This is a genomic window from Ferrimonas gelatinilytica (genome assembly GCF_039544205.1).
GTDB lineage: Bacteria > Pseudomonadota > Gammaproteobacteria > Enterobacterales > Shewanellaceae > Ferrimonas > Ferrimonas gelatinilytica.
The window spans coordinates 115,101-345,786 of sequence record NZ_BAABLF010000006.1 but is presented as its reverse complement, the minus strand read 5'-3'; the positions used below and the strand labels follow the sequence as shown (position 1 = coordinate 345,786).

Annotated in this window: 213 protein-coding genes and 8 tRNA genes (2 of these 221 only partly in view); 79 read left to right on the top strand and 142 right to left on the bottom strand. The window is 58.4% G+C overall.

The annotated features are described in order from the left end of the window. Positions 1-62: the beginning of a uracil phosphoribosyltransferase gene (upp, locus tag ABD997_RS06565; RefSeq protein WP_345316209.1), read on the bottom strand. The gene continues 565 nt to the left of window position 1, outside the view; only the first 62 of its 627 coding nucleotides appear in the window; it begins with the start codon at positions 60-62; its stop codon lies off the left edge, out of view. A 293-nt stretch (positions 63-355) separates the two neighbouring features. Here upp and purM point away from each other — a divergent pair, with 293 nt between their 5' ends. Both purM and purN read left to right on the top strand, forming a co-directional pair. Next, entirely contained in the window at positions 356-1,393 is a 1,038-nt protein-coding gene (gene purM / locus ABD997_RS06560) for a phosphoribosylformylglycinamidine cyclo-ligase (protein ID WP_345316208.1), read from the top strand. A gap of 33 nt (positions 1,394-1,426) precedes the next feature. Further along, entirely contained in the window at positions 1,427-2,071 is a 645-nt protein-coding gene (gene purN / locus ABD997_RS06555; protein WP_345316207.1) for a phosphoribosylglycinamide formyltransferase, read from the top strand. 68 nt (positions 2,072-2,139) lie between these two features. Here the strand turns inward: purN and ABD997_RS06550 are convergent, their stop codons facing one another. Beyond that, on the bottom strand, positions 2,140-3,324 hold the full coding sequence (locus ABD997_RS06550; RefSeq protein WP_345316206.1) for a BamA/TamA family outer membrane protein: 1,185 nt from the start codon (positions 3,322-3,324) through the stop codon (positions 2,140-2,142). Between the two features lie 280 nt (positions 3,325-3,604). Between ABD997_RS06550 and ABD997_RS06545 the strand changes: the two genes are divergently transcribed. Beyond that, the gene (locus ABD997_RS06545; RefSeq protein ID WP_345316205.1) at positions 3,605-4,351 is read left to right on the top strand and encodes an HAD-IIA family hydrolase; all 747 of its coding nucleotides are present in this window, start codon (positions 3,605-3,607) and stop codon (positions 4,349-4,351) included. 4 nt (positions 4,352-4,355) lie between these two features. Here ABD997_RS06545 and ABD997_RS06540 read toward each other — a convergent pair whose 3' ends face one another. From ABD997_RS06540 to smc, 5 genes are all read right to left on the bottom strand, one after another. Next, complete coding sequence (locus ABD997_RS06540) at positions 4,356-5,018, bottom strand: SIMPL domain-containing protein (protein WP_345316204.1); 663 nt, start codon at positions 5,016-5,018, stop codon at positions 4,356-4,358. A gap of 95 nt (positions 5,019-5,113) precedes the next feature. Further along, positions 5,114-5,935 (bottom strand): SDR family oxidoreductase, encoded by an 822-nt coding sequence (locus ABD997_RS06535; RefSeq protein ID WP_345316203.1) that lies wholly within the window; start codon positions 5,933-5,935, stop codon positions 5,114-5,116. 165 nt (positions 5,936-6,100) lie between these two features. Further along, positions 6,101-8,137, bottom strand: a complete 2,037-nt coding sequence (gene ligA / locus ABD997_RS06530) for an NAD-dependent DNA ligase LigA (protein ID WP_345316202.1) — start codon at positions 8,135-8,137, stop codon at positions 6,101-6,103. 71 nt (positions 8,138-8,208) lie between these two features. Continuing rightward, a complete protein-coding gene (zipA, locus tag ABD997_RS06525) occupies positions 8,209-9,249 on the bottom strand; it encodes a cell division protein ZipA (RefSeq protein WP_345316201.1) in 1,041 nt (346 codons plus the stop codon). Between the two features lie 19 nt (positions 9,250-9,268). Beyond that, positions 9,269-12,742: a chromosome segregation protein SMC gene (smc, locus tag ABD997_RS06520; RefSeq protein ID WP_345316200.1), complete on the bottom strand. Its 3,474-nt coding sequence runs from the start codon at positions 12,740-12,742 to the stop codon at positions 9,269-9,271. A gap of 151 nt (positions 12,743-12,893) precedes the next feature. On the opposite strand from smc, the gene cysZ reads away from it, so the two are divergent. Further along, positions 12,894-13,655, top strand: coding sequence for a sulfate transporter CysZ (cysZ, locus tag ABD997_RS06515; protein WP_345316199.1), 762 nt, complete (start codon positions 12,894-12,896; stop codon positions 13,653-13,655). A gap of 149 nt (positions 13,656-13,804) precedes the next feature. Here cysZ and ABD997_RS06510 read toward each other — a convergent pair. Beyond that, positions 13,805-13,892, bottom strand: a tRNA-Ser gene (locus ABD997_RS06510). A gap of 444 nt (positions 13,893-14,336) precedes the next feature. Between ABD997_RS06510 and cysK the strand changes: the two genes are divergently transcribed. The 9 genes from cysK (at position 14,337) to ABD997_RS06465 (ending at position 24,836) form a co-directional block, all read left to right on the top strand. Beyond that, entirely contained in the window at positions 14,337-15,311 is a 975-nt protein-coding gene (gene cysK / locus ABD997_RS06505; protein ID WP_345316198.1) for a cysteine synthase A, read from the top strand. A 187-nt stretch (positions 15,312-15,498) separates the two neighbouring features. Continuing rightward, the gene (locus ABD997_RS06500; protein WP_345316197.1) at positions 15,499-15,756 is read left to right on the top strand and encodes an HPr family phosphocarrier protein; all 258 of its coding nucleotides are present in this window, start codon (positions 15,499-15,501) and stop codon (positions 15,754-15,756) included. 17 nt (positions 15,757-15,773) lie between these two features. Further along, complete coding sequence (locus ABD997_RS06495) at positions 15,774-17,480, top strand: phosphoenolpyruvate--protein phosphotransferase (protein WP_345316196.1); 1,707 nt, start codon at positions 15,774-15,776, stop codon at positions 17,478-17,480. 18 nt (positions 17,481-17,498) lie between these two features. Then, entirely contained in the window at positions 17,499-18,008 is a 510-nt protein-coding gene (gene crr, locus ABD997_RS06490) for a PTS glucose transporter subunit IIA (protein WP_345316195.1), read from the top strand. Between the two features lie 139 nt (positions 18,009-18,147). Continuing rightward, positions 18,148-18,501 carry an ArsC family reductase gene (locus tag ABD997_RS06485; RefSeq protein WP_345316194.1) on the top strand — a complete coding sequence of 118 codons (354 nt, stop codon included), beginning with the start codon at positions 18,148-18,150 and terminating at the stop codon, positions 18,499-18,501. Beyond that, the gene (gene dapE / locus ABD997_RS06480) at positions 18,491-19,651 is read left to right on the top strand and encodes a succinyl-diaminopimelate desuccinylase (protein WP_345316193.1); all 1,161 of its coding nucleotides are present in this window, start codon (positions 18,491-18,493) and stop codon (positions 19,649-19,651) included. The genes ABD997_RS06485 and dapE overlap by 11 nt, the downstream gene beginning before the upstream one ends. Continuing rightward, positions 19,645-20,313: a M15 family metallopeptidase gene (locus ABD997_RS06475; RefSeq protein ID WP_345316192.1), complete on the top strand. Its 669-nt coding sequence runs from the start codon at positions 19,645-19,647 to the stop codon at positions 20,311-20,313. Before dapE ends, ABD997_RS06475 begins: the two co-directional genes overlap by 7 nt. Before the next feature lie 77 nt (positions 20,314-20,390). After that, positions 20,391-21,050, top strand: a complete 660-nt coding sequence (locus tag ABD997_RS06470) for a helix-turn-helix transcriptional regulator (RefSeq protein ID WP_345316191.1) — start codon at positions 20,391-20,393, stop codon at positions 21,048-21,050. A 468-nt stretch (positions 21,051-21,518) separates the two neighbouring features. After that, on the top strand, positions 21,519-24,836 hold the full coding sequence (locus ABD997_RS06465; protein WP_345316190.1) for a prealbumin-like fold domain-containing protein: 3,318 nt from the start codon (positions 21,519-21,521) through the stop codon (positions 24,834-24,836). A 97-nt stretch (positions 24,837-24,933) separates the two neighbouring features. Here ABD997_RS06465 and ABD997_RS06460 read toward each other — a convergent pair whose 3' ends face one another. After that, on the bottom strand, positions 24,934-25,473 hold the full coding sequence (locus tag ABD997_RS06460; protein WP_345316189.1) for an isochorismatase family protein: 540 nt from the start codon (positions 25,471-25,473) through the stop codon (positions 24,934-24,936). 916 nt (positions 25,474-26,389) lie between these two features. Between ABD997_RS06460 and ABD997_RS06455 the strand changes: the two genes are divergently transcribed. From ABD997_RS06455 to ABD997_RS06410, 10 genes are all read left to right on the top strand, one after another. Next, complete coding sequence (locus ABD997_RS06455) at positions 26,390-26,797, top strand: DUF350 domain-containing protein (RefSeq protein ID WP_345316188.1); 408 nt, start codon at positions 26,390-26,392, stop codon at positions 26,795-26,797. An 8-nt stretch (positions 26,798-26,805) separates the two neighbouring features. Continuing rightward, positions 26,806-27,480, top strand: a complete 675-nt coding sequence (locus ABD997_RS06450) for a DUF1190 domain-containing protein (protein ID WP_345316187.1) — start codon at positions 26,806-26,808, stop codon at positions 27,478-27,480. Then, entirely contained in the window at positions 27,481-28,662 is a 1,182-nt protein-coding gene (locus tag ABD997_RS06445) for a glutathionylspermidine synthase family protein (protein ID WP_345316186.1), read from the top strand. It begins immediately after the preceding gene. A 610-nt stretch (positions 28,663-29,272) separates the two neighbouring features. Further along, positions 29,273-29,782 carry a diaminobutyrate acetyltransferase gene (gene ectA, locus ABD997_RS06440; RefSeq protein ID WP_345316185.1) on the top strand — a complete coding sequence of 170 codons (510 nt, stop codon included), beginning with the start codon at positions 29,273-29,275 and terminating at the stop codon, positions 29,780-29,782. Beyond that, positions 29,779-31,044 (top strand): diaminobutyrate--2-oxoglutarate transaminase, encoded by a 1,266-nt coding sequence (gene ectB, locus ABD997_RS06435; RefSeq protein ID WP_345316184.1) that lies wholly within the window; start codon positions 29,779-29,781, stop codon positions 31,042-31,044. The genes ectA and ectB overlap by 4 nt, the downstream gene beginning before the upstream one ends. 27 nt (positions 31,045-31,071) lie before the next feature. Continuing rightward, on the top strand, positions 31,072-31,470 hold the full coding sequence (locus ABD997_RS06430; RefSeq protein ID WP_345316183.1) for an ectoine synthase: 399 nt from the start codon (positions 31,072-31,074) through the stop codon (positions 31,468-31,470). Between the two features lie 105 nt (positions 31,471-31,575). Beyond that, a complete protein-coding gene (locus tag ABD997_RS06425; RefSeq protein ID WP_345316182.1) occupies positions 31,576-33,009 on the top strand; it encodes an aspartate kinase in 1,434 nt (477 codons plus the stop codon). Further along, positions 32,984-33,940: a TPR end-of-group domain-containing protein gene (locus ABD997_RS06420; RefSeq protein ID WP_345316181.1), complete on the top strand. Its 957-nt coding sequence runs from the start codon at positions 32,984-32,986 to the stop codon at positions 33,938-33,940. The genes ABD997_RS06425 and ABD997_RS06420 overlap by 26 nt, the downstream gene beginning before the upstream one ends. Further along, positions 33,937-35,355, top strand: coding sequence for a sodium/proline symporter (locus ABD997_RS06415; RefSeq protein ID WP_345316180.1), 1,419 nt, complete (start codon positions 33,937-33,939; stop codon positions 35,353-35,355). Before ABD997_RS06420 ends, ABD997_RS06415 begins: the two co-directional genes overlap by 4 nt. Positions 35,356-35,472: 117 nt before the next feature. Continuing rightward, positions 35,473-35,955, top strand: a complete 483-nt coding sequence (locus tag ABD997_RS06410) for a MarR family winged helix-turn-helix transcriptional regulator (RefSeq protein WP_345316179.1) — start codon at positions 35,473-35,475, stop codon at positions 35,953-35,955. A gap of 51 nt (positions 35,956-36,006) precedes the next feature. Here ABD997_RS06410 and ABD997_RS06405 read toward each other — a convergent pair whose 3' ends face one another. Then, positions 36,007-37,005 (bottom strand): endonuclease/exonuclease/phosphatase family protein, encoded by a 999-nt coding sequence (locus ABD997_RS06405; RefSeq protein WP_345316178.1) that lies wholly within the window; start codon positions 37,003-37,005, stop codon positions 36,007-36,009. A 136-nt stretch (positions 37,006-37,141) separates the two neighbouring features. Continuing rightward, positions 37,142-37,585: a DUF2057 family protein gene (locus ABD997_RS06400; protein ID WP_345316177.1), complete on the bottom strand. Its 444-nt coding sequence runs from the start codon at positions 37,583-37,585 to the stop codon at positions 37,142-37,144. Positions 37,586-37,846: 261 nt separating this feature from the next. Between ABD997_RS06400 and ABD997_RS06395 the strand changes: the two genes are divergently transcribed. Beyond that, positions 37,847-42,688, top strand: coding sequence for a Kelch repeat-containing protein (locus tag ABD997_RS06395; RefSeq protein ID WP_345316176.1), 4,842 nt, complete (start codon positions 37,847-37,849; stop codon positions 42,686-42,688). Positions 42,689-42,946: 258 nt separating this feature from the next. Here ABD997_RS06395 and ABD997_RS06390 read toward each other — a convergent pair whose 3' ends face one another. Continuing rightward, positions 42,947-44,731, bottom strand: a complete 1,785-nt coding sequence (locus ABD997_RS06390) for an ABC transporter transmembrane domain-containing protein (RefSeq protein WP_345316175.1) — start codon at positions 44,729-44,731, stop codon at positions 42,947-42,949. A 149-nt stretch (positions 44,732-44,880) separates the two neighbouring features. On the opposite strand from ABD997_RS06390, the gene ABD997_RS06385 reads away from it, so the two are divergent. Then, a complete protein-coding gene (locus ABD997_RS06385; RefSeq protein ID WP_345316174.1) occupies positions 44,881-46,020 on the top strand; it encodes an endonuclease/exonuclease/phosphatase family protein in 1,140 nt (379 codons plus the stop codon). A gap of 8 nt (positions 46,021-46,028) precedes the next feature. Here the strand turns inward: ABD997_RS06385 and phaR are convergent, their stop codons facing one another. Further along, positions 46,029-46,439, bottom strand: a complete 411-nt coding sequence (gene phaR, locus ABD997_RS06380; RefSeq protein ID WP_345316173.1) for a polyhydroxyalkanoate synthesis repressor PhaR — start codon at positions 46,437-46,439, stop codon at positions 46,029-46,031. A gap of 269 nt (positions 46,440-46,708) precedes the next feature. Here phaR and ABD997_RS06375 point away from each other — a divergent pair, with 269 nt between their 5' ends. Beyond that, complete coding sequence (locus ABD997_RS06375) at positions 46,709-47,086, top strand: phasin family protein (protein ID WP_345316172.1); 378 nt, start codon at positions 46,709-46,711, stop codon at positions 47,084-47,086. Between the two features lie 114 nt (positions 47,087-47,200). Here the strand turns inward: ABD997_RS06375 and ABD997_RS06370 are convergent, their stop codons facing one another. After that, positions 47,201-47,497 (bottom strand): YebG family protein, encoded by a 297-nt coding sequence (locus tag ABD997_RS06370; RefSeq protein ID WP_345316171.1) that lies wholly within the window; start codon positions 47,495-47,497, stop codon positions 47,201-47,203. Positions 47,498-47,697: 200 nt separating this feature from the next. Between ABD997_RS06370 and ABD997_RS06365 the strand changes: the two genes are divergently transcribed. The 3 genes from ABD997_RS06365 to ABD997_RS06355 all read left to right on the top strand — a co-directional run bounded on the left by ABD997_RS06365 (position 47,698) and on the right by ABD997_RS06355 (position 50,118). Further along, entirely contained in the window at positions 47,698-48,372 is a 675-nt protein-coding gene (locus tag ABD997_RS06365; protein ID WP_345316170.1) for a response regulator, read from the top strand. Between the two features lie 53 nt (positions 48,373-48,425). Beyond that, positions 48,426-49,748 carry an ATP-binding protein gene (locus ABD997_RS06360; protein ID WP_345316169.1) on the top strand — a complete coding sequence of 441 codons (1,323 nt, stop codon included), beginning with the start codon at positions 48,426-48,428 and terminating at the stop codon, positions 49,746-49,748. Positions 49,749-49,824: 76 nt separating this feature from the next. Continuing rightward, positions 49,825-50,118 (top strand): GIY-YIG nuclease family protein, encoded by a 294-nt coding sequence (locus ABD997_RS06355; RefSeq protein WP_345316168.1) that lies wholly within the window; start codon positions 49,825-49,827, stop codon positions 50,116-50,118. Between the two features lie 121 nt (positions 50,119-50,239). On the opposite strand, the gene lpxM (ABD997_RS06350) is transcribed toward ABD997_RS06355, so the two are convergent. Beyond that, positions 50,240-51,169, bottom strand: a complete 930-nt coding sequence (gene lpxM, locus ABD997_RS06350) for a lauroyl-Kdo(2)-lipid IV(A) myristoyltransferase (RefSeq protein WP_345316167.1) — start codon at positions 51,167-51,169, stop codon at positions 50,240-50,242. Between the two features lie 162 nt (positions 51,170-51,331). Beyond that, positions 51,332-52,285, bottom strand: a complete 954-nt coding sequence (lpxM, locus tag ABD997_RS06345) for a lauroyl-Kdo(2)-lipid IV(A) myristoyltransferase (RefSeq protein WP_345316166.1) — start codon at positions 52,283-52,285, stop codon at positions 51,332-51,334. 268 nt (positions 52,286-52,553) lie between these two features. Here lpxM (ABD997_RS06345) and ABD997_RS06340 point away from each other — a divergent pair, with 268 nt between their 5' ends. Further along, complete coding sequence (locus tag ABD997_RS06340) at positions 52,554-53,027, top strand: nucleotide triphosphate diphosphatase NUDT15 (RefSeq protein WP_345316165.1); 474 nt, start codon at positions 52,554-52,556, stop codon at positions 53,025-53,027. A gap of 25 nt (positions 53,028-53,052) precedes the next feature. Here the strand turns inward: ABD997_RS06340 and ABD997_RS06335 are convergent, their stop codons facing one another. After that, positions 53,053-53,535 (bottom strand): GNAT family N-acetyltransferase, encoded by a 483-nt coding sequence (locus ABD997_RS06335; protein ID WP_345316164.1) that lies wholly within the window; start codon positions 53,533-53,535, stop codon positions 53,053-53,055. A gap of 234 nt (positions 53,536-53,769) precedes the next feature. On the opposite strand from ABD997_RS06335, the gene ABD997_RS06330 reads away from it, so the two are divergent. Next, positions 53,770-54,024 carry a hypothetical protein gene (locus tag ABD997_RS06330; RefSeq protein ID WP_345316163.1) on the top strand — a complete coding sequence of 85 codons (255 nt, stop codon included), beginning with the start codon at positions 53,770-53,772 and terminating at the stop codon, positions 54,022-54,024. Between the two features lie 322 nt (positions 54,025-54,346). Further along, the gene (locus ABD997_RS06325; protein ID WP_345316162.1) at positions 54,347-54,832 is read left to right on the top strand and encodes a VOC family protein; all 486 of its coding nucleotides are present in this window, start codon (positions 54,347-54,349) and stop codon (positions 54,830-54,832) included. A gap of 159 nt (positions 54,833-54,991) precedes the next feature. Here ABD997_RS06325 and ABD997_RS06320 read toward each other — a convergent pair whose 3' ends face one another. The 7 genes from ABD997_RS06320 to ABD997_RS14995 form a co-directional block, all read right to left on the bottom strand. Then, positions 54,992-55,132 (bottom strand): hypothetical protein, encoded by a 141-nt coding sequence (locus ABD997_RS06320; protein ID WP_345316161.1) that lies wholly within the window; start codon positions 55,130-55,132, stop codon positions 54,992-54,994. Positions 55,133-55,143: 11 nt separating this feature from the next. Next, positions 55,144-55,635, bottom strand: coding sequence for a glycine-rich domain-containing protein (locus ABD997_RS06315; protein WP_345316160.1), 492 nt, complete (start codon positions 55,633-55,635; stop codon positions 55,144-55,146). A gap of 38 nt (positions 55,636-55,673) precedes the next feature. After that, complete coding sequence (locus ABD997_RS15000) at positions 55,674-55,937, bottom strand: ParE family toxin-like protein (protein ID WP_425557054.1); 264 nt, start codon at positions 55,935-55,937, stop codon at positions 55,674-55,676. Positions 55,938-56,001: 64 nt separating this feature from the next. Next, positions 56,002-56,679 (bottom strand): hypothetical protein, encoded by a 678-nt coding sequence (locus ABD997_RS06310; RefSeq protein WP_345316159.1) that lies wholly within the window; start codon positions 56,677-56,679, stop codon positions 56,002-56,004. Then, a complete protein-coding gene (locus ABD997_RS06305) occupies positions 56,669-57,007 on the bottom strand; it encodes a hypothetical protein (protein WP_345316158.1) in 339 nt (112 codons plus the stop codon). Before ABD997_RS06305 ends, ABD997_RS06310 begins: the two co-directional genes overlap by 11 nt. Before the next feature lie 15 nt (positions 57,008-57,022). Next, positions 57,023-57,661 (bottom strand): hypothetical protein, encoded by a 639-nt coding sequence (locus ABD997_RS06300; protein WP_345316157.1) that lies wholly within the window; start codon positions 57,659-57,661, stop codon positions 57,023-57,025. Between the two features lie 28 nt (positions 57,662-57,689). Next, the gene (locus ABD997_RS14995; protein WP_425557057.1) at positions 57,690-57,812 is read right to left on the bottom strand and encodes a hypothetical protein; all 123 of its coding nucleotides are present in this window, start codon (positions 57,810-57,812) and stop codon (positions 57,690-57,692) included. A gap of 1,257 nt (positions 57,813-59,069) precedes the next feature. On the opposite strand from ABD997_RS14995, the gene ABD997_RS06295 reads away from it, so the two are divergent. Beyond that, positions 59,070-59,492: a hypothetical protein gene (locus ABD997_RS06295; RefSeq protein WP_345316156.1), complete on the top strand. Its 423-nt coding sequence runs from the start codon at positions 59,070-59,072 to the stop codon at positions 59,490-59,492. Next, on the top strand, positions 59,489-59,653 hold the full coding sequence (locus ABD997_RS06290) for a hypothetical protein (RefSeq protein ID WP_345316155.1): 165 nt from the start codon (positions 59,489-59,491) through the stop codon (positions 59,651-59,653). The genes ABD997_RS06295 and ABD997_RS06290 overlap by 4 nt, the downstream gene beginning before the upstream one ends. 124 nt (positions 59,654-59,777) lie before the next feature. Here ABD997_RS06290 and ABD997_RS06285 read toward each other — a convergent pair whose 3' ends face one another. The 6 genes from ABD997_RS06285 to ABD997_RS06260 form a co-directional block, all read right to left on the bottom strand. After that, positions 59,778-60,287 carry a hypothetical protein gene (locus ABD997_RS06285; RefSeq protein WP_345316154.1) on the bottom strand — a complete coding sequence of 170 codons (510 nt, stop codon included), beginning with the start codon at positions 60,285-60,287 and terminating at the stop codon, positions 59,778-59,780. A 187-nt stretch (positions 60,288-60,474) separates the two neighbouring features. Then, complete coding sequence (locus ABD997_RS06280; protein ID WP_345316153.1) at positions 60,475-60,831, bottom strand: hypothetical protein; 357 nt, start codon at positions 60,829-60,831, stop codon at positions 60,475-60,477. After that, entirely contained in the window at positions 60,828-61,607 is a 780-nt protein-coding gene (locus ABD997_RS06275; RefSeq protein ID WP_345316152.1) for a hypothetical protein, read from the bottom strand. Before ABD997_RS06275 ends, ABD997_RS06280 begins: the two co-directional genes overlap by 4 nt. After that, positions 61,591-62,841, bottom strand: coding sequence for a kinetochore Spc7 family protein (locus tag ABD997_RS06270; protein ID WP_345316151.1), 1,251 nt, complete (start codon positions 62,839-62,841; stop codon positions 61,591-61,593). Before ABD997_RS06270 ends, ABD997_RS06275 begins: the two co-directional genes overlap by 17 nt. Continuing rightward, a complete protein-coding gene (locus tag ABD997_RS06265) occupies positions 62,841-63,626 on the bottom strand; it encodes a hypothetical protein (RefSeq protein WP_345316150.1) in 786 nt (261 codons plus the stop codon). Before ABD997_RS06265 ends, ABD997_RS06270 begins: the two co-directional genes overlap by 1 nt. After that, the gene (locus tag ABD997_RS06260; protein WP_345316149.1) at positions 63,623-64,996 is read right to left on the bottom strand and encodes a hypothetical protein; all 1,374 of its coding nucleotides are present in this window, start codon (positions 64,994-64,996) and stop codon (positions 63,623-63,625) included. Before ABD997_RS06260 ends, ABD997_RS06265 begins: the two co-directional genes overlap by 4 nt. Before the next feature lie 775 nt (positions 64,997-65,771). On the opposite strand from ABD997_RS06260, the gene ABD997_RS14990 reads away from it, so the two are divergent. Beyond that, complete coding sequence (locus tag ABD997_RS14990; protein WP_425557053.1) at positions 65,772-66,530, top strand: HNH endonuclease family protein; 759 nt, start codon at positions 65,772-65,774, stop codon at positions 66,528-66,530. 500 nt (positions 66,531-67,030) lie between these two features. On the opposite strand, the gene ABD997_RS06255 is transcribed toward ABD997_RS14990, so the two are convergent. Then, positions 67,031-67,435: a hypothetical protein gene (locus ABD997_RS06255; RefSeq protein ID WP_345316148.1), complete on the bottom strand. Its 405-nt coding sequence runs from the start codon at positions 67,433-67,435 to the stop codon at positions 67,031-67,033. A gap of 396 nt (positions 67,436-67,831) precedes the next feature. Next, a complete protein-coding gene (locus ABD997_RS06250) occupies positions 67,832-68,605 on the bottom strand; it encodes a J domain-containing protein (protein ID WP_345316147.1) in 774 nt (257 codons plus the stop codon). Between the two features lie 302 nt (positions 68,606-68,907). Between ABD997_RS06250 and ABD997_RS06245 the strand changes: the two genes are divergently transcribed. Beyond that, on the top strand, positions 68,908-69,156 hold the full coding sequence (locus tag ABD997_RS06245; RefSeq protein WP_345316146.1) for a hypothetical protein: 249 nt from the start codon (positions 68,908-68,910) through the stop codon (positions 69,154-69,156). A gap of 500 nt (positions 69,157-69,656) precedes the next feature. Here ABD997_RS06245 and ABD997_RS14985 read toward each other — a convergent pair whose 3' ends face one another. The 18 genes from ABD997_RS14985 to dnaQ all read right to left on the bottom strand — a co-directional run bounded on the left by ABD997_RS14985 (position 69,657) and on the right by dnaQ (position 83,638). Then, a complete protein-coding gene (locus ABD997_RS14985; RefSeq protein ID WP_425557056.1) occupies positions 69,657-70,586 on the bottom strand; it encodes an HNH endonuclease in 930 nt (309 codons plus the stop codon). 178 nt (positions 70,587-70,764) lie between these two features. Continuing rightward, positions 70,765-71,907, bottom strand: coding sequence for a PDZ domain-containing protein (locus tag ABD997_RS06240; protein ID WP_345316145.1), 1,143 nt, complete (start codon positions 71,905-71,907; stop codon positions 70,765-70,767). Positions 71,908-72,954: 1,047 nt separating this feature from the next. After that, entirely contained in the window at positions 72,955-74,235 is a 1,281-nt protein-coding gene (locus ABD997_RS06235; RefSeq protein WP_345316144.1) for a VapE domain-containing protein, read from the bottom strand. Position 74,236: 1 nt separating this feature from the next. Further along, positions 74,237-75,202 (bottom strand): primase-helicase zinc-binding domain-containing protein, encoded by a 966-nt coding sequence (locus tag ABD997_RS06230; RefSeq protein WP_345316143.1) that lies wholly within the window; start codon positions 75,200-75,202, stop codon positions 74,237-74,239. A gap of 13 nt (positions 75,203-75,215) precedes the next feature. Continuing rightward, positions 75,216-75,428, bottom strand: a complete 213-nt coding sequence (locus ABD997_RS14980; protein WP_425557052.1) for a helix-turn-helix domain-containing protein — start codon at positions 75,426-75,428, stop codon at positions 75,216-75,218. 77 nt (positions 75,429-75,505) lie between these two features. After that, positions 75,506-76,267 (bottom strand): hypothetical protein, encoded by a 762-nt coding sequence (locus tag ABD997_RS06225; RefSeq protein WP_345316142.1) that lies wholly within the window; start codon positions 76,265-76,267, stop codon positions 75,506-75,508. Further along, positions 76,264-77,382 (bottom strand): tyrosine-type recombinase/integrase, encoded by a 1,119-nt coding sequence (locus ABD997_RS06220; protein WP_345316141.1) that lies wholly within the window; start codon positions 77,380-77,382, stop codon positions 76,264-76,266. Before ABD997_RS06220 ends, ABD997_RS06225 begins: the two co-directional genes overlap by 4 nt. Next, complete coding sequence (locus ABD997_RS06215) at positions 77,383-77,655, bottom strand: hypothetical protein (protein ID WP_345316140.1); 273 nt, start codon at positions 77,653-77,655, stop codon at positions 77,383-77,385. Positions 77,656-77,888: 233 nt separating this feature from the next. After that, a tRNA-Leu gene (locus ABD997_RS06210) sits at positions 77,889-77,974 on the bottom strand. A gap of 35 nt (positions 77,975-78,009) precedes the next feature. Beyond that, positions 78,010-78,083: transfer RNA gene (locus tag ABD997_RS06205), tRNA-Cys, on the bottom strand. Positions 78,084-78,125: 42 nt separating this feature from the next. Then, positions 78,126-78,201: transfer RNA gene (locus ABD997_RS06200), tRNA-Gly, on the bottom strand. A 157-nt stretch (positions 78,202-78,358) separates the two neighbouring features. Continuing rightward, positions 78,359-78,910, bottom strand: a complete 552-nt coding sequence (pgsA, locus tag ABD997_RS06195; protein WP_345316139.1) for a CDP-diacylglycerol--glycerol-3-phosphate 3-phosphatidyltransferase — start codon at positions 78,908-78,910, stop codon at positions 78,359-78,361. A 47-nt stretch (positions 78,911-78,957) separates the two neighbouring features. Then, on the bottom strand, positions 78,958-80,793 hold the full coding sequence (uvrC, locus tag ABD997_RS06190) for an excinuclease ABC subunit UvrC (RefSeq protein WP_345316138.1): 1,836 nt from the start codon (positions 80,791-80,793) through the stop codon (positions 78,958-78,960). Between the two features lie 14 nt (positions 80,794-80,807). Next, complete coding sequence (uvrY, locus tag ABD997_RS06185; protein WP_345316137.1) at positions 80,808-81,449, bottom strand: UvrY/SirA/GacA family response regulator transcription factor; 642 nt, start codon at positions 81,447-81,449, stop codon at positions 80,808-80,810. A 273-nt stretch (positions 81,450-81,722) separates the two neighbouring features. Next, a tRNA-Asp gene (locus ABD997_RS06180) sits at positions 81,723-81,799 on the bottom strand. 77 nt (positions 81,800-81,876) lie between these two features. After that, positions 81,877-81,953: transfer RNA gene (locus ABD997_RS06175), tRNA-Asp, on the bottom strand. A 221-nt stretch (positions 81,954-82,174) separates the two neighbouring features. Beyond that, positions 82,175-82,849, bottom strand: coding sequence for a helix-turn-helix domain-containing protein (locus ABD997_RS06170; RefSeq protein WP_345316136.1), 675 nt, complete (start codon positions 82,847-82,849; stop codon positions 82,175-82,177). A gap of 57 nt (positions 82,850-82,906) precedes the next feature. Continuing rightward, entirely contained in the window at positions 82,907-83,638 is a 732-nt protein-coding gene (gene dnaQ, locus ABD997_RS06165; protein ID WP_345316135.1) for a DNA polymerase III subunit epsilon, read from the bottom strand. Positions 83,639-83,711: 73 nt separating this feature from the next. Here dnaQ and rnhA point away from each other — a divergent pair, with 73 nt between their 5' ends. Continuing rightward, positions 83,712-84,212, top strand: coding sequence for a ribonuclease HI (gene rnhA, locus ABD997_RS06160; RefSeq protein ID WP_345316134.1), 501 nt, complete (start codon positions 83,712-83,714; stop codon positions 84,210-84,212). On the opposite strand, the gene ABD997_RS06155 is transcribed toward rnhA, so the two are convergent. Continuing rightward, positions 84,179-84,931 carry a class I SAM-dependent methyltransferase gene (locus ABD997_RS06155; RefSeq protein ID WP_345316133.1) on the bottom strand — a complete coding sequence of 251 codons (753 nt, stop codon included), beginning with the start codon at positions 84,929-84,931 and terminating at the stop codon, positions 84,179-84,181. The two genes, rnhA and ABD997_RS06155, sit on opposite strands and share 34 nt — an antisense overlap. Positions 84,932-85,043: 112 nt before the next feature. Between ABD997_RS06155 and gloB the strand changes: the two genes are divergently transcribed. Together gloB and ABD997_RS06145 are read left to right on the top strand one after the other, a co-directional pair. Continuing rightward, positions 85,044-85,823: a hydroxyacylglutathione hydrolase gene (gene gloB, locus ABD997_RS06150; protein WP_345316132.1), complete on the top strand. Its 780-nt coding sequence runs from the start codon at positions 85,044-85,046 to the stop codon at positions 85,821-85,823. 78 nt (positions 85,824-85,901) lie between these two features. Next, positions 85,902-87,479 (top strand): lytic transglycosylase, encoded by a 1,578-nt coding sequence (locus ABD997_RS06145; protein WP_345316131.1) that lies wholly within the window; start codon positions 85,902-85,904, stop codon positions 87,477-87,479. 120 nt (positions 87,480-87,599) lie between these two features. Here ABD997_RS06145 and ABD997_RS06140 read toward each other — a convergent pair whose 3' ends face one another. Beyond that, complete coding sequence (locus ABD997_RS06140; protein ID WP_345316130.1) at positions 87,600-88,802, bottom strand: ABC transporter permease; 1,203 nt, start codon at positions 88,800-88,802, stop codon at positions 87,600-87,602. Beyond that, positions 88,780-89,604, bottom strand: a complete 825-nt coding sequence (locus ABD997_RS06135) for an ABC transporter ATP-binding protein (RefSeq protein WP_345316129.1) — start codon at positions 89,602-89,604, stop codon at positions 88,780-88,782. The genes ABD997_RS06140 and ABD997_RS06135 overlap by 23 nt, the downstream gene beginning before the upstream one ends. Positions 89,605-89,690: 86 nt before the next feature. Here ABD997_RS06135 and ABD997_RS06130 point away from each other — a divergent pair, with 86 nt between their 5' ends. Continuing rightward, entirely contained in the window at positions 89,691-90,395 is a 705-nt protein-coding gene (locus ABD997_RS06130; RefSeq protein ID WP_345316128.1) for a YIP1 family protein, read from the top strand. 36 nt (positions 90,396-90,431) lie between these two features. On the opposite strand, the gene ABD997_RS06125 is transcribed toward ABD997_RS06130, so the two are convergent. The 3 genes from ABD997_RS06125 to ABD997_RS06115 are packed head-to-tail and all read right to left on the bottom strand — an operon-like array spanning position 90,432 to position 93,279. Then, on the bottom strand, positions 90,432-90,974 hold the full coding sequence (locus tag ABD997_RS06125) for a BsuPI-related putative proteinase inhibitor (protein ID WP_345316127.1): 543 nt from the start codon (positions 90,972-90,974) through the stop codon (positions 90,432-90,434). Continuing rightward, the gene (locus ABD997_RS06120; RefSeq protein WP_345316126.1) at positions 90,974-92,773 is read right to left on the bottom strand and encodes an AsmA family protein; all 1,800 of its coding nucleotides are present in this window, start codon (positions 92,771-92,773) and stop codon (positions 90,974-90,976) included. The genes ABD997_RS06125 and ABD997_RS06120 overlap by 1 nt, the downstream gene beginning before the upstream one ends. Continuing rightward, entirely contained in the window at positions 92,770-93,279 is a 510-nt protein-coding gene (locus ABD997_RS06115; protein ID WP_345316125.1) for a putative 4-hydroxy-4-methyl-2-oxoglutarate aldolase, read from the bottom strand. The genes ABD997_RS06120 and ABD997_RS06115 overlap by 4 nt, the downstream gene beginning before the upstream one ends. A gap of 109 nt (positions 93,280-93,388) precedes the next feature. On the opposite strand from ABD997_RS06115, the gene ABD997_RS06110 reads away from it, so the two are divergent. From ABD997_RS06110 to ABD997_RS06085, 6 genes are all read left to right on the top strand, one after another. Continuing rightward, positions 93,389-94,333, top strand: coding sequence for a YbgA family protein (locus ABD997_RS06110; RefSeq protein WP_345316124.1), 945 nt, complete (start codon positions 93,389-93,391; stop codon positions 94,331-94,333). A gap of 8 nt (positions 94,334-94,341) precedes the next feature. Beyond that, on the top strand, positions 94,342-95,676 hold the full coding sequence (locus ABD997_RS06105) for a cryptochrome/photolyase family protein (protein WP_345316123.1): 1,335 nt from the start codon (positions 94,342-94,344) through the stop codon (positions 95,674-95,676). Continuing rightward, the gene (locus ABD997_RS06100) at positions 95,666-96,109 is read left to right on the top strand and encodes a nuclear transport factor 2 family protein (RefSeq protein WP_345316122.1); all 444 of its coding nucleotides are present in this window, start codon (positions 95,666-95,668) and stop codon (positions 96,107-96,109) included. Before ABD997_RS06105 ends, ABD997_RS06100 begins: the two co-directional genes overlap by 11 nt. Beyond that, entirely contained in the window at positions 96,106-96,615 is a 510-nt protein-coding gene (locus ABD997_RS06095) for a DUF2878 domain-containing protein (RefSeq protein ID WP_345316121.1), read from the top strand. Before ABD997_RS06100 ends, ABD997_RS06095 begins: the two co-directional genes overlap by 4 nt. Then, the gene (locus tag ABD997_RS06090; protein ID WP_345316120.1) at positions 96,612-96,827 is read left to right on the top strand and encodes a TIGR02450 family Trp-rich protein; all 216 of its coding nucleotides are present in this window, start codon (positions 96,612-96,614) and stop codon (positions 96,825-96,827) included. The genes ABD997_RS06095 and ABD997_RS06090 overlap by 4 nt, the downstream gene beginning before the upstream one ends. Positions 96,828-96,941: 114 nt before the next feature. Further along, on the top strand, positions 96,942-97,277 hold the full coding sequence (locus tag ABD997_RS06085) for a hypothetical protein (protein ID WP_345316119.1): 336 nt from the start codon (positions 96,942-96,944) through the stop codon (positions 97,275-97,277). Positions 97,278-97,456: 179 nt separating this feature from the next. Here ABD997_RS06085 and ABD997_RS06080 read toward each other — a convergent pair. The 22 genes from ABD997_RS06080 to astE form a co-directional block, all read right to left on the bottom strand. Further along, a tRNA-Ser gene (locus ABD997_RS06080) sits at positions 97,457-97,544 on the bottom strand. Positions 97,545-97,621: 77 nt separating this feature from the next. Beyond that, positions 97,622-97,709, bottom strand: a tRNA-Ser gene (locus ABD997_RS06075). Between the two features lie 278 nt (positions 97,710-97,987). Next, a complete protein-coding gene (gene nadA / locus ABD997_RS06070; RefSeq protein ID WP_345316118.1) occupies positions 97,988-99,052 on the bottom strand; it encodes a quinolinate synthase NadA in 1,065 nt (354 codons plus the stop codon). 101 nt (positions 99,053-99,153) lie between these two features. Continuing rightward, positions 99,154-100,194: a tetratricopeptide repeat protein gene (locus ABD997_RS06065; RefSeq protein ID WP_345316117.1), complete on the bottom strand. Its 1,041-nt coding sequence runs from the start codon at positions 100,192-100,194 to the stop codon at positions 99,154-99,156. A 13-nt stretch (positions 100,195-100,207) separates the two neighbouring features. Continuing rightward, positions 100,208-101,173 (bottom strand): type II secretion system F family protein, encoded by a 966-nt coding sequence (locus ABD997_RS06060; RefSeq protein WP_345316116.1) that lies wholly within the window; start codon positions 101,171-101,173, stop codon positions 100,208-100,210. 2 nt (positions 101,174-101,175) lie between these two features. Next, on the bottom strand, positions 101,176-102,150 hold the full coding sequence (locus ABD997_RS06055) for a type II secretion system F family protein (protein WP_345316115.1): 975 nt from the start codon (positions 102,148-102,150) through the stop codon (positions 101,176-101,178). Positions 102,151-102,160: 10 nt separating this feature from the next. Then, the gene (locus ABD997_RS06050) at positions 102,161-103,489 is read right to left on the bottom strand and encodes a TadA family conjugal transfer-associated ATPase (RefSeq protein ID WP_345316114.1); all 1,329 of its coding nucleotides are present in this window, start codon (positions 103,487-103,489) and stop codon (positions 102,161-102,163) included. Between the two features lie 18 nt (positions 103,490-103,507). After that, a complete protein-coding gene (locus ABD997_RS06045) occupies positions 103,508-104,761 on the bottom strand; it encodes a CpaE/TadZ family protein (RefSeq protein WP_345316113.1) in 1,254 nt (417 codons plus the stop codon). Between the two features lie 15 nt (positions 104,762-104,776). After that, positions 104,777-105,268: a TadE family protein gene (locus ABD997_RS06040; RefSeq protein ID WP_345316112.1), complete on the bottom strand. Its 492-nt coding sequence runs from the start codon at positions 105,266-105,268 to the stop codon at positions 104,777-104,779. Continuing rightward, on the bottom strand, positions 105,265-105,723 hold the full coding sequence (locus ABD997_RS06035) for a TadE/TadG family type IV pilus assembly protein (protein ID WP_345316111.1): 459 nt from the start codon (positions 105,721-105,723) through the stop codon (positions 105,265-105,267). The genes ABD997_RS06040 and ABD997_RS06035 overlap by 4 nt, the downstream gene beginning before the upstream one ends. A 14-nt stretch (positions 105,724-105,737) precedes the next feature. After that, on the bottom strand, positions 105,738-107,045 hold the full coding sequence (locus ABD997_RS06030; protein WP_345316110.1) for a pilus assembly protein TadG-related protein: 1,308 nt from the start codon (positions 107,043-107,045) through the stop codon (positions 105,738-105,740). A 70-nt stretch (positions 107,046-107,115) separates the two neighbouring features. Further along, complete coding sequence (locus ABD997_RS06025; RefSeq protein ID WP_345316109.1) at positions 107,116-107,400, bottom strand: hypothetical protein; 285 nt, start codon at positions 107,398-107,400, stop codon at positions 107,116-107,118. Between the two features lie 11 nt (positions 107,401-107,411). Next, complete coding sequence (locus ABD997_RS06020) at positions 107,412-108,881, bottom strand: type II and III secretion system protein family protein (RefSeq protein WP_345316108.1); 1,470 nt, start codon at positions 108,879-108,881, stop codon at positions 107,412-107,414. After that, complete coding sequence (gene cpaB, locus ABD997_RS06015) at positions 108,878-109,753, bottom strand: Flp pilus assembly protein CpaB (protein ID WP_345316107.1); 876 nt, start codon at positions 109,751-109,753, stop codon at positions 108,878-108,880. Before cpaB ends, ABD997_RS06020 begins: the two co-directional genes overlap by 4 nt. A 64-nt stretch (positions 109,754-109,817) precedes the next feature. Then, on the bottom strand, positions 109,818-111,140 hold the full coding sequence (locus ABD997_RS06010) for an AAA family ATPase (protein ID WP_345316106.1): 1,323 nt from the start codon (positions 111,138-111,140) through the stop codon (positions 109,818-109,820). 12 nt (positions 111,141-111,152) lie between these two features. After that, entirely contained in the window at positions 111,153-111,686 is a 534-nt protein-coding gene (locus tag ABD997_RS06005; RefSeq protein ID WP_345316105.1) for an A24 family peptidase, read from the bottom strand. Positions 111,687-111,794: 108 nt separating this feature from the next. Continuing rightward, entirely contained in the window at positions 111,795-111,986 is a 192-nt protein-coding gene (locus tag ABD997_RS06000; RefSeq protein ID WP_345316104.1) for a Flp family type IVb pilin, read from the bottom strand. A gap of 572 nt (positions 111,987-112,558) precedes the next feature. Further along, positions 112,559-113,971 (bottom strand): L,D-transpeptidase family protein, encoded by a 1,413-nt coding sequence (locus ABD997_RS05995; protein WP_345316103.1) that lies wholly within the window; start codon positions 113,969-113,971, stop codon positions 112,559-112,561. A gap of 215 nt (positions 113,972-114,186) precedes the next feature. After that, a complete protein-coding gene (locus ABD997_RS05990) occupies positions 114,187-115,743 on the bottom strand; it encodes a dihydrolipoyllysine-residue acetyltransferase (protein WP_345316102.1) in 1,557 nt (518 codons plus the stop codon). Between the two features lie 9 nt (positions 115,744-115,752). Further along, a complete protein-coding gene (locus tag ABD997_RS05985) occupies positions 115,753-116,730 on the bottom strand; it encodes an alpha-ketoacid dehydrogenase subunit beta (protein WP_345316243.1) in 978 nt (325 codons plus the stop codon). Continuing rightward, complete coding sequence (locus tag ABD997_RS05980) at positions 116,730-117,914, bottom strand: thiamine pyrophosphate-dependent dehydrogenase E1 component subunit alpha (RefSeq protein ID WP_345316101.1); 1,185 nt, start codon at positions 117,912-117,914, stop codon at positions 116,730-116,732. Before ABD997_RS05980 ends, ABD997_RS05985 begins: the two co-directional genes overlap by 1 nt. A gap of 168 nt (positions 117,915-118,082) precedes the next feature. Further along, the gene (gene astE / locus ABD997_RS05975; protein ID WP_345316242.1) at positions 118,083-119,084 is read right to left on the bottom strand and encodes a succinylglutamate desuccinylase; all 1,002 of its coding nucleotides are present in this window, start codon (positions 119,082-119,084) and stop codon (positions 118,083-118,085) included. A gap of 291 nt (positions 119,085-119,375) precedes the next feature. Between astE and msrA the strand changes: the two genes are divergently transcribed. Then, entirely contained in the window at positions 119,376-119,858 is a 483-nt protein-coding gene (msrA, locus tag ABD997_RS05970) for a peptide-methionine (S)-S-oxide reductase MsrA (protein WP_345316100.1), read from the top strand. A 179-nt stretch (positions 119,859-120,037) separates the two neighbouring features. Here the strand turns inward: msrA and ylqF are convergent, their stop codons facing one another. Further along, positions 120,038-120,973 carry a ribosome biogenesis GTPase YlqF gene (gene ylqF / locus ABD997_RS05965; RefSeq protein WP_345316099.1) on the bottom strand — a complete coding sequence of 312 codons (936 nt, stop codon included), beginning with the start codon at positions 120,971-120,973 and terminating at the stop codon, positions 120,038-120,040. Positions 120,974-121,147: 174 nt separating this feature from the next. Between ylqF and sbcB the strand changes: the two genes are divergently transcribed. Together sbcB and cdd are read left to right on the top strand one after the other, a co-directional pair. Continuing rightward, positions 121,148-122,557 carry an exodeoxyribonuclease I gene (sbcB, locus tag ABD997_RS05960; RefSeq protein WP_345316098.1) on the top strand — a complete coding sequence of 470 codons (1,410 nt, stop codon included), beginning with the start codon at positions 121,148-121,150 and terminating at the stop codon, positions 122,555-122,557. A gap of 99 nt (positions 122,558-122,656) precedes the next feature. Then, positions 122,657-123,538, top strand: a complete 882-nt coding sequence (gene cdd, locus ABD997_RS05955) for a cytidine deaminase (protein WP_345316097.1) — start codon at positions 122,657-122,659, stop codon at positions 123,536-123,538. Positions 123,539-123,589: 51 nt separating this feature from the next. On the opposite strand, the gene ABD997_RS05950 is transcribed toward cdd, so the two are convergent. The 9 genes from ABD997_RS05950 to yceD all read right to left on the bottom strand — a co-directional run bounded on the left by ABD997_RS05950 (position 123,590) and on the right by yceD (position 130,735). Next, positions 123,590-124,456 (bottom strand): NAD(P)-dependent oxidoreductase, encoded by an 867-nt coding sequence (locus ABD997_RS05950; protein ID WP_345316096.1) that lies wholly within the window; start codon positions 124,454-124,456, stop codon positions 123,590-123,592. A 148-nt stretch (positions 124,457-124,604) separates the two neighbouring features. Continuing rightward, positions 124,605-125,843, bottom strand: coding sequence for a beta-ketoacyl-ACP synthase II (gene fabF, locus ABD997_RS05945; RefSeq protein ID WP_345316095.1), 1,239 nt, complete (start codon positions 125,841-125,843; stop codon positions 124,605-124,607). Between the two features lie 61 nt (positions 125,844-125,904). Further along, positions 125,905-126,138 (bottom strand): acyl carrier protein, encoded by a 234-nt coding sequence (gene acpP / locus ABD997_RS05940; RefSeq protein ID WP_067657665.1) that lies wholly within the window; start codon positions 126,136-126,138, stop codon positions 125,905-125,907. Between the two features lie 160 nt (positions 126,139-126,298). Next, on the bottom strand, positions 126,299-127,045 hold the full coding sequence (gene fabG, locus ABD997_RS05935; protein ID WP_345316094.1) for a 3-oxoacyl-ACP reductase FabG: 747 nt from the start codon (positions 127,043-127,045) through the stop codon (positions 126,299-126,301). A 19-nt stretch (positions 127,046-127,064) separates the two neighbouring features. Continuing rightward, positions 127,065-127,985, bottom strand: a complete 921-nt coding sequence (gene fabD / locus ABD997_RS05930; RefSeq protein WP_345316093.1) for an ACP S-malonyltransferase — start codon at positions 127,983-127,985, stop codon at positions 127,065-127,067. A 25-nt stretch (positions 127,986-128,010) separates the two neighbouring features. Further along, positions 128,011-128,973: a beta-ketoacyl-ACP synthase III gene (locus tag ABD997_RS05925; RefSeq protein ID WP_345316092.1), complete on the bottom strand. Its 963-nt coding sequence runs from the start codon at positions 128,971-128,973 to the stop codon at positions 128,011-128,013. Positions 128,974-128,980: 7 nt separating this feature from the next. Continuing rightward, on the bottom strand, positions 128,981-130,006 hold the full coding sequence (plsX, locus tag ABD997_RS05920) for a phosphate acyltransferase PlsX (protein WP_345316091.1): 1,026 nt from the start codon (positions 130,004-130,006) through the stop codon (positions 128,981-128,983). 10 nt (positions 130,007-130,016) lie between these two features. Next, entirely contained in the window at positions 130,017-130,187 is a 171-nt protein-coding gene (gene rpmF, locus ABD997_RS05915; protein WP_345316090.1) for a 50S ribosomal protein L32, read from the bottom strand. A 17-nt stretch (positions 130,188-130,204) separates the two neighbouring features. Then, a complete protein-coding gene (gene yceD, locus ABD997_RS05910; RefSeq protein WP_345316089.1) occupies positions 130,205-130,735 on the bottom strand; it encodes a 23S rRNA accumulation protein YceD in 531 nt (176 codons plus the stop codon). A gap of 202 nt (positions 130,736-130,937) precedes the next feature. On the opposite strand from yceD, the gene ABD997_RS05905 reads away from it, so the two are divergent. Together ABD997_RS05905 and ABD997_RS05900 are read left to right on the top strand one after the other, a co-directional pair. Next, a complete protein-coding gene (locus tag ABD997_RS05905) occupies positions 130,938-131,531 on the top strand; it encodes a Maf family protein (protein WP_345316088.1) in 594 nt (197 codons plus the stop codon). Between the two features lie 211 nt (positions 131,532-131,742). Then, positions 131,743-132,084, top strand: coding sequence for an Mpo1-like protein (locus tag ABD997_RS05900; RefSeq protein ID WP_345316087.1), 342 nt, complete (start codon positions 131,743-131,745; stop codon positions 132,082-132,084). Between the two features lie 7 nt (positions 132,085-132,091). Here ABD997_RS05900 and ABD997_RS05895 read toward each other — a convergent pair whose 3' ends face one another. Further along, positions 132,092-132,742: an HAD family hydrolase gene (locus ABD997_RS05895; protein WP_345316086.1), complete on the bottom strand. Its 651-nt coding sequence runs from the start codon at positions 132,740-132,742 to the stop codon at positions 132,092-132,094. A 5-nt stretch (positions 132,743-132,747) separates the two neighbouring features. Next, positions 132,748-133,713, bottom strand: a complete 966-nt coding sequence (rluC, locus tag ABD997_RS05890) for a 23S rRNA pseudouridine(955/2504/2580) synthase RluC (protein WP_345316085.1) — start codon at positions 133,711-133,713, stop codon at positions 132,748-132,750. Between the two features lie 562 nt (positions 133,714-134,275). Here rluC and rne point away from each other — a divergent pair. Then, on the top strand, positions 134,276-137,584 hold the full coding sequence (gene rne / locus ABD997_RS05885) for a ribonuclease E (RefSeq protein WP_425557051.1): 3,309 nt from the start codon (positions 134,276-134,278) through the stop codon (positions 137,582-137,584). Between the two features lie 134 nt (positions 137,585-137,718). Here rne and ABD997_RS05880 read toward each other — a convergent pair whose 3' ends face one another. Beyond that, positions 137,719-138,210, bottom strand: coding sequence for a low molecular weight protein-tyrosine-phosphatase (locus tag ABD997_RS05880; RefSeq protein ID WP_345316083.1), 492 nt, complete (start codon positions 138,208-138,210; stop codon positions 137,719-137,721). Positions 138,211-138,518: 308 nt separating this feature from the next. On the opposite strand from ABD997_RS05880, the gene ABD997_RS05875 reads away from it, so the two are divergent. Next, a complete protein-coding gene (locus tag ABD997_RS05875) occupies positions 138,519-138,842 on the top strand; it encodes a hypothetical protein (RefSeq protein ID WP_345316082.1) in 324 nt (107 codons plus the stop codon). 298 nt (positions 138,843-139,140) lie between these two features. Here the strand turns inward: ABD997_RS05875 and ABD997_RS05870 are convergent, their stop codons facing one another. Further along, on the bottom strand, positions 139,141-140,043 hold the full coding sequence (locus ABD997_RS05870; RefSeq protein WP_345316081.1) for a bifunctional methionine sulfoxide reductase B/A protein: 903 nt from the start codon (positions 140,041-140,043) through the stop codon (positions 139,141-139,143). A gap of 70 nt (positions 140,044-140,113) precedes the next feature. Next, entirely contained in the window at positions 140,114-140,323 is a 210-nt protein-coding gene (locus tag ABD997_RS05865) for a hypothetical protein (RefSeq protein WP_345316080.1), read from the bottom strand. Positions 140,324-140,530: 207 nt separating this feature from the next. Here ABD997_RS05865 and queD point away from each other — a divergent pair, with 207 nt between their 5' ends. Then, positions 140,531-140,893: a 6-carboxytetrahydropterin synthase QueD gene (queD, locus tag ABD997_RS05860; protein WP_345316079.1), complete on the top strand. Its 363-nt coding sequence runs from the start codon at positions 140,531-140,533 to the stop codon at positions 140,891-140,893. Between the two features lie 74 nt (positions 140,894-140,967). On the opposite strand, the gene queE is transcribed toward queD, so the two are convergent. The 5 genes from queE to ABD997_RS05835 all read right to left on the bottom strand — a co-directional run bounded on the left by queE (position 140,968) and on the right by ABD997_RS05835 (position 144,801). Then, positions 140,968-141,639: a 7-carboxy-7-deazaguanine synthase QueE gene (queE, locus tag ABD997_RS05855; RefSeq protein ID WP_345316078.1), complete on the bottom strand. Its 672-nt coding sequence runs from the start codon at positions 141,637-141,639 to the stop codon at positions 140,968-140,970. A gap of 106 nt (positions 141,640-141,745) precedes the next feature. Continuing rightward, positions 141,746-142,042: a cytochrome c3 family protein gene (locus ABD997_RS05850; protein ID WP_345316077.1), complete on the bottom strand. Its 297-nt coding sequence runs from the start codon at positions 142,040-142,042 to the stop codon at positions 141,746-141,748. 202 nt (positions 142,043-142,244) lie between these two features. Beyond that, complete coding sequence (locus tag ABD997_RS05845) at positions 142,245-142,559, bottom strand: cytochrome c3 family protein (RefSeq protein ID WP_345316076.1); 315 nt, start codon at positions 142,557-142,559, stop codon at positions 142,245-142,247. Positions 142,560-142,829: 270 nt separating this feature from the next. After that, the gene (htpX, locus tag ABD997_RS05840) at positions 142,830-143,708 is read right to left on the bottom strand and encodes a protease HtpX (protein ID WP_345316075.1); all 879 of its coding nucleotides are present in this window, start codon (positions 143,706-143,708) and stop codon (positions 142,830-142,832) included. A gap of 205 nt (positions 143,709-143,913) precedes the next feature. Next, positions 143,914-144,801 carry an aspartoacylase gene (locus ABD997_RS05835; RefSeq protein WP_345316074.1) on the bottom strand — a complete coding sequence of 296 codons (888 nt, stop codon included), beginning with the start codon at positions 144,799-144,801 and terminating at the stop codon, positions 143,914-143,916. Between the two features lie 336 nt (positions 144,802-145,137). Between ABD997_RS05835 and ABD997_RS05830 the strand changes: the two genes are divergently transcribed. Then, complete coding sequence (locus tag ABD997_RS05830; RefSeq protein ID WP_345316073.1) at positions 145,138-146,310, top strand: GNAT family N-acetyltransferase; 1,173 nt, start codon at positions 145,138-145,140, stop codon at positions 146,308-146,310. A 9-nt stretch (positions 146,311-146,319) separates the two neighbouring features. Here the strand turns inward: ABD997_RS05830 and ABD997_RS05825 are convergent, their stop codons facing one another. Both ABD997_RS05825 and ABD997_RS05820 read right to left on the bottom strand, forming a co-directional pair. Then, positions 146,320-146,958, bottom strand: coding sequence for a DUF938 domain-containing protein (locus ABD997_RS05825; RefSeq protein ID WP_345316072.1), 639 nt, complete (start codon positions 146,956-146,958; stop codon positions 146,320-146,322). Beyond that, entirely contained in the window at positions 146,942-147,859 is a 918-nt protein-coding gene (locus ABD997_RS05820) for a polyprenyl-phosphate transporter (RefSeq protein ID WP_345316071.1), read from the bottom strand. The genes ABD997_RS05825 and ABD997_RS05820 overlap by 17 nt, the downstream gene beginning before the upstream one ends. A 393-nt stretch (positions 147,860-148,252) precedes the next feature. Here ABD997_RS05820 and ABD997_RS05815 point away from each other — a divergent pair, with 393 nt between their 5' ends. After that, the gene (locus ABD997_RS05815; RefSeq protein WP_345316070.1) at positions 148,253-148,639 is read left to right on the top strand and encodes an MAPEG family protein; all 387 of its coding nucleotides are present in this window, start codon (positions 148,253-148,255) and stop codon (positions 148,637-148,639) included. Positions 148,640-148,653: 14 nt separating this feature from the next. Here ABD997_RS05815 and recD read toward each other — a convergent pair whose 3' ends face one another. Genes recD through recC form a run of 3 tightly spaced genes read right to left on the bottom strand, consistent with a single transcriptional unit; the run spans position 148,654 to position 157,842 of the window. Then, positions 148,654-150,681 (bottom strand): exodeoxyribonuclease V subunit alpha, encoded by a 2,028-nt coding sequence (gene recD / locus ABD997_RS05810; RefSeq protein WP_345316069.1) that lies wholly within the window; start codon positions 150,679-150,681, stop codon positions 148,654-148,656. Beyond that, positions 150,678-154,358, bottom strand: coding sequence for an exodeoxyribonuclease V subunit beta (gene recB, locus ABD997_RS05805; protein ID WP_345316068.1), 3,681 nt, complete (start codon positions 154,356-154,358; stop codon positions 150,678-150,680). The genes recD and recB overlap by 4 nt, the downstream gene beginning before the upstream one ends. A gap of 1 nt (position 154,359) precedes the next feature. Continuing rightward, positions 154,360-157,842 carry an exodeoxyribonuclease V subunit gamma gene (gene recC, locus ABD997_RS05800; RefSeq protein ID WP_345316067.1) on the bottom strand — a complete coding sequence of 1,161 codons (3,483 nt, stop codon included), beginning with the start codon at positions 157,840-157,842 and terminating at the stop codon, positions 154,360-154,362. 213 nt (positions 157,843-158,055) lie between these two features. Between recC and ABD997_RS05795 the strand changes: the two genes are divergently transcribed. Beyond that, a complete protein-coding gene (locus ABD997_RS05795) occupies positions 158,056-158,295 on the top strand; it encodes a DUF2897 family protein (RefSeq protein WP_345316066.1) in 240 nt (79 codons plus the stop codon). 100 nt (positions 158,296-158,395) lie between these two features. On the opposite strand, the gene ABD997_RS05790 is transcribed toward ABD997_RS05795, so the two are convergent. The 9 genes from ABD997_RS05790 to dapA form a co-directional block, all read right to left on the bottom strand. After that, positions 158,396-158,719 carry a Bor/Iss family lipoprotein gene (locus tag ABD997_RS05790; protein ID WP_345316065.1) on the bottom strand — a complete coding sequence of 108 codons (324 nt, stop codon included), beginning with the start codon at positions 158,717-158,719 and terminating at the stop codon, positions 158,396-158,398. After that, complete coding sequence (locus tag ABD997_RS05785) at positions 158,716-159,036, bottom strand: Bor family protein (protein WP_345316064.1); 321 nt, start codon at positions 159,034-159,036, stop codon at positions 158,716-158,718. The genes ABD997_RS05790 and ABD997_RS05785 overlap by 4 nt, the downstream gene beginning before the upstream one ends. 124 nt (positions 159,037-159,160) lie before the next feature. Further along, positions 159,161-162,292, bottom strand: a complete 3,132-nt coding sequence (locus ABD997_RS05780) for an efflux RND transporter permease subunit (RefSeq protein ID WP_345316063.1) — start codon at positions 162,290-162,292, stop codon at positions 159,161-159,163. Further along, a complete protein-coding gene (locus ABD997_RS05775) occupies positions 162,292-163,368 on the bottom strand; it encodes an efflux RND transporter periplasmic adaptor subunit (protein WP_345316062.1) in 1,077 nt (358 codons plus the stop codon). The genes ABD997_RS05780 and ABD997_RS05775 overlap by 1 nt, the downstream gene beginning before the upstream one ends. Before the next feature lie 200 nt (positions 163,369-163,568). Continuing rightward, complete coding sequence (locus ABD997_RS05770; RefSeq protein ID WP_345316061.1) at positions 163,569-164,405, bottom strand: leucine-rich repeat domain-containing protein; 837 nt, start codon at positions 164,403-164,405, stop codon at positions 163,569-163,571. 717 nt (positions 164,406-165,122) lie between these two features. Continuing rightward, on the bottom strand, positions 165,123-168,224 hold the full coding sequence (locus ABD997_RS05765) for an efflux RND transporter permease subunit (RefSeq protein WP_345316060.1): 3,102 nt from the start codon (positions 168,222-168,224) through the stop codon (positions 165,123-165,125). Beyond that, entirely contained in the window at positions 168,224-169,312 is a 1,089-nt protein-coding gene (locus ABD997_RS05760) for an efflux RND transporter periplasmic adaptor subunit (RefSeq protein WP_345316059.1), read from the bottom strand. Before ABD997_RS05760 ends, ABD997_RS05765 begins: the two co-directional genes overlap by 1 nt. 231 nt (positions 169,313-169,543) lie before the next feature. Continuing rightward, positions 169,544-170,626: an NlpB/DapX family lipoprotein gene (bamC, locus tag ABD997_RS05755; protein WP_345316058.1), complete on the bottom strand. Its 1,083-nt coding sequence runs from the start codon at positions 170,624-170,626 to the stop codon at positions 169,544-169,546. A 9-nt stretch (positions 170,627-170,635) separates the two neighbouring features. Next, positions 170,636-171,514, bottom strand: a complete 879-nt coding sequence (gene dapA, locus ABD997_RS05750) for a 4-hydroxy-tetrahydrodipicolinate synthase (RefSeq protein WP_345316057.1) — start codon at positions 171,512-171,514, stop codon at positions 170,636-170,638. Between the two features lie 168 nt (positions 171,515-171,682). Between dapA and ABD997_RS05745 the strand changes: the two genes are divergently transcribed. The 14 genes from ABD997_RS05745 to ABD997_RS05680 all read left to right on the top strand — a co-directional run bounded on the left by ABD997_RS05745 (position 171,683) and on the right by ABD997_RS05680 (position 188,576). Then, positions 171,683-172,213, top strand: coding sequence for a glycine cleavage system transcriptional repressor (locus tag ABD997_RS05745; RefSeq protein WP_345316056.1), 531 nt, complete (start codon positions 171,683-171,685; stop codon positions 172,211-172,213). Positions 172,214-172,227: 14 nt separating this feature from the next. Further along, on the top strand, positions 172,228-172,686 hold the full coding sequence (bcp, locus tag ABD997_RS05740; RefSeq protein ID WP_345316055.1) for a thioredoxin-dependent thiol peroxidase: 459 nt from the start codon (positions 172,228-172,230) through the stop codon (positions 172,684-172,686). Between the two features lie 108 nt (positions 172,687-172,794). Beyond that, on the top strand, positions 172,795-173,472 hold the full coding sequence (locus ABD997_RS05735; RefSeq protein ID WP_345316054.1) for a ZrgA family zinc uptake protein: 678 nt from the start codon (positions 172,795-172,797) through the stop codon (positions 173,470-173,472). A 10-nt stretch (positions 173,473-173,482) separates the two neighbouring features. Beyond that, positions 173,483-174,172: an ABC transporter ATP-binding protein gene (locus tag ABD997_RS05730; RefSeq protein WP_345316053.1), complete on the top strand. Its 690-nt coding sequence runs from the start codon at positions 173,483-173,485 to the stop codon at positions 174,170-174,172. After that, positions 174,166-175,416, top strand: a complete 1,251-nt coding sequence (locus ABD997_RS05725) for an ABC transporter permease (RefSeq protein WP_345316052.1) — start codon at positions 174,166-174,168, stop codon at positions 175,414-175,416. The genes ABD997_RS05730 and ABD997_RS05725 overlap by 7 nt, the downstream gene beginning before the upstream one ends. Positions 175,417-175,426: 10 nt before the next feature. Further along, positions 175,427-175,924 (top strand): DUF3299 domain-containing protein, encoded by a 498-nt coding sequence (locus ABD997_RS05720; protein ID WP_345316051.1) that lies wholly within the window; start codon positions 175,427-175,429, stop codon positions 175,922-175,924. A 567-nt stretch (positions 175,925-176,491) separates the two neighbouring features. Next, entirely contained in the window at positions 176,492-178,789 is a 2,298-nt protein-coding gene (locus ABD997_RS05715; RefSeq protein ID WP_345316050.1) for an Orn/Lys/Arg family decarboxylase, read from the top strand. A 44-nt stretch (positions 178,790-178,833) separates the two neighbouring features. Beyond that, complete coding sequence (locus ABD997_RS05710) at positions 178,834-180,297, top strand: alginate export family protein (RefSeq protein ID WP_345316049.1); 1,464 nt, start codon at positions 178,834-178,836, stop codon at positions 180,295-180,297. 27 nt (positions 180,298-180,324) lie between these two features. Continuing rightward, on the top strand, positions 180,325-182,634 hold the full coding sequence (adiA, locus tag ABD997_RS05705) for an arginine decarboxylase (RefSeq protein ID WP_345316048.1): 2,310 nt from the start codon (positions 180,325-180,327) through the stop codon (positions 182,632-182,634). A gap of 31 nt (positions 182,635-182,665) precedes the next feature. Beyond that, entirely contained in the window at positions 182,666-184,009 is a 1,344-nt protein-coding gene (potE, locus tag ABD997_RS05700) for a putrescine-ornithine antiporter (protein ID WP_345316047.1), read from the top strand. A 12-nt stretch (positions 184,010-184,021) separates the two neighbouring features. After that, positions 184,022-184,954 carry an amino acid ABC transporter substrate-binding protein gene (locus ABD997_RS05695; RefSeq protein ID WP_345316046.1) on the top strand — a complete coding sequence of 311 codons (933 nt, stop codon included), beginning with the start codon at positions 184,022-184,024 and terminating at the stop codon, positions 184,952-184,954. A 47-nt stretch (positions 184,955-185,001) separates the two neighbouring features. Next, positions 185,002-186,360, top strand: a complete 1,359-nt coding sequence (locus ABD997_RS05690; protein ID WP_345316045.1) for an amino acid permease — start codon at positions 185,002-185,004, stop codon at positions 186,358-186,360. A 91-nt stretch (positions 186,361-186,451) separates the two neighbouring features. Then, the gene (locus ABD997_RS05685) at positions 186,452-187,543 is read left to right on the top strand and encodes an HlyD family secretion protein (protein WP_345316044.1); all 1,092 of its coding nucleotides are present in this window, start codon (positions 186,452-186,454) and stop codon (positions 187,541-187,543) included. Continuing rightward, positions 187,533-188,576, top strand: coding sequence for a DUF2955 domain-containing protein (locus ABD997_RS05680; RefSeq protein WP_345316043.1), 1,044 nt, complete (start codon positions 187,533-187,535; stop codon positions 188,574-188,576). The genes ABD997_RS05685 and ABD997_RS05680 overlap by 11 nt, the downstream gene beginning before the upstream one ends. Before the next feature lie 103 nt (positions 188,577-188,679). Here the strand turns inward: ABD997_RS05680 and ABD997_RS05675 are convergent, their stop codons facing one another. Beyond that, positions 188,680-189,981: an inosine/guanosine kinase gene (locus tag ABD997_RS05675; protein WP_345316042.1), complete on the bottom strand. Its 1,302-nt coding sequence runs from the start codon at positions 189,979-189,981 to the stop codon at positions 188,680-188,682. Positions 189,982-190,220: 239 nt separating this feature from the next. Here ABD997_RS05675 and pxpB point away from each other — a divergent pair, with 239 nt between their 5' ends. The 3 genes from pxpB to pxpA are packed head-to-tail and all read left to right on the top strand — an operon-like array spanning position 190,221 to position 192,609. Further along, entirely contained in the window at positions 190,221-190,925 is a 705-nt protein-coding gene (gene pxpB / locus ABD997_RS05670) for a 5-oxoprolinase subunit PxpB (RefSeq protein WP_345316041.1), read from the top strand. Continuing rightward, entirely contained in the window at positions 190,913-191,854 is a 942-nt protein-coding gene (locus ABD997_RS05665; protein ID WP_345316040.1) for a 5-oxoprolinase subunit C family protein, read from the top strand. Before pxpB ends, ABD997_RS05665 begins: the two co-directional genes overlap by 13 nt. Then, the gene (gene pxpA / locus ABD997_RS05660; protein WP_345316039.1) at positions 191,851-192,609 is read left to right on the top strand and encodes a 5-oxoprolinase subunit PxpA; all 759 of its coding nucleotides are present in this window, start codon (positions 191,851-191,853) and stop codon (positions 192,607-192,609) included. Before ABD997_RS05665 ends, pxpA begins: the two co-directional genes overlap by 4 nt. Here pxpA and hemH read toward each other — a convergent pair. From hemH to ABD997_RS05600, 12 genes are all read right to left on the bottom strand, one after another. After that, on the bottom strand, positions 192,606-193,619 hold the full coding sequence (gene hemH, locus ABD997_RS05655) for a ferrochelatase (protein ID WP_345316038.1): 1,014 nt from the start codon (positions 193,617-193,619) through the stop codon (positions 192,606-192,608). The genes pxpA and hemH overlap by 4 nt on opposite strands. Before the next feature lie 714 nt (positions 193,620-194,333). Continuing rightward, on the bottom strand, positions 194,334-194,978 hold the full coding sequence (gene adk / locus ABD997_RS05650) for an adenylate kinase (protein ID WP_345316037.1): 645 nt from the start codon (positions 194,976-194,978) through the stop codon (positions 194,334-194,336). A gap of 157 nt (positions 194,979-195,135) precedes the next feature. Then, complete coding sequence (locus tag ABD997_RS05645) at positions 195,136-196,011, bottom strand: co-chaperone YbbN (RefSeq protein ID WP_345316036.1); 876 nt, start codon at positions 196,009-196,011, stop codon at positions 195,136-195,138. A gap of 55 nt (positions 196,012-196,066) precedes the next feature. Next, positions 196,067-197,977, bottom strand: coding sequence for a molecular chaperone HtpG (gene htpG / locus ABD997_RS05640; RefSeq protein ID WP_345316035.1), 1,911 nt, complete (start codon positions 197,975-197,977; stop codon positions 196,067-196,069). A gap of 128 nt (positions 197,978-198,105) precedes the next feature. Then, positions 198,106-198,945 (bottom strand): hypothetical protein, encoded by an 840-nt coding sequence (locus ABD997_RS05635; RefSeq protein ID WP_345316034.1) that lies wholly within the window; start codon positions 198,943-198,945, stop codon positions 198,106-198,108. 260 nt (positions 198,946-199,205) lie between these two features. Further along, positions 199,206-199,805 (bottom strand): recombination mediator RecR, encoded by a 600-nt coding sequence (gene recR, locus ABD997_RS05630; protein WP_345316033.1) that lies wholly within the window; start codon positions 199,803-199,805, stop codon positions 199,206-199,208. Further along, on the bottom strand, positions 199,805-200,134 hold the full coding sequence (locus tag ABD997_RS05625; protein WP_345316032.1) for a YbaB/EbfC family nucleoid-associated protein: 330 nt from the start codon (positions 200,132-200,134) through the stop codon (positions 199,805-199,807). Before ABD997_RS05625 ends, recR begins: the two co-directional genes overlap by 1 nt. Before the next feature lie 77 nt (positions 200,135-200,211). Beyond that, positions 200,212-202,740 (bottom strand): DNA polymerase III subunit gamma/tau, encoded by a 2,529-nt coding sequence (dnaX, locus tag ABD997_RS05620; RefSeq protein ID WP_345316031.1) that lies wholly within the window; start codon positions 202,738-202,740, stop codon positions 200,212-200,214. A gap of 115 nt (positions 202,741-202,855) precedes the next feature. Then, on the bottom strand, positions 202,856-203,401 hold the full coding sequence (gene apt, locus ABD997_RS05615; protein ID WP_345316030.1) for an adenine phosphoribosyltransferase: 546 nt from the start codon (positions 203,399-203,401) through the stop codon (positions 202,856-202,858). A 374-nt stretch (positions 203,402-203,775) separates the two neighbouring features. Next, complete coding sequence (locus ABD997_RS05610) at positions 203,776-204,537, bottom strand: HvfC family RiPP maturation protein (RefSeq protein ID WP_345316029.1); 762 nt, start codon at positions 204,535-204,537, stop codon at positions 203,776-203,778. After that, a complete protein-coding gene (locus tag ABD997_RS05605; protein ID WP_345316028.1) occupies positions 204,534-205,382 on the bottom strand; it encodes an HvfB family MNIO-type RiPP peptide maturase in 849 nt (282 codons plus the stop codon). Before ABD997_RS05605 ends, ABD997_RS05610 begins: the two co-directional genes overlap by 4 nt. A gap of 84 nt (positions 205,383-205,466) precedes the next feature. After that, positions 205,467-205,868 (bottom strand): HvfA family oxazolone/thioamide-modified RiPP metallophore, encoded by a 402-nt coding sequence (locus tag ABD997_RS05600; RefSeq protein ID WP_345316027.1) that lies wholly within the window; start codon positions 205,866-205,868, stop codon positions 205,467-205,469. 213 nt (positions 205,869-206,081) lie between these two features. Between ABD997_RS05600 and dusC the strand changes: the two genes are divergently transcribed. Then, positions 206,082-207,026, top strand: a complete 945-nt coding sequence (gene dusC, locus ABD997_RS05595; RefSeq protein ID WP_345316026.1) for a tRNA dihydrouridine(16) synthase DusC — start codon at positions 206,082-206,084, stop codon at positions 207,024-207,026. Between the two features lie 72 nt (positions 207,027-207,098). Here the strand turns inward: dusC and ABD997_RS05590 are convergent, their stop codons facing one another. The 8 genes from ABD997_RS05590 to ABD997_RS05555 form a co-directional block, all read right to left on the bottom strand. Further along, positions 207,099-208,349 (bottom strand): tetratricopeptide repeat protein, encoded by a 1,251-nt coding sequence (locus tag ABD997_RS05590; RefSeq protein ID WP_345316025.1) that lies wholly within the window; start codon positions 208,347-208,349, stop codon positions 207,099-207,101. A gap of 14 nt (positions 208,350-208,363) precedes the next feature. After that, positions 208,364-208,996, bottom strand: a complete 633-nt coding sequence (locus tag ABD997_RS05585; RefSeq protein WP_345316024.1) for an energy transducer TonB — start codon at positions 208,994-208,996, stop codon at positions 208,364-208,366. Next, positions 208,993-209,397 carry an ExbD/TolR family protein gene (locus ABD997_RS05580; protein WP_345316023.1) on the bottom strand — a complete coding sequence of 135 codons (405 nt, stop codon included), beginning with the start codon at positions 209,395-209,397 and terminating at the stop codon, positions 208,993-208,995. The genes ABD997_RS05585 and ABD997_RS05580 overlap by 4 nt, the downstream gene beginning before the upstream one ends. A gap of 10 nt (positions 209,398-209,407) precedes the next feature. Then, entirely contained in the window at positions 209,408-209,932 is a 525-nt protein-coding gene (locus ABD997_RS05575) for a MotA/TolQ/ExbB proton channel family protein (RefSeq protein ID WP_345316241.1), read from the bottom strand. 2 nt (positions 209,933-209,934) lie between these two features. Further along, on the bottom strand, positions 209,935-211,281 hold the full coding sequence (locus ABD997_RS05570) for a MotA/TolQ/ExbB proton channel family protein (RefSeq protein ID WP_345316022.1): 1,347 nt from the start codon (positions 211,279-211,281) through the stop codon (positions 209,935-209,937). Next, entirely contained in the window at positions 211,278-212,051 is a 774-nt protein-coding gene (locus ABD997_RS05565; protein ID WP_345316021.1) for a DUF3450 domain-containing protein, read from the bottom strand. Before ABD997_RS05565 ends, ABD997_RS05570 begins: the two co-directional genes overlap by 4 nt. Before the next feature lie 330 nt (positions 212,052-212,381). Beyond that, positions 212,382-213,077 (bottom strand): hypothetical protein, encoded by a 696-nt coding sequence (locus ABD997_RS05560; protein WP_345316020.1) that lies wholly within the window; start codon positions 213,075-213,077, stop codon positions 212,382-212,384. 138 nt (positions 213,078-213,215) lie between these two features. Then, on the bottom strand, positions 213,216-213,707 hold the full coding sequence (locus ABD997_RS05555) for a hypothetical protein (RefSeq protein WP_345316019.1): 492 nt from the start codon (positions 213,705-213,707) through the stop codon (positions 213,216-213,218). A 163-nt stretch (positions 213,708-213,870) separates the two neighbouring features. On the opposite strand from ABD997_RS05555, the gene ABD997_RS05550 reads away from it, so the two are divergent. Next, positions 213,871-214,380 carry a glycine cleavage system transcriptional repressor gene (locus ABD997_RS05550; RefSeq protein WP_345316018.1) on the top strand — a complete coding sequence of 170 codons (510 nt, stop codon included), beginning with the start codon at positions 213,871-213,873 and terminating at the stop codon, positions 214,378-214,380. Between the two features lie 72 nt (positions 214,381-214,452). On the opposite strand, the gene ABD997_RS05545 is transcribed toward ABD997_RS05550, so the two are convergent. From ABD997_RS05545 to sdhC, 9 genes are all read right to left on the bottom strand, one after another. Beyond that, positions 214,453-215,946 (bottom strand): DUF3360 family protein, encoded by a 1,494-nt coding sequence (locus ABD997_RS05545; protein WP_345316017.1) that lies wholly within the window; start codon positions 215,944-215,946, stop codon positions 214,453-214,455. A 359-nt stretch (positions 215,947-216,305) separates the two neighbouring features. Beyond that, positions 216,306-217,178 carry a succinate--CoA ligase subunit alpha gene (gene sucD / locus ABD997_RS05540; RefSeq protein WP_345316016.1) on the bottom strand — a complete coding sequence of 291 codons (873 nt, stop codon included), beginning with the start codon at positions 217,176-217,178 and terminating at the stop codon, positions 216,306-216,308. Further along, positions 217,178-218,344: an ADP-forming succinate--CoA ligase subunit beta gene (gene sucC, locus ABD997_RS05535; RefSeq protein ID WP_345316015.1), complete on the bottom strand. Its 1,167-nt coding sequence runs from the start codon at positions 218,342-218,344 to the stop codon at positions 217,178-217,180. Before sucC ends, sucD begins: the two co-directional genes overlap by 1 nt. 90 nt (positions 218,345-218,434) lie before the next feature. After that, complete coding sequence (gene odhB, locus ABD997_RS05530) at positions 218,435-219,625, bottom strand: 2-oxoglutarate dehydrogenase complex dihydrolipoyllysine-residue succinyltransferase (RefSeq protein WP_345316014.1); 1,191 nt, start codon at positions 219,623-219,625, stop codon at positions 218,435-218,437. Between the two features lie 23 nt (positions 219,626-219,648). Next, the gene (sucA, locus tag ABD997_RS05525) at positions 219,649-222,456 is read right to left on the bottom strand and encodes a 2-oxoglutarate dehydrogenase E1 component (RefSeq protein ID WP_345316013.1); all 2,808 of its coding nucleotides are present in this window, start codon (positions 222,454-222,456) and stop codon (positions 219,649-219,651) included. A 127-nt stretch (positions 222,457-222,583) separates the two neighbouring features. Beyond that, positions 222,584-223,291 (bottom strand): succinate dehydrogenase iron-sulfur subunit, encoded by a 708-nt coding sequence (locus ABD997_RS05520; protein WP_345316012.1) that lies wholly within the window; start codon positions 223,289-223,291, stop codon positions 222,584-222,586. A gap of 14 nt (positions 223,292-223,305) precedes the next feature. Beyond that, positions 223,306-225,066: a succinate dehydrogenase flavoprotein subunit gene (gene sdhA / locus ABD997_RS05515; protein WP_345316011.1), complete on the bottom strand. Its 1,761-nt coding sequence runs from the start codon at positions 225,064-225,066 to the stop codon at positions 223,306-223,308. Further along, complete coding sequence (sdhD, locus tag ABD997_RS05510; protein ID WP_345316010.1) at positions 225,067-225,414, bottom strand: succinate dehydrogenase, hydrophobic membrane anchor protein; 348 nt, start codon at positions 225,412-225,414, stop codon at positions 225,067-225,069. Then, on the bottom strand, positions 225,408-225,806 hold the full coding sequence (gene sdhC / locus ABD997_RS05505) for a succinate dehydrogenase, cytochrome b556 subunit (RefSeq protein WP_345316240.1): 399 nt from the start codon (positions 225,804-225,806) through the stop codon (positions 225,408-225,410). The genes sdhD and sdhC overlap by 7 nt, the downstream gene beginning before the upstream one ends. Positions 225,807-226,218: 412 nt before the next feature. Between sdhC and gltA the strand changes: the two genes are divergently transcribed. From gltA to ABD997_RS05490, 3 genes are all read left to right on the top strand, one after another. Beyond that, positions 226,219-227,505 carry a citrate synthase gene (gene gltA / locus ABD997_RS05500; RefSeq protein ID WP_345316009.1) on the top strand — a complete coding sequence of 429 codons (1,287 nt, stop codon included), beginning with the start codon at positions 226,219-226,221 and terminating at the stop codon, positions 227,503-227,505. Positions 227,506-227,792: 287 nt separating this feature from the next. Then, on the top strand, positions 227,793-228,848 hold the full coding sequence (locus ABD997_RS05495; protein ID WP_345316008.1) for an efflux RND transporter periplasmic adaptor subunit: 1,056 nt from the start codon (positions 227,793-227,795) through the stop codon (positions 228,846-228,848). Positions 228,849-228,857: 9 nt separating this feature from the next. Then, a protein-coding gene (locus ABD997_RS05490; RefSeq protein WP_345316007.1) for an efflux RND transporter permease subunit crosses the window boundary here: on the top strand, positions 228,858-230,686 show its 5' portion. The gene runs 1,402 nt beyond the window's last position; only the first 1,829 of its 3,231 coding nucleotides appear in the window; the start codon lies at positions 228,858-228,860; its stop codon lies beyond the right edge, outside the window.

Genomic DNA, 230,686 nt, shown 5'->3' with positions numbered 1-230,686 from the left:
GCTTCCCGCATCAGGCCCAGTTTGTGTTGGATCAAGGGGTGCTTGACTTCAGTGACTTTCATCGCCATCTCCAGCTGTGATTCATTTTTTTAGACAAATTGGCCGGAGTTTAGCTTGGCTTTGGGGCCACGGAAACTATTCCCTTCGCACGCCACTGGAAACTGTGACCCACACCCCAGTGAAATTGGATTTTTTCTCTATCCGGCAAAAGCTTGGGGCCACCCCCATTGCCTGATAGAATACCGCGCAAAAATTGACACCGCATTTGGGACCGGCGGCCCCTACGGCAACCGGACCAGGATACGAAGCGGGATCGCCCCCCTACACCCTGATAAAAATCATAAACGAGGCCTCTGTGACTACTCCCAGCCAACTGAGCTACAAAGATGCCGGCGTCGATATCGATGCAGGCAACGCCCTGGTAGATAACATTAAATCCGCCGTTAAACGGACCCGGCGCCCGGAAGTGATGGGGGGGTTAGGGGGATTTGGGGCACTCTGTCGCCTGCCCAGCAACTACAAGAAGCCGCTGCTGGTCAGCGGTACCGATGGTGTGGGCACCAAGCTGCGACTGGCGATCGACCACCAGCGCCATGACTCCGTTGGCATCGACCTGGTCGCCATGTGTGTGAACGACCTCATCGTCCAGGGTGCAGAGCCCCTCTTCTTCCTCGACTACTACGCCACCGGGAAGCTGGACGTTGAGGTGGCCACCCGGGTGGTCTCCGGCATTGCCGACGGCTGCAGCCTGGCCGGCTGTGCCCTGATCGGAGGCGAAACCGCCGAGATGCCCGGCATGTATGAAGGCGCCGATTACGATATGGCGGGCTTCTGTGTCGGCGTGGTGGAAGAGGATGAGGTGATCGACGGCAGCCAGGTTGCCGCCGGCGACGCCATCATTGCCCTGGGTTCCTCCGGCCCGCACTCCAACGGTTACTCACTGATCCGCAAAGTCCTTGAGCGGGTTGAGAACCCCGACGCGGTTCAGTTGGGGGAGACGCCGCTGCTGGATGCTCTCATGGCACCGACCCGGATCTACGTCAAACCTGTGCTCAACCTGCTGGCCCAAACGCCGGTACACGCCATCTCCCACATTACCGGCGGTGGCTTCTGGGAAAACATCCCCCGGGTGTTACCGGAACAGCTCAAGGCGGTGATCGACGGCCAAAGCTGGGAGTGGCCGGCGGTATTTAACTGGTTGCAGGAAACCGGCAATATCGCCGAGCATGAGATGTACCGTACCTTCAACTGTGGTGTAGGCTTGGTCATCGCCCTGCCCAAAGAGCACGCCGAAGCCGCGATCGCCCTGCTTAATGACCAAGGCGAGAATGCCTGGCTTATCGGCACCATCGCCGAGCGCAGCGGTGACGAACCTCAGGTCGAGATCCAGTAATCCCAAGGGGCAACCCTGATGTTAGGAACCAGCATGAAACAGAACCGCATCGCCGTCCTGATCTCCGGAAACGGCAGCAACCTGCAAGCCCTGATTGACGCCAGTCAAAGTGGGGAGATCCCCGGTGAGATCGTGGCGGTAATCAGCGACAAAGCCGATGCCTATGGGCTGCAAAGGGCCAAAGACGCCGGCATCGCCACCCAGGTTATCGCCGCCGAACCGGGGGAGTCCCGGGCCCAGTACGATCAGCGTCTTGGGGCGGAGCTTATTCGCCTCAACCTTGATCTGGTGGTGCTCGCCGGTTTCATGCGGATCCTCTCCGGGCCACTGGTAGAACGCTTCGCCGGTCGGATGTTCAATATCCACCCCTCCCTGCTGCCTAAGTACACCGGGCTCAATACGCATCAGCGCGCCCTGGATGCCGGGGATAGCGAACACGGCTGCTCGGTGCACTTTGTCACCGCCGAACTCGATGGAGGCCCGGTGATCCTCCAGGCCAAGGTGCCAATCTTTCCCGGCGACGAGGCAGACGACCTGGCTCAGCGCGTTCATCAGCAGGAACATCGGATCTACCCGCTGGTGGTGAAATGGTTCTGTGATGGGCGCCTTTCGATGGTGGACGGCGAAGCAAGGATGGATGGCCAGGCCCTACCCGGTGCCGGCTACGCCTCCGAGTAAGGGACCCGAAGAGCGGATAGAAAAAAGCGCGGCATTCGCCGCGCTTTTTTTTGGTCTCGAGTCCAGCCTCAGAATCCGGTACCGACGGTGATGTAGAAGGCACTGTCCTCGTCGCTGAAACCGAAGTCCATACCCATATGAAGGCCATAGCGACGGGCAACCTGGTAACGGAAACCCGCCCCGTAGGCCCACTCGCCCTCGCCATAGAGATCGTCAAATTCGGACTCGGCACTGCCGACGCCCACAAAGCCGGACAGGGTCCAACGGGGGGCAACCTGCCACATGATCTGAGTCTGGATCGCACTGACGTAGTCCCCCTGGTATCGGAACGAGGGGATCCCCCTCAGATCGATGTAAGGGCGCACCAGGGGCGGTAAGCCCACTTCATCACTATTGAGGGACTGGTATGCGCCCTTTAATGCCCAAGTCCATTTCTCGGTCACCGGGAAGTAAGCCTGGCCAATCAGGTCCAAAGTGTCGTAGTCGTAATCGCTTCCAAAGAAATCCCTGTAAAACATGTACTTGAAATCCAGGGAGTAGCCTTTCGTCGGGAAGAAGAAACTGTTCCTGCTGTCGTACTCCGCCATGACACCCAGGGCAGAAGTACCGGTGCTCTCTCCGAGCAGTAGCTTCAAAACGCGATCCGCCAGCGGATTATCGGAACTGACTTCGAAGTGAGCATAGGTCTGGGCAAACCCGAGAAACCAGTTGGTGTCCGGCAAGCGAAACTGGACATCCTGCACAATAAAATAGCCCTGGGAATCGGTTTGAATCGCGAACCCCGCCCCCGGCAATAACCCACCCAGATCGTTGTAGATATCGATCACCGCATTGGCGTAGCCGCCAAACCCCTGGTAACGGATCCCGTCTTCGCGCCAGGTGCGCCTGTGCCCCCCCAGCGCAAACCAGGTACCGTTCTCCGTACCGCCGCCACCGACCGCCGTCACCGCCGGTGGGATCAACTGGGCGCCTCCATCGGTTGACTGCCGAGCCATCGTTTTACGACGCGCTTTCTCCTCCGCCGATTCATGCAGGAACACCCCGATCAGGCCACCCCCGTAACCCACCGCAGGCTCGGTGATGATCACCGGCACCGGCAGGAAGCCGTAAGCGTTCTCTGCCAGGTACTCGCCCATATCAAATTGACCATCCAGTGGATCGATAAAGGAGACCGCCTGAACCTGTGACACCATCAACACGCCCCCTGCGGCACTCAAACAACGCCGCATCCACTTGCCATCTGCTCTGCTCATTTTTCCCCTCAATCGGACCCCGTTGGTCTCCTGCAGCCTGTTTCATCCTTGCCACCGTCTCGCTGACGCGGGCGAGAGGTGGATCCCTTTTTCCCGCCGACAACAAAGAGATAGCTTCCTTAACTGTAGACAAACCCGCTAAGCTGGCAGGATATTGAACTTGATTGGGGTCTCCCGCTCGGGGGGGACGAGTGGGCACCGGAGTGACAGGCGGACGTCACCGATGCGAAAGGTAGCTGTAAATCATTGTAAAGTTGGCAATTTTATCACTGGTGGTTTTATGAAGAGTGTGATCTGCGACATCGATGGCGTGCTTTTGCACGACAACAAACTGATCCCGGGCTCAGACCGGTTTATCGAGCGCCTGCTGGACCAGGGGACGCCACTGGTCTGCCTCACCAACTACCCGGCGCAAACCGCCAAAGATCTGGCCAACCGCCTCAACGCCGCCGGGATCCCCCTGTCTGAGGAGCACTTCTATACCGCCGCCATGGCCACCGCGGATTTTCTCTGTCATCAGGAGGGTAAGAAGGCCTACGTGATCGGCGAAGGTGCGCTGACCCATGAGTTGTACAAGAAGGGGTTTACCATCACCGACATCAACCCCGATTTCGTCATCGTGGGCGAGACCCGCAGCTTTAACTGGGACATGATCCACCGGGGGGCGCGCTTCGTGGCGGAGGGCGCACGCTTTATCGCCACCAACCCCGATACACACGGCCCCAACCACTCCCCGGCCTGCGGTGCGCTCTGTGCCCCTATCGAACGGATCACCGGCAAGAAACCTTTTTACATCGGCAAGCCCAGTGCCTGGATCATCCGCAGTGCCCTCAATCATCTCGGAAGCCACGCCAAGGACACCCTGATCATCGGCGATAACCTCAACACCGACATCCTGGCGGGATTTCAAGCCGGGCTAGAGACGGTGATGGTGCTCTCCGGAGTCAGTCGAATGGAGGACCTGGATCTCCACCCCTTCCGCCCCAACCACATCTACCCCTGCGCCGCCGAGATCGATGTGGTTTAAGTGCTCACTGCAGGGCCACCTTCACGGTGATCAGGGCCCGCTCGACCAGCGGGCCTGCCACGTAGCCGCCAGGATCGGACGCCATCTCCATCCGTAACCCTCGCCCAGGCATCGGTGAACCCTGCTCCAGAATCTCCAGCACCGGTCCGAGTGACTGCCCTTCCGGGGTCAGCGCCTGTGCCCGGGCCAGGGCGTCTTTCAGTGCCATCTGGTACAGGACTAAACGACGCTCCGCACCGCCACTGGCCAGGTACTCCGGCGCCAGGATCTCGGTGGCACCGTTTTCAGCCAGCAGCCCCAGCCAGCCCCCCACCTGCTCCGCCTCCACTTCCAGGCTTAGCGTCCGCGTCGCCTCGTAGCCGAGGAAAGTTCGTTCCCCCCGGTCGAAGCGGTATTTAGGCCCGAGCGCGAGGTGCCCCGCCTGCAGCGCGTCGAACGGCGCCTCCCGGCTTCGGACCAGCGTCACTAGCCGCGCCATCACGCTATCTGCCTGCGCCTTAGCCTCCTGCGGTGCGTCGTGCAACGTTTGCACTCGTACAGTGAGCCGCGCCCGATCTGGCATCACCTGCTGCTCTGCCTGCCCCTGAACCTGAATGAAGCCCGTGTCCGCCAGCGTCGGCAACGACAGCAGTACCAGTAACCCGCACCACGCCCCTAGAGTTCTCATCCTCTCCCCTATGGCCCAAAGGCCAGCACACTAACGACCAACGGGCCAAGTCCCCGCCGCAATAAAACGCCGCGGCGACACAGCCCCTTTTTTGGTTAATTCCCCAGCGGCGGCATCGTCAGGGGATCCGGGTAGCGGAAATGAAACCCCATGCTTTGCACCAGCTTATCGCTGCAGATCCTCTTTCCCGGCAGGGGCGCATCACTGAATTCCGGCTCACAAAGGCCAAGCCCAAGGGCTGCACGGGGGTAGAAGTCACCCCGGGTGGGGTGCAAAGGCGCCGACAGGTTGAACGTCTCGCCCCAGGGACCGCGGCTGATCAGGCACTGTATCGCCCCGATCACATCGTCCCGATGGACCAGGTTTACCGGCGCCTCGGCACCCGTCAGTCCCTTGCGCCCGGCAAGGAAACGTCCCGGGTGTCGCTCCCCGCCCACCAGGCCCGATGGACGCAGCACGATCACCTTCGCAAAGCGATCCCGCACCACCTGCTCAGCCAGGCGCATCATCCGGGCCCGGGGGGAGTCGCTTAAGGGGGCCAACTCATCACATTCCGGAAAGGTGGGCCCATCCTGGTAAACCGACGTGGAGCTGACAAACAGCGCCTGTCGGATCCCATGCTCGACGGCCAGCTCCGCCAGCAACGCCATCCGCTCGCCGTAGCTGTTATCCTGCTCCTCCCGACCGGGCGGAACGTTGATTATCAGGGTATCTGCCGCAAACAGGGTGTCCGGCGCGTCACACTGGATCTGCTCACCGATCACCAGCAAAGAGCCGGGGATCCCGGCCTCTGCCAACGCCTGCAGCGTCTCCTCGCGCCGGCCCGACCCGGTGACACCCCAGCCCTGGCTCTGGAGGTGCAGCGCCAGGGGCATTCCCAGCCAGCCACACCCCACGATACTTACTCGTTGACTCATACTTTCTCCTTGTCACACCGTGCCCTGTTCCTGGATAAAGCCCAAGTTGGCCATCTCCCCGCCGCAAGCTTAGTCCACCTGGGTTGCCCAAGCGCCCTGGCCTGGGCCAGTCGCACTCAGTCCTGGGCAGGCCACGCCCCCGATGAGGAGGGGGACGCCGAAGGATCAGGCCTTGCTCAGCTGAGCAAGGCGGGCCTGGAGCCCCGCTTCGTCCATCACCTCGACGCCCAGTTCGGTCGCCTTGGTCAACTTGGAACCGGCCTTCTCCCCCGCCACCAGTACGTCGGTGTTTTTCGACACACTGCTGGACACCTTGGCACCCAACGCCTCCAGTGCCGCCTTGGCGTCGGCTCGGGACATCTGGCTCAGGGTGCCGGTCAATACCCAGGTCTGACCTTTCAGCGGCTGTTCCGATTCCGGCACCGCTTCTATCTCGGGCCAGTGAATGTTGGCACCCTCGGGGTCAATCAGCGTATCCAGCACCTCGATGTTATGGGGCTGACGGAAGAAGTAGAAGATGTGCTTCGCCACCACCTCGCCCACCTCCGACACCTCACGCAAGGCATCCAGATCCGCGCTGCGCAGCGCGTCCAGTGTGCAAAAGTGGCGCGCCAGGTTGGCCGCGGTGGCCTCCCCCACTTCACGGATCCCGAGGGCATAGAGGAACTTTGGCAGGGTCGTCGTACGGGCAGACTCCAGCGCCTTAACCAGCTTCTGCGCCGACTTGACGCCCATGCGGGGCAACATGGTCAGGGTCGAAGCGGAGAGTTTGAACAGGTCCGCCGGGGTATGCACCAGCTCACGATCGACCAGCTGCTCCACCAACTTGTCACCGAGGCCATCCACGTCCAGCGCCTTGCGCGACGCAAAGTGTTTGATCGCCTCCTTGCGCTGGGCCTCGCAGAAGAGACCGCCTGAGCAGCGGGCCACCGCCTCCCCCTCGAAACGCTCCACCTTAGAGCCGCAGATGGGGCAGGCTTCCGGCAGGAGGATCGCCTGAGCGTCCTCGGGCCGGCGATCTTCCACCACCGCCACCACCTGGGGGATCACGTCCCCGGCCCGGCGGACAATCACGGTATCGCCAATTTTCACGCCAAGTCGAGCGATCTCATCGCCGTTGTGCAGGGTCGCATTGGACACCGTTACCCCGCCCACAAACACCGGCTCCAAGCGAGCCACCGGCGTTACCGCGCCGGTGCGCCCCACCTGGAAATCCACCCCTTTGAGCAGTGTCAGCTCCTCCTGGGCCGGAAACTTGCAGGCGATGGCCCAGCGCGGTGCCCGTGCCACGAAACCAAGGCGGGCCTGGTGCTCAAGCCGGTCGACCTTGAGCACCACGCCATCGATCTCGTAGGGCAGTTCCGGTCGCTGCTCACCGATCTTGCGAAAGTAGGCCAGCGCCTGTTCCTCGCCTTCGACCTGCTCCACCAGGGGGGAAACCGGTAAGCCCCACTCCTTGAGCTGCTGCAGCTGATCGTAATGACTCTTTGCCAACGGGGTGCGGGGGGCGTCAACACTGCCCACGCCGTAGGCGAAAAAGCTCAAGGGGCGACGGGCGGTGATGCGGCTGTCCAGTTGCCGCAAACTGCCGGCGGCGGCATTGCGCGGGTTAACGAAGGTTTTCTCCCCCGCTGCCTGGGCCTTCTGGTTCATCTCGGCAAAGCCGGCGCTGGGCATAAAGGCCTCCCCCCGCACCTCCATCACTTCGGGATAATCCTCGCCGTTAAGACGCAACGGCACCGCCTTGATGGTCTTCACGTTGGTGGTGATATCCTCGCCGGTGGTGCCATCACCGCGAGTGGCGGCCCGCTCCAGCACCCCGTCACGGTAGAGCAGGCTGACGGCGATCCCATCCAACTTGGGCTCGGCGCAGTACTGGATCTGGCTCTCCTGAAGCCGCTCGGAGGCGCGCTGGTGAAAGGCACTGAACTCCGCCTCGTTCATGGCGTTGTCCAATGACAGCATCGGCTGCAGATGGGTCACAGGTTCAAAGTGTCCCAGCGGGGCGCCACCGACGCGCTGGGTTGGAGAGTCGCTACGGCGAAGCTGCGGGTGGGCCTGCTCCAGCGCCTGCAACTCCCGCATCAAACGGTCGTATTCGGCATCGGGAATGCTGGGGTTATCGAGTACATAATACTGATAGTTATGCTGGTTCAGCCTTTGGGAAAGTTCTTCGATACGTTGTTGGGCAGTGTCGCTCATGAGAATATCCATCGGGTTGGATCTTAAAAAGGCCGCCGCCGGCGACCTTCTTCATCAATTGGGTTGGGGCCTTACGCCGGGCTTAATTCTGCCCGCCTGATCCGTTCAAGGTAGCGGGCTTCCGCCCCGTCACTCCAAGGCTGACGCTGGTCATCCAGCAACTCGGCGTCATGCAGTGCCGCCAGGCCACGGGCACTGCCCAGCATCATGGAGAAGTTGATGCGGGCATCGGTATGGCTGGGCAGTGTCATAAAGAGCGCCACCCCTTCTGTGGTGAACTGCTCCATATTATCCGGGTCGAAAGTGCCAGGCTGCATCATGTTGGCCAATGAGAACAGGACAGGACCGGTACCGGCGCTGTGCTGATGACGATGAAAGATCGCCATCTCGCCGAACTTGTAGCCCATGGTCGTCAGGTTCGGCAGCAGCTCCTCGCCCAGGATCGGGCCCTTGCGCCCCACCACATGCAGCACCAGGACATCCACAGGCTCCTGGGGCAGCGTCGCCTCCTCCGGCTCTGCCGGGGCGACAGCCTGGGGTTTTTCTTCCTCAACCGACCGGAGCTGTTCGGCCACCGCTTCACCGGCGTCCTTGGGGATCCCGGCGTTCGGTGCCACCGCCGCCTTCTCAGGCGATGCCGTCGAGTCGAGGCGGATCTCCTCTTCCTCCTCCGGCAACGACAGCTGGAACGGGTCATCGCCCATCTCAGGCTCGCGCCGGGCGGGACGCGGACGACTCGGGCGCGGTTTGCTCACCTCGGGAAACTCTTCCTCACCGAGCAAGCTCTGCTGCAAAGGCACTGCGGGTTCTGAGGGGGTCGATGGTGCGGACTTCGGCGTGGCGAGTGGGGTCTGGGGCTGTGGGGCGGACTCGGTGGTCGTCGCCTTCATTGGGGAGGCGGGTTTATCTTTGGCCGTCACCCGCACCGGGCCCACCCCCTCATCGCCTCCAGACAAAGGCTCCACTCGGCTGACCGGCGCCTTCTTGCGGGCCGCCTTGGTGCGCCGGTTCCGGGCGGGACTGCTGTTTCTCAGCGACCAGAAGCCGTGCACGCAGAGCCCGACGATGGCCAAGAGACCAACAACGATAAAGACGATGCGCATGTCATCCATAGTGGTGTTACCCCAAAACTTATCCGGCCGTAGCCATGGCGGCGGCCTGTTCTATATCAACGGCAACGATACGGGACACGCCCGGCTCGTGCATGGTCACACCGGTGAGGCGATCCGCCATCTCCATGCTGACCTTGTTGTGGCTGATGTATATAAATTGCACCGTGGCCGACATCTCCTTAACCAATCGGCAGAAGCGCCCGACATTGGCATCGTCCAACGGTGCATCCACCTCATCCAGCATACAGAAAGGCGCTGGATTAAGGCGAAAAATCGCGAATACCAATGATAAAGCGGTCAGCGCCTTTTCACCACCGGAGAGAAGGTGGATGGTGCTGTTTTTCTTGCCTGGCGGCCGCGCCATGATGGTGACGCCCGCCTCCAGCAAGTCATCATCGGTCAGGGCCAGGTAAGCGCTCCCGCCCCCAAAGACCTTGGGAAAGAGGTGACCCAGATCCGCATTGACCCGCTCAAAGGTCTCCTTGAAACGGGCGCGGGTCTCCCGGTCGATCTTACGAATGGCGCTCTCCAGCATCTCCAGGGCTTCGGTCAGATCCCGGTCCTGGTCATCCAGGTACTGCTTTCGGGCCAGTTGCTGATCATACTCTTCGATGGCCGCCATGTTGATCGCGCCCAAGCGGCGGATCCTATCCCGTACCTTCTCCAGCTGAGTGTTGCACTGGCTCAGCACCATCTCAGGGGTGAGCGTAGTCAGGGCCTGCTGCAGGTCAATCTGCACTTCATGGAGCAGATCTCGCTGCCCCTGTGCCTGTGCCCTCAACCCCTCCCGGGTCAATTGATGCTGGTTGAGCTTCTCGGCGACCTCATTGACCGCAGCCTGTGCCCTCCGCTGCCGTTCATTGAGTGCCAGCAGGGCCTGCTCCAGCGACGCCAGAGCTTCCTGTTGTTCGTTCAGTACCGCCTCAATTTCGCCGCGCTGCACCAGCGCCTGCTCCAACGCTTCCTCGTACTCCTCCCGCGGATAAGCAAGTGCCTCCAGCTTCTGCTGGGACTGCTCCAGCCGTTGTTGCCATCCCTGCGCCGCCTCACGAGCCTGCACCTGTCGCTGAGCCAGCCCCTGCAACCGGGTCTCCACCTGCTGCTGACGAAGCTGCCCCTGCTGCAACTGACGGTTAACCTCGCTCAGCTGCGCTTGCTGCTGCTTAAGGTTTTCACGCTGTTGCTCGCGTTGCTGCTCGATATCCGCCAAAACCTGTTGAGCCTGCTCCAGCAGCTGCAATTGGGCTTCGCGCTGCTCATCCAGCTCCCACTCCTTCTCTGCCAGGAGCTCCAATCGCTCCGCTAACCCGGCTTGCTGCTCATCGGTAAACGCCCGCTGCTCACGCTGCCGCGTCAACTCCCGATCCCACTGTGCCAGCGTCACCTGGTGATCCCGAAGCTCCTCCTTGATTCGCTGCAGCTCGCTACGCTGCTGCTCAATCTGCCGCTTGTCGTTAGCGCAACCCAGGTCCGTATCCTGCAACCGCTTTTCGACGGTGGTCAGGCTGGCCACCACTTGCGACAGTTGCGCCTCTGTCTCCTGTTGCTGCGCCAACAGCGCAGTGAGTGGCGGCGACTCCGTGCTGCCCGGTGCGATCTCAAAGCCCCGCCCCAGCCAGCGTCCATCCGACAGGACCATCGACTCGTGGGGATCACACTGGGCCAGGCGCTGTTGTGCCAGCTCAAGGCTGTCGGCGCAGTAGACATGACCAAGCCAGGGTTCAAGGTTAAAGGGGCTGTCGACGCACTCAAGCAACCTGGGCCACGCCCGATGGGTATTATCCTGAGGGAAAGCAGCTTCTGCCGGCACCGGGGCAAGCCGGGACAGCCCCGCAGGCAGGGGGAGTTCATCGGCGCCGATCACCGCCTGCACCTGCGCACCCAGCACCTGCTCCAGGGCAGCTTCCCAACCGGGCATCACCTGGATCTGCTGCCAGGCCCGGGGCAGGCGATCGAAGGGGGCCGGCAACTCAGGTTGCCGCGCCTGGATCAGGGTCTCAAGGGAGTGCAACCGCCCCGCCAGTTTGGCCTGCTGCTCCTGGCCCGCTGCGCGCTCTGCCTGCGTCGCCTCCCGCTCCCGCTCCCGGCCGTTAGCCGCTTCGGTGGTCTGGTCAAGGGTGTGCTGTTGAAATGCCAGCGCCTGCTCACTCTCTGTGATAGCCGTGACCAGGACCTGCCGGCGTGCGCTCGCCTCGGACTCGTTGAGCCACTGTGAAGACTGTGCCTGCAACTGCGCCTGTTGCTGTTGGATCTGTTGGCGCTCACGCGTGATCGCGGCACGCTCCACCTGGTTAACCTGGAGCGTTCGCTCCGCCTGCTCTTTGTTCGCTCGCTGCTGCTCCCGGCTCTGCTCCAACCGCTCGGACTGGGCCATCTGCCGCTCCAGCGCCTCCTCCAGGAGCTGCGCCTGCTGCACCATCTGCTCGGTCTGCGGTGCCTGCTCAATCAACTCCGCCTCCAGCGCCTGCTGCTCCTCAATCAGAATGGTCAACTGGGCTTCGCTTTGACCCTGGTCCGACTGGAGCTGCCGGATCCCCTCCTCCAGTTGCTGAGCCTGCTGACGGGTATGCAAAATCTGCTGTTCCAGACGGGTCACCGTGGCACTGCCCTGCATCCATTGCTGTCGCTGCTGTTCCAGTTCGGCGGTGAGGTCGCTCTTCTGCTGTTGCAGCCGCACCAACTCAGCTTCATCACCGCTCACCGCATCCTGGCGCTGATCCTTTTCACGCTCCAACTCGGCAATCCGACCGTCGAGTCCACTGATCTGTTCGGTCAGTTCCCGCCACTTCAGCGCCAGCACCTGCCCCTGAAGGGTTTGCTCCTCCGCTTTGAGGGTACGAAAACGACGCGCGGCTTCCGCCTGACGATGGAGACGCTCAATCTGGGCCGCCAACTCTGTGCGCACATCCTGCAGCCTCTCCAGGTTCTCCCGGGTGTGACGGATCCGGTTCTCCGTCTCGCGACGCCGCTCCTTGTAACGGGAGATCCCCGCCGCCTCCTCGATAAATACCCTCAGCTCCTGAGGCTTGGACTCGATCAGCCGGGAAACCGTCCCCTGCTCAATGATGGCGTAACTGCGCGGCCCCAGGCCGGTCCCAGCAAAGAGATCGGTAATGTCACGGCGGCGGCATTTGCTGCCATTGAGAAAGTAACTGGACTGGGCGTCGCTGTTGACCTGACGTTTCACCGAGATCTCGGCGTAGCTGCCATATTGCCCCTGGAGGCGTCCCTCGCTGTTGTCAAACACCAGCTCGACGCTGGCCACCGACGAGGCTTTACGACCGGTGGACCCATTGAAGATCACGTCCGTCATCGCGTCGCCACGAAGGTTTTTGGCGCTGCTCTCCCCCAGTACCCAGCGCACCGCATCAATCACGTTGGATTTGCCGCAGCCGTTGGGCCCGACAATGGCGGTCATGGCATCGGGAAAGGGCACCTTGGTGGGGTCGACAAAAGATTTGAAGCCAGCCAGCTTAATAAGTTTCAGCCGCATGAGGGGCCTGGGCATCTCAGTTGAGAATGGGAATTCCGCCACTTTACCAAAGCCTTCAATGTTTTGTAACAGCCTGAAATCCGAGTCATGTTGACCCGGTGGCGAGGATCACAACACAATGAGAGTTCCCTCATCCTTATGGTTGGAGATCATGCGAGAACCGGTTTTTCCTCAAGGCGCCAGCGGCGCGCAGTATTTCATCAAGGGCTTTGAACTGATCCGTCAACCGGGGCTGCGCCGATTCGTTGCGCTTCCCCTGGGGATCAACCTGCTGCTGTTTTCGTTTGCCTTTTACTGGCTGTTTCAGCGTATGGGCGTCTGGATCGAGCAAGTGGTGGCCTGGCTGCCGGAGTTTCTGGGATGGCTGGATGTGGTGCTCTGGCCCCTGGCGGTGGTGACCGTGCTGATCAGCGCGTCCTTCCTTTTCAGCGCCATCATGAACTTCATCGCCGCCCCCTTTAACGGCCTGCTGGCGGAGCAGGTGGAGAAAAAATTAACGGGCCAGGCGCTGGATACCGGCGGCGTAATCGACCTGATCAAGGACACACCGAGGCTGATTGGACGGGAGTGGACCAAATTGATGTACTACCTGCCCCGGGCGCTGCTGTTTGGCCTGATCCTGCTGTTCGTGCCGGGGATCGGCGCCGTGATCTGGTTCTGCTTTACCGCCTGGATGCTCTCGGTGCAGTACCTGGATTACCCGTTTGATAACCACAAGGTGCCCTTCAGCCGAATGCGCGATGCCCTATCGATGCAGCGCTGGCGCAGCTTCAGTTTCGGCGCCAGTGCCGCCGTGATGGCGATGATCCCACTGCTCAACCTGGTCCTGATGCCCGTTGCGATCTGCGGGGCCACCGCACTCTGGGTGGACCAGTACCGGGAGGTACATGGGCGCTTTGACGATCTGCCGTAACGCTCAGGAGCTCCACCCGTCGCCGGCGTGTTGACCCCCGCCGGTTGACGTGGCCGAACCCGGAAGCAGTCAGCGGGCAAATACCCCACAAGAGAATGCCCGGGCGCAGAAACGACAAAACCCACCTCGAGGGTGGGTTTTGTACTGTATGGCGGTCAGGGAGAGATTCGAACTCTCGATACGTTGCCGTATACACACTTTCCAGGCGTGCTCCTTCAGCCACTCGGACACCTGACCAATTTTTTGCTGAGACACTCTGCCGTGTCAGCGGGCGTAACTTTACGTCCTGCCCCCCAAGGGGTCAAGCGCCGATCCGCCTCTTTTCGTGCGTTTGGGCACAACTTCACCAATTCCCTTCTTTTGCGCCCCCTCTGCCGCCCCTTTTTTAACCCGCAGAGACTGTCGCCGAGTCCAAGAAGAGAGCGCTCGCCTGCCATTATCGGGGTAAAGGGGTCATCCGCTGAAAAAAAAGCGGTGCGCTGCTTAAAATGGATTCGATCAACTTTCTCATATCTATCAATCGCCTGGTCCCAACCACCGGCCACACTTGCAACGTTATTCCAAATACACGGCCGCTAATTACGATTGGGCATAAGGAATGCTGAAACGTCACTTCCCCCATCGAGCACAGCGGATAAGCTAACATCAGTTAGCCCGTCTACAGCGAAGGAAACAGCAGCTATGGCAAAGATTTACGATGACAACTCTCTCTCTATCGGTAACACCCCCCTGGTTCGACTGAACCGGGTCACCGAGGGCACCAATGTGCTGGCCAAGATCGAGGCACGCAACCCCTCCTTCAGCGTGAAATGCCGGCTGGGCGCCAACATGATCTGGGACGCAGAGAAACGCGGAACTCTGGGCGAAGGTAAAGAGATCATCGAGCCGACCTCCGGCAACACCGGCATCGCCCTGGCGTTTGTTGCCGCCTCCCGGGGCTACCCCATCACCCTGACCATGCCCAACACCATGAGCCTGGAACGTCGTAAACTGCTCAAGGCCCTGGGCGCAAACCTGGTGCTGACCGAGGGTGCAAAGGGGATGAAAGGCGCCGTGGCTAAAGCGGAAGAGATCCGCGCCAGTAATCCGGACCGCTACGTCCTGTTGCAGCAGTTCGAGAACCCGGCCAACGTAGAGATCCATGAAAAAACCACCGGGCCGGAGATCTGGAACGACACCGACGGTGCCATCGATGTCTTCGTCGCCGGCGTGGGCACCGGTGGTACCCTCACCGGCACCAGCCGCTACCTGAAACTGACCAAAGGGAAAGCGATCCACACCGTTGCCGTGGAACCTGAGGACTCGCCGGTAATCAGCCAGGCCCTTCGGGGTGAGGAGCTCACTCCTGGCCCCCACAAGATCCAGGGGATCGGTGCCGGCTTTATCCCCGGCAACCTGGACCTGGAGATGGTGGATGAGGCGATCACCGTGGGTAACGACGAGTCGATCGCCATGGCACGTCGACTCATGGATGAAGAGGGGATCCTCGCCGGGATAAGCTCCGGAGCCGCCGTGGTCGCGGTCAATAAATTGCTGGCCGCCAAGCCGGAGCTCAAAGACAAGACCATCGTCGTAGTGCTGCCCTCCGCCGCGGAGCGTTACCTCTCCTCGGCCCTGTTCGCCGGCGTCTTTACCGACGCGGAAAACGTGCAGTAACCCCCTGCTGCACCCTTGCCTTGAGAAAGCGGCCCATGGCCGCTTTCTCTTTATCTGTGTGAACACTCCCCTTTACACCGCTTCCTCACGAACACGAGCGAGTCATTTTCGGCTTGGAATTGACCAGCCGTGGGGGTAACAGTATCCTTTGCGCCCAAAGCCACCACCCAACCCACCGTCCGAATCCATGCAGCAACGCGACGTTACTATCAGGGCACCCCACGGGCTTCACACCCGTCCAGCCGCGCTTTTGGTTAAAGCGGCCCAGCAGTATCCCTGCGACATCACCATCCATAGCGACGGCCGTCGTGCCAGTGCCAAAAGCCTGTTTCGCCTCCAGACCCTGAACCTGCGCCAGGGCACCACCATCCGGTTGTGCGCCGAGGGGCCACAAAGCGATGAGGCGGTCGAGACGCTCGCCACCCTCCTGGCCGAACTGACCTAACTCCAAGGATCCCCGGCATGTCCAAAGTCTTCAGCGCCATTCCCATCAGTCCCGGCATGGCGCTGGGGCAGTTACACCCCTGCGACAGCCAAAGCCCCCCTCCTGCCAAGGCCGCCGAGCTGGATCTGGACACCCTCCTGCAGCAGGAGTTGTCGGCACTGGACACCCTGCTACTGCGTCAGGACCTGACCCCCAGTGAACGTCAGTTGCTTGAGGCGGATCGGCTGCTGCTGGATGATGGGGAGCTGCGCCTTGAGATCCATCATCGGCTCGATGCCGGCGACGCCCTCCATAGCGCCATCGGCCAGGTCTTAGGGGAACACGCCGACCTGCTGGCCACCCTGGACGATCCCCAGATGCTCAAACGCAGCCGCGACGTGCGCAGCCTTGGCCAACGGATGGCTCGGCGCAGTCGCGGAGAGAGCCTTTCCCTGCCGCAAGACCTCGCCGAGAACACCATCCTGGCGGTGCCGGAACTGACTGCGGCGGAGTTTATTCAACTGCCCAAGCAGCACCTGTCTGGGCTGATACTGGCCCAGGGCACCAGCACAGATCACCTGGCCATCTTGCTTCGCAGCGCAGGCCTTCCGGGGATTGTCCTGGAGGATGCCTGCCAGCGTCTCTGTGCGGGCCCGGTCCTGCTCGATGGCGATGCGGGCCAGTTAACGGTGGCGACCCAGGCGTCGGATCAGGCCCTGTTTGCCGATGCCATGACACGATGGCGGCAACAGCAGCGACACTTTGACGAACGGCTGCCCCAACCGGCGGTCACCGGCGACGGTGAACGCGTCTGGCTCTTTGGTAACATCGGCAGCGACGAGGAGGCCGCCCTAATCCCCAAGACGGGCCTGGACGGGGTCGGCCTGCTGCGTACCGAGTTTCTCTACATGGCCGAAGGGGGTTGGCCCAGTGCCGAGCGGCAATACCTGCTCTACCGGGCCATCGCCCGGCAATTGGAGGGGCGGCCACTGGTGATCCGAAGCTTTGACTTCGGCGCCGACAAAAATTTACCGGGACTGGCACTCCAGGAGCCCAACCCCGCCCTTGGGGTGCGGGCGATCCGCCTCGGCCTGCAGCAGCCGGAACACCTTAAGACACAGTTCGAAGCAGTTGTCCGCCTTGCCATGGAGTACCCGGTCAAGCTGTTGCTGCCGATGGTCAGCCTGGTCGAAGAGCTCCATGCCTTGCGCCGGGTACTGGATGAGGTCAAACAGCGGCTACGCATGACACCGGACCTTCCCCTGGGCATGATGGTGGAAACCCCGGCCGCTGCCTGCTGCCTGGAACTGTTCGCCCCCTACCTGGACTTTGCCAGTATCGGCAGCAACGACCTGACCCAGTACTGCCTCGCCGCCGACCGGCTCAACCCCAGGGTAAGCCCCCACTACCCGGCCCTGAGCCCCCCCCTGTTGCGGATCCTCCGTTACTGCTGTGGCACCAGCTTACGCCATGGACTGCCCCTCTCCCTGTGCGGTGATCTCGGTGCAGACAGCCGGGCCATCTGGCTACTCCTGGCGATGGGCCTCAGGCAGTTAAGCATCCCGGCGGGCCAATCCGGCCCAGTCAAGCACCTCATCCACCAGTACCGGCATCAACAGGGCCGGAAACTGCTTGAAAAGGCGCTGGAATGTGACACCTGCGAACAGCTCAATACGCTGTTAAATGATTGTCTCGCTGCGGGATTATCAGCTACCATTGGATCAAATTTCGCGCCACCATCTTAAAAATACAAAGGCATGTAAATGGGTTTTCTCAGTAGATTGCGTAGGATAGTGGCCAACCGGGAAACCCCGGTGGATGGGGTGGATATCCTCGCACCGGTTTCCGGGCGGATCGTCGCCATCGAAGACGTTCCCGACGTGGTCTTCTCCGAGAAGATCGTCGGTGACGGCATCGCCATCGATCCCCAGGGCAGCCAGGTGTTGGCGCCCATCGACGGCACCATAGGCCGTCTCTTTGATGCCAACCACGCCTTCTCACTGGAGTCCCCCCTGGGACTGGAACTCTTCGTCCACTTCGGCATCGATACCGTGGAACTGGGTGGTGCGGGCTTTCGCCGTCTGGCCCAGGAGGGTCAACAGGTCAAAGCCGGCGACCCCATCCTGGAGTTCGATCTCGACTATCTCAAAGAGCACGCCAAGAGCCTGCTCACCCCGGTGGTGATCGCCAACATGGAAGATGTCGCTTCGATGGAGAAGGATGAGGGCGAGGTGATCGCCGGCCAAACGCGGATCCTTCGGGTCGAGCTCTAACTCCTGATTCAGGGCTCAAAAGCCAGCACGCAGGAGCCCCTTTTCTTCCCTCCCCCAGCTATCCAAAGTACGGCCTTGCAGCCAACGCAGCGCCAATGCAACAATGCCCGACACATTCCGAAAACAGGGACAGCGTCGAATGATCCTCTATGGCATCAAGAGTTGCGACACGGTAAAAAAAGCACGTAAGTATCTGGAACAACAGCAGTGGAAGCATGACTTTCACGACTTCCGTAGCGACGGACTGGAAGCGGATCTGGTGGCGTCCTGGCTGGCCAAGGTGGGACACAAGGTGCTGCTTAACACCCGCTCCACCACCTGGCGTACCCTGGATGACAGCGACAAGGCCGATATGGATAACGAGAAGGCTAAAGCCCTCATACTGGCCCATCCGACACTGATAAAGCGCCCGGTGCTCGCCGCCGGCAACCATATCCTGGTGGGCTTCAAGGCCGCCGACTACGATCGCTGGATCACCCAGTATGGCCAGTGAATCCCAAACATCGGCTGTTGCCGATAGCGAACTGCTCGAACTGGCCTGTGACCTGATCCAACGCCGCTCCGTGACTCCCGAGGATGCAGGCTGCCAGACCCTGATGGCGGACTACCTGGCCCCTCTGGGCTTTGAAATTGAATCCATGGTGTTTCATGACACCACCAACCTCTGGGCACGCCGGGGCCAGCAGGGGCCGCTGTTCTGTTTCGCCGGGCACACCGATGTGGTGCCTACCGGCGATGAGGGGCTCTGGAAAACGCCCCCCTTCGAGCCCACCATCATCGACGGCATGCTCCATGGGCGCGGCGCCGCCGATATGAAAGGCTCCCTCGCCGCCGCCCTGGTGGCCACCCGCCGCTTTCTTGAAGACCACCCGGAGCACGCCGGCAGCATCGCCTTCTTGATCACCTCTGACGAGGAGGGCCCTTTCATCAACGGCACCGTCAAGGTGATCGAGACTCTGGAGGCGCGCCAGGAGAAGATTGACTGGTGCATCGTCGGTGAACCCTCCAGCACCAAGTTGCTTGGCGATGTGGTGAAGAACGGCCGCCGGGGTAGCCTTACCGGTAACCTCACCGTCAAGGGGGTGCAGGGCCACGTCGCCTACCCCCACCTGGCGGACAACCCGGTTCACCGCGCGGCGCCCGCCCTGGCGGAACTGGCGCAGACGGTTTGGGATCAGGGTAACGACTACTTCCCCCCCACCAGTTTTCAGATCGCCAATATCTCCGCCGGCACCGGGGCCTCCAACGTGATCCCCGGCACCCTGGAGGTACAGTTCAACTTCCGCTTCTGCACCGAAAGCCATGCCAATACCCTGAAGGTGAGGGTGATGGAGGTGTTGGATCGCCACGGATTGGAGTATGACCTGGACTGGATCCTCAACGGTGAGCCCTTCCTGACCGGCGAGGGGGAGCTGCTCACCGCCACCTGTGAGGCGATCGCCGAGATCACCGGGCGGCAGACGGATCCCCAAACCAGTGGCGGCACCTCCGACGGGCGTTTCATCGCCCCCACCGGAGCCCAGGTGGTCGAACTTGGCCCCTGTAACGCCACCATCCACAAGGTGAACGAGTGCGTTCGCATCGCGGACCTGGAACAGCTGGCGCTCTGTTACCAGCGCATCATGGAGAAGCTGTTGTGTTAAAAGGGGATGCGCTGCTTGGCTTAAGTGATGACCACCTGGTCAGCTGTCAGGGACAGAGGTTGGAGCGACGCACCGCCCGGGCGTTCGAAGCGCTGTGCGAGGGAGCCGGACAAGCCGGCTTCCAGTTAGAGATAGCCTCAGGATGGCGCTCCTTCGAGCGCCAGTTGGCGATTTTCAACGGCAAAGCCCGGGGCGCCCGGCCCCTGATGGATGCCCACCAGCGCCCCTGCGATGTCACCCTGATGAGCGATGCGGATATTCTCGACGCCATCCTCGCCTGGTCTGCCCTGCCCGGCACCTCCCGCCATCATTGGGGCACGGACCTCGATATCTTTGATGCCAGCGCCCTGAGCCGGGATGACCTCCGTCTGGAGCCCTGGGAGTATGACTCAGGCGGCCCCTGCCATGAGCTCAGCGAATGGTTGGAGCAGAATATGGCGGACTACGGCTTCTACCGGCCCTACCGGGCGGACCTCGGTGGCGTCAAACCGGAACCCTGGCACCTCAGCTACGCCCCCATCGCCGTGCCGAGCCTATCACAGCTCGATGCGGAGGCCTTGGCAGCCCAGTTGTCCGAGGTGGAGATCGCCCTCAAACCCACCATCTTGGCCCAACTGCCGGGCCTGCTTGAGCGCTACTGCTATCGCATCTCTGCGCCCTAGTCCCGCTTCACTCCAGGTCAAACCGGGGCCACGCTGTCTTCTATAATTTGGCACAACGCCGGTTACAGGACAGCGGTATGATCTTTGTTACAGGTTGGGCCGTCGAAACGGCCAAGCGTTCGATGCCCCTTTTCTTCGCCCTCAAGGAACACCCCCTGTTCCAACTAAAACCTCCAATGGGGTGCCAGCACCTCTCCCATGGCGACCCGCTTCTTAGCCAAGAGTTCGATCTTCTGATCATCCAGGACGACGCCCTTCCCCAGCAGCAGCTCGAGTGCCTCGTCCTGCTACTCCCCGCTAAGACCCGCCTGATGTTGCTTGGCCACCAGCCCAGAATGACTGTGCTCAACCGGCTTATCGGGCACAACTTTTATGGCTGGCTCGGGGGCTATGAGCGCCAGCGGGATCTGAACCGGCTGGCAGCGTCCCTGGCCAACGGGGAGCTCTGGCTACCCCGCAGCCTCGCCAGTGAGATGCTGAAACTGGCCCTGAACCCAGAGTCAAAACCCCCTGAAACGGGCAAAGCGCCGAGCCTTTGGGAGTGCCTGACAGAGCGGGAGCGGGAGATCAGCGAGAATGTGGTGAAAGGATTCAGTAACAAGGAGATCGCCAAACAGCTGACCATCAGCGAGCGCACCGTCCATACCCACCTGGCCTCGGTGTTTCACAAACTCGGGATCCACCGGCGCACCCAACTGAGTCGTCTGCTGCAAATACAGCGCCCGGATCTTGGTTGACCCCAGTTTTACAACGGTGTTCATAGCAGCGCGCCCTGCAATGGCACTCACAGCACCGTCTTGAAACGCACGTCACAGCCAGAACCACTGGGATTTATCACATATAAAACAATGCGTTAGACAAATGTAAGTAATTTTGCCTAGTCCCTCTTACTCAGAGATATCTCTCCCGTCCCGACATACAGTTTCCGTAGCGAATGCGTCCCCGATTCTCATCCTCAGACACGACCTTTTTCCGGTCGCGGCTAAACGCGTTTGCTGTCATCAAATTCATGACCCGCATCGATCCCGTTGCAGGACTTCTTACTGGTTTTGTCAGGAGTAGAAACGATGAAAAGCAGTCCAGTCAAAACGCCGCTGGTAGGTGGGAGCTCTTGCTCCACAGCCTGCCAGCCCACCATTACGACCTCCCGATGTCATCCTCTTCGCGCTCTGGTGCTTGGCACCTCACTGACTTTGGGCGCGTTGATGAGCTTCGGTGTCCACGCCGTCGATCCCATTGCGGGGTATGACCCTGTAGCAGACGCCCCGAGCAACGCCTACAGCTTCGATTTCGAGGGTTGTAACCTCGACAAGAGCACCGAAACGACCTACGACCCAGGCAATGGTGTCTTCTACTGTGACAACGACTACCTAACCGATCCCGGTTGGCCGGATACCGGGGACTCCTACACCGACGGGAACCTCGGCAAGCAGTGGGAAGAACTCGATGAGGTACCTCACCGAATCGGGACAGACTCCTCCGGCGCCGCCAGTGCAGAAACCTACAAAATTGTGATAGGTGGCGACAACAAGATCGTCATGGATCCCACCAACCTTGAGATCGGCTACGACCGGATTACCGTGTTAGGCCTGGTCGAAGAGCTTTCCGACGCAAGTTGTGTTGTGACTGAGGAAGGTCCCAACCAGATCGGCGATTTTGGTATCGGTGGTGCCTACAACCAGGTGGTTCAGGTTGTGGAGATCACCCAAGACCCCGATACGGTATGCGTGATCGACACCACCTTCCGCCTGGCGATCGGATCCAGCCTCATCAGCGGTTCCAGCAACCGGGCCTTCGTGGTCGCGGGTACGGGAGATCAGAGTATCCCCATCCCCTCGGACGTTCAGCCGCAGGTGCTCAGCAAAACCATGAGTGCCGTGGAGGACAGCACCATCAAGTGGTCATTGAGTAAATCCGCCGATCCGGTCAGTTTTGGCTTTGGCAATACCTGTGACCTCGAAGACAGTGAACTGAGCAAGGACGTGAGCGTCGAAATTAAGCTCACCAAGGGCGAAACCCAGGCCGACTCCCTCACCGCCACAACCGTCATCTCCGCCACCAACCCCTCCAGTCGCACCGTGTATTACACCTGCGAAGACAAGGTCTATGGCGATGAACCCAACGATGCACAGGGAGAGATCCTGGTCGCTACCGTGTCCGGTTACGAGTTCGAAGTTGCCGCCGGCAGCATGGTGAGCCCGGAAATCGAACATGAATTGGCCGCCGGTACCCGGGATATTCGTAATGAGCTCAGCTGCATTATTGAAGTCGATGATATCTTGGGCGGAGGTGCCATCGTTGCGGGCACTCTTGCCGCCGAGTACAGCCTGCCCAACGGCGACATCGCCCCCGGTGACACAGTAAATCAGCAAGTGGTCGTGACGGACGTCGAGAAGATCAGTGCCGGTGCGGACTACTATGACTTCTACACCGATGACCCCACCGGTGCCAGCGGCAGTTTCCTGGACTACACCCCAACCAACAGCACCAATGGTCCGGTCACCTGGCAGTCCGTTGCCTTGAGCGACAGTGCCACCATCACCTTCACCAAGACCGTCAGCGTGGAGAAAGGTCGGGATGTGGATGGAACCCTGGAGGACACCGCCAGTATCAAATTGGCGGAGAATGTCACCGTAGATGCCTCGGCGAAAACGGACTTCACCACGGATCCCAAGATCGATCTTAAGATCACCAAAACATTGACCATCTCCATCAGTTCCGACACCGACTGGGTGTTTACCGTCAAGGACAGTAGCGGGCAGCAGGTTGCCAGCAAAACCATCACCATCCCTGGAGGCAGCACGTACGGCGAAGCCCTGATCGAGAACCTACCTCCCGGCGACTACACCGTCACCGAGCAGGCCGCTAACGGCTGGAATGCGCAAGGAGCCAACCCGAAAATGGTGTCGCTCGTTGCCAACGGCCCGGAGAGTTGCAGCAAGACCGTGGCCTTCACCAACCAACCCGCGGCTAACTTCTTTGCCGATATCCAAGGGCGCAAAGTCACTTTGCCGGTACTGGACCCCAGTGCACTCTCCTGGGACTTCCTGCTTGACTATTCGCTACCGGGTGGAGGTGCAAGTACCGCCGAGGATGATACGCTCTCCGTTGGCAGTAACGATAACTTCGCGTCATTCGACCTCAGTGGCGGAGTGTTCGCTGCCGGTGCCGATGAGGGGCAGTACAAGATCACCGAAACAGAAAAAGCCGGCTGGGTTCAACAGAAAGCGCTGGAAACCCTGGTGGTTTCGGGCTGTTTTGATACCAGCCTGAACAAGACAACACAGGGCGAAGATGCGTGCATATTCAGCGTCGCCTATCTGGCGCAGCTCGGGTGTACCTTCCAATGCACCATCACCAACATCCAAAACGGCAAGATCGTGGTTAAGAAACTGACAGAGCCGACCACCTCAACGCAGGAATTCGCCTTTGGCGGTGCGTTGGTGGGTAACCTTGGCCATAACGAGACCCTGGAGCTGGAAGTGCCCCCCGGTCAGTACACCGTCACAGAAACGGAGGTCGCCGGTTGGGATCTGACCGACATCAGTTGCCAGGAGGCCGTCGTAGGGAGTGCCGGTGCCAGCAGTGGCAACCTAGGAACCGCCACCGCGACCTTCAATGTGGACCCGGGTGAAACCGTCACCTGTACCTTCACCAACGTGGAGCGTGCCATGGTTGACGTCACCAAGACAGAGCGCAACGGCGCCCCGTCGATGGATTTCCACTTCGAGATCCGCAAGGGGGCCAGCACCAGCAGTGACGGCACTGTCATCGCCAAAGCGACCACCACGACAACGGTCTACACCGAGGTGGACTTCGCGTGTTTCGCCGGCGAGCCGGATTGCGAGGATGTAGGAGGGGTGGCCAAGTTGTTGCCTGGTGACTACCAGTTCTGTGAAACCGGCGTGCTGCCGGGCTGGACGACCAGCATCATGAACTACTTCGTGCCTAACTCTCAGAGCCCTGAGGCGGATAACAGTACCTACTGTGTCAACTTCACCCTGTCGGCCGGCGAGAGTCGATCCTTCACGGTGGATAATACCCCGCCCCCAGAAGGTGACGCCCGCACCATCGGCTTCTGGAAGAACTGGACCGGCTGTGACGGCAAAGGCAACCAGGATCCTGTACTGGATGAGACCCTGGCAGCGGCCGGTGGCACTATCTTCCTGGGGATCGATGACCAAGACCAATATGGCTATGCGGTCACCGACTGTGAAAGCGCGGTTTTGGTACTGGATAAACGGGATACCAGTGGTCATAAACAAGCCAGCGATCCCTGCTTCAATGCGGGCTCACAGCTCCTGGCGTCCGAACTGAACGCCGTTGCCGGCGCCGGCTGTGGGGAACTAACCACACTCCAGAACGCGACACACCAGGCGCTGGAGGACGCCAAGTTCAAAGGCGACGCCTGCTTTGGCAAAGGCAAAGACAAGGATGGTGGTGCGTTGGGTGCCCTGCTCAACACCCTTGCCGGTCAACTGGATGACTACAACAACAACATTCCAGGTGCCGTCTGTAACTAAGACAAAACCGGGATAACCCAAAGGCGGCTCATATGAGCCGCCTTTTATTATCTCGATATTTTTTCACTTTTTTATTTTGCTCGCAGCGAGAAACCGCTCACTTCACCAGCGACAGGATGCTCTTAAAGGCCGGGTCATCGCAGCGTTCGGTCAGCTCAAACAGCGCCATCTCCACCGAGGTGAGATGGGCCCCGAGGCGCTGCATCCGCTCCAGGCCGAGCCGGCGATTCAGCGGGGTGCGGGCATCCACTCCGTCAACCACCACATCCACCTCGAACCCCGCCTGAAGCAGTTGGGCCGCAGACTGGTAGACACAGACATGGCTTTCAATACCACACAGCAGCAGTTGGTGGCGGCCGCTGACGGCCAGATCGGACATCAGCTCAGGGTCACCGCCGACGCCGAAACTCATCTTTTCATAGCGTTTAACCCCATCCAGCAGCCGCTGCAGCTCTGAGTGAGTGGGCCCCAACCCCTGGGGATACTGCTCTATCCAGAAGATGGGCAGCGACAGCGCCTGTGCGCCCTGGATCAGGGTCGCCAGGTTTTGGATCAGACGGTCCGGCTCGGTCATGGTGCGGGCCAGTTTGCCCTGAACATCGACCAGCATCAGCGCTGCCGTTTCTCTTGATAACATGCCACTCTCCTGTTCCGGACCGACACCAAATTTAGGCCATTCCCCTTATCGCGGCAAAATCGTTGTGATGATTGAAGGCAAGCCAGAGTCGCGGTTAAGTAATTCAAATCCCTGCTTCTCTCCAATTCATCCTATCTCACCCTATCTCGTCCCCAGCGGCATCCGCCGAGCAGCTCGGCGGTTGACGCCGAATCCGCCCACCGAGATGCCCATCACCGGGTGGTTGTGCCGTTCACTCAATCGATTTTTATCCCAGGCGCACGCCAGCCAGGGGCATCCGATTTCTCCCCTTGCCGAAACAACATTCGCATGCGTATGATAAAACTTGGTTTTGTCAGCAAAGGAGCGCCCAATGGCCAATCGTAAGAGCAGCAATAAACGCACCCGACAGATGATCAAAGATCTGGATCGTCAAGCCCGCAAGACCACGCCCGAAGAGGCAGAAAAGAGCAAGGCGGCGTAACTTCGCTCGGTTTACAAAGAACTCCGGGGGCCGAAAGGCCCCTTTTTCCTTCCCCTTGCCGCGACTTCCCTCTCTGCTTTTGTTTCTGAGCGCCTTTTTCTCGGCCCCTACCCTTTTGCCTCGCGCAGATCAAAACCGAACTCACTCTTTGGCAACAGCAAAACCCTGCCGTGCCGTATCCGGTACAACCGGTTATTAGTTCTGCCCGGTCATGGCGTTTTTCGGCCCCGGTCGCGAACCAACGCGATGGCCTTAACGGCCGGGGTCTGCCATCATCCTACGCCGCCACTGTCAGGCGGGCCTGCCAACGAAAGAGCAGGCCAAGGTGCTGGCAACCGTGCTCCTTAACGATAGAAAGCGTGCAAAAACAGGCAGGTTAATAGAGCGAACCTTGTTATTTACCCTTTGATCAGCGATAACTTGCGGTAGTTTTCTCAATCAGAAGCGCACATCATGACCGCGACACTGCAGGGCCTGCTGCCCTTTCTTACCTACTTCGGTACCGGCCTGGCTGCCATGGTATTGTTCAAGTTCCTCTACGCCCTGCTGACCCCGTACGACGAGTGGACCCTGGTGACGCAACAGAAAAACACCGCCGCGGCCATCAGTATCGGCGGTGCCCTGCTCGGCTTCACCCTGGCCCTGGCAGCGGCCGCCAGCAACTCGGTGGCCTACAACGATTTCCTGATCTGGGCGGGTATCGCCATGGCGGCACAGCTGTTGACCTTTACCCTGGTCCGCTTCGTGGTGCTGCCCAGCATCGTCGAGAAGATAAAAAACAATGAGATCGCCGGTGCCGTGGTACTGGCCAGCATCAATATCAGCGTTGGCCTGTTCAACGCCGCCTGCATGACCTACTAGGAGAGTGCATGAAACGCAGTAGTAACGTTCGGCGCGCCCGATTCCGAAAATCCCTGCCCACCGCCTCTGCCGTAGCCCTGTCCGTTACGGTGGCCCTGAGTGGCTGTTCACCGGCCCCGAGACAGGAGGAGGCGCAGATCTATCGAAACGCCGCAGAGTGCAAACAGGTCTATCCGGACCAGCCTCAACTGTGCGACCAGGTATTTGGCTCCGCCCAGATGGACCACCTGGCCACCGCGCCCCGCTTCGATGGCCAGGCCCAGTGTGAAGCGGACTTCGGGGTGGGCAATTGTGAGCCGGCTCCGGAGAACCCCGTCAGCCAGGCCCCGATGGATCCCCAAACCGGCGGAACCACCCAGGCCTCAACCGGTGGCGGCTGGTTCATGCCGATGATGATGGGGTACATGATGGGTAACCTGATGGGAGGCCGTGCCCCGCGCCAGGCCCCCGTCTACAGCTCCTCCGCCCCCAACTCCCCCATCAAGGACAAGATCGTCACCGGAAAGGGCGATGTCGTGGGTAATCGCGGTGATCGTACGGTTCGGGCGGCGCCCTCCGCGTTCCAGAAACCCTCTGCCCCCACCCGGGTCACCCGGACCGGGGGGTTTGGCACCATGGCCGCCCAGAAAGCCCAGGCCAGCCGAACCGGCAGCCGCACCACCAGCCGCAGTTTCGGGGGTTAGATGCAGCGTCACCTGATCACCCCCCGGGACCACTGGCAGGCCCAAGCCCAGGAGTACGGGTTTGATTTTCATACGATGTATGGAGAACCCTATTGGGACGAAAGCCGCTACTACGCGTTCACCCTTAAGCAGATTGAGAACGACATCGAAGCCCCCACCGAAGAGTTGCACCAGATGTGCCTGGAGGTGGTGGATGAGGTGGTCAACAACGAGAACCTGCTGCGCCGCTTCGCCATTCCCGAAGCCCATTGGGACCTGATCGCCTCCTCCTGGCGACTGAGGGAGCCGAGCCTCTACGGACGGATGGATCTGGCATACTCGGGGACGGGCCCAGCCAAGTTCCTGGAGTACAACGCGGACACGCCCACCTCGCTCTACGAGTCCGCCTTTTTCCAATGGCTGTGGCTGGAGGATCGCCTCAAGGATGGCACCCTGGCCCCCGGCAGCGACCAGTTCAACGGGATCCAGGAAGCGCTGATCGCCCGCTTCGCCGAGCTCAAAACCCAGTGGCCGCCGGTTCCCCTTCACTTCGCCAGCTGCGAAGAGAGCATCGAGGATCGCGGCACCGTCCAGTACCTGGAGGATTGTGCCGCCGAAGCAGGGTTCGACACCCGCTACACCGCCATCGAGCAGATCGGCCTGGGCCAGCAGGATCAGTTCGTGAGCCCGGATGGCGAGGATATCCGCGCCTGTTTCAAACTCTATCCCTGGGAGTTCATGTTGCGGGAGGAGTTTGCCCAGCATCTGGCCAAGGCCAATGTGCGCTGGCTCGAGCCCGCCTGGAAGTCGGTCCTCTCCAACAAGGCGATCCTGCCGGTGCTCTGGTATCGGCATCGCGGCCACCCCAACCTGCTGCCCGCCTACTTCCCCGATCACCTGGACCAGTGCGATGAGCAGCGGCTGGTGAAAAAGCCCCTCTACTCTCGTGAGGGCGCCAACATCGAGATCCTCGACCAGGGCAAAGTGATTGAACGCTCCGGAGGGGAGTATGGCGAAGAGGGCGCCATCTACCAGGGCTTTACCGATCTGCCCCGCTTTGATGATGGTCAGGGTCAGGTCGATCACGCCCTGCTGGGCAGCTGGGTCGTTGGAGAGAGAGCGGCTGGCCTCTCGGTGCGGGAGGATCAAAGCCGCATCACCCAGGATCTCTCCCGTTTCATCCCTCACTGTATCCTGCCCTGAGGGGCGACCCGCCGCGTTTAGTTACCCGGCGTACAAGAGCGCATCACCAGGCGGCCCTATCGGGGCCGCCTTTTTTCAACGGCCTCCATACTCGCGGTTGCACGGGTACGTTGATTCGTGATTCCTGTCCACTAAGTCTCGTCCACTAAGTCCTGCCGTTCTGGCAACAGCAAAGAGCCACATCCGGCTCCGGCACCCAAACCCTTGGCGTCCTCTTCCAACCCCGGTTTCGGGGCCCCTCGGAACCGGCCCCTGCACTGCAGTTATACCCAGCCACCCACTGAGTTACACAACGAATGATTCGTACCGGTATCATTTTTAAGGGATCGCATCACCCAATGCCGTCTTGATTACGCTTTCGAACGAAACGTTCCCCGCTCTCCCGAGGAAAACTCAAGAAGATCTCCTCGACCAAACCGCAACTTCAACGTACTGGAAAGTCGCAAGATTCCCATTGCACCAGGCCTTTCCGGCCAATTGTAAACTTTTCCGTCCAACGTCCTGGTGACACCCATCACCACGATCATTAACATTATGGTTGCATTCGAATGATACGAACCCTAACATTTTGAGCCATTCGATAACGAATGGAACTTCGTCAAGGAAAGAGATGTCTGGTCTAAACACCACCTTCACCACCCCTGATGCAACGGACGCCGTCGAGTTGCATGCCCTGGTCAAGAACTCGCCCCCGCTGGATCCCAACTCGCTTTACTGCAACCTGCTGCAGTGCAGTCACTTTGCCGACACCGCCATTGCCGCCCGCCAGGACGGCCGCCTGATCGGGTTTATCTCCGGTTACCGGATCCCCGAACGCCCCAACACCCTGTTTGTGTGGCAGGTGGTGGTCGCTGCCGAGGCGCGCGGACAGGGGTTGGCGCATCGAATGTTGTGCCAGCTTCTGGCGAAGCCCGCCTGTCGTGACGTTTCCTTCCTGGAAACCACGATCACGCCGGATAACGACGCCTCCTGGGCACTGTTCAAGCGACTCCAGCGCACTCTGGAGTGCGACGGTAAGGAATCGGTGCAGTTCGACCAGCAACGCCATTTCCAAGATCAGCATCAGACCGAGATGCAGTTCCGTATCGGCCCATTTACTCAACAAAAGGTGATTTCATGACTCCGTTTGATCAGCTTGAATCCGACGTTCAAAGCTACGCCCGCTCATTCCCCGTAATGTTTGGTCGCGCCCAGGGTGCCTGCCTGTTTGATCAGGAGGGCAAGCGCTATCTCGACTTCCTGGCGGGCGCCGGAACACTTAACTACGGCCACAACAACCCGGTGCTCAAAGAGGCGCTGCTGGAGTACATCAACAATGATGGCGTAGCCCACGGTCTGGACATGCACACCGAGGCAAAGGCGCAGTTCCTGGACACCTTTCAGTCGCTGATCCTGGCGCCCCGGGAGATGAACTATAAGCTGCAGTTTACTGGTCCCACCGGTGCCAACGCCGTTGAAGCCGCGATGAAGCTGGCCCGCAAGGTCACCGGTCGCAGCAACATCGTTGCCTTCACCAACGGCTTCCACGGCTGCACCCTGGGTGCCGTTGCCGCCACGGGCAACCAGCACCACCGCGGCGGTGCCGGCGTGGGCCTGGGTAACATCACCCGCCTCCCCTACGAGGGCTATGCCGAGGGTGTCGACAGCCTGGCGCTGTTTGAGACGATGCTGGACGATGGCAGCTCCGGCCTGGACCACCCTGCGGCGGTTCTGCTGGAGGTGATCCAGGGTGAGGGTGGCCTGAACTGCGCCACCAAAACCTGGCTGCAGCGCCTGCAGAAGATCTGTCGTCGCCACGACATCCTGTTGATCGCCGATGACATTCAAGCTGGCTGTGGCCGCAGCGGTCACTTCTTCAGTTTCGAAAATACCGGCTTTGAGCCCGACATCATCACCCTCTCCAAGTCCCTGTCCGGATTCGGCCTGCCCTTTGCCCTGGTGCTGATGAAACCGGAACTGGACTGCTGGAAACCCGGTGAGCACAACGGCACCTTCCGGGGCAACAACCACGCCTTTGTTACCGCGACGGCCGCCCTCAACCACTACTGGCAGGATGGTGCCTTCCAGTTCGAGATCCAGAAAAAGGCCAAGTGGCTGGCCCAACGTCTGGACAGCATCAATGCCAGCGCCGGCGGGATCTTTACCCGTAAGGGCCGCGGCATGATGCAGGGACTGGCCAGCCGCTCCGGTGATCTGGCAAGCAAGATCTGCGCCGAGGCGTTCCAGCGCGGCCTCATCATCGAGACCTCCGGCGCCGACGGCGAGGTGATCAAGTGCCTGTGCAGCCTCACCATCACCCAGGCGGAGCTGGAGGAGGGACTCAACATCCTCAGCCAGAGCGTGAATGCCGTGCTGGAACAAGAAAATCGCAAAGTATCCTGAATTTCATTTGAGCAAAGGATTGACACTATGATCGTTCGTAACCTGCAAGACGCCAATAAGAGCCAACGTCGCATCGTCAGCGACAACTGGGAGAGCACCCGCCTGCTGCTGAAAAACGACAACATGGGCTTCTCTTTCCACATCACCACCATCTACGCCGGTACCGAGACTCCGATCCACTATCAGAACCATCTGGAGTCGGTCTACTGCATCAGCGGCGAAGGAGAGGTGGAAACCTGTGACGATGGCAAGGTGTACCCCATTAAGCCGGGCACCATCTACATCCTCGATAAGCACGACAAGCACCTGCTCCGGGCCAAGAGCGACATCCAGTTCGCCTGCGTTTTCAACCCCGCCCTCAACGGCAAAGAAACGCACGACGCCGATGGCGTCTACCCGCTGGAGGCGGAAGAGGTCACCGCCTAAAAGAGGCGAAATAGGTCAGCCTCCCTCTCAGGAGGCTGACCCTTAATCCAAAGACCCCCGCCCGTTCGCCATCCCAGGTCCAATCTAAGGAGAGAAGAGATCCGCATGAGTCATACCGTAGAAAAAATCGGTGGCACCTCCATGAGTGACTACCAGGCCGTGCTCAATAACATCATCCGCCCCAACCAACCGGACGCGTCCCTCTATGGCCGTATCTTCGTTGTCTCTGCCTACGGCGGGGTGACCAATGCCCTGCTGGAGCACAAAAAAACCGGTGAGCCCGGTGTTTTTGCCCACTTCGCTTCCGATGATAACCACTGGTCCTGGGTGGGAGCACTGGCCAAGGCCGGAGATGCCATGCAGGCGATCAACGACCGGCTCTTTACCGATCCCTCCCTGCAAGCACAGGCCGACCAGTTCATCACCGAACGGATAGAGGGGGCACGCAGCTGTATGACGGATCTGCTGCGCCTGACCTCCTACGGCCATTTCAACCTCTCCGGGCAGCTGCAAACTGTTCGCGAGTTGCTCGCCTCCCTGGGGGAAGCGCACAGCGCCTTCAACCTGGCACTGCTGCTGCAGGCGGAGGGGGTCAACGCCCGCTTTATCGACCTCACCGGCTGGCGCGATGCGGATCTGCAACCCCTGGATGACAAAATCACCCAGGCGTTTGCCGAAATCGATCCCGGCAAGGAGCTGCCGATCGTCACCGGCTACGCCCAATGCCAGGAGGGGTTGATGAACACCTTTGACCGGGGCTATTCGGAGATGACCTTCAGCCGCATCGCCAGCCTGACCGGGGCACGTGAGGCGATCATCCACAAGGAGTACCACCTCAGCAGCGCCGATCCCAACATCGTGGGTGTCGATGAGGCGGTGCCCATCGGCCGCACCAACTACGATGTGGCGGATCAACTGGCCAATCTGGGGATGGAGGCGATCCACCCGCGAGCTGCCAAGGGGCTGCGCAAACAGGGGATCCCGATCCGGGTCAAGAACACCTTCGAACCGGACCACAGCGGCACGCTGATCGATACCGATTACGTCTCCCAGGAGCCCTGTGTGGAGATCATCGCTGGGCGTCAGAACGTGGTGGCGATCGAGCTTTTTGACCAGGACATGGCGGGCGAGCGCTCCATCGAGCCGCAGATCCAGGCCATTCTGGAGCAGTTCAAGGTTCGGGTTCTGGGCAAAGACCTCAATGCCAACAGCATCACCCACTATGTGGATGCCGGGCTGAAGAAGGTTCGCCGCGTGGTGGAGGGACTGCAACAGCACTTCCCCGGTGCGGAGTTCAGCACCCGCAAGGTGTGCATCGTTTCTGCCATCGGCAGCGACATGACCATCCCCGGTGTCCTCTCCCGTTCGGTATCCGCCCTGGCCGAACACGACATCGGCGTCGTGGCGCTGCAGCAGACCATGCGCCAGGTGGAGATCCGCTTCGTCATCGACGACAAAGAGTACGCCGAAGCGGTCAAGGCGCTGCACCGCTGCCTGATCGAGCCCCACAACCATGAGTACGCGATCTGTGCTGCCTAAAATTTTGTTACTGACCCTACTGCTCCTCACCACCTCTGCCGGGGCTTTGGCCAACGAGCCCCCGGCAGAGGCTCCGTCAGAGGCTCCTGAAGACGCGATACAAGCCGAGGCGCAGCATCGCCTAGAGCAGCGTGTCGAGACGCTGGAGGCTCCGCTCTACACCCCCTTCATCGAGCGCTATCTGATCGACGAGGTGAAATCGCTGCGCACCGAGTTGCAGGGGCAACGGGCGGAGTTTCTCTCCACCCTCAACGAGCGGGAACTTCGCCTGGCCAACCACTCGGTGACCTACGCGACGGATACCGTCACCTACTTTTTCTACCTGGTAGCGGGCGTCTCCTCGCTGCTGGTGCTGGTGGGCTGGACCTCCATCCGCGACATCAAAGAGAAAGCGCTGGTGCTGACCGATCAGGAGGTCACCAAGTTGATCAGCCGCTATGAGAAGCGCCTCAACTCTGTCGAGGAGCAACTCTCCGCCAAGGAGGTGTTGATCACCGCCAACGCCGAAGCGCTGGAGCAGACCAACGAGGTTCACGCCCTCTGGCTGCGGGCGAGCCAGGAGTTCAGCGAAGAGGCGAAAATCGCGGTCTACGATCAGATCCTCAAGCTGCGCCCGGACGATGTGGAAGCGCTCTCCTACAAGGCCGATGCGGTGCTGGAACTGGGTGAGCCTAAGTGGGCCGCCAACCTCTGCCACCAGGCTCTGCAGCAGGTGCCGGATAACGCCCATGCGCTCTACCAACTCGCCTGCGCCTGTGCTTGCCTGAAGCAACTGGACGACGCCAGTCGCTACCTGGAACAGGCGATCACCCTCTCTCCGGAGTACCTGGATTCCGCCCGCAAAGACCCCCAGCTCAAACCATTGGAACAGGGTGGCCAGTTGAATCAAATCGCTGAAAACCTGAGCTCGCCCGGCACGGAGGCTTCGTGACCATCAGTACCAGTTTTTTCCTGTTTATGGCCGGCTTTCTTATTGTCGGCCTGCTCTCCTACCTGAAGAGCCGTGGCACCGCCAGCGACTACTACCTGGCCAGCCGAAGCGTGCCGCCCTGGCTGGTGGGCCTTTCCGCCGTTGCCACCAACAACAGCGGCTACATGTTCATCGGGGTCATCGGTTACACCTACGTGGCGGGATTCAGTGCCCTGTGGCTGATGTTTGGCTGGATCACCGGGGATCTTATCGCCTCCCTGCTGGTGCACCGGCGCCTGCGCGAAGCCACCGAGCAGACCGGTGCCGTAAGTTATGCCGGTCTTCTGGCCAGTTGGGACGGGACAGATCGCCCTGCCCTGCGTCGCAGCATCGCACTGCTGAGCTTACTCTTCCTGACCACCTATGCTGCCGCGCAGCTGCTGGCCGGCAGTAAGGCGCTGCAGGTGCTTCTGGAGTGGCCCCACTATGCCGGCGCCTTCATGGGCGCCACCCTGGTGGTGATCTACTGCCTGGCCGGCGGGATCCGTGCGTCCATCTGGACCGACGCGGCCCAGTCCATCGTGATGATGGTCGCCATGGGACTGCTGCTGTGGGTCGCCACCACCGAGATGGGCGGCCCAGAAGGGGCCTTGCAGGCGATGCGGGAGGTGCCGGGCTTTACGAACTGGACGCCGGAAGAGCTCGCCTTTCCCGGTCTGGCCGGTGGTATCGCCTTCGCCGTCAGTTGGCTCTTTGCCGGACTCAGCGTCATGGGTCAGCCCCACGTGATGGTACGCTTCATGACGCTGCAGCGGGCAGATCAGCTGGTGCGCGTTCGCCTCTGGTACTACCTCTGGTTTCTGCTGTTCTACAGCGCAGCCACCGGCGTCGGCCTGCTTAGCCGCGTGCTGCTGGCGGATCCCGCCAGTTTTGATGCGGAGCTGGCGTTGCCGATGATGGCTCGGGATCTCCTCCCCGCTCCCCTGGTGGGTCTCATTCTGGCCGGGATCTTCGCCGCCACCATCTCTACCGCTGACTCGCTGGTGCTGGCCTGCTCCGCGGCGCTGACCCATGACCTGATGCCGACACCGAAGAAAAAGCGATGGCAGTTGCGGGGGGCCACCTTTGCCATCACCCTGCTGGCCCTCGCCCTGGCCCTGGGTTTCAACCAGAGTGTCTTCACCATGGTGATCTTCTCCTGGTCCACCCTGGCTTCTGCCTTTGCCCCGCTGCTGCTGCTCTGGGTTTGGGGTCAGCAACCAACCCAGTCACAAGCTCTGCTCACCCTGTTTGGCGGCGTGCTCGCGGCCCTGGCGTGGCGCTATTTGGGACTGCACAACGCCCTTTACGAAGGGATGGTGGGGATCCTGACCGGCCTGCTGGTCTTTGCCCTGACTCTGGGCTGGGAAAGCCGACGCAGGGCCGTATCATGCTAAGACGATACATAGTAGGATCATTGGCTTGCCTTATTGAACATGGCCCCACCGGCCCCCCTGCGGGAGCCAGCACAATCACGACCCAGGGGCCCTGTCACCACAGACCGGGGGAGCCTTATGGAAAAACATGAACAGCTGCTGATCTCACTGCGCAAGGTGATCCGCGCCATCGACCTGTACAGCCGCAAGCTGAGCAAGGACGCGGGTCTCACCGGTCCACAGTTACTGGTGATGAAACAGATCGCTCAACTCGATGGGGCCATCGCCCGTCAGGTGGCCAGCGCGGTGAATCTGAGCCCCGCCACTGTGACCTCCATCATCGACCGCCTGGAGAGTCGCGGCTTGGTGCAGCGTGTACGAGATACTGCTGACAAACGCAGGGTTCAACTGTTTCTCAGCGATGAAGGAAAGGCACTGCTCGACAGCGCCCCACAGCCCCTGCAGGAGCACTTTATCCAGCGCTACCAGACGCTGGAACCCTGGGAGCAAACCCTGCTGCTCTCCTCCGTCGAGCGGATCGCATCGATGATGGATGCCGAAGAGCTCGATGCCGCCCCGGTGCTGACGGTCGGTCAGATCCAGGAGTCCTCCACTCACTGATCGGCCCGGCACCGGGGCGCCCTCACACCCGAGACTTCCGAACTAAAGAACTCAGCAACGGATTGAGATCTGCGCCATCACCGCCGCATGATCTGAGCACTGCTTGTCCCCCTCGGCGTCATTACGCAAAAGGTGATCATCCAGGGTCGTCACCCAATCCACCTGCCCAAGGCTCTGGCCATAAGCGGGATCGAAAGCGCAGGAGAGCAGCAGATGATCCAGAGTGCTGCCCACCGGCCCCCAGAAATGGGTGTAGGGCCTGGGCATCGGTCGCAGCGCCAGGGCATACGCATCCTGCAGAGCGAGTCTCTGCAGCAGGTTGCGCTGCACACTTTCCGACAATCCCTGCGCCGCAAGTGGCAAGGGAGCCCGTTTGGCCGCTTGGAACAAAGAGAGCGCTTCGGAGTCGGGACCATCGTTAAAATCCCCCATCACCACGCAGGGCAGATCCAGATCCTGCCGGTTTCGGTCTGCCACCACTAAGGCCGCCTCCGCAGTCCGCTGACGGGCCGCAAGCCAACCACTGAGCTTGGGCGCGAGCCAAAGTGGCCACCGACCATCTTTGGCGCCCTCCCCCTCCTCACCCAGCAGTTCTGCCCGCTGAGACTTTAAATGCACCACGTAGATTAGCAGCGGCCCAAAGCCCGGCACCCGGATCCGGGCGCGCAACGGCGACCGGCTGAAGGTAAAACCCGTCAGGCCCATTGCCGCCAAGGCATGATTGCAGGGCACCACAGGTGCCACCTCATCGATGGGGAATCGACTGGCCAGGGCCACCGGAGGGCGACGATGGATAAAGGCGTCTTCAACCTCCGGCGCCTGCACCGCGGCAAAATGGGGGAAGCCCAGCTCGCTCATCTGGCGCTGCAGCGCCTCCGGGCTGAACACCTCCTGGAAACCGATGATGTCCGCCTCGAGTCTGCCGATATAACGCGACAGCCAGGCCTGCTTCTGCTGCCATTGTGTTTCGGTGTAGATGTTGTGGGGGTCATAGAACGCCCCCGGTGGTGCCAGGTAGTTAAACAGGTTCAACGTGGCCAGGCGAATCACACCTTGTGTTGTCGGTTCGATGGGGCCCCCCCGGGCATCGGCATCACTCTCTTATATCACCATTGTGATCGCCGCAGGCCCCGGGGGCAACGAGGAAAATCAGGGGGATCCCTCCCCCGCACAAGCGCATACCGGCTTACCGGCCCGCTGCTTGGGCCCGGCTTTGCAACAGCTCCGTTAACAGGAGATCCCGGCTCCATTGTCCATGGGCCACGGCCTGCTCATCGTCATCACTGAGCATGAACTGTGGCTGCTTGGCAAATTGCCGTGCCCGATCCCAGTCCATCGACGGTGCGCTCAGGCGGTAATCCGTGTCCGCGTGCGCATCGAAGCTCAGGAACTGGACATCGGAACGAACAAAATCGTGCTGTTCGGAGCTGAGCTCAAACAGCTGTTCATAACGAACCAATAGCAGTTGTGGCTCCCCAGTCAACACGATCCGGCTCACCGGCGACGAGACCGCTTTACCATTCACAGACACCACCTGGATCGAGGGGTCCACCGTCAGTTGCCCGGCCAGGGCGGCAACCGAAAAAAGGCCACTGCCAAGCAGCAGCGCCAGGGTCTTTGTTCTTGTCATCACAGGTTCCTCATTCTTGACGTTCCAAAATCAGACCGGTGTTTGAGGGCGGCGGATTCAATCCGCATCAACGAAGAGGTGTCAAAATGTGTCACGCCCATCGGCGCCACTTTTTTGAGTGAAGATCAAACACTGCGGTGGCAGCCCAACAACACTGAACTATGCTTTTTTCTTTACGTGTATCCACCGTTTAGGGAATGGAGTCCTAACAGTTGGTCCCGGACGACCTCGCAGTAGTCGCTTGTTGTTGGAGAACTCGAGATGTCTTTCCGGGACTCGTTTTGGCGTCACCTCTTTTTTCTTGGACTCGCCCTCTTTACCCCCTTTCTTCATGCCCAGCTGCTTGTCAGCGGCTCGGCAGACCGCAACGGCGCAGTGCCGCTCGAAGGGGCGACTCTGGCCGCGAACCAGTACATCTTTTTCCAGCCCTCGGAATCGATCAGTCAGGTGCGCTTTTTCCTTGACCAGGGCACCGATGGCACCCTGTTCCAACGTGAAGGGATATCCCCCTACGACTTCTCCGGCACCGCCTCCGGTGGGCTCGCCAACCCCTTTATCACCAGCAACTATGCCGATGGAGCGCACTATATCGTCGCCGAGGTCACCACCACCTCAGGGGCGGTATCCCAACAGCGGGCCGACTTTGTTATCGACAATGATCTTGCCCCTGCACTGGACTTCAGCCTGACGGGGACCAGTCTGACCCTTCGAACCGGTGAAAGTGACAGCGGCAGCATCACCCTAAACAGCAGTGACGGCAGCGGTGTGGCTGCCGTCATCAGCAGTGATGCGGCCTGGTTGCAGCCTCAGCAATCCAGTGTTACCACCCCAGCAACGGTGGATTACCGCGTGGATGCCACTGGCTTGGCCCCGGGCAACTACAGCGGCGAGCTGCTGGCCCAAAGCGACGGCCTGACCAGTGGACGTTTCACCGTGGCTTTGACCGTCAGCAGTGACAGCAGCAGCTACAGCCTGCTGGTGAGCCGCTCACCTGACCGCTCAGGTGCGGTAGCCCTGGAACTGGAGACGGTCAGTGGGGAGATCTACGTGTTTGTGGCCCCGGAAGGGGGCATCGAACAGGTGCGCTTCTTCATCGATGGCGCCAGCACGCCCAGCCAAACCGAGCGCCGGGCACCCTATGACCTGGCCGGAACCCAGTCGAATGGCCTGGCCATCCCCTTCGACACCAGCGCCTTGGGCAGTGGCAGCCACAGCGTGCTGGCGGAGATTACCACCGCCGATGGTGTTGATTTGGTTGGCGCCAGCTTTGTGGTCGGCGGCGACACACCGGCATTGCAAGTCAGTCCAACCAGCCTAAGCGTCAGTACCGAGGCGGGAAGCTCGCCGACGAACCGCAACCTGAGCGTAAGCACGTCGGATGGCAGCGATCCCGTGATTGCGATCAGTGAAAACAGCGGCTGGTTTGATGCCCAGGTCGACAACAGCGGCAGCGGGGCCCTTATCACCCTGCAGTTCGCTACTGAGGCCCTGACTCCAGGAAGCTACAGCGATACCCTGTTTATCAGTGCTGACGGCTATCTTGGCCTCTCCGTGCCTGTCGATTTGACCGTCAACGGGGCTTCTAACACCTACCAGTTAATGATCAGCACCCAGGCGGATCGTAGTAGTGCCGATGTGCTTTCCGACCAAACCGTCAACGGCGATATCTACGTGTTTGTGATGCCGGAAAATGGGATCTCTCAAGCACGCTTCTTCATCGACAGTGCCACCGCCTCCGGGAGTCCGGATCAGGTAGAGAACCGGGCACCTTTCGATATGGCCGGTACCGCCAGCAATGGCGAGGCCCAACCCTTTGATACCTCAACATTGGCTGCCGGCAGTCACCCGGTCACCGTCTCCCTGGATACGGGCAGCGGCACCGAGGTTATTAGCGCCAGCTTCGTCACGGGTACAGCGCAACCCTCCCTGACCGTCAGCCCGACCAGCCTGGAGTTCACGGCCGATGAAGGGGTATCTCCGGCGCCTAAAACCCTGCTGGTCAGCCCCTCCGATGGCGCCAGTACCGTGGTCACCGCCACCGACAATGTGAACTGGCTCAGTGCCGTTGTGGACAACGGCAACAGCCCCATCAGCGTTCTGGTCCAGGTTGACAGCACCGGCCTGGCCCCGGGCAGCTACGGCGCCGAAGTGACGCTGCAGGCTGATGGCTACCTCACCAGCCGGGTTCCCGTGAGCCTGGTAATCTCCGGGGGCGGAGGCGGTGGGGGCAGCGGCGATCTCTGTGGCTTGACTCCCTGTGAGTCCATTCGCGTCACCCTGCCCTACCGTCTCGACTTCGACCAGGCAAGTGGCGGTATTGAGGATCGCCTCGGCCAGGGAACCGGTTTCACCTACCTGATGGAGAGCAGTCAGGGGGGCTACCGGCCGGCGCTGATTGATCTCAATACCCAGACCGAGCGGCTCACCCTCACTACCACACCGGGGCTCAACTTCCGCACCACCAATAGCCAGGATAACGCCCTGGGAGTGGGTTTCGCCGGTGCCAACCAGGTCGCAGAAGTGAGTGCGCGCCTGGTGGATCCGCCCAGTGGTAGCGGCAACTTCGAGCAGGCCGGGATATGGTTCGGCTACAACGAAGATCACTACGTAAAACTGGTGTATCTCTCCAACGGCAGCTCTCGGGAAGTGGAGATGTTGTACGAGTGGGAGGGGGTCGCGCAGACCAGCCAGCGGGTCGGCGTCGGGGATCTGAGCAACGACACCCTGGACCTCACCTTCATCGTGGATCCCAACGAGCTGACCCTGAGCGGACGCTACGCCATCAATGGCGGGAGCCAGAGCGAGTTGGCGCTGCTCAACCTGCCACCGGAGTTTTTCAGTTTCGATGCGGCGGGTATCGACCCCCGGATCGGCACACGCACCTTTGCTGGTGTCATGGCCAGTCATCGCAACGGCAGCGCGGCCCTGGATTACACCTTTGAGTATTTCGAGGTCAAAGCCTCCGACGGAAGCAACCCCGGCGGCGGCGGTGGCGGTGGCGGTGGCGGTAGTGGTGACTGGAGCTTCAGCAAGACCCACACCCACCCGGTGAGTTTCCCCACCTCCATGGTTTGGGGTCCTAACGGCAAGCTCTATGTTACCGAGCTGTTTGGCACCATCCATGAGCTGACCTTCAATGCGAATCGGGAGGTGATCAGCGACGTCGAGATCGACGCCCTGACCAATCTGCATGGCAATCAGCTGGCGCTGGGGATCACCGTCTATCACGACAATCCCCAGGATCCGGATGACTTCTCCCTCTGGGTGAACCACTCCAGTCCCTCCACGGACAACGGCGAGATCAACAGTGGGATCGTGACCCGGATAAGCGGCAGTAACTGGAGCAATGCCGAAGCGATGATCACCGGACTGCCCAGGGCAAAGGCCAATCACGGCCCCAACAGCCTCCATTTCGGCAGTGATGATCGTCTCTACATCGCCATCGGCGGTAACACCGGCGCCGGTGCACCGGTGGACCCCAGCATTCAGGACACGGAATTTGGTGATCGGGAGGAGCAACCTCTCTCCGCCGCCATCCTGGTTGCCGATGTTTTCGCCTCCGGGTTTGATGGTACCTGTGACAACCAGCCCGACATCTTCGCGGACAACCCCTGCGATGTCACCACCTGGGTCACCGGGCTGCGCAACGCCTACGACTTTGTCTTCCACAGCAATGGCGAGGCCTACGCGACCGACAACGGACTGGGGGTCACGGGGGCCTTCCCACCCAGCCCCTCCCCAAGCTGTTTCGGCTTCGGCGATCCCAGGCCGGTAAGCCAGGGCGGTGACAACCCTGGTGAGCAGCCCGATCTGCTGCTGCGCCTGGAGAGTGGCGCCTACTATGGCCACCCGAACCCCTCCCGGGAGGAGTGTGTATTCAAGGACGGTAGCCTGCAAAATACCAATCCCTTGCCCAACTTCGAGGAGCCGATGCTGGAGCTGGGCAGCAAGCTGTCGTCCAACGGCATCATCGAGTACCGCTCCGGCCGTGCCTGTGGCGCCCTTCAGGGTAACCTGATGTTCACCAACTACTCCCGCAACGACGGCGTCGAGCGCCTCGAACTCGATGCCAGCGGCACCAGCGTAGTGGCACGGGAGAAGCTGCCGGTGAGCATGACGGATCCCCTGGTGCTATCGGAGTACAGGGGGGATCTCTACGTCGCCGAGTTTGGTGCCGGGCAGATCGCTGTTCTGACTCTCTCCAGCGCCCCATGCTGGCTGGAGAGGAACAACGCACCACTGGCACTGCTGGATACCGGCAGCGCTCTGCTGAACGGCGAGCTGCATCTGGTAGGAGGGAAAACCCAGTCCGGTCCTCAGAACGGTCACTTTGCCTTTGACCCCGCCAGTGGCCAGTGGCGCACCTTGGCCTCCAAACCCGGTGCCGCCGTCGAGAACCCGGCTTTGGCCGCGTACGATGGGGATCTCTACCTGTTCGGTGGCTCCACCTCGCCCTTCTCCGGCGCTCAGTCCGACAGCTATCGCTACGATGCCGCCACCGACAGCTGGAGCAGCATCGCCCCCATGCCGGAGGCACTGGGCGGGATCAGGGCGGAACGGATCGGGGACGAGATATTGATCGCCGGTGGCATGAACGGCAGCGGCGACTCAGTGGACAGCCTCTGGATCTACACCCCGGCAACCGACAGCTGGCGCAGCGGCCCAAGCATGTCCCAGGTCAGGGACAACCCGGGTACTGCGGTGCTGGATGGGGAGCTTTACGTCATCGGAGGGCGGGAGCGCGCCAATGGCAGCGAAGTGGATGGCACCTTGGCCAGCATGGAGATCTACGACCCGGGCACCAACCAGTGGCGTAACGCCGATCCCCTGAGCAACGGTCGTCGCACCTTCGCCGTGGGCACCGTCAACGGCAAGCTGCAGGTTGTAGGCGGTGAGCGGGATACCGGCAGCAGCTCCGGGGTGTTCCCCGGGGTGGAGCAGTACGACCCCGCCACTGGCCAGTGGCAGGGTCTCGGTAACGCCGAGGCACCCACCCACGGTGCCGGCTTCGCCACCGTCAACGATGTGATGATCATCGCCACCGGCGGCACCGAGGCGGGCTCCTCCTTCACCAACAACACCTATCAGGTCAGTTTCGAATAGGATCTGCTAAGGTTAAAAACAGCGAAGGCGAGACTCCGGTCTCGCCTTCGCTTACCCTTGGCGCCCGGGGCGACACCCTCGTCCCGGGCGCCTCCCACCTCTTTCCGGCTCGCTTCTCGTTGGCAAAATGAAGTCCTATGACACTGCGCGAATCAGCCCGGTCGTTTCCCCTCGCGAGAAATCGGACCCGGAAAACCTCTCCCCGACCAATCCATTACTCGCGTTGGAATTACCCTAAACCCTCGCCGAAACCCAGCCCTATCCCCCCTGCAACAGAGTATCTTCTCCATCCTGCGGCTCCCCAAGCAGCTGCAACTGGGCCAGCTCACGGTACAAGGGATCCGATGCCATCAACTCATGGTGACGCCCGGTTGCCCGGATCCGCCCCTGCTCCATCACCACCAGACGATCCGCATTGATCACCGTGGCCAGGCGGTGTGCGATAATCAGCGTCGTGCGGCCCGCCATTGCCCTCTCCAGGGCCGCCTTCACCGCTTGCTCACTGACCGCATCCAATGCCGAGGTGGCCTCATCCAGCAGCAGAATGGGACGGTCCGCCAGGATAGCCCGCGCGATGGCGATACGCTGCCGCTGTCCCCCGGAGAGACGCACACCCCGCTCACCCAGCTCGCTGTCATAGCCCTGGGGTAACTGGGCAATAAACGCATCGGCATGGGCGGCGCGGCAGGCCGCGATCACCGCATCACGGGGGGCTTCGGGGCAGGCATAACGCACGTTCTCCATCACCGTCGTGGCAAACAGCGTGGGCTCCTGTGCCACCAGCGCAAACTGCTGACGCCACTGCGCCGGGTCCACCTCTGCGGCATCGACCCCATCCAGGCAGAGCTGACCTTTGCTGGGGGCATAGAATCGCATCAACAACTGAAACAGGGTCGATTTTCCCGCGCCACTGGGGCCCACCAGGGCCACCCGCTCGCCGGACCTTATGGTCAAGGTGAACTGCTTCAACACGGGCAGCGACGAGGTGGGGTAGGCGAAGTCGAGATCGTGAAAGCTCAGCGCGCCCCGGACAGGGTTGGGCAAGGAACGTGGCACCCGGGGAGCGATCAAAGTGGGGGGCTGCTGCATCAGCGCCCGCAGACGGATCGAGGCCCCCGCCGCCCGTTGCACCTCTCCCAGCACCTCGCTCAGGGTCGCCACCGCCGTGGCGACCAGCACCGCATAAAATAGAAAGGCGCTCAGCGCGCCTGCGGTGAGCACCCCCTCAAACACCCGCAAGGCCCCAAGCCAGCTGACCAGTGTGATGGCAGTGACGGAGAGGATCATCACCGAGGCGATCAGGGCGGAGCGGGCCCGTATCCGCGCCTTTGCCGCGGCCATGACGGCCTCGACATGGTGGTCAAACTGCGCCCTGTCCCTCGCCTCGTGGCAGAACGCCTGAACGGTCTGGATCCCGTGCAGGGTCTCATCAAGGTAAGCGCCCACGTCCCCGAGGCGATCCTGGCTGTCCCTGGCCAAACGCCGGACCCGACGGCCGAAGAAGAGGATGGGGCCGAGCACCAGAGGCACCGCCACCATCACCGCCATCGTCAGCAGCGGACTGGTCACCAGCATCATCACCAGGGCCCCAACCAGGGTCAGGGCGGAGCGCAGCGCCATCGACAGGCTCATCCCCACCACCGTCTGCAGCACAGTGGTGTCTGCAGTAAATCGGGAGATCACCTCCCCGGTGCGGGTGCTGGCAAAAAAATCTGGTGAGAGGGTCAACAAGCGGTCGAACACCGCCTTTCGGATGTCGGCACTGACCCGCTCCCCCAGCCAGGTCATCAGGTAGAAGCGCACAAAGACCGCCAATGCCCCAACCAGGTTAATCAGAAGGACCAGCAGCATGAGCCGGTTCAACGCCTCGCGATCGCCGCTGAGAAAGCCCTGGTCCACCAACAACCTCACCCCCTGCCCCAGCACCAGCCAGGAGGCCGAGCCCAGCAGCAGGGCCAACAGCGCCACCCACACCCGGACCCGGTAGGGCCGAAGAAATCCCCCCAGCCACCGTACCACAGCCACTGCGCCCTGCTCTGCCATGCGTTACCGCTCTCCCCAATTCCAACTCACTCTGCCCACCGTGGGCGAAGCGCCGAGTAATAGCAATCCCTCTTCTCTTCGCAGGCGCATCACGGCGGCTGTCTGCAGGGTATACTGCCCTCAGGATCGCCCCTTTGGACCCAGCACCGATGAGCCCCAGCATCAAAGTCGCCACCTTCAATGTCAGCATGGAAGCAGACAACTACCGCACCGAACCCGAAGCGGTGGCGGACCCTAGGGCGCTGCAGCGCCACCTTGCTTCCGGACGCCATCCACAGATCCGCAATATCGCCGAAATCATCCAGCGAGTCCGCCCGGATATCCTCTTGCTCAACGAATTTGATTACATCGCCGATCCTAAGCGGGGCGTCTTGGCGTTTCAGCGCCACTACCTGCAGCAAGGGCAGGGGGGCGCGGCACCCATCCATTTTCCCTACCACTACCTGGCGCCGGTCAACAGCGGGGTTCCCAGCCCTTATGACTTCGATGGTGATGGGGTTGCCAGCGGGACCGGCGGGGATGCCTGGGGGTTCGGTCGCTACCCCGGCCAGTATGGCATGGTGCTGCTGTCCCGATTTCCTATCCTGCAGGAGCAGGTTCGCACCTTCGCAAAATTCCCTTGGCACAGGCTCGCTGCCCCCCAAAAGATCACCCGAGCCGATGGCAGGGATTTTTACGATGCAAGCACCTGGCGGGCATTGCGCCTCTCCTCCAAGTCGCACTGGGACGTACCGGTTCAGATCGGCGAACATCGACTCCACCTGCTTGCGGCCCACCCCACCCCGCCGGTGTTTGACGGCCCGGAGGGACGCAACGGCGCGCGCAACTTTGATGAGATCCGTCTCTGGGCAGAGTACATCGACAACGCCCCATACCTCGTGGATGACCAGGACCGACAGGGCGGACTCCCCCCAAACCGCCGCTTTGTGATACTGGGGGATTACAACGCCTCAGCGACCGAGGGGCGCAGCCGTCCGGGCGCCATTGAGCAGCTGCTGCATCATTCACGCATCAATGCCAAGTGGGTGCCGATCTCCCAGGGTGGGGCAGCGCACAGTCCGGACAACCCCCATGGGGCCAGCCACACGGCAAGCTGGCGAGCACGGGTGGACTACGTCTTGCCTTCGAGATGGGGATTGGAAGTGCGTGATGGGGGCGTCTTCTGGCCAGCCCCCGACTCACCGCTACACCCTTTAGTGGTGAACCGCAGGGCCTCCAGTGACCATCGCCTGGTGTGGCAAACGCTGAAACTGACTCACGGCCCTGAAGGGAATGAGAGTGGGACTTGACTGCGCACTTACTTATCGGAGTCGGACTTATTGCCGCCACTGAACAGCGAGGAGAAGACATTCGCCGGATTGAAATCCTGCATCCGTTTCAACTCCTGCTGCCAACGCTGTTGTTGAGACAGCCACCCCACCATCGCCTGTTCCAGCCACTGCCCCGCCATGCCGGTCATTCGACTGTCGTAGAGACGGATGATCTCCTCCAAAAACTTGTTGGTCAGTACCGAGGCGTGCCCCTCGTTCTCCATCTCCGCCAACACCTGCAGCAGCACCTGGCGGGTAATGTCCTCACCGCTTTTGGAGTCCACCACCTGAAACGGCTGGTAGCTCTTGATGTCATCCCGGACATCCATCAGGGTGATGTACCCCTTCTTCTCGGTATCGTAAAGGCGTCGATTCGGGTAGCGCTTTATCAGTTTCATCGTGCAGTGCCGCAAAGGGTTTGTTCCAGTGTAGGGCTTTCGGCGTCCACATCCTACCCCTGGATCATGGTTGCGCTTAGCCGCCCCCCCTTTAGCGGCAGTATCAGCTAGCGGCAGTATCAGCGCCACCCACCCGCGGCGCCTGACGACAACCAGAAAAATTGTGCAGCGCACAAAAAATACTTGACCCCTGGCCAGCCAGCGCATAAATTAAACAGTGAGATTGTGCAGTGCACAATTCATGTTTTTGGCCACCAAGGAGCTAAGCCATGTTCAACGATATGAAACAGCAGTTCGAAGATGGACTGCAAAAAGCCATTGAAAATCAAGTTAAGATCAGCGAAGTCAATGTCCAGTTTGCCAATGACATCGCTCAGCGCAACAGTGCTTACCTGACGGATCTGGTGAAGAGCGGCACCGAAGTGGCCAAAGATCTGGGCGAGTGCAAAACGCCGACCCAACTGATCGAGAAGCAAACCGCTTTTGCCAACGAGCTGCGCAGCAAGACCGAGGCCTACGTCAAATCCAACGTTGACGCTCTGACCGCGCTGAGTGAAACCATCTCCAGCATGACCGGCGGCCTGTGGAGCATCCCCTCCGCTCCGACCAGCACCGGCAGCCGTCGCAAGACCAAGCCCGCCGAATAAGTCCGGTGGCACTCATAGAAACGCCCCGACCATGGTCGGGGCGTTTCTGTTTCTTCACTTCTTGTCACGCTTAAAGACTTTTCATCCCCTTGAGCGACAAGGTTTTAGCTATTGTTAGGCTGCCTTGGTGGATGAAGCCTCCTCCTTAGCCGCCTTGGGCTCCTTGGCAGTGGGCGCTTTTGCCGCCCTCTTGCCCTTCAACAGGGCCGCCAGTGCCTCCTTGTTTTGTGCCAGGTGCAGTGACACCTCCTCCACCTGCGGCTCTGACAGCAGACCGCTCTGCTCCAGAAGCTGTGCCAGGTCATCGGCCAGATCCAACATCTTATCGTAAGCGTCGGCTTCCGCCTTACTGGAAAAGGTCATCACTTCCTCCCCTTTGCGCTCCACCACATATTTGACGATCACCGCCATGTTCGCCCCCGTCCATCGTTCAGTTAAGAGCCGTTATCTTAACAATAAAACTGTATAAATAAACAGTTATGTTTGAGAGCTGACCCTGATTCGTGCCAATTCAGCGTCGATACAGGCACAGAGGCCATTGCTATGGCAAACTCTCTCTTAGCGAAACCTCGCCAGGTGTGTATTGGTTAACGAGAGAGGAGTCTGGATTAATGCAAATTTTAGTGATCGAAGATGATCCGCTTCTGTGCCATCACCTTAAGGTGAGGCTCAGCGAGATGGGCAATCAGGTTCAGGCTAGCCAAACTGCAGCAGAGGGCCGTTACCTGGCTGCCAACTACCCGATCGATGTGGCGGTCATCGATCTGGGCCTGCCGGATGAGAGTGGACTCAGCCTTATCCGCCATCTTCGTGAGCAAAACCACGCCTTCCCGATCCTGATCCTGACCGCCCGCAGCAGCTGGCAGGATAAGGTCGAAGGGCTCAACGCCGGCGCCGATGACTACCTGGTCAAGCCATTTCGTATCGAAGAGCTGGAAGCACGGATGAATGCCCTGGTGCGACGAAGCGCAGGCTTTACCAAACCGGAGATCCAGTGTGGCACTTTGAAGCTGGATCTCTCTGGACGCCGAGTCACCCTATCCGACTCGCTGCTGGAGCTCACCGCCTTCGAGTACCAGATCCTGGAGTACCTGATGCGCCACCACCAGCAGGTGGTGTCCAAACAGCGCCTTCTCGATGTGCTCTATGAGGACAGAGAAGGCGACCCCAACACCGTCGAGGTGATGATCTCCCGCCTTCGCAAAAAGCTGGTCAACGGGGGGATGGATAACCCCATCGCCACCATCCGCGGCCAGGGTTACCGGTTTAACCAGGCTTGCCAGTGATGGCTAACGCTAAAACCCCATCCACGATTTTTAGCCGGGTGATCGGAGCCAGCATGGCCCTTCTCACCCTGGCCGCAGTTGCCCTCACGGCCGCTCAACGATCCGATGATGCGCGCACGCTCTATCAACAAGCTGCGAACAGCGTCGCAAGTCAACTTCCGGCTATCAGTGAGGAACTCAAGCAGGCAGGAATACAAAAAGCGGATCTCAAGCTGCTGAGTGACCAAAACTTTCCCCCTGGCACGATTCTCTTCGCCATCTGTTCAGCGGGGGGGGAACTGCAGTTCGTATCGGAAAAGCTAAAAAAGCTTCGCCTGCCTGGCGACTGCGACACACTGACAACGATTATGGATAACGACGACTTCACTCGGCCGCTGGAGCTGTTACCGGAACGATTTTTCTACATTTTCCCTATTCCGCTTCAAACCGAAACCGGGGTCATCACCATAGTCATGGTTCGTAATGCCATGAAAGCCAAAGCCCTGTTGGACAAACACAATCAGCTATCCAACATCCAGTTGCTCTTCATTTTGCCCATTGCCTTCCTGCTGTTGACCCGCAGTGCTCGTTGGGGGATACAGCCGCTGCAGACCATGGGCAAGCAGCTCAAAGAGATCAAAAGCGGCAAGCGGCGCCGGCTCGGGGATCCGAAAGCCAAAGAGCTGGTGGCAATCAGCGCTGCGCTGAACGATCTGCTGCAGCAGGGCGAGCAGCGCAATGAAACCTACCGCAATGCGATGAAAGACCTGGCGCACAGCCTCAAGACCCGGCTCGCGGCAGTCCAGGCGATCATGGACGATAGCGCCAGCACTGAGGAGCGCCGCCGTTCAGAACTTTACGACCAGCTCAGCCAGATGGACCAGCTCATTCAGTACCAACTGCGTAAGGCAGTGATGGGGCGTCAGGGGCTGGCCCAGGAGGCGGTTGACACCCGTCCCATCGCCGAGCAACTGCAGCAGATGCTCGGCAAGGTGTACCGTGAAAAGTCGCTAGAGTGCCAACTCGACATCGATGACTCACTGAAGTTTCCTGGATCGGGCGCTGATCTTATGGAGTTTCTCGGCAACCTGATGGAGAACGCCTACCGCTTCGCCGAGGGTCAGGTTCGGGTCTCATGGCACAAATACGCCGAGGGAAGACTGCGCCTGAGCGTCGAAGACGATGGTCCTGGCATCGAGCCGGAGCTTAGAGAGCGTGTGCTGCGTCGCGGCGAGCGAGCCGATGAGCGCCACCCCGGCCAGGGGATTGGCCTGGCGGTCTGCCATGAGATCAGCCTCAGCTATGGCGGCCAACTGGTGATCGACGACTCGCCACTGGGCGGCACCCGCATCACCCTTCACCTGCCACCAATGCAGGATTTTAGCGGCGCCGAGTAAGCCGTGACGCTACCCAAGGCGAGCCAAAGCCTCTAGGATTGACTCGCCAACTCTTTGCTATAAAAATCTAATTGCAATGACTGCCCCTATCCAAGCCTCGAAAGCCTGGTGGCTCTACCTGGTGCGCACCGCCAGGGGAAGCCTCTATGCCGGGATCACCACCGACATCGAGCGCCGTTTTTCTGAGCATCAAAGCGGCGGCAGACTGGCTGCCCGGGCACTGCGGGGCAAGGGTCCCCTGGCGCTGGCGTACTCACACCCTGCCGGCACTCACAGTGAAGCGCTGAAAAAAGAGTATCGACTCAAGCGCTGGAGTAAGGCACAGAAGGAGGCGTTGATCTGCGGCGCCCGCACCTTTGAGGAGATTTGATCCGGGAGTTCGAACGCGTCCCCTACTAAGCCATTCAGCGCTCCCCCCTGGCCAAAGCGACGAATGCGTTCCCGTGCGCCACACCGGTTTTCGCCGCGCATCAGTGCACGAACAGCCCTGATCAATACAGCCGGGCCTCCCCCTCCGGGCGGGTCTTGAGCAGCTTCAGGAACCACATGTACTGGTCCGGGTGGCGGCTGATCAACCGCTCCATCTGCTGATTCAGCGCCCGCGCCTCGTCATACCGGTCCAGGGATTCGACACTGAGGGCCGGATCGATCCGGATCTGAACCCGGTCACCGACGTAGCCGCTGCTCAGAGGCAGGATCACAGCACCGCTGCAACGCGCAATGCGGCTGATCACCGGCAGGGTGGCTTTTTGCGCACCGAAGAAGGGCGCAAACTCACTCTGGCGAGGGCCATGATCCTGGTCCGGAAGATAGAAGAGGCTGTTGCCCTGTTTCAGGGCTCGGATCACCGTCGCAATCCCCATGTCCCGATGAAACAGCTCGCCGCCAAAGCGGATCCGCTGACGGCAGGCAAACCAGTTAAACACCGGGTTGCGGTGATGTTTGACAAACCCCACCATGGGCAGCCCCATCATGGTCAGCCCAACGCCAGCATGCTCCAGCGCGAACATATGGGGAACCAGGAAGATGATCGGTTTGCCGGAGTCCTGGGCACGCTGCAGGTGCCCCAGGCCCTGGATCTGGATCCGCTCGGACAAATACTCACGGCTTCGCACCGCCAGCTCCCCCATCCCAAGGGCAGTCGAAAGAAAGCAATGAAGCAAGCGGTTCAGCATCGCCTCGCGCTCTTCCCTCGACAGCTGGGGATAGCAGGCCGCGAGGTTTGCCCTGGCGATCCGCATCGGCTTGCGGCACAAGGGCCGACACAGCATAAGTAAACCGGCGGCCAGGCCCTGTCGTCCTCTCGGCGGTAGCCAGGCCAGCAAGGACAAGAATCCCACCGCCAGCCAGGCGGGCCAATATTGTGGCGCCAACAAGCGCCGATGAAATGCCACCCGATAACAAGGTGAGTCCTGCGTCATATCGCACCGTCCTGGTGTCGCTTTTATTTATGACTGCCACCATACCCCAGGGGCAAGAGCAACAACAGACAGGCAACACCCAGGCGAGCAAAGTTTGACCGGCATCGAAACACCTCTTGAACCGCCTTTCAAACGGGACTCCGGCCCCGCGCAGAGACGGGTCTAACCCTGACGTCGGTAGGGATCAGGCTCCCCTTCGGGGCGGCTCTTGAGCAGCTTAAGGATCCACATGTACTGCTCCGGATAGGGGGCGATCATCGCCTCCAGTTCCTCGTTCATTCGACGGGCATCACGGGCCTTATCACCGGAGAGCAAATCCGTCAGCGGCGCTCTAATATGCCCTTCAAAAAGACCCGTCTTCGGGTCATAGGTGGCATAGAGCGGGATCACCACAGCTCCAGTCGCTTTGACCATCATGCCCAGGCCTGGAAGCGTGGCCTTGTGCGTACCGAAAAAGCGCACATACTCGCTCTTCGCCATCCCATGGTCCTGATCCGGCAGGTAGTAAGCGAGCCGTCCCTCCCGTATCGCCGCCAACAACCGCTTGATGCCGTGCTTGCGGGTAAATATCTTGCCCGGGAAGCGGTTTCGTCCCAGCAGCATCATCCAGTCAAGCATAGGGTTCGGGTTGGGTTTCATCATGGTGGTCCAGGGCACACCCCGGGAGGTCAGCAGAACGCCGGGGAACTCGATCGCCCAAGTGTGGGGGACCATCAGCACCACGGGCCGCTTCTGTTCAAGCAGGGTCAACAGCTGCTCTTCCCCCCGAAGCTTGATCCGCTTTTCCAGGTATGCGGGGCTGCGCACCGCCAACACCCCGCTGGCGAAGATCACCTGAGCCGCACGCTCAAACATCTCATCCAGCAACTGCTCGATTCGCTGCGCGTCCCAGTGCGGAAAACAGAGCTCAAGATTGATCCTGGCCCGCCGACGGGTACCACCGGCACGTCGACCGATGAAACGACCTATCAAGGCCGCCACACGGTCCCGCAATCGGTAGGGCCAGAACGCCAGCATCAAGGCAAATAGCAACGCCAACCACAACCCCCAGTATTTCGGGTGCAAAAAGGACCATTGGAAGCGGGGCTGGTGCTGTTCAGAGGATAATAAGGACACACTGAATTCCTGATACTTAGGACCGATTATGGCCCGGATACGAAAGCAAGTCGCATAGTCTAGATAGCAGCGACAAAGACGCAAGCCACTGTTCCGGCGGCCGTGATCCCGCATCCAAGAAAAGTGAAGATAGACCAGGCGGACACCAGCCATCTAGGATGGGGCAACAAAGCGCTGCGCCTTAGGCTCCAGTTATAATTGACACCGCAGAAATCAGCGACGCACCCGATGTCCCAGTCCGGCATCGTGGAAAAGAGGAGACGCCCTTTTGGTCCCAAACAACCCAGTCCCAGAGTGCCACCGGCCAAAGGTTGGCATCGGTATCCTCGTTTTGCGCCCTGACGGCAAGCTGTTGCTGGGTAAACGTTTGGGCAGCCACGCACCCTTCTGGTCTATCCCCGGGGGGCATTTGGAGGCGGGAGAGACCTTCGAGCAGTGCGCCATCCGCGAGTTGCATGAGGAGGCGGGCCTTATGATCCGCGGTCCAAAGGTGGTGTCCGTCGCCAACAACCTGAGAACCTTTCAGCAGGAGGGGTATCACAGCGTGTCCGTGACGCTCCTGGCGCAGTTGGCGGAGTCGGATCCCCAATACGCAACCAATCGCGAACCGGAGAAATGTGAAGGCTGGATCTGGCATGACCTCACCCAACCTCTGCCCCAGCCGCACTTTGATGCCAGTGAGAGTGCCATCCACTGCTACTTGCAAAATCGCTTCTATCTGCCACCCTCCAACGGGCGCTAATCCCGGAGACCGCTGCAACTGGGTATCACAACCGCATGGCGTACCAGCGATCACAACCCGGATGGCCACTGCTGCCCCAGGGAGCCTCGAGTTCGCGAAACCCCAATCGTTGATATAACTGTTGGGCCTGGGTCATAGGACCAAAGGTTTCCAAATAGCAGTATTGGTAACCGCTTTTGCGGGCAAACTGGATCAGCCTCGCCACCAGACTGCGACCCGCTCCGAGACCGCGAGCTTCCGGAGAAAGGTACATCTTCTGCAACTCGCACACTCGCGGCAGATGACAGGGATAAGGGGCCACTCCACCTCCGCCCAATAGCTGCCCCTTCCGCTCAACCACCAGGTAACGACTGCCGTTACCACTGTAAGCGCTGCTGAGGGCATCCAGCTCGGGATCCGACCAGGCAAAACCCGGCTGATTCGCGCCAAACTCGGTTAACGCCTGGCGAATGATCTGCGCAATCTTGGGGTTATCCCCCCCTTCGATTGGCCGTAACTCAAAACTCATGTCCTATCCTCCCACCGGTCAATCGGGTCGAACCAAAAACAGCACTCACTGGTGACTAGAGTGAGTTTAACCCTTTTAATCGCCCGTTGGCGAACACCATAAAAATCCAAAAAAATACAATGTTTGCAGCGGTTGACCAGGATAACGCCCCCAAATTACAATCCCGCGACATTCGCGACCTTTTCCATTACTTCGCCCATCCTCCACAACAATTATTTAACGAGATCCCGCAGTATGGAATACGACATCTCTTTTCTCGCCCTGATCCTCGTTATGGTGCTGCCGGTGAAGATCCTGCCCTGGTTGCTGATCGCAAGCATGGCCTACAAGGGGTACATGCAGATGCAGGAGAAGCGAGCCGCCCGGGAACGGGAGCGTCGTATGGCCGCCTTTGCGGCCCCAGAGGCACCCGTTGAAGAGGAGTCGAAGTCGGAATCTATGCCGATCTCCGCCGAGCAACTGCGTCACTCCAGACTCGGCCGGTTTTAACATCCCGCCTCAACGCCCCACCGGAGCCAGACCTTTTGCCGGCAGCATGGCCGCGGGTCGATGTCAAAAGTCGGCCGCCCTTCCGCCTAAATACTCTCTGCTCAACACACTCTGGGCCCATGACCCAGTCAACCCCGCCACAGCGTCGTCTTGGGGGTCAGGTTCTAAGCGTCCGTGCCAGCCAGGTCCCACCTCGACACGCAACATCATAACAAGACGAAATCGTATGAATAGCTGATGATAATTTAACGATATTCATATCCAGCCCTATACTCTCGCCCATCGAAAACATTCCACACGCATTGAGAGATTGGAGCAGATTATGAAGATGAGTCACGTAGGCATTATGGTTGGCGACATGGATAAAGCCGTCGAGTTTTATACCCAAGCGCTGGGACTTAAGGTGGTGATGGGGAAAAGCGAAGTCGTCGAGGAGCGCGAGTCTGCCATCGGTCGCATGTGCATCGCCGTCTTTGGCGAAGGCTTCAAGGGCTTCAACATTGCACACCTGATCACGACCGACGGTATCGGTGTCGAGCTTTTCGAGATGAAAGAGCGCCAGGAGCGCCATGTCGTGGATTTCTCCCGTATCGGAATCTTCCACTTCTGCCTGGAAACCGATGACTTCGAAGGGGTCATTGAAAAAACCAAGCAGTTTGGCGGCAAGGTAAGAATGGATATCATGCGTTACCACCCGGAAGATGACAGCAAGCCGGCCAAAATGGTGTATCTGGAAGACCCCTTCGGAAACCTTTTTGAACTCTACTCCCACTCTTACGCCGAGACCTACGCCTCTGAGTACGAGTGACCGGTGAGCCTTGCGGCTCCTGTCAACGGCTGAAACATAAACACCCGGCTCAGTAGCCGGGTGTTTGACATATGCTGCCTGACAAAGCCTGTGCACTAACAAGCGGGATTAAAAAAAGGCCCCGTGAACACGGGGCCTCAACATCACAGCCGTCACTGCTTAGCTAGGCTTCTGATTCGGGTTCTTCTGTTTACCACGGTTCCCTTGGTTCTGATCGTACTGACGGTTGGTTCCAGGCGTCCCCTTGTTGGGGTTGGGGATGTTTGCTTGGTTGTCTTGTGGTTTCACTTTTTTAGCCATCATCAATCTCCTTATTTACAGGCTTCGGGGGTACGGCAGGCGCAGCTCGTCGGCACATGACATGCGTGGTCTTGGCAGCGAGCAGCCGCATCCCGTTGGGGCTGTGGATACTGCCCGAACTCACGTTCATACAACTCAACGGTATGCTCAAAAGCATCCTGCAGGGCCTTCTGATCGTCCTTGCCGTAGATCCCGAAGTAGGGATAGTGGTCGACAAAACGTCCGAACAGCTTTTCACAGTCGTCGCGATAGGCACGGGTATCGAGGATATGCGCATGCCATATCTCGTCCACCTGTTTACTGGGTACCAATGCCGCCAGCGGATACAACATTTTCAGCGTAAGAAAACGTTGGTACTCGAGTTGAGCTGCGTCCCACTGCAGCGGTGTCATCATCGCCTCTGATGTCTCGGTGTACTTGTACTTCAAACGAGCAAAATCGAGTGTCGAAACCAGTGGCTCCAATTCGCCGAACTGACGCTCATTTTTAGCAGCTAATGTCATGTCATTCTCCTTTGATATTGAATTGTTAATGCGCTGTATTAGCGCCTTCGCTTAATCTCAGTCTCAAAGTCTTGGCGAGAAACAACGGAAAGGAACTCGTAGCCAAGTGGCGACTGGCGAAAGATCAGACGCCAGTTGCGTCCTAGGCGAAAGCGAATGAGATTATTGTTACAGCGCACTCGGACTCCCCCCAGAGAGTGGTAGTTTTGCCCATCGATTAGCGCTTGGGTGATGTTGTTGACGCGGCGTTGCTGTCGTTCTGGCAACTGCTGATGTAATGACTTGAGTTTCGAAGTTGTCATAACTGGCTCCTATCTAAGCTGACAGGAGCCAAGTTGATTTAGTGCAATGCACTAACAAGCGGATTTAGCGAATTTCGTCCAAAAAAGTGTCAAAGCGCTCAGCTTCCTCAAAGTCCATGAGGATGCGCTCCTTCAACTGAGCCATAAGCCGAGACTTGGGTTCATACGATGCAGCTAATGCCGCAGCTGACTGAAGCGAGTCCGGGGTATCTTCCAGATAGTGCACCAAGATCTGGTCACTTGGGTCCATCAGTGACAGTTCTGTTCGGGCAGCCTCGATAAGCGATGAAGGGCCATCGTGTTGAAGCTGAGGTAGGGTGATGAAGGGGTTGGCTAAGCGCTCCACCGCGAGATCACGGTCAGAATACAGCAACTCAAAGAAGCGTCCCAACGCATGCTGATCCATCAAGATGCCAGCAACGACACTACGCCCCACCACCAACTGTTGGAGTAGTTGTGCATTCTCTTGCCTAGCCGATGCCTCTTTCATAATCGCGGCAACTTTTCTGACATCACCAAAGAAGCCGTGCAGCAGAATAGCGTTGTGCAGCTTGGTCAGATTGTCGCTTGAGATGTAGTGCTTTGCTCTACCTGCAGCCGAACCGACAGGCAGGTAGCTGGTCGTCAGCCCTAGGCTTCGATCCAAGGAGTTCACTCGATTGCGAAACACTGTATGAGCAGAGAGCTTTACGCCGAACAACTTTCTTACAGCTTGGGGGAGTGTAAAACCATCAGTATTCATCGCACGACTTCTTTAGCAATACGCTATCGGAGAAGCGATCCTCATGATTTCGCAAAGCGGCAATGAACTTCGCTCTCTTGTACCAATCAGATGAACAGTGGCGGTTGTTACTTGCTCTGTGCTGTTCGAGGACTCCACGGCAGTAACCGGCCCGAAAGCTTTCAGACAAAGAGGTGCGCTGCGAGGCCAAGAACTTCTTTTCATCTCTAGATTCATAAATATCAACGAGCTCAGCACAACTTTGGACTAGAGACAACGATTTAGCTTTGGCTATCGAAGGCATAAACGCCACGATCACTGATAAACAGATTAATAATAAGTACTTCATCCTAACTTCCTTGTTTCATACCGTACGACTTTCTGAAAACTCGATGTCGCCATTGGGGTGAACCTTTGCCACGCTCTTAGCCTCTGATCTCACCTCTGGCTGCGTTGGCCTATCCGAAACACTACCACTTTGCCCTGCTCCAGCGAATGCAGAAGCATTTTTGTTTTCCCCACTTTCCATTAACCGCTGAGAAGTTGGGTGCTCAGGCGATGATAAATACAAACTCGCGAGGACAATGCTCATAATGCTCAACTGAAAATCACTACCAACAAAGAAAGTATTCAGCGCCACATATGAACTCTCATGGTCCACTGACACAGAGAACGCAAATAAGACAATGAAACACAAAATAAATGACAGCTTTCCTGCCAATAATAACGGAGCCCGAATCGCTGGCCACTCTGAGTTCTCGGTTTCATCAAGTTGCCTTCTATAACGCCACAATAACAAAAGCGATAAACCACAAAACCACCACTCCAATCTAGATATATCTGAAAGGCCTTCACCATACTCGAAAATTAGTCTGATAGAGATCCAAAAGGTCGAAAACCCAACAATCAATAGCGCGACGTGAATGGTGAAATCAAACAGTTTCCTCACAATGCGACTCAGCAACCAATCCGAGACAAACAAAAATCTTTTAATTCCTTCCATGGGGAGTTCTCCTTAAAATCCCGCGTTACTACTTCGACTGTCTCAGCCAACGCTCTACTTTGGCGACACAGCCATCGAGATCATCACGGATCTCATACACCCAGAATCGCATAACATCCCAACCTAACTCAAACATGCGTTGATTGCGGATCTGATCTCGTCGGCATAGTTTCCCTGTCCAAGCTCAGTGATGTGGAAGCCAGCCACGGCTCCAAGTTAGCCATTCGCTTACTTCGGCCCGTCGCAACCTTGAACATACCGTTGATCGCCTGCAGAGTCTTTTGACCACTACATAAGTGACACTAGCAGCATGGGCATGGGTCGACAGCATTGCTATTGCTGACATCACAACAAACAAAGCCAATCTCGGCCAAGATAGAATACTTTAATGACTTAATCCGTCGAGATGTAACTGATGGTCTTTTTGCTCCATTAGAACGGCCCTCCAATTGTGTTACTCAGAACCTGAATAGAGTCGGAGTCGGATCTAGATGTGCCACTGAAGTAGCAGGTTATGCTTACGGTTGAGGTCGGATAGCTAAAAGCGGTCGCTAAGGTACTGCCAGGACCCGATAATGTTTGTCCCTGAGCAAAGTCATTACTAGTGCAATAATCAGCGCCGTTAGTCGTCCATGAGACCATTGCGCTACTCCCAACTGACGGCACCGAGTTCTGGCTCCAAGCCAAATTCACATATGCCGTCAATACCTCCATGGTCACAGTGCCTTCACGATAACTTCCACACACACTGTCTTTGCAGGCTTTTACTCTGAACTTATAATCGCCGTCGGAAAGACCTGAAATCGTTTTTTTGGTTAATGTACCGCTGTAAACCTGACTCCAAGTGCCGTTGAATTTCCGTTCAAGCTTGTAGCTTGACGCACCGCTTACGGCACTCCAACTGACAATCACGCTCCCAGTCGCGGTCAACGACGGATAGCTAATAGACGAGGGAGTTTTCGCTACATAAAGATCGCTGCTGTAACGGTACTCGCTTTTAATTGCAAATAAAAAGGGAAGAGGAGTTAACGACAGTGAAAATGGTAAGAAAATTACAGCGGGATTTGGGCCGATTCAGAGACAACAAAAAAGCCCAACCCATTGAAGGATTCAGCTTAAATGTGTTGATTTTGCTGTGCCTGAGAGGTGGTACCCGAGGCCGGACTTGAACCGGCACGCTCTAGGAGCGAGGGATTTTAAATCCCTTTAAAACCATTACTTTTTAGCATTTTACGTCGAACAATCACAATAAAACATACAAAGCATTCATTTTAATGGGATGATTGACACTTTCCCCTCCAAACATGCGAGCTCGGTTACCGCAAAGAAAGCCGGTTAACTCACTGATTTGAAGAAACATAAAATATATATTAGCATGACCTAATGATGTTATCGGGGAGCCAATCAAGTGACAGATCGTAATGCCCAAGGCCAATTCGTATCTGGCAACGCTGCTGCCAAAAATAAACGTGGCTTTAAGGACCGTGGACGACAGTTGGCCCGACTGTTTACCGACGCAGATGTTCAACAAGTATACCAAGCCCTGATGGCTAAGGTTGCTGACGGAGACACCACGGCGCTGTCCTTGATCAGTCGCTATATTGCCCCACCGCCGAAATCAACGTTAACGCCCACTCCATTCAAACTGGACTGTACCGATCCCATTAGCAGTGCCAACGCCGTGATCAAAGCCGCTGCAGCCGGAGAGTTACCCGCTGATGTCGCTCGGATCCTGATGGATGCGATCTCCGGATCACAGAGGATCCGCGAAGTAGTGGAGTTGGAGGCCAGAATAAAAGAGATCGAAACCAACCTGAAGGACGCTTTATGAGAAGGATGGATGCGCGACTGCGACGACTGGAGGAGATGGCCGGAATGAATGAGTCAGAAGAGCAGCGTCTGTGGGACGAGCTGATGGAGCAGATCGGCCGTACGATGGACCTATCCCCTATCCCCTACCCTGCTCAAACCAAGCCAAACCAGGATCTTTAAGACGCGAGCAAGGGGTACAGACTGCAAATAAACAATGCCCCCCCCCCGACTTTAAGAATGCATTGAGAAATTTTCCGTATTTCACCGTTGAATTTGAATTCTTCTTAATCAATATACGGCTAATTTACGGATTAGCGTGCTGTGGCAACGGCGAAAAACGCATTACTGACGGAGATGCCTCAACCCGTACATCAAGAGTTCCGTCAAAATGACCATCATCATAGAAGATCCGCACTCTATCAGCCGATAACCAACTCAAGCCGGTTATGAACTGTCTGCGACCACTCTTTGTCCATGCCTCAACCTCAGACTCTGTGGATGTCACCAGTGCCTCATACTGAAAGGCACTTTGCTGTTGCAAGTAGTCTAAGTGTTCAGCCTGCTCTTTCAGTTTGTCGACTTTTGACTGGATAACTTCACTATGATCTCGGCACTGTTCCAAGTCGCTTTCAGCGCCCTTTAACCACGCCGCGCACACTTCTAGCGAATCAGCTATCTGCAGTTTTTCTAATTCGATGTTCTTATAAAAGTAGGAAGAACTTGTCCAGCCAACACAGAAACTGATTCCAACCAGTAAAATTAAAAATTGCCAACTATGATTTCTTCGCTTTCCATTGCTTTCTGCTAGAGTCATTTTCGTCAAAACCAAACTGATTTATAAATGGGAGCCAAAAAAGGGGCTTCCGGAAAAGTGATCGTGCCGTTACTAACGAGCGATTCGTTGAAACTCTTGGAAATTTCCAAGTGACATATGCGACGTCACTACAGTCCAGCCAGCTCTCTCAAGGCCATTACAGAGTTAATCAACAGCGCCATGAGAATCACTTACTATTCATTAACCTTCTAACAAACCCAACGACCTTTCCCCAGTTAGATGGCGGAGCATTCTCGCCATCGGTATACATCTTATCATTAGGGCGGTCTGCGTTTGAACCAGAGGTATCAAGCGCGTTATCCTTATCCTTTCCTATATGTTCAGCGACCCCTTTTTCCTCGACACCTATAGAGAGTGGAGTCGAAGTCAGCCCTTTCTTAAAATCATGCTCTGATTCACAATCAGAGCCACCGAGGGCTGTTCTCTTTCTTAATGCGAGAAAAATCAATCCTACATCAGTCATCGAACTATCGATTTTTTCGATATTCTCAGAGGCTTTATTCATTGCGCCTTTGTAGCTCATGCTTTGGTGCCTGCCAGATATTTGTAGAATGCTTGCTCTACCTGCTGTAATCGTTCGATATACCAACGTTTACTTGTTGTACCATCAAATACTCTAACGAAATAACGGCATTCTAATTCTTGTGACTTTGACTTAGATAGCGCATCTTGAGCCCTTTGAAGGAACGACTCAGGACTCATCTCTCCCTCTTCCTCAAAGAACTCTTCGGCTTCATCTGAAAAGTTGTTAACTTCAAACATTTCGTCTTTTAGAGTGATATCTGCTAAGTACCTAATCCGTCCAGAGTTACTAACTAAACAGGTTGGGAAGTCTAGTCCAGACCTTCTTTGGAGCAGACGTGTCTGCGCGCGAGCAACACTGAGATCACTCTGAAGCTGCTCAAGTTCTTTGATAGACCTGCTAGCCAGGACCCCACTAAGAGTTTCTATATCATTCGAGGTTATATTATGCTTCTTTATAATGGACAAAGTAGAGCTTATTGTTTGCCAATCTTCAGTCACTTCAATTTTAGACTCAGCCAACCTCAGTAGCTCTTCTAAATAATCCTGTTGAGACAAGTCAGAATCAGCTACAACCAGCCTCTCGCTAAGCTGGTCAACCAGGTCATTAATTTCCCGCAGTAGCTTATCTGTTTTTATCGCCGATTCTGAAATTGCAACTAAATCAGTATATTTTTGAACTGTAATAGCAGTAACCAGAAGTAAACCAAACATCAAAAACAGGATGAATTCTGACAATGACGATTGGAACGACTGAACTCTACGACTCGGATTCATTTTCTGTTACCACATTTTTTAAACCATTCACTATGATCTCTGATGATTTATTTACTGACTCAGCCAGCTTGATGTTAAGCTCTTGCGCTTCTGTTACTCTGCTTACCAGCTGCTTCGAAGACTGCTCAACTACATCATTAAGATGCTTAATATTCTCTTCCGCCGTTCTACTTACACCTTTCAGAGAATTTTTAAGTGGGCTGAAGATGTCCTCACCAGCAATAGTATTTAGTTCATTTATCTTTTCCCCAAGCTCAGTTATATGACTGCCAAGCTCATCGAATTTTTGCAGTTCTGAGAGGGCGCCAACTGCACGAGAAAGATCATTTATATTATTTTTTAAGTCACCAACGGAACTAGTCACACCAGTCAAGTTCTCATTTACTTGATTAATAAGTTCCTTATGGCCACTCTTCAGATCATTTTTTACATCCAATGTAGCTTGATGACTCTTATCTAGACCAGATTTTGCTTTTTCAAGCCCATTAGTTACGCCATCTAAATTTCCAGTTGCCAACTGTAACTTAGACGAAAATGATGCTAGCCCATTAGTTGCAGAAACAATGAGCGGCTTAACTTTATCGTCAAATTCTTTTATTAAAGAGGTAGAGTTTGATACCAATGATTTTATATAACCCTCATGCTCAGACTTCAACTCCTCCTTAAAGTCGACATGATGCTTCTTCATGGATGCTTTGAAGGCCTCGATATCCTTGATTAAGAGTGCACTGTGTTCGGCATGTTGCTTAACGAGGTAATCATTCTGTGCCTTGACAGATTCTGAAACAGTCTCAACTGAAGCAGTTAGTTGATGAAGAGTTCGCCCAAAGACTTTAATCTGCTCTTCCACATCAACGGTCGAACCATCCATGTAATACTGTTCAATAATTACTTTTGCAGCAATACCCACCATTGTTGTACTTAAGGCAACCGCAAACGAGCCTAAAACTACATTCACTGAGAGTTCATCGCCGGATAAAGATATCGGGATTAAAGAGGCCAACAAGGAAAATATAGTAAAAAGAAATCCCAAATAGTAAATGCTATCGATATTGTCTGGTGTTTTATGCTGGTCTGACCAAACGATTTTGGCATATATCAAAACCAATACTGCGCAAAGGAGCTGCCAATGGTTTGGAAGATCTTTTGCAGCGATAACAGCAGTAATAATCATCCCAACAAACAAGCAAATCATGAATGCTGTTATCGTAGGATTCCCTGACTTCGCTCTCATTAATATCTAACCCTTTCAATTTCTCTTAAATTTGCAACCGCATCCAAATATTTCGCCCAAGACTCAGCCAGGCCCTTAGTTTGGTATTTTTTGTCTTGGTCTCTATCAAGCCAAAAGACATATACATCTGTACTTTCTAATGAGAACTTTGGCAAATCGTCAATTGCCTTTTCACCTTTACTGTATACGGATGCGAAAGGTGTGTTTTGGAGCATGTCACTTATGATAAAGACAGTGCGCTTATCTGCGCTTTTATCCAATATATTCAAAGACTTTAAATCACTAATTGACTCATATATTGGTGAAACTTCCATATCCTTACCTTCAACCAATTCTGCAATAGCTTCATTCATTGGAAATAGGAATTTTTCTTGAAAGTTTTTCGTCAAGAAACGCTCATTTTCAGTAAGAATATTAACGTCATCTGGCGACTTAGGCTTGCACACATCAGCAATAGGCTTACTTAACCCAGTAACACTTTTATCGAGCACAAAAACCGTAAAACGGTCATTCCTGGCTGCGTCATCAACTATGTCAAGAACCTTAGCCGGCAAGTACCGCTTTTGATGAGGAGATAACGGATCAGATACATCGATGACTATCACATTATGATTTTGCCTATGCATCTTATCATTACACATCGTTACTTTATCAAAAGCTCTTTCAGGTGAGCTTATAGCCTTAACGTAAAAGGCCAGAAGGATAATAAGAACAATTGACGTGATGATGATTATCACCACACCCTGCTTATCCTTTGTAGTCAAAGCTCCTCGTTTATTACTCATCGAATTTCACCTAGACCAAGTGAGTGTTCAATTTTAGTTCTCTCCACTTTAATTCGCTCTTGGATGCTGCGTCTTCGTTCGTTGATTTCTTCATTAGCGTTTTTAAAGTTGTCATCCACTTCATCAATAATGCACTGTAGCCTTTTCGAATATTCGGAATCATTCTCTAAAGATACTGTATTCAAATCATCAAAATCCACGTCGTCAATTTTAAGAACAGTTCCAAAGTACGCGGCTCTGTAATGCATCATGCGTTCCGAATGCCGTTGATATTCTAATATCACGTCTTCCAAAAGCTTATTTACCTTAGACTTAAAAAGTAGCTGCTTCTCTACCACTTCTTTTGATCTTTCCAGACTAGACTTGTACTGATTGAAGTCAGTCCTTATAGATTTAAGATTCATAGAAAGCTCGTTTTGTGCTTTATCTATGATTCTATTAGCCTCTTCTGCGGCTGTTTTGCAATAGCTAATCCAATTTTCGCTTTCAGCCTTCAACTCTCTATCTAGCTTCCCATATTCAGGGTAGAGGTCATCTGAGAACAGAAATTTAATAACTAGAACGATATATGCCAATCCACTAATAGCTACTAATACCCAGGCATTAAAGTCATTAATACCGAAGTAACTTTCATTAAAACTCACCAATGCCAACTTGGAAGCTTGGAATGGGTCGGATTGGAGGCTGTCCCGATAGTGCCCAACAAGCAATATAAATGTAGTGACAAAAATCAACAAAACTGCCAAGCTCAACACCGAAGCAATTTTTTTATTAACATTTATGTGAAAAAAATGTCTAACTATAACTGCAGAAATGAATGCGAACAGCGTATTTGTAATAGCAATTACCGCAGCCGACACGAAACCACCAATAGCTCCCAACTCAGAACCTTGAGCTAGAAAGTTACTATTCAACAAAATTTCTACAACAACAACAGCAAAAATGAACGCATAGTGAAAGGTTTTTGATTCTGGGTAACTCGCACTTCGTTCAAGGTTGTTGTTATGTTTAAAAAGTCGTAGTGTTCTTGATAATGAAGCCAGATGTTGTCCTTTCGACTTTAAAGATGACTCAGTAGAGTTAAAATGATGGTCTAACTCCTGGTCTAGGCGTATATCTGCATTTATAATTTTCTGATTGATATTTTCAATGTCAATACCATTCCTAATTTTTTCTTCTTGTTCCAGAGTAGCCTTCGCCATTTCAAGGCTTGGCGTATACACAGTTCGAAGAACTTCATTTCTAAGTATAATTTCACTTTCTGTATGTTCGGTCTGGTCTCGAGCAGGGATCCCAGCTTGCACATCAACATTAACAAGGCTATGAACTCCAAGCTTATTTATTGCTTCAGCCTTTGTTAGCATCTTCATAATCCATCCCCACCGTATCCAAAATATTCAATTGCGCCATTTAAATTTAACATTACTTGTTAAATTTTCTTACCAAACACAATGTAAGTGCTCACGCTGTGTCTGCAACTTCCTAAATTATTGATGCATTTAACAGTCTCAATACATGCTTTCAGGGCCAATAAGTCCATGGCCTTCTTCACGGCGACTTAGCTAACACGGGCTGAAGCGTTAGAAACCTTTCAAGTCCCCCCAGCAGCTCTAGTGGTCCTAGCTTTTAGTCTTTACATAGCCCCACTTGCAGCTTGGACCCCTGATGCCGCAAAAGGTCCGAGATCAGCACTTGCCCGAACATCATGGTGCAGATCACGTATGTGACGCCTTAAGTACTGCAAGCGTACCACTGATTGACTCCCTGACAAAGTGCATGGCAACATGTCGTGATGAAGTTGGCGTATTGGCATATCCCGCACAGTAAAATAGCCGTCTAAATGAAAGCTGCTCAAAGCAGATTTGCCTGCTTGTTCGTTCATTTTTTATATTTAACAACACTTTACACGTCATAGACGAATATATCTCAATTGAATGCTTGAGAGGCTTTAGAGCGCTTATCGTATCCTGCTTTTGTCTCGAAGAAGGTTCAATGTTGAGTGGATAAACTCTCCCTTGTTACTCTCGAGGCTTTGCCCGAGTTATAACGTCGAACTGATAGCGATAGTAATCATCAGCGAACTAAAGCGGTAGACATGTTGCTTGCAGGTCAACAGCCCAAAACAGAATCTTATTTAGGTACCAGATGGAACGATTAAGACCGAGCTCAATTGCAGTTTTTTCTGTTATTTTCTTGTTGGCTTGCATCGCAAATTCGCCAGCGACCATTGCGGAAGAAGTCAAGCTGAGCCGAAGCGGGATATGTCATGATGTCCATAGTAGCTACTACTCGAGAACTCAGCATTTCCAACCATTTCAAACACTACAGGCATGTTTAGATGCTGGTGGCCGGTTACCAGGCAATCGGCAGGCAGGATCATCGACACCAAGAACAAGTAGTTTGGTACGAGGCGACCACATCCCATATTCACGTGAATCGTTTGGAGGTTGGCAAGATGATGACAATGACTGCCAAAATTTGCGGCACGAACTTCTCATTGAACAATCAACAGGGCCCGTTACCCTTAGTTCTGATGGCTGCAGAGCCCTTCACGGACGATGGAACGATCCATACTCCGGTAAAGTGATAACCGACGCACGCTTGGTGGACATTGACCATGTTGTCCCTTTACGTTGGGCTTGGCAACGAGGAGCAGCGAACTGGAGCAGTGCACGTAAGAAGGAATTCTCAAATGACACGCGAAATTTGTTAGCAGTGTCCTCCAAACTCAATCGTTCTAAAGGCTCAGCCTCGCCCCTAGAGTGGCTCCCACCTTCTCAGGTATACCATTGCCAGTACATATTGCGCTTTCTCCGCATTGTACACATATATGATCTTAAACCGAGTGAGTATGAAAAATTATCACTCCAAGTCCAAAAGAATGAGATCTGCCCACGGTTGTAGGCTCTATTTTAAGGAATTATTGGTCATGGCAACATCCTCAGCCACGCTCGTCGGCATTCGATTATCTTCTGTGTAACGATTCGCCACCAACCGAGATAGTTGCTCAAGTCGTCGGTACCAACCCCGTGGAATCGGCACATCTATTCCCATAGCGAAGGGTGAGTTGTTCAGAGTCTGAATGTGAAACGTTCCCTGGCCCTTGGTGCGTCCATGTGCTCCAGTGACAACAGGACGGTGATGAAGCTTGTCCTTGACGGCTATTGCTAGGTACAAGCTGCTGCCGTGTAGGTGCATAATACTGAATTCGCATTTATCCGCCCCGAAAGGCAGGGTTTAACCTCTTTTCTGGAGTTGGTGGCCAGCACAAAGTCGGCCTCTCAAACATAGCGGTCCAAGAGTGTCAGTACCGGGATCAGTAACTTTTGACAACCGGGGAGCCCATATAGCCCCGATTCTGCGGCGAGGGGCTTTTCCAAGCCCATAGCAATAGTTTGTTAGAGTTAGGGCAACGCGACTAACTCATTTCCAACAATATGAAACCGACTTTCTCCTATGACAGAAGGACAACAACGCGGATCATCCGGTCCTTTGAGCTTTACATTTAAGGATATGATTCCATTTTTAAGTTGAATATTATCCACTAAACCAGGAACACCTTTTGTATCTAATTCAACTTTTTGGTACGTAAATACTGAGACATAGTTGCGCCAGTAAGTAGGACCAAGCAGAGCCCATTGCACTACTGTTAAGTCAGTTTCATAACCATTCACTCTACCTGTCAAAACTGTATTAATTTCGTATTGCTCTTCTTCATTTAAGTGACCCATTATTGCTGTCTCAATCGGTGTTTCAGCAAAAGCTTTTGATACGATCAAAAAAAAGAAAATTATATATAATCTTTTCATTTTCAAGCCCTTAATTCCAATAGCATCAGTGCAAATTCCTTAAAAGTGGCGAAAAAGAGCCGCTCCATTTCGCCGGAGACAGTGAAAAAAGGCTATCGGGCTATTCCGACCACGGTAAGATCATGAACATTCTTGTCCAAATTCTGCAGTCAATTGAATAGCCGACCACACTGTGATTTTATGCTCCTTTTTAGGGGCATAAGCATCGACATCGATACCATCAGACACCACTCCACCAATATTCAGTATAGACACCAGAGCGCCAAGGTGGACTACCCGATTTTTTAAATTCAAAAAAAGTTAATCTTCAACAATTTATGTGCAAAGATCGCAATACAATAAGAAAATTTTGAAGCTACAAAGGATACATGACTGGCCCAATAGTCTTCGCAAAAATCAAGCATTCGCAGTCACGATCGCAAGAAAGTACATAAAGAGCACCCCAACGAGCGCTAGCACTCCCCTCTTAACATATACACGCTCCTGCTCTAGCGACTCCTCCTCACCTGCAGCGTAGGTCTTAGCATCTTTACTATCAGCATCCTGCTCGTTCTTCGCTTTACATGGGTAACTTTGCCGAACTCTTGTTAAAACAAGATCCGCGTCGATACTATTGCCAAAAGTTTTTGCGGCTTTGTTTAGCTCAAGCGCTGCTTGCCGCCGCCCTTGAAAGATATATCCGCGTGCTGCAAGTTGAATGCGCCGATTGCTACCAAAGTACCTAGTTAGAAAGGCAGTTTCTAATTGATCAGCCAGTTTTACTCGCTCGTTAAACAGCTTCTCTTCCACAACCAACAGCTTGAACGCATAGGCCAGCTCTTTGGAGATCCTGGACAAGGATAAGTGAAGCGTAAGCAGATCCGGGTAAAAATTTACCGAATACTGCCAAGTGGACTCCAGCTCTTCATCCAGCTGTGACTGCTCTTCGGACCAACTGTCTTGATAGGTATTCGACTCTCCCCATTGATGATCGTACTCCCGACGTTTCTCGGGATCTGATAAGACAGCGTGCGCCTCGTTGACCTGCTGCATTCGAGCCGTGGCTTCTGCGGGATCACCATCAAACTTGTCCGGGTGGTACTTCTTACACAGTGCGCGATATGCCGCCTTTATCACTGCAAGTTCTGCATCCGGACTCAGTCCGAGAACCTGATAGTAGTTCAGTTCCATTGCCTATCCCCTAGTCGACCACTTTCCATCCTATACGTTTGATTAACAAAGTAAATCTTACATCGTGGATGCAGCCGAAAAACCGATTGCAAAGAGTCGATGCAATTCACTTGCGGTATCATTGTTGTGTATCAGACGGAGATGAACATGTGCAATAGCAAAGGACAGTTCGAAAAGAACAATACTGTGGCCAGGGCTAAGCGCGGCTACAAAGACCGTGACCGCCAACTCGCACGCTGGTTCACTGATTCTGATATCCACCAAGTGTACTAAATCTCGATGTCCAAAGCTCTGCAGGGGATATGGCTGCACTGTCGTTAATCAGTAAATTCGTTGCTCCGGCTCCAAAGGTCTCATTACCCCCAACTCCCTTTGCCTACGACCAAACCGATCCAGTATCCGGGGCTCAGTCCATTATCTCGGCAGCTTCCACCGGTGACTTGCCTGCGGACATTGCCCGCACCCTGGTCGAGGCGTTAGCTGGAGTGGAACGAATTCTCGAATCCGTTGAGCTGGAAGCGCGTCTTACTCAATTGGAAGCTGACCTGTAGAAGTTAGCATGCAGCGCATGGAGTACCGACTGAAGCGCATTGAGGACAAGGCGGAATTGCGACATCGCGAGGGACGGCATTTTTGGGAGCAAATCGGCGTTGTTGATCAATTCGTTCTCGGAGAAGACCGGCCCCAAGGGCTTTTAAACCCCAAAAATAATCTTTACATATCATCAACTTACCAGAGATGGCTACATACTTTTACGCGAAATCTTAATTTATGGGGGATAATGTACATCCCCTTTTGCTTGATTCAGACATCAACATTCCAAGGATTAACATGATACCCAGTCCCTGCCATAGTAGTGTATCGCTAAGTTCGTGATCCGAGTTCTTCTCGTCTTCCTTGATCGGATCTTCGCCTCCCTCGGCCGAGATCTCCATTTTTACCGGTTCTGGGTATCTAGGTCGGTCTAAACATCCCGCATCTAATCGCTTCCTATCCGTAGATTCGGTAACGACAGTTTGCTAACTCAACGACTCCCGTTAACCCTAAAACGTTAAGGCCCTAGGAAGACCTCTTCTCGATGATGGGCCATATAAAGCTTCTGCTTTTCGTTTAGGGGCTTGCGGAGCTTGAGATTAGGTCTGATCTCGAGCTTTAAGGCTTCATCACTTGGAAATCTAGAGCTTATGACAATTTCACCAGAGTCATTGAAAGTTATCCAACCGGAATCAAAGGCTGCATCTAAGCTGGGGGTCAGCGCTAAGCCATTATTTGCATCCAAACGTTCCGCGTTGTCGCTTATCCGCCATGGTTTAGCGTGAGAGGCGCGAAGCATCAGTGGGCTCACAACTCCCGTGACAGCACAACCGCCCCAAAGAGAGAGCATGTCTCTACGAAATCGCCCCTGTCCTAATCTCGCCTTTACTACTGTCTCACGCTCGGTCTCATCAGAGGGTAAGTCCGAGGCGTTATTAATATCACTCAGTGGATCTAGTTCGTCTGGGACGGGCTCTACGACTAGTTCAGCCTCAATTGCCCTCGTCCGCCGCCCCCCATCTGGACGCCAACTGTAAACACTATCCAAAAGAGCATTCGGCTTTGATTGATGTTCCAGGACGTCAAACGCCATTTGTACTGGCTTTTCTCCGCTACACCGTGTCATTTTCAGTCCACCTGCATACACAAAGGGCTGCGTTTTCCCTTTGATGCGAACGAAAACAACAACTGCATCACCGTTGACAATGCGTTCAATCGCTGGTGTTTTTATTGTGTTACGACTCTGATAGTCCCAATAGAACTCCTTGGCCCCATCGGTGAAAACATCGTGATACTGGTTTTCTTTCTGAAAGTTGGTCTTATCCAGTGTGACAAAGAGCAGTAAGCAGTTCTTAAACTTGACGATACCGGTCCAGTCTCGGTCCTGATTGGGACGAGGAACCTGGCCTGTATCCGCTACGGTTTTGCGAGTATAGGACTCCCCAATCCCCTTCCCCGCTCAAACCGAGCCAAACCAGGATCTTTAAGACGCTAGCAAGGGGTACAGGCTGCAAATCACGACCCTCCCCTCCCTAATCAATAGATCGACTACCGAACAAACCGAAAATTAACGGTTGAATTTCGACTGAGTACCAAAATACGGAAGATATACGGACAACGAAAAATTATAAATTGTTGTCAATGGTACGTAACATCTGGGCCACTTGAAATTGTGCCACGGTGATCACTTTGCTTTGTTTTCCTGACAACTTCAACTCAAAACCGGTATTGTGTCGAGACCGTAAATAATCAATATCAATATAAACCCCGACTACCTCAGTAAGGAGGCAAATATTACTATACCGCAACCTAATCTTATCGCAATCAACACTCGAATCAATGTTTACTAATTTTCTAGGTACTGAATCATCAGTGAACGCTTTATCAAAATGTTTCCACTCCGAAAATGAATTTATATCAACATATACTTGAAGAGCACGAATCTCTTTTGTATCACCATCAATTTTCGCGCGTAACAAGGTTCCTTGGTATGGCTCGGACTCAATAAAATATACATTCTCGAACCGGTCATATCTCTTACTCGCCAACTTGTTTGATGTAGGCATGAATAAATTATTATCATTAACATCACCATGCATTAAAACCGGTGGGCTGAATTCAAATATCAGTTTTTTTTCAATCTGATCACGCTCAATTACAGCAGAAATTGGTAATTCATTCCCCTTTAGTATCTCAGCACATTTATCATCATGACTTTCACACGATTCTCCTTCGATTGAAATAATCCGGTCTTCTTTTTCCAAGCCGGCGTTCCAGGCTGATGAGCCTTCAATTATATGGTTAACAATCATAGAGTCGTTATCATATCTTGACTGAAAACCGATCCGAATTTCAGAAACACCATTAACGAAATAAAACGCCCACCAATTATATTTTTTTTGTGATTCATCGTAAAAGTCACAATATAATACGAGCCCGGCACCAACGATATTTGCCTGTTCTTGGATGTATCTAATTTTATTAGACTCAAACTCTTCTGATATCGATAAGTTACGTGAATTTGCAAACGTAGATTGACCAACCAACTTAATACCACGAAGTATGCCCAACTCTAGCTCTCTTGGATTTTTATTCGCTTCGCAGCTATAAATCTCAATGAGTTTAACTGGGCCGTTGTGATTAACAATCGTATCGCTATCAGAATCAACCTTATTATAATAGAATTTTTGATATGGATTTTGAACCATAGGCGTGGAGACGCAAGACGTTAGCAAAATTACGCTACTAGCAAGAAGAATTCTTAACATGGTGCCTCCATCAAATAATTCAATTTTGTATAGCTCTAATGATTTAATTTTTCAAATCAAGAAGAACCAATTTTGAGTGAAGCGGGGGATATTTATGCGAAACCCAAATTCCTACTTTATATCCAAACATAGAAAACCAAGGCTTCCCACTAAGCAGTGGGTTTTAAAGAGTTATTTTTTAACGTCCGTATCAGCCCGCATCAGAAATTATTATGAATGGTTTGACCGATGCACGCCTGTATACTAAAAACATGAGGCTTTAGACTCTTGCTGGCGTACATAGGGATGTCTGAAAGAAAGTAGGATCAGGCGAACATTCTTGCATGACGAGATTTAAAATTTATCACTGTAACAGATAAAAACCACTTTAAGAACGTTAAATTTAAAACGGTAATTCTGGTCGACATTAACACTAAACACCCACTTAGTACCTTCACCCAAAAATAATGAAACCCCACATTTAATTAACGAGGCTCCAAAAAATAAAACAACATTATCTATGTACTTACAATGATTGTGACATATAAAACATTAGGGTCATAAAGGTGACCGTTCACCTATTTACCATAGGATGCAGATGATACTGACTCCGTAGGTTATTTCCGCTTCCTTCGTGACTTTTAAGATTTTTAAGATTTTTAATTATCAGGAAGATTCGGTTTCCTGCACTCAGTCCATTGCTGTGGCATATTATAAAGGTGAGTTACCTTCAGACACTGCCAGAGCATATATTGAGACAGTAGCTGAGGCACAGCAAATCTGTCGGCCCATTGAAAGGGAAGTGGACAGTAACAGAGAGTATATTTATTTTTCTAGAAATGGTTTAAAAGCAACAGAATAATGGGATCTCATATTATCGAAAGCTGGGCAGAAAGGAAGGTTTTTAGACCGTGTTTCTACTTATCTGGCGGTTTATAACATCCCTTTGTGTCTCGACAGGTGTTCAGTACATTCATCAAAAAAATGAGTAGAAAGAAAAGAAAGGGAAAGACAAGAAGTTGACCGACGTTCTGACGAGAGATTTGGGGGCCGAAGCCCCCTCTTAGGTTACGCCGAAACGGTTTTTATCTTCAGGTGACGCAGCTGCTGAGCTGTCACTCCCCTTGGGTAGGGCAAGCGCCAGCGTCGAGACGCTGATCGGGTCTGCTCGAAACCCATGGAAGAAAGTGCCTTACCTACCTTGATGGCCATCTTTTCCGGCAACGAGAGCAGATTGCAGATGTCACGAGCCGAGGCGTCGATAAACTGACTTGACTCTGCCTGCCCCCCAAAGGCCTCAATGAGAGCATCCTGCACCGTGTCTGTCAGCATATACTTAGCGTTACGTTCGGTGAGCTCTGCCTGCTCCTCGGCACTGAGCCGCCAAGGGTGAGCAATGCCATCGGCTTGCTGATCTAACAGCAGTGACAGAACCTGTGCCCAAACCTGTTGCCAATCCAGCTCGACCACATGGCAGCAGCGTACCGACAGACACCAGAACCGACGGTTTCCAGTAGGATCAGCAAGGAAATGCGGATCGTTCACCGACGCAAAGAAGGTGGTCCTGCGCGGGTAGCAGTTGTCTGCCTTGGCGTAAGGCCGACGAAAACGGTCCTGTCCTGCAGTGAGAAATGCCTTCAGGTGCGCCAATTCTGACTTAGCAAAGGTACCGTCCAACTCACCCAGTTCCACCATCCAGTTCGCGGTTGCCGTCATCACGCTATCTCGGTTGCTGGGGTTGAGGGTAAGACCACTGGCAACGTAATCGTTCACCATGCCGCCGCCCATTTGCTGAAGCCATCGGGTTTTGCCAACTCCCTGCTTTCCTTGAAGCACCAGCACGCCTTCGGCACTGAGGTCCCCCCGCTCGTTAAAGAGCAGCCCGATACTACACATTAACCAACGCAACAAGATGACGTTGCGCCACGGGACATCTTCCTTAACCACTTCCAGGGAATCAAAGACCGCTTGCAGGCGGTCTTGCCCATCCCAGGCTCTCGACTCAACCCATTGCAGAATCGGATTGTGTGGCGACTCTGCGGCGATCGCCAACACGTAAGCATCCAGGTTCTTATCCGGGACGTCATGCCGCGCTGCCAGTGACCTTACGTGGGCCAACTGGCTGTTGAGCGCGTTGTCATGCTGGAACTGCTTGCCAGGAAACAATATCTCCATCTCCTTGGTGATGACGTTGAAGCGACAGTCAATACTGTAAAACGCCAGTAGGGCGCGGTAGTTCTCCAGTGTGCCCTTGGGACGCCCAGTATGGGTTAGATCCCGAAAGCATGGTCGCGAGTCGACGCTGTGCCCGGTGCCCTGACCAACTTCCTTGATATCCACGACGTCCATATCAGCCCTCCTTAACCTGAACCGTGGCCGCAACGAAGCGCTCGCGTGCTTCATCCAGTCCGTACTTTTGATAGATGTCATTCCAGTCGCCAGGCTCTGGTGGCAAGACCAAGAACACGCTCGGAACTTTGCGCAGGCAGTACTCGGCTGCAGCGCTGGCAGCCAACAATCCTTTGCCATCGGCATCGTTATCCGCCAAGAGATACAGTTTGCTCGGTTGATGGTTGGCCAAGATTGACGGCATCGCAGCACAATAGTTTGCAGCAGTGAGCACCGAGGCGGCAGCCAACGACACATCAGATCCTCCGTGCAGCTTTTTCCCCGTTAACGCCGTACCTGCCCCCTCGGCCACCAGCAGCGATTGCGCAGGACTCGCATCACCAGCACCAACAAAACCCGGGCCACTGAGAGGGCTCCACAGACCGGACAACTTGGTACCACGCAGAAAGCGCTTGGTGCCGTCTGCATCGATAAGTTGGGCGCTACGAATTCGAAACGCCTCATCGTGCAACGCCAATACCTGTTGACCATCTTCCAGTAGTCTGGCTTCAACGTCGGCCAACCCCTTACGACTGAGATAGGGGCCTCCTGACTGAGTAGTAGCCTTACTCAGCAGCCAACTCGCCTTGCCGGCGACTTCATCGAGCGACGGCGGAGTGAGCGCTCTTTGAGCCGGTTTAGCATGGTCGGGACAACCCCCATCTATGACTGCAGCGACCATTCTGGCCGCCTCCAGCACTGTGACCCCAAAGTACCTGGCGACGAGCATGATCCCATCTCCGTAGCCGCATTGGTTACAGAAGTAGTTGCCTTTGCCATTGAGGTTGGTGATGCGGAAGCGGTCTTTCCCCCCGCACAGAGGGCATGGCCCGTGTTTCCCAAACTGGCCAACGGGGACGGAGAGCGTCGGCAGGATCCAATCCCATTTGGATTTGGCGTGGTCTGCGATCATCGATACGGTCTTCATAGACTACCTCCTCTCACTGCACAGCTTGCCGTTGGACGTAGGCGTCAACCGAAGTTCGCGGGATCCGCAGGACACGACCAAGACGGAACGCCTTCAGTTCGCCCCGCTCGACCAAACGAGAAATGGTGGCTGGGTTGCATGACCATTCGTCCGCAAGTTGCGCAACAGAGAGGTGGCAGGCTTTGTTTGAGCCCAGTGAAGACTCGGTGCATCGGCGAGGCGCCATAGCAGTACTCCTAAATGCCGTGGGTTATTCCACGGCACCTATTTGAACTCTTGGGCCTTTTCAGGAGGGTACGGTTTTCAAACTTCTTTTTGCGTATTTTCCGTATCCCAAAGTGGAGAGATGATTTGTAACCAGGCCTGGTTTTTCTTGAATTGCTCGCCATGCTTGGCGATCAGGCTGTTCAGCTTGTCTTCGTAGGAAGAACGTACTTTGCCGTCCTCGCAAAAAACATCTGAAAATCCCAGCACAACCTGGTGGAACGTACTCTTCCTACTCGTCGGTGGCATCTCGTCGTAACGGAAGAACCAACCGTCCAGTAGTGCATTGAGCCACCAGTCCTGGCCACAATTGAAGGCCCAAAAACCTGCCTTACTAAGATCAAGCGATTCGGCCTGCTTTATCGCTCGCCTGAGTGATTCAAGCACTGGGATTACCCCGGATACATGATCCCCCAGCTTCACATAGGTGGATATTGACTGATCTATTTGCTTAAGGCCCTTTTCCTGCAGCTTAGCGATCTGCCCGGCAGAAAGGTGCTCGACTTTACGCCCTGATGTACGCAGTCCATCGATCAAAGCTGAAATCACTATCACGTACAGCTTTCGCGATCGATCGTGGTGCCACACTCGCTCCATCGCTGCTTCGAGTGCGGGAAGCATTCCTGATGGGAGTATTAATCGCTCAGCCAAAAAGCGCGGGGACGGATAACAATACTTGGGTACTACTCCTTTGCCATAGCCTGTCCACCTTCGGTCATCCACGAAAAAAGTTTCGTAGGAGGAACCGAACGCAGCACCTATGCACTTAACGTCGTAGGAGAGTTCATGTTTTCCGCTCATGCGTCCGCCCTCCAGCTTTCGAGCGCATCGGCCCATTTCTGTGTCCACTCCTGAGCCAACTGATCCATGTTTGCAGTATGAGTGTAGATGGCGTCAACCCCCTCACCTTTGTGGTTGCTGAGCCTATCGCGAATGTCCTTGTTGGCCCCCTCTTCCTTTAACCAGGTCAAGGCCCGGTGCCTGAGCCAGTAAGGAGTTACCTCACGGCCCTCTGCGAAACCCAATGCCTTGCGGTTTTCTCGAACCAGCGCTCCCAATCGATCCGCTGTCAGTGGCTTAGAACCATCTCGTTCTTGGGCAAATACCCACGGCCTCCCATTGGCTGACGCCTTACGGCGCTCCAGCAGAGACAGTGCCTGAGGAGACAGCATCACTCGTTGGGGCAGCCCGTTTTTCGTTTCCGTGCCGGGCAGCTGCCAAGTCCCCTCTGAGAAGTCCACGTGCTCCCATCGCATCTCACACACTTCAGTTACCCGCCCGAAGGTATAGAGGATCATCAGCAAGGCGTCGTGGGCTGTTCGATTGAGCACCTCCTCGGCCCTCATCGCTCGCAACATGCCACGAAGTTCATCTCGGGACATATCCGCTATCCGCGCATCTTCAGTGCCAGGATTTACGCCCTCCGTTGGGTCCGGATGCCCTATAGGTAGCCAGGGCTCAAGATTGCCCAGCTTCTTATTGCGCCCAGTGGCAACCTTATACATCCCCTTGATGGCCTGCAGCGCCTTCTGAGCCGACCGGATCCCGGAGCGGCCTCGTTCCTCCTTCGCTCTGCGGCAGATCTCCAGCAGAATCGCCCTGACATGATTCTGGTTCAGGTGGGTTGCGGGGAGGTGGCTGTAGTTAGGGAGCAACTCGCGGTGGAGGGTGTCATCATAACCTTTGTAGGTTTGAGGCTTGGTGTGGACCTTGGCGTACTTGACAAGGTACTTTCGGACCAGCTCTGCGACCGTCATCTCTCCCTTACCATCGGCGATGGCCAGGGCCTGTTCGGGGCACTGGTGACGCTTATGAGCCAGGTAAGCGACCTCCCAGCGACTGCGGGCCTCCGACAACGTCATTTCCGGGGCATACCCCAGCGTCAGTTGCTTAGAGCTCTTGGTCCCTTGAGGCACCTAGCGGTAGATCCAGCGTCGTCGACGACCTTTGGGTTCGCAGAGGATGAACCCCGGCCGAGTCTTATCCACGACGTTACCGGCACTGGCCTGGTAGTGACTGTCGGTCAACTCCCTGTGACCACGCACCTGCTCTAGAGTGGATTCAAGCACCTCCCGGTGACTCCCCTTGATCCCGGTCTGCAGCGCCAAGCTGAGGAGATCCAGCACCACCTCTTTGGGCTTGTAACCCCGTTGGGGACGGGCGTTGGCCCTCTCAAGTTCACATTGCAACTCCCTGATACGCATAGCAATATTATTCAGCACCCATTACTAAAGCGCCGGAACACAGATCAGACCCTTATCCAGTTAAAATTTTAACTGCAAACGGAATGTCCGATTGAGTTAACGACAAGGATGATGGTAAGAAAATTACAGCGTGGTTTTCCCGGAATCAGAGACAACAAAAAAGCCCAACCCATTGAAGGATTGAGCTTAAATGTCGTGATTTTTCTGTGCCTGAGAGGTGGTACCCGAGGCCGGACTTGAACCGGCACGCTCTAGGAGCGAGGGATTTTAAATCCCTTGTGTCTACCAATTCCACCACTCGGGCATCGAGTTTCGTATACCTTTCGGGGACGAAAAGAATGGAGGCGCGTCCCGGAGTCGAACCGAGGTCCACGGATTTGCAATCCGCTGCATAGCCACTCTGCCAACGCGCCATATTCTGTGGTCAAGCCGATGAACATCGACTCGATAATAACTGGAGCGGCACACGAGGTTCGAACTCGTGACCTCAACCTTGGCAAGGTTGCGCTCTACCAACTGAGCTAGTGCCGCTTTGTCTTCTCGGCTCCGGTGAAACGGGGTTTCTCCCGAAGACGAAATGTATTCTACCCATAGGAGGGATTAGGTCAACGACTCTCTTCCTAGAAATGAATCGTTTGCCGCCTTTTCAACCAAGACGCTTAGCCATTGGGCAAACCCGGTTCATCGATTAGCCGTGGCGGGTCAGATCCCCCCAGGCGGCATGAATGTAGGAGAGCATAGACCAGATGGTCAGGAAGGTCGCCACATAGAGCAGCCACAACGAGACCTCGGTGACCAGCGGAGAGAACTGGGCGATCAATCCGGTAATGGCAATCATCTGCGCGGCCGTTTTAAATTTCCCCAACCAGGAGACGGCGACGATGCCCCGTTTCCCCATCTCCGCCATCCACTCCCGCAACGCTGAGATGACGATCTCGCGGCCAATCATCACGGTCGCCGCAAAGGTCACAAGGCCATTGTCGTAATGCTCCACCAGCATCACCAGTGCCGTTGCCACCATCAGTTTGTCGACTACCGGGTCTAAAAAGGCGCCGAAGGGGGTGGACTGATTGAGCCGCCGTGCAAGATAGCCGTCGAGTGCGTCGGTCAGGGACGCCAGTACAAACAGGACGGCAGCCGCCATGAAAGCCCACTTCCAAGGGAAGTAGAACAGGCCGACGAAAACCGGGATCATGAACAGGCGGATCAGGGTAAGAATATTGGGGATATTGAGTTTCATAACGGGCCCGGCAACACGACGTGGCGCCAATCATGCCGCATTACCGACTAGCTGCGCAACGCATCATGGATCTTTTGCGCCAGTTGTGTGCTAATCCCCGGCACTTTGGCAATTTCAGCCACGCTGGCACGCTTCAATTCCTGCATGCCACCCAAGAACTTAAGCAACTGCTGACGCCGTTTAGCACCAATTCCCGGAATCGATTCCAGCACCGACTCTCTCCGTGCCTTGCCTCGGGCGGCGCGGTGCCCACTGATGGCAAAGCGGTGGGCTTCATCACGGATATGCTGGATAAGATGCAGCGCCGGCGCGTCGGCGGGCAGGTCGATCACCTCACGACTGAAGCCCAGGATCAACGTCTCCAGTCCCGGCTTGCGACTCTCCCCCTTGGCCACGCCAACCAGCAGCGGCGTAGGGAGGTCTGTGTCGGCCAGCGCCTGCTCCATCACCTGCTCCGCCTGGGTCAGTTGCCCCTTGCCCCCATCGATGAAGAGGATATCGGGCAGCGTTTCGGCATCCTGGCTGTTCTGGTAACGTCTCTGCAGCGCCTGGGTCATGGCCGCGTAATCGTCCCCGGGGGTGATCCCCGCGATGTTGTAGCGCCGATACTCCGCCTTGGCAGGCCCCTCATCATTGAACACCACACAGGAAGCCACCGTTTTCTCGCCCATGGTGTGGCTGATATCGAAACACTCCATTCGACGGATCGGCTGCTTCAGCTCCAGCGCCTCGGCAAGCTGGCGGAAACGTTCCGCCACCGTGGTTTTATGGGCCAGCCGTGACACGAGGGCACTGTGGGCGTTGGTTTGCGCCAAGCGCTGGAACTGTGCCCGCTCGCCCCGGACCCGACTCTTGATCGTCACAGACTGGCCGCTGTGCTTGCCGATCGCCTTCTCCGCCAGGCTCCAGTCCTGCTCCTGGCTGAGGATGATCTCCTTCGGGATCTGCCGATCCTCACCGCCACCGAGATAGAACTGCAGCAGGAAGGACTCCAGCACCTCTTCTGGTTCGGTGTTGCGGGGGAGTTTAGGAAAGTAGCTGCGGCTGCCCATGATCTTGCCCTTGCGAACAAAGAGCAGGTGGCAGCAGGCCATGCCGCCCTCAACGGCGATGCCAACGATATCCAGCTCGCCCTCGGCACGCCCCTGTACCCCTTGTTGCTCCTGGACCTTACGCAGCGCCTGGATCTGATCGCGATAACGGGCCGCCTGTTCAAACTCCAGAGCCGCACTGGCCGCTTCCATCTTGCTGACCAGGGCGCCGATCACCTGCTGGCTCTGTCCCTGCAGGAAGAGTTTCAGCAATCTAACCTGCTCCCCGTAAGCCTCATCGCTGATCATACCGGCGCAGGGGCCGGAGCAGCGCTTCAGCTGGTACTGCAGGCAGGGACGGCTGCGGTTACGGTAGAAGCCATCCTCACACTGACGGACCGGAAAGAGTTTCTGCATCAGGTGCAGGCTTTCCCGCACCGCACCGCCGTTGGGATAGGGGCCAAAGTAGGTGCCTTTTGCCCGACGGGCGCCGCGATGGAATGCCAGGCGTGGGTGGCGATGCTCAGACAGGAGAATGTAGGGATAGGATTTGTCGTCACGAAGCAGCACATTGTACTTGGGCATGTACTGCTTGATGTAATCGTGTTCGAGGATCAGCGCATCGGTTTCCGTGTGGGTAACCGTCACCTCGATATGGCCGATTTGGGCCACCAATGCGCGGGTTTTAACGCTGTCGACCTGGCGCCGGAAATAGGAGCTCAGGCGCTTTTTCAGGTCCTTGGCCTTGCCAACGTAGAGCACGGTGCCCCCGGGCGCATCGTACATTCGGTAGACACCGGGTTGATTGGTGACCGAGCTAAGAAAGGCCTGGGGGTCAAAAGAGGGGGCCATAGGGCAGGTTGTCGTCAGATCTTCTCTGCGTCCAACATACCATAACGGATGGCCAGACGAGTCAGCTCCACGTCCCCGCTGATCTTGAGCTTCTCAAAGAGGCGGTAACGATAAGCGTTGACCGTTTTTGGGCTGATATTGAGCTGGTCGGCGATGTCGACCACCTTCTGACCATTGATCACCATCATGGTGATCTGCAGCTCGCGATCGGAGAGTTCGTCGAAGGGGTTCTTTTCCGGGTTGAACGGCCGCAGGGCCATCTGTTGCGCAATCACCGGATCAATGTATCGCTGGCCGGAGGCAACAGCCCGAATAGCCTGAACCATGTCCGCCGGGGGCGCATTTTTGGTCAGGAACCCCGCTGCGCCCGCCGCCATCACCCGGGAGGGGATGGGCTCTTCGGTGTGAACGGTCAGTATGATGACCTTGGCATCCGGGTTGAAGTGGAGGATTTTACGCGTCGCTTCCAGGCCGCCGATCCCCGGCATGCTCATGTCCATCACCACGACGTCCACAACATTTTTCCGGCACCAAGCGGCAGCTTGCTCGCCATCGCCTGCTTCACCAACCACTTTGATGCCACGCTCATCGTCCAGTATCCGCCGGATCCCGGTACGCACTAAAGCGTGGTCATCAACCAAAAAAACGTTGATCACGTTGACTCATCTCCACTGACGAACAGAGGAAAAATCCTCTCTCGATGTCACGATGATACTTATCTCCCCTATCCCGTCAACACAACCTTGGAGCCAATCCGGGAATGCCGGCGTTATTGCCGAGTTTCTGAGCAAAAGAGAAAAAATCTTTACGCCAATAAAAACTGGAGACGGAACGAAAGGGGGAGAAAACAGGGCGTTAAATAACTCTGTATTCCGGGTGGGGCGCTAAAAAGCAGAAACCCAGCCTTTAGGCTGGGTTTCTGGATGCGATGGCGGAGTGGACGGGACTCGAACCCGCGACCCCCGGCGTGACAGGCCGGTATTCTAACCAACTGAACTACCACTCCGCACAAAACTGGTTTAGACAGCTGACCGAGCTGGCGTTGCTCGACCCCCTGTTGGCTCATCAAGAACCGCAAATAGATGGCGGAGTGGACGGGACTCGAACCCGCGACCCCCGGCGTGACAGGCCGGTATTCTAACCAACTGAACTACCACTCCGCACTCAGTCTTCCGCGGCAGCGCCATCGGAAGACGAGGCGGATATTAATGAGGGACAGATTGAGCGTCAACCGCTTTTTCATCATTCCTGACGAGGTCAGTCGTTTTTTAGCCAAGCTGTTGAAATGGAGAGCATCACCCTACTGCGACCGCCGACTTTTCAGGTAAGTAAACGCCCTACCCCCGAGCGCGGCACACCAAGGCTCCTTAGTTTGACAGATTCAAATCGGCCCATAGCGCATGAACACCTTGCCCAGCACCTTAATGTCGCCTCGGGCCACGGTCATGGCCCCGCTGGGCCGAGAAGCGTCCTCCAGGATGATGGAGCCGCTGGGATCCGTGTGGCAGCGATGCACTGCGATGCCGCCACTGTAGGCCAGTGCCCAGTACTCACCGGAGCCTTCAATGCTCCGGCAGCCGGTATCCACCAGCGCCAGATCCCCCAACGCCACCACCGGCTCAGCGCAGGCCCCCACCACCGGCAGCCAGGCCGCTGCCTCCGGGTGCTCGGAGCGCTTCAGCATATCCCGGGAGGCCAGTCGCACCTCCACCTGGTCGTTGCCGTCCAGGGTAAGCCTGGGCAGGCGCAGATGGTTGGCGCCGGGATGGTGACGCCACTCCCAGGCCCCTGGCAAGCTGGCCACAAAGTGGGCCGGGGAGGCGGGCGCCACGGCCCCTTCCCCCATCACCAGCCACTCCACCGAGCAGCGCAGGGCACGACACACCTTGATCAGGGTCACGCCGGTGGGGAACCCTTTGCCGACAAACCAACCGTTAACAGTGGACTTCCCTTTGCCGGTAGCGCGCACCAGATCCACCTGCTTCACGCCCAGTTCATTGGCGCGTTGGATCAATCGGCGCTCCGCCGCTTCTCGACTGGCTTTATCGACTGCCATTCAGTTCTCCCTTCATTTCAGCTAAATGAACTATTCCGTGTTCCTAAATTCGGCCACTCAGGATGACCGGTACCAGATGGCATCACTGACCGCTGCCATGCGCTCCTTGTGGCTCTCAAGCTCTTCGGTACAGGCCCGGATCACCCGGGTAGTAGCCCGCTCAGCGGGCAATCGCCGTATCGCTTCGCCACCATCACTGTTGCCACTGTTGAACTGAAGCTTGGTCTGCCCACCGGTCATGTAGAGGTAGACATCCGCCAGGATCTCGGAGTCCAACAAGGCGCCGTGCAGGGTTCGGTGCGAGTTGTCGATGCCGTAGAAGCGGCAGAGGGCATCCAGGTTGAGGTTCCCCTGGATCTCCCCGCGGTTTTTCTTCTCCCGCGCCACCTTCAGGGTGTCGATCACGCTGCAGTGATCCGTCACTTTGCCGAAGCGGCCGAGCATCTCAAATTCGTAATCCAGGAAGCCGATATCGAAGGTCGCGTTGTGGGCGATCAATTCGGCCCCGCAGATGAAATCGAAAAACTCGTCGGCGATCTGGGCAAACTCGGGTTTATCGAGCAGGAACTCATCGGTGATCCCGTGCACCTGGATCGCTTCCTCATCCACCGGGCGGTCCGGCCGGATAAAAACGTGGTAGGTGCGTCCGGTCAATTTGCGGTTGATCATCTCCACACAACCGATCTCGATCACCCGGTGGCCCAGGTAATGAGGCCCCACTCCCTGGTTCATACCGGTGGTTTCCGTATCGAAAACAATCTGTCGTAAGGGCGGCGTCGCGTCAGTCATGGGGCTTCCAGTCAGGGGTCATAGAATCGGGTATACTGCGGCGCTTCACGTTTAACAAAGACACCGCCTTTTCATGCATCAGCAAACGCAGAAAAAACAGGTCACGCTCTACACCGACGGCTCCTGCCTGGGCAACCCAGGGCCGGGAGGCTTTGGCATTGTCCTGCTCTATCGCCATCATCGCAAGGAGATGAACGGGGGTTTTGCCCAAACCACCAACAATCGAATGGAGATGCTGGCCGCCATTGTGGGGCTGGAAACGCTTATCGAGCCCTGCGAGGTCGACCTTCATACCGACAGCCAGTATCTGCGCCAGGGGATCACGCAGTGGATCCACGGCTGGAAACGCAATGGCTGGCAAACCAAAGCCCGCCAGCCGGTCAAGAACGTCGACCTGTGGCAACGGCTTGACGCCCTCAGTCAACAGCACCAGGTGCGTTGGCATTGGGTTAAGGGGCACGCTGGTGACCCTAACAACGAACGCTGTGATGATCTGGCTCGGGCTGCGGCGTCCGGCAAAACGCTCCTCGTCGATGAGGGCTACCTGTCGGCATCCTCTCGGGCTGCGGTCTGATCACGTCCGGCCAACTCTGGTACCGGGTTGACCACCAGCGGGCGTCGCACCCGCCATCGGGGTCGGGCCGGGGTCAGTGGGCAATCCAGTTTCTCGGCGACGATCAAGTAGACACTGCCCAAACCCGGACACCACTGGGTCATCCAGGACTGCAGTGACGAGAAACTGCCTGCGGCACCGAAGAAAGCAGATTGACTCAAGCACTCCTGGGCCATCACCCGGTAACCCAAGACGCTAAGCCAGTCCTGGACCCTCGCGGGGGTAAACAGCCTTCCCTTCCAGGGGAAACGATGCCGATTCGGTGGCCAAAGGTAACCAAGGCCCAGGGCACTGACCGGGTTGAAGCCGACCAGGAGAAGGTGCCCGCCGGACACGAGGACGCGATCCACCTCCCGAAGCATACCGTGGGGATCACGATGGAATTCCAGACAGAAGGTCGTGAGGCAGGCATCGATGCTGGCACTGCGAAAAGGCAGCGCGTCCCACTGGGCTTTGACCTGACCCTTCTCAGGATCCAAGCCGAATTGGTGGGGGACCGGACAAAGCTGCGATGAGACATCACTAGAGAGAGGCCCCAGTTTTAAGAGGTGGTAACCGAAGATTTGTGGCCACCATTCGTTGAGGGACGCGGCAATCTGCTCCTTGAGCCGTTCTCCATTAGGCAGAGCATGCCAGCTGTCCGGGACGGCGAAACTGTGTTGACTGTAAGCCGGTCGCATTATCAATTTGGGTACCCTCGTCCATTATCATAGCAGGCCCGGATAGGCCCGGGGCTGGCCAGCGCTTCTGGGGATGTTACCCTAGGGGCAAATCCCCCAGCCGAACCTTACCATGTCAACATCCCTCTCCCTGTTTCCCATCCCGGCCTTCAATGACAACTACATCTGGTGCCTCGCCCAGGGCCGGAGCGCCTGGGTGGTGGATCCCGGTGATGCCGAGCCGGTCTTAGCCCATTTAAGCACAGCGGATCTGAACCTTGAAGGGATCTTGATTACCCACCATCACTGGGACCATACCGGCGGGATCCAAGCCCTGAGTGCGGCCTACCCAGGCCTTTCAGTGATCGGCCCGGACAATCCCGCCATTGAGGGGATTACCCGCCGGGTCCGCGAGGGCGACACCTTCACCCTTGATGGCCTTGCGCTCACCCTCAAGGTGATCGCTCTGCCCGGCCATACCCTGGATCATATCGGTTTTATCGGCCCGCTGATGCTGCTTTGTGGCGACACCCTGTTCAGTGGCGGTTGCGGACGCCTGTTCGAAGGCACGCCAGCGCAGATGCAACACTCCCTGTCGCGACTGGCGGCGCTGCCTGGAGACACTAAAATATACTGTGCTCACGAGTACACCCTGGCCAACTTACGCTTTGCCCAGGCTGTGGAGCCAGACAACGCCGCGCTACAGGATTACATGCGGCAGTGCCAGGGACGGCGACAAGCCAACCACCCCACCCTGCCTAGCACCATCGCGCAAGAGCGGCTGATCAATCCGTTTCTCCGTTATGACGAGCCTTCCGTCGTTAACAGCTTGGCTCAGCGAACACAAGCTGGACTGGCCGACAGCGTGAGCCGATTCGCGACCTTGCGGCTTTGGAAGGACAACTTCTCATAATCTGGTAGAATGCGGTTTTTTTCGCCGGTTCTTCCCCCAGGGAGAGGAGCCAAACTTTTCGGTTTTTTGAGCGATAACATGTTGAATAAAACTAAGCTGACCGCCTTTATCGTTGCGGCATTTCTGGTTGGGTGTCAAAGCCAACCCGAACCGATGATCGACAACGACATGGCCTCCAACGCCCCTGAGAAGGCCTTGGAGCCGAGCGTCAGCAAGAAGGAGACGGCCCCGGTCTCCGAGCCAGAAGCGCCTCAACCGCCCCGCGATGTCTGGGAGCGGATCCGCAGGGAGATGACCCTGGCGGTTCCTAACAACAAGCGCATCGATCACTTTCGCCAGTGGTACATCAACAATCCCCGTCACCTGGCGACCATCTCTGAGCGCGCTGAACCCTTCATGTACCTGATCGTCGAGGAGGTCGAAAAGCGCGGCCTTCCCATCGAACTGGCCCTGCTGCCCATCGTGGAGAGCTCCTTCGATGTATTCGCGTACTCCCACGGTGCCGCAGCCGGGATCTGGCAGTTTACCGCCCCCATGGGCCGCCACTTTGGCCTGACACAGAACTGGTGGTACGACGGTCGCCGTGACGTGTATGCCTCCACCATCGCCGCCATGGACATGATGGAGTACCTATACGACAAGCTGGATAACAACTGGAACTACGCCCTGGCGGCGTACAACACCGGCGAAGGCCGGGTATTGCGTGCCGTTCGCAACAATCGTAAGGCCGGCAAGTCGACGGACTTTTTCTCCCTCAAGTTACCGCGGGAAACGGAGCGCTACGTGCCCCAGTTGCTGGCCCTGGCGGATGTGATCAAAAACGCCGACAAGTATGGCATCACCCTCAATCCCATCGCCAACAAGCCGGCCCTGAAACCGGTGGACGTCGGGTCTCAGATCGACCTCTCCCTGGCAGCGGATCTGGCCGATATGCCGATCGGCGAACTGCACAAGCTCAACCCTGGTTTCAACCGCTGGGCCACCGCTCCGGACGGGCCGCATCGACTGCTGATCCCGGTGGACAAGGTGGATGGCTTTACCCTGGCACTGGCGGATACAGACAGCACCCAGCGGGTGAACTGGATCCGTTACACGGTCAAGTCTGGCGATAGCCTCAGCGTGATCGCCAGCAAGTACCACACGCGAACCGGCATCATCCAGAGCGTCAACAAGCTGAGCAGCAACCTGATCCGAGCCGGCCAAACCCTGCTGATCCCGGTGGCGGCCAAAGACCCGGAGGACTACGAGTTCAGCGCCGATCAGCGCCTGGCCCGCAATCAGTCCACCAAGCGTGCGAACTTCAAATTGGAGTACAAAGTTAAGTCCGGCGACTCTCTCTGGACCATCGCCCGGGCCAACAACGTCAGCGTCAATCAGCTGGCAAGCTGGAACAGCATGGCCCCCTCCGACACGCTGCGACTGGGCCAGACACTCACCATCTGGGTCAACCAGGTCGCCTCTAACCAGAGCAAGAGCGCCATCATTCGGAAGATCAGCTATACCGTGCGCAGCGGTGACTCCCTGGCGCGCATCGGTCAGCGCTTCAAAGTGACGGTCAAAGACCTGATCCGCTGGAACCGACTGGAGCAGCAAAAATACCTGCAGCCCGGGCAGAAGTTGACGCTCTACATCGACGTCACCCAAGTTCAGGTGTAATGGATATCGACGAAAAAGGCCCGCAGCATTGCGGGCCTTTTCTTTGGGACTAAGGGGGAGTGCCAAGGCCTCCGTTCGACGCATTGCCACCCTCCATGGGGGCAATGAGCCGGGAAGCCGTTATCGAAACAGTACCCGTTCCCGACTGAACCAGAAGGTACAGAACGCTAACAGGATCAGCGCCAGGAGCGCATTGGCGGTAAACACCGGCCACAGCAAGGAGTAATCGATGGTGCCCTTAATCAGCTCCTTGATCGCCAGGGTGACATTGACGATCGGTGCCCATAACCAGCCTCCCTTCAGCTCCATTCCCGGAACCATCCCCACCATCGCCGGCAGGAAGATAAGAAAGCTCACCGGGCTCATGTAGTTTTGCGCCTCCTTGTAACTGCGTGCATAGACTGAAAGCGCCAGTAGCATCGCCGACATGGCAAAAGCGATAGGAAGGATCAACAACAGGATCAGGAAAATATCAAAGGCCCCCAGGGTCGTGGCTGCCGTGACCAGAAAACTGACTGCAAACACCTGTCCCGCCAGCAGCAACCAGATCACCCCGCACAGCAGCGACAGGGTCGCTACCAGCATGGAGGCACAGCCGATAACGGCGAACTTGGCCAACACCAACTGCCAGCGGGGCACCGGCGCCATCAACAGGGTTTCCAGGGTACCCCGCTCCTTCTCCCCCGCGGCGACATCCAACGCCGGCATCATGGCCCCAATCAGGCACAGTGCCAGCAGCAGGTAGGGCAACAGCCCGCCAATCCGTTCACCGATCGCTTCCCGCTCATCGGCGGTGCCCACCATGGTTAACGAGACCGGCTCGGTGAGCATCTGGGACTGACTCTCCGTGAGGCCCCAGCGCTGGCGGTGCTCCTCACGCCACTGCTCATAAAGCGGGGACAGTGCTTTGTGGATGCGATCATACTGGCCGAAATCTTCGGTCTGGTTGTAGTAGAGCTGCCACTGGCTGGGGTGATCCTGGTCAGGATCAAACCCATCGGGCACCTGCAGCACAAAGTGCAGCCGCTCGGCCTCAATCGCCTCGCGCCACTGGGCTTCCCCTTCGAGCGATAACTCCCGCTGCCAGCGCAACCCCTCATGGCCGTCCAGAAGGGTCCCCAGGGTGTCTCGCCAGGCCGGCGGCGCCACCAACTGGAAATCCAGTGTTTCATTCTGCTTATCCAGGATCCCGCTGCTGGTCAGGTAGAGGGCTCCCCCCATCAACGCAGGCATGATGAGCGTCGGCATCAGCAGGACAAACCAGAGCGTCTTGCGATCCCGCAGCAGGTCCTTGATCTCCTTAAGCCAGATGAGCTTGAGCATCGCCCACCTCCCGACTCTCTTCCCTGCTGGCCAGTGCCTGGGCCATGAAGGTGCGCCTCAGGGGCTCAAGATCCCGGCTGCCGGCGTAGGCTTCCAGCGGACCATTGAAAACCGTCCTGCCCAGTTGCATCACCGCCAGCCGGTCACAAAGCAGGCAGATCTCCTCAAGATGGTGTGTCGAGAAGATCACCGGAACGCCAGACTGGCGCTGCTGATCAATGAACTGAAGCACCACCTCGGTGGCCATGATATCGAGGCCGGTGGTGGGCTCATCGAGCACGATCGCTCGGGGTTGATGGATCACCGCCCTGGCGATGTTGGCGCGCTGTCGCATCCCCGATGAGAGATCCATCACCCGGCGATGGCGAAAGTCGGAAAACGCCAACTGCTCCTGCAGCAGGGCAATACGCTCATCCAATGCCTGCACCGTCATACCGTAGAGCTGGCCAAAGTAGCGCAGGTTTTCCTCGACCGTCAGCCGCTCATACAGCGCGGTCGAGGCGGAGAGAAATCCGATACGACGCCGCAGTTCACCGTCCCGGGTATCCAGCGGCTCACCATCGATCACGATTCGCCCCGCGTCCGGACGCAGAACACCGGAAAGCAGGCGCAAGGTGGTGGTTTTCCCCGCTCCGTTGGGGCCAATCAGCCCCAGCACTTCTCCGGCGGGGCAGCTCAACGAGACCGACTCTACCGAGTAGAAATGGCGCCCCCGCTGGCGTGGATCACGCCGTTGTGACTGGGCGGCCCTCTTAGGATCCGCCAGCGCAAAACGCTTCGATAAGCCCTCAATCTCGATCATCCAAAGCGATCCTATCTTGGTGCCATTTTGACCGTCATGTTATCGTCGTAAACCATGCGATAACAACCATTTAGTCTGGATAGCCGATGACCCCCTCCTCCCTGCCCCGCAGCCCCTACCAGGCACTACAGCAGATCTGGTTCCACCCTAAATGCGTTTTTCGTGCCTTGAAATCCGCCAAAGGCTGGTCCTGGTGGCCTTTCTTACTGCTCACTTTGGGGACCGCGGGGGTACAGTGGCTCTATCTCCTTAGAGTCGACTTCGACTGGTACCGTCACACCGTGCTGGCACCCTCGCTGGGTGCACTGGCTCCGGCGGACAGGGAGAGCCTCCTTGCCATGTTCAGCGCGAACCAGTGGGCCGCGGTTACCCTGATTACCTCTCTTCTTGGCATGGTGGTGATCAATGCCCTGGTGGCGCTCTACCTGAGCAGGATGACCCGGTTGGATGAGGAGAATCTGGAGGGGTTTAGCGACTGGTACGGGCTATGCTGGTGGCTGCAGTTGCCGATGCTGGTCAGCGTGCTGGTCAGTACCCTGATGATCCTGGCCGCATCGGGAGAGATTGAGCCCAGCCTACTGTCGCCCCTGGCGTTGAACCGCCTATTGAACCTGCCGATGGAGGCGACCGGCTACGCCCTCGCTGAGTCCATCAGCCTGCTGTTGGCCTGGAGCCTGCTCCTGGCTTACTGGGCGATCCGAACCTGGACCAAACTGAACAGGACGACCACCGTGGTGATCGTCCTGTTACCCTGGCTTGCCCTGCTTCTAATCCAGACTCTGCTGGCCTGACCGACACGGCCAGGCTGGCGAAGCTGGCTGACACGCCTACTTGAGAATGACTGAGATTGGGCGAACCTGGGGCGCATCACTGCGGGGATGGAGGTTCAGCGCTGCATTTAATTGGTAGACGCCGGGCTCCAGGTCTGACAGGGTTCTCGCGCTGACCCGCACCGTCATGGAGCGCTGCCCGTTCGCCGCCATCTCAAACGGCGCGAGCGCCTGGGTAAAGGCCATGTCGTTAGAGTAACGCCAAACGACTCTACCCAAACTCTCAAGCCAAAAGTCCGCCAACATGCCCGACGCGGCCGTGTAACTCACCGGGCTGTCACTGAGGTTCTCCAACTCCAGGGTTATCTCGGCCCCGACATCTCGGGTCCAGGCGTGGGATGTCACTAAGGTTGCCTGCAATACACTGCTCTCCGGTTGGGCCATCTCTCGTGTCGGTTCGGGCCGGGAGCCCACAACCTGGGGTTGCGCCTGGGGAGCCGGTACCACGCTTCCGGTGGCCTCGGACGGTGCCAGAGCCACGCCCTGGCTACACCCACTCAACGCCAGTCCCAACGCGACGGCGATAACCTGATACCTCATTACATCTCTCCCAATTTTTTAAACAGCTTATCTTTGAGCTTGTCTTCCAGTTTCTTGCCTTCTTGCTTCAGTTTCTCTTCGGCCAGGCTTTCCAGGTCCAGACTGTACTCCGGTTTCGTCAAAGAACCACCAATTTTCAATGGAATAGGCACATCTTTCAGTTCATCAATGCCCCCACCACCCTGACCTTCCAGGCTCCCCACCAAGGAAACAACCATGTCGTAGTTCATTGCCTGTCTTGCTACATCAACGCTACCATCACCATGGATCCGCAACAGGGGCGACGCCAGGGCGATTTCACGAGTGGCAAACACCCCCTCTTTCATTGACAGAGCCATGGATAAGGCGGCGAAATCGGTTTTCAAGGTCTGCTTCTCTTCGACGGGCGCACCACTGAGCCTCGCCTGGCCAGACCGGATCATCTGGGCCACGTTGATCCCGTTAAGGGCACCATCCGCAACCTCAAGCGCGCCGTCAACGGTCAGATTGCGCAACAGCGTATCGGGGTTCAACCCTTTCCCGTGGCCACTCAGAGTCAGGGCGCCGGTGCCTGACAGCAGGCCAGTATCCGCCACTGCCTGCAACAGGGACAGCAGCGCCAAGCCCTGGATCTGGTTCTTGAACTGGTAACTGTTGTTTCCGCTGTCCAAAGCCGCCGTCGCAGAAAAACTGCCATCAAAAGCCCGCCCGGTCATATTGGTCACTTTCAAAACACCCCGTTTCAGCGTCAATGCCAACCGCGCATCCGTCACATCAACCGGCGGCACGTTGAGACTCGCCAGGCCAACATCGAGTTCCACATCCACCTGGCTCATGGCGCTAAGATCCGGTTCGCCCTTGGTTTCGCCCTTGCCCTGTGCGGCCCCACCGGTGCCGTTCTCAGACATAAAGGGGGACAGATCGAGCCGGTTGCCCTGCCCCTTGAGTTTGACCAGGGGCACAGGACCGGACAGCGAGAGAGAGCCGGTGCCGGCGAAATCGAACTCTTGCCAGCTCAGTTGAAACTGCCGCAGAGCAAAATTGGCCGCTGCGGTATCAAGGTCCGCGTCGAGGCTGAGATCGACCTCCATGGGCGAAACAGGCAGAGCGGGTCCCTGAATGGTGATCGCTTGCTGCCAGCCATCAAGCTGCACACGATCCAACGTGGGTGCCAGGGTAAGCATCGCGTCTGCACGGGTCTCAACGCGCTGCTGGCCATCATCGACAGCAAGTTTGAGGTTCAGCGGCGACGCTCGACCCGGTTCAAAATCCGTTAACGTGAACGAGTCCAGATGCAGGGTGCTCTTAGCCCCCTGCTGTCGATTATCGTTAATGATGGTCAAATCGGTCAGCGCGAGCTCACCAAGACGCCACTCCGGCTTGCCCTTGGCAGGCTCGGTCGACGCGGTGGGCGCCTCACCCTGACCCTGTTGCCCCAGGCCAGTGAAGCTGGTTCGCCCATCCGCCAGGGTAACGATATGGAGTTGGGCCTTGTCGATCATCACCTGCTCCACCTCGAGACGGCGACTGAGCAATGGCATCAGGGCAACACCGACGGCAACTTTATCGACCTGAAGCAGTGGCGGAAGTGTCTCCTGTGGCAGGTTCGCCAGCTCCACCTGCGACAGCTGAAGACCAATGCTCGGATAGAGCGACCAACCGATCTCACCTCCGATTTTGAGCTCCCGCCCGAACAGAGCAGACACTTTCTGCTCAATCGGCTGCTTGAAGCCGTTCAGATCGAACACCAGAGCAAAATACCCGACTGCTGCGATTATCACAGCAGCAAGGAAAAGACCTATCCCCTTAAAAACACTCATGCGTTGAGCTCCTTAAAACCTTCGGGTAAGACTAAGAGCGCGGCACTGATGGCGATACCGTTTGGATCGGCGTAGAGGTAATCACCCGGTTGGATCCTGCGTCCCTCGATTTCAACCTCGACCGAGCGCTCTCCAAGACCACGCTTGTCCGTCTTTAACGGCATTGCCCCCAGAGCCTGGACTCCCAGAGGTAAATTCGACAAGGTCATGACGTCCCTGACATAACCGTAGACCAGGATCCCGCTCCATCCGTTTTGCAGCGCCAACTCGGCCAGCTGGTCTCCCAATAAAGCGCGACGGGAGCCGCCTCCACCATCGATGAGCAGAACTCTTCCTTTTCCCGGCTCAGACAGGATCTGCCGAACCAGCCCGTTATCCTCGGGACAGCGAACGGTTTCCACCTGGCCCCAAAAGATCGCCTTGCCGCCAAAGCTCGAAAACTTGCTAGGCAACAGTGTCAATTCCGCACCATAACTGTCACAAAGTTCAGGCAAAAGATCGCGCATCCCGCTTCCCTAAATCTCATCCATATTCATATCTTTCATCTTAACGGGAGTGATCCAAACAGGTAACCCTTTTCGTAACAGGGGAATAACTGGGTATGGGGTAGGAAAAATGGAAAAGAAACCGATTGTTGGTATCAGTGCCTGTAATCTCGGCCAGCCTGTCCGATACGACGGCGGGCATAAACGATCTGCCTTTGTCGACGGTCAGTTGAGGGAGTGGGTGGAGTTTCGCCCTATCTGCCCAGAGGTCGGTGCCGGGCTAAGTACCCCGCGACCCACCATTCGTCTCCGGCAAACCGAGATCGGAATTCGACTGGTCGATGACAAAAATGGCGTGGATCACACCGAGGCGATGCAATCGTTCAGCGAGCGCGTCCTTCCCTCTCTCGACAACTTGTCCGGCTATATCGTGTGCGCGAAGTCCCCCAGCTGCGGGATGGAGCGGGTGAAGGTGTTTAACGCCGATGCTACGGGTGCCGAACGCAACGGCCGGGGCCTGTTTACCGATGCACTGATGAAGCGCTATCCACTGCTGCCGGTGGAAGAGGACGGGCGCTTGAACGACGCTCGCCTAAGGGAAAACTTTGTCACTCGGGTGTTGATCTATCAAGAGTTCCAACAGTTGCAGGCTGATCCAACCCAGGGACGACTGCTGAACTTCCACCGCAAACATAAAATGCTGCTGCTCTCTCACCATCAGAATCTGTACCGGCAGCTCGGGCGTTTGGTCGCATCCTCAGGTCAGTCTTCACTCGACGAGCGGTTGAACGAATACGGCAAAATGATGATGGCAGCGTTAGCTCGACCCGCCAGCCGACGTGGTCACACCAACGTGTTGCAGCACCTGCAGGGCTACTTCAAACGAGACATCACCACTGGCGAGCGTCAACAATTGCACCAGACCATTCTCGATTACCGGCAGGGCAAAGTGCCTTTGATGGCGCCATTATCGGTCCTTCGTCACCTGTTGGTGCGTTTTCCGAAACCCTACGTACAGTCGCAGAGTTATCTTCAGCCCCACCCTGAAGCGCTCGCGTTGCGCTGCTACCTGTGAGACGACCCATGAAGGCAGTTTGGTTTCGCAGTGATCTTCGCCTGGAGGACAATCCCGCTCTCGACGGTGCCTGCGAAGTGGGCCAGCCCATCAGGGGGATCTACTTTGCTACGCCTGGACAGTGGCGGCGTCATGGCCTCGGCCCAAACAAGCTGGGCTGGATCCGAGCGAACCTCGAGTCGTTGAAACAACGGCTCGCTGAGTCCGGCGTGGCACTGGATATTCTCCAGGTTGACGATTTTGATGCCATTCCCAACGCGCTGCTGTCTTGGTGTGAGGATCACCTTGTTGACCAGGTATTCTGTAATGCCGAACCCGGCTTTAACGAGGAGCGTCGAGATACAGGGGTCGCTAACTGCCTCAATGAGAAGGGTCTGAAACTGCATCGGTTCGCCGAAACTAACCTGCTGGACTTTGACGCGATAGAGACAACAACGGGTACCCCCTACCGGGTCTTTACGCCTTTTTCCCGTAAGGCCAGGGAGTATCTCTCGGACCACACACCTGCACCATTGACGTTCAGCAAACTCGATCAGCCCAGCTCGGATGGCGACTCAGGCTGTGATGAATGGGAACAGGAACCGGATTACCCGGGGCACCTGATCCCGGGCGAAGCCGAGGCCCAAATGCGTCTGAAGGCGTTTTTAGACGAGAAAGTAGATAGTTATCATGAGGCTCGCAATGTGCCAGCAGACGAGGGTACCTCCTACCTTTCCCCCTATCTCGCTGTCGGTGTGCTCTCGGTAAGAACGGTGTTCGCCGCGCTCCAGCAACAGGAGTGCGATGGTGAGGGCGCGTCTACCTGGTTAAACGAGCTGCTTTGGAGAGAGTTTTATCGCTACCTCATGTATCACTTCCCGTCACTCTCCAAAGACAGTGCGATGTACCCGGAGAAAGAACCTGAATGGGAAGTGCACAATGAGCGCTTCCAACGCTGGCAGCAGGGCGAAACCGGCTTCGAGATGGTCGATGCCGGTATGAAGCAGCTATTGCAAACCGGCTGGATGCATAACAGGCTGCGCATGCTGTGTGCCAGCTTCCTGGTCAAGGATCTCCACCTAGACTGGCGGTTGGGAGAGCGCCACTTCATGTATTATCTTCTGGACGGTGACTTCCCTTCCAACAATGGTGGTTGGCAGTGGGCCGCAGGTTGTGGGGCGGATGCGGCCCCCTACTACCGGCACTTCAGCCCAAGTCGTCAGGCCGAGCGCTTCGACTCGGATCGGCGCTATCGCGATGCGTTTTTACCAAAGAACACCACCTCACGAGATCCCATCGTAGATCACGCTCTGCAGAGTAAGAGCTTTAACGAGAAGATAAAGGAGTTACGCGATGTCAGTTAACCCGACGCCACATTGGCTGAACCAGTTTGCGCTTGTCTGGAACAGGCTGAACAGCGACAGTTTGGCGGGGCTAAGTGATATCTACCACCCGGAGCTGGAGTTCAGAGATCCGTCCGTGACTCTTCATGGGTTAGCGGCGTTCAAAACGCACCTCGCAGCCATCTATCAAAATGCACAGGAAGTTCACTTTGATCTTGGACACTGTGTCATCGAGAGTCCGGAACAGCTCTGTCAGACCTGGCAGATGCAGTTCCGTCACCCTAAGTTAGCGGGCGGCAGGCTCATCACCGTTGATGGGATCAGCGAACTCAGGCACGGAGACGGGGGTATTTTCTACCACCGCGACTATTTCGATTTGGGCGCCATGCTGTATGAACACCTACCGCTTATCGGCGCGGTTAACCGACGCATTAAGAAAGGACTGGCGCCATGAAATGGCGGCTGATCAGCCAACTGACCCTGTTTGATATCGGATGGTTTTTGGCGGTGTTTGGCGCCGGACAGTGGCTTGGCTGGCAATTGGTCATTACTGCTCTCATGCTGATGCTGCTCACCCCTGGCCAGCACCGCATTTGGCCTATCCTTTTCGCTGCCGGCGTTGGATTGGATCTTCTGCTCGCCCTTGGAGAGATACTGACTTTTGATGCGGAGACATTACTTCCTATTCCCGCTTTCCTAATTATTCTTTGGACTCAATTCTCCATATTTACCACGGTGTTACTAAACAGACTACCCAAGTCCTCACTCAGCTTGTCCCTTATCTGTGGCAGTTGTGGGGCAATAGGTTACTATTTGGGGAGTTGGTTCGGTGCCGTTCAACTGACACCCAGTCCTCTCGTCGGGACCCTTATCATAGGAGTGGGGTGGATCCTCCTGTTTCCTGGAGTCATCCGCTTCTTACAAAAGCAGCGTTCGACAAAGATGGAGGTGAAAACATGAATGTGTTCAGTGAAAAGAACCTACTGCGTTCGAAATGGACTTCCACCACCGCCTTTCATGACGAAACCCATTTTCTGGTGACCAATCTCAATCACAACCTCGACGGCGAGCTGTTGAGCGTCACGATACAGGGCCAAAACAACCGCCACCTTTACGATATCGACTGGCATGAGTTGGAGGATTCCAACCGCTGGCGATTTGGTTGGCAATAATAAAGCTAACTACTTTTAACCCTTTTTCGTATATGATGGGATGTTGGCAGCAAGGAAGCTGTCGACATAAGGTGCATGGATGGTAGGCAACTATTACCAAACCGATTAGGATTTATGAGTAATCCACAACTAGAAAATGCATTCCGATCCGCACTGGTCGAACTTGAGCAAGAGAAAAATCGGGTTAATGAGCTCAGCACCTCAACGCGCTCCCCGCGGCAGATGAGAGGCTATCTTGAGCAGCTCGACTGGTCGACGAAACAGTTGGAGACCTTTAGTCAAGTGGTCATAGAGATGATCAATGAGCGAAAGGAACAGGCCGAAAAAGTAGAGCGGGTCCAAACCTATCGCGCAAAGCTAATTAACTTGGCTAAAGATCTCGGCATGAGTTACCAGGAGTTGGTTAGCACTATGGCCAAAATCGACGACAGCAAGAAAAATCATAAGTGATTACATGCTCGTCAAGGTTGAAAACTTGGCCCTGAAACTAAATAGGGTCGGCCTCAGGAAAATTCCTCAACCAGATCAACGACAAAATATAGAGTTTTCAGATCTATATGGCCGAGCAGCTAAGTGAACACCAAATAAAGAAAAGCAAAAAGCCCACCGAGATGGCGGGCTTTTCAATGTGGCGGTCAGGGAGAGATTCGAACTCTCGATACGTTGCCGTATACACACTTTCCAGGCGTGCTCCTTCAGCCACTCGGACACCTGACCTATAGTTATTTTATCGTGTTGGTTTCACGACCACGGTTTGACTCTGTGGCATGAGCTCTGAGATTCTCAGATAAATATGGCGGTCAGGGAGAGATTCGAACTCTCGATACGTTGCCGTATACACACTTTCCAGGCGTGCTCCTTCAGCCACTCGGACACCTGACCAATAATTCAAAAGCGAAAACTTCCTCTTCACATCGGAATATTTGTCATCGTACGTTTAGCACAGATATTTCGATGAGTTGCGTTCCGCTTCGGGTTGCGCATATTAGTGGGCGTACTGGGCCTCGTCAACGTTTTTTTCCAGCTTTACCGTCGAGTGAAGATTTTTTCTGCACAGAGAGTAGAATGCCAGATGTAATGACCTAGGGAACAACTGCAACACTCCAATCCGGAAGATCAAAAAAGCGCCGCATCAGCGGCGCTGTGGTTATAGGTAAGAATCAAGCGTTACCCTGAACCTTAAGTTTCAGTTCTGCGGCGAAATCCAACATCCGATTCAGCGGTACCATGGCCTTCTGTGCCAACTCTTCACTTACAAACACTTCATGAGCACCTTTATCCTCCGCCTTAAGGGCCGACTCAATGGCGCTCAAGCCATTCATCGCCATCCAGGGGCAGTGAGCGCAGCTCCGACAGGTTGCACCATTTCCTCCGGTCGGTGCTTCGATAAAGGTTTTTTCTGGCGATAGCTGAGCCATCTTGTAGAAAATCCCTTTATCCGTCGCCACGATGAACTTTTGTGCATCCATCTCCTGACTGGCTTTGATCAGCTGCGATGTAGAACCCACGGCATCGGCGATCTCCACCACGGCCTGGGGAGACTCAGGGTGCACCAACACTGCAGCATCGGGATGCTGAGCTTTCAGTTCCAGCAACGCTTTGGACTTAAACTCATCATGTACAACACAGGCCCCTTGCCACATCAACATCTCGGCACCGGTTTGTTTGGCAATGTAGCTACCCAGGTGGCGATCTGGCCCCCATAGGATCTTGTGGCCCTCACTGTCGAGGTGCTCGACGATCTCCAACGCAATGCTTGATGTCACTACCCAGTCTGCTCGGGCCTTCACGGCAGCGGAGGTATTGGCGTAAACCACCACAGTATGATCGGGATGGGCGTCGCAGAAGGCCGTAAACTGATCGGCGGGACAGCCGAGATCCAGCGAGCAGGTGGCTTCCAGTGTTGGCATTAGCACCGTCTTTTCTGGGGTCAGGGTCTTCGCGGTTTCTCCCATAAAACGAACGCCCGCCACGAGCAGGGTGCTTGCAGGGTGATCATTCCCAAACCGCGCCATCTCCAATGAGTCCGCAACACATCCACCGGTCTCTTCGGCGAGAGCTTGGATCTCGGGGTCCGTGTAATAGTGCGCCACCAGCACCGCATCCTTCTCTATGAGAAGTTGCTTTATACGAGCCTTACACGCTTCTTTTTCTTTATCCGTAAGTGGCTTAGGCTTGGGTGGAAAGGGAAAGTGCAAATCGTCAACGACGGGAGCTTCTAACATCTCTGGGTTAAACCTCGCAACTGTGTTGCCGCCATTATACGAAAAGCGGGGCCCAAGGTTAACCAGAGAGTGGCGGCGACTAACCACCGCCTTAGACAAGATCAATGTCCGGGTAAGGGTCGAGTCTGGGAAAAACCACCGGATCGAGAACGGGCTTTGTAAACGGCTTCTCGTACATCCTGGCCGCTAACCACACGGGTCTCAAGTTGTAAACGCTGCACACTGCGTAAGTTATCCTGAGCCGTCGAAAAGTAGATGGGCGATGCATCAATTGCTTTAGAAAACAAGCGCTCGGCCTCGTCTAACTGCCCCTCTAGCATGACAAAATAACCAATATCGTTATACGCGTCCGCTTCGGGCATCACCTTACGAAAGGCCTGAAATGCCCTTTCTGTATCGCCCTGACGCACATACACCAACCCCAGATTGGTCCATGCCCGTAAAAACTCCGGATCCCGCTGTGTGGCGCGACGGAGGTAGACTTCGGCTCGAGGGAAATCACCCGCCAGGTAATAGGAGTAGCCGATATTATTCAGTGCCTTGATATGACTGGGCTGCTGGACGAGCACCAATCGGTAGAGGGATTGAGCACCAGCGTAGTCGACACCAAGGTCTTTAAGGATCCCGAGTGCCAAATAGGCCTGAAGAGGCGACTGCGCATCAAGATCAAACCAAAGCTGAGCGCCCTCTGATGTTACTTGACCCTGAATGCTACTGTCCGACTCGTTCAGACGCAGTTGATCAAGTCGAATAGCCTTATCCAAATAGGTGCGGGCTTGAGCGGTATCACCATACTCCATATGCACTAACGCCAGGGCCGTCAGTGATCGCATGTGCTCTGGTTCAGCGGTTAATACATCTTGAAACGCCTTTATAGCATGATCATTTTTTCCAAGTTGGGCCTGGATCTGCCCGATCTGATACAAGTACTCGGTGTTATCCGGCTGCGCGTCCAATAGCTCAAGATAAGCCTTGAGGGAGGTACTGTATTGCCCCATGCGCTGAGCACTCACCGCCTTTTGTTCGAGCTGAGCTAAGTTTGGTCCAACCGATGCCGGCGGAACCGATTGGCAACCTGACAGTGCCAAAATCAGCAAGGCCGCTGACCACGTGTTTAGCATCCGATCATTGAGATCATTCATAATGCTTCCCTGTTCAAATTTTGTCCCACACTTCCATAACTTTGATGATGGCAGGCCCCACTGCAACGATAAAGAAAGAGGGCCAAATACAGGTCAACATCGGAAAGATAATTTTAACTCCAAGCTTTGCAGCCAGCTCTTCTGCCGCCTGCAAGCGTTTTTCCCGGTACTCCTCCGCATAAACTCTAAGAGTCTCTGCAATCCCGGTTCCCAACCGCAGACTTTGAGTAATCGCACCATTTAGGCCACGAATATCCGCAAGACCTGTACGTTCTGAGAATTCGTGCAAACCAGTCGCCAGATCGATACCTGCCCGGTTCTTTTGACAAACGAGAAGCAACTCCTCGGCAAGTTCCTTATGGCTGACCCTAAGTTCAACGCTTACCCTCTGCAAAGCAGCCAGCAAACCCTGACCAGACTCACAACATACCACTAAAAGATCCAATGCATCAGGGAACCCATTTCTGATTTTACGCATTCTACTGGCAGCAAATCGATCCAAAACAAAACTCGGGGCTAACAGTGCCAAACCCATCAACATCACGATGATATAGATTTGCATACCGGTGGAAAGATCAACCATCAACTGTGTTGCAAAAATGCTGACAATTGACATCACCAGAAGAAACAACAGCCTTAAGCCATTGTAGATTGCAAGCGCGTTATTTGAATGGAAACCCGCGTGAATCAGGCGTTTCCGACCTCCGGAGCTATCAAAGCTCAAGTGCTTCAAAAGGCCCTCGCGAACCTTGCTATCATGCTCCAGCGCATCCTCAAAGCCGCCACTTCCAGCCGACGCAAGCGCGCCGACCTTTAACCCTTTGAGCCGGCTTCGTGCCGGAGAATAGAGTCCAGAGAAAAGCAGGCTCATTGCCAGTGCCAGCATCACACCTGCTGCGGCGGCAATGGCGTAGAAAAGATAGGTCGAAAGTTGACGATCGTTTAAAACCTCGTTGATGACACCGAGAATATAATCCATGATCACACCTCGATCTTAATCAGGCGGGAAATCCAGTAGATGCCAATCAGCATTCCGACCCCCGCGATAGTCAGCAATGTGTTACCAGTCTCCGTATCTGTTAGTTCCTTGGCATAACTGGGGCTGGACAGGTATAGATAGCCAAAGAGTGCCAAGGGCACACAGACTAGAACCCAGGCCGACATCCGACCCTGGGCAGAAAAGGTTTTAACCTGACGTTGGAAACGGAATCGCTTTCGAATAATTTTTGATAAGTTTTCAATGTTCTCTGCCAAGTTTCCGCCAGTCTCTTTTTGTACTTGAACTGCGGTAGAAAAAGCCATAGCCGATATCGACGGAACTCGCTCGATAAAGTGCAGCAATGCGCGGCGAGTATCTTTGCCAAAATTGATCTCGGCAAACATCAACTTGAACTCGTATGCGATGGGGCCGTCCATCTCCTCATAGGTCAACTTTATCGCATCAGGAAAGGCGTATCCGGCTTGAATCCCTCGGCGAAGAATGTCCAACGCCTCTGGAAACTGCTCCTCAATCTTCTCCATCCGCTTATTAAAGTCCTTGTTCAACTTCACGTTAAAAAGAAAAATAGTCATCAAAGCTGTCGCAACCGCAAGTGACCACTCATTACGCCAAACCCACACGGCCAGCGAAAGCACTAATGCGCAAAACAGAGCAACAAACAGAAACTGATAGCCTAACAGGTTGGATCCTGACTGCTGCAATTTAAAGGAAAGATCATTAATGAACGGATTCTTTTCGAGTATTCGACCAAGTGAAGATGCTTTCTTAAGACGGTTTTCCAGCGCAATAGATACGGATGCCTTTGCCTGGCCGGACTCCTGCGCAAGACGACTTAACCTTTCCCTTACCACCCTGGTATCGCCCCTTTTTGGACGATAAACTGGAATAAAAAGAGCTTGAGACAGTAAAATCACCGCGATGAATACGCAGAGTAAAAAAGTCAACTCGATGCTCATGATCCCTCCTTCAAATAATTTCGAAGCTATGGCCAGAGCCAAACAAATCGTGAGAAATGTTGACCCCTTTGCTGACCAGTTCGTCGAAGAAACGTGGGATCACCCCGGTCGCCTGGAAGTCCCCAATAATATTCCCATCCTGGTCCCGACCACGACGACGAAAAACAAAAATATCCGAGAGGGTAATCACTTCGCCTTCCATGCCGGTTATCTCTGAAATACTGACAACGCGACGTTTCCCATCCTCCTGCCGCTCCAACTGCACAACGACATTGATAGCGGCAGCGATCTGAGTTCGAATATTCTTTACGGGCATGTCAAAGCCGGCCATACAAACCATATTTTCCAGCCGGCTAAGCGCATCCCGACAAGTGTTGGCGTGCAGAGTGGTCAGGGAGCCTTCATGCCCCGTGTTCATTGCCGTTAACATATCTAACGCTTCAGCACCCCGGACCTCGCCGATAACGATACGATCAGGGCGCATACGAAGGCTATTTTTTACCAGATCCCGCTGATTAACCTCCCCGCGACCTTCCAGGTTGGCAGGACGAGACTCCAGACGCACCACATGCGGCTGCTGCAATTGCAGCTCAGCGGAGTCCTCAATAGTGATAATCCGCTCGTAGGAGGGAATATAGCCGGACAACACATTTAGCATCGTCGTCTTCCCACTACCCGTTCCCCCCGATATCAAGACATTCAACTTGCCCTGTACGATGGCTTTGAGCAGTTGATACATCTCCTGAGTCATGGCGTTGTAGTCGATTAACTGCTCGGCCGTTAACTTGTCCACAGTAAAACGGCGAATCGACATACTGGGCCCATCAAGTGCCAGAGGAGGGATAATCGCGTTGACCCGAGAGCCATCCTGAAGTCGAGCATCCACCATCGGGCTGGACTCGTCGACGCGACGACCAACGCTGGAGACAATCTTATCGATGATATTCATCAAATGACGGTCATCGTGGAAGCGCATTGGAACAGACTCCAGCTTACCGAAGCGCTCCACAAAGATACTGCTTGAGCTGTTGATCAAAATGTCCGAAATCGTACTGTCCGCTAGGAGAGGCTCCAATGGCCCTAGCCCAAGGACTTCGTCATTGATCTGCTTAATGATCTTATCTCGGGAGACCAAACTGAGTGGTCTTGGGTTTTCACTTAGGATCTGATTGCAGAGCCGGGTAATCTGTTGACGAGCTTCTTGCTCCTCTATCACCTCAAGTTTTGAGACATCAAGCATCTTCAAGAGACGTTCGTAAAGATCCTGCTTTACCTCCTCCTCCTGAGGCGAAAGCAACTGTTGATGCAGAGTCATGTCCTGTTGCGCTTGCTGTCCCATACCGTTGACCTCGCTGTATTAGCGCCAGAGTTTGGCCCAAAACCCTGACTGCTCGCCATCTTGGTCCAGGGGAATAAGTTTTCGACAAATTGCTGCTACGTCTTTAGTGACCGGCTCTTTTGCGGCAAAACAGGACAGTCGGCGCCCTTCATCCAGGCAGGCATTCACACGCTTGAAGTCGTTTCTTACTGTAAATATGTCCCGCACTCCCGACGTTTTTTTTGCATCAGAAAGTGAAACCATACTTTTCTTTGGAGTATATCGGTTATAGACCAAGTGAATACGCGACTTACTGATGCCGAGTTGAGTAACAAGGTGATTTACCGTCGCAGTTGCACTGCGCAGTGACGCCAGGCTGTCCTGAATTACGAGTAAAATCGCACTGGCTTCCATTAAAACGGGTACCGCCCACTTTTCCGGACCTCGGGAGAGATCCACCACAACCGCCTGATAGCTGCTTCGTAGCTTGAACATCAGTTGAGGCAACTGAAGATAGTGGCTTGAATTCAACTCTTGTTGGCTGAAGGGGGATGCCGAAAGAAGGTGCAGATTGTCCAAATGACTCATCATCCCCACCAGAGCAGACTCATCGAGCTCCTCCGCTTGCCCCAATGCATGATGAAGGAAGTAATCTGGTTCAATATTTAATAAGTGAGACTGACCCGCCTGAACCTGGTCACCATCAACCAGCGCCACCTTAAGTTTCTTATCCCTACAGGCAAACTGATCGGCCAAAGCCGCGCTCAGGAAACTGGCCCCGCAGCCACCTTTACTGTTCAGTACGACGAAGGTTGGTGCCAGTGCCGTCGCTTGAGCAAGGTCTTCAGCAACATCAAACAACGCATGGATGAGCTCCTCCCGAGCGCCCTGTAACGGCAGAAAATCTCGGGCACCGGCTTTCATCGCCTCCCTCATCAATTCAGGTGAAGCGTGTTCCCCCACGACAAGCATGAATTCACACTTTCCTGAGTAGGTGTCCAGCATATTCAGAGCTAATCCATGATCCTTTGGCAATTGCAAAACCAACAGACGATGTGCCTGAAAATAGTTGGCATTGGTCTGATTCGTACTCACATGGGTTAACTTCACGTTAGGCACGGACACCAACATATCCGCTAAAATTTTGCCTTCATCCTGGGCGGTGCTGATCAAAAGTGTTGGAAGCAGAACCGGTAAACTTTTTCCGCGAGTGACACGCTCTATCTGCTCCACATTATCCACCTCTTGGGGGAGAGTGGCCAACGGGGTACAGAAACTCTTAGGTGCATTCATTCTTCGCCTCCTGTGCTAACTGCAATAGGTCACACCATTGATGGTCTGTGCCGTATTGGCGTCCGCGAAACGTGTCTGACCCAGGCTCTCCGCAGGCATTACGGTTATAAATGCAGGTGAATTGATCTGAATAAACAAGCCCGGAATGATCAACTGATGTTGGTAATTTGAGATGGTCGCACGAACTTGACGGATCCTCGGGAGAGAATCAGCACTTCCACCCGTTTCTGTCAGGTAATCGATGGTCAAGTTATCGCTACTTAAGCCACCAACCAGTTGCCGTCCATTGAACAGCGCGAGATTGATCAACTCGGACGATGCCTGGGGCGGAACACCAATTGGCGCGCAGACGGCTGCGAGACGTGCTGCTCTTCGCGATGCCTCTGTTAATGCGTTGTAGCTGTACATCAAACGGGCGACTTCTAGACAAGCAAAGAGCATAACGAACACTACGGTCGCCACAATGGCAAACTCCACCACATACACGCCGTTCTGATATCGCTTCATAGCGGCCTCATGCTAACAGTCGCGGTAATATCCCAGCTCAAATCGACGGCATCACCAAAAAAGCCCGGAATGCTTTCACCAAACATCGGTGTCCAATCATAAGTAACGGATAAAATGGCCAAGCTCTGACTAACATCCAGAGTCACATTATCTGTCGACAACCCCGTTAATAAGGGCGTGCCACCACTGAGTTGACCTGTTACAGCCATATTTCGCACCTGGCTTTCCACTAAAGTGGAAACCCCCACGATCCCCGTGGAGTTGGTAGAGGTGTAACTCACCAAGTGACGTGCAGCGTTTCGGGCTAGACCATTAAGTTGGTTGTACTGGTAGAGCAGCCGGCCGAACTCCCCAACCGCGTAAAACATGAGAAAAAGGATGGGCAGCACAATCGTCGCCTCGATAGCCGCGACGCCTCGCTGCTTTCTTAGGTTACTTCGATTGATATGCTGCATATGGAATCTCATGGTTACGAGTCCTCACTGACCGGATCGTGGAAGAGAACAATTCGGTAGGGACCATTGGTGCTGTTAGGCGTCTCTGACACCCCTCCGGCGTCATTCGTGCAGTCTCCGAGAAACTCTCCGATAACGAAAGCATCGTTACCTTTCTGAAGCACCTCCTGCATCAGGTAAAAACAGGCGAAACCAACAAAGGGCAAGCTGTTTTGGCCATTGTTGTTACCGGTACCGCAATCTGCCACCACGATTGAAAACTCTCTTCGTTTCTCCATACCAGGCGATGTCGAAACAGAATTCTCTACAAAAGAGACACTCCCATCCGTAACTTGGTCACACCGATGTCCCTCAACGCTGTTATAGAATCCATGGTGGTAATAATCCCCCATATAAGCGTAATAATCGGTTACACCATCGGGAATGGCGATAGGGTTGCCCTCTTCGTCTGTGATATTGCCTTCACCGTCCACATCCAGCGGCGCACCAACGCAAGTGTCCCAGTCCTGAGGGTGATCAGTCGGGTTTACGGGCCCATTCCATACACCCATCCGAGTATTTAGACCCTGAGCCACGGGACCAACCGTGTTTCCCGGTTCGGTTTCAACCTGTTCGGTGGCATTAAGTCCGTCATAACCAAAACAGTACTCATCATTGGCAGATTCACCGGCCATCGCATCACGAATATCCGCCGCACCGGTGTTATCCCCAAGCCGAATAAGCTGGAAATTACCCGGACCAATGGGTGAGTTCTGATCAGACGAAATTTTCATCGCCATCATTTTATTGAGCGGATACCCAAAGTTCTCCTCACTCAAGCTGTCTGCGCACACCATCATGGGAAGCAGGTCAGTGCTGCACTGGGGGGTCGAAGTACTTGGGCCAGCCACCGCCGACGCACTGACTCGCTTATCAAACCCCATTACTTGTGCGAAAAAATTACTCAAGGAGACATCACGGACCGTCACACGTACATATTGTGCAGTGTCATCGAGTACAGGGATAAAAGGATCCGGTCGATGGGAGAACTCCATGGTGATCTGCGGACTGACGGCTTCCGCTGCGTAGTTCAGAGAAGACGTGTTAATTTCCGCGTTGAGTTCAGAAAAGTCCTGTGCAGCTAACGCGCTGGCAAAGGTTGCAAGCCCCTCTTCGCGCGCCAATGCATGGTCATATCCCCTTTCGAGGGTGACGGCACCCGATAGCGCAGCCGCATCAACCGCATTTTGCAGACGAGCTTTGTTCAACAGCAAATGACCACCATCCAGTGCCAGAGCCCCCATAGCGAGAATGGCAAACATGGCAACGGTGATCATAATCACGATCGCTCCACGCTGTCGCGGATATAACGCCATCTTATTTCTGGACTTAGACATAGTCATTTGCCTCTGACTAGTTACCACCGCTTCCCTGCCCCATGGAAAACCCATCCAGGCTCCCACGTGCTGACTTGGGTTCGTAAGCGGATTTACGATAATTCTCCATGACTGCCGAGCCATACTCGCCATCTAGGTCATTCAGTCTTCCTTCATCACGACGGGACGCGTCTGGGTCCAGGATTTCCATTTTTTTGAGTTCCGAAGTGCTTCCCCCTAGCGCAAACTGCTTCATCACGTTGTTGGTGTGGCATCCAGAGAGAAATACCAGAGCGAAGCCAAGTACAAGTCGCATTTTCATCACGTTGTCCTCTACAAAGAGTGGCCGTACTTATTCTGCGTTCCACCACCGTCAGTCGGTGTTAAAGTAGTTTCCGCAGAGGGACTGGACATATTTGGATTGGTATCGGGTTGAACGTCGCTATCACGCTTGGATAGCCTGCCCATCAAATAGAACCCCACACCTGTCGGGTCGACAAAGCCGTCGGTAGGAAGAACCAACTTTTCACGGTCAATGGGGCGTACCAACCGGGGCGTAACCAAAATGACCAGCTCCGTTTCTCCATTGCGATACTCTTGGCTGGAAAAGAGCTGCCCTAAAACCGGGATCTCCCCCAAGCCGGGCAGTTCATCCATGCTTTCCCTGACCGTACTGCTGAGCAACCCCGCAATGGCGATTGTCTGCCCATCACCCAGTTCAATGGTGGAGTTCGCACTGCGCTTGGTAATCGAAGGGGTAACCAGAGCTGAGGTCGAACCCTCGGGAATGATGCCAACGGCGTTGGCGTTACTCAGCTCGCTGACCAAAACGTTGAGGTTCAGGTTGATCCTGCCTGAATCGAGCACTGTCGGGACAAATTTGACGCCAACGCCGAACTCTTTGTACTCGATGGTGACGCCATCATCGTCAGGCACAGGCACCGGGAATTCGCCGCCGGAGAGAAACTCCGCCATCTGGCCACTCATGGTGGTTAAGTTAGGTTCTGCCAACACCCTTGCTAAACCTTGTTGTTTCGCCATGTCGATGGCGAAATCAAACAGCACATCACCACTTACGTAGCTCCCGAAGAACCCTTTATTGCTGAGCAGACCGTCTCCTCCCAGCAAACCACCGATAAAGTCTGACCCCTCAAAGACCAGGGCAAAATCGGAGTCCAAGGTTCGCGCCAATTCCCGCTGAACTTCGGTGACCGTCACTTCCAGCATTACCTGGTGCCCCCCACCCACAGTCATTAGGTTCAATACTGTGCTGGTATTGTCAGAGTTATCAGCGGCGACGGCGTAGCCCCGCGCCAGATCCAACGCCATATTCATCCGGCTGAGGTTGGAAACCTGCCCGCCTATCACCAGCTGTCCCTGAGAGCTGTGAACCTCGATCGGCTCGTCAGGCAAAAAGCGATGCAGTTTCTCTTTCAAGCCATTGAGATCATGGGTTATTTCAATATCGACAATATCGACCAAGCGATCCTTGTCATCCCAAATCATGATGTTGGTGCTACCCAGCTGCCGGCCCAGGATGTAAAGCTCTTTGGGGTTGATCAACAAAATATCTGCGATCGCCGGGTTACCAACAGAAACGCGCTCTGCGGCATTGGCTAACGACATGGTTTTCGATTTGTGAATGGGTACCGGGAAGCTGTAAGGCACCACCCCGGCCGCTCCGCCTGCCTGTAAACCGCCAGAGAATCCAAAGAAGGCGATGAGCAGCAGGGTCAACAAGCCAGTTTGGATCTGCTTCGACGCATTATCCATGTATTGCATGAGCCAATGTTTCATCATCATCCATCCTTCTTAGCCATGGTTGTGGTCGTCGGCGCAGCAATCTGCTCCTGCCCCACGGTAATAGTTTGCTGCTGTATCCCCTTAATCACCTCGAAGCGTTTGCGATGGTAACTCTTGACCGGCCGAGCGGGGGCGCTCACTTCTGTGGCATCGGGCTCTAGATCGGCGACGACGGATTGTTCTTCAGCAGCCTCGGAAGCGACCTCAACCTCCAGGTTGTCGTTCGGGTTGCGCAGCGCCAACTGAATGTTTCCGCGACTGCGCGCACTCATGAGTATTTCCGCCTGCTCAAGCGTCACTTCCAGTGTCACGGCACGCACCAGTACCGGTTGGTTACTGTCCTGGTTTGCTTTTTGGTCCACCGCCAGCACCTTAAGATTACTTAGAACCACTTCCGTATTGGCTGCAAAGTTGTTGCTGGTATTACGACGGTTAGCGAGTGTGACTAAGACATCCACACGGTTCCCAGGAAGCAGAAAACCGGCGACACCTACGACATCATCCACCCTGATAGAAACGGCCCGCATATTGGGTGCAATCAAGCTGGCCAATACACTGCCTTCACCCTTGGTCGCCAATTTCTGTCGGCTGACAAAATCGCCTTCGATCAAAGGAAACTTGGCCACCATGCCTGCTGCTTGCTGAAGATCGGTTAGCGCACTATCCGGCACCAACTCCTTAGGTAACGACCTTAAAACGAGGTGTTTTTCTTGAAGGATGGTGCCAGAGGGCACGCTGATTGCCATGGAAACGACGGGTAATCTTTCATCATCACCGGCCACAGGCTGACCCTGTTTAAGCCAGTTTTGGGCCAACAAGACAGCACCGATACCGAAACCGATGGAGATTAAAATGAAAACCAATGAGCGCATAACTCAACTCCTTCCACTGAGCCGGTACTGCTGGCCTCCTGGTTAAAAATAACGGGCGAAGAATTCACCCCTTAACGAAATAAAGATCCCAAGCTTGCTTCAATAACTGCCGTGTAATTACTGGCGGCAATCCATTAAATTTCACCTGATCATGGACGATAGAAAGCAGATCTCGAGGATGGCAAGGCAGTAATGGCTTTCCGGTCTCGGGATATAACTGGGCCAACATCCAGTCACGCAATCCCGGCTCCTCGTTCAATTCAAAGGCATCGCAGTTTTGCTGCCATATTTTCAGATAACTTTCTGGCTCCAATGGACCAAAGTTGACCTTGTAACCCAGGCGACGCAGGAATGCCTCGTCAACTAACTCGTTAGGTGCCAAATTGGTTGAAAACAACAGTAACTGTTCGAACGGCACTTCAAAATGTTCCCCGCTGGGAAGAGAAAGAAAGTCTCGGCCCTCCTCCAAAGGAAGAATCCAGCGATTGAATATGGCCTTGGGCGAGATGGTTTGGCGCCCGAGATCATCGATTAGTAAAATCCCGTTGTTCGCCGTGAGTCCTATCGGCGACCGATAGGTGCGACTTTTAGTGTCGAAGCTGACGTCAAGCATGGAGAGCGTCAATTCGCCACCAATCATCAATAGAGGGCGACGGCATCGGTACCAGCGTGCATCCGTGCTTTGCGCCAAAAGAGCATCGGACACCTCTTGAGTCAATGCGTTTTCAACAGTTTGATGATAATGAGGGTCGTAAACCTGGATAATGTGATGACCCACCGCGATGGCGTGAGGAATCAGTACCTCATCCTGGAAAATACGGTTCAATTGCCGACACAGGAATGACTTGCCGGTTCCGGCTAGACCGTAGATCAAGAGTGGACGTTTCGAGTTAAGCGCCGGCCCCAACTGCTCCAATAACCCTTCGGGTACCACGACACCTTCCATTGCAGCAGCAAAATTGCTCTTCGTGACCTGGTGGTTACGACTGGATTGCTGACAGCAAACCTCTCGGTATTGGTGCAAGGGAACGGGAGCCGGCCCCAGGTAACCGCTTTGGGACAACAATGTCTGGGCCTGACGCCTCCCCTCACCGCTGAGGCTAAATCTCTGTTGCCCGGCACTGCTCGCCTGGCGATTCTCAACCAGCCCTGTTTCTTTACCTTCGCTCAGCAGAGCCTGAATGATGGAGCCCCGAAGACCAATGCGCTGACTGAGTTGATGAAGCGTCAACGCATCGCCATCATAGAGATGCTTAAGCAACAGGTTGAGTAATAAGCCGGACTCAAGCCCAGTGTCCTCAATCGTCACCGGGCTGTTTGCCAAATGTGACGCCGCTTCCTGAGGCTCTGCCGGCAAGACTTTTTTGAAGGGAGATTGGAGTAGCATCGATGTCACTCCTTATAAGCCAGGCAATGGCAGCCAGAGGGTTAATAGCCAGCCTGCAGCTAGTGCTGGCGCGTAGGGGACGCGTAGGGCCGCCACCTCACCTGGCTCAGGTTTAAAATAGGTTCGGGTGATGGCGCACTGGTAATAACGCTTAAAGGTCATGGCCAAACCCTGCCAGCCCACTTGAGTGACTGCCAGCAAAGGAGCAATTAGAGCTCCGCAAGCAATACCGATAAGTAGAACCCAAAGTGTCAACGTTGGCCCCATTAGAGCGCCCATACCGAGCATGAATTTCACATCCCCCGCCGCGATGTACTTTTTGGCATAAAGTGGCACCGTCAAAAGAGCTACGAGAGACCCTCCGGTAGCAAACCCCATTCCGGACCAGCCGGAAATAACAACATTGAGCACGACTCCGCTCACCAGCAACGCACAACAGAACCAGTTGGGAATCTTGTTTGTGGTGAGATCGAAGATGACAGCAAGAGCGAATCCAAGCGGAATTAGCCATTGCAACAACATCTCAGATAGAGTAAGAGGTTCCATCCAATTGTGACCTTAGCCGTAGATACTTAATTGGTGACAAAGTACGCTACTTGTCGATTTGAAATTGATGGCCCCGAGGGGCCATCATATAAACGACAAATACCAGTCTTACAGAGTCGGATCCGGAATTGGAGTGGCTGTTGCATTACCGAGCTCAGTAATCCGGGCTGTGGCGTTTGTGCCCAATGTTACAAACGCACCCACCATACCGCCTACCACCAGCCCACCCGCAATAGCGTATTCCACCGCGGTCAGGCCCGACTCATCTTGCCAAAATTCGATCATTGCTTGCTTAAACATACTCCACCTCCACCGTGGCTGAGATAAGTGACAATTCACCTGTGTAACCGTCTGGGCATCCGTGCTTAGTTGACTGGAGCTGTTCCTTTCTCTCCACACATCGTTAACGTTAGACCAAGCTCGCGCAGTCTGCACAAGCCTCCGATTTATCTTTTGTGTCAAATTGTCGACTTACGCCAACAAGCCCGTTGACCGCAACAGCACTGGGGCTGTGATTAAACTCTCTAACTTACTGATAGTTAAGTGCCATTTGATTGACACCAACTTTATCGACGATTGTGTGGGCCATCTTCCCGTGTTGCCGAAGCGATCTGACACCACCCTGACGCGCTCCACCATCTTGGGATTTCTTCAATCAAAAAGTGCTTTGCTAACTGCAAACTGGCGTCGCGTCACCCGTGCCTAGGTGTCAGTGCAAGCCATTCAATATCTGGCAAAATACAGCGCAACCTTTCGGACCGAAAGCAGCGGAAAGTGTTGCTAAGAGCTTTCTCTGAATTCAGTTACGCGCCCCTGTTGGTAGATAGAGAGCATTGGAGTGAATCGGAGCGGCAACTTAGGGTTATCCACCGTCACAGCAGTGTCTTGGTGATCGCCGCAAGCTCCGGCTGGACCAGTCCATAGATGTCAGGACGAAGCTGCAGGGTGTTATCCGCCCCGACCCAGGCAGGCATATAGACAAGGAAGACATCGACATCCGCATTCAGGCGTTGGGTCTGCGTCTGCGTTGCGTTCAATGCCCGCAGCAACCGCTGGGCATCCCTGGAACTCTCCTGCTCTTTGAGCACCGCAAAGAGTGCGTCGATATTGTTGATCCGCACACAGCCGTGGCTGAGATCCCTTTTAGTGCGCCCAAAGAGATCCGGTCGGTTGGTATCATGCAGGTAGATGGCCTGACTGTTTTTCAGGTTGAGCCTCATACGCCCAAGGGGGTTGCCTCTCCCCGCCACCTGCTTTAGTCGATACTGGCGCAAATAGTCCCCGATATTGTGCTCTGTCACCCCATCCCAACTCAGTTGACTGCCCTGCGCCGTTTCCCAGACAAAGCCCTGCGCCGCCAGGGAACCCTGGTCTGCCCGCCACTGCGGCAGCAACTCATCACGAAGGATGCTCTGAGGCGGTGTCCAGTCGGGATTGAAGGTGATGCTGGAGAAACGGCTGTTCATTCGTGGCGTTGGCGAGCCGGGTGCCCCCACAACAACAGACGTAACCAAGGCGACCCGCTCCTGATCCAGGGCGACCAGCTGGTAGTGGGGGATGTTCACCAGGATCGCCAGGCCATCCATCGCCGGCGGTAGCTGGAACCACTGCAGCAACGAAAATCGGATGGTATCGATGCGACGCTTAGGGTCTACCCTCAGATGCCGCTGGGTCTCAGGGGTCAGGGTGCCCGTCACTGTTAAGCCCGATTGTCGCTGGTAATCCCGAAGCAGGTGGATAAAGGGCGGGTCCCAAACATCCCGATCGACAAGCACCGCTGGCAACGTCTGGCCCAGGCGCTGGGCCAGTACCTGTCGCAGTGCCGACAGTTCTGGATGGCTTTGCCCCAGGCCTAACCCCTCCATTGGGGTGAGTTCAGGGACGGGCAGTTGAGTCCGGGCCAGTTCCTGCGCCAGGACTGTGCGAAGCCGCTTAAATCCCTGGTATTGTGGTGTTATCAACGCCAAGAACGCCGCTAACGCGCCCTGTTCCACTGCCGAAGCCAGACGCTTGCCGGGGTTTGATAGCGGTTTACCTTGAAGTTGAGCCTGGTAATGCATCAGGACCAGCGTTGCCTGGGTCAATGCTTCGCTGCGCGCTTCACGGGATACTTGGGCTGCATTCTCTGGGGAAAGGCCGAGATCTCGGAGTAACTCGCTCCACTGCCGGGTCGCCTGCGCATTTTGCGGCGAGAACCAGTCCAAAGTTGATGAAGGCTCAGTCTCGCCCCCCCACGCTAACGGGATAAAGCAAACTTGCGCCATCACCAAAAGCGCTGCGAGCATCCAAAGCGAACCCAAGCTATGTCGATATCGATTTTCCGCCGGTACAAAAGTAACCCCAAGGTGCATGTCGACTCCGCAATTCAATCACTCCCCGTGGAGTATAGGCGCAGTAGATCAATGAGATGGAACCTATCCAACCGACATGCAAAAAAGGGGCTTCGCCGGTTTGGCAAAGCCCCTTTTGGAATCACTCTTTCAGCTCAAAGGAATTCCGTCTACTTCATCGACAGCAGCATCTGCTCCGGTGACTCCAGGTAACGTTTCCACAGGTTGCAGAACCGGGCGATGGTGCCACCGTCGATAACACGGTGATCCCCACTCCAGCTGACCTGCATGATCACCCGCTTCTCCACCTCGCCCTTGTCATTGAAACGCGGCAGCTCCTGCAACTTGCCCAGGGCCACGATGGCCACTTCCGGCTTGTTGATGATAGGAGTAGCCACGGTGCCACCCAGGGCACCAATGTTGGAGATGGAGATGGTGCCGCCGGCGAGATCGTTCGGAGAGACGCGACCAGAGCGGGCCGCCTCGGTCAGGCGGGTCACCTCCGCCGCCACGTCCAGCAGGGAGCAGTCCTGGACTCGCTTGATGTTAGGTACCAGCAAGCCCAGCTTGCCATCAACCGCCATGCCGATGTTATGGTCATTCAGGTAGGTCAGCTCGGTACAGTCATCATTCACCCGGCTGTTCACGACCGGAAACTCCGCCAGTGCGAGAGACAGTGCCTTGATAAAGAACGGCATCAGGGTGATCTTCACCTCGCTGTCCGCCAACTGCGCCTTGAACCGTTGCCGCAGGGCGACCAATTCCGTCAGGTCCAGCTCCTCGCAGTAGGTAAAGTGGGGAATGCTCTGTACCGAGGCGGTCATCTGGCGCGCCATGGCCGCACGGACGCCGCGGATCGGCTCCACCCGGTCTTTGACGCTTGATACAACCGTCTCCGGTGAAGGCGCGCTCGGCGCCTGCTCTTTGGCGGCCAGGTAGCGATGCACATCCTCCTTGAAGACGCGACCGTTCTTACCGCTGCCAGGAACCAGGCCAAGATCCAGCTCGTGCTCCCGCGCCAGACGGCGCACGGCCGGGCTGGCCAGGGCCTTGCCGCTGGAAACCGGCGTTGTCGACTCGGTCTCGCGATTGGCGGGCGTCGCGGCCTCCGCACGTTGAGCGGAGGCGGACTGGGGCGCGTCAACTTCGGAGGGAGAAACTACCACCTCCATCGCAAACAGGGGCTCGTGCACCTTTGCGACCTGACCCTTGCGGTAGTGCAGCTTGGTGATCACCCCCGCTTCCTTAGCCGGGATCTGCACCGACGCCTTATCGGTCATCACGTCACAAACCGGCTGGTCCTCTTCGACATGATCTCCTTCGGCAACCAACCAGTCGATCAGCTCGCACTCGACAATCCCCTCGCCAATATCCGGCAGGATAAACTCGCGGATCGCTGTTTGCTTGGATTCAGTGCCGCGCTCAGGTGCCGGCGGCGCACTCACGGTGGAAGCCGAGGCAACCGCCTCGGAAGCAGCGGGCTCCGCCCCCTCCACCTCAACCTGGAACAGCGGCTCATGCACCTTGGCAATCTCACCGGTGCGGTAATGCAACTTGGTCACCACCCCGTCGTAGGGCGCCGGGATCTCCACCATCGCCTTGTCGGTCATCACCTCGACCACGGGCTGGTCCTCGCTGATCCGGTCTCCCTCCTGGACCAGCCAGTTGATCAGCTCACACTCCACTACCCCTTCGCCAATGTCCGGCAGGATAAACTCCTTAATCATGGTCTCTCCTTAGAAATGGACGCTGGCCTTGATGGCCTCGTAGATCTTAAGCTCATTCGCCATATGCTCCTGCTCCAGCGCCAGCGGATAGGGCGTATCCAGGCCACAGACCCGGGCAATGGGCGACTCCAGGTAGAGGAAGCAGCGATCGGCAATGGTCGCGGCGATCTCGCCGGCAAAGCCGCCGGTCAGCGGCGCTTCATGGCTGATCAGCAAGCGGCCGGTTTTTTCAACCGAGGCGGCAACCGTATCCACATCCCAGGGCAGAAGTGTTCTCAGGTCGATGATCTCACTGCTGATCCCATCCGCTTCGGCGCGCTTCGCCGCCTTCTCTATCAACTCCAGCTGTGCACCCCAACCCAACAGGGTGATGTCGCTGCCGGTCTGCATCACCTCGGCCTGCGACAGCGGCAGTTCGTAATCCTCCTCCGGCACCTCCCCTACGGAAGCACGATAGAGGCGCTTGGGCTCGAAGAACACCACAGGGTTATCATCACGGATGGAGGCCAGCAGCAGGCCCTTGGCCTGGTAGGGGTTCCGAGGTACCACCACTTTCAGGCCGGGTGTCTGGGTAAAGTAGGCTTCCGGCGACTGGGAGTGATAGTGGCCGCCGGCGATGCCTCCGCCGTACGGCGTCCGGATCGTCAAGCCACCTACATCGAACTCGTTGCCACTGCGATAGCGGAACTTGGCCGCCTCGTTGACGATCTGGTCGAAGGCGGGAAAGATGTAATCGGCGAACTGGATCTCCGCCACCGGGCGCATCCCCTGAGCGGCCAGGCCATTGGCGAAACCGATGATCCCCTGCTCCGTCAGCGGCGTGTTAAAGCAGCGCGCCTTGCCATATTTGTCCTGCAGCTTCGCCGTGGCACGAAAGACACCGCCAAAGTGCCCCACGTCCTCGCCGAACACCAACACCCGGGCATCATTGCCCATGGCCAGATCCAGCGCGTTGTTGATCGCCTGCAATAGATTCATCTGCGCCATCATCCACGCTCCTTGTTCGCTGTGGCCGGGTAGTGATCGGGGTATTTTTGAACCTGCTCGCGTACCTGTTTTAACTGTGCTTCCAGGTGCGCCGGCACGGTGTCATAGACATCGGTCACCAGGGTATCCAGGCCCGGCAACGGCAGCTTCTCCGCCACCTTCACCGCCGCCAGTACTTCAGCTCGGTAGGTTTCGAAGAGGGTCTCGTCCTCCTCTTCGCTCCACCAGCCCTGCTTAATCGCCCAAAGCTTGAAGCGCCGCACGGGATCAAACTCCCGCCACTTGGCCTCCTCATCCTTACTGCGGTAGCCGCTGGGATCATCGGAGCTGGAGTGTGCCCCCAGTCGATAGCTCATCGCTTCGATCAGAACCGGGCAGTTCTCCTCCAGCGCCACCTTACGGGCCAACTGGGTGGCCGCCAGTACCGCCAGCATGTCATTACCGTCCACCCGGATGGCCTTCATGCCGTAGCCTACCGCCCGGGGCGCAATACCATCACCGGCAAACTGCTCGTTGGCGGGGGTGGAGATCGCGTAGCCGTTGTTACGGCAGAAGAAGATCACCGGGGCCTGGTGCACGGCGGCCATATTCAGGCCGGCGTGGAAATCCCCTTCCGAGGCAGCCCCCTCACCGAAGAAGCAGAGGGTACAGGCATCCTCCTCCTGCAGCTTCTGCCCGTAGGCGTAGCCGGCCGCTTGGGGGATCTGGGTCCCCAGGGGCGAGGAGATGGTCATATAGTTCAGCGCCCTGCTGCCGTAGTGGATCGGCATCTGCCGCCCTTTCCCCAGATCTTTCTCATTGGAAAACATCTGGTTCATAAACTGCTCGGTCGTGAAACCCCGGTAACGCAACGCCGCCTGCTCCCGATACTGTGCCATGATCATGTCTTGAGGCTTCAGCGCCGCAGCAGCCCCCAACACGGCGGCCTCCTCACCGGTACAGGTCATATAAAAGCTGATCCGCCCCTGACGTTGTGCTGCCAGCATGCGATCATCCAGGACCCGGGTAAATATCGCTGAGTCCAGGATCCTCTGAGTCAGGGCCTTGTCGATCTGGGGCAAAGTGGCCCCCTCGAGCAACTCCCCCTCGGCATTGAGCAGTTTTACCGTCGGGATCGCCAAAGCGTGGCCGTCCACCAGTTGGGCTTGGTGACTTTCATTAGCCACCGCCGAATTGTCCGTCATCGTTGCACTTCCCATTTCACAGGCAGGAGTCTGCCTGTCCTTGTGTTGTCATTATTGGAACGCTGCAGCCAAGTTACCTTTACGTCAACGGCATAACAACACCGTCCGCGAGGAAAGCAGCGCGCTCCCACTTTAGTCTGTATCGAGGGATTTACAGCCACATCGCCTCTACTCGAAGGGCTGGTCTGCCCCCACGGGCACGACCGTCAGGCAGGCACGCTGGCCATTCGCCACCTTGGCATTGGGAAACACGATCGCCTCCTCTTCCGCCTTGACGCGATGGGCCGCCACGCCATCGCTGGCCAGCAGCGTACCTCGTGGATAGGGGGTAAAATTGGCCGCATCATCGGCAAAATGCAGGCGAAAATCCTCCGTTTCCTTGATGATCACTTGGGCCACATCAAACACCGTCAGGGTTTCCGGTTCAGAGAGGTTGGGACTGCTATCTTCGATCAGGGCGATTAACTGGTCGCGAAAAGGGGCCAGGCGCTCAAGATCATTCTGGCCAAAAGGCCTTACCTTACCCAACTCGACGGTAAAGGCATCCGCACCGAAACGGTCGGAGGAGAAGTAACTGAGGGTGTGGGTCGGGTCGTGGGACAGCAGCACGGTGTCGACGCCGCCGTTAGCCAGAAAGGCCAGCTGGGCCCGCCGCCAGGGTTTGCCATGGCGAAAGGGGTAGATGGCAAAGCGCTCCCGCTTGGATGCGCGGATCGCGGTGTGCAGATCATAGTGGTAGCGGCTGCCCTGCCGCTGGGTGAAAAACGCCTCTACGCTATTTTCCAGCAAGGCGGCACGCTCAGCCTCCGCGCTCGCAGTGCTCAAGTACTGCCGATGTCCGCCACTGAACATGCGATTCATGTTCGCCTCTACTTCCCGAACCCCCTCAGCCATTGCGAGGGGGTTACCGAAGAGGACCAGCAACCGGTTTTGACACCTTAAGGCTCCGTTTATCAGCCCGGTTACCAGGCCATTAAGCAGCTCCTGCGGGGCTGTCTCATTTCCATGAACCCCTGCTGACAAGACGATATCCCCGGGCCCAGGTTTGGCCGGCTCAAAACTTAAGATCCCGACATCATGCAGGGTCACCCTGGTACCGTCGCTCAGTGTCCAGCTTTTGGGGCTGATCCGTTCGCCGGCATGACGCAGGGTATGGGACAACAGATCCATCTCTAACAAGGTTCTCTCCTTTTGCAACGCACCTCTTTTGCCGCTGCGGCTCTGCGCCGCGACGACCACGCAATCCCGGCATTGTAACAAGGGCAATACTCAGGTTAATCACGGGCCAGGATTTTCTCTTGCCCCCCGCTGTACACTGTCATATCCTCACCTTGGATGGCTAAACGTCTAAAGCTCCAAGCGGCCACTTAAGTGAAGGCAACGTCACACCGTTACCACAGTCGCAGTCCGTTACTCGCTGGGTATCCGATCAACGTCGAACAACTGTTAAAGGGGAAAAGGATGGCATTAGCAACATTAGGCGCCGGATGTTTCTGGGGCGTAGAGCATTTTTTGCGCCAAATTGACGGCGTACTCAACACCCGCTGCGGCTACATGGGAGGCCACCTCGACAACCCCACCTATCAGCAGGTTAAGCAGGGCAGCACGGGCCATGCGGAGGTGGTGCAGATCGAGTTCGACCCTGACCGCACCGGCTTTGAAGCGATCCTCGAGGTGTTTTGGCAGTATCACAATCCAACCACCCGGCACCGACAGGGTGACGACCTGGGCAGTCAGTACCGAAGTGTGATCTTTTACCATGATGCCAGTCAGAGAGAGGTGGCTGAACAATCGAAAGCGTCACAGCAGGCTCACGGTTACTGGCGAGATAAACCCATCGTCACCGAGATCGCGCCGGCGCAACCTTTCTGGCGCGCCGAGGAGTACCACCAGAACTATCTGGAAAAAAATGATCAGCCCAGTTGCCACCTGCCCTTTTACTGAGCCCCGGCCAACATTTCTGGAAGGGTTGTCCCTCGCGGTTCTGCCTGACTCATCAGCCAGTCGAAATAGAAAAGCCGGACAGAGTCCGGCTTCGAGTATCCGAAGGTTTTGGCCTCACCGCAGCGGTGACTTCGGCTGCGGTTAATGGACGCGCAGCAATGCCTATCCTGAAATCAGCCTCAGTGCCGGCGGCCCTGTTTGCGCTTGAGTTTCTCCGCCTCCTGGGCTTGCTTGAGGGCCTCGGCCTTTTGCCGAGCCTCCTCAAGTTCCGCTTTCTCCACTTCCGCCATTGAGGGTGTTTCCAGGGTGATGCCACCCAGGGTGCCATTACGAAGCTCGTTGATTAGCAGCGTGCCGAACTTGGCCAGATCCACCTGATTTCCAGCGCGCATGCAGCCACGCTTGCGTCCCGCCATCTCCATGAACTCCCAATCCTGCTCCGGCAGGACGTCGAGTTTGTAGCGCTCCATCAGGCGTTCCGGGTAGCTCTTCATCAGGTACTCGGAGACGTAACTGCCCAGGTCCTCGTAATCCACCACGGTATCGCGGATCGCCGCAATCGCGGCAAGACGGTAGCCGTAGTGTTCATTCTCCAGCTTGGGCCACAGCATTCCCGGCGTGTCGTACAGCATGATCCCCTGCTCCAGCTTGATCCGCTGCTGGGCCTTGGTCACCGCGGGCTCATTGCCGGTTTTCGCCACGACTCGCTTGGCCAGGGTATTGATCAACGTAGATTTCCCAACATTGGGGATCCCCATGATCATCGCCTTTATCTGCTTATCCTGGCCCACCTTATTGGGCACCAGCTTATGACAGAGATCGGTGATCTTATGCACCTGGCTCGCCTTATCCGTATCCAGGGCCAGGGTCTTAACCCCCTGCTCCTGCTCCAGGTAGGTCATCCACTGCTCGGTGAGCACGGGATCCGCCAGATCCGCCTTATTGAGGATCTTGATCACCGGCTTGTCGCGACGCAACTGCGCCACCATGGGGTTTTCACTGCTGTAGGGGATGCGGGCATCGAGCACCTCGATGATCACATCCATCTGCGGCATCACCTCTTTGATCTCGCGCCGCGCCTTGTTCATATGGCCCGGAAACCATTGAAGTGCCATGACCTACTCTCTTCTCTTGTCTGGGATCCGCGCAGTGTAGCCTGAACGGAGATAAAGATCATGAGCTGGCCGCTCCTCTCGGTCGCAACCATTGGCTTCGGCACTCAGAGGAGGCCAAAGGTTTGGGAGGAAACATCTGTTAGAATGAGGTTTTACACTTAGAGCAGGCGTGTTATGACGCAACAACCCACCCTCCTCTGGCACGATTATGAGACTTGGGGCGCCAATCCGGCGGCGGACCGGCCCGCCCAGTTTGCCGGGATCCGGACGGATCTCGATCTCAACATCATTGAAGAACCGGTCGAGTTCTACTGTCGTCTGGCGACAGATTACCTGCCCCACCCGGAGGCGATCCTGATCACCGGGATCACACCGCAAAAAGCCAATCGCCTGGGGGGCGTGGAAGCGGAATTCATCGCCAAGGTTCAGGCACAGATGGCACGCCCCGGTACCTGCACGGTGGGTTATAACTCCCTGCGTTTCGATGACGAGGTCACCCGCTACACCCTCTATCGTAATTTTTTCGATCCCTATGCACGGGAGTGGCAAAACGGCAACAGCCGGTGGGACATCATCGATCTGGTTCGCGCCTGCTACGCCCTGCGTCCCGAGGGTATCGAGTGGCCGCTGCGGGAGGATGGCCACCCCAGCTTCAAGCTGGAGCACCTGACCGCCGCCAACGGCATTGGCCACGATGCCGCTCACGATGCCGTCTCCGACGTTAAGGCCACCATCGCCCTGGCCAAACTGATAAAAGAGAAACAACCCAAGCTTTACCAGTGGTACTTCTCGTTAAGGCGCAAGCAGGCGGTTGCACAGCAGATCGACATCCTCGCGCTTAAGCCGCTGCTGCACGTCAGTTCGCGCTTCCCTGCGGCCCACGGCTGTGCCGCGCTGGTGCTGCCCATGGCCTGGCACCCGGACAACAAGAATGCCGTAGCCTGTGTCGACCTGACGCAAGACCCCACGCCACTGCTGGAATGGGACGTCGTTACGCTCAGGGAGAAGCTCTACCTCAGTGCCAGCGAACGTCCTGAGGGAGAGCCCCGGGTACCGGTTAAACTGGTTCACCTGAACCGCAGTCCCTTTGTCGCTCCGGCAGCCACCTTGGATGACAGCAACGCGCAGCGGCTCAGCCTGGATAAGGCCCAGTGCCGCCATCACTACCGCTTACTCAAGCAAAATCACAAACTGGTGAGGGAGAAGCTCCATGGACTCTTCACCGACTCGGCGCCACCGAGTACCCCCAAACCCGCGGACCAACAACTGTACGACGGCTTTTTCAGCGATGCGGATCGTGCCCAGATCGAGCTGGTGCGCACCACCCCGGCAGCACACCTGGCGGCACTGGAGCCGGTGTTTAAGGATCCGCGACTGGCGCCTCTCTACTTCCTCTACCGGGCGCGAAACTACCCGGAAACCTTGAGCGAAGCGGAGCAGGTTAAGTGGCAGGAGCACTGCCGCGCCCGGTTGGACGATCCCGAATATCTCTACCGGCTGGAGCAGCTGTTTGAGCAACATGGCCAGGATGAAACCAAGTCGAAACTGCTGACCGCCCTCGGACACTACCTGCGAAGCCTGTAGCTTGGGAAGTGGATTGAACCCACGGGCCGTGAGCTGGCGCACAACGTCCAGGATCCCGGCGTCCTACAATCGAAGTCGAATATTGTTTGGATCTTCGCTATGACACATGATCTTCACACCGCGCTGCAGGCCCTGCCCCCAGCGCTGACTCAGGCCCTGACGCCGGAGCTCACCGACCGCTTCGAGGGGGTGATCAGCGCCGAGCGCTTTACGCAGCTGCAATCGCTGTCGGGCCTGGAGAGTGATCCTCTGATGCTCACCCTGCTGCCGCTGGCCGCCGCCTATGCCATCACGCCGGTATCCCACTTCCGTGTGGGAGCCATCGCCCAGGGACAATCCGGCGCCCTCTACTTTGGCGCCAACCTGGAGCTGGTGCAGCAAAACCTGTTTCACTCCGTCCACGGTGAGCAGGCGGCCATCAGCAACGCCTGGCGCCACGGCGAGTCCGGGATCCGTGCCATGGTGGTCAATGCCTCGCCCTGTGGCCACTGCCGACAATTCATGAACGAGCTACAACACGCCAATCAACTTCAGGTGGTGTTGCCAGACCAGGGGCGCCAAGCACTGTCCCACTACCTGCCTTACGCTTTCGGCCCCAAAGATCTGGGGGTAGAAAGCGGATTGCTGGCTCACATGGATCACGGATTGCAGCATCCCAGCCGGGACCCGATGATGATCGCAGCCGTGGCTGAGGCCAACGCCAGCTACGCCCCCTACTCATCCAGCCCCGCTGCGGTGGTGCTGCAAAGTGATGATGAGCGCCTGTTCTGCGGCCGCTACGCGGAAAATGCCGCCTTCAATCCCAGCCTGCCGCCGATGCAGATGGCACTCTCTGCCATGGCGATGTCCGGAGTCCCTTTCCATCGCATCCGACGAGCCCTGCTGGTTCAAAAAGCACAGGGTCAGATCGACCATCGCCTCGCGTCCGTTGCGGCCCTCGGAGCGGTAAGCGACGTGGCGCTGCAAACTGAAGCTGTCTAACCCCTTCCCGGGCAGGGCAGCCCATTCGCGATTGCCCTGCCCGCCAGAAGGTCAATCCCGAAAGCGTGCCATCAGCGACGAGGTATCCCAGCGCTGGCCCCCCATCTTCTGCACCTCCTGATAAAACTGGTCCACCAGGGCGGTCAATGGCAGCGATGCACCATTGCGGCGCGCCTCGGTCAGAGTGATGGCAAGATCTTTGCGCATCCAGTCCACGGCGAAGCCGAACTCGTACTCTCCCTGGAGCATGGTGTGAGAGCGGTTCTCCATCTGCCAAGACTGCGCCGCCCCCTTGCTGATCACCTCCACCACCTTGTCACCATCCAGGCCGGCCTTCTGAGCAAAGTTAAGTCCCTCTGCCAGCCCCTGAACCACGCCGGCGATGCAGATCTGGTTCACCATCTTACACAGCTGCCCACTCCCCACCGGTCCCAGCAACACCGCGCTGCGGGCATAGGCATCCACGACAGGCTTGGCACGACCAAAGATATCGGCCTCCCCCCCCATCATCACGGTAAGCACACCGTTTTCTGCCCCGGCCTGACCGCCGGAGACCGGCGCATCCAGAAAGTCCACCCCCTGCGCTTTAGCGATGGCAGCCAGCTCCCGTGCCACGTCTGCCGATGCGGTGGTATGATCCACCAGAACCGTTCCTGACGCCATGCCCGCCAACGCACCTTGATCCCCCAGTACCACGCTGCGCAGATCGTCATCGTTGCCGACGCAGACCATGACAAAATCCGCCCCGGCCGCTGCCTCGGCTGGCGTAGACGCCGCACCGCCACCAAACTCAGTTACCCATTGATTAGCCTTGGCCTGTGTGCGGTTGAAAACACAGACCTCATGCCCCGCCCGGCTAAGGTGGCCCGCCATGGGGTACCCCATCACGCCCAGGCCGATAAACGCTACCTTGCTCATTTTATTTATCCTCGATTCCAATAGGTTGCGGCAATTCTCCGGCATAACAGCACTGAATGCCAGCGCTGGCATTGGTATCGATATGACCGGCAGAAACAAAAACGGCCCCCTTTCGGGAGCCGTTCGCTAGCACTGCAAGCGCCAGGTTTCAGACACGCTTAAATAGCAAAGAGCCGTTAGTGCCACCGAAACCGAAGGAGTTACAAAGGGCATAGTCCATCTCGACCGCCCGGGCCCCGTCAGGGTTGAAGTCCAGATCGCACCCCTCATCGGGGTTCTCCAGATTGATGGTGGGCGGCACCTGCTGATGGTGCAGTGCCAGGATGGTGAAGATCGACTCCACCGAACCCGCCGCCCCCAACAGGTGACCGGTCATCGACTTGGTAGAGCCCATGATCAGACGATGGGCATGTTCGCCAAACACCTGTTTCACGCCGTTGACCTCGGCAATATCCCCCGCAGGCGTCGAGGTACCGTGGGCATTGATATAACCGATGGTTTCCGGGGCAACCCCCGCATCTGCAATGGCGTTGCGCATCGCTGCCGCACCACCGCGACCATCCGCCGGCGGCGAGGTCATATGGTGGGCGTCGCCACTCATGCCAAAGCCCACCAATTCGGCGTAGATCTTGGCACCCCGAGCTTTGGCGTGTTCATACGCCTCGAGTACGATCACCCCCGCACCATCACCGATCACAAAGCCATCGCGATCCCTGTCCCAGGGCCGGGAAGCTTTCTCTGGCGCGTCATTGCGGGTGGAGAGCGCCTTCGCGGCGGCGAAGCCGCCCACCCCGAGTTCGGTGGTCGCCATCTCGGCACCACCGGCTACCATCACGTCCGCATCGCCGTAAGCGATCATCCGTGCGGCATGACCGATGTTGTGGACGCCAGTGGTGCAGGCGGTGGTAATGGCGATGTTGGGCCCGGTAAAGCCGTACATGATGGAGAGGTGGCCAGCAATCATATTGATGATGGTGGAGGGGACAAAGAAGGGCGAGATCCGGCGGGGGCCGGATTTGATCAGCTGACTGTGATTCGCCTCAATCAGCTGCAGCCCGCCCATACCGGCACCGATGGCCGCGCCAACGCGATGGGCGTTAGCCTCATCGATGGTCAACCCGGAATCCCGGATCGCCTGGATCGACGCTGCCAGACCGTACTGAATGAACAGGTCCATCTTTCGGGCGTCTTTTTTGCTCAGGTACTGTTCGACATCAAACTCTTTGACCGAAGCAGAAAAACGCACAGAAAAAGCACTGGCATCGAAGTGCGGGATGGGACCCACTCCGCTTTTCCCAGCCAACAAGTTTTGCCAAGTGGTCTCAATGTCGTTACCGACCGGAGTCACCGCTCCCAGGCCAGTCACCACAATACGACGTTTGCTCACGTTAACCTCCAAATACAAAACAGGCGGCCAAGGCCGCCTGTTTCAGGAAACTCAGTTCAGCTTACTGGTTAGCTTGAACATAATCGATCGCCGCCTGAACGGTGGTGATCTTCTCAGCTTCTTCGTCCGGGATCTCGGTATCGAACTCTTCTTCCAGAGCCATTACCAGCTCAACGGTGTCCAGGGAGTCTGCACCCAGATCATCAACGAAAGAGGCTTCAGCTTTAACGTCTTCTTCCTTGACGCCCAGCTGTTCAACGATGATCTTCTTTACGCGTTCTTCGATGTTGCTCATGTTATTACTTTCCTGTTCAAGTACGCAGATGCGTTGATTTGCGGTTAGTGTATTCGATTCCAGTGACATTGCAAGCATTTAGCTTTGTGGTCAAACCACGAAATTGCAAACATAATCACGACGAATCGTTACCCATTCACCACCATTAGCGGCAGATGGCTTACGCCATCACCATGCCACCATTAACATGCAAAGTTTCGCCAGTAATGTAGCTGGCCCGATCAGACGCCAGGAACAGAACCGCATCGGCGATCTCCTGAGCCTGACCCAGACGCCCTACGGGCACCTGTCCGAGGATCCCGGATTTCTGATCGTCCGTCAGCTCTTCGGTCATGTCAGTTTGAATGAAACCCGGTGCAACTGCATTGACGGTGATCCCACGGCTGGCCACTTCTTTTGCCAGCGACTTGGTAAAGCCAATCACGCCCGCCTTCGCTGCACAGTAGTTCGCCTGTCCCGGGTTCCCCATGGTCCCCACGACGGAACCGATGTTGATGATGCGCCCATGACGCTTTTTCATCATCGCCCGCAGCACCGCTTTTGAAGTACGGAAGATGGAAGTCAGGTTGGTATCAAGAATGTCGCACCACTCCTCCTCCTTCATCCGCATCATCAGGTTGTCACGGGTGATCCCCGCATTATTGACCAGCACATCGATGTCACCATACTGAGCTTTAATCTCGGCAAACAAGGCATCCACAGAGGCCTGCTCGGTCACGTTCAGCACCAAACCCATACCTGCGTCACCCAGGTACTCGCTAATAGCAGCGGCACCGCGCTCACTGGTCGCGGTCCCCACCACTTTGGCACCGGCGGCAACAAAATGCTCGGCAATGGCACGGCCGATCCCACGGCTGGCGCCCGTCACTAGCGCCACCTTGCCTGTTAAATCCAGAGCTACGCCCATGGTCAATCTCCCTAACTGTTTATGCTGACTGCAGATCGGCCACGCTATGCAGCGCCGATGCAACCAAGGACTTATTAATTCGTTTAGCCAGTCCGGTCAGGACCTTGCCCGGACCACACTCCAGCAGAACCTCAACCCCATCGGCGGCCATCGCCTCCACGGTTTCGGTCCAACGCACCGGGCAGTAGAGCTGACGCACCAGCGCATCCTTAATCGCCTCCGCATCGGTGGCTTGCACCACGTCCACGTTATTGATCACCGGGATCCGGGGTGCCGCGAAGGGAATATCTGCCAGTGCCAGGGCCAGTTTGTCGGCAGCCGGCTTCATCAATTCGCAGTGCGACGGCACGCTCACCGGCAGGGGAAGTGCGCGCTTGGCTCCGGCCGCCTTACAGGCCGCACCGGCGCGATCGACGGCAGCCTTGTGACCGGCGATCACCACCTGGCCCGGGCTGTTGTAGTTCACCGGCGCCACGACCTCACCCTCGGCGGCGGCTTGGCACGCCTCGGCGATGGCAGCATCATCCAGACCGATGATGGCGGCCATCGCCCCCACACCGGCAGGTACCGCTTCCTGCATCAGTTGGCCACGCAGGGCCACCAGCTTGATCGCGTCGGCGAAAGGGATCACCCCGGCACAAACCAGTGCGGAGTATTCGCCCAGGCTGTGACCGGCCAGCACCGCTGGCGCCTCACCGCCCTGGGTCTGGTAGGCCCGCCAGATCGCCACCGAAGCGGCCAGCAGAGCCGGCTGGGTATTGTGGGTCTGGTTGAGGGTTTCTGCCGGCCCCTCCTGAACCAGTTGCCACAGGTCGAAGCCCAGGGCGTCGGAGGCCTCGGCAAAAGTCTGCTCCACTACTGGCAACTCAGCCGCCAGTTCCGCCAACATGCCAACGCTTTGGCTTCCCTGACCGGGAAATACGAATGCTTTCTTGCTCATTAAAGGGTTCCTTGCTCGAACGAATTCAGTACTTAACCAGGGCTGCGCCCCAGGAAAAACCGGCGCCAAAGGCTTCCAGCAACAGGGTCTGACCCCGTTGAATGCGGCCATCACGCACCGCGATATCCAGGGCAATGGGCACGGAGGCCGCGGAGGTATTGCCGTGGTGCTCCAGGGTCAGCACCACCTGCTCCATCGGCAGCCCCAGCTTCTTGGCCGTGGCCTTGAGAATGCGGTAGTTCGCGTTGTGGGGCACCAGCCAATCGATGTCGCTCTTGGCCATCTGGTTGGCGTTAAGTGCCTGCTCCACCACCGAGGAGAGTCGGGTTACCGCGTGGCGAAACACCTCATTACCCTTCATCACCAGGTAATCGTCCTGGCGGGGCGATGAAACCTTGCTTCGACTGGGCTGGGCGGTTTTGAGTAGTTCGGCGTAACGGCCGTCGCTGTGGATATGCGTGGAGAGGATCCCCGGCTCTTCGCTGGCCCCCACCACCACGGCACCGGCGCCATCACCAAACAGGATAATGGTGCTGCGATCATCGGGATCGCACTGACTGGTCAGGGCATCGGCCCCGATCACCAGCACAGTCCGGCACTGACCGGACTTAACAAACTGGTCCGCTACCGACAGGGCAAACAGGAATCCGCTGCAGGCGGCGGAGAGATCAAACGCCGGGCAGTCACCGGCGCCCAACAGCGCCTGGATCTCACAGGCGGCAGCGGGAAAGGTGTTCTCCGCGCTGGTGGTACCGCAGATCACCATATCCATGTCGGCCGGTGTCAGGGCCGCCGCTTCCAGAGCCTGACGAGCGGCCTCATAACCCATGGTCACCACAGTTTCACCATCGGTGGCGATACGCCGTTCGCGGATCCCGGTTCGTTCCAGGATCCACTCATCGCTGGTCTCCACCATACGCTCCAGATCCGCATTGGTGCGGATCTGGGCTGGCAGATAGCTGCCGGTGCCCAATATTTTTGTATGCATAGATGATTTAAGACTTGTCTAGTAATACCGACTCGAGTCGGTCTTTGATACGCCTCGGCACCTGCCGCTGTACCTCTACCATCGCTTCTTCGATGGCACGAAGGAAGGCGGCCTCATCGGCGTGACCGTGGCTCTTGACCACAATACCGCGCAATCCTAACAGACTGGCGCCATTGTACTGGTCGGGGTTCATTTGACGATTGAAGCGACTAAGCCGGCGCTTGAGCATCCACCCCAGCATTCGGGCCAGGATGTTGCCCTGGATCCCCTGCTTAAGCTGCTGTACCAAAAGGCGTGCGATCCCCTCGGAGGCCTTGAGGGTGATGTTGCCGACAAAGCCATCACAGACAATGACGTCCACCGCACCGGTAAAGATGCCATCACCTTCGATAAAGCCGCGGTAATTAAGTTGTGGCGTGGACTGAAGCAGTTGTGCCGCCTGCTGCACCTGATCGTTACCCTTGATCTCCTCAGCGCCGACGTTCAGTAACGCCAAGCGGGGTTGCGCGCGTTTGCCCACGCACTCCGCCAACACCGAGCCCATCACCGCAAACTGAAACAGGGTCTCCGAATCGCAAGCCACATTGGCGCCAAGATCGAGCAGGTAAACAGGCTCCCCCCCCAGGGTCGGCAGGGTAGCCACCAGGGCGGGACGCTCGACTCCCGGCAGGGTACGCAGCACCACTTTGGCCATCGCCATCAGTGCACCGGTATTCCCTCCGCTGACACAGGCATCCGCCTGGCCATCACGGACTAGATCCAGAGCCAGTCTCATCGAACTTTGGCGGCGGGTACGCAGGGCCTGAACTGGCCTCTCCGACATGGGAACGACCTGCTCGGCATGCAGCAACTGCAGGCGGGGAGATTCGGTTGCGTGATGGCGGCGTAGCTGCTCACCCATCGCGATGCGATCGCCAACCAGAATGATCGTAAGGTGGGGATAATGCGACAGTGCCTGCAAAGCTGCAGGCACTGTGACATGGGGACCGTGATCGCCCCCCATTGCATCTAACGCAAGGGTTAGATTGGACAAGCTGGTAACCTTACAGGTTGATTACCTTCTTGCCACGGTAGAAACCGTCAGCAGTCACGTGGTGACGCAGGTGCTTCTCACCGGAAGTCGCGTCAACAGACAGCTGAACGTTGCTCAGGGCATCGTGAGAACGACGCATACCGCGACGAGAACGAGTTACTTTGCTTTTCTGTACGGCCATGGCCCCAATCTCCTAGTTTAATTTCGCTTTAGCGATTCTAAAACCGCGAACGGATTCTTCGGACGCTCATCAGCAGGCTCTGATTTAATTTCACCCACAACCACATCCCGAGAGGCGAGTCGGCAGTTTTCATTATCGTGACCGGGCACGATGGGGAAAGCCACCAAGATTTCGTCTTCAATCAGTTGTTGCAGATGCACATCGCCATTTTCGTCGAGTTCGACTGGCTCATAAGCATCCGGGAGCTCATCTATCTGTGAATCGTCAGTCACAGGGCTGAATGCGAACTCGACCGCAACAGGCTGTTGATAGATTTCCATACAACGTTGACAGGTCAGAGTGAGCTCCGTCACAGCCTTCCCCTTGAGGTAGACTATCCCCTGAACATCGACGCCGCATTCCACGGAAACATCAACTTCCTTGCAGTCGCCGGCACTGGCCCCATTAACGCGCTTCATCACCTTCGACGGAATGGTACCGTCATAACGAAGTTGACGCTGGGCGCATCGAGCGGGATTCAGCGTTACCGGAATTCGTACTTTCTGCATAGGCCGCGCATATTATCGGGTGAACACAAGCGAGTCAAAACAATTTTAACCGCTGCAAACTCCCGGCTGGAGCCGGTCTGACGATCATAGTTCAGCCATATCGAAAGGATCCGCAGACGCGGGCTTTTTACGTGTTTGCCTTGGTGCTGTCAATCGGCTTTGATAACCTTTGCTGTCCACCTCAATAGATCCGATTTTGATTATGCCTAAGTCACTTATCCTCGGTTCGACCTCGCCGTTTCGACGCGAGATCCTCAATAAATTGGGACTGCCATTCCAGTGCGACAAACCCTTGGTGGATGAGACCCCGCTGCCGGATGAGGCACCACAAGCTCTGGTGGCGCGCCTGGCGGAAGCCAAAGCACGGGCGGTGGCGGAGCGTCATCAGCACGCACTGGTGATCGGCTCCGATCAGGTCGCTGTGATCGATGACCAGATCCTGGGCAAACCCGGCGACCATGAAACCGCTGTAGCCCAGCTCAGCGCTGCCGCCGGCAAAGCCGTGACCTTCTACACCGGCCTCTGTCTGCTGGACAGTGACAGTGGCAGCGCGGACACCACCGTCGAGCCTTTCGTTGTGCACTTCAAGGCGCTCACGCCGGAACAGATCCAGGGCTACCTCAAGGCAGAGCAGCCCTATAACTGTGCCGGCAGTTTTAAGAGTGAGGGGCTCGGTATCATGCTGTTTAACCGGCTGGAGGGGCGGGATCCCAACACCCTGATAGGTATGCCCCTTATCACTCTGGGCGAGATGCTGGCGCGCCAGGGCGTCGATGTCCTGACAAGCCAGGCCTGAACTGGAACAACGGGGTGAAAAAGAATCGCATTATATAAAGAGGGCGTTTTCGGTCTGGAAGCGCCAGAGACGCCTCCGCCCAATTTGGCCCCATGGCGTCGGGCCGATGCCCTGCGGCTGCGCCCGAAGGCAAATCCCGCTTGCCGGCAGCAACGGGGCCGGTAGAGTGGGGGTTAGGCAAGTAAAACTGCGACAAAGGAGAGTGATCGCAATGGCCCATTTCAACGGCTTCGCCGAGTTTTATCGGTTCTACCTAAACGAGCATCAGGATCCCCGGTGTCGCGCCCTGCACTACCTGGGATCGATTCTGGTTCTGCTCTGGGTCGCGGTCATGGCGCTGACCGGTGCCTGGACCCTGTTCTGGCTGCTGCCACTGCTAGGCTATGGATTCGCCTGGTTCGGTCACTTTGCCTTTGAGCACAACCGCCCTGCCACCTTCCGCTATCCGCTCTACAGCCTCATCAGCGACTGGATCATGCTGAAAGACTGGATAAGTGGCCAGCTTCCGGCCAAGTTGGAGCAGGCCCGGCTCAGCCAGACTCGACCAGATTAAGGTCTGTTCAATCGAGATGGTTGAGCAGTTGTAGTGGGCTGTCGATGATCGCTTTGGGGCCGGCACTGCAAAGTGATGAACGGGTACCGGCGCCATAGCTCACGCCCACACCATCGGCACCAGCCCGGCGGGCCATCTCAAGGTCAAACCAGGCATCCCCAACCACCAAGGTGCGGTCGGGCGACACCCGGTTCAGTTGGCACAGCTCCAGCACCATGGCGGGATCCGGCTTGGAGTGGGTCTCGCTGGCACTTCGAGTATGGGGAAAGAGAGGACCAAGCCCGGTCTGGGCCAGGACCCGATCCAGCCCCGGCCTTCCCTTGCCCGTGGCCACCGCCAGGGTATACCCCCTATCTGATAACTGCGAAAGCAGCTCCGGCACGCCAGGATACAGCTCGGATGGAACCTGCTCAGCAACGCGGTAGTGATGACGATAAAGATCGCAGAAGCGTCGCTGAGCGGGTTGCGACAGTTGCGGCGCCAAGCGCTCAATACTCGCCGGTGTCGACAGGCCAATCAGGCTGCGCAGGATCTCCGCGGAGGGCGGTGCCAGTTCCATGGCCATAAACGCCTCCTGCCAACAGGCGACGATCTTGCCGATGCTGTCCATCAAGGTGCCATCCCAGTCGAAGATCACCAGTTCGTAGCGTCCTGCCATTGCCCTTACCCCTTTAATCCCTTCATCAGGGTGACGAGCTTCGACTCCAGGGGGGCTTCCAGCACCATGGTGGTTTCTTCCACCGGGTGGGTAAAGGTCAGGCGAAAAGCATGAAGGAAGAGGCGGTCGAGGCCCTTCTTGCGCATCCGCTCATCAAATACCGCGTCACCGTAGCGCTCATCGCAGGCGATGGGATGACCGGCATGTTGCGTATGCACCCGGATCTGATGGGTACGACCTGTGATTGGGCTCGCTTCCACCAGTGTGGCCTCATGGAACTGCTGAACGATCCGAAAGCGGGTTTCGGACGGCTTGCCCTTGTCTGAAACCACCACCGCGCGGATCCCGGTCGTTTGCTCCAGCTTGAGCAACGGCGCCTGGACCGCCCGCCGCTTGGCTGGCCACTCTCCCTTGACCAGCGCCAGGTATTGCTTGCGCATGGTCTTCGCACGCAGTTGATCCTGCAGATGACGCAGGGCGGAACGCTTTTTGGCCACCATCAACAAGCCAGATGTGGCGCGATCGAGACGGTGAACCAGTTCCAGGTTACGCTCCTGGGGCCGCAGCGCCCGCAGGGCTTCAATCACGCCGAAGTTGACGCCGCTGCCGCCGTGAACGGCGATTCCTGACGGTTTATTGATCACCAGCATCACGTTGTCTTCGTAAACAATGTGCTGCTCCAGCGCGGCGACTTTTGTGAGCTTGGCACTGGGCAAGGCGTCTGGCTTAGGTTCCGACACACGAATGGGCGCCAGACGGATCTGATCGCCGTCACACAGCTTATATTCCGGTTTTATCCGTTTTTTATTGACCCGCACTTCGCCTTTGCGCAACAGACGATAGATAAGACTCTTGGGCACTCCCTTGAGAAAAGTGATCAAAAAATTATCGATGCGTTGACCGGCGTGGTCTTCTGTAATGTCCACATATTGTACTTTTGCGGACCCAGGGGGGAGTTGGGAGCTATTCATGGGCCCTAGTGTACCCGGTAACCGGGATCGGCCCAAATAGCGAAAACTGCAGATTGCCCGGCATTTTCATTATTGCTATGCTTGTCGCATCGCTGGGCCAATCCAACCTAAATGTGGAGTCCGCCCATCGATGGGGCAAGGGAACGCCGGACAACTGCGCAGTATGCAGCCACTGTCTCGCATCTTTCGTCAGGTTGATAAGCCCGCAGCTCGATCTTATTGCGGCCCAATCCAGGCAACACAGGTCATTGACGAACCCGCCCCGAAAAACACTATAAAGGTAATAGTTACCGATACAGGAAGCACGGTGTTCATGCCGGCTCAAGAATTTATACCCGGGCGCTCATGGCGACTGGGTGGTGTGAAACCACACCCAACAACGAGGCCTAACAGGCAATAGATCATCTGCGGCTCGCCCGTAGCCTGCCTGCTCTGGCGTATGGCGCACAAAGCCATCTGCCTCCCCCTCCCTCTACCAGCCGTGAGGTTGTGAGCTGTTTTTGGGAGTCGGGATGAAGCCCGTCTTACCTGTACGGTGACCGAAAATGGACTCAGTCACCCAATGAAAAGAATGCTGATTAACGCAACTCAATCAGAAGAGTTGCGTGTTGCCCTGGTCGATGGCCAACGTCTGTACGATCTGGATATCGAAAGTCCCGGGCACGAACAAAAAAAATCCAATATTTACAAAGGAAAAGTCACCCGCGTCGAGCCTTCTCTCGAAGCCGCTTTCGTTGATTACGGTGCCGAACGGCACGGTTTCCTTCCCCTCAAAGAGATTGCCCGCGAATACTTCATCAACCCCACCCAAAAGGGTCGCCCAACTATTAAAGAGGCGATCAAAGAGGGTCAAGAGGTCATCGTTCAGGTCGATAAAGAGGAGCGTGGTACCAAGGGTGCGGCCCTGACCACCTTCATCAGCCTGGCAGGCTCCTACCTGGTACTGATGCCTAACAACCCCCGTGCCGGCGGCATCTCCCGTCGTATCGAGGGGGATGAGCGTTCTGAACTGAAGGAAGCCCTCTCCAAGCTCTCTGTCCCTCAGGGCATGGGTCTCATCGTTCGCACCGCCGGCGTCGGCAAAGCGGCCGAGGAGTTGGCAGAGGATCTCAACGTACTGCTGCACCACTGGGAAGCGATCACTCAGGCGGCCGGTGAGCGCCCTGCCCCCTTCCTGATCCATCAGGAGTCCAACGTCATCGTCCGTGCGATCCGCGATTACCTGCGCAGTGACATCGGCGAAATCCTGATCGACCACGCCCGCATCTTTGAAAAGGCCAAGGAGCACATCTCCTTGGTTCGCCCGGATGCAGTTTCCAAGCTGAAGCTCTACCAGAGCGAAGTGCCGCTGTTTACTCACTACCAGATCGAAACCCAGATCGAGTCCGCCTTCCAGCGCGAGGTTCGCCTGCCCTCCGGCGGCTCTATCGTGATCGACCCCACCGAGGCACTGACCGCCATCGACATCAACTCCGCCCGGGCAACCAAGGGCGGCGATATCGAAGAGACGGCGCTGCAAACCAACCTGGAAGCGGCCGATGAGATCGCCCGCCAGTTGCGCCTGCGTGACCTCGGCGGTCTGGTGGTGATCGACTACATCGATATGGGTCCGGTACGCCACCAGCGTGAAGTGGAAAACCGTCTACGGGATGCGGTCCGTCAGGATCGCGCCCGGGTGCAGATCGGTCGCATCTCCCGCTTCGGCTTGCTGGAGATGTCCCGCCAGCGACTGCGACCCTCCCTGGGTGAGTCTGCCGCCCACCTGTGCCCCCGCTGTAACGGCCAGGGCTCCATCCGCGGCACCGAATCCCTGGCGCTCTCCATCCTCCGCCTGATGGAGGAGGAAGCGATCAAGGAGAACACCGCTCAGATCGAAGCCCAGGTGCCGACCGATGTGGCCGCTTACCTGCTCAATGAGAAGCGCAAGGCAATCCGCATCATCGAACAGCGCCACAAGGTAGAAGTGTACGTGATCCCCCATCCGCACATGGAAACCCCCAACTACCGGGTGTCCCGTCACCGTAAGGATGACACCATCGCCGAGGCCAGCTATACCCTGGTGGAGCGTCCGGAAGCGGAGCTCTACGAGCCACGCAAACTGGAGCGCCAGATGGGGGACAAACCGGCACTCAGCGGTTTGGCCAGCGCCGCATCCGCAAGCAGCGACAGCGTCCTCAAGCCGGAGACCGCCAAACAGGATAAGTCCAAAGCCCGGAGTGAAAAGCCTAAGCGCCCGGCGGCCAAAGCCCAGCCGGTCGCAGAAGTCGCCTCAGAGGGACTGGTAACCCGTCTGTTCAAGTCGCTCAAGTCGCTGTTTGGCAGCGAAGAAGAAGTAAAGATCGAAGCCAAACCTCGTCAGGATAGAGGCCAGTCGCGTCGTCGTGGTGAGCGCCAGGAGCGCAGTGATCGCAACCGTCGTAACCGTCCGCGCAACGAAAAACGCGATGCCGCCGAGCAGGACCAACAGCTGGAAGCCAACAAGGAGCGTCGTCGCAGCCGGCGTGACCGTCGCGACCGTTCCGGTGAAACGGCCCAGCAAGTGGAGCGCCAGGATGAGAACCGTCGTGGCGACCGTCGCCGCAGTGACAGCCGCCGCAACGAGCAGGAGGAGCGTCGTAGCGACACCCGTCGCAATGATCGCGATGAGCAGCGCCAGTCTCAACGGGAGGAGCGCCGCCGCAGCGAGCGAGACAATGCCCGCCGCTTGGAGCGCAGCGAGTCAAGCGAAGCAGAAGCCGTCAATCTTACCGAAAGCCCCGCTTCCCAGGAGACTGCAGCGGAGCCGGTAAAACGTGAACGTCGTCAGCGTCGACCGCTGGAGCGCTCCGTTCGCATCAGCAAGGATACTCAGGCGTCGCAGCAAGCCGAGAAGACAGTCGCTCAGGATCAACCACAGGTTGAAGTCCAAGCCCCTGAAGCCAAGGCACCGGAAGTCGAGGTGCAGCCGAAACCGGTACTGGCGGAGCAGGAGCAAGCGATCCCGACCAGCAAGCCTGAAAGTGACCTCACTCTGACCGACAGCGAGCGCCAGGCGCATCGTCGCTCTCGCCGCAGCCCACGCCACCTGCGTGCCGCGGGTCAACGTCGACGCCGCATGCATCGAGAAGAGGAGAGCAGTGCTAAGGCTGAGCCAACCACTCCGGAGGTTCAGAGCGATCCCATCAGTGCCCGCTACCCGGAAAGCGAAGCCCAGCATGAAGTTCAGCTGCAGATCCCGCTGAACGAGCAGGATAATGGCAAAGCACAAGCAGAAGCTGAGGCCGCCACCGAGGTGAGCACTGAGTCCAAAACCGCTGAGTCGGCCAAGGACGAAGTGCAAATGCCCGAAGTGGTTAAATCCGAGGCCCAGCCGGAAGCGGCTGAACCTGTTGCAACTGCCACCGAGAGCGAGCGTCAGGAGGCGACCAAGCCCGTGGCCGCGCAACCAGAAGTCTCTGAGTCACAAGGTGATACAGTGGCCGTGACACCGGAAAAAGCGGAGCAAGCGGCCAAGCCTATTGCCCCAGTGGTTGAGACCAACGAGCCGGAAGTGACTGCCAACGAGGAGATCAAGGCTGAGACTGTCGTTGAGGTCGAAAGCGTTGAAACGGTGAAGTTGGAAGCCGAGGAGCCGGTACAGGCGCAGGCGACTCAAGCACCGCAGGTCGCTGCACCTGAGCCACAGGCTCCGACCGCCAAGGCAGGTACCCCTGCGGGACGCCTGAACCTGGACCGGGGTGTGCAGGCTGAGATGACCAGTCCGAAGGAAACGGCTGAACTCAAGCCGCTGCAGAGCGTGACTGTGCCGAAGCAGGAAGCACAGGCCAACGAGTTTGCTGCCAATCGCTACAGCAGCATGGTGAACGCCACCATGACCCGGCCGGAGAAGTAATCCGGTAGATGACAAAAAGGCCACCCTCAGGGTGGCCTTTTTTCTATCTGTTGGTCAGGAAGGCGAAACTCTTTCATCCGGATTAATGCCGGGACCTCCTAAAAGGCGACAAATGGACAAGCCTCTCAACCGGTTCAGTAAGTGCTCGCTATCCGGCTGAGCAACGCCTTTGCCGAAGCCTCAAGCAGATTCAGTACCTGTTCAAAGCCCTCCTCCCCTCCGTAATAAGGATCCGGAACCTCCTCCACCTCGCCATCACCCCACTGCAAAATCAGCCCCAACTTGGGCTGCTGTGCTGGTGACGCCATTCTCTGTAACTCGGCCAGGTTTTGCCTGTCGGCCGCCAGGATCAGGTCAAATCGTTGCAGGTCCTGGGGTTGAACCTGGCGAGCACGCATCCCCTGGAAATCGTAGCCCCGCTGCCGCGCTGCCACCTCTGAGCGCGGATCCGGTCGCTCCCCTATGTGGTAACCAGCGGTTCCCGCCGAGTCCATCTCCAGCGCAAGTCCCATTCGCTTCGCATGGTAGCGAAACACCGCTTCCGCCGTTGGAGAACGACAGATATTGCCCAAGCAGACAAACAAGATTGAGTTAATTGGCTTTTGAATCAATCCTTTAGGTTTCATTTCAGCAGTGCTTTTTCTTCAATTCCTGTTGCTTTTCAGTTTAATTAGATCAAGTAGTTAAATCGACTTTTGGTAACGATGCTTTGCCCTGTTCGGTTTAAAATGCTGAAGAGAGCGAAAGAAAAGCTCCCGCCAGAGAGGGTGAGAGCTGTTCCCGCGTAGCGCTGTCTTGCTGCTTAAGGCTACGCAGCCGACAAGCATATCCTTTAAGTGCGTGAGAGCAGTCCCAGATGGAATGTTCTCGCGTTGAATGGATTCCAATTTTGGCCCATCTTTCGACGTCAAGACTGCGGCTGGAGAAGTGAAAATTGAAAAAAGCGATTGCGCCACTGTTACTACTGATAATGACAACGCCTACGATTGCTGATGAAACTCCAAGTGGAGACAATTACTTCAAAGGCATTTGTGCCGCCGCTTTGGGAGCATCTGAGGATCACGAAGCTGTAGAAAAAATTGTGCCTAGCGTTGAGGATGACTTGGCAAACGATCCTGAAAAGTCCTTGGCTTTTGGCTTCGGTTTAGGCGTGGCCATTGGAGTTTTGGAAGCTAGTAGTGCACTCGACGCACGAGATTTAGTTAAAGAGTGGAAATGCTACTTCCGCATCGAACGCGACTATTGGGGAGAGCTGTAAGGAAGCAAACGTCATTCTCGAACTGACTTTACTAGTCAGTCTCGCGGGACTCCCTAACACTCCCGGCAACATCAAGACCAAGAACTAATAAATACAGAGTGTTGACTAGGATTGTTCAGCTTCCGCTTACCTACCAACTGAACCCCCGACTATCGGGGGTTTAGTCTAATTAGCTCCACAGTAACCACAGCAGACAAACAGAATCGAATTAATCTCTTTAATCACCATTGCCTTACCATTACTTCGCGAGTTTCACCACCGGAACGGCAGTGTGACCTCGTGTCCTTTCTGCTGGCACCTACTCAGGCCCTATCCGATCCCCGTATTTCTGTACCAACTTGGCCAGCTTGGGGGTGATATTCCAGGCACAGTAGGGCTGGTCACCGTGGCGACGATAGTAGTTCTGGTGCTCCGGCTCGGCTGGGTAGAACGGTGCCTCTCCGGCAATCTGGGTAACGATAGGACGAGGGTAGACCTTCGACTCCGTAAGCCGATGGATGTAGTTTTCAAGTTGCCGTTTTTGTTCATCACTCTGGCAGAACACCACGCTGCGGTACTGCTTGCCCCGATCCGCCCCTTGCTGATCCTGACTGGTAGGATCATGGCAGTCAAAAAACAGCTCAAGCAACTGCTCAAATGCCACCTGAGCCGAGTCAAACTGGATCTGGATAACTTCAATATGGTCCGTCTGACCGTGGCAGATCCGATCATAGTGCGCATCCTCACCAGTTCCGCCACAATAACCACTGGTCACCCTGCTGACCCCGATTACCCGCTGAAACAGCGCTTCAAGACACCAGAAGCACCCCCCGCCAAATACCGCCACCTGCTGCCCTTCGTCGGCTTTCGGCTGGAAGGAGAGTGACTGGGCATTAACACAGTGGCGCAGGTTCTTCTCTGTCAGCTGTTCCCCTTCGAAGACGTGCCCCAGATGACCGCCGCAGGCCTGACAGAGGACCTCCGTGCGTCGGCCATCCGCATCAAGCCGTCGCTCGATCGCTCCCGGTTCCTCGTCATCGAAGGACGGCCAACCACAACCTGCATCAAATTTGCTATCGGAATGGTAGAGGGGGGCCCCACACTGCCGACAGCAGTAGGTACCTTTTGAAGATAAAAACAGGAAACGACCAGAAAAGGGAGGCTCTGTTCCCTTGTGCTGAAGCACATGACGTTCAGCTTCGGTAAGAGGAGGTTGTTTCATGACGGGCTCCTTCGGTTTATTGCCAAGATAGCAATCCTCAGGAGCCCTACGCAAAGTGAAACAGTCAGGTTCAGTGACTCTCGAGTCGCCAACCGAATCGCGTCATACACTCGGAGAAACGATCGCTGTAACCCGCCTGCGAGGGGTCAATACGGCGATTACAGAACTCTCGGTCGGTAATGAATCCCTCTTTGCCCTTGCTGTCATGGACCCAGATACCGTCCGGTCCACCGCAGCCGGAAAGCATTAAACACCCGGTCAATAACAGAGACTTCTTCACTGTTTTCTCCTTAAACTCAGTCAGTTCTTCTCGATGATGTTCTACAGCAAAGCGGCGCTGCCCGCCAGTGGGAAATCTCATCGCCTACACTGAAAATAATCGAATCGACGAAGTTCCCATTCTGTACCTTTGGCAGGCACTGATGGATTGTCAGCGCTCACCTGCCGTGGCAAACTCCCTCGCTTCGAAACGCTGAAGGGGATCGTTATGGCCACCGAGATCTACAAAGAGTTCTATTTTGAAGCCGCCCATCGGCTACCCCACGTCCCCGATGGTCACAAGTGCGGCCGCCTCCATGGCCACTCCTTTAAAGTGCAGATCGCCGTTGCTGGTGAGGTGGACCCCCATACCGGTTGGATCATGGACTTTGGCGATCTCAAAGCTGCCTTTCGGCCTATCTGGGAGCGACTGGACCACCACTACCTGAACGACATCCCCGGATTGGAAAACCCCACCAGCGAAGTGCTGGCCCGCTGGATCTGGGAGGCCCTGAAACCGACGCTGCCGCAGCTCAGTGAGGTGGCCATCATGGAAACCTGCACCTCGGGATGCCGCTACCGCGGTGCCTGAAGCCGCAGACATCAGCAATAAAAAGGGGGCAGTCATAACGACTACCCCCTTTTTATTGCCGGCAAAAATGCCGACTAATCGATGGCCAGGTACTTGTGCATCTGCGCCGACAAACGCCAGTTGTTTTTAATGCACTGCTCAATACAGAGCGCCGTGGCCCGGGGCTTCTGGCTGATGGGTTGCAGCGCCACCACCGGTGAGTGTTCAGGAGGCAGCGCAGCCAGCAGTGCCTTAAGGTTGGCAATGTGCTGTTCTGTCGCCACGGGGTACTTAATCTCGTTCGCCCGCTTCAATGCCGATGCACAAAGTTCGTATCCCCCCTTCATCCCCTCTTTGGGCGAAACGGTGACCCAGCAGGAGTCCGAGGTTTTCACCTCGAAGCAGCCGGAGGTCTCGATCTGGCATTGCCACCCCTGCTGCTCCATCGCCTCGGTCAGGGGGGCAAGATCATAAAGGCAGGGTTCGCCACCGGTGATCACCAGGTGGCGAGCATGAAAGCGGCCGTCGGTCAGATGGGCAACCAACTCCTCGACGCTCAGCTCGCACCACTGTGCCTTATCGCCGGAGATGCCGATGATCTGCTGCATCGGAACTCTGTCCTGCTCCAAGCATTGCCAGGTGTGTCGGGTGTCGCACCAACTGCACCCCACGGGACAGCCCTGCAGACGCAAAAACACCGCAGGGACACCGGTGTACACACCCTCCCCCTGCAGCGTCTCGAAAATTTCATTCACCGGATAACGCATCTGACCTCCTAGGCAACGCGGGTATTCTAGTGTCGCATGAGGTCAATGCAACCGCCGAAGAACAAAAACGCCGACTCGAAAGTCGGCGTGGGCTCAGGCAGCAGGCTTAGTGACAGGATTCACACGCTGCTTCAGCATCAGTGGCGGCTTCCTGATCGTGCGGTGCGTGGCAGTCGGTGCACTCCAGCATGCCATCATGGTGAACGTGGGGCTCCCCCATGTCGGCCAGCTCGCCGTGGCAGTCGTGGCACTGCTGCAGCTCGTGAACCATGTCCTGGGACGGCTCACCGTCGGCATGGCAGCTTTCACAACCGCCCATATCGGCGTGGTTATCGGCGATGGAGGCCGCAGCACCGAACGCGATCCCAATGCCAAAAACGGCAACCAGTAATTTCTTGAACATCATTTCATCCTCACAAAAAGCCCTGAATAACGGCAGACGCAGGCGCCCACCGACCATAGGTTCATCAGCGCGGACTCTATCAATGGCGTGAGGGGTAAACCGTAGGATGGATCTCAGTTTTAGGGGTAAAGGCGATAATTTTTAGAGGGTTGCGAGGAGGATCGCAGCCGATGAAAGGCTCCATCGGCTGCTGGGGAAACACTTAAGGGGTGCGCCCGTCATCGTGGCAACTGTCGCAGGTTGGGTGTTGTCCAACCTCCAGCTCGTGTGGATTATGGCAGTCAGAACAGACCAGCATGCCATCGTGGGCGTTGTGCTGTGCCCCTTCCAGCTCGCTCAGACTGCCGTGGCAAGCGACGCATTGCTCATTTTCATGGGCAAAGTCGCTGGAGGGTTCACCATTTTCATGACAAGCTTCACAACCCGCCATATCCGCATGCATGTCGGCCAACAGCTCGGCCGCACTCACACTGACGGCAAAGCCGAGACTCAACACCAAGATTAACCATTTTTTCATCATTGCTCTCCTATTGGCAGGCGGCGCCCACTTTTTGCTCACCCCCAAACCTAGTTCAATCCCCAACGCATCTCAATAGGTTCCAGCAGCGAAACCCAAGAAGACATGAAAGTGCTGAACATTTGCTGGATTGTCGGGAGGGTGGCAGCCAATAATGGCGGCGTATAGAGGTCACCAGCGACTTAAGTGCCTGTGCAGGAAACAATTTAACGCGATAAAAAAAGGCGGCCTTAGGCCGCCTCTCTACTTTGACTGGTTTAACTTGCGCCGTTAGGCTCCGCGACGCAGGGCATCGATACGCTGCTCCAGCGGCGGGTGGGTCAGAAACAGCTCGGACATGGCGGTTTTTCCCTTAATACCGAAGGCAGCCATGTTTTGCGGCATGGAACTCTCTTGTCCATGGCGTAGGCGCTCCAGCGCCGCGATCATCTTCTCCCGACCTGCCAGAGAAGCGCCTCCGGCATCAGCCCTGAACTCCCGCTGACGGGAGAAGTACATCACGATGATGGACGCCAAGATCCCGAACACCATCTCCAGGACAAAGGAAACCAGCATATACGTCATGTAGCTGGGATCTTCTCCCCCCTCCTCGTCTCCGTTGTTCAGGACGTTGGAGACCAGGCCGGCAATCATCCGGGCGGCGAAAATCACAAAGGTGTTCACCACGCCCTGGATCAAGGCCATGGTCACCATATCGCCGTTGGCGGCGTGGCTGATCTCGTGGGCCAGGACCGCTTCCACCTCGTCTGGGTTCATGCCATAGAGCAGGCCGGTGGAGACCGCAACGAGGGAGTTGTTCTTGCTCGGCCCTGTGGCAAAGGCGTTCATCTCCGGCGCCGAGTAGATCGCCACTTCCGGCATCTTGATGCCCGCCTGCTGAGCCTGACGGGATACGGTTTCCATCAACCAGGCTTCGGTCTCATCACGAGGCTGCTTAATCACCTGCAACCCCATGGACTTTTTCGCCATCCATTTGGACATCTGCAGCGACAGCAGGGACCCGCCAAAACCGAAGATGGCGGCAAAAACCAACATGTAGCCGGTGCTGTGGGTTTGGATCCCCAGGACGGAGGTCAGCACCGACAGCACGATGCCCAGCACCAGGACAACCGCCAAGTTGGTCATTAAAAACAGAAAAATGCGCTTCATTTGTTCTCCTAAACTCGCACTTCAGTGATTTAACACTGCGTTGCCAAGGATAATCGGGGCAGAGGAAGCCCTTTTCAAGATCTGAAGCGTTAACTTATGTGTAGAGATATTTCAAAGGCCTAAAAAGCCGGCACCGGGCCCCGAATAACACTCACCTGCATCCCCTCAAAGGGGATGCTCCGGGTCCCTTTCTACGGCTCGGGGCTCACTCGGACAACTTCAACACCACCCTCTCCGCCAGTGAAAAGGCGGCGTGGCTGTTGTAGTAGGCGGCCTCGTTAATGAAATGGGGATAGAGGGTTCTGTCTGTCTCCAAGTAACCGGTTCGCCCGTCAAAATAGGTAAACACCGCGGCGCCCGGCTCCAGGGGTTGGAAATCCTTTCCATCCACGCTTTCTGCCACCATGGCAACAGGGCGACCCGCCTCGTCCAGCGGCAACATCCGGGTATCAACGTAGCGAAACGCCTCCACCTCGTCAGGCAGTGGCGGCAAAGCGCCGAGCCTCTGTGCAGAGGCAAAATCCAGGATCAGCCCCACCATGGTGGCCATCTGATCGAGAATCCCCTGGCGGAGCACCGACTGCGGCTGCGGTCCCACCTCCACCATCACCCCCCTTTTGGCCATCGAGCACAGGTACCCCCAGTCACTGGCCGGCTGACTGTCCTCCAGCAGAATGACCGCTTCCGGCATGCCCGCCTTGACGTAAGCCGCCAATTGCCGGGCCCAGGCATCACTCTCTAGCAGGATCAGCGTCGGCCCCATGGCGCTGGTGGTGTTGTGCAGGTCGATGATGAGATCCGTTTTTGGTGAGGATTTTGGCCCCAGTTGCTGATCCAGCGCTTTGGCCAGCAGCGCTTCGTAACTTCGCTGCAGCGGATCCGCCAGCAACGCGGGAGTAAACTGCCGGTTCAGATCGGCATCCAGGTAGCGTCGGTTGGCCTCATGGGCGTGCGGATGAGCCCAGAGGGACTCCACTCGTAAGCCCGGCCGCGATAGGGCCTCAGGACGCCTCTGCCACTGTTTCACCAGTTGGATCCCGGAAAACTCATTGCCATGGGTACCGCCCACGACGGCCACCTGATAGTCGGACATACTGCCGCTCCTTAGGATGAATAGTTAGTCGGCCATTCTGCCTTTCAAGTCAATGTCACGGCAAGGGGCGCGTCAATTTACCGCCGTTTTTCAGCTTTATAGATACTCAAACGCCGGTATGAAATTACCCACATTTTCTGGGATTAACTCTGTGGATAACTGGATCGAGTCCCGCCCGTCGGCGGTTATCGAAGCGGTCACTTTATGACCAGCTTGCAAGTTTCCTCTTGGTGGTCTACTCACCGCAAGTCCAATGCTTCAACGAGCACCATGCCACACCTCCCTGTCGTCCGCCGCCTGCAAAAATCGAGAGGCAAATGCTAAGGTGGGCCAACCTTGCCAAACACCCGGAGCACCATGGTCACCGCCCGCTTCTGTCCTGACATCTCTACGATCCCTGCGTCCCTATGGCGGGCGCTTTTCTCGTCAGGACCGGACAACGCCTCTCCCTACCCTTTTGCCCGATACGAGTTCCTGCTTGCTTTGGAGCAAAGTGGCAGCGTCAGTGCGCAACAGGGCTGGCAGCCCCAGCACCTGCTACTGGAGCAGCAGGGAGCGCCCATCGCTGTGGCCCCCTGCTACCTCAAATCGCACTCCTACGGCGAATACGTGTTTGACTGGGCCTGGGCGGACGCCTACGCCGAGCACGGGTTGGACTACTACCCCAAGTTGCTGATCGCCATCCCCTTCACCCCGGTGACCGGACCGCGACTGGGCATCGCAGAAGGCCAGGACCCGACGCAAATGATTCCCCTTCTCACCCAAGCTCTGCAGCAGCGCTGTGATCAACTGGGTGGCTCCGGGTACCAGCTGCTCTTTGCCCAACCAGAACTTCATCAACAACTGGAGCAGTTGGGCTGGCTGCATCGGGATGAGATCCAGTACCACTGGTTTAACCGTGGTTATGGCGATTTCGACGCGTTTCTTGCCACGCTTGCCGCACGCAAGAGAAAGAACATTCTCAAGGAGCGGCAAAGCCTCGAATCGGTAACGATCCGGCGGCTGCCGGGAGAGGCGATCACCCCCCGCCTCTGGGCCGCCTTTTTCGCCGGGTACCAGCGCACTTACCTGAAACGATCCGGTCACGAGGGCTACCTTAACGCCACATTCTTCCACCAGATTGGACAAAGCATGCCGGAGCAGTTGATGCTGGTCGTGGCAGAGAGGGGCGATGAAATCCTCGCCAGCGCCCTCTTCTTTTACGATCAAAGCTGCCTTTATGGACGCTATTGGTCGGAACTGACTCACCTGCCCAACCTCCATTTCGAGCTCTGTTACTACCAGGGGATCCAGTTCTGTATCGAGCGGGGTTTGGCCCGATTCGATCCCGGGGCACAGGGAGAGCATAAGATCAGCCGGGGCTTTGAACCGGTGCGGGTGCACGGCAGCTGCGATCTGCGCCACGCCGCCTTTCGAGCGGCGATCGCGGATTACTGCCAGCGGGAGCGGATTCTACAGGCGGAACGTTTGGCAGCATTGCGTCAGCGGCTGCCATTTCGTCACCCCTGATGGGCTGAGTCAGAGATGGCGGAACTCCAGAAGCAGGTTATTGGCCGGCATCTCATGACGCTGCTGCAGGGTCAAGTTGTGCTCCCAGGCCAGCGCCACTAACGACTGGTAGTCACGAAGCCCCATCGCGGGATCCCGGCTTCGGAGCTGCAGATCAAACTGCGCATTAGAGAGCGAGGTGGCTCTGCCGGCGTCATGAAAGGGGCCATAAAGGCAGAAGGGCTCGCCGGCTCGAAGCAGGCGACCAACGCCCGCCACCATCTGCTCGACCTGGGGCCAGGAGAGAATGTGACAGCTGTTGGCACTGAAGACCGCATCAACCTCGAACCTGTCCCAAGGGATGCTCTCCACGTTCAGTACCCGAGGTGCGAGCAGATTGTCACAGCCGGATCGTCGTTGCCGCAGCAACAGGTGATCCTGATGGGACGGCAGATCAGACATCTGCCAGGTCAGGTGAGGCAGCTCAGCCGCAAAGTAAGCGCCATGCTGACCGGTGCCGGAGGCGATCTCCAGCACTCGGGACACCGAGCAAAACGCCTGTCGCAACACCGACAGGATCGGCCCCTTATTGCTGTCACAGGCGGGCGAGTACGGCAGTGACACCTCTTCCGGCCTACCCGCAGGGCCCGGTTCACTCTTGGCCGGCATAACGCTCCAGGCCCAGAACCAGAAGGACCCCGAACAGCATCGCCATCAGCGCCAGTGCCAGCTCAGCACTCTGGCCGGTCAAAGACTCGTAGCCCCAGGGGGACAGGGCCTGCTCGGTTAATGCGACCTCCTGACCCTTGGAGTCGATACGGGTGCTCAGAGCAACCTTCCAGGGCCATACCTTGTGAAGGGTACCCAGCATCAAGCCACACAATCCCGCCAGGGTCAGGGCACGGAAGCGGTGGAGCAGGAAAGAGAGCAGGTGGGAGAAACTGAGCAATCCGAGAACACAACCGCAGGCAAACAGGGCCAGTAGGGTCAGATTCAGCTCATCGATCGCGCCGATCACCGGAGCATAGAGGCCCAGCAGCAGAAGGATGAAACTGCCGGAGATCCCCGGCAGGATCATGGCGCAGATCGCCAACATGCCGCCAAGCAAGATGTTGGTGGCGGTGGGCTCCAACATCAGGGGATGGCTGACAGTCAGGAACCAGGCCAGAAGAAACCCCATCATCGCTGCCGCAGCCGTACCCAGGCTGTGCTCGGGGATCTGTCGGGCGATGTGCACCAGAGAGATGGCGATAAGGCCGAAAAAGAAGCTCCACAGGGGGACGGGGTGTGCGATCAGCAGGTAGCTGATCAGTCTTGCCAGAGAAAGGATACTGGTCAGTATCCCTGCAAACAGCGTCAGCAGGAAGGTTCCGTTGATATGACGCCAGCTGGCCGCCAGCCCCTCCTTTCGAACCCGCGTCCACAGGGTCGGGTTTATCCGGCGAAGGCTCTCCACCAGGCGATCGTAGATCCCGCTGATGAAGGCGATGGTGCCCCCGGAAACCCCGGGTACCACATCCGCGGCTCCCATCGCCATCCCTTTAAAAAAGGTCCGAAAATCAATATTCATTCGATCCGATCACGCCAAAACCTGAAAAATTGAGTATACCGTTTTTCCCCTTTAAAACCCATCTGACCTCGCCTCCTTTCACTGGCTTTGGTCGGTCGCACCCCACCCTAGAGTCGACCACAGATCCTGCCTGGCTTTGTGAAATAGAACCCAATTTTGAACACTAATCGACCAATTCAACAGACAGGGAGAGCGCTTTGCGCTACTGTGCCGCCATTCGCCCCCACCGAGGCGTTAGGGGAACGCATCGGTCAAACCAGAATCAAGGCGAAACCGATCTTGTGCCGTAGCAATGCCCGTTGCTACGGCATTTTTCTTTTGGCTGCGTTATCAATGACGCTCCCACCTGGGCCGGGGCTAGACTCAAAGACTCACTCTCTCAAGGAGTCCATCATGCCTACGGTCGTTCTCGTTCTGCTGCTCCTGGCCCTGCTGCCCTACCTCCTGGCTGCCTACGGCGGCTACTACAAGCAAAGGCAACTGGGTGGACTGGATATGCACCATCCCAGACTTCAGGATGCGGGCTTAAGCGACAGGGCCCACAGGATCAGCGCTTCCCAACGCAACGCCTGGGAGGCACTCGGCTTTTTCGTGGCCTGCGTGCTGGCGGCCCACATGCGCGACGCTTCCCTCGAGGCCCTGGCATCGGCCGCCCTGCTGTTCCTGCTCACCCGGATCCTGCACCCCCTGTTTTACATCGGCGATCTCCCGCCCGCCCGCTCATTGACGGTGGTCTTCGGCTTGCTCTGCGGCCTCTACATCGGCGCCTGGGCTGGCTGAGCAACACGCTCCAGTCAGCCGGGGCGCGTCTCCAGCAGGCGCTGCGCCAGGCCGCTGGATCTGTGGGTTCGACGGGTCACCGACGAGGGAAGCAAGTCCGCTCTCGGCAGCAGCAGGGTAAACCAGCTGCGGGCACGGGTGATCCCGGTATAGATCAGCTCCCGGGTCAACACCGGGTTGGGGTGATCTGGCAGCACCAGCGCCGTGTGGGCAAATTCACTGCCCTGGGATTTGTGCACCGTCATCGCAAAAACGGTTTCCACCTCCGTCAGCCGGGAGGGCAACACCCGCTTGAGGCTGCCATCGGGCATCGGGAACACCACCCTGAGTACCGGCTGCCCCCCCCCATCGGCGAATGGGAGGCAGACCCCGATATCCCCGTTCATCAGATTCAAGCCGTAGTCGTTGCGCATCATCATCACCGGCCGGCCGGCAAACCAGGGCTGATCGGTCCGGATCAGTGATGCGGAGGCCAGTATTTCGGCCACCCTTTGGTTGAGTCCGGCCACGCCCCAGGGCCCCTCGCGAACGGCGCAGAGCAGCTGAAACTCGCCGAACGCCTCAAGGACCGAACGGGCCCAGGCATCGCCTTCCGGGCCGCATCCATGGTTGTCCAACCCCTGCTGCATCACGGTCAGGTAGTGCCGGTAGCCCCGGGGCGTACCGGTCAGTCCCTGAGCCGTCCCCTCCAGCACCAAAGTGGACAGAGCCGGGTCCTGGACCGAATTCAGATCCAGGCGGGCGATATCCCCAAACGCACTCCAGCAACCGTTGACCCTACCCACCTCGCCCCGATTCACCGCCCGGGCCAGGGTGCCGATCCCGGAATCCGCACCGAAGCGGTGGGACTTTCTCAACATCAGGATCTGCTGTTCAATGTCGCTGCCGGGGCCCTGGAAATCGGAAAGATCGTAGCCGGTGGCCTGATGCAGGTAGGCCCAGGTCGTGGCCTGGTAACGGGGCACATCCGCATAACGGCAAAGATCCCCCAGCACCGCACCCGCCTCCACCGAGGCGAGTTGATCCTTATCCCCCAGCAGGATCAGGCGGGCGGTCGGCGGCAGCGCCGAGAGCAGCGCCGCCATCATCTCAAGATCCACCATGGAAGCCTCATCCACCACCAACAGGTCGAGGTGCAGGGGGTTATCGGCATGATGGCGAAAGAAGCGCGTATCCGGGCGGGCGCCGAGCAGGCGGTGCAGGGTGTCGACCTCCGCGGGGATCACCGCCCCAACCTCGGCATCGATCCCCGCCACCCGGCCTGCACGGATCTGCGCCAAGGTGCCCGCCATCGACTCCGACAGCCTCGCCGCCGCCTTGCCGGTGGGGGCAGCGAGACGGACCCGCAGCCCGGTGGCCTCCTCACCGGCGGCCCGCTGGGCATCCAGCTTGAGACTCTGCAGCAGAGCCAGCAGGCGCACCACCGTGGTGGTCTTGCCGGTGCCGGGCCCCCCGGAGATCACCGCCAGACCACTGCGTGCCGCCAGCGCCGCCGCCAGACTCTGCCAGTGAGGCTCCCGACCGCTGCGCTCGGCCTCGTCCTTGAGGGGGGCAAACAGCGCCGACAGGCGCGCATTGAGATCCTCCGGCAGGGCAAACTCGCGGCGCTGTAACGCCAACAGCGCCCTTGCCACCTCGCACTCGTAACGGAAATAACGCCGCAAATAGAGTCGATGGCCGGAGAGCACCAGCGGCGCCTGGCCGTTTTCGTCCTCATCCACCACTTCCGCTTCCCTCAGCAGCTGGCACCAGTGGGCCAGGGTAAGCCCGGCGATCCAGTCCGTTGGCCGGTTGTCGGCGCGCCGTCCCGGTGGCGGCAACGCCAGCAAGGTGTCCGGCGCCTCCAGCACGGCCGCCAGGTCCAGGCAGAGGTGGCCACGTCCCAGCTGGTGGCTGGTCAGCACCACCGCCAGCAACACCGGCTCCGGGGTGTCGGGAACCTGCTGTTGCAGCAACCGGGCCAGGGCCAGATCCAGGGGGCGCAGCCAGCCGCTGTCCAGATAAGCCTCCAGCTGCGGCCAGATGGGGGTGTTATTGCTCATACCGGACTCTCCTCCTCCGCTCCCTGGAACACTCGATCCAGTCGTTCAATCAACGTCGCCTCCACCGGCACCGTCACCACACCGTGGCCCGGTTCGGCAGCACTGAGGCCCCGCAAAAATAGATAGAGTCCGCCGCCGATATGGCGTTCAAATTGGTAGCCGGGCAACCGTGCTTTGAGCAACCGGTGCAGCGCCAGGGTGTAGAGCACCGCCTGTAACTCGTAGCGGTGGCTCAGCATCGCCTCCCGCATCGCCGCCGGGGTGTAGGCCTGCTCATCCGGGCCCAGGTAGTTGGACTTGTAATCCGCCACGTAGTAACGCCCCTGGTGCAGAAAGGTCAGATCGATAAAGCCCTTGAGCATGCCGTTGACCTCGATCGAACGCAGACGGGGCCGCGGCTCTCCGGGCCAGACCGACGCACGGACCAGATCATCAAGCCGGCCAACGTTGACCGAACTGCTCTGCAGCCAGAACTCCATCTCCGCCTGAACCTGGTCCAACCCCGCCAGCGAAACCCGGCCGGTGGGCAGTGACAGGGGCAGCGCCAGGGCCTCGGAGAACCAGCGGCAAAGCATCGGGGCGTGCTCGCCGTAACCGTGATGGTCACAGCGTGCGGTGATCTCCGCCTCCAGGTGCCCAGGGGCAATCCGGTCAAAGCCGGGGCCCTGTGTCGCTCTGCCCTGTGTGGCGGCCCACTCAAAGAGATCATGCAGGAAGGTGCCGGGCAGCGCCCCCTTGGGAAAAGCGTGGATCGTCCCCGCCTCAGGAGCGAGCAACTCCTGAGCGCTCTCCTCCCCGACCTCCATCAGCCGCTCTGCCAGGCCCGTCAGGGGATCTTGGGACGCCGGTGTGCCCGGCTCGGTATCACCGCCTCCCTCCCCCATGCCGCTCAGCAGCGCCGAGTAGGAAGCGATCCACCAGGGTTTCTGGGGCACACGACGGTAGGGTGGAGGCGGCGAGAGCGTGTCGGTTTGCTCAGTGACCCGAGCCCGGACGTCGGAGCCGTTGGGAAGCGAAGCAAGGTGGATCCCCTCCTGTTGTGCCAGGCCCGCCAGGGCCTCGCGCCACTGAGTGAGATCCATCGGCTCTCCGGCGCCCAGCAGACAGCCCAAGGCACCCCGGTGGTTATCCGGCACGCCACGGGCCCCCCTCTTGCTCAGTTTCAGTGGCCCAAGGCCCAGGTAACAGCCATGCCTGGGCCGGGTCAGGGCGACGTAGAGCAGGCGTAAGTCCTCCTCCAGCCGCTCCCGGTCCGCCGCCGCCCTGGCCTCCTCGTCCGCCTCGAAGGTGAGACGGACCTGCCCCTGCTCGTCCCGGTAGAACAGGACGCCACCGCGGTCCGATGCCTCCCGGTAGCCGGCGATAAAGGGCAGGAACACCAGCGGATACTCCAGTCCCTTGGATTTATGGATGGTGATCACCTTCACCAGCGCCGCATCACTCTCCAGCCGCAGGATCTGATCATCGCTGGCCCCACGCGCCTGACGCTGCTGGGCCAGGTAGCGGATCAGGGCCAGTTCACCATCCAGCTGGGCCGAGGCGGCCTGCAGCAGCTCCGCCAGGTGCAGCAGGTTGGTGAGTCGGCGCTCGCCGCCCTGGGGATCCGCCAAGGCCCGGGCAGGCAGATGGTAGCGGGCCAGCAGGCGACGGATCATCGGCAGCACCCCCTGGCGCTGCCAGCACAGCTTGAGATCCCGAAACCCCGCCAGTTGTGCCTCCCAGGCCAGTTCATCGTCATTGAACCTGTCCAGCTCTGCCCAGGAGAGTCCCAGCACCGAGGTGGCCAGGGCGGCCTTGATCAGTCGCTCCTCGGGCTGAGCCACCGCCTGAAGAATCCGTTGCAGCGCTTCCGCCTCCTCGGTGGCAAACACCGAGTCCTTATCAGACAGGTAAACCGAGCGCACCCCCTTGGCCGCCAGCGCCTCGCGCACCGCGCCCGCCTCACGAAAATCGCGCACCAGGATGGCGATGTCAGAAGCTTTCAGGGGAGTCGTTTCATCCTTTTCTTCGAACACGACCTGGCCGGACTGGGCACCATTGAGCAGCCGGGTGATCTCCTCGGCACAGGCGATACTCTGGCGGGCCAGGTACTGGGACTTGTTCCAAGCCCCCTCCTCCGGTTCATCCCACCACAGGGTCATCGCCGGCAGTGCCTGGCCGGCATCGGTCAGGGTCGCCTCACGGCCGTTCGCAGCCACCGGCAGGAAGGGGATGGCGTCACCATGCAGGAAGGGGCCCTGGGGGTGGCGCTTGCCCAGTTCAAACAGGGCATTGGCCGCCTCCACCATGGCCTGGGTGGAGCGGTAGTTGGTGTCCAGGGTGTAGTGGCGCCCCTCGGTATCCCGGCGTGCCTTGAGGTAGGTATGGATATCGGCGCCGCGAAAGCCGTAGATCGCCTGCTTGGGATCCCCGATCATCAGCAGCGCTCGCGCCTCCTGGCCGAGATAGAGGCGCTGGAACAGCTGGTACTGGACCGGGTCCGTATCCTGGAATTCGTCGATCAGGGCGACCGGAAACTGGTGCCGGATGGCGGCGGCCAGCTTGTCGCCGCCCCCCTGGTGTTCCCGCTCCAGAGCCTGACCCAGGTGGGTAATAAGATCATCAAAGTCGAGCTGGGCACGGCGGCGCTTCTCCTGCTCCACCCGCTCACCAACCCAAGCGGCACAGTGGCGCAGCAGTGCGCCCTTGATGTCGTTGGCCGCCAGCTGCCGGGCCAGGTTCTCCAGGGCCGCCAGCACCGTGGAATCGGCTACGGTCAGCGGCTGTTTTTTACCGGCGGCGGAGAGCGCATCGACGAAGGTGCCGTTGAGGTAGCGGGTCATCGGCTTACCGGCGGTATCCACGGGCAGCGGCGCTTCCCCCTCCAACCAGGCATTGAGGCTATCCAACTGCCCGGGTTTGATCATGTTGCCCTTTACCCACTTGTTGGCCAGCGCCTCATGAAACTGTTCAGTAAAGCGGGGCCACTCCTGGGCGCAGCGTGACTTGGTGCTGGCGACCCACTCCGCCCGCTGGGCCAGCAGGGTAAAAGGATCCTCGCTGCCCGCCTGCGCACCGGGCAGGAGGCGTCCCAGCAGTGGGAAGACCGCCGCCTCCAGCGCTGCGGGACTCGGATAGAGCGTGGTGACACTGCCAAGCACCTCCCTGCTCTGGGGATAGAGGAACAGGCGCCAGTAGTCCCGTATCGCCTCCTCACGAAGGGGCGCGGTGTCCGCCTCCATCTCCTGGTTGAACAGGCTGCCGGAATCGAAGGCGTGCTCCTTGAGCATCCGCTGACACCAGCCGTGGATGGTGTGCACCGCGCTCATGTCCATCAGCTGGGCCGCCTGCTCCAGCATCAGCGCACAGTGGGGGTGCTGCTCGGTGGGAAAATCCGCCATCAGGAGGGCCAGGTAGGGATCCGGTTGGCTCAGGCCACGGAAGCAGGCCGCCCCCTCCACCAGTCGGGCCCGGATCCGGTCCTTGAGCTCCTCGGTGGCCGCCTTGGTGAAGGTCACCACCAGGATCCTGTCCGGGCTCAAGGGTCCGGCAGGGTGCGCCTGGGCCTGGCCATGTCCCAGGACCAGCCGAAGATAGAGGGCGGCAATGGTAAAAGTTTTCCCGGTACCGGCACTGGCCTCAATCAGCCGGGTGCCACTTAAGGGGAAATCGATGGGGGTCAGCTTATGAGCCGTCATGTCAGATCGCCTCCAGGTCGAGCAGGGGCCGGTAGAGTGTCTCTGCCAACTGAACAAAGGGGTCAACGGGAAACGAACCGAAGGAGGGGTACTGTCGCTTCAGGTAGGGGCTGCGATCCCGGTCACCGAGAAAGTTAAAGCCCCCCTCATAGGCTGCCGCCGCCTTCTGCAGCGCCTTTTCGCCCGGTCCCTCCTGGTCGGCTTGGGTCGATTGCTCCACCAGGTAGGCCAGGGCCGCCCGAGGTGCTACCGGCAGCGCCGTGGTCATCCCCTCCAGGTAGCAGGCCATCAGGGTATCCAGCCGGGACTTCGCCTCTGCCGGCGTCAGGGGAGCGAGGGCGAAGAGTGCATCGGCGCCGGCCAGGTAACTGGTCAGCGCCAGCCCCTGGGCACAACCCGCCAGGTGACCCAGGTAAAGAATCAGGGCCTGCATGGGTTGCTTTAAGCCGTGCTTGCCCTGGATATTCTGCGGCAGGCACTGGACCCGGCCATGGCCCTCGGGTGTGCGCCACAGCTCCCCGAGCCAGTCCTCCAGTACCAGTTCGCCGTAGCGGTGGTAGCACTCCAGCTCCTCCACCGGCTGCCACTGGGCCCGCAGCGTCATCACCCGCTCAAACGCCGCCAGGGTGGGCTGGGCCAGGTTTTCTGTCGCCAGGTCGGCGAAGGCGCCCATCGGCAGGATCCCCCGGCCCGCCATCCGCTGCAGTCGAGCGTCCAGGCTGACCTTGCGCTGTGATGCCTCCCCCTCACCCAGGCCGCTAAGCAGGCCCATGAGTTCATCGCGGATCTGGTAACTGGTGAGGCCCTCCATGGCGAAGGGCTCCTGGTCCTCACTGGTCAAGGTCTGCTCCTCGAACCAGATCCCGAGGCGGCGGCTGAGCAGCAGCTTGGTGGGGTCCCGAAGCAGCGCCGCCAGATCCGCCAGCTGGATCGGGGCCTGGGGCTGCCAGGGCGGCAGGGGCCGTTCGCTGGCGTGGTGAGGTTCCTGACCGGACCTGGCCTGGTGGGCGTAGTACCACTCCTTGGCATAGGTGTGCAATTTCTCCGATCGGCCATCGAAATAGGCGCGGCTGAAGGGCTGCAGCGGGTGAACCGTGGTCAGGTGTGCCACCAGATCCTGCCCCGCGCACTCATCCGGTAACCGGTAGCCCGCCCTCAGGTGATCCATCAGCTGCCCCAGCAGCACCGAAGGGGGACGTTCGGCATTATCCCGGGCGTTACGACCGATGTAGCTGAAGGAGATCCGCGCCCGGGCCGCCAGCAGCGCCTCCAGGAAGAGGTAGCGATCGTCCTCCCGCCGGGAGCGGTCCCCCGGTCGGTACTGACTGGGCAGAGGACGGCCCTGCCCATCCAGGGTGCCACCGGCCTGCAGGAGGTCGAAATCCATCGCCGGACGGCTGCGGGGATAATCCTCGTCATTAAGTCCCAACAGGCACACCTGCTGGAACGGGATAGCACGCATCGGCATCAGGGTACAGAAGTTGATCTTGCCCGCCAGGAAGCGCTGGCATACCCCCTCCTCACCGAAGGGCGCCAGGCACACCTCCTTCACTACGGTAGCGGGCAGCGGCTCTGTGGTTCGCCCCTGCTCGCAAGCGGTCAGCCATTGGGCCAGGGCCTCCTCCAACCGGGCCAGGATCACCGTCTCCTCCTCGTTCTGGGGCAGGAAGAGCGCCCGCGACATCTCCCGGATCACCGCCACCCACTGCGACGGGGTATGGTGCTGACCCAGCGCCTGCCAGAGGCGCTCCAGCCGCTCCAGCAGCAGTGCCAGCCCACCCACCACCGCCGCATCCAGGCCACCGATCTCCTCGAACGGTTCGATGCCTGACCAGGGTTCCCCCTGCCCCACCGCATAACCCAGCAGCATCCGCCGCAGGCCAAACGCCCAGGTGTTCTGATCCAGATCCGCCGGCAATGCCAGGGTCGCCCGCTGCTCGGCATCCAGACCCCAGCGGATCCCCGCCTGTTCCACCCAGCGCTGCAGCAGGGGCAGCTGGGTCTCGTCGATGCTGAAGCGGGCGCGCAGGGCCGGCACCGCCAGCAGATCGAGCAGTTCAGAGACGGCGAAGCGGCTCTGGCTCAGCCCCAGCAGGTGCTCCAGCGCCAGCACCAACACCTGCTGGCCCCGCTGGGGTCGGTCGGCGACGGTAAAGGGCAGGTAACGGGCGTCATCCGGGGAGAGCTGGCCAAACACCGCCTCGATATGGGGGGCGTACTGGCTGACATCCGGCATCATGACGATGACGTCGGTCGGGGTCAGGGCCGGATCTGCGGCAAAGCGGGCCAGCAGCTGATCCTGAAGGATCTCCACCTCCCGCTGCCGACTGTGGGCCAGGGTAAACTGGACCGTATCATCCTCGGGATCCACCACCTCCTTTGGCTGGGGCAGAGGGTCCAGCTGAAAGATCCCCGCCTGCAGCCGGTGGAGCAGGCAGCCATCGCTGTCGCTGAGGGGATCCTCAAACAGGTCGATGGTCTCGAACTGGCCCCGGTACGCCTCGGGTTGATCGAAACCGTAGAGCATGCCGATGTAATCCCGGCCCTGCTTGCCCCAGGCCGCCAGCAGCGGGTTCACCTCGGCGTGCTGGGCTGCCGGGTCCAGCTCGGCGGTGAGGCCGGGCTTGCGCTGATGTCGGGCCCGGGCCATCTGGGCCCGGAGCAGCTCTTTCTGCTCGATGATGTCGCCCCAGAAGTGCTGGCAGGGGTTCTGCACACAGAGCAAGACCTGGCAGTGCGGCGCCAGGGCCGCCAGCACCTCGATCATCTGCTGTGGCAGGGTGGAGATCCCGAATACCACGATGCGCCGGGGCAGCCCGGGACAAGCCCCGTTCCCCTGGAGCCGCTCTATCACCTGTTGATGGAGCATCGCCCGGCTGTTTTCCCGCTCCGCTTCGCTCATGTCCGCCAGGATCCCCCGCCACAGGGCCGGCTGCCAGAGTTGATCGGCCGCCAGCGGACTCACCTGGCCATCGCCACTGACCACCACATCCTCCCCGGCGGCCCAGTGTGAAAGCCAGTCCGCGCGGTAGACCTGGTACTGGTCAAACAGATCCGCCAACTGCTCCGCCAGCTGGTCCGCCTTACGCATCTGCTCATCCTCGCTGAGGAAACGACGCAGGGGGGCAAAGGCCGGTGCCTCGAGCAGGGAGGGCAGCAGACGAAGGAGGCGCCAACGCAACAGTGGCTTATCGAACGGTGAGTCCTGGGGGACCGCATCGGCACCGAGCACAGTGCGGTAGATCTGCCAGATAAATCGGGATGGCAGCTGCATCTGCATGGCGGCGGCAATCCCGACCCCCTCGTCGGCGGCGAGCGCCAGCTTCAGCCACTGGGCCATGCCGTTGGACTGGACCAGGAACACCTCGTTCTCCAGCGGTGCCAGGGGATAGGCCTTAAGCCACTGCACCACCAGTGCCCGCAGGGTCTCCATACGGTTACCGTGGATCATCATCAAGCCACAACTTAATGGGTGTGGTGCCATTGCCGAATTCGCGCACATCGGTTGAGCCTTTTACCGGGTCGGGAGCGTATCGGCATCATAACCTGCTGATGTAAAAGCTGGCTATCTGCCCGTGGTGTCGATCCGAGCTGTGCCGGCCATTTCTTTACCGGCTGGAATATTCCCTACCTGGGCGGGATCTGCTGCAGCTGTTACTGTTACACTGAGACTCTGCTCCGGAAAAGGATCGATACCATGGAAAAATGGGAATTGTGGCTGCTTATCTTCGTTGTCCTGGCGTTCATCGCCAGCAACCTTGTGGTGCTCAAGCACACCACGCACTTCAAACTTCCCCCCTTTTTCGGCAAGCCTAAGGTCACCCCGGAACAGAAAAAAAAGCGCGAACAACGAAAAGCGCAGCAGGACGCCTGGGATAATGAGGACTGGGACAAGGATGAGTGGGACGACAACGATGATTGGAAGAAAAAGCCCTGAGTGGCTGTAAGGGTTACCCAGCACGAGTACTGCCCCCAACATCGAGAAAGCCCTGCAAAAGCAGGGCTTTTTGGCACTAAACGTGGCCATACAGAGAGCGTTACTGCACTTGTGACTGCTCACCCCGGCACTGGATGGTGGTGGTTTTGGGCGTCCAGATTAGGCCGAGATAGGGGATGAGCGCGCCGGGTAAACCATTGACGAAGGTGGTTTCCGTCTTCACCGAATCCCAGTTCTCTGCACCACAGAAGCGGTTTACCGAGACAGGTTCACTCACCTCCACCAGCGCCAACCCCATGTTGTGGTGCCATTGGGACTGGCTTAACGCCTTGTTATCCATGGCCGGCTGATCCCGGTCGAAGTGGATGGTGTGACAGCCGGCCAGCAGTGAGGCCGCCAGCAGGGTCAGAGTCCAACGTGTCATACTACCTCCTCCTTGTTCAAAATGGCGTCCTCACACCAAACCTTCACCGAATGGGGGGCATAGATCCCCAGCGTCACCCATCCAAGCAGGCCGTTGACGAAGGTTTGCTGGCTCTGCATCTGCGCCACGCTTTTCTCTTTACAGATCTCGCTGACATTTACCCGCTCTTCGCCGGCCAGCCCCCAGAAAAAGAAGTGGCGAGTGTCCTGATAGCTGGGAACCTGATTCACGTATACGGCGGGGTCCGGTTTGATGGTGACGGTGGAGCACGCAGTGAGCCCCGTGAGCACCATCAACGCAATGATTGACTGACGCATAGTTAATTTCCTTATAAACATATGACTTAGCGATATATCCGGACCCAAGTTACTGCCAATTCCTGCGCACATCAAACGAAAAAACGCCCCATAGTTCGGGGCGTTTTTCATCAGATGGACACCGCTACGAACCGGTCTTACGCCGTTTCATCAGCACCGTATTGTCCTCGGCCAGCTGGGCCTCGAGCTGGCGGGTGACAAACTCCGGACTCTCGGTATGGCGGGCCAGCAGGTGGTAAACCACGGGGATCACCAGCAGGGTGAACAGGGTCGCCAACAGGATCCCGCCCAGCACCACGACGCCGATAACGAACCGGGTCTCCGCCCCCGCACCGGAGGCCATCACCAGGGGTACCGCGCCGGCGGCGGTGGTGATCCCGGTCATCAGGATGGGACGCAAACGGGCACCGGCGGCATCGATGATCGCCTGGTCAAAGTCGACGCCCCGGTCACGCAGCTGGTTGGCAAACTCCACGATAAGGATCCCGTTCTTGGCCGCCAGCCCCACCAACATGATGATGCCGATCTGGGAGTAGATATTGAGGCTTTGATCGGTGAAGTAGAGTCCCAGCAGCGCCCCGAAAGTGGCCAAAGGTACCGTGAGCATGATCACCACAGGGTGGACGTAGCTCTCAAACTGGGCCGCCAGCACCAGAAACACCACCACCAGCGCCAACGCAAAGACGAAGCCGATGGAGCCACCGGACTCCTGGTGATCCAGGGACGACCCTTTATAGCTGACCAACGCATCGGCGGGCAGGAGCCTGTCCACCAGCCCGTTTAGGTAGTCCAGCGCCTCGCCCAGGGTATACCCATCCGCCAGGTTGGCCTCCAGGGTGATCGCCCGGACCCGGTTGTAGCGATTCAGTGTTGGCGCATCGGCAAACTCCTCCACGCTCACCAGGTTGGAGAGCGGGATCAGCTCACCGCTTCGATGGGAGCGGACATAGAGGCTGGCCAGGTCGGCGGCGGTATTTTGCCTGTCTCTTTGCCCCTCGATAATAACGTCATACTCCTCCCCCCGTTGTTCGAAGGTGGTCACCAGGCGGGAGCCGAGCATGGTCTCCAGGGTACGGCCGATGGCGCGGATGGAGACCCCAAGATCCCCGGCCCGCTCACGATCGATCACCACCCTGAGCTGCGGCTGCGTCTCCTTGTAGTCGTGATCCAGGCCGACCAGGCCTGGGTTGTTGGCGGCTTCCGCCAGGATTAGATCCCGCCACTGCGCCAGCTCCTCGTAGCTGCCGCCGCCAATGACGAACTGCACCGGCTTGCCGACCCCACGACCGAACGCCTGGCGCATGATGGGAAACGCCTGCACGCCGGAGAGATCCGACAAACGGCTGCGGATGTCGTTGATGATCTCGAAAGCGCTGCGACGCTCGGACCAGTCCTCCAGTACGATGATCGCCATCCCGCCAGAGAAGTCCTCGGTGCGGCCGAAGCTCCGGGGAGCTCGGATCAGCAGACGCTTGATCTCACCCGCCTCCACCAGGGGCATCAGCCGATGCTCCACTTCGTCCATGTAGGGCTTGATGAAGTCATAGGTGGCCCCCTGTGGGCCGTTGACGATCAGGAACAAAGAGCCGCGGTCCTCCTTGGGGGCGAACTCCGAGGGCAGCTTGGCGAACAGCCAGCCGCTGCCCCCTAAAGCGGTGACAAGAACGACCACCACCAGGTAGGGTCTCTGGATCCAGGCCGCCAGCGCCGCTTTGTAAACCCGGCGCAAGCGCTCCACCCCGGCGTCGATCTTCTTCACCAGCCAGGTCTCGTTATCAACCGGCTTGAGGATTTTTGACCCCATCATCGGGCTCAGGGTCAGGGCCACCAGCGAGGAGAGTATCACCGCCGCACTCATGGCGATGGAGAACTCACGGAACAGCTTACCCAAGTCCCCCTCCAGGAAACCGATGGGCAGGAACACCGCCACCAGCACCAGGGTGGTGGCAACGATGGCAAACCCCACCTGGCGGGCACCGAGGAAAGCGGCTTTGAGGGGCGGCTCACCCTGCTCGATCCGACTGTGGATGTTCTCCAGCATCACGATGGCGTCATCCACCACCATGCCGATCGCCAGGATCAACGCCAGCAGGGTCAGCAGGTTGATGGAGAAGCCCAGCGCGTAGAGGATAATGAAGGTTCCGATCAGGGACACGGGCACTGTGATGGCAGGGATCAACATTGCCCGAACGCTGCCGAGGAACAGGTAGATCACCACCACCACCAGGGCCATGGCGATAAAGAGGGTGCGGTACACCTCGTCGATGGAGGCCTGGATAAAGACCGAGGAGTCGTAGGAGCGCTTGATCTCCATCCCCTCGGGCAGGCTGCGGTTGAGCTCGTCCACCAGGGTGTGAACCTGGCGGGACACCTCCAAGGTGTTGGCGGTGGACTGGCGGGTGATCCCAAGACCGATCATGTCCTGAGTGTTACCACGAAAGGCGATCCGCTCCTCTTCACTGTCGAGCTCCACCCGGGCCACCTCACCGAGGCGGATCAGGTGACCATCGGCCCCGGCGCCGATCACCAGCTTGGCGAAATCGTCCGGATGGATGAAGCTGCGCTGCACGCGAACGGAGAAGAGGCGACTTTCCGACTCGATCGACCCGGCGGGCAGTTCAACGTTATCCGCCCGCAACGCATCTTCAATGTCGGTGACCGTCAGGCCTCGGGCCGCGAGTCGCTGGCGGTCCACCCAAACTCGAACCGCGTAGACCTTGCCCCCGCCGACACGGACGTTGGCGACACCATCGATGACACTGAAGCGGTCCACCAGGTAGCGACGGGCGTAGTCCGTCAGTTGCAGGGTATCGAGGCGGTCTGACACCAGGTTGAGCCACATGATCACCTCGGAGCTGCCGGATGCCTTCTGCACCTCCGGCGGTTCCGCCTCCTCCGGCAGGTCATCGAGGATCTGGGAGACGCGATCACGGACATCGTTGGCCGCCGCATCGATGTCACGGCCGACACTGAACTCCAGATTAACCGAGGAGCGGCCCGCCTGGCTTGAGGAGCTGATGTTGCGGATCCCCTCCACCCCGGAGATGCGATCCTCCACCAGACGAGTGATTTTACTCTCCACCACCGCCGCTGAGGCGCCACGATAGCTGGTGCTGATCTCCACCACAGGCGGATCGATGTTGGGATACTCCCGCAGGGGCAGTTTATCGAAGGAGACCAGGCCGAAGGCGATCAACAGCAGGCTGATCACCGAGGCCATCACCGGCCGTTTGACCGAGAGATCTGTCAACAGCATCAGCTGGCCTCCAGGTGGGTAAAGCGCTCACGCTCCTGGACCTCGACGGTCTGGCCCGGTCGCACCTTCTGGATCCCACGAATGATCACCCGCTCGCCATCCGCAAGACCCGCGAGGATCTCAACGCTACCACGACTGCGCAGCCCCAGGGTGACCTGCCGCTGCTCCACCACGTTATTCTCATTGATGACATAAAGGAACTGGTCCCGTTGCAGCGGGATGATTGCCTCTTCCGGGACCACCAGTCCCTCACGCTGCTCGGCGATAAGATCGAGCACCACCAGCATCCCCGGGCGCAACTTCAGCTCAGGGTTGGGCACCTCGGCCCGGACCACCACCGCACGGGTTTCCGGGTCCAGCCGGCTGTCGACACTGACCACAGTGCCGATGAAGCGCTCATCGGGGAAAGCCGCGGCCCGTCCCTCAATGCTCTTACCGGGCATCAATTGGTTGAGGAAGCGTTCGGGCACGGTGAAATCCAGTTTGACCACCGCCAAGTCATCCAGGGTCGCGATGGCGGTGCCCGGGGTCACCAGGGCCCCAGGGCTGATCTGGCGAAAACCCAACACACCGGAGAAGGGGGCACGGACATAACGAGCGTCGAGCTCTGCCTGGTACTGGGCCTCCTGAGCACGGGCGATATCGATGTCGGTCAGGATCCGATCCAGCTCGTTGCTGGGGATGGTTTTTGCCCTCACCAGCCCCTCGATGCGGTTGAACTCTCGTTCCTGTTCCACCAAGTTGGCCCGGGCAGCGCGAAGTTTTGCCTGCTGCTCCGCATCCCTCAGGGTAACCAGAAGCTGGCCCTGTTTCACGTGCTGACCATCTTCAAAATGCACGGCCTGCACGCTCTCCGTCACCTTGGCAGAGAGGATCACAGACTCCCGGGCCCGAACGGTGCCCAGCGCCTCCACCTCCCAGCGAACCGGCGCCGTTCTGGCCGTTGCGGCGACCACAAGCGGTACCCTGGCGGCGGGTCGCTGCACCATCTGACCCGACTTCGACTGCTCTTTGTACCAGATGCCGGCGCCCAGCGCCGTCACCAGTACCATCCCTGCGGTGAGTGTTTTCTTCATTATCCCTTGCTCTGGTCTACGGATTGCGACCTAGTTTACGTTGTGGCTACTTCATAACAACATGATTTACAAGATCTTACATTTAAGGTGCCGAATGCTGCCCAGTTGCAGGGCGGTCAGCGTTCCTTCTACGGCCACACTCCCCGGCTGGTTCACGACAAACGGCCGAACCCGAACACCGAGGCAAACTTCATTCCGGTTCAATAGTCCTGATCGGCCTTCCAACCCAGACTATCGAGGTAGGCGCGCGTTTCATCGCTCAGGGGATTTTCCAGCAACGTCAGCATCTGCAACTGGGCGTTGCTGTCCAGGTTGATGGTCTGGAGCTGGTTGAAACTGGCCAGCAGCGCCTCCAACTCGGTGTTGGCGGCCACATCCAGCTCCGTCAGCTGATTGAAAGAGACACTCAAGATCTCCAGCTTCGGCAATCCGGACAGCGCCAGGTGGGTCAAGGCATTTTCGCTCCCCCAGAGGCCGGCCAATTCCGGGCTCTGCCCCAGTGTCAGGGTAGTCAGGGCGGGGTTTTTCTCCACGACCAGCTCCGTTAACTCGGCGTGCTGAAACAGATCCAGCGTCGTCAGGCCGGTTTTAGCGACCCACACCCGGGACAGTAGGGGGTTATCACTCAGATCTAAGGACGTCAGCGGCGTGCTGCCACTGACAATCAGGTTCGCCAGATCAGGCAGGCCAGAAAGATCCAGCTGAGTCAGGTTCGGGGTGGTCAGCAGCACCTGCCAGATCCCGGGGTTATCGTTAAAGGCCAAGGTCTCAAGATGCTCGGAGTCGAACGCCACCGACTCCAGGTAGGGCAGCGCCTCTATCCCCCCCAAGCTGGTGACCGGGTAGCCCTGGCAGTGCAACATGATGTAGTCCGACAGCTCGGTCAGCCCGTAATCGGTTCGGATGTCATCGAAACACTGCTGCAGCGCCGGCGAGGCAAACTCGATCCCGGCCAGTTCGTCGCTGTCCCCGCCCTCACACCCGGTCAGCACCAGCAGTGCGGCCCCCAGCAAGCCTCCCAGTTTACGTCCTTGCATTGGCGCTTCTCCTTGTGTTTTCGCCTGAACGGGATCCATTCCCTGCGCACAAACTACCAGCCTCCCCGTTTAACACCAACCTTGGATTCCCACTAACGGGCGGCACCGAAACGCCCGCCAGGATTACTGAAATAAAAAGGCTCTTCGCAGATTTTTCGGGACAGATGAATAGATTCGTATTCGACAGTTTGAAATAGCGGCTCTGTTGCCATTAACCATTCACGGCTCGAAGGCGAATGCCCACCCGCTTTTAGGCCGACTTAGAGGTGCCCGAGTGAAGTCCCGTTAAGGCAAGGGAGAGGGCCTGAATGGCCCGAAAGGCCAGCGGAGGCATGGGTGAAAGCCGAAGGCTTGAACGCGAAGGTAGGGAAGCCGAAGCAGGACTTTATCGCGCAACATAGATAGCGCAGCGGTAAAGCCGACTCTGGCCGATACCTTGGCCGTACGGGGTGAGAACGAGGAATAGCACCGACCGGAGGCAAGGAGCCCGTTCTTTACGAAAAGGAAAGGGGGCGGGACGCCCCTTTGGTTGGCCGCTCCTGCGCATCCATACGCTCGCGGCATTTGTGCATCCTGCACGGCAACGCGATAACGCTACGTAGTGAAGAAATCGACATCTCTCACTCATGAATTCACCCCGCAGATGTGCGAAGAACCATAAAAAGGGCCCATCCCCGCGTGCGCCGATGGGCCCTGTGCAGGTTTTGCCGCCGCCGGTTAAAGACGCTTCGCCGCGGCGGACGCCAACTCCGCTTCAAGTTGCTGGGCACGATGCTCCGGAGAGTGGCTGTTGCGCGCCAGCAGACGATACATCGCCGGGATCACAAACAGGGTCACCAGGGTGGACAGGGCCATGCCGGCAAAGATCACCACCCCGATGGCGTAACGGCTCTCGGCGCCGGCCCCGCTGGCGATCAGCAGGGGCACGGCACCAAACAGGGTGGTGAAGGCGGTCATCAGGATGGGGCGCAAACGGGAGGAGGCCCCCTCCAGGATCGCCGCTTCAAACGCCACCCCGCGATCCCGCAACTGGTTGATGAACTCAACGATCAAAATTCCGTTCTTGGTGACCATCCCAATCAGCATGATCATGCCGATCTGCGAGTAGATGTTGAGGCTCTCGCCGGTCAACAGCAGCCCCAGCAGTGCCCCGGCGATCCCCAGCGGCACCGTCAGCATGATCACCAACGGATTGACGAAACTTTCAAACTGCGCCGCCAGCACCAGGAAAGCCACCACCAGGGCCAGCCCAAACACCAGGAAGGTGTCCGCCTGGTTCTTCTTCAGATCCTTAGATTCACCGGCGTAGTCGATGGTGACGTAGGGGGGCAGCATCGCCCGGGCGGTTTGCTCCAGCGTCATCAGCGCCTCCCCCAGGGTGTGCCCTTCCGCCGCCTGGCCGGTGATGGTCACCGCCTTGGTGCGCTGGAAGCGGCGCAGCACCCGGGCACTGCCCACCTCCTCGAAGCGGGCCAGGGCCGCCATGCTGATCCGATCGCCATCGGCGGTGGTCAGGTAGATGGCGGAGAGATCCGACGCGTCGTTGAAGCGATCCAGGGCGCCGCGCAGGTAGACATCGTACTCCTCCCCGCGGTCAACGTAGGTGGTCCGGCTGATCCCCCCGAGCACCGCTTCCAGGGTGTGGGCGATCTCCCGTGGGCTGATCCCCGCCCGCGCTGCGGCGTCCAGGTCCGTGTGCACCAGCAGCTCCGGGCTGTCCTCGGAGTAGTTGGTGTCCAGATCCGCAAACTGGGGCTTGTCCTGCACCGCAGCGATGATCTTGTGGGCCCAGCTGTCCAGCTCACTGTAATCCGCTCCCCCCAGCACAAACTGGATAGGATCCCCGGAGCCACCGCCAAAGCCGGGGCCAAAGAGGAACAGGCGCACATCGGAGAAGCCGGTCATCTCCCGCCGCAACTGCGCCAGCAGCTGTTCGGAGTGCTCCGCCCGCTGGGCCCAATCCTTAAGCAGCAGGACGAAAAAGCCGGTGGAGTCGGAGCGGCCAAAGGCGGGCGTAGAGAAGTTGAGCGCCTGCAGCGGCCCCTCCTCGCTCATCAACGGCAGCAGCTTGGCCTCGATCGCCTCCATGTTGTTCACCATGCGGTCATAGGCGGTGCCCTCCTGCCCCTTGACGTAGATAAAGAGCACCCCGCGATCCTCCTTGGGGGCCATCTCCGTCTGGATCTTCGGAAAGGTCAGCGCGGCGGCGATGATCGCCAGCAGGATGATCACCGGGCCGCTCCAGGCATAGCGCAACACCCGGGAGAGGGCGCGCCGGTAACGCGACTCCAGGGCGGAAAACTGACGGTTCACCCAGAGGTTGAAGCGGCCGGGCTGAACATTGGCCTTGAGCAGGAAGGAGCCCATCACCGGGGTCAGGGTCAGGGCCACCAGGGAGGAGAAGATCACCGCCACCGAGAGGGTGACGGCAAACTCGGTAAAGAACTTGCCGACCATGCCGCCGGCAAAGGCGATGGGCAGGAAGATCATCACCAGCACCGCGGTGGTGGCCACCACCGCGAACCCTACTTCGCGGGTACCTTGATAGGCCGCCACCAGGGGTGATTCGCCCCGCTCCAGGTGCTTGAAGATGTTCTCCACCACCACGATGGCATCATCCACCACCAGGCCGATGGCGAGGATCAGGGCCATCAGGGTAAGCAGGTTAAGAGAGAACCCGGAGAACTGGGCCACCATGAAGGCGGCGATAAGCGACACCGGCACCGTCACTGCGGGGATCAGGGTTGCCCGGGCCTGGCCGAGGAAGACGTAGAGGATCAACACTACCAGACCGGCCGTCACGAACAGGGTCTGGTACACCTCGTTAATGGAGCGGTCGATAAAGACGGTGTTATCGAACGCCACCTCCAGCTCCATGCCAGCGGGCAGCGTCGGCTGCAGCGAGGAGACCAGATCACGGACCCCCTTTGCCACCGCCACGGGGTTGGCATCGGACTGGGCATTGATGGCAAAGCCCAGGGCATTGAGGCCATTACTCTTGAACGAGGAGGTCTCCGCCTTAGCGCCGTCATAGATGCGGGCCACATCCGCCAGGTAGACCGGACGACCCTGGGGGTCGTAACGGACCACGATACGATCGAAATCCACCACTTGGCCCATGGGGCGCTCCAGGCGGACCGACATCACCTGGTCCCGGTTGCGGATCTGGCCGGCGGGCAGCTCAATATTCTGGTTATTGAGGGCGCTCTCCACCATCGCCACGGTGATCCCCTGCCCGGCCATGGCGATGGGATCCAGTTCCAGGTAGATCACCCGCTCCAGGTCCCCGTAAAGGTGTACCTGGCTGACGCCATTGACCAGGGAAAGGCGATCCAGCAGCACCCGCTCGGCGTAGTCGGTCAGCTCGACCCGGTCCATCTCTGAGCTGCGCAGGGAGAGTCGCACCACCGCATCACCGTCGATGTTCGCCTTCACCACCACCGGCTCCTCCGCATCCTCCGGCAGCCTCCCCTGAACCCGGGCCACCGCATCGCGAACATCGGATAGCCCCTCCATCACGTTCCACTCCAGCTCGAACTTAACCGTGATACGGGCGTTGCCGGTGAAGCTTTGAGACTCGATCTCATCGATACCGGAGATCCCGGAAAGCTGGTCCTCGATCACCTTGGTGATCTGGGTCTCCATCACCGTGGGGGAGGCGCCGGGATAGGCAACGGAGATGGAGACAATGGGCAGGTCCACATCCGGCAACTCACGCACCGGCAACTGAGTGAAGGAAACCAGGCCAAAAAGGGTCAGCAGCAGGGAGAGCACCAGCGCCATGGCCGGGCGCTTCACCGACAGATCCGACAGTAGCATCAGCGGGCAGCCTCACCCTGACGGCCACCGGATTGACTGGCGCTGACGCCCACCTCGGTCACCGGGCGGCCATCCTTGACGCTGACCAGCCCCTTCACCACGATGCGGTCCCCCACGGAAAGGCCGGACTCCACCGCCAGCATGCTGCCCTGGCGGATCCCCGGCTCAATTTGTGTCCGCTGCGCCACCCCGGCTTGGTCCACCCGGTAAACAAAGCGATCCGAGCCGGCGTACTCCATCGCCTGAACCGGGATCACCGGGCGGGGCGTCGCAGGCAAAGCCAGGTCGATGCGGGTCAACATCCCCGGCTTGAGCAGTCCCGCCCCGTTGGCAAACTCGAATCGGGCCGCCACCGTCATGTCACCGGGGTTGACCCGACTGTCCAGCGCGATCAGGGTGCCGTCGAACTGCCGGTTGGGATAGGTATCGATCTGGGCCTGAACCTGCTGGCCCGATTGCAAGGCCGTCAGGTAGCGCTGGGGCACCGCCAGATCGAGTCGAAGCCGCTCAAGTTCATCCAGCGTCATCAGGGACTCACCACTGGTAAGATGGGCCCCGGGGGCATGGCTGACCAGACCGATGACACCGGCGAACGGAGCCACCAGGGTGCGTTTCTCCAGCTCCGCCTCGGCGCCGAGCAGGCGCGCCTCTGCCATCGCCACCTCGGCCTCCTGCGCCGCCAGTTCGGAGGCGGAGATCGCCCCCTTGTCCGACAGACGCTGACGCTCCTGCAGTTGGCGCCTGGCTTCCTGAAGGTAGGCCCGCGTCTCGTCTCGTTGCGCCCGTTGCTGCTTATCGTCCAATCGTGCAAGGAGCTGGCCTTCGCTGACGCGATCACCGCTGTCCACCATCAGGCGGACCAGGCGGCCAGAGACCTCCGGCGCAATGGTGACCGTCTGCCAGGCCTCCAGATTGGAAACCAGCGCGAGACGCTCCGGCAGCACCACCCCGTCAACCACTCCTGTCTCCACCTCTACCGCCGACGCACCGGTACGCTTCGGATCACTCTCGGCGTGATCCAACAACGGGTAGGACAGCGCCGCTGCAACGATCAGCGCCAGGCAAAGCAGCAGGGTATTTTTTGACATGGGTGGGCCTCTGAATTTAAGAGGCGACATCCTATCCCAAGATGGCACCGTTGTAGGCAAAAATGTGTCCACTGGAAGCACACTGATACAGCATTGAACAGGGCACCAACGGGCCAGCAACAAACGGTTAACCTTTGCCGCATCCAAGGACGTATCTTTGCCCTTCCGGGCCGGCAAAGTATGAAAAAAGGGCGGCCCGAGGGCCGCCCTTTTTTAGCATGGTGAGGAGGGTTACAACTCGCTCATCTCCTTGCCCATCGCCTGCTCGACGATCTGGTAGATCTCGGTGACCTGCTCCGTAGAGAGGGGTTCGGCATCGCTGTCCATCAGGGTGATGGCGGTTCGCTCGCCCATCTCAAAAAGGCGCACCTGGTAGCTGCCCTCCTCCAGGTCGAGGCGCTCGCTGTCACTCCAGAGTGAAGACCAGAAACCACCGCTGGAATCGTATTCGACATAGTAGGTCGCCAGGGTCTTATCCAGGTCCCGGACCTCGAAACCGAGGGCCGGCAACACTTTGCCCATGCGGGTCCAGATCTCGTCGAACCCACCATCGGCGATAAAGGCAGCATTGTCCTCGGGATCCAGCCCCAGCTCGGTATTGAAACCACGCCCGTTGGCGATCTGGTCAGCAGCCTCACGGGCCTGACGATCTTCCGCCATGTAGGCGATGGCGCTGTTGAGCATGTCGATGGCATAGCGACGACGATCCGCATCGGTCAGGACGATATCTTCATCCACGCCATCCAGACGCTCTTCGTGATCCAGCAGGGTGATCTCGATGGAGCCGGTGCGGCCATGATCCTTGACCACAGTATCGAAGCGGTAGCGCTGACGAAGCTGGTACTCCTTGTCGCGCCACCAGGAGCGCTCTACCACTTCGGTCTGCTCGATCCAGTCGGTGGTGATCACGCCGCCGTTGGCGTCAGCGACACCGATGCCACGCTGCCCCAGGAACCCCAGCAGGGTCTGCTGGATCTCGTCGGCCAGGGCCACATCATCATCGTTGCTCTCGATCAGGATGGTAACGGTATCCGTTCCGTCCTGGATCCGGGTTCCCGGGGCCAGCGGCAGCACCTGAAGGGGCGGACGCACGTCCAGTCGTGGACCGACCAACTCAGGATCCGCCTGGTCACCCAGCGCCGGGATATCAAATTCTCTGCTGGTTCGAGGGGTTTCCAATCCCGCCGGTACCACCAGGGGGTTACCCGAGTTCTGTTCCAGGTAATCAAAACCGCCGCCAGCCTGGCGACGTTCAAGCGGGGTGCTACATCCCGCTAACGCCAGCACCGCCAGTGCCACTACACTCCGTTTCATCTACTTCCCTCAAACAGGCTGCGTCGCCTCAATGGCGGCGCGCACAATCGTTTTACTGTGTTCCGACGGCTCGGTCAGTGGCAGGCGGAAATGGGTTTCCCGGGTGATCCCCAGTTCCTCCATCGCCCACTTCACCGGGATCGGATTGGCTTCCACGAACAGCGCCGAATAGAGCGGCAACAACTGCGCATCCAGGCGTCGCGCAGTGGCGATATCACCGGCCAGCGCAGCGCTGCACAGCGCCTTAAACTCCGCGGGCCGGACGTTGTTTGTGACCGAGATGACACCATCCCCACCGGCCAGCATGAACGCCATGGCGGTCGGATCGTCACCGGAGAGAAGAAGAAACTCTTCGCCACAGGCCTGACGCAGGGGCGTCACCCGGGAGAGATCGCCGGTGGCGTCCTTGAGACCGACGATGTTGTCCACCTTGCTCAGTTCCGCCACCGTCTCGTTGCTGATATCGCAAACGGTACGGCCCGGCACGTTGTAGAGCAGCTGGGGCTTATCGGTCGCCGCGGCAATCGCCTTGAAGTGGGCGACCAGGCCGTTCTGGCTGGGTTTGTTGTAGTAGGGGGCCACGGTCAACATGCCGTCAACGCCAAGCGCATCCATCGCCCGCGTGAGCTCGATCGCCTCGGCGGTGGAGTTGGCGCCACTGCCGGCGATCACCGGGATACGACCGGCCACCGCCTTGACCACGGCCCCCACGGCGGCGATATGTTCCGGGACCCCCAGGGTCGCGGACTCGCCAGTGGTACCCACAGCAACAATGCCGTCGGTGCCCTGTTCAATATGAAACTCCACCAGGTCGGCCAGGGTCGAAAAATCGATCTGACCGTCCTGGTGCATCGGCGTTACCAACGCCACAATACTTCCGCGAAACATGATGAATTCCTTACCTACTGAGGAAGCTATGGTAATGGCGGGGATGGGGGATGACAAGGAGGCAAACATCCCCGCCGCCCTGTGCTAGCATAGCGGCCGAACCGGGAAGCATTTCGCGCCGACCAGAGCGCGGCTACAGACCCAAGAACCAATGCAAAAGAGAGCGCTATGAAACAGTTTTTGGCGGTCACCGCCATGGGCACTGACCGTCCGGGTATTGTCAATGAACTGGCCAAGCTGACCGCCACCTGCGACTGTGACATTATCGACAGTCGCGTTGCCATCTTCGGTGAGGAGTTTTCCCTCATCATGCTGGTGGGCGGGGATTACGCCGCCGTGGCTCGGCTGGAGAACGAGCTGCCGGAAGCCGCCGCCGCCCTGGAGTTGATGACCATCTGCAAACGCACCAGTGCGCACCATGCCCCGGATGTGACCGCAAGACTGGTGATCGAGTTTGAAGGCGAAGACAAGCGCGGCACCATGCGCCAGATCACCCAGTTTATCGCAGACCAGGGACTGGACCTGGCGGGCTTCAGCTCCCACGCCCATAAGGGCGAGGGCAACAGCGGGTTGCAGCAGGTGGAGGTGAGGATCAACGCCACCGCCGAGGTAGACCTGGATCAGCTTGAGCATCAGCTTCAGGCCCTGGCCCAAACCATGTCACTGCGCTGCACCATCCGACGAATGGAAAATCAGTAACTTAAGGAGAATCTATGAACACCCTGCAACCAGGCGCCAAAGCGCCGGACTTTGCCCTGCAGAACCAGAATGGCGAGACCGTACGCCTGTCCGATTTTGCCGGCCAGCGGGTGCTGGTTTACTTCTACCCCAAGGCGATGACCCCAGGCTGTACCGTCCAGGCTCAGAACCTGCGCGACAGCCAGGAGGCCCTAAAGGAGAAGGGGGTGGTGGTACTCGGGATCAGTCCAGATCCGGTCAAGCGCCTGGCCAAGTTTGCCGAGCGAGACGCGCTTAACTTTGACCTGCTCAGCGATGAAGACCATGCGGTCGCCGATGCTTTCGGCGTCTGGGGACTGAAGAAGTTCATGGGCCGCGAGTATGACGGCATCCATCGCCTCAGTTTCCTTATCGGTCCGGATGGCACCGTCGAACACTTCATCAACAAGTTCAAGACCAAGGATCATCACCAGGTGGTCCTCGACCTGCTTTGATGCTGTGACCCGGCCCGCCTTTTGCATCCCTGGCGCTTGGCGGGCTTTACGCCGTGTTTCTGCCCCGTTATAACTGCAATCCATTGATCCAAAAACCGGAGTTTGACCGTGAAGTCCCCCGCTGTCCTGACCCTTGCTGCTTTAGCCCTCACCGCCTGCCATCCCCACGAGCATGACCACCCGACCTCCGAGGGGGCCCACTCCCACGTTCAGGAGGAGGCCAGCTCCAGACAGTCGTCCGCTGAACACAGTGCGCAGGGGGATCATCATCACCGCCATGGAGAGGCACACGAGCCCACGGTGCATCAACATGGGGATATGCACCAGCATGGCGCCCACCAGCACGGTGTCGGCACCCTGACCCTGATGCAGCAGGATAACGAAGTGCAATTGAGCCTGGAGATCGATACTGATGCGCTTTGGGGGTTTGAGCGTGCGCCGGCCAACGACGAGGAGCGGGAGCAGATCCGCCGGGTGCTGAAGCAGCTGAGCGCCGGCCACCGCTTCTTTAGCCTGAGCGATGATGCGCAGTGTGAACCAAGCCAGGTGGAGATCCAGCCGCCGGCGGGGCTGGAGCCGGACGCCGATGGCGATGCCGCATCCGACCATATGAGCCTTGCTGCACACTGGCGCTGGGACTGTGCCGATGCAGGATTGCTGCACAGCCTGGATCTGACCCTGTTCGACCACTACCCCAGCATCCATCAACTGCACCTGCAACGACTGACACAAAGCGGCAGTGGCGGCGCCCAGCTTGATGCCTCACAACCCGGTATCCAGTGGTGAGGGTGTAACCATGTCACTGCTCACCCTTCGCCAGCTCAGCTATCGCTGGCCCGGCAGCGAACGCACCCTCTCAGTACCGGCACTGACCCTGGCCGCCGGCGAGCGCGCGATGCTTAGAGGCAGCTCTGGCAGCGGCAAGTCCACCCTACTTAACCTTATCAGCGGCGTGCTCAAACCGGACTCGGGCAGCCTCACCCTGGCCGGTGAAGCACTGACCACCCTAAGCGCCGGCAAGCGTGACCGGCTGCGGGCGGAAACCATGGGGATCGTGTTCCAACAGTTCAACCTGCTCCCCTACCTCAGCGTGCGACAAAACATCCTGCTGCCACTCAAGTTTGCCCCCGGACGACGGGCCAAGGTGGTGGAGCCCGAAATCGAGGTACGAAGGCTGCTGGATGCCATGGAGCTGGACGCCGGGATCCTGGATCGGCCGGTGACCGCCCTCTCCGTCGGCCAGCAGCAGCGGGTGGCGGTGGCCCGGGCACTGATCGGCGCCCCGGCCCTGATCCTGGCGGATGAACCCACCTCGGCGCTGGATCCCAGCGCCCGGGATCACTTCATGGATCTGCTGGCCAAGCAGTGTCACCAAACCGGATCGGCCCTGCTGCTGGTCAGCCATGACCCGGCCCTGGCCCGGGTGGTGGAGCGCCAGTACCAACTGCAGCTTCACGATAGCGGCTCGGAGGTGCTGCCATGCTGAACCTGATGCTACAGAGCATGCGCAACCGTCTCACCAGCGTCTGCCTGACGCTGACGGTGATCGCCCTGGCAGTGGCGCTCTTTATCGGCGTGGAGCTGGTTCGCACCCAGGCCAAACAAAGCTTCGCCAACACCCTCTCCGGTACCGACCTGGTGGTGGGCGCGCGCAGCGGTAATCTCAACCTGCTGCTCTACTCGGTGTTCCGCCTGGGCAATGCTACCAACAACATCGGCTACGACACCTATCAACGCCTGGCCCAGACCCGGGGCATCGACTGGACCATTCCCCTGGCGCTGGGGGATTCGCACCGTGGTTACCGGGTGATCGGCACCAACCTGGACTACTTCCGCCACTACCAGTTCGGCCAGCGCCAGTCGCTGCATTTCGCCCAGGGCGACCCGTTCGATGACCTGTTCGAGGTGGTGCTGGGGGCCGAAGTGGCCCGCACCCTGGGCTACCAGCTGGGAGATGCCCTGACCCTCTCCCACGGCGCCGGTGGATCAACCAGCTTCGTCCATCACGATGAGATGCCCTTCACCGTGGTGGGGATCCTCTCGCCCACGGGCACCCCGGTGGATCGCAGCCTGCACGTTTCCCTCGAGGCGATCGAGGCGATCCACGCAGGCTGGCAAGGAGGCGCCAGGGTTCACGGCGTCAACGCCGACGAAATCAACCAGTATGACCTGACCCCCAAGACCATTACCGCCTTCCTGGTCGGCCTGAAAAGCAAGTTTCAGCTGCTTAATGTCCAGCGGGCGATCAATACCGAGCGCAGTGAGCCCCTCTCGGCGGTGCTGCCGGGCATGGCGCTGGCGGAGCTTTGGGCCCTGTTGGGACAGGCGGAGAAAGCCCTGGCGATCGTTTCCGCCTTCGTGGTAGCGGTGGGCCTCACCGGCATGCTGACCACCCTGCTGGCCAGCCTCGGTGAACGGCGCCGGGAGATGGCGATCCTGAGGGCGATGGGGGCAGGACCTCGACACGTCTTCATGTTGCTCTGGGCGGAGGCGGCGCTGCTGGCACTGTTCGGGACCCTGCTCGGCTACCTGCTCGCCCAGGGCGTGATCCTGGCCTTGGCCCCCCTGGCGCTGGCACAATACGGTCTCGTGCTGACGCCATCGCTGCCCACCGGCACCGTGGCCTGGATGATGCTTGGTGTCCAATTGACCGGATCCCTGGCGGGCGTTTTGCCTGCCTGGCGCGCCTATCGCCACACCCTGGCCGATGGCCTGACCCAACGACTGTAAAGGAATTAAGATGAAGTGGTTTTACGCCCTGCTGACCGCCGCCCTGCTGCTACCCTCCGTGGCGATGGCGGAGATCAAGGTCCTCCAATGGGAGGATCTCCGTCCCGCCGATGAACAGCAAGCCCTGCCCAACGTCAACCCCCACGGGGGCGATCCCTTCGCCGACGAAAGCGGCCCTGCCAGTTGGGTTCAACCCCAGGGGCAGGTGGTGGCGGAGCTCGACGGGCAGACCATCAAGCTGCCGGGTTTTATCGTGCCCCTGGAGGGGGATGAAACCCACGTGACCGAGTTTCTGCTGGTGCCCTACTTCGGAGCCTGTGTGCATGTGCCCCCGCCGCCCACCAACCAGCTCATCTACGTCAAGTACGAGCAGGGGTTGCCCATCGACATCATCTGGGATGCTGTCTGGGTGACCGGCAAGCTGAGCACCAACAGCTACGCCATCGAGGAGTTCTCCGCCGGTTACTCCATGGAAGCGACCCTGGCCAACCCCTACGACGAGGGGTAACACCTCGCCACCTTGGTGAGCGTCACCACTCGCTAAAGCGGGCCCAGGTATCCACACCTGGGCCCGCCTTGCTCTATACACCTTGCCTCTGCTTTTCCCTCTGAAACGCTCGGCCCCTACCCTTCCTCGACAGGGCTGATGCTAACCAGGTTCCCTTTTGTGTCAGCCTTGGGCTTTGCTTCCGCTCTTAGGAACTAGGAACTAATCCCTAAAAGCTTTGCGACTCACTGCACCCAGTTGCCTTCCCGAAAAGTAAGATGCAGTGCAATTCGGAACCGTTATTTAGCGAACTGCTTTACCTCCGTCCCCAAAGCGCCGAACGCGAGCCCTCCTGTTCCCGCAGTGCCAACGCTTGACGCTGCAACGCAACGCCCTCACGGCCCTGACCGGGCCTCTTCCATTGAGCTCACTTCCTTTGCAGCACCACCACAAAACGCCCACCCGGATTGGTGCCATTTTTCAGCACAAATAACCATGTTCAACTATAACTTCCAACAGTCTCGCTAAGCCCCCCCCCTCGTAGCGACGCAATCTTTCTGACTGTATTTTTGTTGTAAGGAGTCATGCATGTCGACGTTCAGTCCTCTCCCTCCTGCCCTTGCACGTACCTTCCCCGTGTTGATCATCGCCGATACCGAGGAGAACACCGCCATCGAGCGCAGTGCTAAGGCAATCAAGGATGCTTTGGAGGAAAACGATATCCACCTGGTGGTGTGCCGCACTCTGAATGATGGCGAAATCGCCATCAGCTCGGAGCCCGCCTACAGCTGCGTCGTGATCGGCTGGGGACTATGCCAGGGGGATCAGGACCGCGCCCTGGCGCTGATCGCGCTGATCCAGGATCGCTGTGAAGGGTTACCCGTACTGCTCTCCGCCTCGAAAAACAGCGGTGGCGCTCGTATCCCCCTCGCCTTCGCCGAGCGGATCGACGGGGCAATCTGGCTGCCGGAAGACAGCCCCAAGTTCATTGCCGGTCGCATACAGGCCGCCGCCAAACGTTACCTGGACAGCATACTGCCCCCCTTTTTCGGGGCCATGGTGAACTTCGCCGACACCCATGAGTACTCCTGGCACACCCCGGGCCACACCGGTGGCACCGCCTTTATGAAGACCGCCGTCGGACGCACCTTCCTCAACTTCTACGGCGAACAGATGCTTCGCTCCGACCTGTCGGTATCCGTGGGCGAGTTGGGTTCTCTCAATGACCACTCCGGCCCCGTCGCAGAAGCGGAAGCCCATGCCGCCCGGGTGTTCGGTGCCGACTACACCTTCTTCTCCGTCGGCGGAAGCTCCGCAAGTAACGAGATTATCCTGCACTCCGCCGTCACCGATAACGACGCCGTAATGGTGGATCGCAACTGCCACAAGTCCCTTAACTACGCGCTCAACATGTCCGGGGCGATGCCGGTCTACCTGATCCCCCGGCGCAACGCCCGAGGCGTGATCGGCCCGGTACCCGCCTCTGAGCTGACCCCAAAGATGATCAAGCAGAAGATCGCCGACAGCCCGCTGGTGGAGAAGAGCGCCAAACCTGTCCTGGCCGTGCTCACCAACTCCACCTACGACGGCCTCTGCTACAACGTGGAAACCACCACCCGGCTGCTCAGTGATTCCGTACCCCGGATCCACTACGACGAAGCCTGGTATGCCTACGCCCGCTTCAATCCGATCTATGAGGGGCGCTACGGCATGCACCAGGGGGAGCGCCACCCCGATGACGCCACCATCACGGTCACCCACTCCACTCACAAGCTTCTGGCAGCCCTCTCCCAGGCATCCATGATCCATATCCGCTCCGGCAAAGTGCCCGTCAAACCGGCGCTGTTTAACGAAGCCTTCATGATGCACACCTCCACCTCGCCGCAGTACAGCATCATCGCCTCCACCGACGTCTCCGCCAAGATGATGGCCGACTCCGGCGGCTACCTCACCGATGAGAGCATCCAGGAAGCGGTCACCTTCCGCCAGAGCATGGCGCGACTGAAGCAGGAGGTGCTGGCGCGCAACAGCGAAGACTGGTGGTTCGATGTCTGGCAGCCGGACCATGTTCACGGCCAGCCGTTTCATGCTGTGGAGCCGGAGACGCTGACCAAGGACAGCAGCGCCTGGGTGCTCAAGCCCGGCGATAAGTGGCACGGTTTCGGCGATCTCGGTGACGATTACTGCATGCTGGACCCCATCAAGGTGACCGTGCTGTCACCGGGTATGGACCAGGATGGCAATCTCGAGTCCAGCGGGATCCCCGGTCCCTTGATCTCCTCCTTCCTCTCCAGCCGGGGCATCGTGGTGGAGAAGACAGAACCCTACTCCTTCCTGCTGCTCTTCTCCGTCGGTACCACCAAGGGCAAGTGGGGCTCTTTGGTCGCCGGGCTGATGGAGTTCAAGCATCTTTACGACACCAACCATCCGCTCTCTGACGTGATGCCGGATCTGGTCGCCAGCCATCCCAAACGCTATCAGTCGCTGGGGTTGAAAGACCTGGCCGATGAGATGCATCAGGCGATGATTGACACCGGCATGCTGACCCACATGGATGCCGCGTTCACCAAGCTCCCCACCATCGTTCACAACCCCAGGGAGACCTACGCAGAACTGGTGCGGGGCAACATTGAAGAGATCCCGGTCTCCAAGATGGCTGGCCGCGTCGTGGCGGTTCAGGTGGTGCCCTACCCGCCCGGGATCCCGCTGATGATGCCCGGTGAGAAGGTCACCAAGGAGAGCCAGGCAATCGTCGATTACCTGCTGGCGCTTCAGGCGTTCGACACCCGGTTCCCCGGGTTCGAGCACGACACCCACGGGGTGGAGATCGAGACCGACGCCAAGGGCAGGCCGGAGTACGTTGTCTACTGTTTGAAGGCGAAATAGCGCACCGCGTCCCTTCTACCCAGATTGGATCACGAGGAGAAACCATGAACACAGATCCCAAGTCTATCCCTCGCCTGACGGCGCTGGCATCCATTGTTGCCGTTCTGCTCTCTCCGGTGACGCTGGCAGAGGAGTCCAAACTGGATCCGGACGCGGCCGCGGAGTATCTCAGTCACCATATCGTGGATCCCAACCCCATCCACACGCCTTCCGAGCGCAAGGAGGAGGACTCCGGTGGCGCGCTCTCTATCTGGAAAAACGACGAGGGCAGCTTTTTCACCGGGACCCTGAAAGCAATAACCGGTTACTTCGGCCAGAACAACTCCTGGTATGGTCGCTCCGAGGAGAACCTCGGCGGCCGCTCCTCCGGTTGGTGGGAGTGGGTGGTACATCCGGGACTGGAAACCAAGTTCGTCTTTAACGGCGGCAGCGAATTTTATGGTCGACTCAGTGGCGTCGGCGCCACCTCCTCGGGCCTGGACGCGGGCGGTTCCAACCTGGATTCCGACAACACAGGGTCCGATATGCGGGTCGAGGATGCCTACATCGGTTGGCGCTCCGGCTCACTGTTTGCCGACATCGATGAGAACTTCCTCGACATCTCCGTCGGCCGCCAGAGTTACGCCGCCGGCACCGGTTTCCTGTTTTACAGCCAATCAAGCAACGGTGGTGACCGTGGCGCCTACTGGATCGGTGAGCGCCATGCCGCCGACTTCAGCGCCCTGGTGCGCTTTACCGTCGGCGGTTTCCAGGGCGACCTCATCTACTTCGAGGCAGATGACAGTTCTGACGCCAGAAATGAGGTCTCGGGCATCACCCTGGATTACAACTTCAAACGGGGTGGATCCATCGGCGGCGGCTACTACAACCTCAGTGCCGACGATGCCCTGCGCGATGGTATGGACGTCTACGATATCCGCTTCGTCTTCAAGCCCTTTGAGGCGTTCAGTGATGTCGAGTATATGAACAGCTTCACCATCGAAGGTGAGTATGTTTACGAGGAAAACAGCAACCTGCTCGAAGCCAACGGCTGGTACCTCTCCGCCGGATACAGTTGGGACAATGCCGCCTGGACGCCCAGCCTAAGTTACCGCTACGCCGCGTTCGAGGGGGATGACCCCAACACTGAGATCGTCGAAGACTTCGACCCCCTCTATTACGGCTTCAACGACTGGGGCACCTGGTACCAGGGGGAGATCCTCGGGGAGTACGTGCTGGCTAACTCCAATCTTAACTCCCACATGGTCCGCCTCAACCTCGCCCCCACCGATACCCTGATGCTCAACCTGCTCTACTTCAACTTCATGGTGGATGAGCCACAAAGCTTCGGTGTGACCAACGACAACTTTGCCGACGAATTCAACCTCGCCATCGACTGGCTGACCAACGACAACCTCAGCTTCAGTGCGGTGTTTGCCTACACCAACCCCAACGAAGGGGCGAAGCAGTACACCGGCGGCGATGACGGCTGGTTCTACACCATGCTGTACGCACAGTTCGAATACTGAGAAACGAACCCCTCGGGAGCAGAAGATATGATCAAGACAGGTTATCAACCCATCAAGAGCAAAGTGCTGGTGATCGATGAAGGGCTGGCCAAGCTGGACAGCACCTTCGGAAGAAACACCCAGGCATTGGTGGAGGAACTCTCGGCCCGGGATGTGGTGGTGGTTACTGCACAGAGCTTCGATGACGGCATGGCTGTGATTGTCTCCGATGCCTCCATCCACGGCGTCCTGCTGAGCTGGGAGCTAAAAAGCGGCGAGGCAGAGGGGCTCCGTCCCGCCGAGCGTCTGCTGAACGAGCTCAACCAACGCCACCGAAATATCCCGGTGTTCCTGATGGCCACCAACAGCGAGCAGGCCCGCCACATCACCGAAGAGGTGATGTCCAAGGTGGAGGAGTTCGTCTGGATGCTGGAGGACACCGCCGACTTTATCGCCGGTCGACTGCTAGCCGCCGTGGCACGTTATCGCGCCCAGTTGCTGCCGCCCTTCTCCGCCGCCCTGGCCAAGTACTCGATGCTCAAGGAGCAGTCCTGGTCGGCCCCGGGCCACCAAGGGGGTATCGCCTTTACCAAGCTGCCGGTGGGCAGAGCCTTCTTCGACTTTTACGGGGAAAACCTGTTTCGCACCGACATGGGGATCGAGCGGGGCCAGCTAGGCTCTTTGCTGGATCACACCGGCCCGGTGGCTGAGAGTGAGGCTTACGCCGCCCGGGTGTTCGGTGCCCACCAGTCCTACAACGTCGTCGGCGGGACCTCGGAGTCCAACCGAACCATCATGCAGGCCTGCATGATCGATGGCGAGGTGGCGATCTGCGACCGAAACTGCCACAAGTCGATTGAGCAGGGACTGATGCTCACCGGCGCCCTGCCTGTCTACATGGTCCCCACGCGAAACCGCTACGGCATCATCGGCCCGGTCCCCGCCAGCGACATGAGTCCCGAGAGCATCAAGAAAAAGATCGCCAGCAGTCCCCTGACCAAAAACGTGAAAAACGCGGATCCCGTCTATGCGGTGCTGACCAGCTGCACCTACGACGGCCTCTGCTATAACGCGGTCATGGCGGAGTCTCTGCTCGGACAAAGCAGCCCCCGTGTCCACTTGGATGAAGCCTGGTATGGCTATGCGCGCTTCAACCCTGTGTACGCCGATCACTTCGCCATGCGTGGTGATCCCGCCGAGCACGATCCCAAGGGGCCAACGGTGTTTGCCACCCACTCCACCCACAAGCTGCTGACGGCGCTCTCCCAGGCCTCCTATATCCACATCCGCCATGGTCGTGACGCCATCCCCCACGACCAGTTCAACCAGTCCTACATGATGCACGCGACCACCTCACCGCTGTATGCCATCGTCGCTTCCAACGACATCGCCAGCGCCATGATGGACGGTGACGGCGGCACCATGCTAACCACTGACTCCATCAAGGAGGCGGTCAGCTTCCGCCAGGCGGTCGCGAAGATCTACAAGCGCCACCAGAGTGCCGGTGACTGGTTCTTCAAACCCTGGAATGCCGAGAAGGTCAAAGACCCCCGCTCGGGTCAGGTCTACGACTTTCAGGACGCACCGACCGACCTTCTCGTGAGCGAGCAGGACTGCTGGCGCCTGCACCCGGAGGATACCTGGCACGGTTTCGACGACCTGGAAACCAACTGGGTGATGCTAGACCCGATAAAGGTCAGCCTTTTAACACCGGGCATGGGCGACGATGGCACCCTTGAGGAGAACGGCGTCCCGGCGGAGCTCTTTACCGCCTACGCCGGCCGCTTCGGTATCGTACCGACCCGCACCACCGATTTTCAGGTGATGTTCCTGTTCAGCATGGGGACCACCAAGGGCAAGTGGGCCACCCTGATCAATGTGCTGCTCTCCTTCAAGCGCTTCTACGACAGCAATGCGCCACTGAGCCAAGTGCTGCCGGAGCTGGTTCAAAGCAACCCGGAGCGATACGGTCACCTGGGGCTTAAGGATCTTGGTGACGAGATGTTTGCCTTCCTCAAGAAGCACGATCCCGGAGCCGCGCTGAACGCCGCCTACTCCACCATTCCTGAGCCGACAATGACCCCGCGAGCCGCCTTCCAGCAGCTGGCCAAGGGCCGGGTCGAACTGGTGCCGGCACCCAAGCTCTATGGGCGCATCGCGGCGAACGCCGTGATGCCCTATCCCCCGGGGATCCCGATGATGATCTCCGGCGAAAAGTTTGCCAAAAGCGACAGCCCTCAGATCGACTATCTGATCAAGCTGAGCCTTTGGGATGAGCAGTTCCCGGGTTTTGAGCACGAAGTGGAAGGCGCCGAGATCGAAGATGGGGTCTACAGCGTGCTTTGTCTGAAGGCCTAACACAGTTAGCGAAACGGGTAAGGAGTCTTTAATGGCTAGTTCAAGCAAGAAAATGACCCTTATGGGCCTCACCACTCTGGTGGCGGTCAACATGATGGGCTCCGGGATTATCATGCTCCCCTCGAGCATGGCGCAACTGGGCGCGATCTCCCTGCTGTCCTGGATCGTCACCGCCATCGGTTCCATGGCGATCGCCTACGGATTCGCCCAGCTCGGGGTGCTATGTCCCCGCTCCGGCGGGATGTCAGCCTACTCGGAGGAGGCCCATGGCCGATCAAGCTTCTTCATGGCGTCCTTCCTCTACTACCTCTCCCTCGCGGTGGGTAACGTGGCGATTGCGATCTCCGCGGTCGGTTACATGACACCCTTTTTCCCCTGGCTTGGCACCGGCGCGGTGCCGCTGTTTGTGGGGGTGGTCTCGCTGATCTGGATTACCACAGTGGCCAACTTCGGGGGCCCGAATGTCACCGGTAAACTGGGCGCCATTACGGTATGGGGTGTGATCGTGCCGGTCGCCGGCCTCAGCATCATCGGCTGGTTCTGGTTCGATGCCGCCACCTTCGAAGCCGCCTGGAACCCCAACAACATGGCCATGAGTGACGCCATCGCTCAGAGTATTCCGCTGACCTTGTGGGCGTTTCTTGGCATGGAGTCCGCCGCACAGAACTCTGACGCGGTAGAAGATCCGCAGAAGAACGTGCCCCTGGCCTGCCTCTTCGGCACCCTCGGTGCGGCGGTGGTCTACATCCTCTCCACCACGGTGATCCAGGGTATCGTGCCCAATGCCGAACTGGCCAACTCCAGTGCCCCCTTCGCCTTCGTCTACGCCCAGATGTTCAACCCCACAGTGGGTAACATCATCCTGGTGCTGGCGGTGATGGCCTGTGTCGGTTCGCTGCTCGGCTGGCAGTTCACACTGAGCCAAACCTCGAAGTACACCGCCGATGACAACCTGTTCCCGAAGATCTTCTCCAAGGTCAATAAGGCGGGTGCGCCCATTGCCGGGATGATCATCGCTGGGGTTCTGCAAACCTTGATGGCGTTCAGCACCATGTCGCCAGATGCCTCGCAGCAGTTTGGCAAGCTGGTGGACCTGGCGGCCGTCACCAACATCGTGCCCTACATCACCGCGCTGTCAGCGCTGATGGTGGTCATGACCAAGGCCGAGGTGGAATCGGGGATCTACTCCCGTAACGTCATCGTGACCCTGGTTGCCATCATCTACAGCGCGTACGCCCTCTATGCTTCCGGCCTCGAAGCGGCCTTCGGTGGCATGATGGTGATGATGCTGTCCTACGTCCTCTATGGCTTCATCGCCCACCGCTTTGAAACTCAGGGTGCCCAACCGGGTGCTGCCGTCACCAACAAGGAATAACAGGAGCGAGTTATGACTGACAGGTTTATCTGCAAGTTGCCCAAATCACACTGGGGACGCTGGACCGCGGCCGCACTGCTGGCCCTGTTCACCCTTGGAACCGCCCAGGCGGACACGCTGAGTGACGCCGCCCGCACCGGCAAACTGACCCTCGGCTACGTCACCGACGAAGCCCCCTTTAGTGAGAAGACCAGCGCCGGTCAGCCCGAAGGCTACTCCATCGAGCTCTGCCAAAAGGTGGTCGATGCGGTCAAGGGGCGGTCTGGCTTGGGCCAGGTGACCGCCGAGTTTCGTCCCTTCTCCCTGCAACAGGGACTCCAGGCGGTAGCGGATGGTGAGCTGGACCTGCTTTGCGGGGCCTCCACCGATACCCTCTCCCGGCGTGAAGCGGTGAGCTTCTCGATTCCCATCTTCAACGGTGGGGTTGGGGCGCTGGTCAGCAAGAGTGCCGACCCAACGTTGATCCGCGTCCTCAACGGGGAGGTGGCCCATACCGGGCCCACCTGGCGGGCCAGCATCAACCGCGGCTTGGCGGACCATACCTACGCGGTTCACGCCGGCACGGTTACCCGTTCCTGGTTGCTAAACCAGATCAGCCAGCGTGGCGTCATCGTCGAGGTGGTCGAGGTCGACACCCATGCCGATGGGATCAAGTTGATCGCCGAGGGGAAGGCGGACGCTTACTTCGGCGACCGGGTCATCGTCGACAATCTGCTGCAAAAATCGCCTAATGGTGGCGATTTGATGCTTATTGACCGCTACTTCACCATTGAACCCATCGCCCTGGCCCTGCCCAGAAATGACGATGAGTTCCGTCTGGTGGTGGACACAGTGCTCAGCGAATTTTACCGCTCCGATGAGTTCGACAGCGTTTATGGGCGCTATTTTGGCCCACCGAGTGAGTCCTCCAAGTTCCTGTTCAAGCTCTACTCGAGGCAGAAATAGGGGGTTCGAAACAGGACGCAACGATGAAAACCGGCAGGTGACAGGCGATGACGACAGGATCGGACGACCAGAGTGCGGGGAAACGCTCACTGGGGGTGGGCATGTGCACTGCCCTGGTGATCGGCAACATGATTGGCTCCGGCTTTTTCATCGCCCCCGCCGCCCTGGCTCCTTACGGCACCGTTGCCATCATCGGCTGGGGGGTGATGGCGCTGGCGGCCGTCTGTCTGGGCCTGGTGTTCGCCCGGCTGGCACGGATCGCCCCGGTGACCGGTGGCCCCTACGCCTTTACTCGGCTGGGTTTTGGCCGCTTCGCCGGCTTTCTTGTTGCATGGGGTTACTGGGTCTCCATCTGGGCATCCCTGCCCGCCATGGCCGCCGGCCTGGTGGGCTACCTGGGGATCCTGATCCCTGCCCTCAAGGGTCAACTGGCCATCAATTTGGCCATTGGCCTCGGGGCGATCTGGCTGGTCGCCCTGATCAACATCCGTGGCGTCCGCGAAGCGGGGATCTTCCAGGCGGTCACCGTGTACACCAAACTGGTACCCTTTATTGCCATCAGCCTCTTTGGACTTTTCTGGGTAGATTGGGACACCTTCGCGGTCCTAAATCCCAGTGACCGGCCGATTCTCGGCGCCTTGGCGGCCACCGCTCCATTAACCATGTTTGCCTTTCTCGGGGTGGAGTCGGCGACGGTGCCCGCCGGGGACGTTAAGAACCCGGAGCGTACCATCCCCATCGCCACCGTCCTCGGTACCCTGATCTCCTCGACCATCTACATCCTTGGCACCACGGTGGTCATGGGCGTTATTCCCCGGGAGGTGCTGATGACCTCCTCCGCCCCCTTTGCGGATGCGGCTGCCGTGATGTGGGGGGGCTGGGCCTCAACGGTGATCGCGCTCGCCGCGGTGATCTCCTCCCTCGGCGCCCTCAACGGCTGGACCTTGATGTTGTCCCAGGTACCGATGGCCGCCGCGCAGCAGGGAGCCATGCCCGCACTGTTTGCCCGCACCTCCGCGCACGGGGTTCCGGTGCAGGGGATTCTCCTATCGGTCTCCCTCTCCAGCATACTGCTGCTGGTGGATGCCTCGGGCTCTCAGGCGATGGCGGTGTTTTATAACCTCATCGTCAACCTGTCCACCGATGCCGCCATGATCCCCTATGTCTTCTGTGCCTTGGTGGAGGGGGTGCTTTGGGTAAAACGGGATCCGCTGTCGAAAATATTAAATATCAAACCCTATATTCTCCTCGGCAGCGTCGCTTTTATCTTCTCCCTTGGTACTATCTATGGTGCAGGCCCGGAAGCGGGTATGTACTCACTGATTCTGCTGATGCTGGCCACCCCCGTATGGCTGCTGATCTGTCGGGTTCCGGAGGCCGATGACCCCTCCCCGCCGGAAGAGTGAGACAGCGCGTCCTCCCGCCTGACAAATACCCCGAGGTGCCCAATGAACGGCACCTCGGTACTCCTTTGGGTTACGTAATAAAAGTCCATTCATGAGCAACAACGATCAAGAGAAACAGCGGGCAGAGCGGTCCGTTCAGCGGATCACCACGTCTTTGGTCATGGTCTGCGTGGTGATCCTGGCCTGGTATCTGGCGATGGACCGCCTCACACCCACCACCGATAACGCCCGCATCCGCGCCTTTGTCCAGCCCATGAGCAGTGAAGTCTCGGGCCGTTTGAAGCAGCTGAAGGTTAAGGAGAACCAGGAGGTCCAGCGAGGCCAGCTGCTGGCACAGATCGATCCTGAGCGATACAAGCTGGCGGTGGCCCATGCAGAAGCGGAACTTGAGCTTGCCGGCCAGTCCGTCGGGGCCAACACCGCCAACATCGCCGCCGCCCAGGCGCAACTGGTGGAGGCCCAAACCAATCTGGAGCGGATCCGCGTGGATACCCGCCGCCTGACCACCCTCAGTGAGCAAGGCTATGTCTCTCAAACCGAGCTGGACAACGCCGTGGCACAGGAAGCCCAGGCAGAAGCCGCCGTCCGGGGAGCGACAGCCGCACTGGAGGTCGCCAAGCAAACCGCGGGGATCAGTGGTAACAATAACCCCCAGATCCAGCGCGCCCTCGCCGCCCTCTCTCAGGCCCAGCGAAACCTGGAGGATACCGAGATCCGCGCCCCGCGGGACGGCCTGATCAGCAACCTTCGTTACGATATCGGGGTGTTCAGTCCCGCCGGGCAACCGCTCTTTACCTTCATCTCCACCAAGGAGGTCTGGATTGAGAGCTACATGCGGGAAAACAACCTGACCCATATCCGCCCTGGCGATCCGGTGGAGCTGGTACTGGACTCGGCCCCGGGTCAGGTATTCCATGGCTCCGTCATTACCGTCAGCCGCGGCGTTACTTTCACCGGAGATAACGTCGGCTCTCTGCCCAGCCCCCCGGTGACCGTCGGCTGGCTGCGGGAACCCCAGCGCTTTCCCGTCCTGATCCGCATCGAAGATAAACGTGCCGAGCCCTACCTGAGAGAGGGCGGGCAGACCGACGTGGTGATCTACACCGAACCCGCGGGCTGGCTCATCACCCCACTGGCAAAATTCTGGATCCGGCTGATGAGCCTGTTCAGCTATGTCTATTAACGCCCAGCAGGCCAGGGGCATCAAGCGTTTTGCCCTGGGCCTGGCCATCTCCGCGCCGCTGGCCTGGATCATCGAGTGGCCCATGGCGTACCTGACGCCGGTGGTGGTCACCGTGCTGCTGGGCCCGCCGGGCTTCTCTCCACCGCTGGCGCTGTACCGGGCCTTCTGCATCAAGGCGGCGCAGTATATCGCCGTGAGCCTGGCACTGACATTATGGTTGCAGCCGGCCCCGGCGGTGTTGCTCATACTGCTTTGCCTGCTGCTGATACGGATCTACTTTCGCGCCGAATCCGGACAAAACTTCGCCGTGTCCGCCATCAGCCTGTTTGCGGTCCTCGCTATCCCCCTGATGGGGATCACCTCACAGCGGCTCGCTATCGACTTTGCCTTCGGCATGCTGGGATCGGTGCTGATGAGCAGCCTGATCTGCATCGCCCTGCACGGGTGGAAACCCACTCCCTTGCCCCAGGTGCTGCCCCCTGCACCGCCCATCGACCATGCCCAGGCGAAACACAACGCACTGCTGTATACCGGCATGATGCTGCCGCTGGTGCTCATTGCGTACCTGTTTGATCGAACCTCGGACCTACTGCTGCTGGTGATTGTAGCCCTCAACCTCCACAACCCCGGCCTGCAGCAGAGTCACAGTAACGGCACCCTGATGGTACTGGCCAACATCGCCGGTGGTGTCGCCGCCCTGTTGATGCATCAACTGCTGACCGCGGTCCACCATATCGCCTTCCTTCTCCCGGTGATGGCGCTGCTCGGGATCTGGGTGGGAAAAAAGCTGTACACCAGCCCCCATGCCCGATTCTATGCCTCCGCCACCACCTGCCTGCTGGTTCTGCTCGGTACCAGCCTGGGCAGCGCCGCTGGTAGCAACGACTTCAATGTCGAATCCAAGATGGTTTCCCGCGTGGCTCTGCTCACCCTGGCTACCCTTTACATGGTGTGGGGCGGTTGGCTGTTTTACCGTCTCGGCTGGCTCAAGCCCAAACCGTTAGCGGCCCAGGGCTCGGCCAGTGCCGCCTGACCCTGCCGGGTAAAAGCGCTCGCACCAGGCAAAAAAACACCGCCCCGAGAGGCGGTGTTTTTTGTCACTCACTCCGCGTCCAGCGGTAGCGTCGGCCCTGGCATTAGCGCTCCCAGTAAGCCTCCTCCAGGCTGTCTTCCCGCTCCGGCAATCCCCGGGAAAGGCGCGGACTGTACTGAGCCAGCACCTCGTAGCTGACCCGGTTGGCGTACTTGCACAGTTGGGCAAACGAGGAGTAGCAAAGGCCGCTGTAACGGTGCTTGCTGGAGTTGGGCAGGTTGAGCTTGTGATAGGCGTTGGCCGCCATGTCATGGAGCAGCGCCGCCAGGGCACCATCGCCGGCGCCATTGGTGTTGCTGATCTTTTCCGGCCCGCCCATGAAGGGGGCGATGTGGGAGAACACCTTCAGGGGCTGGTCGCACTCGGCCTTGCTGATGGGACGGGAGAACTCGTACCGGTTAAACTCGCCGATCGCCCCGGGCAGCAGCGGGTGAGCCGTCTCCCGCTTGAACTCGTCGTCGGTCCAGCCTGCGGTGTAGAGCCCCTTGGAGCCCGCGGTACAGAGAATAAGATCGCAAAGCTCCAGCGCCTTGTCGCAGGCCAACAGAGGATCACTCTCGCCGGTCAGCGCCTGCGCCTCCTCCTCGTTCATCGCCAGAACCGTCACATGATCGCGGATAAACGTCTGCCACCACTCGGGATCCTGCTCAATCAGGAAACGGGTCCCCAGGGTCAGTACCACCGGCACCTGGGCCTCATGGGCGTACCGGATCGCCGTCATCGCCGCTTCCGAGATGGGATCGTCGCCAGCCCGCATCAGGTAGGCGGTGAGCACCAGCGCCGACGCACTCTTCACCACGTTCTCGTCGATGTTGGCGGGGGTCAATTTGTCCATGCTGCCCTTGGAGATGGCAAAGGTACGCTCTCCACACTCGGTGATCAGGGTGAAACAGCGACCGATCGGCCCATCCACTGGCTGCAGGTAGTTGAGGTCCACCCGGCTGGAGGTATTGCAGAGGTAACGGTAGGCGTAGCTGCCGATCTGAATGTTGCGGCTCATCACTCCGAACATCACGGCGCGGTCATCCGCCAGGGTCGCGTAGTTGTGCAGGGTGTTGCCGATGGTGCCGCCGGCATGCTCTTCGTTGATAAGCCGGCCGTCGCAAAGCTCCTGGTAGAGGCGGTGAGCCGCCTCATCGTCGATCAACATCGAGTTCCCCTTCACCAGTTGGTGACGGGCGATAAACGCCTCATCCACATGGGCCTCAATGTCCACCAGGGTCTGGTCGATGCCGGTGACATGAACCCCTTTGGGTTGAATGATGGGGTTAAGCTCATTGGTGAGTGGATCGCGGGATTCCACAGGGAAATAGTGTTTGGACTTGCGTTGACCGGGAAATTTCATGCTGGGATCACTATCCGCATTATCTGCCTGTCCCTGCAGTTTAGTTGCCCCTCAACCTCTCCAGCGAGGGGGTAGAAGACGGCGGCGCCTCCTGGGTGGTGGCGGCGGATTCTACCACATCGGATCCCGCTTGCCAGCCTGCTCAGGGGGAAGATCCCGCTGGGGATTTTTTCGACTGGCACCCAGCCCCGTCAGGCTGTTAACTTTATGTTAACTCTGAGTCACTTGGTAGAAATTGGATGACGTTGCCCTTCCAGATCGAGACACTGTCAGAAAATGCCCTGATGCTGCGCTGGCCCCCGCGACAGGATCCTGACACTCAGCGGCAGATCCACGCCATCATCGGGGTGCTGGACGCCCTGCCCGGATTGCGGGATGCGGTCCCCACCTATCACTGCCTGGGGCTCTGGTTTGACCCAAACGGCCCCCAGCCGGAGATCGAAAACCTGAAACAGTTTCTCCATCAACATCGGAAAAAGTGGCGCAGCGCCCCGCCGGTAACGGGCCGCCACCGCACCTTGCCGGTGTGCTACGAGCTGGGGGAGGATCTCGATACCGTGGCCCAACTGAGTCAACTGAGTGTCGAAGCGGTGATCGCGCGGCACTGTGCGCCAACCTACTCGGTCTGCTTCCTTGGCTTCACCCCGGGGTTTGCCTACCTGTCGGGGCTGCCAGAGGCACTGCAACTGCCCCGCCGGGCGAGTCCGAGGGCAACAATCCCCGCCGGAAGCGTGGCCATTGGCGGCAGCCAGACCGGGATCTACCCCAGCCCCAGTCCCGGAGGCTGGCACCTGATCGGACGCACTCCTCAACCGCTTCTGGACCTGAATCAAGAGTCCGTCACCTGGCTGCTGCCCGGCGACACCCTCACCTTTGAACCTATCAGCACCGAGCAGTATCAGCAGCTGTGCCAGCAAAACGAGGCACACCCATGCTGGAAGTGATCAAACCGGGCCTGCAAACCACAGTGCAGGATCATGGCCGCAGTGGTCAGGCCCACCTGGGGTTTGCTCAGAGTGGTGCCGCGGACCTGCTCGCCGCCAGCGTCGCCAACCGCCTGCTGCTGCAGCCGGATGACACGCCGCTGCTGGAGTGCACCCTGGTGGGGCCGACGCTGACCTTCCACTGCGATACGGTGATCGCCCTGGTAGGCGCCCCCATGGCGCCGTTGCTTGACGGCCAGCCGTTGCAGCAGGGCCAACCCATCGCTGTATTCCGGGGACAGCGGCTGGATCTGGGCCGGGCACGCCGGGGCTGCCGCACCTACCTGGCGGTCAAGGGCGGCCTCCAGGTCCCGCCGGTGCTGGGCAGTTGCGCCACCCAGCTCAACGTGGGGATCGGCGGCTGGAAGGGACGCGCGCTGCAAGCAGGCGACCGGCTACCGATCCAGCGTCACCACCTGCCTCATCCCCAAGACAGCTTTACCCGGCTTGGGGGGATCACGCCGGAACCAGCACTGATCGCCGTCATACCCGGGCCCCACTATCGGGAGCACCAGCACCGGGCCCTGTTTCGACGACAGTGGCGACTGAGCGCCCACTCTGACCGCATGGGAGCCCGGCTGGAAGGGGAGCCCCTGCCCGAGGCCAAGGCGGAGATCCTCACCGAACCAGTCCAGCGGGGCACCATACAGCTCCCGCCCAGTGGCCAACCCATCGCCCTGATGGCAGACAGCCAGCCCACGGGAGGCTACCCCAAGATTGCCCAGATCGCGCGGGCGGACTGGTCGGTTCTGGCCCAGCTGGCACCGGGTCAGACCCTGCGCTTTATCCAATGCGACTGGGAGCAAGCCCGGATGATGCAGGCGGAACAGCGTGCCCGCCTGGCCCGGCTCTCCATCAGTGCCAAGCGCTTCTGGCGGGAAGGCTCATGAGAAGCCTGGATATTAACTGTGACCTTGGGGAGGGCGCCGGTCAGGATGATCGGCTGATGCCGCTGATCAGCTCCGCCAATATCGCCTGTGGCGGCCACGCCGGGGATCGGGCAAGCATGCTGACCACCCTGCTACTGGCGCGCAAGCATGGCGTTGCTATCGGTGCCCATCCGGGCTACGACGATCGCGAACAGTTTGGCCGGCGCCCGCTCTCCCTCTCGAAGCCCCAGCTCAAAGCCCTGATGCGGGAACAGATCCAGGCCCTGGCCTCATTGGCTCACCCTTTGGGCAGCAAGCTCCATCACGTCAAACTCCATGGGGCACTCTACAATCAGGCCAGTCATGACAGGGCGATGGCCAACGTGGTGGTGGAGACCCTTCAATCACTGGACCCGGGCCTGAAACTTTATGCCCTGGCCAACAGCCCGCTGCAATCGATGGCACAGCAGGCGGGTTTAACGGTGATCGCCGAGGGGTTTGCGGATCGACGCTATCGAAATGACGGTACCCTGGTGCCCCGCAGTGAGCCTAATGCCTCGATCTCCTCCCTGGCGGCGTGCCTTCGGCAGCTTCAGGAGATGGTCGAGCAACACCGGGTCACCAGTGTGGAGGGCGAGGCGGTGCCGCTGAGAATAGACACGCTCTGTGTGCATGGGGATGGCCCCCATGCCCTGCCTTTTGCCCGCGCCATCCGCCAGTGGATGGCGCAGCATCGGGTGACACTCTCGACACCCGGTGACGGCGCACTGTCTTAAGGGAGTGTGGCGACCGGCTCCGAGGCCCAGGTTGCAGCATGACGCTCCACCAGGTCCGCCATCATAGCGATATGATCATCGCGATCGTTCAGGCAGGGGATGAAGTGGTAGTTTTCACCGCCCGCCTCCATAAACGCCTGTTTCCCCTCGATCGCCAGTTCCTCCAGGGTCTCCAGGCAGTCCACCGAGAACGCCGGAGAGATCATGTCCACCGAGGTGACTCCCTCCTTGGGCAGCGCTTCGAGGGTTTCATCGGTGTAGGGCTGCAGCCAGGGCTCCTTTCCAAACCGGGACTGGAAACAGAGCGTCCACGCCTCCGCGTCAAGCTCCAGCTCCGCCGCCAGAGCTCGGGCTGTTGCTTCACAGTGGTCGCGGTAGAGATCCCCCTCGTCTACGTAGCGCTGAGGGACGCCGTGGAAGGAGACCAGTAAACGCTCTCCCCGACCCTGTTCGGCCCAGCTCTCTCGCACGCTCTGTGCCAGGGCCTTGATGTAGGCGGGATCGCGATGATAATCCCGGATCAGTCGGTACTCCGGCATCGAGCGTTTCTGCTTCAGGGTCGCCGCCAATGCATCCACCACGGCCCCTGTGGTGGAGCAGGAGTACTGGGGAAAGAGTGGCAGCACCACGATCCGCTCCACCCCCGCCTGTTCCAGCTTGTCCAACCCCTCCCGTAAGCCCGGCTTACAGTAAGTCATCCCCAGCTCCACCGGGACCGATTCCCCGCTGCGCTGGGCCAGGAGTTCCGCCAGGGCTTCCCGCTGACGGTGGCTGATCACCTTAAGCGGTGAGCCCCCCTCCTGCCAGATCGACTGGTAGGCCCGGGCGACCCGCTTGGGCCGGGTGTTGAGGATGATGCCGTGGAGGATCGGCATCCACTGCCAGCGGGGCAGGTCAACGACACGTTCATCCGCCAGGAACTGGCTGAGAAAACATTTAACGCAGCGGGGCGTTGGTTGGCAGGGGGTGCCAAGGTTAACCAGAAGGACTCCGTAACGTGGTTGCGTCATATCCATTAACTGCCTGTTGTAAATCGTTAAGTACGACGCAAGATTAACATTGGATCTTAAGCAGCGACAGGTTCGGCATCACGCAATTAACGATTGGCGCATTCGCCTGAAGCCCAGCCCGCTCGGGAACAGAATAAAAAGGTTCTTCGCGGATTTCCGGGCAGACGAATACATTCGTATTCAAAAGTTTGAAATAGCCGCTCTGTTGCCTTTAGCCATTCACGGCTCGAAGGCGAATGCCCCCACCCGCTTTTAGGCCGACTTAGAGGTGCCCGAGTGAAGCCCCGGTAAGGCAAGGGAGAGGATCAGGAAGGCCCGAAAGGCCAGCGGAGGAATGGGTGAAAGCCGAAGGCTTGAACGCGAAGGTAGGGAAGCCGAAGCAGGACTTTATCGCGCAGCATGGATAGCGCAGCGGTACAGCCAACTTTGGCCGATACCTTGACCGTGCGGGGCGAGAGCGAGGAATAGCACCGACCGGAGGCAACGGGGCCGTTCTTTACGAAAAGGAAAGGGGGCGAGTAGCCCCTTTGGTTGGCCGCTCCTGAGCATCCATGCGCTCGCGGCATTTGCGCATCCTGCACGGCACCACGTCAACGCGATAAATCAAGTTAGTGCAGAAACAGATATCTCTCACAAATGAAAATTTACCCCGCAGATAAGCGATAAACCACAAAAAAAGCCCCGCAACTGCGGGGCTCTTTCGACCTGGGGCGATTAACCGATCAGTTCAGCAATCTGTCCGGAGACGGCATCGACCGCCTGGGTCCCATCCAGCTTGTGGTACTGGTTGGCGCCCCGGGCCGCTTCTTCACTGTAGTAAGCGACCAACGGCTTGGTCTGCTCGTGGTAGACGCCCAGGCGTTTGCGCACGGTGGCCTCTTCGTCGTCGGCACGGATCACCAGCTCTTCACCGGTAAGATCGTCCTTGCCCTCCACCTTCGGCGGGTTGAAAACCACGTGGTAAACGCGGCCGGATCCCGGATGGACGCGACGGCCGCTCATACGCTTGACGATCTCCTCATCAGGCACGTCGATCTCGATCACGTGATCCACCTTGATGCCATTCTCCTTCATGGCATCCGCCTGAGGAATGGTGCGGGGGAAGCCGTCGAGCAGGAACCCATTCTTGCAGTCCTCCTGCGCAATACGCTCTTTTACCAGGCCAATGATGATCTCATCGGAGACCAGTTGACCGGCATCCATCACTTTCTTCGCTTCCAGGCCCAGGGGTGTCCCGGCCTTGATCGCGGCGCGCAGCATGTCACCGGTGGAGATCTGCGGGATTCCGTATTTCTCCATGATGAATTGGGCCTGGGTGCCCTTACCGGCACCGGGGGCGCCCAGCAAAATTATGCGCATGCGTCTTTCTCCCGACTTTATAAAAATTTAAATCTCACGGATCTTGGCATAGCCGACCCGCCAAGGGAAGGGCATCACCGCCACTCTTTGACTTCGAATGACGCAAAAAGGGCAGGAGACCACCGCGATGATCGCCCCCTGCCCCGCTTTTCCCCACCTAATAGAGCAGGCTGTAAAACTGTCGACGGTAGGCCGCCGCCGTGGGATCCGCAGGCCCGAGCGCCTTCACAATATCAAGGAAGGTTTTGCGGGCATCCCCATCGGCGGCATCCAGCTGGCGTTTCAGCAGCCCCATCAGAGCCTCAAGCGCCTCTTCGTTACGTCCCGCCTGGTGCAGCTGCACCGACAGTTCTACCACTAACTGGGGGTTGTCCGGCTGCTCGCTGATCTGCTGCTGCAGGGTACGGATCTCCGGGGTATCCGCCGCCTCCTTCAACAGCTCCAGCTGGGACACCAAACCTTGATAGCGCCCATCCTGGTCCGCCAGGCCCACCTGGCCCAGCAGGGTTTCGGCCTCATCGGCCCGCTTCAGACCCAGCAGACACTCGGTCAGCGCCAGCAAGGTGTCACCATTCTGCTCCTCTGCCAGGGCTTCGCGTAAAAGCGGCAAAGCGGTATCAAAATCGCCCTTGGCCAACAGGGGTTGGGCCTCTTGCAGCTTCAACTGCCAGCCCGCAGGCAGGTGTTTTTCCAGAACCTGGCGGATCATCGCCGGCTCCTGGGGACCCGCAAACCCATCCACAGGTTGCCCCTGGGAGAGGACCAGCACGGTGGGCAGTGCCTGGATCCGGAAGTACTGGGCCAGCTCCATCTCACTGTCGCAGTTCACGTTGGCCAGCAGGAACTGACCGGCACGGGCACGGGCCTCCGCGGTCAAGGTATCACTGACCCCCTGGCACTCAGGCACCTGGGTCGAGTGGAAATTCATCACCACCGGCATGCGCATGGAGGCATCCACCACCTGCTGCACATTTTGGGCGTTGACATTGATGATTGTTTCTTGCGCCTCGGGCGCCGCTTGCGTCGGTTGCATTCGCACTCTCTTGATAAAGGCCGCCCCGCATCGAGAGCGGGGCGACATCAAAGGGTTAGTGACTCAGTTCCAGCCAGAGGCTGTTCAGTTGGGCAACAAACTCGGACGGATCGTCCAGGCTGCCTCGCTCCGCCAGCATCGCCTGGGACAACAGCAGGCCAGCCCACTGCTTGAAGCGTTCCTCGTCCACCTCCTGTTCCAGTTTAGCGACCAGCGGATGGGTCAGGTTGAGTTCGAAGATCGGTTTCACCTCCGGCACCGGCTGGCCCGCTGCCTGCATCAACTTGATCATCTGGCTGGACATGTCCTGCTCATCGGTAACGATACAGGCTGGGGAGTCGGTCAGACGCTGGGAGACTTTGACCTCCTTGATCTTCTCGCCAAGGGCCTCTTTGACCCGATCCAGCAGCGGCTTGTGCTCCTCGGCCTGCTTCTCCTGCTCGGCTTTCTCCTCGTCGGAGAGGTCGTCCAGTCCCAGGTCACCCCGGGTCACCGAAACCAGAGCCTTGCCGTCGAACTCGGTCAGGTGAGACATCAGCCACTCGTCGATACGATCGGACATCAGGAGCACCTCGATCCCCTTCTTCTTCAGCAGTTCCAGGTGCGGGCTGTTCTTCGCCGCCGCGTAGCTGTCCGCCACGATGTAGTAGATCTTGTCCTGGCCCTCTTTCATCCGCTCAATGTAGGCCGGCAGAGAAACATTGGCGACGCTGGAGTCGTTGGCAGTGGAGGCGAAACGCAGCAGCTTGGCGATCGCCTCCTTATTGGCGAAGTCTTCCGCCGGCCCCTCTTTGAGCACGTTACCGAACTGGCTCCAGAACTGCTGGTACTTCGCGTCATCGTTGCGCCCCAGCTTGTCGAGCATACCCAGCACCCGCTTGGTCAGGGCGCCGCGCAGGGCCTGGGTCACCTTGTTGTCCTGCAGCAGTTCGCGGGAGACGTTGAGGGGAAGGTCATTGGAGTCCACCAGGCCTTTGACGAAGCGAAGGTACTGGGGCAGGAACTGCTCCGCCTCATCCATGATAAAGACGCGCTGCACATAGAGCTTCAGGCCATGCTTGTTGTCGCGGTTCCACATGTCGAAGGGAGCCTTGGCCGGGATGTAAAGCAGACTGGTGTACTCCTGTTTGCCCTCAACCTTGTTGTGGCTCCACAGCAGGGGATCTTCCCAGTCGTGGGCGACATGCTTGTAGAACTCCTTGTACTCGTCATCCGAGATCTCGGACTTGGAGAGGGTCCAGAGTGCGGTGGCCTTGTTGGCCGCCTGCCACTGGCCTTCGGTGGCGGGAATGGTCTCGCCCCCCTCCTCCCGCTCCGGGGTCCCCTCCTGCCACATCTCCACCGGGATGGAGATATGATCCGAGTACTTGGAGACGATCTGCTTCAGGCGCCACTCATCCAAAAACTCCTTCTCCTCCTCCCGCAAGTGGAGAATGATCTCGGTACCACGGCCGGTCTTTTCGATGGTGGCCACGGTGTAATCCCCTTCACCGCCGGAGGTCCACTCCACCCCGGCAGTGGTATCCACCCCCGCGGCACGGGAGCGCACCACCACCTTGTCAGCAACGATAAACGCCGAGTAGAAACCCACACCGAACTGGCCGATCAGTTGGGAGTCCTTGGCGGCGTCGCCGGACAGGTTGGCGAAGAAGTCGGCGGTACCGGACTTGGCAATGGTGCCCAGGTGCTCGATCGCCTCATCCCGGGTCATGCCGATGCCGTTATCGGCGATGGTCAGGGTACCCGCCTCCCGGTCCACCGACAGACGCACGCGCAGCTCTCCATCGCCCTCATACAGGGAGGGATCCGACAGCGCCTTGTAGCGCAGTTTGTCGGCGGCGTCGGCGGCGTTGGATACCAGTTCACGCAGGAAGATCTCTTTATTGGAGTAGAGAGAGTGGGTCACCAGTTTCAACAGTTGGGCGACTTCTGTTTGAAAACCGTGGGTCTCTTGCTGCACGGACATGCTTGTCTCCTGAAAATCGAACAAAAAAGTGTGTCCCCTCAGAGATGGGGACACACTTTTGGAATTCAAGAGCCTTTTTGTACCAAGGCGGCGGATTTTTGCCGCGATGGCAAGGGGCGTTCAGCCCTTCAACGGATCTGCCACAAGGTAGCGCCCTCCAGTACCTGGGGGGGCAGCGGCATCAGGGAGAGATCCTGCTGGCCAAGGGGGATGGTCACCGCCTGACAGGCGGCCACACCGGACTGGCAGAGCCGGTTTTGAGCCCGCTCTATCAGCCTGTCGAGGAAGGGCTGGCGCCCCCCCAGTTTGCCGCGGTGGAAGCGAAACGGCTGCCCCTGGCCGCGGAGGTAGTTGGCCATCGCCTCATTGACGAAGGCAGGAACGCCGTTGGCCCGAACCACCGCCTGGGGCACCTGGGTGTCGTTCAACTTGTCCGCCAGCAGGCGTCCCTGGACCAGTTCGAACAGCATCGGGGTCAGGGCCATCGCCTGGCGCAGGTGCTGGTTGATGCAGGAGAGCATCTGCTGCTGTTCGGCCCCGAAGTCCTCCTGTCCCGGCGCCCGATGAAGCGCCAGAAGGAAGTGGCCGTGCCCCCCGGACAAAACGGCGCCGGTGTGGTAGTGGCAATTCAGCCCCTGGTAGAGATCCGCCAGCGCACTGCGGGCGCGCAAACGCCGCATCCGGGCATCCAGGGTGATGACGTTGTTGCGTTGACGTCGAACCTGGCAGTACCAGGGGTCCTGCCTGCGCCGTTCCAGGTAGCTATGCACCAGCTCCGGCACCAGATCCCCACCGCAGGCAACAGGCAGGCTGCGCACCGGGATCCCGGCACTGCCGAGGTGGGCCAGCATCCCCCCCGCCGCCGACATCTGCTGGCGCAACTGCTCCAGCCACTCATACCACTGCCCCTCTACAGCGGCGTCGTAAGCGCCTTCGATCAACTGCCCGAGCCGTTCCTCGTTCATCATCACACTCCGTGTGTCAATGGATCTGGTTTGATTGGAAGGTGTTCAAATTATCGACAGCGCAAAGGGTAAGCAACGGATAACTCTGGGGAAGTTCTGTGGATAACTTGAGGAAGAGTGGATTATTTTATTTCTTTATAAATATCAGTCATTTATTCTGCCATTCCGCGAGGAGGCTTTCCGAGGATTAGGGGATCCCCGCAGCAAAAACGGGCAATAAAAAAGCGACCCACCCGGGTCGCCTTCACCGCTGAACGTGCCAGTTACAGCTTTTGCCGTCCGCTGAACGACAGGGCCAGCGTGGTGCCATCCACGTACTCCAGCTCTCCCCCCACGGGCACGCCGTGGGCGATGCGGCTGATGGCCACCTGGTGCTGACGCGCCATGTCGGCGATGTACTGCGCCGTGGCTTCGCCCTCGACCGTCGGATTGGTGGCCAGGATCACCTCCTGCCAGCTCCCATCGGCCAGCATCTGGTCCAGCCGATCCAGCCCGATCTCGTCAGGGCCTATCCCGTCCAGCGGGGAGAGGTGTCCCATCAGGACAAAGTATCGACCGTCAAACTGGCCGGCACTCTCTATCGCCAGCAGGTCCGCCGGGGACTCAACGACACAGAGCTGTCCACTTTGCGCCCGCTTGGGATTGGCGCAGATACGGCACTGCGTCTCCTCGGTGTAGGTACGGCAGGAGCCGCAGTGGCCCACGTCGCTCATGGCGGACTGCAGGGCGCTGCCCAGCTTGGCACCCCCGCTGCGATCCCGCTCCAGCAACTGAAAGGCCATCCGCTGAGCAGAGCGGGGCCCAACGCCGGGCAAGCACTGCAGCGACTGGATCAGTGCATCCACCAGGGGACTGAATTTCATTAGAACGGCAGCTTCATGCCCGGGGGCAGCTGCATTCCACCGGTGATCTCAGCCATCTTGGCTTTCTGATTCTCCTCCACCCGGCGGGCGGCATCGTTAATGGCCGCGGCGATGAGATCTTCCAGCATCTCTTTATCGTCTTCCATCAGGCTCTCATCGATCTCGACGCGACGAACGTTGTGGGCTCCGTTCATGGTGATCTTTACCATACCGGCACCGGACTCACCCACGGACTCCATCTGTGCGATCTCTTCCTGGGCCTTCTGCATGCGCTCTTGCATCTGCTGCGCCTGCTTCATCAGGTTACCCATTCCGCCTTTTCCAAACATAATTCGCTCTCTCTTTAAACTGCGCTTCGCGCTGATGGGGGCACATGTTACTAAAACCATGCCCCCGGACAAGGGGTTTATCGGGTGCTGACGCCCGATACCGCTGTGTCAGCAGGGGGGCCGTAGCTGACGGACTCCTCAATCAGCTGTGCTTCCAGCTCCTGCTGCATCCATTGACTCACCGGATCCGCCAGCAACGCCTCCCGGGCGGCCGCCTGCTTCTCCTTGTGGCGACGACGACGGATCTCCAGCGGCGTCTCGCGCCCGGGCTTATCGGCGATCTCAATCTCAAGCTGGATCTCGACTTGCCACAACTGCTCCAGCGCCCCCTTCAGCGGCGCCACCACGGAGTCATTATTGAGATGCCGCTGCGACGGGCGTAAAGAGAGCAGCACCCTGTCGCCGTCACGACTGAGGATCGAGTTCACCGCCAGCTGGCGAGGCCGGGCGCCTACCCCCAACTTCGACATCGCTCGGTACCACTGCATGTCGGTCTCTCTCTCGCTGCTGCCCGATTCTGCCCCTGGCACCGACGGTGCCATTGCCTTCTTCGGTTCTGGCAACCGAGCGACCGGTTGCGCCGTTGCGGGCGCCTCCGATTGCAGAAGACGAGGCTCAGGCGCAGGCTCTGGCTCAGGGCGTGGGACCAACTCAGACCGGGACTCCGATTCCGCACTCGTTGCCACTCCCCGCTCCAACGCCGGCGCCGGCGCCGGAGAAGCGTCACAGTGGACCTCGGAATCAAGCCGCCAGGGCGGCCTGTCCTCATCGGCTGTCGCCTCTGCAGGGGCAGGGTCTTGCCTCAAAGGGGGCTGGAGTGCACTGTCAGCCGATACCGCTTCCCGAGCGGTCGACTTCTTGGCCGCCCTAGCTTTGGGCTTTGGGTCCGGTTCAGGCGCCCCCTCCTCGGAAGCGAAGCGCTCTGCCAGGCGGGACTGGTCAGCCAATACCTGGTTGATGAGATCGCCGGTCGCCAGGGCTTCCGGGCTCAGGGTGTGCTGCTCAGCCGGGGCGGATCCCTGTGGCTCGGGGGCAACGGCCGCCTCCGGCCCTGAAGGTTCAATCCGCTCGTCGTTGAACACGCTGGCCATCTCTTGGGCTTCGGCGATCAACATCGCCTGCTCCGCCGCCATCGCCACCTCATCCGGCATCACCGCCTCCGGGGGAAGCGTCTGAGGTGCAGCCGGACGGGATTGGTGAGACTCGCCCGACGCCGGCGGCTGGTTCATCGCTTCTGCCTGCGCCAGGATCTGTGACTGCTCCTGACTCAGGGCGGCCTCGTCGACATCCGTGGGCTGGCCTGACTGATGTGGCGCTTCGGCGGGCTCCCCATCTGACACCGGCTTTTCCTGAGCCTGTTCGGCCGGCCCAGAGCTCGGCTGCGCCAAGGGGCGATGCTCGCTGACCGGCTCCGGCCGACTTGCGTTTGCCACGCCTGGACTTTCGGTATTGTCTGCAGAGGTCTGAGCAAGGTGCTGAGCGGACGGCTGGCGCGCCTGAACCGGCGGCAGCGGCGCAGCCGGGGCAAACGCCACCGCCCGCAATAGCGTCATCTCGAGGCCACTGCGCGGATCCGGGGCAACCGCAAGATCCTTTCGACCCTGGATCAGGATCTGGTACCACAGCTGGATCTGCTCACGGTCCCACTGCGCTGCCCATTGCCGCAGCTGTTCCGGCCCGGCGCCGCCCGGGCCCGACTCCTGGGGCAGGAGATCAAACTGGGCCAGGGCCACCTGGTGCAGCAGTGCCGACATCTGCCGCAGCAGGTCGTCATGATCGGGGGCAAAAGGCTCCACCTCATCCAGCACCGCCAACAGCTGCGCCGGGTCGGCCTGTCCCAGTGCCTGGATCAACTTGACCGCGTAACCACTGTCCAGCGTACCCAGCATCGCCTGAACCTGGTCCAGCTTTAACGCACCGGCACCATGGGCGATCGCCTGGTCAGTGAGGCTCATTCCATCCCGGACACTGCCATCGGCCCCCTGCGCCAGAAGATCCAGTGCCGGCGGGTCGTAAGGCACCCCCTCCGCATCCAGCACCCGGGCCAGGTGCGCCGCGATCCGTTTAGGCGGCACACTCTTGAGGTTGAACTGCAGGCAGCGGGAGAGCACGGTCACCGGAAGTTTCTGCGGATCCGTGGTCGCCAGCAGGAACTTCACATGCTCCGGTGGCTCCTCCAGGGTCTTCAGCAGAGCGTTGAAGCTGTGCCGGGAGAGCATGTGCACCTCATCGATCAGGTAGACCTTGAAGCGGCCACGCACCGGCTGGTACTGCACGTTGTCGAGGATCTCCCGGGTGTCGTCCACCTTGGTGCGGGAAGCCGCATCGATCTCCAGCAGGTCAACAAAACGTCCCTCAGCAATCTCGCGGCAGTTCTGGCACTGACCACAGGGGGTCGCCGTGATCCCGGTTTCACAGTTCAGTCCCTTGGCCAACAGCCTGGCGATGGAGGTTTTCCCCACGCCGCGGGTACCGGTAAACAGGTAGGCGTGGTGCAATCGTTCGGTTTGCAGCGCATGACTCAGCGCCTTGAGCACGTGCTCCTGACCGACCACCTGTTCAAAGGTGGCGGGCCGCCATTTTCGTGCCAGTACCTGGTAGGACATGGGACTCCTGAAAATAGGGGAAAAATCGTCTAGTCGCGGGATAGCAACAGAGTATCACAGGCCTTAAAACGCCAAAAGCCGGGCCCAAGGCCCGGCTCGTCAGCGGAGCGAGGGATCAGTCTCCCTCGAACTCACACAGAGCAAGCACATTGACCCCGAGCGCCTTGAGCCGCTGCTCTCCACCCAGATCAGGCAGGTTGATGACGAACGCCGCATCGGTCACTTCGCCGCCGAGATCGCGGATCAGGGTAACGGTCGCATCGATGGTGCCGCCGGTCGCCAGCAGGTCATCGACCACCAGGACCTTGTCACCGGACTCGATGGCATCGACGTGGATCTCCAGCGTGTCCATGCCGTACTCCAGTTCGTAGGACTGGGCATTGGTGGCACGGGGCAGCTTGCCCGGCTTGCGAACCGGTACGAAGCCCAATCCCAGGGCCAGGGCCAAGGGGGCCCCGAACAGGAAGCCGCGGGCTTCAGTACCCACCACCTTGGTAAAGCCGCGGCCACGGTAGTGCTCGGCCAGCAGTTCGATGGCCAATCGAAACGCCTCGCCGTTTTCCAGTAGCGACGTGACATCGCGGAACATGATCCCCTCTTTGGGGTAGTTGGGGACGGTCTTAATGCTGTCTTTGATCTGAGCCAGTGAAGCTTGATTCATGGTTTTTCTATTCCCGGGTGGCAGGTACCACATAAAAAAACCCAGTCGTCAGCACAACTGGGTTTAAACCTATTGCGGCCTAAGATTAATCGTCTGCCGTGGCAGATGCAATCTTCCGACTCCGGGCTGGCCCCCGACTATTGGGTCAGGATCTTGATCCAGGTTAGGGTCGCCGGGGCGGTTGGGATCAGCAGAACGGCCACAAGGCCCAGGAAATGGAGGATGTTGTAGGGTTCTTTGAATTGTTGATCGGCCATCGCGTTACACTCCCTTGGCAAAAAAGAGCCGCAATATTAGCGCGATCGACGTCACAAAAACAGCCCAAAGCAGCGAGGGAAATTTTCCCGCCCAGCCGCAGGAAAAACCCTCTTGCGTCACCCCTTTCGGTACCCCCGGACGATCCCCAAGGCAGCCATCTGCAGCAGAAGCTGCCCCCCGCCCTGTGCCACCTGCTCCGTGGGCAGATCCGGCAACGCCTCGCTCAAGGGGGTGATCAAGGCCTGTGCGTCCTGCCCCGGTGCCTCCGACAGCATCGTCAGCAAGCGTGCAGAGATCCCGTTGAGTTCCACGAAGCCGACCCGGTCATCGAGTTTACGGTACACCAGCAGATGGGTGGGGTCGGGATCCACCCGGGGGCACTCGGCGCCGAGGCGCTGAACCGGGTAATCGTACTGGCCAAGCCGGGTCGCCCGGTAAAGGGCCAGGGGCCCGGTTAACACCGCTTCGGGGGTGGCCAATGGCGGCTGGTCCTGCACCTCATCCAGAGTGTCGACGGCCAGCTCCAGATACTCATACTCCGCCAGGTCTAAAGCCCAGGGTGGCAAGGGTTCAAGCCCCTCCAAGTGCTGACCGAGGGCCAGGAAGCGGACAAACTCCCGGGCAATGTCGACAAACAGCGGCGATGCGCAGTCATGAAAGGCGAAGAAGCGTCGCTTGAGCCGATGCCACTGGGCTGGGTCGGTAAGACGACGTAACACCGGGAAGCCACTGTCCACAAAACCGCTGACATTGTTGAACATCAGTTCCCGGTAGACTCCCAGGCGCCGGGCCTCAATGCCCAACGGCGGTTCAGGGGTCGATTCGGTGCGGATCCGTGCCATGAAGTCCCGCTGGATATCACGAAAATCGACGCTCATGCGGATGCCCTCCCGGCCGCCACAGAGCGGTTCTGGTCAAAACGCCGCTGAATACTCACGATCTGATCCACTTCGGTCAACAATTGCGCCATCGGCGGCAGGTTGAAATCCCGCTCCAGCAGGGTCGGATGAACACCGTGCAGTTGATAGGCGGAATCCAACAGCGCCCAAACGGGGTCGATCACATCCGCGCCGTGGGTATCGATGATCAAATCCTCCGCTTCACGATGGTGTCCGGCGATATGCAGGTAACGGATCCTATGGGTGGGCAACGCCGCCATGAAGGCCACGGGGTCGTAACCGTGGTTGACGCTGTTGACATAGACATTGTTGACGTCCAGCAGCAATTCACAGTCTGCCTCGTCCAGCACGGCGTTGAGAAACTCAAGCTCCGTCATCTCGGCACCCGGGGCGGCGTAGTAGGAGACATTCTCCAGTACCAGTGGCCGCTCCAGGATCTCCTGAACCCGTTTCACCCGCTCCACCACATGGGCCACCGCCGCTTCGGTAAAGGGGATCGGCATCAGGTCATAGAGGTGGGCGTTGCCGGAGCAGTAGGAGAGGTGCTCCGAATAGATCTCGATGTCATGCGTGTCCAGAAACCCCTTTACCTGACAGACAAACCCCTCATCCAGGGGGGCCGGTGCACCGATGGAGAGCGAGAGGCCATGACACACGATGGGACAACGCTCGGCGATCTCACTAAATTGCCGCCGAAGCCGGGGACTGACTTTGAGCCAGTTTTCCGGTGCCACTTCCATAAACCCCACCGCGTCGGGGATCGCTCCCTCCGCCAACTCCGCCACCATCTCCCGACGAAGGCCAATGCCCGCACCCTGGATCATCCTCTGCTCCTGCCACTGCTTAAGCGTTGTTAGGTAAAAAGGGGCCAGCGTTGGCTGGCCCCGTTATCCGTTGGACGAGGGGGCTTACCGGGGCATCTCACCGCATTTGCCTTCGCCGCACTTACCCTCTTTCCCTTTACTCATCTCTTCACCGCATTTCCCTTCGCCGCATTTCCCTTCGCCGCACTTACCTTCCTTGCCCTTGGCCATCCCTTCACCGCACTTGCCTTCGCCACACTTGCCCTCCTTGCCCTTGGCCATCCCTTCGCCGCACTTGCCCTCCTTGCCCTTGGCCATCCCTTCGCCGCATTTGCCTTCGCCACACTTGCCTTCACCTGCCTTGTCACCCACCACCTGGGCAATCTCGTAGCCGGAAGCCAGCTCATTCATGGCGAAAGGGTTGGCCTGCGCCGCCGTGGCCAGGGAACCCCCAACCACCAAAGCGCCCAATGCCGCTGCTACCGAGGTTTTCTTTGCACTATTCATTGTCTTCATCCTTTCTCTCGCGTTAATCCAGTTTCATCCACGACGTCCGCCGCGACTCAAGCAAGAAGACCTCGTCTTCCCGCAACCTCTTTCACAATTTAACAACATTTATCGCAGGCGCCATGTTTTTGTCCACAGAGCGGCCACCAGCGCTGCCCTGGCGGCGCAAAACTGGTACACTCCCGCCCCCGATTTGACCAAAAGATGACCACCATGCGACTGATACTGGCGCCGATGGAGGGGGTGATGGATCCCCTGATGCGGCAACTGCTCAGCGAGCTCAACCCCTATGATCTCTGCGTCACCGAATTTGTGCGCGTGGTGGATGTGCTGCTGCCCAAAAAGGTGTTTTACCGGCTCTCACCGGAGCTGCGTAACGGCGGCAAGACCCTGAGCGGTACCCCGGTCCGGGTGCAGTTGCTCGGACAGACCCCACAGTGGCTGGCCGCCAACGCGGAGCGTGCCATCGAGTTGGGCTCTCCCGGTGTCGACATGAACTTTGGCTGCCCGGCCAAGACCGTGAACCGCTCAAAAGGGGGCGCGGTGCTGCTCCAGGAGCCGGAACAGATCTACCAGATCCTAAAGGCGATGCGCGAGGCGGTTCCCGCTGGCCAGATACTCAGTGCCAAGATCCGGCTGGGCTGGGATGATCCCACCCATGTGCATGAGATCGCCGATGCCGTGGCTCAGGCCGGCGCCGATGAGTTGGCGATCCACGCCCGTACCAAGAGCGACGGTTACAAGGCCTCCGCCATCAAGTGGGATCACATCAAGCCGGTCGTGGAGAAGCTGTCGATCCCGGTGATCGCCAACGGGGAGATCTTCAGCCACGCCGATGCCCTCGCCTGCCAGGCCGCGTCCGGTTGCCGGGATCTCATGGTGGGTCGCGGCTCGCTGCAGATCGCCAATTTCGGCCACGTGGTGAAACACAACGCCGCCCCCCTGAGCTGGGCCCAGATGCAACCTATCCTCTATCGCTACACCCAGATGGAGGTCAATGGCGACAAGGAGATCTACCTACCCAACCGCATCAAGCAGTGGTTTGGATACCTGCGCAAAGCCTACCCGGAAGCCTCGGAGCAGTTCGCCCGACTGCGCACCCTCAGGCGCAGCGCCGAGATCGTGGCCCTGTTCGAAGAGCACGCCACCGCGTCCTGAGCCAAGAACGCAAAACGGCCTCCGAAGAGGCCGTTTTGCTGTGATTTAGTCTGTGCCCTGGCGCCGAGCCGCTCAGCCTTGACTCAGCTGGCGTAGATAGTCACGCCAACTCGCTACAGACTCCGACAGGGACTCATCCTTTGCCGCCAGCTCCACCTCTGCCAGCGCCTGCTTGTGCTCGTCGAGCGCGAGGTGAGCCTGGGCCAGTTGCAGGTGGATCGCCCCCGGTTGCGCCACCTCGCGAGCCTTAAGCGCCCGGGTGAGCGCCGCTTTGGCCTCGGTAAAGGCCTCTCGCTGCATCATCAGGTTCGCTGCACTCAGGTAATCCCGACTCAGGTTTCCGGCCTCAGCGGCCTTGAGAAAATAGCGGATCGCCCGCTCACTCTCCCGCGCCTGGTAGAAGGCACTGGCGATGCGACGGTAGAGATCCGTATCCCCCTTAAGCAGCTTGTTGTCCAGAGCATACTCCTGGACCCGCGCCGCACTGTAGGGAAGCTCCCGCTGCAACATCAGCTGGCTCAACAAACGCAGTTCGGCACCGGCATCGAGCAGCTCGCTGCGAAAGGCGATGTCGAGAATGTAGAGTCCCTTATCATTTTCCCCCGCCAACAGGTGCAGCTGGGCCAGTTGCACCCAGAGTTTCGGGTTATCGGGAAAATGGGCCAGCAGCTTCTCCAGCTGCCCTGCCGCCAAGGAGAACTGCTCCTGTTGGTAGTAAGCCCCCATTTTCAGCAGGTAGAGGTTACGATCCGGCGCCCCTTTGACCTCCAGGGCGAGATCCGCGTAGCGCAGCACCTCGACCGGCGCTTCCAGCGCCTGACTGGCCGCCGCCATACGCAGGTAGACCTGCTCGTCGGCCCGGCAGGTGAACTCCAGCCAGGCCTGGTAGGCCGACAACGCCTCTGAGTAACGCTCCAGCTGCATCGACAGGTCGCCCTTCAGGCGCAGCAGCTGGCCATGATCCGAGTGGTTGAGACGATCAGAGCGCAGCGCCCGGTCGGCGTACTCCAGCGCCAGGGCCTGCTGATCCGGCTGGGCGGCCGCCAGGTTGGCGACGAAACGGTCCACATAGGCCCGATCGAATGCCGCGGTCGGCGTCAGGTCGAGCAGCTGCTTCAGCGCCGCTTCACCCTGCTCCTGCTCATAGAGTTCAAACGCTTTTTGGATACTGCGCGCCACCGGCGGCGACGCCGCACGCCCCTCCCGTGACTGTGCCACGCACTGGGCCGATGAGGGCTCCGCCCCCCGGGCCTGGTGGGGGACCAGGACGGTGGACAGGATGGCGGTCAACGTCAAAGAGAACAGCCTGCTTTTCATCATCATGGGACCTTCTTTGGCTATTGGGTCAGCTCAAAATCCAGCCGGATCTGCTGATCGGGCTGACGGACCGGCTTGCCATCCTCGACCTTGGGCCGGTATTTCCAACGACTCAGCGCGTTCATCGCTTCGCGGTCAAACACCCGTCGTGGCTGCCCCTCCAACACACGGATGTCGGTGACGCCGCCCGCCTCGTCGATGGTGAAGGACATCACCACGTACCCCTCAATGCGCCGCCTGGAGGCATCCGCCGGGTAACGCGGCTCGACACGTTGAATGGGCATCGCCTCACCGTTGCCGGCCAGGCCGCCGATGGGGGTACCCGGTGCGGTCAGATCGGTCACGATCCCGCCGGCGACGGTCGCTGTCGGAAGCTCCAGAGCCAGCGATTCGGTACTGGCGGCGCTTTCCACCGCAAGCTCCATCGGCGGCAATGCCGGCGGCTCACTTTGCAACTGCGGGGCCGGCGGCAACACCCGGGTACGGCGCTGGGCATCGCTGTCCTGACGATCCATGGTGACCTGGATCGGCGGCAGCTCTGCCCGGCCCTGGGCCTGACGGTCACCGCCCTCAACCAGGGAGGCCATGAAGACAAAAAGCAGCAGGGTGATGCTCAGCCCTAGTGCGGTGGCGATCAGCGCGCGTCCCATCATTTGGGCTCCGCAGAGACCGAGATGGCATCGATGCCAGCGGCTTTAACCTGGTCCATCACCTTCACCACCAGGCCATGTTTGGTGTCCTGGTCCGCCTGGATCATCACCTGGGCTTCCGGCGATTCCGCCAGCATCCGCTCCACGTTGGCGCGAACCCGTTGGATATCCACCTCCCGGTTCTCCATGAAGATGAGACCACTGTCCGTCAACGCGATAAAGATATTGGCGGAAGGCTGGGCCGTTGACTGGGCCGCCTGGGGCCGGTTCACCTCGATCCCCGCCTCCTTGACAAAGGAGGTGGTGACGATGAAAAAGATGAGCAGGATGAAGACGATGTCCAGCATCGGCGTCATGTCGACCTGGGCTTCATCGTTCAGAGTTGCGGTCTTTCTGCGTGCCATGGTGTCTTACTCAGTCGAAAGGCAGGTGGTCGTTGAGGCGCTGACCGGCGACCTTGATCTTCGCCGTCAGCCGGGCGCTGAAAAACACCCCGGAAAGGGCCGCCACCATGCCGCACATGGTGGGGATGGTGGCCATGGAGATCCCCGATGCCATCATCCGGGGATTGCCGGTGCCATGGGCAGCCATCACCTCGAACACGGTGATCATCCCGGTGACCGTCCCCAAGAGTCCCAGCATGGGGCAGATCGCCACCAGGGCGCCGATCAGCCCCATGCGGGCATTGAGCTCGACCCGGGCCTGGGACAGCAGGGTTTCCCGCACCCGGCGGGCGGTCCAGGAGCGGCGCTCCGGCCGGGCCTGCCACTGGGCCACCATGCGCGCCTGGAGCCGGGGAAACTCAGTGCGCAGGAACAGGAAGCGCTCCAGCATCAGGATCCAGGTCAGCGCCAACGCCGCAGCCACCAACCAGAGCACATCCCCTCCGGTGGCCATGAAATCCCTGACCGACTCATGCAGCCCCATCAGGCCATCCATCATCAGCGGGTCTCCCGCTCCGCGTGGCCGGCGATCAGTCCGGTGGACTGGGCGTCGATCACCTCAAGCACCGCCTTGGCCCGGCTGGCCACCAGCGCATGCATCAGCAGCAGCGGCAGGGCGGCGATCAGCCCCATCACCGTGGTCACCAGGGCCATGGAGATCCCGCCAGCCATGATCTTGGGATCCCCGGTTCCGAACAGGGTGATGTTCTGGAAGGTGGCGATCATTCCGGTCACGGTTCCCAGCAAGCCCAGCATGGGGGCAATGGCCGCCAACACCTTGATCAGGCTGATCCCCATCTCGATGCGCGGCGTCTCCTTGAGGATCGCCTCGTCCACCTTGAGCTCCAGGGTGTCACTGTCGAGGTGACGGTTCGCCTGGTACACCGCGATGATGCGGCCCAAAGCGTTGTCTCCGGGCTCCGACAGGTTCTGCTGCTGTTTGGCGATCTTGCCGCTTTCGCGGATAAGCACCCCCATCCGCCAGAGGGCCAGCACCAGGCCGATGACCAGCAGTATCGCAATGATTTTGCCCACCACGCCGCCGTTGGCGAAGTGCTCCGCCAGCGTCGCCTTTTGGGTGTACATCTCCAGCAATGAACCGCGGGAGGGATCGATGTAGAGATCCACCCACTCGCCCGGCTTACCGTTGGCATAGTCCTTCAGGGTCGCCACCTTGTACCCCTCCGGCTGCCGTGGCAGCTCCAGCAGGGTACCGGTCTCGGCGGAGTAGCCCAGATACTCGCCGTTGGCCATTAGATTGAAGGGACCCACTCGGGTCACGCGCTGAGGTGCACTCTGGCCCAGGTGGTTGGTCACTGGGGTCTCGAACTGGGCAATTTTGGCGGACTCTGTCATCTCGGTCTGCAGCGCCAGCCACAGCGCTTCGAGCTGGTCCAGAGTCGGCAGGGTTTTGGCCTCGGCCAGGGCCGCCATCGCCCGGTCACGATCCGGGTACTGGGCACTGATCAGGGACAGATCCAAGCTCGCAGCCAGATCGCCGGATGCCTGACGGACCACGCCAAACATCTCACCGAGGTTGCCGGTGGCGTTGGCCAAATCCTTCTCCAGTTCATTGAGCTCACGCTCGCCCTGCAAAAATTCCTCTGCCAGACGATCCCCACGAGCTTGCTCTTCGGCAAAGGCGCGGTCCGCCTCGGCTTTGAGTGCCTTGCGGTCGGCGTTCACGGCAGTAAAGTTGGCTTCGCGCTGGGCATTGATCTTCGCTTCGCTGCCCTGGGCCGCTTTGACATTGTCCAGCAGCTGGTCGAGGGTCAGTTCGGTTTCGGCGTGCAGCGGCAGTGCCGCCACCATGGCCAGAAGGCCGGTCAGGAGTATCCGTTTCATTGTGCCACCTCCGGGATCACCTTGACGGGCAGTTTGATAAGGTCCGGTGCAGCCTGGTTACGAGCGACGGCGATCGCCTCTGACAGGGCGCGCATCTTGCCACTTTCCAGCGGCCGCCACGCCCGGGCATCGTTATCCCAGATCCAGCCCCGACTCTGATCCAGGGACTGCGCCATGAAGGCGACCCGGCCGGCGTAGAAGTAATCCACCACCAGCGCTTCACCATCCATCGTCAGAGTGCCTTCATAGGCGCCGATGCGGTTGCCGTATTCGTTCTCGATCTGGTACGCCTCCAACACCAAGCGGTATTTCTCCGACGTAGAGGTGTTGGCCTCGGTCATCACCTGCTGCAGACGCTGTACCCGTGCGGCACGCTCATCGGCCAGGAAAGGCACATCGATCCGCACAAAGGCATCCAGGGTATCGATCATCTTGTACATCAGCGGCACCACTCCCTGGGCGGTGGTCTGGATCCCGTCAATCTGGGACTGCAGGGAGCGCGCCTCGCGCTTCTGATCCGCCACCAGGGCGGCCACATGATCGTTGTAGGCCCGCAGGGTTTCGGTCTCCTTCACCCGGCGGCGATAATCATTGAGCAACGCCTGGTTCTGGTCGTCCAGGGTATTGATATTGGCTTGGGAGTCCGCCGCGGCTTCGTGGATAGCGCTGTCCGCTTGGCGCAGCGTCCCGACGGCGTCAGCTGCCACGACATGACCACTCAGGCAGAGCGTCATTGCCACAGCAAGGGCAGGGAACAGATTTACTTTCATAGTGGTTACAGCCCAGTTGGATGATCGGCGAATCAGGGGGCCCCTGAATGAGAAACATTGAACGATACTCAGGTTGTGCCGAATTCTCCGACAGCCCCGGAGCGAAGTCGAGTTGAGCGCTTCACAGTGTGAAGCGCCATCAATCTCATCGGTGGATTTGCTGTAACGGTCACAAATTTGGCAGTTCTCTGCCCAACTGAATGCCCAATACAGCAAGGCAGGTTCCTGGATGCAAGGGTAAGCGTGCCGCCCTGTGCGCGGATGTTGGTAACGCCGCAGGGAAAAGGGATTAATGCGGGAACGCCCGTCTCTCGGACTAATCTAAGAGGTTTAGTCCGGGGTGCCCTTGAGGGGGCTGGTGGGCTCAGGCTCGGACGCCGCGCCAAACTGACCGGCGGGTTTCAGATGAAGCGCCAGCAGGGCAACCACCATCAGACTCACCACCACCATCTCGCCACCATCCTCCAGGAGGACGAAGAGCACCTGCCAAATGGGGACGTCGTAAAACGCCGAGTGCAGCATATCCCCGATCCCCCCGCAAAAAACCAGCAAAACCAGAAGCCCCCAAAGTGGCAGCACCTGCCGCTGGCTGCCGGAAGCGGAGCGCTTATGGGTCCAGTAGAGCAGAGCGACGAGCGCCGCTCCCACCACCGACAGATAGAGAAACTCCCCCCAGGCATCGGCCCCGATCCCGGCCCACTTCTCCCAGGTCACCGGCTGGGCTAGCCACTCCCCGGCCTGCTCGTGCAGTTGGAGGCTGTCATCGAGCAGCAGGTAGAGCCACAACAGCAACCAGCCGATGAACACCGGCTGACGAACCCTGAGCCAGAGTATGGCCAGCAGCAGAATGATCCAGAGCTCCTTGAGATACTGATAGATTTCTGCATAGCCGCCATCTTTCTGGATGGAGAACAAGGGATTAGTGAGATAATTCAGTTTCAGCAGCAGGTTCAGCGCGAAAAAGGCCAGGTCCGCGCTGACCAGTAAAAGCAGGAAGAGCCAGAGGATTTTGGGAAGGTTGCCCATCAATGGACGCTCCAATCTATGCCGCCGGTAAAGATCACCCTGCAGGAGCCCCCTGCCTCACCGCTCTCGTCCATGAGCACAGCCTTGAATAATCTTGATATTTTAGGGAATTAGGACGTTTAGAAAGCTCCATTTTACTCAATCGGGGGAACCCGATTGTGACCGGTTTGCGGCCCGAGCCTCCTCGTAGAGGCGCAGCAAGATGAGACTCCCGGCGAGGATCTTGCTGAACAGTCCGCCAAACAGCAGGGTGGCGGTGCAAAGAAAGTAGATCCAGGGGCGAAGACGCCGCCCCCGGATCAACGCGATCGCCAAAAACGCGCCCGCCCCCAGCCAGAGCAGATTCAATAGCAGCAGCACCGTGGTTGCCGCCCACACCTCAGGGGCACCGATGGGCGCATCCAGGTAGCCAGCCAACACCCCATGCAAGGTTGGCCAGCGCAGCATACTCAGCAACAGGGAAACCACGCAAAGCGCCAGCGTGAGCCACCCCAGGCCCTGGCGAAAGCGCACCAGGGATCGTGACGGTTCGGTGGCGTTATGCCGGGCGGTTGAGGCAGAAGCCGTCGACGAATCTGCCGGATGATCGCTGTCAGGATCACGGTTACGGGGTTCGTGGGTTTCAGGCATGGGATCTCCCTTGAGGACAGCGAAATAGCGCAGCGAAGTGTATGACCGGCAAGATAGAGACACAACCATCGAGATGGCGCGCGCTTGGGCTTTTTCCTGCTCCAGTTCAACTGGTTTACACTCAAACCATGAGCCTTCCCATTGACCCATGCAGGAGAGCAGTATGAACAGTCAATTCATCATCAGCGTCATCGGGCCGGACCTGCCCGGGATCCTCAAACAGCTGACCGAGGTCACCCATGATCGGGGAGGTCGCTGGATCAACAGTAAAATCTGTAACATGGATGGTCGCTTCATGGCACTGATCAAGATCGACGTCCCCAAGGAGGGGCAAAACGCACTGCAAAGTGCCCTGCAACAGCTGAACGATGTGGAGGTCACCATCCACCCGCTGAGCCCCCCTCCGAAACACGATGCGGTGAGTGCCGCCTTTCGGATCGACGCCGATGACCGGCCCGGTCTTATCAACGACATCAGCCAACTGATGGCCAGCCACAGCATCAACATCGATCAGCTGGAAAGCCATCGACTCGGGGTTTCCGATACCGGCCAGAGCCTCTTTACCGCCAAGCTTCAGGTCACCCTGCCGGCGGAGTTGGATCCTGCCAGCCTGGCCCGGGAGTTGGAGGGACTGCACGAGCATATCGTGGTCCATCCCATTCCCGCTCTGTAAGGCGCTCTTAAGGAAAAATTCGGGAACAAAAAAGGCGCTGCTCCTGCAGCGCCTTTTTTCTCATCGCTTCCCTTACAGGAGGCTCTGAATGCCGTATTGCGGCTCCAGCATGCCCACGGCGAGCATCGCCACCAGGCAGATCACCAGTACCGAGGCCGGGATCACCAGACGATCCATTTTCGACAGCTTCTTGGGACGCTCTTTGTCACCGATCAAGCCGTTGTTATCCAGCAGCATGGTCAGGGCCCACGCCAGCACCGGGTTGGTCACAGCGGCGGCGAAGACGCAGATACCCGCAGACTGGGAATCCTTGCTGTCCTTGATCATCTGCATGCCCGCTTCCAGCAACGGCAGGAATACCCCTACCAACAGCGCAACGCGCATCACCGGAGGCCATACCGCAGCGTCCATCGGGAAGCCCAGGTAGGCCACGATGATGCACAGGGTGCCCAGCAGGATACCGCCGGCCGGGATGGGGCGCTTGGCGATGGCGGCCGGGATCATGTAGGTACCCCAGGAGGAGGTGATGTTACAGCCACCCACCGCGGTGCCTACCATCTGGCGGATGGAGCAGGTGGTCATGGTGTCATCTACATCCATCAGCACGCGATCGGTGCCCTTGGGGTAGTTCAGCTCCTGGAAGATGCGGTGGCCAAGGAAGTCCGGAGACCACATCGCCACCGCCAGGATGGCAAACGGCAGTGAGGCGATGAAGTGGCTCATGTTCGGCAGACCCAGCATCCAGCCGTGGTCGGTGCTGCCCCACCAGTAGACCGGATTCAGGTTCGGCAGGCCGGTTTGGGTTTCAAAGGTCAGGTCAAAGCCGGCGCCCAGGGCCAGGGCGATCAGCAGGCCGGTCAGGGCACAGGCGGGGATCGCCAGCCAGCGCTTGCCGACTTTGGCCAGGTAGGCGTAGAGGACAACGGTGACCGCCAGGACGATCAGGCCCACGTGGCCCATCTCGATCCCTTTCGACCAGGCCTGGATATCCCCGATCTGGCTCATGGCACCGGTGAAGCCGAGGAACACCAACAGGCCCCCGGCGACCCCTTCACTGGTGAGGTTCACCAGTTTGGAGCCCCCTTTGAAGTAGGAGAGCAGCAAGCCGAAGATACCCAGCAGGATCGCCAGCGCCAGCGGGTGCGCACCGGCCAGGGCGATGGCGCCGATCAGCGGGATCATCGGACCGTGGTTACCAGCCAGGTTGGCTCTGGGGTTCAGGAAGCCGGAAGCCAGGATACAGAACAGCAGGGCCGGGATCAGCATCTCAACCCGGGCCACCTCGATGGCGAACGCCTTGCCCAGTTCGATATGGTCCCAGCGGGCGCTGAGGCCCTGGGCCCAGGCCATCCCCACGGCGGAGTACATGGCGATAATCCCGATGGTCCCCGCCAACGCAGGCACCAGGTCTTCCCACTCGAAGCGGAAATCGCGCCCGGGCAGGTTCAGGCCCCAACGGCGCGGTTTCATAATTTGCAGTTCGTGGTCCAGGTAATCACTCCGGGACTCGAACTCGCTGGCTGGCCGATGCAGCTCGCGATAGCTTTTTTCTTGGTTTTCCGACATCGGGATAACCACTCCACGTTGATTCAATGCTTGATTGGATTCATACCGTACTACCCGAAGGCCAAAAAAACGGCACGACGACAGTCAGTATAGTTGTGGCGCGTATTTTGGCGGCTTGGCCATTGTTTGCTGTGATCCGGATCCAATGTCTGACCAATTAACCAAAAAAGCGCTTGGGAACAATCGTAGATAAATGCCTGAGCAGCAGGGAGATGGCTATCTGCTTGCAGGGAGCAGAGAGTCACGGCGCCGCTCCTGGTGGCAACCCAGCCGGGTAAGTCGCGCGGCCGATAAGCAAACGCAGAGAACGAAAAAGCCCACCTCAGTGGGTGGGCTTAATGGTGGACTCAGTGACAGGCTTACCAGCCAGTGAGATCCCGCAGCGCCTTACCGATGTCCGCCAGGGAGCGCACGGTACGAACACCAGCGTCTTCCAGGGCTTCAAACTTGTCGGCAGCGGTGCCTTTACCGCCGGCGATGATGGCGCCGGCATGGCCCATCCGCTTGCCCGGAGGCGCAGTGACACCGGCGATGTAGGAAACCACCGGCTTGGTCACGTTGGCCTTGATGTAAGCTGCCGCTTCCTCTTCGGCGGTACCGCCGATCTCACCGATCATCACGATCGCCTCGGTCTGAGGGTCGTTCTGGAACATCTCCAGGATGTCGATGAAGTTGGAACCCGGGATCGGGTCGCCACCGATGCCCACACAGGTGGACTGGCCGAAACCTTCGTCGGTGGTCTGCTTGACCGCCTCGTAGGTCAGGGTGCCGGAGCGGGAAACGATACCCACTTTGCCCGGCTTGTGGATGTGGCCGGGCATGATGCCGATCTTGCACTCACCCGGGGTGATCACACCGGGGCAGTTGGGGCCGATCATGCGAACACCGGCCTGGTCCAGCTTGACCTTGACGTCCAGCATGTCCAGGGTCGGGATCCCCTCGGTGATGGTCACGATCAGCTCGATGCCCGCATCGATCGCTTCCAGGATGGCGTCCTTACAGAACGGGGCCGGAACGTAGATCACGGAAGCGGTGGCACCGGTGACTTCAACCGCTTCACGCACGGTGTTGAACACCGGCAGGCCCAGGTGGGTGGTGCCCCCTTTGCCCGGAGAAACGCCGCCAACCATCTGCGTGCCGTACTCCAGCGCCTGCTCAGAGTGGAAGGTGCCCTGTCCGCCGGTAAAGCCCTGGCAGATCACCTTGGTGTCTTTATTGATCAAAACGCTCATTACTGGGCCTCCGCTGCTGCTACCACTTGTTGCGCCGCATCCGTCAGGCTGTTGGCTGCAATGATGTTGAGGCCGGAATCGGCCAGCTTCTTGGCACCCAGTTCGGCGTTGTTACCTTCCAGGCGAACCACGACGGGGACTTTCACGCCCACCTCTTCCACCGCGCCGATGATGCCGTCGGCGATCAGATCGCAGCGAACGATGCCGCCGAAGATGTTGACCAGGACCGCTTTCACATTGCTGTCGGAGAGGATGATCTTGAACGCTTCGGTCACGCGCTCCTTGGTCGCACCGCCGCCCACATCGAGGAAGTTGGCCGGGTTGCCACCGTGCAGGTTAACGATGTCCATGGTACCCATGGCCAGGCCAGCGCCGTTGACCATGCAGCCGATGTTGCCATCCAGGGCAACATAGTTCAGCTCCCACTGGGCGGCGTGCGCTTCACGCTCATCTTCCTGGGAGGGATCGTGCATTTCGCGCACGGTCTTCTGACGGTAGAGGGCGTTGGAATCGATGTTGATCTTGCCATCCAGGCAGTGCAGGTTGCCCTGCTCAGTGATCACCAGAGGGTTGATCTCCAGCAGTGCGAAATCCAGGTCCAGGAACATCTGGCCCAGACCTAGGAAGATCTTGGTGAACTGCTTGATCTGGTCGCCCTTGAGGCCCAGCTTGAACGCCAGTTCACGGCCCTGGTAAGCCTGGGGGCCCACCAGCGGATCGATGGCGGCCTTGTGGATCAGTTCCGGAGTCTCCTCCGCCACTTTTTCGATCTCAACACCACCCTCGGTGGAGGCCATGAACACCACGCGCTGAGTGCCGCGATCTACTACGGCGCCCAGGTAGAGCTCTTTCGCGATGTCGGTGCAGGACTCCACCAGGATCTTGGCCACCGGCTGACCGTTGGCGTCTGTCTGGTAGGTCACCAGGTTTTTGCCCAGCCAGTTCTGCGCGAACTCGCGGATCTCATCCTTGGAGGAGGCCAGTTTTACACCGCCTGCCTTGCCGCGGCCACCAGCGTGGACCTGGCACTTCACTACCCACTTGTCACCGCCGATCTTACTGGCCGCCTCGGCAGCCTCCTGAGGGGTGTCGCACGCATAACCTTCAGAGACGGGCAGGCCGTACTCAGCGAAGATCTGCTTTGCCTGATACTCATGCAGATTCATACTTTTATATCCGTATTACTTCTTATAACTTCCAAAGCCCGAAGGCAGGGGACTCGAGATTGGGGAGGCACTGCCTCCCCGGCAAAAACCTTAGATGTCCAACAGCAGGCGGGTCGGATCTTCCAGCAACTCTTTGATGGTCACCAGGAAGCCCACGGACTCGCGGCCATCGACGATGCGATGGTCATAGGAGAGCGCCAGGTACATCATCGGCTGGATCTCAACCTGGCCGTTGACCGCCATTGGACGCTCCTTAATGGCGTGCATCCCCAGGATGGCGCTCTGAGGCGGGTTGATGATTGGGGTGGACATCAGGGAACCGAAGACACCGCCATTGGTGATGGTGAAGTTCCCTCCGGAGAGCTCCTCGACGGTCAGCTTGCCCTGCTGGCCCTTGATCGCCAGCTCCTTGATCCCTTTTTCGATCTCGGCCACGGACAGCTTATCGGCATCCCGCAGCACCGGGGTCACCAGACCGCGAGGGGTCGATACGGCGATGCTGACATCGAAGTAGTTGTGGTACACCACATCGTCGCCATCGATGGAGGCGTTCACCTCCGGGTAACGCTTGAGGGCTTCCACCACGGCCTTAACATAGAAGGACATGAAGCCCAGGCGGATGCCGTGGCGCTCTTCGAAGATGTCCTTGTACTGCTTACGCAGGGTCATGATGGGGGCCATGTTCACCTCATTGAAGGTGGTCAGCATGGCGGTGGAGTTCTTGGCTTCCAGCAGACGCTCCGCAATGCGCTTACGCAAACGGGTCATAGGTACCCGCTTCTCGGTGCGATCGCCCAGCTCAGGTGCCGGCGCTTTGGCTTCGGCCGGCTTGCTGGCCGGGGCATCGCCCTTGGCCTTAACGAAGGCTTCCACATCTTCCTTAGTGATACGGCCGCCAACGCCGGTGCCAGCGATTTTGCTCACGTCGACGTTGTGCTCTGCCACCAGACGGCGCACCGAGGGGCTCAGGGCATCGTTGCCCTCCTCGGCACTGGGGGCCTCCGGCGTAGCCGCCGGCTTGTCGACCTCCTGGCCCGCCTTGGCACCGGCGATGAAGCTGGCGATCACCTGCTCCGCCAGGACGGTGTCCCCTTCGTTATTGAGGATCTCGCCCAGTTGGCCATCCTCCGGTGCGGGCACTTCCAGCACCACCTTGTCGGTTTCAATGTCCACCAGGACCTGGTCGCGGCTGACGGCTTCACCGGGCTGAACGTGCCAGGTGGCGATGGTGGCATCGGCGACGGACTCTGGCAGCACGGGAACTTTGATTTCGATGCTCATGGCTATCAATCCTTGTTCAATTCTTACTTCAAATTCAGCGCGTCGTTAACCAGCGCCTGTTGTTGTTTGGTATGCACCGAGACGTAACCCACCGCAGGAGCAGCGGAGGCTTCACGGCCGGCGTAGCTGAGCTGACCGCGAGGCGGCAGCGCTTGCCAGAAGTGGTGCTGGCTGCAGTACCAGGCACCCTGGTTCTGCGGTTCCTCCTGACACCAGACGAAGTCCGTCACGTGCTGGTAATCTGCCAGCACTTTCGCCATCTCGTCGGCTGGGAAGGGGTAGAGTTGCTCGATACGGATCAGGGCCACGTTGGTGAGCTCTTCCCGGCGGCGCTTCTCCAACAGGTCGAAATAGACCTTGCCAGAGCAGAACACAACGCGATCTACCTGGGTCGGGTCCAGCTCATCCACTTCCCCAATCACGTTCTGGAAGGTGCCGTTGGCCAACTCCTCCAGGCCGCTCACGGCCAGCGGATGACGCAGCAGGGATTTGGGGCTCATCACCACCAGAGGGCGGCGCATGGGGCGCAGCGTCTGACGGCGGATCATGTGGTACACCTGGGCCGGGGTTGTCGGCACGCACACCTGCATGTTGTGGTTGGCGCACAGCTGCAGGAATCGCTCAAGGCGAGCGGAGCTGTGTTCCGGCCCCTGCCCTTCATAGCCGTGTGGCAGAAGCATGGTCAAGCCGCACAGACGGCCCCACTTCTGCTCGCCGGAGCTGAGGAACTGATCGATCACCACCTGGGCACCGTTGGCAAAGTCACCAAACTGCGCTTCCCACAGGGTCAAGCCGGCGGGTTCGGCGGTGGCGTAACCATACTCAAAGGCCAACACCGCCGCTTCAGACAGCACCGAGTCGTAGATCTCGATCGGGGCCTGCTGCTCCGACAGGTGACGCAGGGGCATGTAGGTGGTGGCATTTTCCTGGTTATGCAGCACCGCATGGCGGTGGAAGAAGGTGCCGCGGCCGGAGTCCTGACCGGTCAGACGAACCCGGTAACCATCATCGAGCAGGGTGGCGTACGCCAGGATTTCCGCCATGCCCCAATCCAGTGCCTTCTCGCCCGCGACCATGGCTTCGCGGTCCTTGTAGATCTTGTTAACCCGGGAGTGAAGCTTATGCTCTTCTGGGAAGTCGGTCAGTGCCTGGCCCAGAGCCTGAAGCTTCTCCAGCGGCACTTGGCTGTCGTAAGCGGCGGTCCAGTCGTGGTCCAAGAAGGGGGTCCAGTCGACGGAGTGCTCCGTCATCACCCGCCACTCAGGCACCACACAATCGCCCCGCTCAAGCAGGTCCCGGTAGGTGTTGATCTGCTCCGTGACCTCCTCGGCGCTCATCACCTTCTGCTCGATCAGGCGCTCAGCGTAGATCTTACGCGGTGTCGGATGCTTCTTGATCTTCTTGTACATCAACGGCTGAGTCGCGCTTGGCTCATCCGCTTCGTTGTGGCCGTGACGGCGGTAGCAGATAAGGTCGATGAACACGTCGCGGCCGAACTCGTAACGGTAGTCCACCGCCAACTGGGCCACGAAGGCCACCGCTTCCGGATCGTCTGCGTTCACATGGAATACTGGCGCCTGAACCATCTTGGCGATGTCGGTACAGTATTCAGTTGAGCGGGTATCCGCCGGGTTGGAGGTGGTGAAACCAACCTGGTTATTGATTACCACCCGAATGGCGCCACCCACCTGAAAACCACGGGTCTGCGACATGTTGAGGGTTTCCTGAACCACCCCCTGCCCGGCGATGGCGGAGTCGCCGTGGATGGTGATGGGCATCACCAGCTTACCGGTCTCACACTTACGCCGGTCCATGCGGGCCCGAACGGAGCCGATCACCACGGGGGCTACGATCTCAAGGTGGGAGGGGTTGAAAGCCAGTGCCAGGTGGACATTGCCGCCGGGGGTGGCAAAGTCGGAGGAGAACCCCTGGTGGTACTTCACGTCACCACTGCCGAGGGCTTCGTCGTGCTTGCCGGCGAACTCGTCGAACAGGTCGCCGGGCTTCTTGCCGAGGATATTAACCAGCATGTTGAGACGACCACGGTGTGCCATCCCCACAACCACCTCTTTGGCTCCCTGGTCTCCGGCGCGATAGATCAACTCACGCATCATCGGCACCATGGCATCGCCCCCCTCGAGGGAGAAACGCTTGGCACCGGGGAACTTGGCACCCAGGTATTTTTCGAGGCCCTCGGCGGCGTTGAGGCCGCTCAACAGGCGTTGTTTTTCTTCTGAGGTGTAGTTCGCCTTGCCCAGAACCGACTCAAGGCGCTGCTGGATCCAACGCTTCTCCCGGGTGCTGGTGATGTGCATGTACTCGGCGCCGATATGACCGCAATAGGTCTGCTGCAGGCTGCTGACCAGCTCCTTGAGGGTCAAGGTTTCACCGCCGTAGGCATAGGAGCCAGTATTGAACTGCCGTCCCATGTCATCGCTGGTCAGACCGTGATGACCCGGATCCAGCTCCGGCACCGGTGGCCGCTGCCACAACCCCAAGGGATCAAGCGCCGCGGCCTGGTGGCCGCGGAACCGGTAGGCGTTGATCAACTGCAACACCCGAACCTGTTTCTCGGACAGCTCCGGATCCGCAGTGGTCTTCTTGGAACGGTTGCTGTCCAGAGCCACTTCACGGAAATAGTCGCGGATCCGGCCATGGGCTACGTCGGTGACCGTCCCGTTGCTCGGCAGCTCGGCGAAGATCGCCTGCCACTCTTCGGCGACGGAAGAGGGGTCATCCAGGTAGGCCTCGTACAACTCTTCGATATAGGCAGCGTTGGCTCCCGCAAAGTGGGAGCTTTCCTGCCAGGCCTTAAGAGAATCCCGTTGCATTCTTGTTCCTTTCGCTGTGCTCGCCCGGTGATAGAGTCACTACGGGCAATATATAGAAAAGCCACGCCTTGGGGTGTCAAAGCGTGGCCTCCCTGATCAGTCCTTCACCGCATCAAGCTCGGCGAGATCACACCGCTCGGTTGAGCAGCATGGACTTGATATGGCCGATCGCCTTGGTCGGGTTCAACCCTTTCGGGCAGACATTGACACAGTTCATGATCCCGTGGCAACGGAATACACTGAAGGCATCGTCCAGTTCGCCCAATCTTTCATCAGTTGCGGTGTCGCGGCTGTCCACCAGGAAGCGGTAGGCGTGCAGCAGACCAGCGGGACCAACAAACTTGTCCGGGTTCCACCAGAACGACGGACAGGAGGTCGAGCAGCAGGCGCACAGGATGCACTCGTAGAGGCCATCCAGTTTGGCGCGCTCCTCCGGCGACTGCAGATGCTCCCGGGCCGGGGTCTTGCCGTCGTTGATGAGATAAGGCTTGATCTTCTCGTACTGGGTGTAGAACTGGGTCAAGTCCACCACCAGATCCCGCACCACCGGCATACCGGGCAGCGGACGGATAGCCAGCTTCTTGCCCTTGAAGGTGGAGATCGGCGTGATGCAGGCCAAACCGTTCTTGCCGTTCATGTTGACGCCATCGGAGCCACACACCCCTTCGCGGCAGGAGCGGCGGAACGAAAGGCCGGGGTCCTGCTCTTTGAGGAGCAGCAACACATCCAGCACCATCATGTCGGAACCGTCAGGCAGGTCCAGCTGGTAATCCTGCATGGTCGGGCGGGCATCGGTTTCCGGGTTGTAGCGGTAGACAGAAACGTCCAATTTCATCCTCTGTCCCCTCCTTAGTAGGTACGCACTTTGGGTGGGAAAGCGTCGCGCAGTTTCGGCGTCATATTGACGTCGCGCTTGCTCATCTCACCGGTCAGCGGGTTGTAGAGGCTGTGGCACAGCCAGTTCTCATCATCCCGCTCGGTAAAGTCTTCACGGGAGTGGGCGCCACGGCTCTCGGTGCGGAAATTGGCCGCCTTGGCGGTGGCGATGGCGGTTTCCATCAGGTTGTCCAGTTCGAGGCACTCGATACGCTGGGTATTGAACGCCTTGGAGGTGTCGGACAATTTGGCATCCTTGAGGCGGTCAGCGATCTGCTGCAGCTGCTCCAGGCCTTCGGCCATCGCGTCGCCCTGACGGAACACGGAGAAGTTGAGCTGCATGCACTGCTGCAGATCCTTGCGGATCTGAACCGGATCTTCACCGCTGCCGTTTTTGCTGGACTCCCAACGATTGAAACGGCTGAGGCTGGCGTCGAGATCAGACTCGGAGGCGTCACGGCCGGCGCCTTGGGCATCCAGGGTCTCGCCCAGGTGCATACCCGCGGCTCGACCAAACACCACCAGGTCCAGCAGCGAGTTGCCGCCGAGACGGTTGGCGCCATGGACGGAAACGCAGGCAATTTCACCCACCGCCAGCAGGCCTTGGATCGGCTGCTCGTCGGCCCCGATCACCTGACCATTCACGTTGGTAGGAATGCCACCCATCATGTAGTGGCAGGTGGGGATCACCGGGATCGGCTCCTTCACCGGATCGACGTGGGCAAAGGTGCGGGACAGTTCACAGATCCCCGGCAGGCGGGACTCCAACACCTCTTTGCCGAGGTGATCCAACTTCAGCTTGGCATGAGGACCCCAGGGGCCATCACAACCGCGCCCTTCACGGATCTCGGTCATGATGGAGCGGGCAACCACATCGCGGCCTGCCAGGTCCTTGGCGTTAGGGGCATAACGCTCCATGAAGCGCTCGCCATCCTTGTTCAGCAGGTAGCCGCCTTCGCCGCGGCACCCTTCGGTGACCAGTACCCCGGCACCGGCGATCCCGGTGGGGTGGAACTGCCACATCTCCATATCCTGCACCGGCACACCGGCGCGCAGCGCCATGCCGACACCGTCACCAGTGTTGATGTGGGCGTTGGTGGTGGATGCGTAGATACGACCGGCGCCGCCGGTGGCCAGTACCGTGGCCTTAGCCTTGAAGTAGACGATCTCACCGGTTTCGATGTCGATGGCGGTTGCTCCGACCACGGCACCGTCCTGGTTTTTCACCAGGTCCAGGGCATACCACTCGGAGTACACCTCTGTCTTATTCTTAACGTTCTGCTGGTAGAGGCAGTGCAACAGGGCATGGCCGGTACGGTCCGCCGCAGCGGCCGTGCGGGCAGCCTGCTCACCACCAAAGTTCTTGGACTGGCCACCGAAGGGGCGCTGGTACACCTTGCCGTCCTCGAAGCGGGAGAAGGGAAGGCCCATGTTCTCCATCTCGATGATCGCTTCCGGACCGGTCTTGCACATGTACTCGATGGCGTCCTGGTCCCCGATGTAATCGGAGCCCTTGACGGTGTCGTACATGTGCCACTCCCAGTTGTCCTCGTGAGCATTACCCAGAGCCACGGTGATGCCGCCCTGAGCGGATACGGTGTGAGAGCGGGTCGGGAAGACTTTGGACAGCAGAGCGCAGGATTTGCCCTCTTTGGAGATTTGCAGGGCTGCACGCATGCCGGCGCCGCCGGCACCGATCACGATGGCATCAAACTCTTTTACTGAAATACTCACTTACACACCCCACAGGATCACAACGCCGGCAAACAGGTAGGCCAGCAGAACCAGGTTGACAGCAAACTGCAGGAAGGCGCGCAGGCCCACCGGCTTGATGTAGTCGGTCAGCACCTGCCAAAGACCGATCCAGCCGTGGATCAGCAGCGCCAGCAGGGCCAGCAGGGTAAACACCTTCATCGCCACGCCGGCGAAGAGGTTCTGCCAAACCGAGAAGGTCAGTTCAGGGGTCAATACCAGGTAACCGACCAGGAAGATCAGGTAGCTGGCCAGAACCAGAGCGCTGGCGCGCAACAGAACGAAATCGTGGACGCCGCTGCGTCCGAGGGTTGCCGCATTTCTTACCATAACCAGATCCCCGCCAGAACAGACAAGATCAGGGCAGCCGCAAACACCACCCGGGCAGAGTTATTGCCACTTTCCATGGAACCCTCGAACAAGCCCAGGTCCATCAGCAGGTGGCGAATGCCACCACAAAGGTGGTACGCAAGGGCCGTCAGGATCGCCCAAATCACCACCTTGGCAGGCAGAGCATTGAACAGTTCAGCAACGGATTGGAAGCCGGAGGCGGACTCCAGCGAAGTGGCCAGCAGCCACAGAAGGACAGCGATAGCGCCGAACATCACCACACCGGAAACCCGGTGCAAAATGGACGCAATGGCCGTCGCGGGGAATTGGATCTGCTGTAGATCCAGGTAGACAGGTCTTTGCTTATTCACGTTCTGCTCACTCAGCTCCATTGAGCAAATAATTATCATTTTCCCTCGGGGCGAGCATTCTGGTTTCCTGAAACATCAGACATCCAGACCGCCTCTTCAGGGGCCCCTCCAGACTCACTTAAATGCAGAAAATGTTGCTTTCAAGTTGCGTCCTGCTCGAACCGGCCGCCATCGAAATCCTCTGCTGGCGTGCCGCTCCCGGTAAGGTCGCGGCCAGTATACACTGGCAAAAAACAAATACAAACATCACAGTTTTTGGCTTTATGAGAGACGTAAATACCTTTCAAATATGTTAATTAGACACAAGTCAACAAAAGAAGATGAAAATAACGATTGCTTGGGTTGAGTTAAGCGAATTGCCTTTTGTGACACCGCTCACTTAGAATGCGCAGGCAACGAATGGATAACGATAAAAAGTAAGGAGAACCAGCTTATGGCTAACCCTGTTGCCAAGCTACAGCTCCCCGGTCAGGAGACCATTGAGCTTCCCATCAAATCCGGCTCTGCCGGACATGACGTCATCGACATCAGTTCCCTGGGGAAGCATGGCCACTTCACCTTTGATCCTGGCTTCCTGGCGACCGCTTCCTGCGAGTCTGAGATCACCTTTATTGATGGTGAGAAAGGGATCCTGCTCCACCGCGGCTACCCCATTGACCAGCTGGCAACCCAGTCCAACTACCTGGAAGTGTGTTTCCTGCTGCTCAAGGGCCATCTCCCGGACGCCAAAGAGATGCAGACGTTCAAGAATGTGGTGACCCACCACACCATGGTTCACGAGCAATTGGCCAACTTCTATCGCGGCTTCCGACGGGATGCGCACCCGATGGCGATCCTTTGCGGCGTGGTCGGAGCCTTGTCGGCCTTCTACCATGACTCAACCGACGTGAACGACGAGCGTCACCGTGAAGTGGCTGCGATCCGCCTGATCTCCAAGATGCCGACCCTGGCTGCGATGGCGTACAAGTACAACCTGGGCCAGCCCTTCGTGTACCCGCGTAACGAGCTCTCCTTTGCGGGCAACTTCCTCAACATGATGTTCTCCGTACCCTGCGAAGAGTACGTGGTGAACCCCATCGTTGAGCGCGCCATGGACCGCATCTTCATCCTGCACGCGGATCACGAACAGAACGCCTCCACCTCCACCGTTCGTTTGGCCGGTTCCTCCGGTGCCAACCCCTTCGCCTGTATCTCTGCGGGTGTTGCCTCCCTCTGGGGTCCGGCACACGGTGGCGCGAACGAAGCCTGTCTCAACATGCTGGAGGAGATCGGCAGCGTCGATCGTATCCCCGAGTTCGTGGCCCGTGCCAAGGACAAGAACGATCCCTTCCGCCTGATGGGCTTTGGCCACCGGGTTTACAAGAACTTCGATCCCCGAGCCACCGTGATGCGCGAAACCTGTCACGAAGTGCTGGCGGAGCTGAACATTCAAGACCCGCTGCTGGACGTGGCGATGGAGCTGGAGCGCATTGCGCTGTCCGACGAGTACTTCATCGAGAAGAAGCTCTACCCCAACGTGGATTTCTACTCCGGCATCATCATGAAGGCGATCGGGATCCCCACCTCCATGTTCACTGTGATCTTCGCCCTCTCCCGCACCGTCGGCTGGGTATCACACTGGCAGGAGATGCTGAGCCAGCCGGGCCACAAGATCGGCCGTCCGCGCCAGCTCTACACCGGCGCCCCGCAGCGGGATTACATCCCCGGCAACCAGCGCTGATAATCGGCGTACAAAGAAACAAGCCAACCTAAGGGTTGGCTTTTTTGTTGCTCCCAGACACCGCACCGAATCGCTGCAACGGCCTATGTCCGGACACCCGCTCCCGACGCAATTACCCCCTTTAGTGAAATCCCCCACCCATGAGGCAAAAGCACTAACATTTTCTCAACAACTGCAGTCTTAACCCATACCAAATCATACTAATCCCTTGTAATTAAAAGTTTATTTTATTTGGCACGGATTTCGCTTTTCGAAGGCATCTGCCGATATCAATTCTGGAAAACGTTATGGATTTGCACCGTGGGTTAATCATCACCCTCCTAATCACCCCGCTTCTGGCCTGTGGGCAGCAGAGCAATGCCGCCGATGAGGCGAAGGCCGCCCCGCTGGTGCCGGTAGAAACCGGCGCCGTCAGTCGGGAGAGCGTTTCCCATTACTACCGCACCACCGCACTGCTCGAGGCCCCGGAGGAGGCCAAAGTGGTCGCGCGCATCGATGGGATCATCGAGACCCTGGCGGTTGAAGAGGGAGATCGCGTTCAAGCCGGACAACTCCTCGCCACACTGGATCCCCGTCACCACCGGCTCCACCTCAACAAGGCCCAGGCAGAGCTTGACGTGATCGATCAGGAGCTGAACCGGCTCGCCGCCATTGCCAACCGCCAGCTGGTCAGCGAAGAGACCATCGCCAAACTCCAGTACCGCCGGGAGGCGGCCCTGGCGCAGCGGGATCTGGCCCAGTTGCAGTGGCAGTACAGCCAGATCACCGCCCCCATCGACGGCGTGATCGCCAAACGTCACGCCAAGGTCGGCAACATGGCAAAGGTCCAGGAGGTGTTGTTCGAGGTGGTCCAACAACACCCTTTGCATGCGGTGGTACACCTTCCGGAGCAGGAACTCGGTCGGGTACGGCTCCAGCAGGAGGCACGGCTGAGCCTCCAGGGCGTAGACGGGCCGGTACCGGCCCAGGTGCTGAGGATTGCGCCGACGGTGGATCCGGACACCGGCACCGCCAAGATAACCTTGCTGGTCAACAACGAAGCGCGTCACCTCAAGGCCGGCATGTTCAGCAACGTCCAGCTGCGTTTCGATACCCATGAGAATGCCCTGGTACTGCCGCGCATCGCCCTGATCCGACAGGACCTGGGGCACGCTGTCTTCGTCATCAAAGAGGGAATGGCCGAGCGCCGTGAGGTCACCCTCGGCTACAGCGAGGGAGAGCAAGTCGAAGTCGTCGCGGGACTCACCGAGGGCGACCAGGTGGTGGTCCGTGGGCACCACCAGCTCCATGACGGCACCGAAGTCACGGTGATTGATCCCCTGCAACTCGCTGCCGGACGCTAAGGACCCACCATGAGCCTGATCAACACCGCCATCCGGCGCCCCGTCACCGTGTGGATGGGGATCTTCACCCTGCTGCTATTCGGCATGGTCGGCTTTGCCCGCCTCGGCCTCACCCTGCTGCCGGAGATGAGCTACCCCACCCTCACCATCCGCACCCTCTACCCCGGTGCCGCGCCCATGGAGGTGGAGCAGCTGGTCTCCAAGCCGATCGAGGAGTCGGTGGGGATCGTCAAGGGGTTGCGCCGCATGACCTCCACCTCCCGGGCAGGACTCTCGGATCTGCAACTGGAGTTTGACTGGGGCACCCAGATGGACCTGGCGGCATTGGAGGTCCGGGAGAAGCTGGATGCCATCCTGCTGCCGCTGGACGTGGAGAAACCGTTGATCCTGCGTTTTAATCCCAACCTGGATCCCATCCTGCGCCTGGGTGTCCCGCTGCCCGCTGGGAAGGAGAAAGACCTGATTGCCCTGCGCAGCTGGGCCGATGAGACGCTCAAGCGCCAACTGGAGTCGGTGCCCGGGGTGGCCTCGGTACGCCCCTCCGGCGGACTGGTACGGGAGGTGCAGATCCTGGTGGACCTGCCGATGCTGGCCCAACTCGATCTGACGCCCCAGCAGCTGGTGGAGCGTATCGGCGCGGAAAACCTTAACCTCTCCGCCGGTAAGTTGACCCAGGGCAGTCGGGAGCTGCTGGTCCGCACCCTGAACCAGTTTCAGAGCCTCGATGAGCTGGCCAACATCGTTGTCTACCGGGACGGCCAGCGCCAGATCCGCCTCCGGGAGATCGCCCAAGTGGTGGATGGCTTCGCCGAGCGCAGTGACATCGCCCGGGTCGATGGGGAGGAGGCGGTGGAGATCGCCATCTACAAAGAGGGGGATGCCAACGCCGTCACCGTGGCACAGGCGGTGCGGGAGCGACTGGCACAACTGGGCGAGCGCAGCGACAGCCGCCCCATCACTCTGCTCTACGACCAATCCCGTTTTATCGAGCGCGCCATCGATGAGGTGATTCAGGCCGCCCTCATCGGCGCCGTGCTGGCGATGGGGGTGATTTTTCTTTTCCTGCGCCAGCTTCGGCCCACCCTGATCATCTCGCTCTCAATCCCCATCTCGGTCATCGCCACCTTCAACCTGATGTACTTTGCCGACATCAGCCTCAACCTGATGTCCCTGGGGGGGATCGCCCTGGCGGTGGGACTGCTGGTGGACAACGCCATCGTGGTACTGGAAAACATCGACAGGCATCGCCAAGCGGGTCTGGCCAGTGAAAAAGCCGCCGCACAGGGGACCCGGGAAGTAGCCGGTGCCATCACCGCCGCCACACTGACGACGCTGGCGGTGTTCCTGCCGCTGCTGTTCGTCGACGGGATCGCCGGCGCCCTGTTCGCGGATCAGGCCCTCACCGTCACCTTTGCCCTGCTGGCCTCACTGGTGGTGGCCCTCACCGCCATCCCCATGCTGGCAGGCCGACCCGGCCTGCATTTTGCCAACCCGGATCCCAACACGCCGGACAGCAACGCCAAGCCGGTCCGACGCAGGGGCTGGCGCCGGCACGCCACCACGGTGTTTGCCCTGCCCTTCCTGCTACTGTTCCAGTGGTTGCCCGGCGCCCTGCTCACCCTCGGCTACTTCCTGGCGAAGGGTGTGGGCGTTATCGCCCGCTGGCTCTTTGCCCCCATCGACTGGGCCTTCAATCGCGGCTACCGGGCGCTGGCGCGGTTCTACCCGGCGCTGCTGACCCGGGCGCTGCGCCACCGCCTGCTCACCCTGGGTATTGCCGTTGGGATCACCGCGGCAGCCGCCTACCAGCTGCCACGCCTTGGCATGGAGTTGATCCC

Excerpts from the sequence above, each read along its gene's own strand:
- purN (WP_345316207.1), top strand. The coding sequence starts at position 1,427 with ATGAAACAGAACCGCATCGCCGTCCTGATCTCCGGAAACGGCAGCAAC.
- ABD997_RS06550 (WP_345316206.1), bottom strand. The coding sequence starts at position 3,324 with ATGAGCAGAGCAGATGGCAAGTGGATGCGGCGTTGTTTGAGTGCCGCA.
- ABD997_RS06545 (WP_345316205.1), top strand. The coding sequence starts at position 3,605 with ATGAAGAGTGTGATCTGCGACATCGATGGCGTGCTTTTGCACGACAAC.
- ABD997_RS06540 (WP_345316204.1), bottom strand. The coding sequence starts at position 5,018 with ATGAGAACTCTAGGGGCGTGGTGCGGGTTACTGGTACTGCTGTCGTTG.
- ABD997_RS06535 (WP_345316203.1), bottom strand. The coding sequence starts at position 5,935 with ATGAGTCAACGAGTAAGTATCGTGGGGTGTGGCTGGCTGGGAATGCCC.
- ligA (WP_345316202.1), bottom strand. The coding sequence starts at position 8,137 with ATGAGCGACACTGCCCAACAACGTATCGAAGAACTTTCCCAAAGGCTG.
- zipA (WP_345316201.1), bottom strand. The coding sequence starts at position 9,249 with ATGGATGACATGCGCATCGTCTTTATCGTTGTTGGTCTCTTGGCCATC.
- smc (WP_345316200.1), bottom strand. The coding sequence starts at position 12,742 with ATGCGGCTGAAACTTATTAAGCTGGCTGGCTTCAAATCTTTTGTCGAC.
- cysZ (WP_345316199.1), top strand. The coding sequence starts at position 12,894 with ATGCGAGAACCGGTTTTTCCTCAAGGCGCCAGCGGCGCGCAGTATTTC.
- cysK (WP_345316198.1), top strand. The coding sequence starts at position 14,337 with ATGGCAAAGATTTACGATGACAACTCTCTCTCTATCGGTAACACCCCC.
- ABD997_RS06500 (WP_345316197.1), top strand. The coding sequence starts at position 15,499 with ATGCAGCAACGCGACGTTACTATCAGGGCACCCCACGGGCTTCACACC.
- ABD997_RS06495 (WP_345316196.1), top strand. The coding sequence starts at position 15,774 with ATGTCCAAAGTCTTCAGCGCCATTCCCATCAGTCCCGGCATGGCGCTG.
- crr (WP_345316195.1), top strand. The coding sequence starts at position 17,499 with ATGGGTTTTCTCAGTAGATTGCGTAGGATAGTGGCCAACCGGGAAACC.
- ABD997_RS06485 (WP_345316194.1), top strand. The coding sequence starts at position 18,148 with ATGATCCTCTATGGCATCAAGAGTTGCGACACGGTAAAAAAAGCACGT.
- dapE (WP_345316193.1), top strand. The coding sequence starts at position 18,491 with ATGGCCAGTGAATCCCAAACATCGGCTGTTGCCGATAGCGAACTGCTC.
- ABD997_RS06470 (WP_345316191.1), top strand. The coding sequence starts at position 20,391 with ATGATCTTTGTTACAGGTTGGGCCGTCGAAACGGCCAAGCGTTCGATG.
- ABD997_RS06465 (WP_345316190.1), top strand. The coding sequence starts at position 21,519 with ATGAGCTTCGGTGTCCACGCCGTCGATCCCATTGCGGGGTATGACCCT.
- ABD997_RS06460 (WP_345316189.1), bottom strand. The coding sequence starts at position 25,473 with ATGTTATCAAGAGAAACGGCAGCGCTGATGCTGGTCGATGTTCAGGGC.
- ABD997_RS06455 (WP_345316188.1), top strand. The coding sequence starts at position 26,390 with ATGACCGCGACACTGCAGGGCCTGCTGCCCTTTCTTACCTACTTCGGT.
- ABD997_RS06450 (WP_345316187.1), top strand. The coding sequence starts at position 26,806 with ATGAAACGCAGTAGTAACGTTCGGCGCGCCCGATTCCGAAAATCCCTG.
- ABD997_RS06445 (WP_345316186.1), top strand. The coding sequence starts at position 27,481 with ATGCAGCGTCACCTGATCACCCCCCGGGACCACTGGCAGGCCCAAGCC.
- ectA (WP_345316185.1), top strand. The coding sequence starts at position 29,273 with ATGTCTGGTCTAAACACCACCTTCACCACCCCTGATGCAACGGACGCC.
- ectB (WP_345316184.1), top strand. The coding sequence starts at position 29,779 with ATGACTCCGTTTGATCAGCTTGAATCCGACGTTCAAAGCTACGCCCGC.
- ABD997_RS06430 (WP_345316183.1), top strand. The coding sequence starts at position 31,072 with ATGATCGTTCGTAACCTGCAAGACGCCAATAAGAGCCAACGTCGCATC.
- ABD997_RS06425 (WP_345316182.1), top strand. The coding sequence starts at position 31,576 with ATGAGTCATACCGTAGAAAAAATCGGTGGCACCTCCATGAGTGACTAC.
- ABD997_RS06420 (WP_345316181.1), top strand. The coding sequence starts at position 32,984 with ATGAGTACGCGATCTGTGCTGCCTAAAATTTTGTTACTGACCCTACTG.
- ABD997_RS06410 (WP_345316179.1), top strand. The coding sequence starts at position 35,473 with ATGGAAAAACATGAACAGCTGCTGATCTCACTGCGCAAGGTGATCCGC.
- ABD997_RS06400 (WP_345316177.1), bottom strand. The coding sequence starts at position 37,585 with ATGACAAGAACAAAGACCCTGGCGCTGCTGCTTGGCAGTGGCCTTTTT.
- ABD997_RS06395 (WP_345316176.1), top strand. The coding sequence starts at position 37,847 with ATGTCTTTCCGGGACTCGTTTTGGCGTCACCTCTTTTTTCTTGGACTC.
- ABD997_RS06390 (WP_345316175.1), bottom strand. The coding sequence starts at position 44,731 with ATGGCAGAGCAGGGCGCAGTGGCTGTGGTACGGTGGCTGGGGGGATTT.
- ABD997_RS06385 (WP_345316174.1), top strand. The coding sequence starts at position 44,881 with ATGAGCCCCAGCATCAAAGTCGCCACCTTCAATGTCAGCATGGAAGCA.
- phaR (WP_345316173.1), bottom strand. The coding sequence starts at position 46,439 with ATGAAACTGATAAAGCGCTACCCGAATCGACGCCTTTACGATACCGAG.
- ABD997_RS06375 (WP_345316172.1), top strand. The coding sequence starts at position 46,709 with ATGTTCAACGATATGAAACAGCAGTTCGAAGATGGACTGCAAAAAGCC.
- ABD997_RS06370 (WP_345316171.1), bottom strand. The coding sequence starts at position 47,497 with ATGGCGGTGATCGTCAAATATGTGGTGGAGCGCAAAGGGGAGGAAGTG.
- ABD997_RS06365 (WP_345316170.1), top strand. The coding sequence starts at position 47,698 with ATGCAAATTTTAGTGATCGAAGATGATCCGCTTCTGTGCCATCACCTT.
- ABD997_RS06360 (WP_345316169.1), top strand. The coding sequence starts at position 48,426 with ATGGCCCTTCTCACCCTGGCCGCAGTTGCCCTCACGGCCGCTCAACGA.
- ABD997_RS06355 (WP_345316168.1), top strand. The coding sequence starts at position 49,825 with ATGACTGCCCCTATCCAAGCCTCGAAAGCCTGGTGGCTCTACCTGGTG.
- lpxM (WP_345316167.1), bottom strand. The coding sequence starts at position 51,169 with ATGACGCAGGACTCACCTTGTTATCGGGTGGCATTTCATCGGCGCTTG.
- ABD997_RS06335 (WP_345316164.1), bottom strand. The coding sequence starts at position 53,535 with ATGAGTTTTGAGTTACGGCCAATCGAAGGGGGGGATAACCCCAAGATT.
- ABD997_RS06330 (WP_345316163.1), top strand. The coding sequence starts at position 53,770 with ATGGAATACGACATCTCTTTTCTCGCCCTGATCCTCGTTATGGTGCTG.
- ABD997_RS06325 (WP_345316162.1), top strand. The coding sequence starts at position 54,347 with ATGAAGATGAGTCACGTAGGCATTATGGTTGGCGACATGGATAAAGCC.
- ABD997_RS06320 (WP_345316161.1), bottom strand. The coding sequence starts at position 55,132 with ATGGCTAAAAAAGTGAAACCACAAGACAACCAAGCAAACATCCCCAAC.
- ABD997_RS06315 (WP_345316160.1), bottom strand. The coding sequence starts at position 55,635 with ATGACATTAGCTGCTAAAAATGAGCGTCAGTTCGGCGAATTGGAGCCA.
- ABD997_RS15000 (WP_425557054.1), bottom strand. The coding sequence starts at position 55,937 with ATGACAACTTCGAAACTCAAGTCATTACATCAGCAGTTGCCAGAACGA.
- ABD997_RS06310 (WP_345316159.1), bottom strand. The coding sequence starts at position 56,679 with ATGAATACTGATGGTTTTACACTCCCCCAAGCTGTAAGAAAGTTGTTC.
- ABD997_RS06305 (WP_345316158.1), bottom strand. The coding sequence starts at position 57,007 with ATGAAGTACTTATTATTAATCTGTTTATCAGTGATCGTGGCGTTTATG.
- ABD997_RS06300 (WP_345316157.1), bottom strand. The coding sequence starts at position 57,661 with ATGGAAGGAATTAAAAGATTTTTGTTTGTCTCGGATTGGTTGCTGAGT.
- ABD997_RS06290 (WP_345316155.1), top strand. The coding sequence starts at position 59,489 with ATGAGAAGGATGGATGCGCGACTGCGACGACTGGAGGAGATGGCCGGA.
- ABD997_RS06285 (WP_345316154.1), bottom strand. The coding sequence starts at position 60,287 with ATGACTCTAGCAGAAAGCAATGGAAAGCGAAGAAATCATAGTTGGCAA.
- ABD997_RS06280 (WP_345316153.1), bottom strand. The coding sequence starts at position 60,831 with ATGAGCTACAAAGGCGCAATGAATAAAGCCTCTGAGAATATCGAAAAA.
- ABD997_RS06275 (WP_345316152.1), bottom strand. The coding sequence starts at position 61,607 with ATGAATCCGAGTCGTAGAGTTCAGTCGTTCCAATCGTCATTGTCAGAA.
- ABD997_RS06270 (WP_345316151.1), bottom strand. The coding sequence starts at position 62,841 with ATGAGAGCGAAGTCAGGGAATCCTACGATAACAGCATTCATGATTTGC.
- ABD997_RS06265 (WP_345316150.1), bottom strand. The coding sequence starts at position 63,626 with ATGAGTAATAAACGAGGAGCTTTGACTACAAAGGATAAGCAGGGTGTG.
- ABD997_RS06260 (WP_345316149.1), bottom strand. The coding sequence starts at position 64,996 with ATGAAGATGCTAACAAAGGCTGAAGCAATAAATAAGCTTGGAGTTCAT.
- ABD997_RS14990 (WP_425557053.1), top strand. The coding sequence starts at position 65,772 with ATGGAACGATTAAGACCGAGCTCAATTGCAGTTTTTTCTGTTATTTTC.
- ABD997_RS06255 (WP_345316148.1), bottom strand. The coding sequence starts at position 67,435 with ATGAAAAGATTATATATAATTTTCTTTTTTTTGATCGTATCAAAAGCT.
- ABD997_RS06250 (WP_345316147.1), bottom strand. The coding sequence starts at position 68,605 with ATGGAACTGAACTACTATCAGGTTCTCGGACTGAGTCCGGATGCAGAA.
- ABD997_RS06245 (WP_345316146.1), top strand. The coding sequence starts at position 68,908 with ATGGCTGCACTGTCGTTAATCAGTAAATTCGTTGCTCCGGCTCCAAAG.
- ABD997_RS06240 (WP_345316145.1), bottom strand. The coding sequence starts at position 71,907 with ATGTTAAGAATTCTTCTTGCTAGTAGCGTAATTTTGCTAACGTCTTGC.
- ABD997_RS06235 (WP_345316144.1), bottom strand. The coding sequence starts at position 74,235 with ATGGACGTCGTGGATATCAAGGAAGTTGGTCAGGGCACCGGGCACAGC.
- ABD997_RS06230 (WP_345316143.1), bottom strand. The coding sequence starts at position 75,202 with ATGAAGACCGTATCGATGATCGCAGACCACGCCAAATCCAAATGGGAT.
- ABD997_RS14980 (WP_425557052.1), bottom strand. The coding sequence starts at position 75,428 with ATGGCGCCTCGCCGATGCACCGAGTCTTCACTGGGCTCAAACAAAGCC.
- ABD997_RS06225 (WP_345316142.1), bottom strand. The coding sequence starts at position 76,267 with ATGAGCGGAAAACATGAACTCTCCTACGACGTTAAGTGCATAGGTGCT.
- pgsA (WP_345316139.1), bottom strand. The coding sequence starts at position 78,910 with ATGAAACTCAATATCCCCAATATTCTTACCCTGATCCGCCTGTTCATG.
- uvrC (WP_345316138.1), bottom strand. The coding sequence starts at position 80,793 with ATGGCCCCCTCTTTTGACCCCCAGGCCTTTCTTAGCTCGGTCACCAAT.
- ABD997_RS06170 (WP_345316136.1), bottom strand. The coding sequence starts at position 82,849 with ATGGCAGTCGATAAAGCCAGTCGAGAAGCGGCGGAGCGCCGATTGATC.
- dnaQ (WP_345316135.1), bottom strand. The coding sequence starts at position 83,638 with ATGACTGACGCGACGCCGCCCTTACGACAGATTGTTTTCGATACGGAA.
- rnhA (WP_345316134.1), top strand. The coding sequence starts at position 83,712 with ATGCATCAGCAAACGCAGAAAAAACAGGTCACGCTCTACACCGACGGC.
- ABD997_RS06155 (WP_345316133.1), bottom strand. The coding sequence starts at position 84,931 with ATGCGACCGGCTTACAGTCAACACAGTTTCGCCGTCCCGGACAGCTGG.
- gloB (WP_345316132.1), top strand. The coding sequence starts at position 85,044 with ATGTCAACATCCCTCTCCCTGTTTCCCATCCCGGCCTTCAATGACAAC.
- ABD997_RS06145 (WP_345316131.1), top strand. The coding sequence starts at position 85,902 with ATGTTGAATAAAACTAAGCTGACCGCCTTTATCGTTGCGGCATTTCTG.
- ABD997_RS06140 (WP_345316130.1), bottom strand. The coding sequence starts at position 88,802 with ATGCTCAAGCTCATCTGGCTTAAGGAGATCAAGGACCTGCTGCGGGAT.
- ABD997_RS06135 (WP_345316129.1), bottom strand. The coding sequence starts at position 89,604 with ATGATCGAGATTGAGGGCTTATCGAAGCGTTTTGCGCTGGCGGATCCT.
- ABD997_RS06130 (WP_345316128.1), top strand. The coding sequence starts at position 89,691 with ATGACCCCCTCCTCCCTGCCCCGCAGCCCCTACCAGGCACTACAGCAG.
- ABD997_RS06125 (WP_345316127.1), bottom strand. The coding sequence starts at position 90,974 with ATGAGGTATCAGGTTATCGCCGTCGCGTTGGGACTGGCGTTGAGTGGG.
- ABD997_RS06120 (WP_345316126.1), bottom strand. The coding sequence starts at position 92,773 with ATGAGTGTTTTTAAGGGGATAGGTCTTTTCCTTGCTGCTGTGATAATC.
- ABD997_RS06115 (WP_345316125.1), bottom strand. The coding sequence starts at position 93,279 with ATGCGCGATCTTTTGCCTGAACTTTGTGACAGTTATGGTGCGGAATTG.
- ABD997_RS06110 (WP_345316124.1), top strand. The coding sequence starts at position 93,389 with ATGGAAAAGAAACCGATTGTTGGTATCAGTGCCTGTAATCTCGGCCAG.
- ABD997_RS06105 (WP_345316123.1), top strand. The coding sequence starts at position 94,342 with ATGAAGGCAGTTTGGTTTCGCAGTGATCTTCGCCTGGAGGACAATCCC.
- ABD997_RS06100 (WP_345316122.1), top strand. The coding sequence starts at position 95,666 with ATGTCAGTTAACCCGACGCCACATTGGCTGAACCAGTTTGCGCTTGTC.
- ABD997_RS06095 (WP_345316121.1), top strand. The coding sequence starts at position 96,106 with ATGAAATGGCGGCTGATCAGCCAACTGACCCTGTTTGATATCGGATGG.
- ABD997_RS06090 (WP_345316120.1), top strand. The coding sequence starts at position 96,612 with ATGAATGTGTTCAGTGAAAAGAACCTACTGCGTTCGAAATGGACTTCC.
- ABD997_RS06085 (WP_345316119.1), top strand. The coding sequence starts at position 96,942 with ATGAGTAATCCACAACTAGAAAATGCATTCCGATCCGCACTGGTCGAA.
- nadA (WP_345316118.1), bottom strand. The coding sequence starts at position 99,052 with ATGTTAGAAGCTCCCGTCGTTGACGATTTGCACTTTCCCTTTCCACCC.
- ABD997_RS06065 (WP_345316117.1), bottom strand. The coding sequence starts at position 100,194 with ATGAATGATCTCAATGATCGGATGCTAAACACGTGGTCAGCGGCCTTG.
- ABD997_RS06060 (WP_345316116.1), bottom strand. The coding sequence starts at position 101,173 with ATGGATTATATTCTCGGTGTCATCAACGAGGTTTTAAACGATCGTCAA.
- ABD997_RS06055 (WP_345316115.1), bottom strand. The coding sequence starts at position 102,150 with ATGAGCATCGAGTTGACTTTTTTACTCTGCGTATTCATCGCGGTGATT.
- ABD997_RS06050 (WP_345316114.1), bottom strand. The coding sequence starts at position 103,489 with ATGGGACAGCAAGCGCAACAGGACATGACTCTGCATCAACAGTTGCTT.
- ABD997_RS06045 (WP_345316113.1), bottom strand. The coding sequence starts at position 104,761 with ATGAATGCACCTAAGAGTTTCTGTACCCCGTTGGCCACTCTCCCCCAA.
- ABD997_RS06040 (WP_345316112.1), bottom strand. The coding sequence starts at position 105,268 with ATGAAGCGATATCAGAACGGCGTGTATGTGGTGGAGTTTGCCATTGTG.
- ABD997_RS06035 (WP_345316111.1), bottom strand. The coding sequence starts at position 105,723 with ATGCAGCATATCAATCGAAGTAACCTAAGAAAGCAGCGAGGCGTCGCG.
- ABD997_RS06025 (WP_345316109.1), bottom strand. The coding sequence starts at position 107,400 with ATGAAAATGCGACTTGTACTTGGCTTCGCTCTGGTATTTCTCTCTGGA.
- ABD997_RS06020 (WP_345316108.1), bottom strand. The coding sequence starts at position 108,881 with ATGATGATGAAACATTGGCTCATGCAATACATGGATAATGCGTCGAAG.
- cpaB (WP_345316107.1), bottom strand. The coding sequence starts at position 109,753 with ATGCGCTCATTGGTTTTCATTTTAATCTCCATCGGTTTCGGTATCGGT.
- ABD997_RS06010 (WP_345316106.1), bottom strand. The coding sequence starts at position 111,140 with ATGCTACTCCAATCTCCCTTCAAAAAAGTCTTGCCGGCAGAGCCTCAG.
- ABD997_RS06005 (WP_345316105.1), bottom strand. The coding sequence starts at position 111,686 with ATGGAACCTCTTACTCTATCTGAGATGTTGTTGCAATGGCTAATTCCG.
- ABD997_RS06000 (WP_345316104.1), bottom strand. The coding sequence starts at position 111,986 with ATGTTTAAGCAAGCAATGATCGAATTTTGGCAAGATGAGTCGGGCCTG.
- ABD997_RS05995 (WP_345316103.1), bottom strand. The coding sequence starts at position 113,971 with ATGCTCGCAGCGCTTTTGGTGATGGCGCAAGTTTGCTTTATCCCGTTA.
- ABD997_RS05990 (WP_345316102.1), bottom strand. The coding sequence starts at position 115,743 with ATGATTAAGGAGTTTATCCTGCCGGACATTGGCGAAGGGGTAGTGGAG.
- ABD997_RS05985 (WP_345316243.1), bottom strand. The coding sequence starts at position 116,730 with ATGGCGCAGATGAATCTATTGCAGGCGATCAACAACGCGCTGGATCTG.
- ABD997_RS05980 (WP_345316101.1), bottom strand. The coding sequence starts at position 117,914 with ATGACGGACAATTCGGCGGTGGCTAATGAAAGTCACCAAGCCCAACTG.
- astE (WP_345316242.1), bottom strand. The coding sequence starts at position 119,084 with ATGGATCTGTTGTCCCATACCCTGCGTCATGCCGGCGAACGGATCAGC.
- msrA (WP_345316100.1), top strand. The coding sequence starts at position 119,376 with ATGGCATTAGCAACATTAGGCGCCGGATGTTTCTGGGGCGTAGAGCAT.
- ylqF (WP_345316099.1), bottom strand. The coding sequence starts at position 120,973 with ATGGCACTTCAATGGTTTCCGGGCCATATGAACAAGGCGCGGCGCGAG.
- sbcB (WP_345316098.1), top strand. The coding sequence starts at position 121,148 with ATGACGCAACAACCCACCCTCCTCTGGCACGATTATGAGACTTGGGGC.
- cdd (WP_345316097.1), top strand. The coding sequence starts at position 122,657 with ATGACACATGATCTTCACACCGCGCTGCAGGCCCTGCCCCCAGCGCTG.
- ABD997_RS05950 (WP_345316096.1), bottom strand. The coding sequence starts at position 124,456 with ATGAGCAAGGTAGCGTTTATCGGCCTGGGCGTGATGGGGTACCCCATG.
- acpP (WP_067657665.1), bottom strand. The coding sequence starts at position 126,138 with ATGAGCAACATCGAAGAACGCGTAAAGAAGATCATCGTTGAACAGCTG.
- fabG (WP_345316094.1), bottom strand. The coding sequence starts at position 127,045 with ATGGGCGTAGCTCTGGATTTAACAGGCAAGGTGGCGCTAGTGACGGGC.
- fabD (WP_345316093.1), bottom strand. The coding sequence starts at position 127,985 with ATGAGCAAGAAAGCATTCGTATTTCCCGGTCAGGGAAGCCAAAGCGTT.
- ABD997_RS05925 (WP_345316092.1), bottom strand. The coding sequence starts at position 128,973 with ATGCATACAAAAATATTGGGCACCGGCAGCTATCTGCCAGCCCAGATC.
- rpmF (WP_345316090.1), bottom strand. The coding sequence starts at position 130,187 with ATGGCCGTACAGAAAAGCAAAGTAACTCGTTCTCGTCGCGGTATGCGT.
- yceD (WP_345316089.1), bottom strand. The coding sequence starts at position 130,735 with ATGCAGAAAGTACGAATTCCGGTAACGCTGAATCCCGCTCGATGCGCC.
- ABD997_RS05905 (WP_345316088.1), top strand. The coding sequence starts at position 130,938 with ATGCCTAAGTCACTTATCCTCGGTTCGACCTCGCCGTTTCGACGCGAG.
- ABD997_RS05900 (WP_345316087.1), top strand. The coding sequence starts at position 131,743 with ATGGCCCATTTCAACGGCTTCGCCGAGTTTTATCGGTTCTACCTAAAC.
- ABD997_RS05895 (WP_345316086.1), bottom strand. The coding sequence starts at position 132,742 with ATGGCAGGACGCTACGAACTGGTGATCTTCGACTGGGATGGCACCTTG.
- rluC (WP_345316085.1), bottom strand. The coding sequence starts at position 133,713 with ATGAATAGCTCCCAACTCCCCCCTGGGTCCGCAAAAGTACAATATGTG.
- rne (WP_425557051.1), top strand. The coding sequence starts at position 134,276 with ATGAAAAGAATGCTGATTAACGCAACTCAATCAGAAGAGTTGCGTGTT.
- ABD997_RS05880 (WP_345316083.1), bottom strand. The coding sequence starts at position 138,210 with ATGAAACCTAAAGGATTGATTCAAAAGCCAATTAACTCAATCTTGTTT.
- ABD997_RS05870 (WP_345316081.1), bottom strand. The coding sequence starts at position 140,043 with ATGAAACAACCTCCTCTTACCGAAGCTGAACGTCATGTGCTTCAGCAC.
- queD (WP_345316079.1), top strand. The coding sequence starts at position 140,531 with ATGGCCACCGAGATCTACAAAGAGTTCTATTTTGAAGCCGCCCATCGG.
- queE (WP_345316078.1), bottom strand. The coding sequence starts at position 141,639 with ATGCGTTATCCGGTGAATGAAATTTTCGAGACGCTGCAGGGGGAGGGT.
- ABD997_RS05850 (WP_345316077.1), bottom strand. The coding sequence starts at position 142,042 with ATGTTCAAGAAATTACTGGTTGCCGTTTTTGGCATTGGGATCGCGTTC.
- ABD997_RS05845 (WP_345316076.1), bottom strand. The coding sequence starts at position 142,559 with ATGAAAAAATGGTTAATCTTGGTGTTGAGTCTCGGCTTTGCCGTCAGT.
- htpX (WP_345316075.1), bottom strand. The coding sequence starts at position 143,708 with ATGAAGCGCATTTTTCTGTTTTTAATGACCAACTTGGCGGTTGTCCTG.
- ABD997_RS05835 (WP_345316074.1), bottom strand. The coding sequence starts at position 144,801 with ATGTCCGACTATCAGGTGGCCGTCGTGGGCGGTACCCATGGCAATGAG.
- ABD997_RS05825 (WP_345316072.1), bottom strand. The coding sequence starts at position 146,958 with ATGCCGGCCAAGAGTGAACCGGGCCCTGCGGGTAGGCCGGAAGAGGTG.
- ABD997_RS05820 (WP_345316071.1), bottom strand. The coding sequence starts at position 147,859 with ATGAATATTGATTTTCGGACCTTTTTTAAAGGGATGGCGATGGGAGCC.
- ABD997_RS05815 (WP_345316070.1), top strand. The coding sequence starts at position 148,253 with ATGCCTACGGTCGTTCTCGTTCTGCTGCTCCTGGCCCTGCTGCCCTAC.
- recD (WP_345316069.1), bottom strand. The coding sequence starts at position 150,681 with ATGAGCAATAACACCCCCATCTGGCCGCAGCTGGAGGCTTATCTGGAC.
- recB (WP_345316068.1), bottom strand. The coding sequence starts at position 154,358 with ATGACGGCTCATAAGCTGACCCCCATCGATTTCCCCTTAAGTGGCACC.
- recC (WP_345316067.1), bottom strand. The coding sequence starts at position 157,842 with ATGGCACCACACCCATTAAGTTGTGGCTTGATGATGATCCACGGTAAC.
- ABD997_RS05795 (WP_345316066.1), top strand. The coding sequence starts at position 158,056 with ATGGAAAAATGGGAATTGTGGCTGCTTATCTTCGTTGTCCTGGCGTTC.
- ABD997_RS05790 (WP_345316065.1), bottom strand. The coding sequence starts at position 158,719 with ATGACACGTTGGACTCTGACCCTGCTGGCGGCCTCACTGCTGGCCGGC.
- ABD997_RS05785 (WP_345316064.1), bottom strand. The coding sequence starts at position 159,036 with ATGCGTCAGTCAATCATTGCGTTGATGGTGCTCACGGGGCTCACTGCG.
- ABD997_RS05780 (WP_345316063.1), bottom strand. The coding sequence starts at position 162,292 with ATGCTGTTGACAGATCTCTCGGTCAAACGGCCGGTGATGGCCTCGGTG.
- ABD997_RS05775 (WP_345316062.1), bottom strand. The coding sequence starts at position 163,368 with ATGAAGAAAACACTCACCGCAGGGATGGTACTGGTGACGGCGCTGGGC.
- ABD997_RS05770 (WP_345316061.1), bottom strand. The coding sequence starts at position 164,405 with ATGCAAGGACGTAAACTGGGAGGCTTGCTGGGGGCCGCACTGCTGGTG.
- ABD997_RS05765 (WP_345316060.1), bottom strand. The coding sequence starts at position 168,224 with ATGCTACTGTCGGATCTGTCGGTGAAGCGCCCGGCCATGGCGCTGGTG.
- ABD997_RS05760 (WP_345316059.1), bottom strand. The coding sequence starts at position 169,312 with ATGTCAAAAAATACCCTGCTGCTTTGCCTGGCGCTGATCGTTGCAGCG.
- bamC (WP_345316058.1), bottom strand. The coding sequence starts at position 170,626 with ATGAAACGGAGTGTAGTGGCACTGGCGGTGCTGGCGTTAGCGGGATGT.
- dapA (WP_345316057.1), bottom strand. The coding sequence starts at position 171,514 with ATGTTTCGCGGAAGTATTGTGGCGTTGGTAACGCCGATGCACCAGGAC.
- ABD997_RS05745 (WP_345316056.1), top strand. The coding sequence starts at position 171,683 with ATGAAACAGTTTTTGGCGGTCACCGCCATGGGCACTGACCGTCCGGGT.
- bcp (WP_345316055.1), top strand. The coding sequence starts at position 172,228 with ATGAACACCCTGCAACCAGGCGCCAAAGCGCCGGACTTTGCCCTGCAG.
- ABD997_RS05730 (WP_345316053.1), top strand. The coding sequence starts at position 173,483 with ATGTCACTGCTCACCCTTCGCCAGCTCAGCTATCGCTGGCCCGGCAGC.
- ABD997_RS05725 (WP_345316052.1), top strand. The coding sequence starts at position 174,166 with ATGCTGAACCTGATGCTACAGAGCATGCGCAACCGTCTCACCAGCGTC.
- ABD997_RS05720 (WP_345316051.1), top strand. The coding sequence starts at position 175,427 with ATGAAGTGGTTTTACGCCCTGCTGACCGCCGCCCTGCTGCTACCCTCC.
- ABD997_RS05715 (WP_345316050.1), top strand. The coding sequence starts at position 176,492 with ATGTCGACGTTCAGTCCTCTCCCTCCTGCCCTTGCACGTACCTTCCCC.
- ABD997_RS05710 (WP_345316049.1), top strand. The coding sequence starts at position 178,834 with ATGAACACAGATCCCAAGTCTATCCCTCGCCTGACGGCGCTGGCATCC.
- adiA (WP_345316048.1), top strand. The coding sequence starts at position 180,325 with ATGATCAAGACAGGTTATCAACCCATCAAGAGCAAAGTGCTGGTGATC.
- potE (WP_345316047.1), top strand. The coding sequence starts at position 182,666 with ATGGCTAGTTCAAGCAAGAAAATGACCCTTATGGGCCTCACCACTCTG.
- ABD997_RS05695 (WP_345316046.1), top strand. The coding sequence starts at position 184,022 with ATGACTGACAGGTTTATCTGCAAGTTGCCCAAATCACACTGGGGACGC.
- ABD997_RS05690 (WP_345316045.1), top strand. The coding sequence starts at position 185,002 with ATGACGACAGGATCGGACGACCAGAGTGCGGGGAAACGCTCACTGGGG.
- ABD997_RS05685 (WP_345316044.1), top strand. The coding sequence starts at position 186,452 with ATGAGCAACAACGATCAAGAGAAACAGCGGGCAGAGCGGTCCGTTCAG.
- ABD997_RS05680 (WP_345316043.1), top strand. The coding sequence starts at position 187,533 with ATGTCTATTAACGCCCAGCAGGCCAGGGGCATCAAGCGTTTTGCCCTG.
- ABD997_RS05675 (WP_345316042.1), bottom strand. The coding sequence starts at position 189,981 with ATGAAATTTCCCGGTCAACGCAAGTCCAAACACTATTTCCCTGTGGAA.
- pxpB (WP_345316041.1), top strand. The coding sequence starts at position 190,221 with ATGACGTTGCCCTTCCAGATCGAGACACTGTCAGAAAATGCCCTGATG.
- ABD997_RS05665 (WP_345316040.1), top strand. The coding sequence starts at position 190,913 with ATGCTGGAAGTGATCAAACCGGGCCTGCAAACCACAGTGCAGGATCAT.
- pxpA (WP_345316039.1), top strand. The coding sequence starts at position 191,851 with ATGAGAAGCCTGGATATTAACTGTGACCTTGGGGAGGGCGCCGGTCAG.
- hemH (WP_345316038.1), bottom strand. The coding sequence starts at position 193,619 with ATGACGCAACCACGTTACGGAGTCCTTCTGGTTAACCTTGGCACCCCC.
- adk (WP_345316037.1), bottom strand. The coding sequence starts at position 194,978 with ATGCGCATAATTTTGCTGGGCGCCCCCGGTGCCGGTAAGGGCACCCAG.
- ABD997_RS05645 (WP_345316036.1), bottom strand. The coding sequence starts at position 196,011 with ATGCAACCGACGCAAGCGGCGCCCGAGGCGCAAGAAACAATCATCAAT.
- htpG (WP_345316035.1), bottom strand. The coding sequence starts at position 197,977 with ATGTCCGTGCAGCAAGAGACCCACGGTTTTCAAACAGAAGTCGCCCAA.
- ABD997_RS05635 (WP_345316034.1), bottom strand. The coding sequence starts at position 198,945 with ATGATGAACGAGGAACGGCTCGGGCAGTTGATCGAAGGCGCTTACGAC.
- recR (WP_345316033.1), bottom strand. The coding sequence starts at position 199,805 with ATGAAATTCAGTCCCCTGGTGGATGCACTGATCCAGTCGCTGCAGTGC.
- ABD997_RS05625 (WP_345316032.1), bottom strand. The coding sequence starts at position 200,134 with ATGTTTGGAAAAGGCGGAATGGGTAACCTGATGAAGCAGGCGCAGCAG.
- dnaX (WP_345316031.1), bottom strand. The coding sequence starts at position 202,740 with ATGTCCTACCAGGTACTGGCACGAAAATGGCGGCCCGCCACCTTTGAA.
- apt (WP_345316030.1), bottom strand. The coding sequence starts at position 203,401 with ATGAATCAAGCTTCACTGGCTCAGATCAAAGACAGCATTAAGACCGTC.
- ABD997_RS05610 (WP_345316029.1), bottom strand. The coding sequence starts at position 204,537 with ATGAGCGTCGATTTTCGTGATATCCAGCGGGACTTCATGGCACGGATC.
- ABD997_RS05605 (WP_345316028.1), bottom strand. The coding sequence starts at position 205,382 with ATGATCCAGGGTGCGGGCATTGGCCTTCGTCGGGAGATGGTGGCGGAG.
- ABD997_RS05600 (WP_345316027.1), bottom strand. The coding sequence starts at position 205,868 with ATGAATAGTGCAAAGAAAACCTCGGTAGCAGCGGCATTGGGCGCTTTG.
- dusC (WP_345316026.1), top strand. The coding sequence starts at position 206,082 with ATGCGACTGATACTGGCGCCGATGGAGGGGGTGATGGATCCCCTGATG.
- ABD997_RS05590 (WP_345316025.1), bottom strand. The coding sequence starts at position 208,349 with ATGATGATGAAAAGCAGGCTGTTCTCTTTGACGTTGACCGCCATCCTG.
- ABD997_RS05585 (WP_345316024.1), bottom strand. The coding sequence starts at position 208,996 with ATGATGGGACGCGCGCTGATCGCCACCGCACTAGGGCTGAGCATCACC.
- ABD997_RS05580 (WP_345316023.1), bottom strand. The coding sequence starts at position 209,397 with ATGGCACGCAGAAAGACCGCAACTCTGAACGATGAAGCCCAGGTCGAC.
- ABD997_RS05575 (WP_345316241.1), bottom strand. The coding sequence starts at position 209,932 with ATGGATGGCCTGATGGGGCTGCATGAGTCGGTCAGGGATTTCATGGCC.
- ABD997_RS05570 (WP_345316022.1), bottom strand. The coding sequence starts at position 211,281 with ATGAAACGGATACTCCTGACCGGCCTTCTGGCCATGGTGGCGGCACTG.
- ABD997_RS05565 (WP_345316021.1), bottom strand. The coding sequence starts at position 212,051 with ATGAAAGTAAATCTGTTCCCTGCCCTTGCTGTGGCAATGACGCTCTGC.
- ABD997_RS05560 (WP_345316020.1), bottom strand. The coding sequence starts at position 213,077 with ATGGGCAACCTTCCCAAAATCCTCTGGCTCTTCCTGCTTTTACTGGTC.
- ABD997_RS05555 (WP_345316019.1), bottom strand. The coding sequence starts at position 213,707 with ATGCCTGAAACCCACGAACCCCGTAACCGTGATCCTGACAGCGATCAT.
- ABD997_RS05550 (WP_345316018.1), top strand. The coding sequence starts at position 213,871 with ATGAACAGTCAATTCATCATCAGCGTCATCGGGCCGGACCTGCCCGGG.
- ABD997_RS05545 (WP_345316017.1), bottom strand. The coding sequence starts at position 215,946 with ATGTCGGAAAACCAAGAAAAAAGCTATCGCGAGCTGCATCGGCCAGCC.
- sucD (WP_345316016.1), bottom strand. The coding sequence starts at position 217,178 with ATGAGCGTTTTGATCAATAAAGACACCAAGGTGATCTGCCAGGGCTTT.
- sucC (WP_345316015.1), bottom strand. The coding sequence starts at position 218,344 with ATGAATCTGCATGAGTATCAGGCAAAGCAGATCTTCGCTGAGTACGGC.
- odhB (WP_345316014.1), bottom strand. The coding sequence starts at position 219,625 with ATGAGCATCGAAATCAAAGTTCCCGTGCTGCCAGAGTCCGTCGCCGAT.
- sucA (WP_345316013.1), bottom strand. The coding sequence starts at position 222,456 with ATGCAACGGGATTCTCTTAAGGCCTGGCAGGAAAGCTCCCACTTTGCG.
- ABD997_RS05520 (WP_345316012.1), bottom strand. The coding sequence starts at position 223,291 with ATGAAATTGGACGTTTCTGTCTACCGCTACAACCCGGAAACCGATGCC.
- sdhD (WP_345316010.1), bottom strand. The coding sequence starts at position 225,414 with ATGGTAAGAAATGCGGCAACCCTCGGACGCAGCGGCGTCCACGATTTC.
- sdhC (WP_345316240.1), bottom strand. The coding sequence starts at position 225,806 with ATGGAGCTGAGTGAGCAGAACGTGAATAAGCAAAGACCTGTCTACCTG.
- gltA (WP_345316009.1), top strand. The coding sequence starts at position 226,219 with ATGGCTAACCCTGTTGCCAAGCTACAGCTCCCCGGTCAGGAGACCATT.
- ABD997_RS05495 (WP_345316008.1), top strand. The coding sequence starts at position 227,793 with ATGGATTTGCACCGTGGGTTAATCATCACCCTCCTAATCACCCCGCTT.